This window comes from Bacteroidetes Order II. bacterium (assembly GCA_016788705.1).
GTDB lineage: Bacteria > Bacteroidota > Rhodothermia > Rhodothermales > UBA2364 > UBA2364.
This window is the reverse complement of record JAEUSQ010000018.1, coordinates 57,672-227,923: the sequence shown is the minus strand read 5'-3', so window position 1 is coordinate 227,923 and position 170,252 is coordinate 57,672. Positions and strand designations below refer to the sequence as shown.

At 45.1% G+C, this 170,252-nt stretch carries 128 protein-coding genes and 1 CRISPR repeat array (1 of these 129 only partly in view); of the genes, 61 read left to right on the top strand and 67 right to left on the bottom strand.

The features are described from left to right. Positions 1-27: 27 nt before the first annotated feature. From JNN12_04750 to JNN12_04725, 6 genes are all read right to left on the bottom strand, one after another. Entirely contained in the window at positions 28-546 is a 519-nt protein-coding gene (locus JNN12_04750; protein MBL7977629.1) for a hypothetical protein, read from the bottom strand. A gap of 57 nt (positions 547-603) precedes the next feature. Then, positions 604-864 (bottom strand): hypothetical protein, encoded by a 261-nt coding sequence (locus tag JNN12_04745; GenBank protein MBL7977628.1) that lies wholly within the window; start codon positions 862-864, stop codon positions 604-606. A 282-nt stretch (positions 865-1,146) separates the two neighbouring features. Continuing rightward, positions 1,147-1,965: a type III-B CRISPR module RAMP protein Cmr1 gene (cmr1, locus tag JNN12_04740; GenBank protein MBL7977627.1), complete on the bottom strand. Its 819-nt coding sequence runs from the start codon at positions 1,963-1,965 to the stop codon at positions 1,147-1,149. A gap of 240 nt (positions 1,966-2,205) precedes the next feature. Continuing rightward, entirely contained in the window at positions 2,206-2,505 is a 300-nt protein-coding gene (gene cas6 / locus JNN12_04735; protein MBL7977626.1) for a CRISPR system precrRNA processing endoribonuclease RAMP protein Cas6, read from the bottom strand. Positions 2,506-2,532: 27 nt separating this feature from the next. After that, a complete protein-coding gene (locus JNN12_04730) occupies positions 2,533-2,838 on the bottom strand; it encodes a hypothetical protein (protein ID MBL7977625.1) in 306 nt (101 codons plus the stop codon). A 333-nt stretch (positions 2,839-3,171) separates the two neighbouring features. Continuing rightward, the gene (locus tag JNN12_04725) at positions 3,172-4,518 is read right to left on the bottom strand and encodes a hypothetical protein (GenBank protein ID MBL7977624.1); all 1,347 of its coding nucleotides are present in this window, start codon (positions 4,516-4,518) and stop codon (positions 3,172-3,174) included. A 281-nt stretch (positions 4,519-4,799) separates the two neighbouring features. Between JNN12_04725 and JNN12_04720 the strand changes: the two genes are divergently transcribed. Further along, a complete protein-coding gene (locus tag JNN12_04720; GenBank protein MBL7977623.1) occupies positions 4,800-7,361 on the top strand; it encodes a zinc-dependent metalloprotease in 2,562 nt (853 codons plus the stop codon). Between the two features lie 96 nt (positions 7,362-7,457). Here JNN12_04720 and JNN12_04715 read toward each other — a convergent pair whose 3' ends face one another. The 6 genes from JNN12_04715 to JNN12_04690 form a co-directional block, all read right to left on the bottom strand. Beyond that, entirely contained in the window at positions 7,458-9,083 is a 1,626-nt protein-coding gene (locus JNN12_04715; protein ID MBL7977622.1) for an FAD-dependent oxidoreductase, read from the bottom strand. 60 nt (positions 9,084-9,143) lie between these two features. After that, positions 9,144-10,253 (bottom strand): acyltransferase, encoded by a 1,110-nt coding sequence (locus tag JNN12_04710; GenBank protein ID MBL7977621.1) that lies wholly within the window; start codon positions 10,251-10,253, stop codon positions 9,144-9,146. After that, on the bottom strand, positions 10,250-11,260 hold the full coding sequence (locus JNN12_04705; GenBank protein MBL7977620.1) for a transporter substrate-binding domain-containing protein: 1,011 nt from the start codon (positions 11,258-11,260) through the stop codon (positions 10,250-10,252). The genes JNN12_04710 and JNN12_04705 overlap by 4 nt, the downstream gene beginning before the upstream one ends. Positions 11,261-11,370: 110 nt before the next feature. Further along, positions 11,371-12,234 (bottom strand): tRNA (adenosine(37)-N6)-dimethylallyltransferase MiaA, encoded by an 864-nt coding sequence (gene miaA, locus JNN12_04700; protein MBL7977619.1) that lies wholly within the window; start codon positions 12,232-12,234, stop codon positions 11,371-11,373. 5 nt (positions 12,235-12,239) lie between these two features. Continuing rightward, positions 12,240-13,697: an aminopeptidase P family protein gene (locus JNN12_04695; GenBank protein MBL7977618.1), complete on the bottom strand. Its 1,458-nt coding sequence runs from the start codon at positions 13,695-13,697 to the stop codon at positions 12,240-12,242. A 57-nt stretch (positions 13,698-13,754) separates the two neighbouring features. Then, complete coding sequence (locus JNN12_04690; GenBank protein ID MBL7977617.1) at positions 13,755-14,825, bottom strand: phosphotransferase; 1,071 nt, start codon at positions 14,823-14,825, stop codon at positions 13,755-13,757. 299 nt (positions 14,826-15,124) lie between these two features. Here JNN12_04690 and JNN12_04685 point away from each other — a divergent pair, with 299 nt between their 5' ends. Further along, the gene (locus JNN12_04685) at positions 15,125-15,391 is read left to right on the top strand and encodes a hypothetical protein (protein ID MBL7977616.1); all 267 of its coding nucleotides are present in this window, start codon (positions 15,125-15,127) and stop codon (positions 15,389-15,391) included. A 33-nt stretch (positions 15,392-15,424) separates the two neighbouring features. Next, the gene (locus JNN12_04680; GenBank protein MBL7977615.1) at positions 15,425-15,631 is read left to right on the top strand and encodes a hypothetical protein; all 207 of its coding nucleotides are present in this window, start codon (positions 15,425-15,427) and stop codon (positions 15,629-15,631) included. Positions 15,632-15,689: 58 nt separating this feature from the next. Here JNN12_04680 and JNN12_04675 read toward each other — a convergent pair whose 3' ends face one another. From JNN12_04675 to JNN12_04665, 3 genes are all read right to left on the bottom strand, one after another. After that, entirely contained in the window at positions 15,690-16,496 is an 807-nt protein-coding gene (locus JNN12_04675; GenBank protein MBL7977614.1) for a 5'-methylthioadenosine phosphorylase, read from the bottom strand. A gap of 85 nt (positions 16,497-16,581) precedes the next feature. Continuing rightward, positions 16,582-17,064, bottom strand: a complete 483-nt coding sequence (locus tag JNN12_04670) for a sporulation protein (protein MBL7977613.1) — start codon at positions 17,062-17,064, stop codon at positions 16,582-16,584. A 589-nt stretch (positions 17,065-17,653) separates the two neighbouring features. Continuing rightward, positions 17,654-19,990 (bottom strand): hypothetical protein, encoded by a 2,337-nt coding sequence (locus tag JNN12_04665; protein MBL7977612.1) that lies wholly within the window; start codon positions 19,988-19,990, stop codon positions 17,654-17,656. Between the two features lie 125 nt (positions 19,991-20,115). On the opposite strand from JNN12_04665, the gene JNN12_04660 reads away from it, so the two are divergent. The 10 genes from JNN12_04660 to JNN12_04615 all read left to right on the top strand — a co-directional run bounded on the left by JNN12_04660 (position 20,116) and on the right by JNN12_04615 (position 33,633). Further along, positions 20,116-21,465, top strand: a complete 1,350-nt coding sequence (locus JNN12_04660; GenBank protein MBL7977611.1) for a hypothetical protein — start codon at positions 20,116-20,118, stop codon at positions 21,463-21,465. A 24-nt stretch (positions 21,466-21,489) separates the two neighbouring features. Further along, positions 21,490-24,423, top strand: coding sequence for an immune inhibitor A (locus JNN12_04655; protein ID MBL7977610.1), 2,934 nt, complete (start codon positions 21,490-21,492; stop codon positions 24,421-24,423). An 83-nt stretch (positions 24,424-24,506) separates the two neighbouring features. Further along, positions 24,507-26,510 carry a dehydrogenase E1 component subunit alpha/beta gene (locus JNN12_04650; protein MBL7977609.1) on the top strand — a complete coding sequence of 668 codons (2,004 nt, stop codon included), beginning with the start codon at positions 24,507-24,509 and terminating at the stop codon, positions 26,508-26,510. Positions 26,511-26,521: 11 nt separating this feature from the next. Next, positions 26,522-27,325 (top strand): C40 family peptidase, encoded by an 804-nt coding sequence (locus tag JNN12_04645; GenBank protein ID MBL7977608.1) that lies wholly within the window; start codon positions 26,522-26,524, stop codon positions 27,323-27,325. Positions 27,326-27,449: 124 nt separating this feature from the next. After that, a complete protein-coding gene (locus JNN12_04640) occupies positions 27,450-28,301 on the top strand; it encodes a proline dehydrogenase family protein (protein MBL7977607.1) in 852 nt (283 codons plus the stop codon). A gap of 85 nt (positions 28,302-28,386) precedes the next feature. After that, positions 28,387-29,109 (top strand): nitroreductase family protein, encoded by a 723-nt coding sequence (locus tag JNN12_04635; GenBank protein ID MBL7977606.1) that lies wholly within the window; start codon positions 28,387-28,389, stop codon positions 29,107-29,109. 371 nt (positions 29,110-29,480) lie between these two features. Beyond that, entirely contained in the window at positions 29,481-29,795 is a 315-nt protein-coding gene (locus JNN12_04630) for a DUF3467 domain-containing protein (protein MBL7977605.1), read from the top strand. Positions 29,796-30,024: 229 nt separating this feature from the next. Further along, the gene (fabF, locus tag JNN12_04625; protein ID MBL7977604.1) at positions 30,025-31,278 is read left to right on the top strand and encodes a beta-ketoacyl-ACP synthase II; all 1,254 of its coding nucleotides are present in this window, start codon (positions 30,025-30,027) and stop codon (positions 31,276-31,278) included. A 102-nt stretch (positions 31,279-31,380) separates the two neighbouring features. Further along, the gene (locus JNN12_04620; GenBank protein ID MBL7977603.1) at positions 31,381-32,406 is read left to right on the top strand and encodes an isoaspartyl peptidase/L-asparaginase; all 1,026 of its coding nucleotides are present in this window, start codon (positions 31,381-31,383) and stop codon (positions 32,404-32,406) included. Continuing rightward, entirely contained in the window at positions 32,407-33,633 is a 1,227-nt protein-coding gene (locus tag JNN12_04615) for an MFS transporter (GenBank protein ID MBL7977602.1), read from the top strand. Between the two features lie 36 nt (positions 33,634-33,669). Here the strand turns inward: JNN12_04615 and JNN12_04610 are convergent, their stop codons facing one another. The 6 genes from JNN12_04610 to JNN12_04585 all read right to left on the bottom strand — a co-directional run bounded on the left by JNN12_04610 (position 33,670) and on the right by JNN12_04585 (position 41,125). Continuing rightward, positions 33,670-34,605, bottom strand: a complete 936-nt coding sequence (locus tag JNN12_04610; GenBank protein ID MBL7977601.1) for a tyrosine-type recombinase/integrase — start codon at positions 34,603-34,605, stop codon at positions 33,670-33,672. A gap of 52 nt (positions 34,606-34,657) precedes the next feature. Continuing rightward, on the bottom strand, positions 34,658-36,325 hold the full coding sequence (gene sucB / locus JNN12_04605; protein MBL7977600.1) for a 2-oxoglutarate dehydrogenase, E2 component, dihydrolipoamide succinyltransferase: 1,668 nt from the start codon (positions 36,323-36,325) through the stop codon (positions 34,658-34,660). A gap of 369 nt (positions 36,326-36,694) precedes the next feature. Beyond that, a complete protein-coding gene (locus JNN12_04600; GenBank protein ID MBL7977599.1) occupies positions 36,695-37,666 on the bottom strand; it encodes a hypothetical protein in 972 nt (323 codons plus the stop codon). Then, the gene (locus JNN12_04595; protein MBL7977598.1) at positions 37,651-38,739 is read right to left on the bottom strand and encodes a Gfo/Idh/MocA family oxidoreductase; all 1,089 of its coding nucleotides are present in this window, start codon (positions 38,737-38,739) and stop codon (positions 37,651-37,653) included. The genes JNN12_04600 and JNN12_04595 overlap by 16 nt, the downstream gene beginning before the upstream one ends. Continuing rightward, positions 38,717-39,718, bottom strand: coding sequence for a sugar phosphate isomerase/epimerase (locus JNN12_04590; GenBank protein MBL7977597.1), 1,002 nt, complete (start codon positions 39,716-39,718; stop codon positions 38,717-38,719). Before JNN12_04590 ends, JNN12_04595 begins: the two co-directional genes overlap by 23 nt. 204 nt (positions 39,719-39,922) lie before the next feature. After that, positions 39,923-41,125, bottom strand: a complete 1,203-nt coding sequence (locus JNN12_04585) for an LptF/LptG family permease (protein ID MBL7977596.1) — start codon at positions 41,123-41,125, stop codon at positions 39,923-39,925. 61 nt (positions 41,126-41,186) lie between these two features. On the opposite strand from JNN12_04585, the gene sucC reads away from it, so the two are divergent. Beyond that, positions 41,187-42,359: an ADP-forming succinate--CoA ligase subunit beta gene (gene sucC / locus JNN12_04580; GenBank protein MBL7977595.1), complete on the top strand. Its 1,173-nt coding sequence runs from the start codon at positions 41,187-41,189 to the stop codon at positions 42,357-42,359. Positions 42,360-42,403: 44 nt separating this feature from the next. On the opposite strand, the gene JNN12_04575 is transcribed toward sucC, so the two are convergent. Next, positions 42,404-43,852, bottom strand: coding sequence for a hypothetical protein (locus JNN12_04575; protein MBL7977594.1), 1,449 nt, complete (start codon positions 43,850-43,852; stop codon positions 42,404-42,406). 145 nt (positions 43,853-43,997) lie between these two features. Between JNN12_04575 and alr the strand changes: the two genes are divergently transcribed. The 6 genes from alr (at position 43,998) to JNN12_04545 (ending at position 52,080) form a co-directional block, all read left to right on the top strand. Continuing rightward, positions 43,998-45,080 (top strand): alanine racemase, encoded by a 1,083-nt coding sequence (alr, locus tag JNN12_04570; protein ID MBL7977593.1) that lies wholly within the window; start codon positions 43,998-44,000, stop codon positions 45,078-45,080. A 56-nt stretch (positions 45,081-45,136) separates the two neighbouring features. After that, complete coding sequence (locus JNN12_04565; protein ID MBL7977592.1) at positions 45,137-46,777, top strand: phosphodiester glycosidase family protein; 1,641 nt, start codon at positions 45,137-45,139, stop codon at positions 46,775-46,777. Positions 46,778-46,902: 125 nt separating this feature from the next. Then, entirely contained in the window at positions 46,903-47,634 is a 732-nt protein-coding gene (locus JNN12_04560) for a response regulator transcription factor (protein MBL7977591.1), read from the top strand. Between the two features lie 235 nt (positions 47,635-47,869). Beyond that, complete coding sequence (locus JNN12_04555; protein MBL7977590.1) at positions 47,870-49,072, top strand: HAMP domain-containing protein; 1,203 nt, start codon at positions 47,870-47,872, stop codon at positions 49,070-49,072. 159 nt (positions 49,073-49,231) lie between these two features. Continuing rightward, the gene (locus JNN12_04550) at positions 49,232-51,340 is read left to right on the top strand and encodes a dehydrogenase E1 component subunit alpha/beta (protein ID MBL7977589.1); all 2,109 of its coding nucleotides are present in this window, start codon (positions 49,232-49,234) and stop codon (positions 51,338-51,340) included. 5 nt (positions 51,341-51,345) lie between these two features. Continuing rightward, positions 51,346-52,080: a DUF1573 domain-containing protein gene (locus tag JNN12_04545; GenBank protein MBL7977588.1), complete on the top strand. Its 735-nt coding sequence runs from the start codon at positions 51,346-51,348 to the stop codon at positions 52,078-52,080. 16 nt (positions 52,081-52,096) lie between these two features. On the opposite strand, the gene JNN12_04540 is transcribed toward JNN12_04545, so the two are convergent. The 3 genes from JNN12_04540 to JNN12_04530 form a co-directional block, all read right to left on the bottom strand. Further along, entirely contained in the window at positions 52,097-52,876 is a 780-nt protein-coding gene (locus JNN12_04540; protein ID MBL7977587.1) for a septal ring lytic transglycosylase RlpA family protein, read from the bottom strand. 97 nt (positions 52,877-52,973) lie between these two features. Then, entirely contained in the window at positions 52,974-54,128 is a 1,155-nt protein-coding gene (locus tag JNN12_04535) for a cystathionine gamma-synthase (protein ID MBL7977586.1), read from the bottom strand. Positions 54,129-54,211: 83 nt separating this feature from the next. Then, positions 54,212-55,375, bottom strand: coding sequence for a tetratricopeptide repeat protein (locus tag JNN12_04530; GenBank protein ID MBL7977585.1), 1,164 nt, complete (start codon positions 55,373-55,375; stop codon positions 54,212-54,214). Between the two features lie 186 nt (positions 55,376-55,561). Here JNN12_04530 and fahA point away from each other — a divergent pair, with 186 nt between their 5' ends. The 3 genes from fahA to JNN12_04515 all read left to right on the top strand — a co-directional run bounded on the left by fahA (position 55,562) and on the right by JNN12_04515 (position 62,653). Next, positions 55,562-56,806 carry a fumarylacetoacetase gene (gene fahA / locus JNN12_04525; protein ID MBL7977584.1) on the top strand — a complete coding sequence of 415 codons (1,245 nt, stop codon included), beginning with the start codon at positions 55,562-55,564 and terminating at the stop codon, positions 56,804-56,806. Between the two features lie 45 nt (positions 56,807-56,851). Beyond that, positions 56,852-59,032: a T9SS type A sorting domain-containing protein gene (locus JNN12_04520; protein ID MBL7977583.1), complete on the top strand. Its 2,181-nt coding sequence runs from the start codon at positions 56,852-56,854 to the stop codon at positions 59,030-59,032. Positions 59,033-59,122: 90 nt separating this feature from the next. Continuing rightward, on the top strand, positions 59,123-62,653 hold the full coding sequence (locus JNN12_04515) for a hypothetical protein (GenBank protein MBL7977582.1): 3,531 nt from the start codon (positions 59,123-59,125) through the stop codon (positions 62,651-62,653). 3 nt (positions 62,654-62,656) lie between these two features. On the opposite strand, the gene JNN12_04510 is transcribed toward JNN12_04515, so the two are convergent. The 3 genes from JNN12_04510 to JNN12_04500 all read right to left on the bottom strand — a co-directional run bounded on the left by JNN12_04510 (position 62,657) and on the right by JNN12_04500 (position 66,401). Continuing rightward, the gene (locus JNN12_04510) at positions 62,657-62,968 is read right to left on the bottom strand and encodes a GNAT family N-acetyltransferase (protein MBL7977581.1); all 312 of its coding nucleotides are present in this window, start codon (positions 62,966-62,968) and stop codon (positions 62,657-62,659) included. Between the two features lie 198 nt (positions 62,969-63,166). Next, positions 63,167-63,685, bottom strand: a complete 519-nt coding sequence (locus JNN12_04505; GenBank protein MBL7977580.1) for a DinB family protein — start codon at positions 63,683-63,685, stop codon at positions 63,167-63,169. Positions 63,686-63,788: 103 nt separating this feature from the next. After that, the gene (locus tag JNN12_04500; GenBank protein MBL7977579.1) at positions 63,789-66,401 is read right to left on the bottom strand and encodes a TonB-dependent receptor; all 2,613 of its coding nucleotides are present in this window, start codon (positions 66,399-66,401) and stop codon (positions 63,789-63,791) included. Positions 66,402-66,634: 233 nt separating this feature from the next. Between JNN12_04500 and JNN12_04495 the strand changes: the two genes are divergently transcribed. Continuing rightward, complete coding sequence (locus JNN12_04495) at positions 66,635-68,269, top strand: amidohydrolase (GenBank protein MBL7977578.1); 1,635 nt, start codon at positions 66,635-66,637, stop codon at positions 68,267-68,269. Between the two features lie 25 nt (positions 68,270-68,294). Beyond that, entirely contained in the window at positions 68,295-69,572 is a 1,278-nt protein-coding gene (locus JNN12_04490; protein MBL7977577.1) for a hypothetical protein, read from the top strand. Between the two features lie 7 nt (positions 69,573-69,579). Here the strand turns inward: JNN12_04490 and JNN12_04485 are convergent, their stop codons facing one another. Beyond that, positions 69,580-70,824 carry a caspase family protein gene (locus JNN12_04485; GenBank protein ID MBL7977576.1) on the bottom strand — a complete coding sequence of 415 codons (1,245 nt, stop codon included), beginning with the start codon at positions 70,822-70,824 and terminating at the stop codon, positions 69,580-69,582. Positions 70,825-70,908: 84 nt separating this feature from the next. Here JNN12_04485 and JNN12_04480 point away from each other — a divergent pair, with 84 nt between their 5' ends. The 5 genes from JNN12_04480 (at position 70,909) to JNN12_04460 (ending at position 78,422) form a co-directional block, all read left to right on the top strand. Then, positions 70,909-72,612, top strand: a complete 1,704-nt coding sequence (locus JNN12_04480) for a hypothetical protein (GenBank protein MBL7977575.1) — start codon at positions 70,909-70,911, stop codon at positions 72,610-72,612. A gap of 19 nt (positions 72,613-72,631) precedes the next feature. Continuing rightward, positions 72,632-74,770 carry a methylmalonyl-CoA mutase gene (scpA, locus tag JNN12_04475; protein MBL7977574.1) on the top strand — a complete coding sequence of 713 codons (2,139 nt, stop codon included), beginning with the start codon at positions 72,632-72,634 and terminating at the stop codon, positions 74,768-74,770. 518 nt (positions 74,771-75,288) lie between these two features. Beyond that, entirely contained in the window at positions 75,289-75,927 is a 639-nt protein-coding gene (locus JNN12_04470; protein MBL7977573.1) for a hypothetical protein, read from the top strand. Positions 75,928-75,981: 54 nt separating this feature from the next. Then, a complete protein-coding gene (locus JNN12_04465; protein ID MBL7977572.1) occupies positions 75,982-77,388 on the top strand; it encodes an alpha-L-fucosidase in 1,407 nt (468 codons plus the stop codon). A 146-nt stretch (positions 77,389-77,534) separates the two neighbouring features. Further along, entirely contained in the window at positions 77,535-78,422 is an 888-nt protein-coding gene (locus JNN12_04460) for a tyrosine-type recombinase/integrase (protein ID MBL7977571.1), read from the top strand. A 5-nt stretch (positions 78,423-78,427) separates the two neighbouring features. Here the strand turns inward: JNN12_04460 and JNN12_04455 are convergent, their stop codons facing one another. The 3 genes from JNN12_04455 to JNN12_04445 form a co-directional block, all read right to left on the bottom strand. Beyond that, entirely contained in the window at positions 78,428-79,120 is a 693-nt protein-coding gene (locus tag JNN12_04455; GenBank protein ID MBL7977570.1) for a hypothetical protein, read from the bottom strand. Between the two features lie 126 nt (positions 79,121-79,246). Then, entirely contained in the window at positions 79,247-80,113 is an 867-nt protein-coding gene (locus tag JNN12_04450; GenBank protein MBL7977569.1) for a CoA ester lyase, read from the bottom strand. Next, complete coding sequence (locus JNN12_04445; GenBank protein ID MBL7977568.1) at positions 80,110-80,574, bottom strand: MaoC family dehydratase; 465 nt, start codon at positions 80,572-80,574, stop codon at positions 80,110-80,112. The genes JNN12_04450 and JNN12_04445 overlap by 4 nt, the downstream gene beginning before the upstream one ends. An 83-nt stretch (positions 80,575-80,657) precedes the next feature. Between JNN12_04445 and JNN12_04440 the strand changes: the two genes are divergently transcribed. The 6 genes from JNN12_04440 to JNN12_04415 all read left to right on the top strand — a co-directional run bounded on the left by JNN12_04440 (position 80,658) and on the right by JNN12_04415 (position 87,531). Beyond that, on the top strand, positions 80,658-82,193 hold the full coding sequence (locus JNN12_04440; GenBank protein MBL7977567.1) for an NAD(P)/FAD-dependent oxidoreductase: 1,536 nt from the start codon (positions 80,658-80,660) through the stop codon (positions 82,191-82,193). Between the two features lie 19 nt (positions 82,194-82,212). Beyond that, entirely contained in the window at positions 82,213-82,950 is a 738-nt protein-coding gene (locus tag JNN12_04435) for a lycopene cyclase domain-containing protein (protein ID MBL7977566.1), read from the top strand. 3 nt (positions 82,951-82,953) lie between these two features. After that, on the top strand, positions 82,954-84,042 hold the full coding sequence (gene rlmN / locus JNN12_04430) for a 23S rRNA (adenine(2503)-C(2))-methyltransferase RlmN (GenBank protein ID MBL7977565.1): 1,089 nt from the start codon (positions 82,954-82,956) through the stop codon (positions 84,040-84,042). Next, positions 84,039-85,733: an ATP-binding protein gene (locus JNN12_04425; GenBank protein ID MBL7977564.1), complete on the top strand. Its 1,695-nt coding sequence runs from the start codon at positions 84,039-84,041 to the stop codon at positions 85,731-85,733. Before rlmN ends, JNN12_04425 begins: the two co-directional genes overlap by 4 nt. A 30-nt stretch (positions 85,734-85,763) precedes the next feature. Beyond that, positions 85,764-86,228 (top strand): hypothetical protein, encoded by a 465-nt coding sequence (locus JNN12_04420; protein MBL7977563.1) that lies wholly within the window; start codon positions 85,764-85,766, stop codon positions 86,226-86,228. Between the two features lie 121 nt (positions 86,229-86,349). After that, the gene (locus tag JNN12_04415) at positions 86,350-87,531 is read left to right on the top strand and encodes a DUF1624 domain-containing protein (protein MBL7977562.1); all 1,182 of its coding nucleotides are present in this window, start codon (positions 86,350-86,352) and stop codon (positions 87,529-87,531) included. On the opposite strand, the gene mazG is transcribed toward JNN12_04415, so the two are convergent. After that, complete coding sequence (gene mazG, locus JNN12_04410; protein MBL7977561.1) at positions 87,528-88,352, bottom strand: nucleoside triphosphate pyrophosphohydrolase; 825 nt, start codon at positions 88,350-88,352, stop codon at positions 87,528-87,530. The genes JNN12_04415 and mazG overlap by 4 nt on opposite strands. A gap of 182 nt (positions 88,353-88,534) precedes the next feature. Here mazG and ssb point away from each other — a divergent pair, with 182 nt between their 5' ends. From ssb to JNN12_04390, 4 genes are all read left to right on the top strand, one after another. Next, positions 88,535-89,023, top strand: coding sequence for a single-stranded DNA-binding protein (gene ssb, locus JNN12_04405; GenBank protein MBL7977560.1), 489 nt, complete (start codon positions 88,535-88,537; stop codon positions 89,021-89,023). Positions 89,024-89,215: 192 nt separating this feature from the next. Next, positions 89,216-89,734: a single-stranded DNA-binding protein gene (locus JNN12_04400; GenBank protein ID MBL7977559.1), complete on the top strand. Its 519-nt coding sequence runs from the start codon at positions 89,216-89,218 to the stop codon at positions 89,732-89,734. A gap of 74 nt (positions 89,735-89,808) precedes the next feature. Next, positions 89,809-90,537 (top strand): M50 family metallopeptidase, encoded by a 729-nt coding sequence (locus tag JNN12_04395; protein MBL7977558.1) that lies wholly within the window; start codon positions 89,809-89,811, stop codon positions 90,535-90,537. Next, positions 90,518-91,582 carry an FAD-binding oxidoreductase gene (locus JNN12_04390; GenBank protein ID MBL7977557.1) on the top strand — a complete coding sequence of 355 codons (1,065 nt, stop codon included), beginning with the start codon at positions 90,518-90,520 and terminating at the stop codon, positions 91,580-91,582. Before JNN12_04395 ends, JNN12_04390 begins: the two co-directional genes overlap by 20 nt. Here JNN12_04390 and JNN12_04385 read toward each other — a convergent pair. The 5 genes from JNN12_04385 to rsmA form a co-directional block, all read right to left on the bottom strand. Further along, entirely contained in the window at positions 91,567-93,072 is a 1,506-nt protein-coding gene (locus JNN12_04385; GenBank protein ID MBL7977556.1) for a TrkH family potassium uptake protein, read from the bottom strand. The genes JNN12_04390 and JNN12_04385 overlap by 16 nt on opposite strands. Before the next feature lie 125 nt (positions 93,073-93,197). Continuing rightward, complete coding sequence (locus JNN12_04380) at positions 93,198-94,775, bottom strand: acyl-CoA carboxylase subunit beta (protein MBL7977555.1); 1,578 nt, start codon at positions 94,773-94,775, stop codon at positions 93,198-93,200. A gap of 14 nt (positions 94,776-94,789) precedes the next feature. Next, entirely contained in the window at positions 94,790-95,641 is an 852-nt protein-coding gene (locus JNN12_04375) for an SDR family oxidoreductase (GenBank protein MBL7977554.1), read from the bottom strand. Positions 95,642-95,649: 8 nt separating this feature from the next. Beyond that, complete coding sequence (gene mgtE / locus JNN12_04370) at positions 95,650-97,053, bottom strand: magnesium transporter (GenBank protein MBL7977553.1); 1,404 nt, start codon at positions 97,051-97,053, stop codon at positions 95,650-95,652. Between the two features lie 13 nt (positions 97,054-97,066). Continuing rightward, entirely contained in the window at positions 97,067-97,834 is a 768-nt protein-coding gene (gene rsmA / locus JNN12_04365) for a ribosomal RNA small subunit methyltransferase A (protein ID MBL7977552.1), read from the bottom strand. 287 nt (positions 97,835-98,121) lie between these two features. On the opposite strand from rsmA, the gene JNN12_04360 reads away from it, so the two are divergent. Then, positions 98,122-99,093 (top strand): hypothetical protein, encoded by a 972-nt coding sequence (locus JNN12_04360; GenBank protein ID MBL7977551.1) that lies wholly within the window; start codon positions 98,122-98,124, stop codon positions 99,091-99,093. Between the two features lie 91 nt (positions 99,094-99,184). Here JNN12_04360 and JNN12_04355 read toward each other — a convergent pair whose 3' ends face one another. The 6 genes from JNN12_04355 to JNN12_04330 all read right to left on the bottom strand — a co-directional run bounded on the left by JNN12_04355 (position 99,185) and on the right by JNN12_04330 (position 105,550). Continuing rightward, entirely contained in the window at positions 99,185-100,327 is a 1,143-nt protein-coding gene (locus tag JNN12_04355; GenBank protein ID MBL7977550.1) for a hypothetical protein, read from the bottom strand. After that, positions 100,324-101,409, bottom strand: coding sequence for a hypothetical protein (locus JNN12_04350; GenBank protein MBL7977549.1), 1,086 nt, complete (start codon positions 101,407-101,409; stop codon positions 100,324-100,326). Before JNN12_04350 ends, JNN12_04355 begins: the two co-directional genes overlap by 4 nt. A 110-nt stretch (positions 101,410-101,519) precedes the next feature. After that, positions 101,520-101,942, bottom strand: coding sequence for a hypothetical protein (locus JNN12_04345; GenBank protein ID MBL7977548.1), 423 nt, complete (start codon positions 101,940-101,942; stop codon positions 101,520-101,522). Between the two features lie 75 nt (positions 101,943-102,017). Next, positions 102,018-104,048: a 30S ribosomal protein S1 gene (gene rpsA, locus JNN12_04340; protein ID MBL7977547.1), complete on the bottom strand. Its 2,031-nt coding sequence runs from the start codon at positions 104,046-104,048 to the stop codon at positions 102,018-102,020. 131 nt (positions 104,049-104,179) lie between these two features. Then, positions 104,180-104,854 (bottom strand): (d)CMP kinase, encoded by a 675-nt coding sequence (locus JNN12_04335; GenBank protein ID MBL7977546.1) that lies wholly within the window; start codon positions 104,852-104,854, stop codon positions 104,180-104,182. Between the two features lie 87 nt (positions 104,855-104,941). Beyond that, positions 104,942-105,550, bottom strand: coding sequence for an LEA type 2 family protein (locus JNN12_04330; GenBank protein ID MBL7977545.1), 609 nt, complete (start codon positions 105,548-105,550; stop codon positions 104,942-104,944). 74 nt (positions 105,551-105,624) lie between these two features. Between JNN12_04330 and JNN12_04325 the strand changes: the two genes are divergently transcribed. Beyond that, the gene (locus JNN12_04325; GenBank protein MBL7977544.1) at positions 105,625-106,158 is read left to right on the top strand and encodes an RNA methyltransferase; all 534 of its coding nucleotides are present in this window, start codon (positions 105,625-105,627) and stop codon (positions 106,156-106,158) included. Between the two features lie 2 nt (positions 106,159-106,160). Here the strand turns inward: JNN12_04325 and meaB are convergent, their stop codons facing one another. The 10 genes from meaB to JNN12_04275 form a co-directional block, all read right to left on the bottom strand. Beyond that, positions 106,161-107,153, bottom strand: a complete 993-nt coding sequence (gene meaB, locus JNN12_04320; protein MBL7977543.1) for a methylmalonyl Co-A mutase-associated GTPase MeaB — start codon at positions 107,151-107,153, stop codon at positions 106,161-106,163. A gap of 182 nt (positions 107,154-107,335) precedes the next feature. Continuing rightward, positions 107,336-109,147, bottom strand: a complete 1,812-nt coding sequence (locus JNN12_04315; protein ID MBL7977542.1) for an acyl-CoA dehydrogenase family protein — start codon at positions 109,145-109,147, stop codon at positions 107,336-107,338. Between the two features lie 179 nt (positions 109,148-109,326). Further along, entirely contained in the window at positions 109,327-109,989 is a 663-nt protein-coding gene (locus JNN12_04310; protein ID MBL7977541.1) for a DUF1287 domain-containing protein, read from the bottom strand. A 21-nt stretch (positions 109,990-110,010) separates the two neighbouring features. Then, the gene (locus JNN12_04305) at positions 110,011-111,435 is read right to left on the bottom strand and encodes a T9SS type A sorting domain-containing protein (protein MBL7977540.1); all 1,425 of its coding nucleotides are present in this window, start codon (positions 111,433-111,435) and stop codon (positions 110,011-110,013) included. A gap of 186 nt (positions 111,436-111,621) precedes the next feature. After that, entirely contained in the window at positions 111,622-112,611 is a 990-nt protein-coding gene (locus JNN12_04300) for a metallophosphoesterase (protein ID MBL7977539.1), read from the bottom strand. Positions 112,612-112,618: 7 nt separating this feature from the next. Next, the gene (locus tag JNN12_04295; GenBank protein MBL7977538.1) at positions 112,619-114,169 is read right to left on the bottom strand and encodes a serine hydrolase; all 1,551 of its coding nucleotides are present in this window, start codon (positions 114,167-114,169) and stop codon (positions 112,619-112,621) included. Between the two features lie 187 nt (positions 114,170-114,356). Next, entirely contained in the window at positions 114,357-114,998 is a 642-nt protein-coding gene (locus JNN12_04290; protein ID MBL7977537.1) for a histidine phosphatase family protein, read from the bottom strand. A gap of 14 nt (positions 114,999-115,012) precedes the next feature. Further along, positions 115,013-115,678: a hypothetical protein gene (locus tag JNN12_04285; protein MBL7977536.1), complete on the bottom strand. Its 666-nt coding sequence runs from the start codon at positions 115,676-115,678 to the stop codon at positions 115,013-115,015. 12 nt (positions 115,679-115,690) lie between these two features. Next, positions 115,691-116,350: a DUF4230 domain-containing protein gene (locus JNN12_04280; protein MBL7977535.1), complete on the bottom strand. Its 660-nt coding sequence runs from the start codon at positions 116,348-116,350 to the stop codon at positions 115,691-115,693. Between the two features lie 28 nt (positions 116,351-116,378). Further along, positions 116,379-117,392: a hypothetical protein gene (locus JNN12_04275; GenBank protein ID MBL7977534.1), complete on the bottom strand. Its 1,014-nt coding sequence runs from the start codon at positions 117,390-117,392 to the stop codon at positions 116,379-116,381. A 433-nt stretch (positions 117,393-117,825) separates the two neighbouring features. Between JNN12_04275 and JNN12_04270 the strand changes: the two genes are divergently transcribed. Together JNN12_04270 and JNN12_04265 are read left to right on the top strand one after the other, a co-directional pair. Continuing rightward, positions 117,826-118,449, top strand: coding sequence for a helix-turn-helix domain-containing protein (locus tag JNN12_04270; protein ID MBL7977533.1), 624 nt, complete (start codon positions 117,826-117,828; stop codon positions 118,447-118,449). 323 nt (positions 118,450-118,772) lie between these two features. Next, positions 118,773-119,987 carry a glycosyltransferase gene (locus JNN12_04265; GenBank protein ID MBL7977532.1) on the top strand — a complete coding sequence of 405 codons (1,215 nt, stop codon included), beginning with the start codon at positions 118,773-118,775 and terminating at the stop codon, positions 119,985-119,987. 61 nt (positions 119,988-120,048) lie between these two features. Here the strand turns inward: JNN12_04265 and JNN12_04260 are convergent, their stop codons facing one another. The 5 genes from JNN12_04260 to murA all read right to left on the bottom strand — a co-directional run bounded on the left by JNN12_04260 (position 120,049) and on the right by murA (position 126,465). Then, positions 120,049-121,701, bottom strand: a complete 1,653-nt coding sequence (locus tag JNN12_04260; protein MBL7977531.1) for a CoA-disulfide reductase — start codon at positions 121,699-121,701, stop codon at positions 120,049-120,051. Positions 121,702-121,840: 139 nt separating this feature from the next. Beyond that, on the bottom strand, positions 121,841-123,331 hold the full coding sequence (crtI, locus tag JNN12_04255) for a phytoene desaturase (protein ID MBL7977530.1): 1,491 nt from the start codon (positions 123,329-123,331) through the stop codon (positions 121,841-121,843). Between the two features lie 87 nt (positions 123,332-123,418). Next, entirely contained in the window at positions 123,419-124,414 is a 996-nt protein-coding gene (gene cmoB, locus JNN12_04250; GenBank protein ID MBL7977529.1) for a tRNA 5-methoxyuridine(34)/uridine 5-oxyacetic acid(34) synthase CmoB, read from the bottom strand. A gap of 8 nt (positions 124,415-124,422) precedes the next feature. Next, positions 124,423-125,148 carry a carboxy-S-adenosyl-L-methionine synthase CmoA gene (gene cmoA / locus JNN12_04245; protein MBL7977528.1) on the bottom strand — a complete coding sequence of 242 codons (726 nt, stop codon included), beginning with the start codon at positions 125,146-125,148 and terminating at the stop codon, positions 124,423-124,425. A 3-nt stretch (positions 125,149-125,151) separates the two neighbouring features. Further along, positions 125,152-126,465, bottom strand: coding sequence for a UDP-N-acetylglucosamine 1-carboxyvinyltransferase (gene murA / locus JNN12_04240; protein ID MBL7977527.1), 1,314 nt, complete (start codon positions 126,463-126,465; stop codon positions 125,152-125,154). A gap of 169 nt (positions 126,466-126,634) precedes the next feature. Here murA and JNN12_04235 point away from each other — a divergent pair, with 169 nt between their 5' ends. The 5 genes from JNN12_04235 (at position 126,635) to JNN12_04215 (ending at position 130,177) form a co-directional block, all read left to right on the top strand. Next, positions 126,635-127,192: an RNA polymerase sigma factor gene (locus JNN12_04235; GenBank protein MBL7977526.1), complete on the top strand. Its 558-nt coding sequence runs from the start codon at positions 126,635-126,637 to the stop codon at positions 127,190-127,192. A gap of 15 nt (positions 127,193-127,207) precedes the next feature. After that, positions 127,208-128,014: a HEAT repeat domain-containing protein gene (locus JNN12_04230; GenBank protein MBL7977525.1), complete on the top strand. Its 807-nt coding sequence runs from the start codon at positions 127,208-127,210 to the stop codon at positions 128,012-128,014. Between the two features lie 8 nt (positions 128,015-128,022). Continuing rightward, entirely contained in the window at positions 128,023-128,844 is an 822-nt protein-coding gene (locus JNN12_04225; GenBank protein MBL7977524.1) for a DUF4097 family beta strand repeat protein, read from the top strand. Positions 128,845-128,969: 125 nt separating this feature from the next. Continuing rightward, positions 128,970-129,320 carry a preprotein translocase subunit SecG gene (gene secG / locus JNN12_04220; GenBank protein MBL7977523.1) on the top strand — a complete coding sequence of 117 codons (351 nt, stop codon included), beginning with the start codon at positions 128,970-128,972 and terminating at the stop codon, positions 129,318-129,320. 65 nt (positions 129,321-129,385) lie between these two features. After that, positions 129,386-130,177 carry a nucleotidyltransferase domain-containing protein gene (locus JNN12_04215; protein ID MBL7977522.1) on the top strand — a complete coding sequence of 264 codons (792 nt, stop codon included), beginning with the start codon at positions 129,386-129,388 and terminating at the stop codon, positions 130,175-130,177. A gap of 54 nt (positions 130,178-130,231) precedes the next feature. On the opposite strand, the gene icd is transcribed toward JNN12_04215, so the two are convergent. Continuing rightward, complete coding sequence (gene icd / locus JNN12_04210; protein ID MBL7977521.1) at positions 130,232-131,467, bottom strand: NADP-dependent isocitrate dehydrogenase; 1,236 nt, start codon at positions 131,465-131,467, stop codon at positions 130,232-130,234. Positions 131,468-131,694: 227 nt separating this feature from the next. Here icd and JNN12_04205 point away from each other — a divergent pair, with 227 nt between their 5' ends. Further along, positions 131,695-132,624 carry a sugar kinase gene (locus JNN12_04205; GenBank protein ID MBL7977520.1) on the top strand — a complete coding sequence of 310 codons (930 nt, stop codon included), beginning with the start codon at positions 131,695-131,697 and terminating at the stop codon, positions 132,622-132,624. A gap of 93 nt (positions 132,625-132,717) precedes the next feature. On the opposite strand, the gene JNN12_04200 is transcribed toward JNN12_04205, so the two are convergent. Then, positions 132,718-133,350: a hypothetical protein gene (locus tag JNN12_04200; protein MBL7977519.1), complete on the bottom strand. Its 633-nt coding sequence runs from the start codon at positions 133,348-133,350 to the stop codon at positions 132,718-132,720. A 48-nt stretch (positions 133,351-133,398) separates the two neighbouring features. Here JNN12_04200 and JNN12_04195 point away from each other — a divergent pair, with 48 nt between their 5' ends. Next, complete coding sequence (locus tag JNN12_04195) at positions 133,399-135,474, top strand: tetratricopeptide repeat protein (GenBank protein MBL7977518.1); 2,076 nt, start codon at positions 133,399-133,401, stop codon at positions 135,472-135,474. A gap of 111 nt (positions 135,475-135,585) precedes the next feature. Here JNN12_04195 and JNN12_04190 read toward each other — a convergent pair whose 3' ends face one another. From JNN12_04190 to JNN12_04180, 3 genes are all read right to left on the bottom strand, one after another. Beyond that, on the bottom strand, positions 135,586-136,011 hold the full coding sequence (locus JNN12_04190) for a DUF2147 domain-containing protein (GenBank protein MBL7977517.1): 426 nt from the start codon (positions 136,009-136,011) through the stop codon (positions 135,586-135,588). A 58-nt stretch (positions 136,012-136,069) separates the two neighbouring features. Continuing rightward, positions 136,070-137,566, bottom strand: coding sequence for a glutamate--tRNA ligase (locus JNN12_04185; protein ID MBL7977516.1), 1,497 nt, complete (start codon positions 137,564-137,566; stop codon positions 136,070-136,072). A 132-nt stretch (positions 137,567-137,698) separates the two neighbouring features. After that, the gene (locus tag JNN12_04180; GenBank protein ID MBL7977515.1) at positions 137,699-138,391 is read right to left on the bottom strand and encodes an AIM24 family protein; all 693 of its coding nucleotides are present in this window, start codon (positions 138,389-138,391) and stop codon (positions 137,699-137,701) included. Positions 138,392-138,769: 378 nt separating this feature from the next. Here JNN12_04180 and JNN12_04175 point away from each other — a divergent pair, with 378 nt between their 5' ends. Beyond that, on the top strand, positions 138,770-140,347 hold the full coding sequence (locus JNN12_04175) for an L-serine ammonia-lyase, iron-sulfur-dependent, subunit alpha (GenBank protein ID MBL7977514.1): 1,578 nt from the start codon (positions 138,770-138,772) through the stop codon (positions 140,345-140,347). A 182-nt stretch (positions 140,348-140,529) separates the two neighbouring features. Here the strand turns inward: JNN12_04175 and JNN12_04170 are convergent, their stop codons facing one another. Both JNN12_04170 and JNN12_04165 read right to left on the bottom strand, forming a co-directional pair. Further along, positions 140,530-141,357, bottom strand: a complete 828-nt coding sequence (locus JNN12_04170; protein MBL7977513.1) for a hypothetical protein — start codon at positions 141,355-141,357, stop codon at positions 140,530-140,532. 32 nt (positions 141,358-141,389) lie between these two features. After that, the gene (locus JNN12_04165) at positions 141,390-143,291 is read right to left on the bottom strand and encodes a TonB-dependent receptor (GenBank protein MBL7977512.1); all 1,902 of its coding nucleotides are present in this window, start codon (positions 143,289-143,291) and stop codon (positions 141,390-141,392) included. A gap of 495 nt (positions 143,292-143,786) precedes the next feature. Between JNN12_04165 and JNN12_04160 the strand changes: the two genes are divergently transcribed. From JNN12_04160 to cas4, 7 genes are all read left to right on the top strand, one after another. Further along, positions 143,787-144,752, top strand: coding sequence for a WYL domain-containing protein (locus tag JNN12_04160; protein MBL7977511.1), 966 nt, complete (start codon positions 143,787-143,789; stop codon positions 144,750-144,752). Positions 144,753-144,847: 95 nt separating this feature from the next. Then, a complete protein-coding gene (cas6, locus tag JNN12_04155) occupies positions 144,848-145,516 on the top strand; it encodes a CRISPR-associated endoribonuclease Cas6 (protein ID MBL7977510.1) in 669 nt (222 codons plus the stop codon). A 33-nt stretch (positions 145,517-145,549) separates the two neighbouring features. Then, on the top strand, positions 145,550-146,131 hold the full coding sequence (locus JNN12_04150; protein MBL7977509.1) for a hypothetical protein: 582 nt from the start codon (positions 145,550-145,552) through the stop codon (positions 146,129-146,131). After that, positions 146,128-148,332 (top strand): CRISPR-associated helicase Cas3', encoded by a 2,205-nt coding sequence (gene cas3 / locus JNN12_04145; GenBank protein ID MBL7977508.1) that lies wholly within the window; start codon positions 146,128-146,130, stop codon positions 148,330-148,332. The genes JNN12_04150 and cas3 overlap by 4 nt, the downstream gene beginning before the upstream one ends. Before the next feature lie 3 nt (positions 148,333-148,335). Continuing rightward, positions 148,336-149,628, top strand: a complete 1,293-nt coding sequence (locus JNN12_04140; GenBank protein MBL7977507.1) for a hypothetical protein — start codon at positions 148,336-148,338, stop codon at positions 149,626-149,628. 60 nt (positions 149,629-149,688) lie between these two features. Next, on the top strand, positions 149,689-150,729 hold the full coding sequence (locus JNN12_04135) for a hypothetical protein (GenBank protein MBL7977506.1): 1,041 nt from the start codon (positions 149,689-149,691) through the stop codon (positions 150,727-150,729). A 142-nt stretch (positions 150,730-150,871) separates the two neighbouring features. Further along, positions 150,872-151,387, top strand: a complete 516-nt coding sequence (gene cas4, locus JNN12_04130; protein MBL7977505.1) for a CRISPR-associated protein Cas4 — start codon at positions 150,872-150,874, stop codon at positions 151,385-151,387. A gap of 330 nt (positions 151,388-151,717) precedes the next feature. On the opposite strand, the gene JNN12_04125 is transcribed toward cas4, so the two are convergent. Then, positions 151,718-152,194, bottom strand: coding sequence for a hypothetical protein (locus JNN12_04125; GenBank protein ID MBL7977504.1), 477 nt, complete (start codon positions 152,192-152,194; stop codon positions 151,718-151,720). A gap of 98 nt (positions 152,195-152,292) precedes the next feature. Between JNN12_04125 and cas1b the strand changes: the two genes are divergently transcribed. Beyond that, positions 152,293-153,378: a type I-B CRISPR-associated endonuclease Cas1 gene (cas1b, locus tag JNN12_04120; protein ID MBL7977503.1), complete on the top strand. Its 1,086-nt coding sequence runs from the start codon at positions 152,293-152,295 to the stop codon at positions 153,376-153,378. Between the two features lie 27 nt (positions 153,379-153,405). After that, positions 153,406-153,669 carry a CRISPR-associated endonuclease Cas2 gene (cas2, locus tag JNN12_04115; GenBank protein MBL7977502.1) on the top strand — a complete coding sequence of 88 codons (264 nt, stop codon included), beginning with the start codon at positions 153,406-153,408 and terminating at the stop codon, positions 153,667-153,669. Positions 153,670-153,875: 206 nt separating this feature from the next. Further along, a CRISPR array of direct repeats spans positions 153,876-170,252; the repeat unit is 29 nt; unit sequence CTTTTAATCGCACCTTCGGGTATTGAAAT (it continues 293 nt past the right edge of the window).

Here is a 170,252-nt window from a genome sequence, read left to right as displayed (position 1 = left end):
CGCACTGCTTCTTCTTTGAACGCCCTGTCATACTTGCGCCGCAACCGGTTCGCACTTGCAGGACTTAATGCTTGTTCTTGTTTCTTCATGACACAATATTAAGTTAGATTTGTGTCCGCCTAAATCAGACCACCTCAGGTGTACCAAGCCATCCTTTCTGTTGATGGTCTTGAATTTTTTATACCTCCCCCAAGCAGCAGCCACCGTCAAGGCAAAAGCGATGCAAGCGGCAAGAATGAGCAGACACCGCCTTTCAGCGGTCTTGAGGTTAACGGCTTCGATGTCGTACCCCTCACTCTTCAACTGCTTGAACATCCGTTCTATCTTCCACCTCATTAGGTATGTCTGGGCAATGGCTTTGCGACCTTTCAAGTTCGAGAGGAGAAAGAGGGTTTTGTCGGCTGCCTTGCGGTTCCTGTTGAGGCACATCACAAGTGTGTAGGGGATAGAAAGCAGTTCTATTGTCCTAGCCGAAACCTTTCCCGTGCGAAGGCATTTTGCCCAAGCCTTGTCGTATCGTCCGCCTTGTCCTGCATTGTAGACCACCTCATAATCTCCTTTTTTGAGGCGAATGATGAAGTTTAACTTATTGTCTATTACGGATTAAAACCAATCCTCGCCCACGTATTCCCGATCTGCAATCAGGGTCATTCCCTCTATGCAGAGTTTGCCCAAGACCCTTTTTATAAACGTAGTGCGCTCTTCTTGGTTGGAAGCGCCCGCTTTTTCAAGGTCTGCGAAATAGATGGGGATCGAGACACCGCGAACCAAGATGGAAAGCACGAGATAATGTATGTGACCACCGTTAAAATCCCACGTTGTCCCGTCAAGCAGCAACAGTCGGCAGCCCTTTGCTTTAAGCATTTGCACGAGCAATAGGCTGGCTTCCTCAAAAAAACGGGGTCGTTTCCGTAATCTTGAAAAAACCGGCAGAGGCGTTTGTAGTGGCTTGAAGGCGTAGTCGAATGGCCTGTCCTACGAAGGATATGCGACATCTTGAGTTTGAGCCGATTCAGGTTCACCGTCCGACAGATTTGTATCAAATGCACGATCAGGAATAGGTTCGAGTACGCCGCTCGGCCGTACTTCGAGATAAAGTCGTTATTCTTGCTGTGTAGCGAGGACATGAGGATCTTGGCTGTTTCACTACCTCAATAGTATGAAATTCCTACAACTCTTCCAAATGTCTAGTGGTATGGCGTGCCGCATTGAAACTTCGTAAGACTCTTTATGTTTAGCTTTTCCATGATGGGTGGCTTCACTCACCTTAAGAAGAAATGGGGCTACTTCTGTAGGGGTACCAATTTCGATTTCTTCAATTACTCCATAATCTTCAATACGTCCTTTAAAAATATTAACAATTAAGTTGTCCTCTCTTTTATAAAAAGGCGTCATAACAGAAATATATTTAAAGAGAGTGGGCATTGATATAGACTCTACACTTACGCTTCCCATACCACGTCTTACCCTTTTTCCAAGCTCGCCTAAAATACACGTTAGCCGAAATAAAGCATCCAACTTTTCCTGATCAAAGATTATTTCCTTTTCATTTTCTTTGGCACTGATCTTATATCCTTTCGGAAATCTAAAGATTACCTCAAAAGCAGAGCCAGTTGTAAACGCTTTTGCTTTCATAAAACGTTTATGTGGCACAAGTGCTTCTGACTGAATATCTACTTCTGTGGCCCGTATCTGAATGGAAAAAGAACTTCGTTGGGCATCTTGTCCTCCGCCTGCTCCTCCAAATATCTGGGTTTCACGGGTTTTTAGTCCGGTTCTGATGAATATCGTCTCATCCCTCCTTTTTTCAGTCCGATCTGTAAGGGGTAAATGCCCATTTAATGCACGCCACCAAAAACGCATAGCTCCTTTCAAACTGGAAGGTCGAAGTTCTGGTGTATCTCCATCAGCGCCAGTCAGGAACATAGGGCTAATGACTTCGCAGGTATAGGTTAAAGTTTCCATGTAGGCATTCTTGAAAAACGGATGAGGGAGAAGATGTTTTATGTATAAGTTTACAACAAAATTTGTGAAATTGCATACAAACAATATACCAAATCCCTCTCGCATTGTAAACCCCTAAATGCTATAAAAGTATATTCTTTGAAACTATTTTTACAACAAAAAAGCATAATAAAACACATAAAAATACCATTCAGCTGAGAGGGTCAACCGAAGTGGGTGGGGTGGTGGGGTACAATCGTTTTAGGCAGAAATCGGTGCTACATTTGAGACCGAGCACGTGTATCTTCCCAGTCCAAAGACGGCGGCATGGCCCATGTGGAGGAACTGTCCGGCGAGGAGTGCTGGCCAAAAAGGGGCGATATTGCCATAGAACGTAAGGTCTCCGGCAAAGCCCTCATTATCCAACTCGGTTTGGAGCCGAGCGGTATAGCGTCGTAGGTTTTTCCAGCGGGTGTTCCGGTGTATGGTAACCACGGCCTCGGCGTCGGCGAATGCGGCATTAAAGTCAAGTTCCCATATTTTGCCCTCATAGAAATACATCAGGTTCGAGATTCTCCGGTAGAGGGTTCAAATGATGTGGTGGAATTCGGGGATTCGGACTTGTTGGCGGTTGTGTTTCAGGTGTGTAGCGGTTAGAAAATGTAGCGTCAGCGTATCCGGTGCGGGTTCAAACAAAACACCACATGGACATTGTGAACGCAGCATACAGCCCTCGCAGGTCTCCATGCGGGTGAGGCAGACCAAGCGCCGGAATTGAGATCCAAATGCGCCACGCAAGACCGAAGCCACAAACGGACGCAGGTGCATCTCGGTGGTACAGCGGATTTCAAAGCGAAAAAATACCAAACGATAAATCGGGCATATGGGATGCACGCATGTATTTGGGGATTTGAAAGTATTTATACGGCTTCACTAAGGGCAACCACAATATAGTTCTGTTTTTAAGTAGGTGCAAGAACGTCGAATTCAATGTTTAAATTTTGTGTAGATGTAGTATATATAATGATTTAGGTTTTGAAAAATGTGTTAGTTGTTTCTGGCCTGACGAAGCAGAGAGGGCAATACTTTTTATGGCTGTATAGCGACTTGTTCTTCGGAAGATTGAGGGCGACACCCTTATTGGGGGTACATGAATTCCCCTTCGCCATGAAGCGTTCATCATTCAACGCATTAGAGGGCGTTTTGCAGGGGTTAGAAGCGATACCTTTAAGCGCCTGCCTTGGGGGAAAAGTCCTCGACCTCTCCTTTAAAACAGGATGCAGGGAGGCCTGCGCGGTTAACGAGGTTTGGCGTAGCGGTATTGTGCCATGCAAACCGGATTTGGACGGGCATGGCTAATGTGGTGGGTGAGGTGAGGATCACGGTATCTTGGAGAATTTCTGCATGAGTGGGGAAAAAGTCCCCCGATGGCCCGGCTAATTCAAAATGCGTGGGTGGTGCGCCGTCGCTGGTACAGAGGCCCAAGGCGTTTTCAAAATAGACCACAGTTTGTTCGCCTTTTCGCACGGCTTTGCGGAACATAGGGCCGGAGGTTAGGCCCATTTCTTGCTGGTAGTGGCTGTTCAGGGCCAGGTTGGCAAACCGAAGGCCCACGTCTTGCTTGTTCATGGGATGAATGTCTTGCACATTTCCGATGTCGCTCGTCACCACGAGGCCGCTGGCAGCCAATTTACTGGCCACGCGCCGTTGTGCTTCCCGAATCATCACCCCGGATTCGGGAATTTCGTAGTCATAGGGGGCAATTTGGGCAATAAAAAAGGGAAATACCTCGGCCCACTCTGTCCGCCAAGAGGTAATAAGCGTCTCTAACAATGCTTCATAAGCATAGGCATTTTCCACATTCGATTCGCCCTGATAATACAAGACGCCAGCGATTTTATAAGGCCACAGGGGTTGAATCATGGCGTTATAGGTTCTGCCCGGTTCATGAGGCCCCCAAAGGCGGGGTATCTGTTTTTTAGCGGCTTCGCGTAAAAATTCGTTGGCCATCAGTGCCTTTTCCGGTATCCAGACCTCGGCAGGTGTTCCGCCCCAAGCCGCTTGTATCAACCCAATGGGGACGTTCAGGACTTCTTGTAGCCGTCGTGCAAAAAAATAGGCAACGGCGCTGAAATTTTGCATACTGGCCGGAGTACAAACCTGCCACTTCCCCTTGAGGTGGTCTAACGGGATTTCAGAGGCATGGCGGGCCACGTTAAAAAAATGGATTTGCGGATATTGGGCGGCCTCCACTTCCAAACGGCCATTCAGAATGCCCATATTGGCACTCCACTCCATATTGGATTGCCCCGAACAAAGCCATACTTCGCCAATGAATACCTTTTGGAGGTGAAAGGTTTGGTGGCCATCTGTAATGCTCAGGGAAAACGGCCCGCCAGCACGCGGTGTGGCAAGGCGGAGGTTCCAAACCCCGTGTGCGGTGGTGGTGGTTTCTATGGTTTCGCTTTGCCAAGAAGCACTTACCCGAATCGTAAGGCCGGGTTCGGCTTTGCCCCAAATGGGCACCTTGGTTTGTTGTTGCAACACCATACCTTCCGAAAAATGTGCAGGCATCCAAAGAGTATTGGGTTTTTTTAACTTTAATAAAAACAAAGCTTTGTTGTATAAGGTTCGGAACATATAGGCACAAAAGCGAAGAATACGAAAAGGACGAAAGATGAAAAAACGTTTTGAAGATACTAATTGATTGGGTAAAACGCAGCAAAAATCCGATTGCTGAACAGGTCGAGATAAAGATCAGATTGATACGTGTAACCCAATCTTGGTAAATCCGTCCCCAAAATGAGGTATATTGTACTTCCTTACCTTTTTAATCTCACCCAAATACAAACCACATGAGTCGTACTATCAGCAAAATGATGTTTGGGCTGATGGTGTTGATCGCGGGTTGTTCGGGCGCCAAACCGACGCCTCCGACGCCACCTGCCACACAACCCGTTGCCTCTAATGCACCAAAGCCTGCCACCCCTGCAACGGCCACGCCAACTGCAGCCACGCCTCCGGCGGGGGCACGTCCGGGCACACCGGATACCGGTATCAAGCCGTATAAAGAAGTGATAACGGCGAAAGCCAAAACCGATAAAGGGCTGTTCTGGGTTCACGAAGTGGATGGAAAATGGTACTTTGAAGTGCCGGATTCGCTCCTGAACCGAGAAATGCTATTGGTGAGTCGTATTGCCAAAACCGCTGACAACTTAGGCTATGGCGGCGAGCAATCCCAAAATGAGCAAGTGATTCGCTGGCAACGCGCCGACAAAAAAATCTTGCTACGGACGATTAGTTATCGCAATACGGCTGCCGACAGCCTGCCCATTCGTAAGGCGGTAGAAGCGTCCAATTTTGAGCCGATCATCCGGGCCTTTGATATTCGTGCCTTCAACAGCGACACGTCTGCGGTGGTCATCGAAGCCACCCAATTGTTTACGCAAGACATCCCGATTTTGGGCCTGCCTTCGTTTCAGCGGACGCAGTTTCAGGTTAGGCGCTTGGATCCGGAGCGTACCATGATTGTCCGGATGAATAGTTATCCGATTAATGTTGAGGTGCGTCACATTTTGACGTATGATGCAGGTGCACCCCCCAGCCAATCTGCAACGGGCACGATTTCGGTAGAGATGAACCAATCCATGTTGCTACTCCCCAAAAAACCGATGCAACCGAGGCTTTTAGACAACCGTGTGAGCTATTTTTCTGTTTCCACCAGAGATTATGGGCTGGATGCCCAGCGTGCCGAAACCCGGACCTACATCAAGCGTTGGCGGTTAGAACCTAAGGATTGGAATGCTTGGAAACGCGGCGAGTTGGTAGAACCTGTTAAGCCAATTGTGTATTACATAGACCCCGCCACGCCCGAAAAATGGCGCCCATACCTGAAAAAAGGGGTGGACGATTGGCGGGTTGCGTTTGAAGCGGCTGGGTTCAAAAATGCCATCGTTGCCAAAGATCCGCCTACCGCAGAAGAAGACCCGGAGTTTAGCCCAGAAGATGCGCGGTATTCGGTAATCCGGTATTTTTCGTCGGATATTGAAAATGCGTATGGACCGAGTTTGGCGGATCCCCGTTCCGGCGAAATCATCGAGTCGGATATTGGATGGTATCATAACGTCATGAACTTGCTTCGGAACTGGTTCCTCATCCAAACCGCTGCTGTCAATCCAGAGGCCCGAAAAGTGAAGTTCTCGGATGAACTGATGGGCGAGCTGATCCGCTTTGTTTCGGCGCACGAAGTGGGACATACCTTGGGTCTGCCGCACAATATGGGAGCTTCTTCCGCTTATCCTGTGGACTCACTCCGCTCCGCCACGTTTACCAAAAAGCATTTTATTTCGCCCTCCATCATGGATTATGCCCGCTTTAATTATGTTGCGCAGCCAGAAGACAAAGGGGTGAATCTTTTTCCCGGCATTGGGGTCTACGACATTCACGCTATCCGTTGGGGATATCGTCCTATTCCAGAAGCAAAATCTGCCGATGACGAACGGTCGGTTCTTAATGCTTGGATTCGTGAAAAAGAAAACAACCGGATGTACCGATTTGGAAAACAGGGGGGGTATGATCCCTCTTCCCAGACCGAGGACTTAGGAGACGATGCGATGCGGGCCAGTGAATTGGGGATCCGGAACCTGAAGCGCATTCTCCCAAACCTACAAAATTGGACGAATGAAAGTGCGAAGGATTATAAAGACTTGGAAGAACTATATGGTCAGGTGGTGGGTCAATATCGCCGCTATATGGGCCATGTTTTGAACAACATTGGTGGGGTGCAGGAAGACTATAAAACCATGGATCAGGCAGGGGTGGTTTATTCGATGGTGCCTGCTGAAAAGCAAAAACGCGCCCTGCAATTTTTGATTGACCAATGTTTCAAAACTCCTATGTGGATGGTAGATCCTAATGTGTTGCGTCGTTTTGAAGGCACTGGGATGATGGAGCGGGTTCGGACAACCCAAGTGGGTGTTTTGAACCAAGTGTTGGATATTGCACGTATTGGGCGGATCATCGAAGCAAATGCGTTGGGCGAACCCGGTGGCCAATACACGGCGTTGCAGTTGTTGACAGATGTGCGTAATGGGGTTTGGACCGAAGCGGCTACGGGAGCTGCGGTGGATGCTTATCGCCGGAACCTACAACGTGGATATTTAGACCGGGCTGATGCCTTGATGAATACCAATACGGTGCCTGCGTTTACGCCTTCTGCCACGTTTAATCCCGCCAAAATTTTTGGTATTGGCGTCAATGCCAGCCAATCGGATGTACGGGCCTTGGTACGGGGTGAATTGCAAAAGCTCCAAAATCAGTTGCGGACAGCGCTCCCGAAGACCCGAGATGAACTTACCCGCTTGCACTACCAAGATGCCCTTGTTCGGATTGAAAAAATCTTTGATCCCAAAAATTGATCCCTTGTGTAACGGATTCCCAAAGGTAATCCCTTTATAAGAAAGCCCCGTATCTCGCGAGATATGGGGCTTTGGTTTGGTTTCTGGAGGCAAAAATCAGGAAGTGGCTGGTTTCCCAAGTTTTTCCAATATGCCTTCTGCGGCCCGGCGTCCCGTCTCGGCACCGCCGTTCATATAGCCTTGATAGTCAAGACTGGTGTGTTCTCCCGCAAAGTACAGGTTGCCCACGGGTTCAAATTCGGCGCCGGCAATGGTGGTGTATTGCCCCGGAAGATAGCAGGCATAAGACGTTTTCGCCCATTCATACGTGGGCCAGTGGAAACGGGCCGTCTGCCCATTGCGTGCCGCCGACGCGCCGGGGAAGGCTTTGTCCACACCAGCCATAAACGTATTGATATGGCTTTCGGGGGGGCCATTGCCAACTGTAACACCCGTTTTGCCGCCGGAAAACAAGGTAAGACCTCCAGAAGGGCCTGGTTGGAAGGCCGAGTTGTCCCAAGAAAGCTGGAATCCTTCGTCGGTGAAGGCTTCTCCGGAGTAATTTTTGCTATGCCATACGCGGTCTTTAAAACCGACATATAATTTGGCATTGGTTCCGTATCCCAATTCTTGGATGGCTTTCTTCTTAACCTCCGGTAGGGGAATCTGTAGGTCCACTTCACGTAATAAAGTAAATGGAATGGTAATCAGGGCCATTTCGGCTTCAACATCTTTGGTTGAGCCGCCAGTGGCAAAAGAAAGGATGTAGCCGCCATTTTTACCGGGTCTGATGGCCTCCAATTTATGGGAGATTTTAATTTGGGCCTGAAGTTTTTTGTACAAGGCGCGGGTAAGTTGTTCACTACCGCCGTCAATTTTAAACTGTTCGTCGCTTTCGCCAAAGATGCTAAAGCCCTCGGTGGTATCGGTACTGATGAGCCAGAGCAGGTTAAGTGCCGTTTGTTCTTGTGTTTCGCGTCCAAATTCAGTCACCCAGGCCACATCCAACAGTTTTCGGAACCACCCAGAAACACCAATACTGTCTAAATAAGCGGCAATGGAAAGTTTGTCCAATCGCTGGTCATCGGGCGAGAACTCTTTATAGGTGAAGTATTCACTGAGCTTATTGATGTCTTCGTCCATGCGGGCAGCAATTGGTTGGAAGGCTTTAATAACCTCCTGCTCGGTGTAATGGCGTCCATCAAAAAAGTAGGCATTTTTAAATCTCCCTTCTCCTTTAGGGTCTAAACGATCATTCAGTTTTAGTCCAAATTCGCTACACAGATTAATCATGTCTTCGTGGCCGGAATCAATAAATTCACCCCCCATTTCTGCATAAAGACCGGGGGCCGCCACATCCATTCCGGTAAAGATCCGCCCGCCTACCCGTCCACTGCCCTCATACACCACCGATTGGACACCTGCTTTTTGGAGGACATGTGCCGCATGAAGGCCCGCAATCCCCGCCCCTACAATGGCAATTTTAGCAATCTCGGTGGTTTTTTGTGTGTTTTCAGGTTTGTTTGTTGGTTCAGGCAAACAACCCACAATCCCAAGTGTGGCCGCACCCGCGCCCAGAGCCACAAATTCTCGGCGGGAAAGCAAGCGCTTGGCTTGTGCTTCATGGTAAAGGTCAAGCATTTCATCCGCTGGGGGAGTATGCTTTTTATTTGCGGCAATGGCCAAACGCATGGCGCGCCGCAACGAGGAAAAAAGGGGGGTATGGCCAGAAGATTTTTTCATATAAAGGGGATTTTGGGTGAAATGAAGATGGTTTGTAGAGAAAATAAGAAATTTGGTGTCTTAATCAACAGCCGATAAAGGGGTAATGCCCAATTTTGTCCGGATCCAGTTTCTGGATGGGCGCTCGATGCGGTGATAGGTGTGGTACGAAGCCCATAAAACAAATCCAATGAAAATCACAGAAATGCCCATTCGGTCTCCAATACCCATCCTCTCTGGATCACCCATACCGAGTATTTGTGGAACCAAGTATAAGACTGGTAAATGAATCATGTATAAGGCAAAGGAAATGTCTCCGAGAAACGTCAAGGCTTTGCGCAACATGCCCGTCTGTACAGACGATTGGTAGGCCAGCCAAGCCCAACAAGGCCATAAGGCAACCACAAGGGTATCGGTTGGAGCATATGTCATGACAATTAGTGTGATGACGGTAAATGATGGAAAAATCACCTTCACTAAAGACAACGGGAAGGTGAAAAAGGGATGTCGTGGAGAAAGAAGGGTGAATGCATACAAAGCCATGCCGATACCAAACCCAGACAGACCCCGCAATACCGCCCAGTCGAAGGTGATGTCTAAATTTTCTTTGGGATGCAGCCATTCCAAACACCCATACCCAAGAATGCCAACCGTAATTCCCACTATTGCCCCAACTTTTCCACATCTGTACAACACATGCCACAAAAAGGGGAACAATAAATAGGCTGCCCATTCGGTACTAATAGACCACGAGGGGATGTTCCAAGTGTTGCCAGAATGAAATCCCCAAGCCTGAACCATTAACAAGTGGGTGGCAATGGCTTCTTCTACATAAATGCGGCCATATTCCCTTGGTTTACCAAACCCCCAGACATTTAAGGCATACCAAGAAACCAAAAGGAAAAGCGTGAATAGGTGTAGCGGATAAATCCGTGCAAAGCGTGCTTTTAGATAGGAAAAAAAAGTTTGTAAGGATATAGCTTCTTTAAAATGTTTGCCATATAGATAGCCGATGAGAAAGCCGCTGAGTACGAAAAATAAGTCCACCAACAAATATCCACGTAACAAAGGCCGAAGCCAGAGCGGGTGTACTTCTGGGAATAAATAAATCTTTACGTGGAACAAAACAACCCACACAGAGGCAATCCCCCTAAGCTGATGAAAGCCGGGTATGAATGCCGGCTTCATCATGGCATCTGCAACGAAAACCCAGGCTTAATGAGGTTGGGGTTCGGAAGCCGTTTTTTATTCAATTCCCAGATTTCTTTCCATTTTTTTGCGTCTCCTAATTCCGTTTGTGCAATCTGAAGCAGGGTATCGCCGCCTTTTACCACATAAGCCTTGGAGCTTGTGGGGAGGTCTTCCACTTCGACGGCTTCACTTTCGAGATACGCTTTTACGACCCGTTCATACGAGGCCGATGTAAGGAAGGATGGTAATAATTTATTGAGCGTATTTTTTAAGTCTGCACTTCCTTTTGCCATCCCAATGGCATATTCGGTTGTGTTCAGGTTAAGTTCGACAATCCTAAGATCCGGAAATTCAAGTACTTCTTTGGCGGCAAACGGATAGTCGTAGATGACGGCATCTACACTGCCATCATTGAGGTTACGCAACCAACCCACTCCTTGGTATTTCGACAAAGAACTATAACCTGGAATGTTTTCTTTCACCCAATCGGCGGCGGCGGGATCGTCGTAGATGCCAATTTTTTTGCCCTTTAATTGCCGTATATTTTGGATGCCACTTCCTTTTTTGGTGATCAGACAGAATCCAAATTCCAAATATCCATCCGACCAATCTACCCCTTCGATGCTATCGTCGGGGATGTAGCCGCTCATGAAGACATCTACTTTACCACTTTTGGCCAATTCGGGAAGATAGTCATACAAGGCTTCAACCACTTCCACTTTGTCCACACCCATTCGTCCTGCAAGGCTTTCGATCACTTCCATATCAAAGCCTTGCTTGCGGCCCTCTTGTTCAAAATACATAGGCGGGGATTCTGGCTCCATTCCAACCCGTAGAACACCGCGTTGCCGAATTTGTTCTAAGGTGACTTCCGGAGCTGGAGTTCCATCGGTTTTTGCCGTTTCGGTGTTGTCATTTGGACCTTTAAAGTACCAAAATGCTGCAATGGACAATAAAATGAGCAGAAAGAACAAAGGCCATTTGCCTGAATATGAAAGGTTGTTCATGATGCAAAATGGTTTAATGAGCGAATGGTTTAATATAGCACCAACACGTTAGAAGTCAAAATTACCGTTTAGATACGATGATCGTTTAAGTCTATTGATTTGCAAAAGGTTTAGTGCAACTGAAGTTGTTGATCGAATCGCCTAAACCATGTTATTTGCCGCTTGGCATAGTTTCGGGTATGCTGCTTGAGCAAGGTTACCATTTGGTCATACGGCAGTGTCCCTAAAAGATAAGCGATGGGTTCTTGATACCCAATGGTCTTGAGTGCATTGATTTCAGGACTAAATCCAGCGTGTAATAGTTCTTGTACCTCCTTTATCAACCCATCTTGCAGCATTTGATCCACGCGCAGATTGATTCGTTCATACAAGGTTTTCCGCTCACGGGCGAGTACTGTAACGTCGAAAGTGAAGGGTGGACGGTGTTGCTGTTGATGGAAAAAGGACAAGGGTTTTCCAGTACCGCGTGCTACTTCTAAACCGCGAATCAATCGTTGGGTTTTGGTGGGGTCTAACGTCTGGGCAAAGACTGGATCCGTCAATACGAGTTCTTGATAGAGGGCGTGGTTTCCTCGTTCGGTCAATTCTGTCATCAGGTGATTGCGGATGGCAGGGTCCACTTCGGGAATTTCGGCTAGGCCATCAATCAAGGCTTTGAGGTATAACGTGGAGCCTCCACAAACGATTGGGTTTTTGCCGCGTGTAAAGATGTTGGTCAGTCGTGCATTGGCTTCGTTGGCAAAAATACCAGCAGAATAGGGTTCTGAAAGGTTTTTTTCACTGATAAAATGATGCGGAACCGCCTTTAGTTCCTCTTGGGAAGGTTTGGCGGTCCCGATGTGTAGTTCCTTAAAAACTTGTCGGCTATCTGCCGAAACAATTTCTCCGTTATTGCGAAGGGCGTATTCGATGGCATAGGCGGTTTTTCCCACAGCCGTAGGCCCAACAATCACCTGAATCGGGGGAAATTCCATTCTATTTATCGCTTGATGCTAGCCGTTGTTCGGGTATAGGTTTGTAAAATACCCGGCTCGGCCATCAAACGTTCAATTTCGTCTATTTCCATGGGTACAAAATCTGAAAGGATGTCTGCTCCCGTCTCTGTAATGACGATCATGTCTTCGAGTCGGATATAAATCAATTCCTCTGGTACGCGCAGGGCGGGTTCAATCGTAAATACCATACCAGGTTTTAAGGGGCCATTATAACTCCCCACGTCGTGTGTGGCCATTCCTACGCCGTGTCCGAGGGTCGTAAAGGCATTAAACGAGCCTGCTCGGTACGTAAACACAAAGTTTCGGGCGCCTTTTTCGTATTCGGGCTTAGAGAACGTGGTTTTTTCTAAGAGGGCCTCCATCTCGGCCACTGCTTTGGCCCTGATTTGGCTTGCGGTTTGATTGGGTTTTATGTGTCTTAAAATGGCTTTATAACAAGCCAAATAAAATCCATATAATTCACGTTGCCAAGGGCTAAACTTACCATTGACGGGAAACATTCGGGTAACATCACTCATATAGTAGCCATAATCGGGCGCATAATCCATGAGCAGGAAGTCGCCATCTTTCATCACACGTTGTCCGGCGTTGTAATGAGGAAAAAAGGCATTATGTCCACTTGCCACCAAAGAATAATAGGCATCTCCAATGGCCCCTTCGCGGTAGAAAATAAATTTAGCAACGGCATCCAACTCTAATTCCTTCATCCCTGGTTGGACCGATCTCATGCTTTCCATCAGCGCCAATCCACTAAGAAAGGTGGACTTTTTAATTAGCTCCAATTCTACAGGGCTTTTAATAAGGCGCATTTCATCCATTTTAGGATTCAGATCCCGGAGTTCAAACATGGGGAATCGTTCTTTGAGCAAAGCAATAAAACGGTTCTCGGCGCTGGGGCGTCCATCCCACGGGTCCGAGTACAAGTCTGCATGGACCCTTAAACCCATGTCTCGGCTTTCGGCAAATCCTTCTCCCGGTTGAAAAGGCGTCCAGAGGGTATAGGGTTTTCCGCGTCTCGCTACGCGGCCCAGCCATTCCGCAAAAAGATCGGTGCTATAGACGCCATCAAACTCCTGTGTATCGCGCAGCCAATCGGCATCTTCTGCCGAGAGCATTTTGCCCTCGCTGCGTTCCCGCGCCTCATTTCTATTGGGGAGGAACAGAAACGATTGTCTTGTATTGCCGTCCATTACGAGGATGGCATGAGGAACTTCTATCCCGCTAAGGTAATAAAATTCATTTGTTTGCCTAAAGCGGGTAAAGCCTCGCGGGCTGGGGGCACCTTTTAGGACTGCAATGCCCTCGCTACCGATCTGGCGGATAATTTCGTTGCGGCGGGCAGTAAATTCCGGGGCTTGAAAATCAGGCCGGATCAATGGAACGTCCACTTGGGACCATACCGATATCGGAATCAGGCAAAAAATGTACAGGAATTTTTTCATTGGAATTCGGGATTGATTGAAGTGGAGACAGGTCCAATATATAACTCCTTTGCTTGTTTAAAAATAGGGGATGTGAAAGGGCGAAAACATTTGTTGCAATGATAGATCGTTTTCAAGTAAACAGTTGGTTGCGAACTGAAGGGCTTCTTGTTGCACAGGATGATGAACCGAAAGGCCCTCATACGCTGAACCAGACCGAAAGGCCCCTATGGTTCGCGCCATAATTTCTGCCCCCAAGTGCTGAATGGCACGCAGCTGCTGATTAAGATCAAACACTGGATTTTGGTAAAAATACATTTCTATGAAACCCTGCCAAAATTGTTGAATGCGCATTCTAAAGTGAGGATTTTGATTGCGGTGATAAAGCATCCAAAGGTGGGCCGCAAGGTGTCCAACATCTTGTGCTGGTTGACCATAATGCGAAAGTTCCCAGTCTATCACTGCAAGCCCCTGTGCAAGGACTAAGAGGGAGGCGGGCCATAAATCGCCCATGATAAGACAAATCCCCTCCTGCAAAAAGACTTCTCCCAAGTGGTGTGCAGCCGCTTGTATTTCAGGTGCATGAGGTAACTTGTGGGTAAGGGCTTGCTGCCCAATGAAACGATACTGAATTTCAAATCGGGTCTCTTGAACGGTGCAGTTGTTATGATTAAGGAGTAAATATTTGTTTTTTAATGTCGAAAGGTGTAATTCTTTAATAAATAAGCCTAAATTTTTGCCTAAAACTGGATCGAATCCTGCTTGTACATTTGCTGAACCTAAAGCGGGAGATGGTCCAAAATCGCTCAAGACCAACACCGCCGAAGGGGCATCGTGTGCCAAAACCACTGGCAGATGAATTTGGGGATTATGGGGAAGGGAAGGGGGGGGCGTGTTTAAAAACGTCAGGGCTTGTCTTTCAAAGTGGTGCCGATCTTGATTAAACGGGTGTTTGGGTGCAGCAGCAATAAAAGGGGGGGTTTGTTTGACGATAACCGAGTTTGGAAAAATACCCCAGCGCCAAACGTAGTTGAGGTTGCCACCCGAAAGCGGCGTCCAGATTGGCGGTAATGCCTTATTGGAAAAAACCGACTGGGCTTTTTCTAAGTTAAAAAGATCAAAGGTCAAGGGAAGCGTATGGGTAGGCATGGTTTTTACCTTGTAGCTGAAAAGCACGAAATAGTTTAATTAAGGTAGGTGTTTTTGTTTTTCTCAAAATATTTTTTAAAAAATGACAGGTTACGTTGAAAATTATTGATACTTCATTTAAACTTTTCTTTTTGGCGCTGAATCTTAGACACGTCCTTAATCCAAAAATAGAATAAAATGAGCCTTCATCTGGAATGTTCCACATTTAGTGATGCAAGATGCACTTGATCCCTAAACCCTTTAAAGAAACTAACCGGGAAGATTTTTCCCATTCCCTACATACCCACACCCAAAAACATATGAAAACCCAAAAAATGACCTTGGCAGAATTTGCTGCGCAAAACGAAGTACAGGTTTTATCAAATGATGAATTGGCGGAAGCACAAGGTGGTGCTTGGATTGCAGCCGTCGGTTGGGCCATTGGTGCAATTAGCGCTGGTGTTGCAGGTTACTTCGCTTCTCAAAATACTGGCATCAGTGCAGCGCAGAGTGTTTGTAATAATGCTCTAATGAGTGGACAAGCCGCTTCAGCGTCTTCCAAAAATTTTTCTTGTCAGGTTAAATAAGAAATTACCCTATTACCTCTAAGGCACTCAATTATGAAAACGAACAACATCTTCAAAAACGAAACAGAGATCAAGGTTCTTTCTGAAAAAGAACAAAAGGAAGTTACTGGCGGTTTTATGCCTCCTACGCCTTCGCCATACAGACCAAGCCAAGCAGATCTACAATACATGCTGGATCGCCTCCGCGAAATGAATGAAAAAAACCGCTGGCTTCAGCAGCAGCGCAATATGATCCGATGAGTTGTTGATCAATAGAAGTAATAGTAAAGGTCGGAGCAATATACTTCGGCCTTTACTATTAGAAACGAAAAAGGTGATTTCTAAATGGAACGGGCGTCCCTTCCTCGATAAACCATTGCACCGCATTTTCTAATCTTTCGCGGGCGGTGTCCAATGTTTCCTGAATGCTTCCATCTGGCGGATTTTGCACGTCTGGAACCGAATATTTGTGTCCAACCACCAAACCCGCACATGGAATTTCTAATTCATTTGCCAAAACAACTTCTGGGGCCAACGTCATCGAGTTGACTTGTGCCCCCATTGCCGCCCAATAACGATTTTCAGCCGGCGTTTTGGTTCTCGGTCCACCTGCATAGGCAAAAGTTACATTCATGAAAATTTCTGACTGAAGCGGTGTAAAGTGCTGAATTAATTGAAGGGTTAATGCCTTCGAAAAAAGCCCTTCATTCAAGACCAAATGCCCTTGCTGGGGAGTAGGGTGTGGGAACATGGTACAAGTATTGCCATCTGGTAAACGATTTTCAGGATAGAGCAAGTCTTTCAGAAATAATATTTTATATAGGGGCAAGTCTGTTGTCATAACCCCAACAGAACTGGTTATTAGCAGTGCTTGGCAGTTGACCATTTTAAGGGCATATGCGTTCGCCCGGTAGTTAATTTGGTTGGGAAGGAAGCGGTGTGGTGAACCATGCCGGAATAGCACCCAGGCAACTTTGTTTTGTAATGGAACTCGGTGCAAAACAGTTGATCCAAAGGGGGTTTTAAACGGAGTTTCGACCAATTCCCATTTCTGGAAGGTCGCTGAATGGAATGAACTACCCAGAATGACGGCAATGGAAGGAGCATTGATTGGAGGAGGATACATCGGTTTTACAATAGGAAAAGCCCACAAGGGGCTTGGTGTATAAGAAAGGGGGGGATGCTTATCAGGGGTCAAGACATAGGAATCATTATACCCTCATGATTTTAACCGTTTGACTAGGATCCAAGGCTACATTCGCCAGATCAATTTTTACCGTAAGCAGAAATTCATCACGGGTAAAACTGTCTTCTGCATGTTTAAACATCCTTCCTACCATTCCGTCTTTTTCCTTCATCCGCTCGCTGAAGGTTTTTTCGTAAAAGAAGGGCACTTCAAATGGCAACTGAATTTCTTCGTCCTTACTAATAGAAGACGGTGCGTTTACCTGTATTTTCCCCATGGGTGTCTTCTTCGTTCGTGAGCTTTCATAGCCTTCACTATCACGATGGGTGTAATCCGACTCACGGTAAAACTCAAGGATAACAGATTTAATGACTTGATCCGAAACTCCCTTCATTTTAATGATTCCTGTAACAGTCCGGTCTGTCACCAAAAAAGTAGGTTGTGCTTCCAGCGACAACTCGATGGTGTTCATGCCAAGAAATTTCTTGGCTTTGTCAAAAAAACTCATTTGCGCTTTGGATTGTGGTTTTGGAATTAAGGTAAAGAAAGGGAGTGGTGTATGGTGGGCGGATACCCCCTCTCTTCTGTGGTTGTATTTGTATCTTAGAGACCTTTGGTATCCAAGGTACCTGGGTTGATTTTAGTGCCACAGTAAGTAGATGCACCTTCAAATAAATTAGTGCTTTAACCTCAATTTTACAAAAAAAATCTAAGTACATGACAAAAGTATTAAAAACGTTGTTATAGCCCAATTTGTTGAACAGGGCGGCTCTGATGGAATGGAAGGCAAGCGTAAACTGACTTATTACTTTACGTTGTTGGGTCTTCATGACGCAAAATTAAGTTAGATCTGTGTCTGGCTAAATCAGACCACCTCAGAACCGTTTTACCCAAGTATTGACACCAACATAAGACATGCCTAAGATAGCAGCAACATCTTCTGAATAACGTCCTTCAGCTTTGAGTAAAATTAGGTGGCAACGCTTGCGAAAGCAGTACGCTCTATATACAATAATTTACTTAACCCACTTAAGCCATTGTATATTTTAAATATGGCTGTTTTTTTCATGATCTATGATGCTGAAAAACTCAATTCCTCAGTTTGCTCTTTTTCCAAACCATTCCTTGACCACCTGTTCGGCAGGTTTGCCATTTGGGGTAAAATCAGGGTCATTTGGCCCACCATAGTCCAAAAAGGATGGCCATTTCCACCAAAAATACCCACCCAGCCAAGATTGGTTGTGCAGTGCGGTAAGTAGTGCCTGATAACTTCGGCGCTGGTGTTCCAGATTCACCTTCTTGCCGTCGGCATATTCCCAAGGACGAATCCAGGGGGTATCGGTGGCCGTAAAACCGACCTCTGTAAACACAATTTTCTTTCCGAACCGTTCGGATATACTTTGGAAAAACGAATTCTCTGCTCTTGCACCGGCCAATAGTTCGGCATCGCTGGCGTCAGCTTTTTGGGCTAAGGTTTTGTAATTATTAATCCCAATAAAATCTAATTCATCCCAGAAAGATTTATGATCAAAGCCGCCATCCCAATTTGCGGCCACCGTCATTTTCCCGGAATAAAGGCTTCTTAGCCGCCGAAAGAGGGCAATCCAGCGGTGTTCGTGGCCCTTGGTTGCCTTGCCAAATTCGGTGGCCACGCACAAAATTGGGATTTGGTACATCTCGGCCAGTAAGGCATAGTGACGAATCCAATGCTCATAGTGTTCAAAAAAAGCATTCCAATCAGCCTCCGACTGCATTTCAACCTCGCCTGGCCAGGATCGCGGAATCCAAACTTGTGGTTTCAATAAGACCGACATGCCTATTTCACGGGCATGGCTGGCTACGGTAATCACCGCCTCGTCGTTTTCCTCGTCTGCACTGCGTGAAAACCGGAAGGGAGTAGGCTTTTTAGGGTCCCTCATGAAGGAGTAGGGGATGACGGCAATGGAATTTGAACCAATCTGATGTAATGCGGAGATGGACTCGGTGGCTTGGCGCGAGATATAGCCATTATAGATGCCATACCCTTCGTGGCCAAAATTAAAACCTTGTAAAAAAGGGCGTGGTTGTTCGTACTGAGACTTGATGGTTTGGGTAATCTGTTCAAATTTTGGATTTTGTCGCTGGACAAAGGCCAAGAATTTGGGGGATAAGACCCGTTCTTCTGCCGGCGTGGGTAACCAATTTGCATACCGAGACAGAAAAGCCTCGCGCCCCCATTCTTCCACAAGGAAAGCCACCAATGCACCAGCTGCGGGCGGGTAAATTAAGTCCGAGTCGGTAAGCAATACTTCATTATTAACCAGTTCTGAAATCGTTGGCAGGTAGCCGGATTGTGCGAGGCGGGCAGACCAATAGGCATACCCATGTCGGTGCCAGTTTTTAGAGAAGTACATAGCCAACCCCAACTCCAGCGCCAACGTTTTGGGTTGGCCCAATTGATGCCGAATGAGTTGTCGACCATCTATTAATCCGTTATTACAAATCAAAAAATCATCCAATACTGAATAAACCTCAAAAGAAATGTCATCATCTTCTTTGTACGCCCGGCTCATCCGTTCGGGGCGTACAAAGCCATGCGTAGTACAATTTACCTCGCTGGTGGCCAGTCCCTTGTCTTCAAACGTTTTGTAGAGGTAATACCGGAATTTGGGATGGGGTTTTATAGCACCCGTAAACGCCTCGATGTGTTGATAAGCGGCTTCACGTTCTTGCGATAGGGTTATAAACGACTCCGGGCCTCGTTGGTCTTGTGCCCCAAAAAATTGATAATGTGCGGTTTCGAAGGTGGGTTTTTCTTCAAAATATAGATGCCGTATCAGTGCAGGGTCTAACGCCCAGCGGGTTGCGGGAGTTTGGGAGAACATACCGAAGAGGGAGGCTTTATCGTGATGAAAAACCTGAAAGTCTCCACGGACTTCGATCGTTTTTCCCTGAAGGATAGCCTCGTCGGTGTTCCCTGTAATGACATAAACTGGAATTTTCGGATTAGATGGGTTAGGGTATAAAAAATGCAAGCGGTCTTCGGCATGTGGGAACACATCGTCATGGATAAAAAATTGGCCCGTTTCAAATTTGAATGGGGTATGTGGTAAAACTTTTTGTAGCAATCTGTTGGCGTTTGGAGTACCGACAAGATACACCCTACGATTGGTTAAGGTGTCCCAATTTACTTCGGTGTCGGCCTTGATCTCAAAATCAAACCAAGGGGTTTCCGCATCAATTGCTTCCACCATTTGTTTATAACGGCTTGCAACGGCCTGATTCCCGGTGCCATATACCAAAACCGGCTTAGGGCCACCACGTTCGCGGCGGAGCAATTCACGTCGGCTGGGCCAATCTGGGTGTCCGCTATTGGGTGTAGATTTGAATACCCAAAACCAGATAATCACCATTAGGGGAATCAAAAGAAAAGCAAGGGTGTATAACCGATTCATTTGTTGCCTATTTTAAGAACTTAACTGATCTAAACACATTATCCGCGTTAAGATGTTACATCTTCTTTGATATACATTGATTGATGTCACACAACAAACGGTATAAGCGTAATGAAGATAACAATATGATGAAAAAAAATATTCACTTTTTTTGGCTGCTTACATTTGTAATGATTGGTTGTGACCAAAAAAGTGACAATGAATTTGATGATTCCTCCAGTTGGCGGTCTATCCAAACCCGTATTTTAACGCCTAAATGTGCCAATTGCCACGTTGCCGGGTCCAGTTTTGCAGAACAATCGGGCTTGGTCCTAACCGAAGACGTGGGGTATGCGGAAACGGTAAGTCAACAGGTGAAAAATGCTGCTGCCCAAAAAGATGGATTGGAAATGGTGGGTACACAGGGCTTACCAAGTGTGTATAAAAGTTTCTTTTGGGAAAAAATTAACTATCCTGACGAAGATCACTTTTATAACGACCACCCCAATTATGGCAGTTTGATGCCTCTCGGAGGAGATCCGCTGACCAATGGCGAACTGGAACTTATCCGGCAATGGATTGTGGCTGGCGCACCCAAAGAGGGTAAAGTGGTGGATTTAAAGGTTTTGGAAGACACCCGTAGGTACGAGCGGCCTGCTTTCCGGCCTTTAGAGAAGCCCGAACAAGGCTATCAGCTAAAGTTGGGGCCTTTTGAGGTTGCCCCTAATTTTAATCGCGAGTTTTTTGTGTATCAACAGGTAGGAAATCCGACCGATGTATATGTAAAAAGAATGGAAATCGAGATGCGTTCAGGGAGCCATCACTTCTTGATTTATAATTTCAGGGCGAATACGCCCTCTTCTGTGATGCCCAAAGAAGGATTGGTTCGGGATATTTGGGATGCAAATGGTGGGTTCTTAATGCAAAATGCCATCGCGATGCAATACCATACCTTTTTTTGGGGGACCCAATGGCCGAGACTCAATTATACTTTTCCAGAAGGGGTCGCTTTAAAAATGCCAGCAAACAGTGGTTTCGATCTTAATTCCCATTATGTAAACCGATCTAAGGAAAAAATTGTCGGTGAAGTCTATGCCAACTTGCATACGGTGGATAAATCACAAGTAAAATACGAAGCAGGGATTTTGGACTTAAACAATACCAATATTTTCTTGCCACCGAATCAAAAAACAACCTTACAGAAAAGTTTTACTTTTAATAAACAAACCCGTATTGCGATGCTGTTTAGTCATGCGCACCAACTGATGTCGGAGTTTAAGGTTTTTGTGGAAGGTGGGGTCAATAATGGAAAGATGATTTATTATGCCGACGATTGGGAGCATCCGCCCATCTTGACATTCAATGACCCTTTGGTCTTAGAAGCGGGCACCAAACTAAGGCTGGAAGCCACCTACAACAATAATACCAACCGAGCTGTTTCTTTTGGCCTGACCGCCGATGACGAGATGATGATCCTTTTTGGGTATTATTACTAAATAAAAAAACTGATATAGTTAAGAATGAGTAAAATTGCTTTCCTTAGTACAATCTTTTTATCCCTCGCAACAGTACTTTGGGCACAAGATGGCATAGACATTAGTGGAAGTGGACGGTATGACGTCAACACAGGTCTTCCACGCGCCATTTATCGTGAACACTTTAGGGCACAGTCGGCATTTCCAGAAACGCAGGCCCGCGAATACCTGAGGCATCATGCTTTGCGCTTGTTTGGGGTGACCACCTTGCCAGAAAATGTCCTTCGACTCGTTGGTAAAACGGATTTACCTTTTGGAAAGGTGGTGCGTTTTCAGCAAGTATTTCAAGGATTGCCCGTTGAAAGAAATGAAGTGGCTGTTACGATTGGTCAAAGCGGAGAGGTGATTTTTGTCACCTCATCCTTTCATCCAATACAGGGTATGGAAAATACCGGAACAAGGCCCACCAAAAAACTGTTTCGGGAAGAAGCATTGGTCCGAAAAGCGATCTTACGCGAGGAAACGGAGGAAATACCGGGCTTTCCAGATCGGTCCGAATCCGTTTGGACGCAAAATGAAGCCGGAGAATGGGTGGAAGCACGTCGGATAGAGGTGTATCACCCCGAACATCAACATTATTGGGCCGTTTGGTTAGATGCACATTCCGGAAGTGTAATTCGCAAAGAATCACTTGCCGTGAGATGTAAACATTCGCATGAACCAAGTTTAGAAACACATCTAAGTAAAACAAAATCACTTCCTCCCTTTGAACCGCTACATTCTCCCCTTCTTTTTATAGGCCAGACCTACACTACTGGTCAAGGTATTGGTAAGGTTTTTGATCCTGATCCATTAACCTCGGCGAAGAAGGAATATGGTGCTATGGGTTTGTTGGATAACAACGATGCCGATTCTCCGGAATTAACTGCACAACTGAAAGAAGTGGCCTTAAAAGACCTTTCTCATGAAAATGGACAGTTTTTTTTAAGGGGTAAATATGCATGGATTGCTGATACGGGCGCTCCTTTTAAGGGTTTGTTTGAACAAAATAGCCATGATTTTTCAACCTCCCGTTCAAATGATTTGTTCGAAGCCGTCAATGCGTATTATCACATAGACCTAAACCTGCGTTATGTGGCAGAAACCCTAGGTTTTTCCATTCCAAACAGACATGCCGGAAATACAACAACACAATGGTTCGATCCCAGCGCCCTCAATGGTGCCGATAATTCACAGTACGACCCCACAACCGGATACCTTGTTTTTGGTGAAGGCGGGGTTGATGATGCCGAGGATGCGGGTGTAATTTGGCATGAAGCCGCACACGCCTTGCACGATCGAATGACCTTGGGCAGCATCTCTAATGCCACAAACGATGGGCTTGCCGAAGGTTTTGCAGATTATTGGGCACAATCTTATCTCTGGACGGTTCAGCAGTGGGGACTTACCGATGCGCCCTATCATTACGTTTTCCGGTGGGATGGACACAATCCGTTCTGGGGAGGCCGCACCACCCAATACCCCAACAAATTTCCGGATGGAATTGTAACGTCGGGCGGATCGCTTCGCGAGCGCAACGGGCAAATTGTGGCATCCACTCTGATGGAGATATGGCCTGTATTGGGCAGAACAATGACCGATCAGGCGGCCCTTTCAGCGGTCGGTATGACCAATGCGGAGTCCAATCAAAATGACTATTTTAACGCATTTTACCAAACGCTTCGTCAGCTAAGGGTGCCCGCAGGGCAAATGGAACAGGTGTATCAGATCATTGCATCACGAGGCTATACCTTGCCTGCCAAAGGGTTGAGCATTGGCCTTGAATCCGATCTATCCCATCTAACCGTGGAGTCGGATGCCACACTCCGGGTGGAAATCAATAACAACAGTGCCCTCGACAAAACCAATGTATCCGTAACGGCACAATTGCCTGCTGGGATGGTCTATCAATCAAACAGCGCAACGTGTCCAGCAAATTTTAACAATGACAGTTTGGTCTTTTCTATTGGGGATCTACCTGCTTTTGGGTTTAAAACATGTACTTTTGTTGTTAAACTGTCTCGTCTAACAGGTAACAAATACTTTGGTGACGATTTTGAGCAGGGCTTAAGCCAGTGGGTAGCCCCAAAAGACGCCCAAAATTTCACCTGGACTTCCAGCATGATCCAGCCCCATCAGGGGAAAACGAGTGCGTTTGTACAAAACCAAGGACTGCCTTCAGACCTCACCTTAACGCTTGTAAAAGCCGTATCCTTACAAGCCGGAACGCCAGTACTGAGCTTTTGGCATTTCTATAACACGGAATTCTTTAGTGATGGGGGCGTGGTAGAAATCTCAACAGATGCTGGAAGTACTTGGCAGGATTTAGATACAAAATGGATCATGAATGCGTATAACGGAAGAATTTCCTCTACCTTTTCAACGCCATTGACTGCACGTAAAGCGTTTACAGGCTCTTCCCAAAAGTACATCAATAGTATTGCAGATCTAAGTGCATTTGTCAATCAATCGGTTTTGGTACGCTTCCGTTTTGCCAGTGATGCCGTAACCAATGGAACGGGCTGGTATGTGGATGATGTCTTGATTGCAGACCAATCGTCCCTCGATTCGGAAGTTTGCATGACTTCCGGCCAAGGAGATCAGCAGTGTACAAAAAAGCGATTTATGGTTCTGTTTAGTGCGCCTGTAGAATCTGAAAAGCCTGCTTTGCCCATCACCCACGAAGTAGAAGGGATTTGGCCCAATCCGTTTGCGGGCACGGCTACGTTGCGACTTCGGGTGGCGAAACCGCAAAATGTCAGGATAGCCCTTCACGACCTTCTTGGTCGTAGTGTAGGCGAGGTGTTTGAGGGCATACTGGCCGCTGGTGAATGGCGAACCCTTGCATTAGATGGGAGCCATATGCCAAATGGGGTGTATTTTTGCCGGATAGCAGGTGAGACGTTTTCTGAGGTTCAAAAAATAGTCCTTCTACGATAGCACATTTGCTCTTCATCTTCTCTGCAACACAACCGGAAGGGCTTTTGGTATCTTTCGGCTTATTTGTCTGTCCCCTATAATCTATGATAAGAGACCCTTATAAACACCTGCCGAAAGACATTCGCAAAACCTCGGCACTTATGCTGTATCGGCAGTTGGTGACCCCACGCCTCATCGAAGAAAAAATGCTCCGCCTAATCCGTCAGGGCCGTTTAGCCAAGTGGTTTAGTGGATACGGTCAGGAAGCCATTGCGGTCGGGTGTGCCATTGCCTTGGCGTCAGAGGATGTGATTCTCCCCATGCATCGAAACTTAGGCGTTTTCACGACACGAGGCATTCCACTCAAACCCTTGTTTTGTCAGTTGATGGGCAAGGAAGGTGGTTTTACGAAAGGACGCGACCGAACCTTTCATTTTGGTAAACTGGATGATCGGGTAGTGGGCATGATCTCGCACCTGGCCGCAATGTTGCCCGTTGCCTGTGGTTTTGGCTTGGCCGCCCAATTGGAGAAATCACGCAAGGTAGCTCTGGCCTTTATCGGGGAAGGGGCCACTCGTGAAGGCGATTTTCATGAAGCCCTAAGTTTGGCCGCTGCTTGGAAATTGCCGGTTATTTTTGTGATCGAAAACAATGGCTACGGCCTTTCTACCCCCACCAAAGACGTCATTCCAGTGGAAAATCTGGCTGATGCTGCCGTTGGCTATGGAATGCCGGGCTTTTCGGTGGATGGAAATGATCTCTTGGCCGTCATCAATGCCGTCCAGAAAGCAGCAAAAGAAGCACGCGAGGGCAATGGGCCAGCCCTCTTAGAAATGAAAACGTTTCGGATGCGGGGGCATGAAGAAGCTTCTGGGGTAAAATATGTACCGCCCCATCTCTTTGAAGAATGGACGGTTAAAGACCCCATTCAGCGCTTCAAAACATGGATTCTGGGCATTAAAGGGGTTTCAGAAAACGACCTCGAAGCAATTGAGGAAGAAGTGACTACCGAAATTGAGTCGGCTGTTCAATTTGCTTTTAGTCAACCAGAGGTCATAAGCACCTTAGAGAACGAGTTGGCAGATGTGTATGCTCCTGCACCCGTCCGATATGAACCCGTTTTGATGCCAGATGCACTTGAAAAACGTTTTATTGATGGGGTAACCGATGCGCTGCGCCTGGCCATGCAAAAGGATGAAAAAGTACTTTTGATGGGGCAAGACATCGCGGCGTATGGTGGTGTTTTTAAAGTGACTGATGGGTTTATGGAGACTTTTGGGGCGGAAAGGGTCCGTAATACGCCGATTATGGAGAGCGGTGTGGTGGGCGCGGCTTTGGGATTGGCTCTAGAAGGCTTTAAGCCAGTAGTAGAGATACAGTATGCGGATTTCATTACGTGCGGTTTTAATCAAATTGTAAATAACCTCGCAACCACCCATTATCGCTGGGGGGCACCTGTAAATGTGACCATCCGTGCCCCGTTTGGCGGATATATCGGTGCTGGTCCATTTCATAGCCAATCACCCGAAGCGTGGTTTTGTCATGTTCCTGGCCTAAAAGTGGTGGTGCCGTCAACCCCCGCAGATGCAAAAGGCTTGTTGATGGCAGCCATTGAAGAACCCAATCCGGTATTGGTTTTTGAGCATAAATTTTTGTATCGAAACCAAAAAGGAAGACTCCCAGAAGGCGATCATTATACACCAATTGGCAAAGCACGGGTGGTGCAATCAGGAGATGCCCTTACCCTTGTTACTTGGGGATTAGGGGTGCGATGGGCCATGGAGGAGTGGGATTATTGGCAAAACCGAGGAGTGAAATTAGAAATTATAGACCTCAGGACGCTTGTTCCTTGGGATCGTGAAACGGTTTTGCATTCCATTCAAAAAACCAATCGCTTGTTGGTTCTGCACGAGGCACAAGGGTCTGGTGGGTTTGGGGCAGAAGTGACGTCTGCCGTCGTCGAGGCTGCTTTTGCTCACTTAGATGCCCCGCCAAAACGGGTAACGGGTGCAGATTTTCCGATTGCATTCTCCACCCAAATTGAACAAGAAGTATATGCTGCCAAAGCACGTCTTCGCAAGGCCATCAACGAAGTGTTGCAGTATTAAAGGGAGGCAGTATGTTTTGTGTCAACCAAATTGTAGTTGCCAGAACCGCTTTTGTCCCGATTCGTCAGTTCGGAGGGGATCACGCGGAGATGGTCAACCAAATGCTGTTGGGTGAAACGGCCCGCGTCTTGGCCGCCCCCGACCCCATGTGGCTGGAAGTGGAAACCCATACCGATCGTTATAAAGGTTTTATAAGTGCGTTCATGGTCGTGCCAGCACCTGAAAAATGGCCTATCGTACCCAAGAACCGCATCCAAAACCGATTTGTAGATGGGGTCGCTGAGGGACGCGAGGTACGAATTCCGATGGCAGGCGTCTTGGTACAAGAGGGAAATGATTGGTTTTTGCCAGATGGCCGACGGTTTATGCCGTATCAAGAGATCAAACCGGCTCCCAACCCCACGAACTTTGTGGAAAGTGTGATGCAGCACGCCGAAAAACTTTTGGATGTGCCTTATTTATGGGGAGGAAGAAGTGTTTATGGGGTAGATTGCTCTGGACTAACCCATACGGCGGCCTTGCTCGGTGGCTTGCCTTTACCGCGAGATTCTTACATGCAAGCACGGTTTGGGGCAGCGATTCCGCCGGAAATCGGAATGATAGAACGGGGTGATTGGCTTTTCTTTAGCAATAATCCGCAAGGGCGTATTACCCATGTGGCCTTGTACCAAGGGGACGGGATGTTTATCCATGCTTCTGGATTTGTAAGAAAGAATAGCCTTATCTCAGGTACTGCCTTGTTTTCGGAACGACAAAAAGAACAATTTGTCTTTGCCAGAAGGATCCGCCCCCAACCATCAACCCCGTCTTTATGACGCTTTTTAACGACCAATGCACCGAAAAGACAAAAAATGGGGAACGATTCGTGGAATTTTGGGTGCTTGATGCCAAAATATCCTAACTTCACGCAAGCATACCCCGATAACAAATTTTAGACCTATGAAACTTCCTTTTTTCCTCGCTTCTCGGTTTGTGGCTGGCGAAACCTTGGATGCGGCACTTCCGCAGGTCCGTTCATTAAACCAAAAAGGCTTACACGTTACCCTGGACTTACTCGGTGAATACGTAAGTGACCGTAAGGTTGCTGCCCGTTTTACGGATGTCTATCTACAACTCTTGCAGCAAATTGGTCAAACGCCTGGGCTGCATTGTAATATCTCGATGAAATTATCCATGATTGGGCAAAAAATAGATCGAGAATTTTGCTTAGATAATTTGCATAAGATGCTAACTGTTGCAAAGGAACAAAATATTTTTGTGCGATTAGACATGGAAGGATCAGACATTACACAATCTACCTTAGACCTATTTGAGAAAGTATATCCCGAATACCCCGATCATGTGGGCGTGGTATTGCAGGCGTATTTGCACCGAACACAAGAAGATGTGGCCAGGATGTGTGACTTGAAAGCCCGTGTACGTTTATGCAAAGGAGCCTATCGAGAACCTGCTCAGATAGCTTACCAAGACATGCCCAATATCCGCGAACGATATTTGGCCTATATGGCGCAATTAATCAATGAAGCGCGGTATCCGGGTATTGCTACGCACGATGACTACCTGATTAATGAAACCAAAAAATATGTGGCTGAACATAATATTGGGAAGGATCGTTTTGAGTTTCAAATGTTGTATGGTATTCGACCAGAAACACAGGAACAAATTGGCAAAGTGTATAATATGCGGGTTTATGTACCCTATGGAACCGAGTGGTTGCCCTATTATTCTCGTCGCCTTCGAGAGCGTAAAGAAAATATTTGGTTTATCTTAAAAAACTTGTTCCGAGGATAAAAATTTTCCTTTATTCTTGATAATTGATCCATTGAATAAGGTCAATTTGTTCTTTTTTTAAAAAATTTATACGACTACGCATAAAATGACTTTTGCAGAAATTGTCCATTATCGTCGCTCAGTGAGGCTTTATCAGTCAGTTCCATTAGATCCTGAAAGGGTGAAAAAGTGTTTAGAGTTGGCTGTCTTGGCCCCTAATAGTTCGAATATGCAACTCTGGGAGTTTTTTCATATTACCGAAAAAGAAATTCTTAAAAAACTTTCTCATGCGTGTTTGGACCAAACTGCCGCAAGTACAGCTTCGCAAATGGTTGTTTTTGTTACTAGACAAGATTTATTTCAAAGCCGTAGGAAGAAGATGATTGGATTGGAAACGCAAAATGTGCTCAAGAATAGTCCAAAGGAAAAACAAGAGAAAAGGATTAAACATTGGAATCTATATTATGGAAAAATAATCCCTTTTCTATATACGAGGGGTTTTGGTGTTGTAGGATTGTTAAGAAAAATTGTGGTTCATTTAATTGGTATTTTTCGCCCTATTTTTTATCAGGTTTCTGAAAGTGATATGAGGGTGGTGGTACATAAAACATGTGGCCTTGCTGCACAAACATTTATGCTTGCTATGGCCAGTGAAGGTTTTGATACCTGCCCGATGGAAGGCTTTGATAGCAAGAAAGTCAAAAAAATACTAAAACTGCCATTCGGCGCTGAAGTGAATATGATCATCTCTTGTGGCATCCGAGCCGAAGGAGGCGTTTGGGGGGATCGTATGAGAATTCCATTTGAGGACGTCTATCACAGACGATAAAAAATGAGTATTTCTTTGTTCAAAGATCATCAGTTTCTACAAATGAACCACCCGAAGACCAACAAAAACAAACGCCAAACAACAGTGCGCCATTAAATTTTTTTTCCAAATAAGATAATTTATCTATTTGTTTTTAAGTGACTTGGGCAGGTATAAGTAGGAGAAGGGGTGTCCTTACTTGATTATTGCTCGTGGAGCCAGATTGGAACAACTTTCTGGAATTCTGGAAAAAGACGTCGAAGCAGTTCTGGTAGGTAGGGAAATTGCATACGGATTTGATATATTAACCAGAAGCGATCTCCTGTGGGTGTTTTCCAAACAAACCTACTTGGTGGGCTGAATTTTTTGAACACACTTTTTATACAAACCAAATGCAAGAACAACAAAACCATGACGAAGGCTTGAATATCGAATTGGATGAACAAACCGCTGAAGGCATTTATTCCAATCTTGTAATGATTGCCCACTCGCCCGAAGAGTTTATTCTCGATTTTATTCGGATGATGCCGGGTGTATCTAAGGCGAAAGTGAAAAGTCGGATCATAATGACGCCTCAACATGCCAAACGATTTTTAAGTGCGGTTGAGGAGAATATCGAAAAATATGAATCTGCATATGGTCCGATTTCTGAAGGTCACCAATTTGATGGTGAAATTCATTTCCAGTTTCCCGGAGGTGAGGCCTGAAAAGGACGTTCATTCAGCATTGGCGGATGTAACATGGGTTGTATCCGCTTTGCTTTTTTGGAATTACCGCATAAAACACTTGCATTTCCACATAAGAATTTGATTCTGTTTAGGCTAAACCGTAATTTGGCCTAAAGACCGTGAGTCGCAAAGGTGAAAACCAAAATCGGGGTTGTTCCCCAACGTGACCTTGGTGTAGATCTCCGTTTAACTCCAAACCGAATTATTTATGGCAACGCGAAGAGTTGTGGTGACAGGAATGGGCGCTTTAACCCCGATTGGGCTTTCTGTGGAACAATTTTGGGAAGGTATGATGCAGGGAAAAAGTGGGGCTGCTCCTATCACCTATTTTGATACGACCTCCTTTGAAACCAAGTTTGCGTGTGAGCTAAAAGGCTTTGATCCTACTCAATACCTGGACCGTAAAGACGCTCGCCGCTTGGATAAATATGCGCAATACGGCATTAGTGCAACGGTGATGGCCTTGGAAGATGCAAGGATTAATCCTGCACACTTAAGCGAAGAAGAAAAAGACCGCATTGGGGTTATTGTGGGCAGTGGTATCGGTGGTTTACAAACGTTTGAAGACCAAGTGATAACACTTGAAAAAGACGGCCCCCGTCGCATTTCGCCTTTTTTTATCCCGATGATGATCGCCGATATTTGTGCGGGTCTCATTTCAATTCGTTTTGGTTTTAGAGGTCCCAACTATGCGGCGGTTTCGGCTTGTTCAACGGCGAACCATAATATCATGGATGCGATGAATGCGATTCAGCGGGGAATGGCAGACATCATGGTGACAGGGGGTGCAGAAGCGGCGGTAACCCGTACAGGGGTTGGTGGTTTTAATGCGGCCAAAGCCCTGTCAACCAACAATGCAGAGGCGGCTACGGCGAGCCGTCCATTTGATAAACGTCGCGATGGATTTGTATTAGGAGAAGGGGCTGGCATTCTGATTTTGGAAGAATTGGAACATGCCATCGCACGGGAAGCCCCGATTTATGCCGAGATTTTAGGGATTGGCATGAGTGCAGATGCCTATCACATGACTGCACCTGACCCCAACGGGCGGGGGGCGGCATTGTCTATGAGGATGGCACTCAAGGACGCTGGCTTAAATTTGGATCAGGTAGATTACCTTAACATGCACGGCACTTCTACTCCTCTGGGAGATGTGGCCGAGACAAAAGCCATTAAGCAAGTTTTTGGCGATCATGCCTATAAGATGAATGTATCTTCCACTAAGTCTATGACGGGGCATCTTTTGGGGGCTGCGGGCGCTGTGGAAGCCATTGCAGCCATTATGTCCATTCAGAACGAAACAATTCCGCCAACCATTAATTTTGTGGAAGCCGATCCTGAATGTGATTTGAATTATACGTTTAATACACCACAAGAACGCCCTGTGAAGGTTGCGGGGAGCAATGTTTTTGGTTTTGGTGGACATAATACGACCGTATTATTCGGACGTTTTAACGGTTAATACAGACTGAATGCGCAAAGGGGTCTTTTACCCCTTTTTTTGTGGTAATCTGCTTTTTACTTTCTCTTGGAAACGCTTTTCTTGTGCTAAAATAAAATATCTATGTATAAATTTATTTTGCTATTGGTCTTTATGCTTCTTGTAGCAAGTTGTGCGGCTCCAAGTGTTACCGTTTCCGGAAAGTCTGGCACAAATATGAACTTTGCAATAGCCATTCATGGGGGAGCTGGTGTTATTTCTAGAGCAAAACTTTCTCCAGAGCGCGAAGCCGCGATTCGCGCAGATTTGGAACGTGCCCTTCTGGCTGGACAAGCCCTTTTGGCAAAGGGTGGAACCAGTATGGATGCCGTTGTCGCTGCGGTGAATGTTTTGGAAGATTCACCTTATTTTAATGCCGGTAAAGGAGCGGTACTGACCTCCGAGGGGCATGCTGAGTTAGACGCTGCCATTATGGATGGCAAAACCTTGGGTGCAGGAGCCGTCACCGGATTACGACAGGTAAAAAACCCCATTAATCTGGCGCGAGCGGTCATGGAAAAATCACCACACGTCATGCTTTCGGGGAATGGTGCGGAAGTTTTTGCGCGTAGTGTGGGGATCGAGATGGTTGCTCCGTCTTATTTTGTGACACCCGAACGCCAGCGTGCCCTCGAAGCAGCAAAAGGGAAGGAAAACGAGTCGGGTATGAATCAGGGAGAAGCGCGCAAACTGAATTACGGAACAGTTGGTGCGGTTGCATTAGACCAAAACGGCAACCTTTCTGCAGCCACTTCTACGGGTGGTATGACCAATAAAAAATGGGGACGGGTCGGAGATGCCCCCATTATCGGTGCTGGAACCTATGCGAATAATGCGTCGGCTGCCATATCGGCCACTGGATGGGGCGAGTTTTTTATCCGTTCCGTGGTGGCGCACGATATTGCTACTTTGATTGAATACAAAGGACTAAAAACAGAAGTTGCGGCACAAACGGTGATAGACAAAGTAGGGCAATTGGGAGGGGATGGTGGGGTCATTGTGATGGACCGTAAAGGACAGATTGCCATGCCATTTAACTCAGAAGGGATGTATCGAGGGTGGGCAAGCGGTAACCTTAAGCCAGAAACCCGCATTTTTAAAGGGGAATAAATGTCACAAGACGCGTTTGTTACCCTAAAAAACCCAGCTTTTAGACGTATTGCACTTACCTCTCTACTGGTAACCCTCGCGCTGTTGATGCAGGATGTGGTCTTGGGGTACGAATTGTATAACCGCACCCGTGATCCATTGGTATTGGGCTGGATGGGGCTTGCAGAAGCACTTCCGTTCATGGCATTGTCCTTAATCGGTGGACATTGGGCAGATCGTTATAACAAACGCACGTTGTGGCTGTTGGGGCATGGTCTGATGATTGCGTCGGCAGTGTGGTTGTGGTTGGTTTTTGAAGACATCCCCGTTACGTTTACCCTACAGGAAAAAATTGGGTGGGTATATGCAGTCAATTTTATGAATGGGTTAACGAGGGCAATAACAGTACCTGCCTTGCAAGCGTGGATTCCCCTCCTAATACCACCCGCGCAATATGGGAATTCGAGTGCTTGGACGAGTGCTTCATGGCAAACAGGTGCCATTTTAGGCCCGGTTATCGGTGGTTTTGTGTATGCTTTAGTAGGGCTTTCATGGGCATTGGGCATTGTCTGCGGGCTTTTGGTGGTGGGCGCCGTCTTGATTGGATTGAATACCGCTCCTTACATATCATTAACCGCCAGTGAAATATCTTCCATTTCCAAAAGCCTACAGGAAGGGATTCAGTTTGTCTGGCATAATCCGGCCATTCTATATTCAATTACGCTCGACATGGTGGCCGTTTTGTTTGGCGGTGTTGTGGCTATTTTACCCGTTTTCGCAACCGAGGTACTGGTGATTGGGGCCGATGGTTTGGGTCTTTTAAGAAGTGCGGCAGCGTTTGGAGCCATCCTTACGACCGTTTTGCTTACTTTTTTCTCTCCCATGGGCCACCCCTGGCGCAATCTTTTGTGGGCGGTTTTTGCATTTGGCATTGCTACGCTGGTTTTTGCACTCTCCGAGCATTTTTTCCTATCATGCCTGGCATTATTTCTTACGGGGGCCTTCGATAGTGTAAGCGTGGTAATTCGCGAAACGTTAATGCAAACGCTTACGCCACCCGAAATGCGGGGAAGGGTGGCTGCCGTCAATGGCATATTTATTAAAGCGTCAAACGAATTAGGTGCTTTTGAATCTGGTTTGGCAGCAAAATTAATAGGTGCTGTTCCTTCTGTGATAATGGGAGCGACTGCCGCATTGATAACCGTTGCAGTGATCGCCAAGAAATCCCGAACACTCTTAAAGGGTTGAGACCCGTTGTCCGCATAGCCTTTACATCTAGTGGGTTTATTCCCCAATATCTACAATTCCAGCTTCTTTCCTAAGATAGATCATGGTGGTATCGAAAGTACCATGCCGCATCCGGATTTTTAGCTCTTCCACGGTCATCCCTTGCCTTAGCCAGATCAATGCCGCAGTATGGGTAAGGCTATGTGGGGTTATCCCCGCTCTTTTTATTTCGGCCAATTCTAACCAATGATTGATTCTGCCTCGAACGGAGCGCGTGTTCAAACGTTCGCCATCCGATCGGTGCCCATGAGAAACAAATATGGGTTCTTCCGGACGAATGCGCCCACGGGTATCTAAATAGAGCCGTATCTTGTCCATCACGGGCGGATCAATAGGGACCAACTGGTCTTTATCGGATCTTCCTTTGCCTTGAACACGCAGGTACCAGCCGCCTGAATCGTGTTGGTTAAGGTCTGCAAGGTCTGCCCGAACAATTTCGATTTCTCCCAGTCCGGCAAAAAGCATCATATACATGATCGCCTGATCGCGTTTCCCCATTTGGGTAACCTGATCAAAAGAGGCCAATAACCGATCTACCTCTGCTTCACTGAGAACAGCACGGGTATGCTCGGAGGGGCGTCTGTTCCCTTTTACTTGTTTGGCAGGATTTTCAGGGAGTTGCCCGGTGGCCACCATAAAATCACATAAGCGACGCAAAGCGGTGAGGTAGGTAGAAACCGAAACTTGTGAAAGTTTGCGCTCGCTCATGAGGTAGGTTTTATACGCTTCAATGTCTTCCACTCGAAAGCGAAAATCGCTCCGAGGATGCGAAAACCAGCGGATAAACTCGTTTAAAGAGCGACGATACGTGCCAATGGTTTCGGCACCGCGATCATGGAGGTATTCATCTAAAAAGGCCGAAATGGTAGATTCGAGCCCATCTATTCCGAGGGTGATTCCCTGAAATATTTCGGAGGAAAGGTTGTCCGGCATACGGGTATATGACTGATAAAAATGGATTTGGAAAACGCCCAAACCCATTCACTCAAAGCGTTGCGTTAGGGTCAATGTTTTCAAGAACTTCGGTTACTTTGCGCAGGAAAGCCGTGCCCATTGCACCATCTACGATACGGTGATCGTATGTCAGCGACAAATAGACCATGTGGCGGATTGCGATCACATCACCCATATCAGGCGTTTCTATCACAACAGGCCGTTTTTTTATCACCCCTGTTGCAAGAATGCCCACCTGGGGCTGATTAATAATCGGTGTTCCCATGATAGATCCAAGGGAACCTACATTGGTCACGGTAAAAGTACCACCTTGTAATTCATCTGGAAGCAGTTGTTTGTTCCGTGCCCGATCTGCAAGTTGGGCAACCGAATGGGCCAAACCTACCAGGTTCATGGTTCCCGCATTACGGATACATGGAACGATTAGCCCAGCGTTTTCGAGTGCTACGGCAATTCCAATGTGGTAATCTTTTTTTAGGATCACTTGTTTCCCTTCTACCGAGGCATTGAGCCAAGGAAATGCTTTTAGGGCTTCGATGGCGGCATACACAAAGAACGGAGTATAGGTTAGTGCTACGCCTTCACGCGCCGCAAAAGTTTTTTTGTTTTTTTCACGGAGCTTAACCAAATGGGTTACATCCACTTCTGCAAAAGAGGTCACATGCGCTGAAGTGGCTTTGGAGCGAACCATATGATCGGCGATGATCTGTCGCATCCGATCCATTTCCACAATTTCGGTTCTATTGGTTGCTGTAACAGCGGGCGGTTTTGCAAAAATGGGTGCAGAAGTTGGAACAGTTTCTGGTATGGAGGCCGGAGGTGCTTGCGTTTTTTTACTCAGATACTGGGTGAGGTCTTTTTTGGTAACCCGACCTTCATGTCCGGATCCCGGTAGTGTGGCGAGTTCGGCCGCAGACAAACCCTCAACTTTTGCCATTTCACGAACCAGTGGAGAGTAGAAGCGACCATCTGACCCTATTCGGCTGATTTCATTTTGGCCAGAAACAACGGGTGGTGCAGGCGATGAAATAGGTGTGGTCGGTTTGGCAGTAGGAGTAGGCGTGGGGGCCGTTGTCGAAACGGTGGCGTCATTCCCTATCGCAATGATGGCCAAAAGGGTACCTACCTCTACTGTTTCGCCTTCTGGAACCACGATTTGCGCTAGAATACCAGCAACGGGGGAAGGGATTTCGGAATCCACTTTGTCGGTTCCTATTTCCAACAAGGTTTCATCGGCCTCGATGCGTTCGCCCACTTTTTTGTGCCAGGTCAATACCGTGCCTTCCATTACACTTTCACCCATTTTAGGCATCAAAACGGGCGAGGTATCTCCGCCAGAAACCGAGACCTTTTGTATAGGTGCGCTTGGTTCGGGCGGTGGTGTTGAAGCCGGAAGATGAACCGAAGGCGGCGACGGCACAGGTGCAGCAGGAGGTGGTGCAGTAATGGCGGCATGTACATCCGTCTCGATGAGCGCAATGGGTGTTCCAACTTCTACGGTTTCTCCTTCTGGAACCAAAATAGCAGCAAGTTTGCCACCAACAGGGGAAGGGATTTCGGAATCTACTTTATCCGTTCCAATTTCCAGCAGGATTTCATCGGCTTCAATATTTTCGCCAATTTGTTTGTGCCAGGTAAGCACGGTACCTTCCATTACACTTTCGCCCATTTTGGGCATCACAACTTCGACTTGTGCCATAGGGTTTGTTATCTGAATAATGAGTGACAGGCAGGGTTCAAAACTGTAAAGTACGAAATAATCTGGTAACTTTGATTTTAGGAAGCGCTTCCGAGACAAAAATCCGGTAAATTATTGTCTCAATCCTTCTTTTTTTGAAGTTGAATGCCTCTTTTAGGCCCAGCATTTCAAGGCGCTCAGGTGTATGTGTCATGGACTGGCATTGGAAAAGTATCTCTTATGCACTTAAAAGGTGAGAGGTCTCTATTGACATCTGAGACACCGAACCCCGTGTTGTAGATTTTCGTGAACATTAAGGGGGGCTGCTCGGTGGAAGCAAGCGTCGCTTCAGTCCCGCCTTGAATATAATTGTTTATCTGTTATTGCAATTCAAAAAGGAGGGCGCATCAAATGAATATAATGGCTATTGGGCACCGTTATCGCCCAAATCGTTGGTGTCAGTGCAGCCGCCTCGGCTTGTGGGAAAGACCGAATGCGAAGGCGTTTATTGCCAACCATTAAAATTCCCGGCTCAACAAGTTTATTGGTACCCGGCCACACACCCTCATGGCGTACCAATGCGTGCCCATAACAATCTGCATGAATCTCCCAAGTGCCGGTAGTATCTTTCGCAAGAAGTGTTTGTTGGTTAAGAAGGGCAATTTCCGGAGGATTCAGGAAGGCCCCACCAAAGCCTTGGAAGCCACCGATTTGGGTATTCTCGTCGTGTTGCCCTGTCTCGCTTCTGAACCAGAGTGATTTTTGGAGGTTTTCGAGAATGAAGGACAATGTGTGGGCTTCTGGCACTTCGAGTAAAATGCGTGCCAATGATTCGGGTAACTGTTCAGCGGCTTTAATTGCCGTGGTACGGTAGAGAACCAAACCCGAACGCCATGCCAAAATCAGTGCAGCGGCTTCCAATTTGTGAGGTTGGTCTAATTGTGGAGCGGTTCTTCGAAGTCCTATGAGAAAAAGTCCGGTTGAACGATTGGACTGACTGACGTTATACGCCGTATTCACCACAATCTGAAGGGTGCGGTGTAGGTGCGTTCGTAAAAGAGGAAGTTTGGGAAATACCTCTTGCCAGATATGTATCAGAACAGGGAACTTAGACCAAAGACCACGCCCCATTAAATTAAGTCCGGTGGTGTACAGCGTCTTGATACTTTGATGAGATTCGGGCGCATTGTTTTCTTCTAAGAGGGCCGTCGCAACCACATTTAAATTTTGTTGTATGTAGCTGAAAACCACTTTCTGTTCCAATGCCGGATATTGATTTTTCAACATCTCGTACTGCATATTCAGATAGTCTCGGTTAGCTGTCAGCCATGTTTGAAAAATCGGGCTTAGAGTTGTTCCCATGATTGTTTATAATCGGACATGTAGGCTGCATCTAATACTTTTTGTATTTCGGCTCCGCGCCAAAAGTCGGGCTCGCCGGGTTGGCCATTTAGGATGGCCGAAATGAATCGTTGGTAATTGTCGAGAACGGGTGGACATTTTTTTCCACGCCATTTTCCTTTCAGAAGATTATCACCCAAGCATACTTCTAAAACGTCCCAACGGTCTTTTTCGTCTAAGGTAAGACGCAAAGCCCCATGTTCGCCATGTATTTGCAGGCGTAAGGTGTTGATGTATCCGGTAGCCCACCGAGAGGCTTGGACCGTTCCTAATGCGCCATTTTCCATCTCGACCATGGCGGTGAAGGAGTCATTGGCATCCAATTTATAGGTCCCAATTTGGTCATTTTCGGCTTTGGGGAACGTTTTGAGCACACATTGAACCGTTTCATAGGCGCCTATCGGAAATCCGGCAAGGTCAAAGATGTGAACGCCAATATCACCTAAAACCCCTTTGCTACCATGATCGGTAGATAGCCTCCAAAGCCAAGCATCATGTTCTCGCCAATCCCCCCACGCAGGTTGTGCCAACCAGCTTTGCAAATAATCGGCCTCGAAGTGCATCACACGTCCAATTTTGCCCGCTTCAATCATCCGTTTGGCCTCATACAAGGCAGCCGATCGCCGATAGGACAGGTTGACCATGTGTACAACCCCTGCTTGTTCTGCTGCATCTGCCAACATTCGGGCGTCTTGAAACGTTTCTGCCAAGGGCTTCTCGGAGAGTAAATGGAGTTTTTTGTCCAAAACTTTCAGGCCAATGGACAAGTGGAAACGGTCTGGGGTTACATTGGTGATCGCGTGAAGTTCGATGGTGGAAAGCATTTCATCCACATCTGTAAACACAAAAGGAATACTATGTGTGGCGGCAAATTCTTCGGCACGCTCTCGCACGACATCACAACAAGCCACTAAGTTTACCTCTTTAATGGCCGCAAAAGCGTTTGCATGGGTATGGGCCATGCCGCCTGTGCCAATAATGGCCAGCTTAATCTGATCCATAAATAATTTTTTAGTCTTCGGAAAACGCAGCATCGAAGGCGCGGTTTGAGGTCGGAAAATCTTTGGATCGAATATATGCGCAAGCTTCTTTTGCGCCATGTTCCCGATCCATTCCACTGTCTTCCCATTCAATTGAAAGGGGGCCATGATAGCCAATCCGATTGAGGGCCCGAATGACTTCCTCAAAATTAATGGAGCCTCGTCCCGGAGAACGAAAATCCCAAAAACGACGTGCATCTCCAAAATTGACGTGCCCGCCAAAAACACCAATTGGCTTGGGGATGGAAGACCACCACACATCTTTCATGTGTGCATGATAAATCCGGTCGCCAAATTGTTCAATAAATGCGATATAGTCCACACCTTGATAACCAAAATGACTTGGGTCATAGTTAAATCCGAAGGTCTTACGACCATCCAACGCTTCCATGGCTCGTTGTGCAGAAGCGAGGTCAAAAGCAATCTCGGTAGGATGGACTTCTAAGCCAAAACGGATGCCTACTTCATCAAACACATCCAAAATTGGGTTCCACCGTCGGGCAAAATCTTCATATCCCGCATCAATCATGGCGTCGGTCACGGGTGGAAAAGAATACAATAGATGCCAAATGGAGCTACCCGTAAAGCCGTTTACAACAGGGACCCCAAGTTTAGCGGCAGCTCGTGCGGTATTTTTCATTTCTTCTGCCGCACGTTGACGGACGCCTTCCGGTACACCATCGCCCCAAATTTCTGGTGAGAGAATGCTTTTATGGCGCTCGTCTATGTGGTCGCAGACCGCTTGTCCGACCAAGTGATTCGAGATTGCATAGATGTTAAGGCCATAATGACTCAATAAGTCCTTTTTTTCTGTACAATAATCAGGCTCCGTAAGTGCACGGTGTACATCAAAATGATCGCCCCAACAGGCCAGTTCTAGGCCGTCAAAGCCCCAAGAAGCGGCTTTCTCGGCCAATTGAGCCAAGGGGAGGTCGGCCCATTGGCCCGTAAACAAGGTGACTGGTCTCGACATAGTGTTACGAAGATTAAACTAAATGGCTGTACAATACAATACGGTATTATAAATGGCAGATCAAGTGTCGGAAATTATTTTTGCGGAATTCCGGCATCGGGCGTGGAAATATTCTTCTGTTAATGCGATTGGCGAATGCGTCTTTTTTGGCTGTAAAACGTCCAGTTCTTCACCTTTATCGTAATGCTTCTAAGGGCATTATTTCTATTTTTTGGCAAGAAACATCATCAGCATTGCAATCACCAAGAAAAAGACATGCGGAAAAAGGGTGGCCACTATAGGGTCCAATTCTCCTGAGTATCCAAAAGGCTCGATCGTTTTAATCATGGCCAGATAGATAAATGCGACCATAATGCCAATAGAAAGTTGGGCCGCCTGCCCGCCTTTTCGCCGGGTACTGGCCAAAGAAAACCCAAGCAAAACAACAATAAGATTGGCAAAGGGGTAAGTAAACTTAGCATAGTATGCCACCATTGGCTTGCCCAATTCTGAGACACCACTTTTTTGGAGTTCTTGTAGATATTGCTTGGCCTCCGGAATATTGAGCAGGTCAACATCATTGGCAGACCTGCTAAGGTCTTCGGGTTTAATTTCTAAGCCGGCGGCCAAGTTGTGTTGGGTCTGGGACCTGAGAATGGTACTGTCAGTCCGAAAAGTATGCGTCACTGCATTTTGAAAAGTCCATTGTTGTTGTTGGTCATTCCATTGTATTTGGTCGGCATCGGTACGAGAAATCAAATGTTTTTGTGCGTCATAAGAGTGCAACGAAACCATAAACCCAGCCTTTTGCTCAGCGGAAAAGGAGCCAATTTGCAAAATCCGATTGCCTTCGAGTTGTCTGAATAGGTTGTTTGTGGACTCTAATTGCTCCCGACCTTTGTTTAGATACTTGGCTTCGATCCCGATTCGCGCTTGCTCTGTCTTGGGAAGAACCCAGCCGCTCATGTAAAACATGCCAATAGAAACCAAAAGGCCAAACAAAAGAAGGGGCCGTAAAATCCGATAAAAGGAGACCCCGGCGGTATAGATTGCTGTGAGCTGAAGTTCTTGCGCCAATTTCCCTGTAAGATGAATGCAGGCCAGAAAAAGGGCCGCAGGCGTTATTTGGTGGAAAATGAACGGTAGGGCATTGGGATAATACGACCAGAGGATCAGTCCTTCGGTTGCTCCACGGTCTATAAAGTCATCTATATATTCCAAGTAATGAAGAAGAATGAAGAAAGAAGTGAGCATTCCAATCAATACCAAGGTGGTGGCAAGGAGTCGTCTAAGAATATGGCGGTCAAAGGTTTGCATAATCAATAAGATGGTTAAAATCAGAACGGGCAAGCCAGAAAGTAGTTCCAGTATAAATATATCCGTTATTGCAAATAAAAAATTCAATTTTAAAACATAAAGACGTATCATTGTTACATGTAGCTTTAGTTCGGCAACGAAAAACCTTAAATACATTTTTACGGGAGAACCCATGAAAGTACACGAATATCAGGCGAAAGAAGTGCTTGCGCAATTTGGCGTCGCAACACAAGGCGGTTATGTGGCAACCACTGTGGAAGATGCCGTGGCAGGTGCCGAAAAACTACAAGCCAATGGGGCAGGCCTCTTTGTGGTCAAAGCGCAGATTCATGCGGGTGGTCGCGGAAAAGGAGGAGGCGTGAAATTAGCCCGCACGATCGAAGAAGTCCGCGAACGATCTGAAGCCATGCTGGGCATGATGCTCAAAACACACCAAACCGGGCCGGAAGGACAGAAGGTTAAGAAAATCTTGATAACTGATGGGGTGGACATTGTGAAGGAGTATTATCTCGGGATTACCCTCGACCGTAGTCGCAATATGAATGTGATCATGGCTTCTACAGAAGGTGGAGTTGAAATTGAAAAAGTGGCGGAAGAAACCCCGGAATTAATCCATAAAGTGTGGATTGACCCAACGATTGGTATTCAGGGTTATCAGGCCCGACAAATTGCTTTTGCACTTGGCTTTCAAGGGGACTTGTTCAAACAGTGTGTAGGATTTGTGCTGAAACTTTACAAAGCCTATGAAGAAACCGATTGTTCTTTAGCCGAGATTAATCCGCTGGTCACCACAAAAGACGGTAAATTGATGGCTTTGGATGGAAAAATTAATTTTGATGACAATGCGTTATTTCGGCATAAAGACCTCGCTGAAATGCGCGATACCGACGAGGAAGACCCTTTAGAAGTGGAAGCGAGCGAGTTCCATCTTAATTATATCAAATTGGATGGCAATGTAGGTTGCATGGTGAATGGCGCTGGTTTGGCCATGGGAACTATGGACATCATCAAGATTGCCGGGGGGGAGCCTGCAAACTTCTTGGATGTGGGCGGTTCTGCAAATCCACAAACGGTAGAAGCTGGATTCCGGATTATCCTCAAAGACCCAAATGTTAAGGCAATTCTCATCAACGTGTTTGGGGGGATTGTTCGTTGTGACAGAGTGGCACTTGGGGTGGTAGAAGCTGCTAAAAATGTGAATATCAATATCCCATTGATTGTTCGTTTGCAGGGCACCAATGCCGAAGAAGGGCAAGAGATTCTTAAAAATAGTGGCTTAAAGATCGAGACGGCTATCCTTCTGAAGGAAGCTGCGGAAAAAGTTACCCATGCGCTTGCTGCATAAATGCTGTTACCCATGAATTAAAAGCCCGTCTATTCGGGCTTTTTTTATTCACAAGGCACAACCTTAATCTCTGCTCTTCGACAATTGGGTGCAGATATTGCCTTACAAGATGCTTCTGGTTGCGCTGATGAAGTAATTTCTTGGATGCGGGTGGCCGGAATACCACGTGCAACCAAAAAACCAACGGTATGGTTGGCGCGTTGTTTGGCCCTCAAGGCCGTTGGCTCGGTGCCATCGCCAAACGCTTGAACCGAAAGGCAAACAGAAGGGCAAGCAGACAATTGGCCTAAACTTTGCTCAAGGGCTAATTGGGCGTTTGTGTCAAGTTCTATATTTCCGGGTGAAAAACGTACCGGGGGAATGGGGCGAATCACTTTACAAGCAGGGTTTTGCATGACGAAGACCCGTGTGGTTCGAAGGGCTTCTCCACATTCGTTCTGTACGAAGAGCTCAATTTCTTGAAAACCCGCTGGCAATCTGACCTCTGGCTCTGGCCTACCAGTTTGCAACGACAACGGAAACCGCCAGGCATAGCGTAGTGGATAGCTACCATTAGCATGAGGGATAATTCGGGTTGTCTCGCCTTCCATAAAACGTCCTGGAACCTGTATTTCCGAAATAATTGGCTGCACACATGCATCAATCGGCTCTATAATCTCAACGGTAAAATTTTCGATGGTTTTTCTACGGCCAAGTACGACTTCGAGGGTGCCCCTCAGGGTTCCTTTTTCGCTAAAAACCAGGTGTACTTCTTCTCCTTCAGCTTTTTGGCCGTCTGAAAAATGCCATTTTATTCGGGCAGCACTGTCTGCTGGTAAAAGTGTAATTGCAAAATAGGCTGGTTGATTGATCTGTAGGGCCGCTGGGATTTCTCGGCCTATGACGGCAATGTCATGAGGAAAATTATTATGGTTATTATAAGTTTTATTGCTGATTTTTTTTCCAAATTGATACTTTAAGCCGATTAAATAATCATATGTTATACGGCGGTTTACAATGTTGCTTTTGAGGAAATCGAAACGATATTGGGCCGATCCAATCAAGGAAAAATCAGGAGTAAGGGCCACAGAAAGGCCCCATCCCAAATAAGGCCCAGAAAATGTGACTGTTGTATGTTGAGATAGCGATTTGGCATAGCCTAAGAGAATATAAGGGTCTAATTTCTTTAGACGAAACGGAAAAAACCGGGCTTCGCCCCGCAATAATTCCAACCGTAATCTTTTGTCTTCGAATACGGCTTCGCCGGAAAGTCCCGCACTGAAAAGTGACTTCCATTGGTATCCCAAGCCGAATCTCCCACCATATAATGGTACTTGGTCTCGTTCAATAAAAAGTGTCCCAAACATAAAGGAATCAGTCTGATTGGTCACAGACCAAAGCGGGGTTGCTTCAATGTATAAACCATTTTGTCCTTTAAGCCATTTAAAGTTTGCAAATAATACACAGGTAAATATATAAACACTTAATTTAAGGTGTAAGCGTGAGTGTGCCATTTAGTAAATGGTTAGGATGAAATAGAAGTCACAATGGCGGGGCAGGTAGATAGGTAGGTGGGATATTCCAATTGCTCTTTGCAAAGCCTTTTAAGTTTATGATTTTCGTTTCCTGTATCTTATGGCAAAAAAAGCACCAGAAACCATGTATAATTTATCACCAACGAAAGCCATAATCAACTTAAATAATTTAAGACATAATTTGGCCGTAATACGCACGCATTTGGGTTCAATAGATGTGATGGCAGTGGTCAAGGCGGATGCTTATGGGCATGGGGCTATACGCATTGCGCAATGTTTGCAAAAGGAATCTATTCACATGTTTGCCGTTGCTACGGTTGCGGAGGCGGTTAAACTTAGGGAGCATGGTATTTTAGAGAGAATATTGGTACTCGGAGCGCCGTTTCCAGAGTTTTTACCGGCATATGTACAATACGATTTAGACCTTACCCTCCATGACCTGTCATTTTTGGAAGTGCTTAAAAAGGAAAACGATCCTATCCGTATCCATGTTAAAATAGATACGGGTATGACCCGACTTGGGATATGGCCGCAGCAGTGGGAGGACGCGAGGCACACTATTGAAACCATGCCTAATCTGACACTGGTGGGAAATTGGACACACTTTGCTGTTTCGGACAATCTTGCCGATGGATTCACAGAACAGCAAATTAATTCATTTTCCGTTATTGCAAATAAAAAAACCCACGTGCAAAACACCGCTGGCATACTAAACCAAACAGGATTTCCCACAAAATACGCACCCTCATGGGCACGAATTGGTGTTGGATTGTGGGGAATTGACCCTTGTGAACCCATGCAAGAACAGAAGTTGCTTCCCGTAATGAAGTTGGTGAGCAAAATCGCCCAAGTCAAGTATATTTCTCGCGGCACATCTGTTTCATATGGACGTACCTGGAAAGCCCCTTGCGATACCTGGGTGGCTACGGTCGCAGCTGGTTATGCGGATGGTTATATTCGCCACCTTAGCAATAGAGGATGGGTAGAAGTCAATGGAAAGCGATATCGGGTGATCGGAAAAATTTGTATGGATATGTTGATGATAGAAGTGGGGCCTACCAAAACGGTGGCATATGGAGACGAAGTGGTTTTATGGGGAAGTGAAACGTTGGGCGCCGCCGAAGTGGCATCTTGGGGTGAGACCATCCCTTACACCTTGGTGACAGGTGTTTCTCACCGTGTGCCAAGGGAATATCTTGATGAATAAAATTGGCAAGCGCCTTATCAAGTGTTATATTTGCGAATCCTTTAACCCAGTTAACAATGATGATGCGTCTAAGCGTTCTTTTTTTACTCATCTGGTGTTTTTCACCTTATACAAAAGCCCAGTTTTCGGCTAATTGGAGCCCCAGAGCGGATTTAAATGCAGGTCTTCCGGCTTCCATTCGTGTTTTTGAAGACAAGGCCATACCTGCGTATTATGTACAGATTGACCTCGCGGATACCAGCAGTTATGTAATAAAGAGTTTGATCTCCTCAGTAGGTACCGAGACGGTTTCTTCCTTTGCTGCTGCTAACAAGGGTTATGCCACCATCAACGGGGGCTTTTTTGGAGGGACCTCGTCCTTTAGTCTAGTTGCGCAAAACGGGAAAGTACTTGTTCCAAATATCAAACAACTTACCCGAAGTGGTACGCCATACTTCCCAACACGTGCCGCTTTTGGCATCATGACCGACAAAAAACCGGATATTGCTTGGACCTATGAGGTAAATGGGACTGTTTACGGCTATTCCGCCCCTTCGCCCAATAAGCAAGGTGTGCCTCAGGCACAACCAACCGAAATATTTCCGGAGGGGGGTAGTGTTTGGAAGGTATTTGAAGGCATTGGGGGAGGACCTGTCTTGGTGGAAAAAAGTGCCCAAAAAGTTACTTGGGAAGAAGAAGTTTTTTTTGGTTCGGGAGTAGAGTCCAATATCCAAGATCCGCGATCAGCAATTGGTTACACTACAGACAATAAACTTATCCTTATGGTAGTGGATGGACGCGGTTCTGGTAGGGGGGCTACGTTGCCAGAAATGGCCAAGTTGATGCTGGATTTGGGGGCGGTGGAGGCCATGAACCTTGATGGTGGCGGCTCTTCTACATTGGCGATTGGGACTACTGTAATCAATAAACCAAGCGACGGATCCGAGCGAAAAGTACCAACCGTGCTTTCCATTATGCCTAAACCCAAACCACCTGCACCTTCTGCCGACACGTTTATTGATACCGGGGATACGTGTTGCTACAAAGAAAGAGGTGCCAATGGTTGGTTCGAAAGTGCCAATACGCCTTTTCATGGAACCACAAAAGCAAGATTGAACGAAACAGGGACGGGAGGAGACAAAGCCACTTTTTATCTTAAAACCATCCCACAGGAAGGAGATTATGACTTGTTTGCATGGTGGATCCCCTCGTTTAATCGTGCCAAAGATACGCCCTTTACCATCTATCAAAAAGGAATAGCAACAACGGTAAAAGTAGATCAGTCCGTTCCTACCACTGCGGGCTTATGGAATAAATTGGGTACATTTAAACTTGCCTCAACTGATTCGGTCGTGGTGACCGATAATGCCAAAGGAGATGGTGCGCCGATCTATGTGGTGACGGATGCCCTCAAACTTACCCTGAAAAATACAGTCCCCATTAATCAAGAGCCTGTGCCAACCACAATCAGTACGCTATCCGTGTTTCCGAACCCGGCGCGTGGACGGTTCTGGGCCGAAGTCGTAACTTCCAAACCAGAATGGGTTACTTTTGAAATATTTGACGTCTTAGGTCGTAGATTGCTTTCTGAAAGAAAGAACATCAACGGTACTGAACGACAGGCTTTTGGTTTATCGGACAAAGCGAATGGCCTTTATTATCTACGTACAACCATTGGAGAAAGGGCGCTAACACGTTCCATTATATTGAATCAATAAGAATGAAATGTGTTGTTTTTGTGAAGACACATAAACGTCTTCACAATATTTGTATCTTGTCTTCATAATTCTATTTTGTTTCTTTAATTCATCAGGTCCCTTAAAGCCTGCTAAATAAAACGTTTATGGTTAAAACAACCAATACATCACATCTCACTATTCTGGTCGTGGATGACGAGGAAGATGTGAACGACGTCATAACCCTTTTTCTGTCTCAGGAAGGTTATAATGTAATCAATGCTTTTGATGGAGAAGAAGCCATAGCCAAAGCCACCAGTGAGGTTGATCTGATTGTTTTGGATATTATGTTGCCTAAAATTGATGGCTTCGAAGTGTGTCGTCGCCTCCGTTCGCGCGTAGAAACGGAAATGATTCCTATCATATTTCTGAGTGCAAAAGGCGAAGAAGAAGACCATGTACGTGGTCTTATGCTTGGTGCAGATGTTTATTTGACCAAGCCTGTATCTCCACAAGTATTGGTCGCCAATGTCAAAGCGGTTATTCGACGAGCTGGTGTTGAAGAGAGTCGTACCCTTACCGTGAAAGACCTCACCATCTTCGAGGAAGAATACCGCGCAGAATACCATGGCAAAGATTTAGGCCTCACGCTCACCGAATTTGAATTGCTGATGTATTTAGTACGTCACCCACGCAAAGCCTTTACGCGCATCCAATTACTTGATACCATTTGGAAAGATGCCATGATGGTCACGGAAAGAACCGTAGATGCCCATATCAAAAACCTACGTGAAAAACTGGGTACTTTCTCTAAATACATTCAAACCGTTCGTGGGGTTGGATATCGTTTTGTCGAAGAGGAAGTAGGTGAAGACGATGCTCCATTCGAAAGGAAATGATCCTTTAAAAGAGACCTCCTTCGATACACCTAATCGGTCTGTGTTACTGGCTTGGCTGACAAAATTTACTTTTTTGCGTCGAGCCAGTACACAATCATGGTTGGTCGCAACCAATCTTTTATTCCTCATTGCGATATCTTTTTCAATAGCGCTATTTATTCATTTCTATAGCACTCCTCGACTTAGGCAAATTGAAATCACCGAGACCGAAAGACAAGCAGCATACTTAAAAAATATGCTCACAACTGCTCGCACCGTAGCAGACGTTCAAACACAATTGGATATGGTTTCAAGTATTTCGGGTGTCCAAACTTTGATCGAATTATCGAATGGACTTGTAATTCGTTCGCACAATTTTCAGGTACTTCCAAAAGGAGCCTCCATAAACCATAAAATACTTTTCCCTCAATTAAGTGGGTATCCTAATGGAAATCTGAAGGTATATTATGGTCACTCACTCTTTTTTTATGAGGTTAATCGAAACGGGAATTATATCCTGCTTTTTGCTATTCTTATTTCTATTACGCTCGTTTGGATGGCTAGTTGGCTGGCGTCTCATAAAATAACGCAGCCCTTACAGAAAATTATCCTGACCGCACGTAAGATTAATGCAGGACATCTGGATGAAGAGATCAAAATTGATACACAGGCAGCCGAAATTCAGGATTTAGCCGAAAGTCTAAACTTGATGTCCCGACGCTTCCGTCTAGATATTCTCGAACTAAAGCGCTTAACACGCTTCCAAAATGAGTTCATTGGAAATGTGAGCCACGAGGTCCGCAACCCTATTTTTTCTATTGGTGGTTATTTAGAAGCACTCGCGTCTGACAACCTGACGCCCAAAATGCGCCAAATGTATGTGGGGAAAGGATTAAATAATGTTCAACGTTTAAATAGCTTATTCTCGGATTTGCTCGAAATTGCACGTTTGGAATATCGCGAAGAGACCATTAAGCCAAGTCAATTTGATTTGAAGTCTCTTTTAGACGAAGTGGCGGATGAGTTAGACTATTTGGCAAAGGAAAAAACTTTAGATTTGGTGGTGGATAATGAACACCAGCAAGTGTTTGCAGACAGAAGCCGGATTAGGCAGGTATTGACGAACCTCATCCACAATGCTTTGAAATATACCGATCATGCCAATGGTACTGTGCGGGTACGTTATCGGCGGAATGGTGATAAGGTACGGGTCGAGGTTATGGATACAGGTAGGGGAATTCCAGAAGAGCATCTCGATCGCATTTTTGAACGGTTTTATCGGGTAGATGCCGCTCGGTCTAGAGCAATGGGAGGTACCGGGCTTGGATTGAGCATTGTTAAACAAATATTAAATGCACATGGCGAAAACATCCATGTCGAAAGTACGGAGGGTAGGGGTTCTCGCTTTTGGTTTGAATTACCCATTTCTGCGTCTGCTTTGTCTTCAAATTCAAGTTGACCAATTTCCAAGAAGGGCGTTTTTTTGTATATTGTCTTTATAGCCCATACGTTCCCCTAAGCATTGAACTGACCCACCCAAAGGTCATATGGCCATTTGAGTGAAAAAGGAGCGTTTGGCACGCAGACAACCCTTATCATCGTTTCCCGATCTTTTGTCATGCTACAACCTCCTCAATTGGCTACGGATGTGTTGCCACCTTTGCAAGATTCAACCACTCTTTCAACAACAGGCCATTGTGTTGACCTGGTTGCGAATTGCTTTTCCATAACCGATTTTACGAAGGAGCAAGCCCTAAGGGCTTATGAGGTGATGTACACCTCTCGACGCCTCGATGAAAAAATGCTCATGCTACTGAAGCAGAATAAAGGCTTTTTTCATATCGGTGGTTCTGGGCACGAGGCCATACAAATGGCGCTCGGTATGCAAATGGAGATTGGTACAGATTGGGCACATGTCTATTATAGGGATTTGTGTCTCAGTCTTGCAATGGGCATTACCCCGCGAGAGGTTTTGTTACACCATTTGGCGAAAGCCGATGACCCATTCTCTGGTGGACGGCAAATGTCCGAGCATTTTTGTAGCAAAGCGTTAAATATAGTGGTTCCTTCGGCGGAAGTGGGTTCCCAGTTTCTACCTGCTGCTGGTCTTGCCCTTGCCTTAAAGCATCGTAAACAAAAAGGATTGGTGTATGTAGGTTGTGGTGATGGGGCCACTTCGCAGGGTGCTTTTTTCGAGGCTTTAAACTGGGCATCGAGGGATAAAGCCCCCGTGCTTTTTGTGGTTCAAGACAATGGGATTGCTATCTCGGTACCTGTAAAAGACCAAACTGCTGGTGGAAGTGCCTATAAACTTGCCGCAGGATTTGAAGGTCTTGCCCGAATTGAGGTGGACGGTACGGACTTGGCTAAGAGCTATGCTGCGGTATCTGCTGCCCGAAAACATATTTTGGACGGCAATGGTCCTGTAATGCTTGTGGCACAAACGGTCCGTTTGCTCCCTCATTCTTCCTCCGATAACCATGCAAAATATCGGCCTAAAACCATTCTGGAGGCCGAGAAAAAACGGGATCCGATGATCCAGCTTGAACTTCAGTTGATTGAAGCAGGTTTTGCTACCGAACAAGCGTTACATGATCTAAAAAAGCACATTCATAAAGAAATTGACCACGAAGCCCATTGGGCTGCAAAGCAGGCTGATCCTGACCCCAAAACCCTTCATCATCATGTGCTGTTTGATGGAGACTTGGGGCTAAAATATGAACAATCCAAGCCCTCCGGGCCTGATATTGTGGTGGTAGATGCCATTAACAATGCGTTGAAAGAGGAAATGACCCGTGATAAAAACGTCATTGTTTATGGGGAAGATGTGGCGGATGGAAAGGGCGGCGTCTTTACGGCTACCCGTGATTTATCAAAACTTTTCGGACATGACCGGTGCTTTAATTCGCCACTGGCCGAAAACTCAATCATTGGGACGGCGGTTGGGTTTAGTCTTTTAGGATACAAACCCGTTGTGGAAATTCAGTTTGCCGATTATGTATGGCCAGGTCTTCAGGCGATCCGCAATATGGTTTCTACCTTCCGCTGGCGGTCTAATAATATGTTTGAGTGTCCTATGGTTATCCGAATTCCAACCGGAGGCTATATTCACGGGGGGCTATGCCATTCTCAAAATATTGAAGCCTTCTTTGCACACATGCCAGGATTGGTAGTGGTGATGCCTTCCAATGCCGCTGACGCAAAAGGGCTATTAAAAACAGCCATTCGCTCCAAAGACCCTATTTTGTTCTTAGAACATAAATTCCTATACCGTCAACCAGTTGCCAAAACTCCTGAGCCTGATGAAAACTACTTAGTCCCCATTGGGAAAGCTAAATTGGTTCAGGAAGGGAGTGATCTAACAATTGTAACCTATGGCGCGTTGGTATATAAAGCGCTTGCTGTTTCGAGGGCGCTAGAGAAAAAAGGGGTCTCCACAGAGATTATTGATATCAGAACCATTATACCTTTTGATTCGGAAACAGTCATCCAGTCAGTTAAAAAAACCAACCGGGTCATGGTGCTGCACGAAGACCATGAGTTTATGGGTTTTGGGGCAGAAATAGCGGCACAGATTACGCAAAAAGCATTTCGTCATCTGGATGCGCCCGTAAAGCGGGTTGCAGGAACCTTTACTCCTTCGCCATTCTCCGATGTTCTAGAGCGTGCATCACTGCCACAAGATGCGGATATTTTGGCTGCAGCAAACGAACTATTATCTTTTTGACTACCATGACTATGAAAAAAGCCTTATGGCATTCGCTGTTTTTTGGCGCAACTTTTTTTCTGAATGTTGTGTCGCTATTTGGGCAAGCAGTATCGGTATTGGCTCCCACTCACTCTTTTGGTGAAATTCGTGAAGGAACCAAAGCACAACACATTTTTTCCTTTACCAATAAGGGACAAACCCCACTCACCATCCGAGATGTCCGTGCATCCTGTGGCTGTACCATACCCGAATGGACCAGAAAAGGCATTCCTGCGGATAGTTCTGGCCAGATTAAGGTGGTCTTTGATTCCACCGGAAGGCCAGGACCTTTTAGCAAATCGGTCGTAATGACCACTACTGACGGGGAAGAAGTGTTCTTTGGCATTTCGGGCCATGTACTTCCCGTTTCGTTACAAGACAAGCCTCGACAAGGTAGTTTTGCATTTGAACATGAGAAAATAGACCTTGGATTGATTAAGGAGTTAGAGGGGCTTGAAGTGTCGTTTTTGGTTCAAAATTTTGGTACTAAACCTATCAAAATTATAGGTGTCAGCTCAAACGGTATGCCAGTAAATGGAATATGGGAAGCCCAAGCCCTTTTTCCACAAGACCTGTCGCACATTCGGATCCGGCTTACACGTGCTATGGGGACGAGCCAAGGCCGATTGGAGATTCCCATTCTCGTGGAAACAAACGATCCCGATCAGCCCAAAAAATCCCTTCTCATTACTGCTGAACGAGAAGGGAATGGAAAATAGACGATGATAATAAGAATTATTTGATGCCAGCCAAATCTGGGTGTTCATCCACCAAATACTTTTCAAAGCTATTAGGAAAACCTTTTGCCGATAGTTCCGATTTGGCTGCAATAGCCTCTTCTTTGCGGCTATAACGCCCATACAAAACGCGGTACATGATAACGCCTTGGGCTGTCCGAATACTCCGTAAGGTGGCTTGTGGTCCCAATTTCGCTACCACTTTTTCAGAAGAAACTCGGTCTTTTGAAGCAGAAACCTGAATCGCCCATGCCTCGAAGTCTTTTGGAACACGTGATACATATTCGGGGACAGAAGAAAGCACATAGATACGGACGGGTACAACGCCTGGATTAATCATGTCAATTTCTACAGCTGCTCGATAGGAAAGGTCAATAACATTATTAGATCCTCGCATAAACGGCCCGCGGTCATTGATGCGGACGGTCACTTCTTTTTGGTTGTTCTGATTCACCACCCTGACCATGGTTCCCGTGGGTAAATAACGGTGTGCCGCTGTAAAAGCATTTGGATCGAATACCTCTCCTGCTGAAGTTAACCTTCCAGCATAGGCATGTGCATAATACGTAGCCCATCCGGCTGCAAAAGCATCCGCAACTGGAATAGGTGGGCGGCCACGTGTAAAAACGATTGCCTCAGACTCGGAGTTTTGTGGGGGTATTTGATATTCTTCAGTGTAACCACCTGAAAAGGAAGGGTTTGCACTCTTGGTTTGTGCAATGCCCTCTTCGTTAATGAAAACGAAGAGGGCCAAGGCATACAGAAATCGTTTGATCATGGTTGGATAATATTTGGGAAGTAATAGGTTAATCGAAGCCCCCGCAATTATTATTCCAAAACACCTCCAAACGATCTGGTAATAACGATAAATGTGTTCATACCCCTGATAAAGCGGATGCAAGGTCTGCAATCAGGTCTTCAACATGTTCTATTCCCACCGATAATCGAATCAACGAGTCGTGTAATCCAGCTGCATGTCTGATTTCTGCCGGTATGGAAGCATGGGTCATGGTTGCAGGATGGTTTACCAGACTTTCCACCCCCCCTAAACTTTCCGCAAGTGTAAAAAGTCGCGTTGCAGACATGAATTTTATGGCATTTTCTAAGGAATTATTTTTAAGCATAAAACTTAGCATACCACCATAATTTTTCATTTGTTTTTTTGCTAATTCATGTCCTTCATGCGAGGGGAGTCCTGGATAATAAACCATACCAACATTGGGGTGGTCGCGTAAAAATGTCGCGATTTGAAGGGCATTTTGGCCATGTCTTTCCATTCGTACATGCAGCGTCTTGATCCCCCGTAATGTCAGGAAGCAATCCATAGGCCCGGGGACAGCACCTGCAGCTTTAACTTGAAACCGCAGACGCTCTATCCAAGTGGCATCACTGGTACAAATCGCTCCTCCGATTACATCTGAATGTCCTCCCAAATATTTTGTAGTAGAATGGAGTACCATGGTTGCACCCATTGCCAAAGGCTGTTGAAGGTAAGGCGAGGCAAATGTATTATCCACAACAACCGCTATCTCATTTTGAGTCCCTATGGAGGCGATGGCTTTTATGTCCAAAATCCGGATAAGCGGGTTCGTTGGTGTTTCTACCCATATAATGCGGGTTTTTGGTGTAAGAGCGGCTTCGATTTGAGAGATATCGCGCATATCTACAAAACTGAAAGAAAGACCAAATCGTTCGAAGGTTTGCGTAAACAGCCGATAGGTTCCGCCATATAAATCGCTCGTGGCAATGATGTGGTCGCCTGGCCTCAAGGAGCGCATAATGGCGTCGGTTGCTGCAACGCCCGAAGAAAAGGCAATGCCTGTGGAGGCCCCTTCTAATGCTGCCAAATTTTCCTCTAGTGCGGTGCGGGTGGGATTGTGAACGCGGGCATATTCATAGCCTTTGTGAACTCCGGGAGCCGCCTGAGCAAAGGTAGATGTCTGGTAGATAGGCGTCATTACCGCTCCCGTTGAAGGGTCGGGGTGCTGCCCTGCATGAATCGCAAGGGTTTCTACGTGGTATTTTTGCATGTTAAGTGAGGGGTATTGGGAAAAAAAAAGCCGGATCCGGAAAAGACCCAGCCTCATGAACTATAAAAACTCGGTCAGCAGCCTTAGTTGCCTGCACAGGTATATGCTTCCGTAGTTTTGGGGTCTTTGGTTCCCAATATCTGCGCATATATACTAAAAAGAGACTGACAGATTTGTTTGTTGTCCCGCTTTGCGGCAGTATTTTGGGCACGTACTTTTTCTAATAGCGGCATGGCTTTTCTGAAAAATCCATCCCGATCTGCTTTTAGCGTATTAAATTTTTGGGTTTCATCTGGCTTAAGCTCAACCATTAGTTTATTAACGGCTGCTGCTTTGTTGAAATATGCGATTCCAATATTATACACTGCGTTCTCATCCTCGGACTTCAATGCCAAAGCACGTTCCAAAATAGGCATTGCTTCATCGAAGCGGTCTAGTTGAAGCAAAAGGTTGCCCCAGCGAAGCAAGTTGTCAAAATCATTGGGATTTTTGCCATCTTGTGCTTTGTAACTAGCCAAGGCACGGTCTGCCTGACCGGACTTCCGGTAAGCATCGGTCAGCATGGTTGATATTTGCTCATTGGCCGGGAATTTTGCAGATGCGGCTTCCAGTACGCGTAAAGCATCAGTTGCACGGTCTTTTAGAAGGTACAAATAGATATTGCCTAATAGTACATAGGTGTCTTCTTTTGCTTTTCCAGACTTGATTGCTTGTTCATAAGGTGCCGCTGCCTCCTCATATTTTTCCATCTTATAATAGCTCCGGCCCAATAATTCAAACGCATAGGTGGAGTCTGGAAGAATGGTGGTCGCATTTTTGAAGTGTCCGGATGCTTTTTCGGTCATTCCAGCTTGGGAGCTATTGAAGGCATTTACCCCGTCGTTAATTTCAGAGGCCCAAGAAGACAAAGACACCCGTTGCAATTCGACCATTTGTTTGGGGTCCAGTTCACGGGCTTTTCCGATAGCAGTCGCCATTTCCGCATATTTGGAAGCACGTACTTTGGGGTCGTTGGATGCTTTTGCGATTTCGGCAAGGGCCATTGCTTTGTATTTCCAAGCCTCAGCATTATTGGCGTTCGTTTCGATTGCTTTTTCAAACTTGGTCAAGGCTGTTGCATAATCTTTGTTGTTCATATTAAGCTTTCCGCCTTCGACATTGGGGTCACTTGAACAACCAGCCCCCATTGTAAACAAACCCGCTACGATTAATACGAGCAGCAAGTATGGGTTGAGTCTTTTGTACATCTTCAACATGATTTTAAGGATAGGGAAAGGGGAACGTAATGTGCGTTCCGTTGTGGAATGATACAGAAGGTAACGATAAAAAGGAGATAGAACAACGTTCACAATTTAACTTATATCGGATTACCTTTAATCTTAAAAAACAATACACCTTATTACGATAAAAAAATGTAGGGGAATCACCGTTTTATGCAATCCTTCATTCATGTACCCAAAAACCATCCGTTTCCTATTCAAAACCTTCCGTACGGCGTTTTTACCCGCCATAGTACTGCACAACGACATGTTGGTGTCGCCATTGGTGACTGGATATTAGACCTTACCCAGTGTGAAAATTTAGGTCTTTTGCCCCAATTTGGAAAAGAACACCTCTTCCAGGAAGGTTGGCTAAATCCACTTATGACACAACCCCCGTCTGTATGGTCTGATGTAAGAAAATCTATCATGAAATTATTATCAATTGATGGGTCTATTTTAAGGGATAATGCTGTTCTAAGGGGGAACGTTCTCGTGGCACAATCGGCGGTAAACCTGCATTTAGGGGTCAAAATTGGCGATTATACCGATTTTTATGCCTCCATCCACCATGCAAGCAATGTAGGGAAAATATTCCGTGACAAAGACCAGCCTCTTTTCTTAAACTGGAAACATATGCCTATTGGCTATCACGGAAGAACAAGCAGTATTAGGAAATCCGGCGAGCCTTTATATCGCCCCAAAGGACAATTGCAAAACCCAATAACAGGGACGGTTGAATTCGGCCCTTGTTCACAATTGGATTTTGAACTGGAATTGGGAGCTTATATCGGATTTGGGAATGAACTTGGAGAGCCGATCTCGGTCAACGAAGCGGCTCGCTACATTTTTGGATTCACTTTGCTAAACGATTGGAGTGCACGGGACATCCAACGCTTTGAATACCAACCACTCGGACCATTTTTGGGGAAAAACTTTGCTACCTTCGTTTCCCCGTGGGTAGTTCCGATGGAAGCTTTGGAACCGTTTGTCGCTTTTTTTCCTAAACAGGTGGGATTGGCCCGATATTTAGACCAAGATTTATTACCCAAATGGGATGTAGCACTCGAAGTGTATTTACAGCCCCAAGAGGCGACGGATCCTGTTCTCATCAGTCAAACAAATGCAAAAGAATTGTATTGGACGTTTGATCAAATGATTGCCCATCACACCAGTAACGGCTGTAACCTTAGGCCAGGAGATTTGCTCGCCAGTGGCACCATCAGTGGCGAATCTATCGGCTCTTATGGAAGTATGTTGGAGTTGTCCTGGGGAGGAAAATTTCCTATATCCGTTGGAGCCGAAACCCGAACGTGGTTACATGACGGCGATACACTGACGCTACGTGCCTTTGCCCAGAACGATGTTTTTTGCATTGGTTTCGGAGACGTCGTTGGTACCATACTCCCACCAAAGTAAGTTTATACCCCCACCAATTTCTCTCAAAAAAATTTGGAGTAAAACATGCTTCAGAAAAGCGTGATGGTGGGCGCATTGCTCATAAGTAATTTCCTTGTTGTTTCAGCCCAATGTGCATTCTTGCAAAGGGTTCCACTCGAGGAGCGGATTCGGAGTGCTGCCTTCATTGTGGAAGGCCAAGTGATTAATAAAACTTCGTTCTGGGATGACCGGAAAGAAATGATATATACGGCTTATGAGGTTGCTGTTAGACAAATCCTCAAAGGGCTTCCTTCAACGGAAAAAGTTCTCTTGGTGACACAAGGAGGACAAGTAGACAATATAGGGGTGGATGTACACCCCTCTCCTGGTTTGGAAGTAGGAACTCTGGGCATTTATATGGCCCTCGTAACACCTCGAAGAGTTTTATCAAAGACCACGCCAAGTGACCAACCAACAGGTTATATTGGTCCTTTGGAGGTGATTCGTTATGACCCGACAGACCTTGTTCCGGCAGATCCCTTTAACCGATATGAATCGGCGCAAGAACTCTATAAAGGCATTGGTGAGATTACTGGGGAACGTGCCCAATGGATGAAAGAATTGCCAGCGTTTCGATTGCCCGTACTCCATAAACATGTCGCGACTCCCATTATTTCGGGCCTTTCACCCTCGACCATTGCTGGCGGGGCAGATCAACAATTGACCCTTACCGGGTCTAATTTTGGAACGTACAATGCCAGTAACTCGAAGGTGTACTTTAAAAATGTTGATGATGGCGGGGCAACCTACGTTGAAACGCCTTCCAGCCTCATCGTTTCTTGGAGCAATACCCAAATAGTGGTCAAAGTTCCGGCAAAAGCGGGGTCTGGAACGGTTCGGGTTCGAAACAATGATCCCACAACAGGTACATCGTCGGCAGTGGTTTATATCCCTTATGCACATGCCAACCATACACATGGTTACACGGGGAAAATCACCCGACGACGTCTGATAGACAACAATTCGCAAGGAGGGTACACCTTTTCATATAGTACCGCAACGGAAGGCAATGGCGTGAATTTTTACACCCATACAGCAAAATCTGCTTTTGAACGTGCCGCAAACACATGGAGAAACAATACCGGATTTAATGTCTTAAGTGGAGGAAGCTCAGCGCTGAATGTTAAAGCATTTGATGATGTCAGCCTGGTCCGATTTGATAACGACACAAACTTAATTGGATCCGGTATTCTGGGAACAGCAAGTTCTTGGTATTCAGATTTCCCGCCGCTACCGGGGGATACCTATGATATTTCGGTGGTGCTGGAATTGGATATTGTTTTTAGAAGAAGTGGAACAGGGGGCATAACATGGAATTTTGGACCCGGGGCAACCCCGGGATCTCCTACGCAATATGATTTTGAATCGGTTGCTTTACATGAATTAGGTCATACGCACCAACTCAATCATGTCATTAATTTAGCCCAACCAAGTATGTCTCCCCAAGATATGGGTGGCAATCGTCTCCAAACCCCAAATATGGTGACCTCCGTCATGTATTATAGTATCTTAAACAATACAGACTTAAGGACACTGTATGCTGGAGATATAGGAGGAGGGGAAGCTATGATGGACATCTGCACACCTGATTTTGAAGCAGAGTCTGGAGAAACCTGTATGGCGCCCGCCAATTTGCCGATCTCGATGGTCAGTTTTGATGCCAGTATTCAGGAAAAACAGATACAATTAAGCTGGGTAACCATTAGCGAACTACAAAATTATGGTTTTGATGTTGAACACAAAGAAGGAAATAATCCGGATACGCCGTTTAAGGTTATTGGTTTTGTGGAAGGCAGTGGTACAACGGTAGAACAAAAGAACTATCAATTTAATACCACAGGTTTGTTACCCGGCCTACATACTTTCCGGCTTAAGCAACGAGACCTTGGGTTTGGGTTTTCTTACAGCCCACCCATCGAAATTATTCTACCAGGCCAAACGCCATTTGCGGTAACAGGTTTATATCCCAATCCTTTCACTACGCAAGCAACCTTCCGAATGTCTGTACAAAAAGAACAAAACGTCCATATCTCCGTTTTTGACCTATTGGGGCGGAAAATGGCGGACTTATACCGAGACAAGATGTTGGAAAACGAAATCCAGTCGTTTACGATAGATGCTGGCTCGCTGCCTTCTGGTGTTTACTTAATCCGGGTAGCTGGCGAAAGTTTTGGGCATACATTTAAAGCCGTATTGAAGAAATGATTGGTTTGGGATACAGTTGGTCATAAGAAGGTTTATGTCGGAAGGCTTCTTTCAGTTGGGAGAAGCCTTTTTCGGAAACTGTATCTAATAATGGGAAAAACAGATCGGCTTTTTTGGTTAGTGCTTTTGTTTGCACTTCAGCCCGTTTTCGGACAAGTTTCTGTTACCGATACGTTGTGGGTGGAGAAAGGCCTGCAATTCCGTCTAAAGCCTTTTATACAAAAAGAAACCTTTCAGCTATCGCTGGGGCAAGCGGTATTGGACTCAACGTGGTATGAACTCAATTTAAAGACTGGGTGGCTAAAACTGGTGAAAAAACCAACCTCAAACCAAGGCCAGCCATTAATTGCCCGATACCATGCCTTTCCATTAGACATTCCTATCCTCTATTTCCGTTATCTGCCCCCAGCATTCAAGCCCGATACAACCTTGCTCAGGGATGTAACAGCATATCGTTCCCCGGTTCCGCGAAGCAATAATCCATTTGAAGGCAGTCCATTGCAAAGGAATGGCTCTATCACGCGGGGTATTGTGGCTGGAAATCGCCGCGATGTCACGATTGAATCCGGATTTAAGATGCAATTGAACGGCGAGATTGCACCCGGTGTTCAGCTCAATGCTAGTCTGACGGATGAGAATACGCCGATTCAGCCAGAAGGGACTACACAACGCATTAGTGATGTGGACCGAATAGTGATTGCACTCAAGAGTCGGTATGGGCTTTTGAACCTTGGAGATTTTGATTTGTCTATGACAAGGGCCGATTTTGCGCGAATAAACAGAAAGTTACAAGGCTTATCCGCACAAGTAAATTATTCACCTTCCACCGGGATATTGGGCGAACAATATGTACAACTTGCTGCGGCTACGTCTCGAGGCATTTATCACAGTTTATCTTTTAGTGGTCAGGAGGGTGTTCAAGGGCCATATCGGCTCTATGGGAAGCAAGGAGAGTCGTTTATTATCGTCATTGCAGGGTCTGAACGGGTTTTTTTAGATGGTAAAATATTAGAGCGTGGATCAACCTTGGATTATATCATTGATTATGCGGCGGGGGAAATTATGTTCACTTCAAAGATTTTAATGACTTCTGTAAAAAGGGTGGTAGTAGAGTTTGAATATACCACCAATCGGTTTTCCCGAAGTTTGGTTGGTGCGGGTGCCGAGTCTGGCTTTTTGAAAGACCGTCATGCCCCTACAGGCCGTGTAAAGATTGGTATTCATGCTTTGCGGGAGGCCGATGCGGTTTCTTTTACCGAGGAACTTAATGTTTCGGAATTAGAATTGGAAGTCCTTAAAAATGCCGGCGACGACCCGGCAGCGGCGGCGGTTTCTGGCGCTTCATTGGTTCCCTACGACCCGCTTGCCGGCTATACTTTCTATGTTAAACGGGATACGGTGGTGGCGGGCGTTGTTTTACCATTTTTCAGCGTGCTCAAAACCTTAGAAGAGGCCGGTGAGGTCTATCGTGTTCGGTTTACGTCGGTGGAACAGGGAAAGGGGGATTATATTCGTGTGGGGGAAGCCACCAATGGCCTCACCTACCGGTTTGTTGGGCCGGGAAAAGGAAATTACGTCTCTATGCGGTTGTTGCCGAGGCCGCAGGAAAAAGCATTGGTGGCGGTTAGGGGCCAGATAATGGTGGTACCTGGATTGACCATGATGGCGGAGTGGGCACAGTCTAAACAAGATTTAAATCGTTTATCGCAAATAAATGATGAAGACAATAGCAGCCAGGCTGCACAGTTTGGTGTTCGCCTTAAACCATTAAAACTTGCAAAATGGGCCATTTCGGGTCAAGGTCATTATCGCTATACTGGAGCAACCTTTGAAGCCTTTGACCGCATACAGCGGGTGGAGTTTGCCAGGTATTGGAACCTCGGAGAATCTACGGGTGGCATTGGGTCGGGCTTTAAAGGTTTTGCGGAAAATAACCAAGAAGTGGAGGTGGGGATTGACTATGGAGCGCATCACCGTCTGGCACTTTCAGCAGGTTCTATCCATTTTTCGGATATATTCCGAGCAGGGCGGGTGTCTGGGCACATACATATGGCCCAACCCGGATTACCTGATGTCGTGTATATGATCGAACAGATCAACAGCCAAATGCTTCAAAATGGCCTTAGTGTAGATTCTGGATGGCTCCGTCAGAAAGGGCTTGTCAAAATGTCTCCTCGAAAATCGTCTTTGACTCCCTCCATTGCCTTCGAAGGCGAGCATAAAACTCTTATTACCGAAGCGTTCTTACAGAAAGGGTCTTTTTCATTTTATGACCTCCAGCCTGCGATTGGCTTTGGGAACAAGCGATTATCGGGCACGATCGGTATGGAAATCCGTCATGAAAAAAAAGTATTTGAGGCATCCATGTTGCCCGAACACAAGGCCCTCACAGGAAAAGCATCTGCCCAGTTTAATCCAGTGAATTGGCTTAGTGGCGAAACAATATTGGGGTTTCGTCAAAAAAAATATTCAGAATGGGCCAAAGCGGCGGAATCCTCTCAAAACGCTTCTTCGCTTCTTCTAAAAGGGAATATACGAGTTTCGCCATTTAAACGTGCATTCGAGGTGCAAGGATTCTACGAGGCAAATACAGAAAAATCTCCTATTTTACAAGAGATCTTCCGGGAGGTTCTCCCAGGCCAAGGCGCATATGTTTGGACAGATGTAAATAAAGATGGCTTGAGGCAGGTTGATGAATTCTTGCCAGCGGTCTCGGAAATTGAGGGAAATTATACCCGCTTATTAGTCCCTTCCGATGAATTAAAACCCGTAGCAAATGTAGAGGCACGTTTGCGCCTTGTCCTCGTCCCGCAACGCATTTTGGTTGCCCAGAACCATTGGCTTTATCGGCTGGTACGTGCAATCGAAACACAAAGCGTTGCAGATATGGTAGAAAAAACAGAAGAAACCGATTTGGGTAGGGTATATCGTTTGGCTCCAGCCGTTCTTCGCAATCCAGACAAAACCATTAATGGCCGATTACGGTTTTCGCAAGATGTACACTTTTGGAGGAATCATCCCACTTTTGGAGGAACCCTTCAATTCCTGAAGATGTCTGGCCTTTCGCGACTTGCCGCCGGGTTAGAAAACCGGATACAAGAACGATGGAATGCAGAAGCACGGTATAGCCCTCATAAAAACTGGAAATTCCGCATTACAGGAACCATAGAGCAGAACAGGCAAGAAAGTAAAACCTTTGTTAGCCGGAATTATGACATCAGGTCACGCATTTGGCATATGGAAACACAGTTTCAACCCTATCCGACTCAATTATTGACGATAGGCTTCACAAACGCAAGTAAAAGCGATCAGTTTTCTGATACTCCTAAAAATGCAGCAATTTTGCGTTTTCCGTTGGCTATTCGTTTGGCGAAAGCGGGCAAACTGCAGTGGAATGGCCAGATTGAATTTTCGAATATTCGCCTGAATGGGTCAGCCGAAGGGCTTGCGGGCTATGAATTGACAGATGGTCGTGGCGCCGGACGGAATTGGCTTTGGGGTTCCAGTTTACAATACAATGTGTCTCGTTTGCTTCGGGCATCGGTCTATTATGATGGCAGAACGGCCAGCGATGCGCCGACACTCCATAATGTACGGGCCCAGATAAATGCAACATTTTAATGCTTATCTATTACGTATCCATTGCCATATTTCGCTTTCTTCTGGATCGTGCAGTGGTTGTATAAATTCACCCCCACGCTTTTTTAAGACCCGAACCGAAGCATTTTCTTCCGCCAGTGTATGAGCCATGATCTTGTTCACTTCTTTGTAGGAGAAGGCATGTTGAATCAAGGCATCGGCAAACTCGGTTGCCATCCCCAAATTACGGTAAGCGGGAACCACTTCATCCCCAATTTCCTCGATGCATTCGTTACTGGGAGCGCCTTTAAATCCACCATTCACAACCAAAGACTTTTCGGTACGGTGGACAGCCATCCTAAGGCTTCTTGTGGATGTTTTACAAGTCTGTCATGGATAAAAAACAGGGGTTCTGCTCCAAATTCGGTCCAGTTTTAAGGGACATCGGCTGCAATCTTACGGGTAAGATGCGCATGACCTTGTTGTGCGGCTTCTATCACCCCAATGTCGCACGGAAAGATATTAAGTCGCGGGGTTAGGATGTGGCGCATAAGGTTAGGTGGAATGAAGTGCAGATAAAAATGTAATTTGGGCCAAATGGTGGTCATCGTGTTCGGCCACAAAATAAGCTAGATCAATAATGCGCATTGGCGTACCTAGTCTGGGGTGCCGTGCGGTTTTGTTGAGAGCTGGCGCTGTGCAATTCTGAAGCCAATCGGTCATTTTGTATCGTTCTTGGGCAAAGTCCTCACTTAATTCGAGGATGCTGATTCCAGAAAGATCGGCTTCATGGGTTGCCCGATTGGATAAATCCGCCGAGATCAGATATTCTTCTCCATGTGCAATTTGTTGTAGGCGTGTGAACCAGAGGGTTTCTAATAACATTAAATGCGCCACTTCTTGCTTGATACTCCATCCACCAACAAAGGGGTTTTTATCAACATCTTTCAAACGCTTTACTTTATCGTTCAATCGGATAGGGGTTCCATCCAAGCGTTCAATAACCCCCGGAAGCAGGCCATTGTCTTGAATAGGGCTGAATATACGATCGAACCAATTGGTTTTTTTAAGCATCTTTTTTATGATAAATACGATTTAAGATTTTGAAATGATAGGAATTAAAACAAAAGCCGCCTCGTGATAAAGGAAGCGGCTTTTGCTTAGTAATGAACAGGCATTAGAACCGAACGTTCAGGTTGGCTTGTAAGGTGGTGCCGTTAAATCCGAACTGGTTCACTTCCCACGGATACTTAAAGCGTCCGCCAAGATCGGTGACCACATCTCCTTTGTTGTCAATGGTATCTGGATACACATTTAACAAGTTGGCAATGGTAACACCCAATCCCACTTTTTTGGAGAAGCGATAATTGGCGACCAGGTCTGTAATCACTTTTGCACCAAAGGTTTGGTCTTTCTTAGGATCACTATCATGCTGCCAAGTGACTTCACCAAAACGGGTATTGTTTAAAGAAATGGTGGCTTTGTTGAGCGTATAGTCCAATGCCAAGGTAAATTTGTCCCGTGGGCGTGCCGAAGTAATACGGGCTTGTTCTTTACGGTTAAACAAAACCGCTCCAGATTGTTTGATGGCGGCTGGGGTTTCTGGTTCTCCCTCCAAAACCGTTTTGTTGACGTTTCCGGAAAGGGTGACATCCAAATATCCACTACCTACTCCCAAACCTGCATAACTAACAACAGCATCTACCCCTGATGTTTTGGTATTTAAGGCATTGATAAAGAACTTAATAGACGTAACATCATACGTTTTAAGCACTTTTCCTACAGGGGAGTTGGGATCACTTGAGTTAATTTCTCCAGAGAATAAGACACGGTCGTTTACGACAATGTTGTAATAGTCAAAAGTAGCCGTCAAGCCTGTTATAGGTTTTAGGGCCACCCCAGCGGTAATGTTAAAGGCTTCTTCTTGTTTGAGTTTTGGTACACCCAAAGCACGGAGAACCGGACTGGTATTGGCAAAGGTTCCTTGATTGGAAACAGTACCTCCAGAGACGAGGGTTTGAATGTTGCGGGTATGAATTTGGTGCAAGGAGGGCGCACGGAAACCCGTACTGGCCGAGGCACGAATGACCATTTTATCATCAAATAACTTATACCGTGTCTGGGCTTTCCAGTTAATTGTATTGCCAAAGTCTGTGTAATGCTCATAACGGAGCGCACCGCCAATTAAGAAGTCTTTTGTCACATCTGCGGTTGCATCGGCATAAAAACCAATATTATAACGACGGGCGTTTACTGCATCGGCAGGCTTAAGCCCAGGGAAAGATATGGTTCCCCCGCCGACGTAAGATTCCAATTGTCCTTCACGAGCGATGAAGTTTTCCAAACGGAATTCCGAACCAAACGAGAGGTTTATTTTGCCAATGCTACGGGATACATCCAAATTATTGACGATATGGCTAAAAGCATTGCCACCCGTATTAAAAGAAGTAGGACTACTCGCGCCAAGGTCGTCGTTTTTACTGTTATTGACGGTATAATCTGCTTTGTTACTGCCCATGCTGGAACTTAAATCATAGCTCCATTCTGCTTTTTTGCCCCGTACCCCCATCACCAAGGTGTTATCCAAAATGTCTGTTTCGAAGCTTGGTTGGAAGCCTTCATAAGTGGTTCCGGCAGTATGCAATAAATTAAACGGATCACTTTTCCAATAGGGCGGGCGATACAAGGCATAGCTGGTGCCTTTGCGGAGAATGGTTCCTCCCATTGCATAGACTTCTGCTTCCCCTACGGGTAGCGTCGCATTAAAAAATATGTTGCTGGAGGTCATATTGGGTTGGCCTACCCGCATCCCAAGATCAGGGTGTTTCGATAGCCACGATCCAAACGTTGGGTCATTGGCGGGTACACCAAAAAGGTCATCTTTTCCAGGGGTTCCGGCACGATTGGTTTCTTGTTGGTCCGAAAATCCGGTCGTAAAGTTTACAAACCCTTTGGTTCCGATCCGGAAACCTGTATTGGCGGAAAAACCAGCCGTAAGGCCATCTCCTTCGGTGGTCATACCCGAAAAGAAATTAAGATCCGTATATTCCACTTCGTCGTTTAGGATAATGTTAACCACCCCAGCGATGGCATCGGAACCATATTGCGCCGAAGCTCCGTCACGGAGGATTTCAACACGTTTGATGGCCGCAGATGGAATACTCTTCATGTCCACGCCCACTTCTCCTTTTCCAGGCGTATCATTTAGATAGAGCAAAGCAGAAGGATTTTTTCGCTTACCATTGACCAAGACCAAGGTACGGGAGGGGCCTAAGCCGCGAAGATCTGCCGGATCAAAATGTGCCGTTGCATCCGAAATGGTTTGTTGGGTGGAATTGTACGCTGGAACTTTGTACATTAATTGCTTGTCGAACTGCAACTGTCCGGAATTCATCAAGTCCTGTGCCCGAATATTGTCTATGGGCGCAGGGGAGTCGGTTTGGGTTCGTGGAAAAAAACGACTCCCGACAATGATAAGTTCGTCGGATTGATTTACCGTTTCCGAAAGCCTAACGTTCAGGGGCTGCTCGTCGTTGACCGTAACGTCTTTGGTCTCGTAGCCCACAAAACGGAATTGTAGGGTTACGGGCAATTTAGAAACCTTTAGCGAGAACTTGCCTGAAGTACTGGTTGTGGTTCCACCGGTTGTTCCAAGAACCAGAATATTGACGCCGGGTAGAGGGGTTCCGGAGTCCGCATCGGTTACTTGACCAGACAGATTTACCTGTGCAGAGGCGGTCGCAAAGCCTGCAAAAAGGCAAACCAGTATGAGTCCTATACGGTTTAGCATAAATGTTTGGAGTTTGGGAGGTTATGGTTAAATTGCAAGGTAGCGGATAGTACGACATTGCCCCGTCATAAATCAAGATGATGAATGTCTTGATTTGCCTGTTTTTTTATTTTCCATATATAAAACTGTCCGTATTTACAAGAAACCAAAGTCCAATTTGATTTTCTGTTAGAAATAGGAGGTCCAAAATGAAACATGCAAAAAAACAGATGTTACATTTCTTATGGGTATTGATGGTTCTATTTATCCACCCAAGCCTTTTTTCCCAACAAACCGGTTCGCTTCTGCTGCATAATGCACGCATTTATACCGTAAATACCAAACAACCCGAAACGGAAGCGATGTTGATTCGTGGCGGCAAAGTGGTTGTCGTTGGGAAATCGGCGGATCTTATCCATCGGTTCCCCAAAATAAAACGGGTGGATGCAAAAGGGAAAACCGTTATTCCTGGTCTTATTGATGCACATGCACATCTAATGGGGCTTGGCGAAAGCCTGATGTCAGCAAATTTGGTTGCTACTCAATCAAAATCAGAAATCATTCAACGGCTACAGGCATTTGCAGCACAACAAACGGAAGGGGAGTGGATTCTCGGCAGGGGATGGGACCAAAACGACTGGCCGGACAAGCAATTCCCAACGGCACAAGATTTGGATGAGGCTTTTCCCAATCGTCCTGTTTGGTTGGTACGAATTGATGGTCATGCAGGTTGGACGAATACCGCAGCGTTGCGCCGCTTGGCAGAGGATCCCGCCAAACTGCTTGAACCGGAGGGGGGTAAAATATACCGTGATCAAAAAGGAGGACCAACGGGCATATTTATTGATAATGCAATGGCGTTGGTGGAGAGGCGCATCCCACAACCCACCGAAGCCATGTTGAACCGCGCCCTGCAAATGGCCATTCAGAACTGTATTTCGCTGGGGCTAACGGGGATCCATGATGCCGGAACTTCTGTCGAGACACTCAATCGGTATAAAAAAGCCATTGACCGGAATCAATTTGATTTAAGGGTCTATGCAATGGCCGATGGCCCACTTGCGGCTTTTGAGTTCCTCCTCCGAAAGGGAGCGGTCATGAATTATGGGCATAAACTAACCATGCGTTCGGTGAAAATGTACATGGATGGCGCTTTGGGAAGCCGAGGTGCTGCCATGTTAACCGATTATAGTGATGATGCCGGAAATCGTGGGCTTTTGCTTACACAGGAAAACTACTTTAGGGAAGTCGTCGAGAAGGCGGTGCGGGCTGGTATTCAGGTAAATACCCATGCAATCGGAGACCGCGCCAACCGTATTGTTTTGGAGGTGTATGAGGCCATTCAAAAACAATACCCTAGGAAAGAATGGCGTAACCGTGTGGAACACGCGCAAATTGTTGCATTATCCGATATTCCGCGTTTTTCAAAAAATGGGATCATTGCTTCCATGCAGCCCACCCATGCTACCAGTGATATGCCCTGGGCACAAGATCGTGTGGGCCCAGAACGGATCCAAGGAGGGTACGTATGGCAAGCACTTTTAAAATCCAAAGCCAAACTTGCATTAGGTTCAGACTTTCCTGTTGAATTGGTGAATCCTATGCTTGGCTTTTATGCCGCCATAACCCGACAAGACGCCGAGGGCAACCCCTTACAAGGGTGGTTTCCGGATCAAAAACTCAGCCGAATGGAAGCCTTACGCGGGTTTACCTTGGATGCGGCTTATGCTGCTTTTCAGGAAAACGTGTTGGGGTCGTTGGAAGCGGGTAAATGGGCGGATTTTGTGATTCTGGATCGCGACATCATGACGGTCTCTCCCAAAGAAGTCTTGGAAACCAAAGTCTTGGAAACGTGGATTGCCGGCAGAAGGGTCTATGCAGCCAAATAAAAACATTTCCCAAAAGAGCATTAAGATGAAAATGACCTTCTTTTTGTGGGTTTTGATGTGTACAATACCTTGGGTAACATCGCAGCCGCTACAATTTCGCGGTGCTACCCAAACACAACGGATGGAACAAGAGCGTATTTTACGGGACGAAGCCATCCGAAAAACATTTATAGGCACATTAACCTCGGAAACCGCACCGGACTGGGAAACCGCATTTTGGGCCATGGAACTGATGCAAGTGAAAGATTCTTTTGCACTTGGGTCTGTGCGACGTGCTTTTGCTGTTTTCTGGGAACAATCCCCCTCTTTTCAACGGGCCTGGATGGAAGTGGTTTTTACGTTATTCCATTTTCAGTTTAAAAAGGAAATGGAAGAAGTGGCGAGAAAATCAGAACACCCTAAATTGTTTGCAATGGCCGTTCTTTATCTGGTACGAATAAATCCGGAGTTGGGGCAGCATTACCTTTCAATTACAAAAAACAGGTACAAAAACGCAGCGGAAAACCCCATATTAAACATGTTGTTGTATCAATTGGCGGGAAAGACTAAGCCCATTTCAACACCGGAGAAAGAGTGGGGGAAGCTGCTTTCTCACCCATTTTTGGCGGGTGAGACCATCATTTTTAGTTTTCAACGATACAACCGAGATTACCCCGGAAGAACCATCATCCGAAAAGCGGATGGATCATTTGTCAGAGATAGTGTAGGTTCGTTGTTTAGTATTCCACATCTTGCCAGAGCGGTCACAAATTTACCCGGCTACCTGACGAATGGAAATTCACCGCAGGGCATTTTACGTTGGGAGGGCATCTCGAATACAGAAAATTCCTTCATTGGCCCCTCTGAAGTGTTGCCTTTGTATTTGCCTTTTGAGATTGCCGAAAACCGATTCTTGCCCTTAAAACAGGATACTACCAAGAGCCTTGCTTTACACGACTATTTGTCTCTTTGGCCTGATTCATGGCGCAATCGCCCAGCCATCACCGAAGCTTATTGGGCAGGGAAAGCCGGACGATTTGAAATATGGGCACATGGAACCACCATCAATCCTGAATTTTACCCCAATACCCCTTTCTATCCCAATACCCCTTCTTTGGGCTGTTTAACCGCTTCTGAATTATGGTCTCCTGAAACTGGTAAATTGGCAAGGAGTGACCAGAGGCCATTTGTTCAACAACTTAAAAAATTAGGCACTAGCACAGGTTTTTTTGTTCTCGTTGAAGTGGATGACCAACAAAAACCCATGGATGAAAAGGAAATAAACAAATGGGTTCAACTGGCCGAGAAATACCTCAAGCCTTGAACGGCCATTATTTGAAAAACAAGACATCGTTGGGGCGGATACTGCCACGGTCAACAACTAAACGTTGCATCGAAATATAGTTAGGGTCAGACACCGAGGCCGATGCAGGAATTTGCGAGGAAACGTCTTGAAACCGATTTTGAACATATTGACTCAGTTCTAAAGCCGTAATAATATTGTCTCGGTTTAAATCCGCACGAGCTTCTTTTACCCCTTCGGCAAATAAATAGGAGAGGTAGCCTCCAGCCCGGAATTGAGAAGCTACATTGGATTCTAAGTCTTCTTCCGAAGAGAAAAGCCCCATTCTGTTAGGACGCGATATGATGTCTTTTGCGAATCCACCGCTAAAACAGGCATCAATAACGATAATTTGTGTTTTGGATGGAATCATACCCAATAAAACATCCAATTCATCGTCCAATACCGTTCCGTCATATAGCTCCAGTGTTTCATCAAAGCCATCGGGATCTTGGGATTGAAAGGAATGGCGCTTTACGCGAAAACCATGACCAGAAAAAAATAAGATAAATACATCATTAGCCGTCATTTCCTTTGAAAACTGATACATCGCTCGCTGGAAATTGGACTCTGTTGCCTGGCGATCGGTGAGAACTAAGCCATGAGAGGGTAACATACCAAGCCCGGTTAGCATCGCCTGACGTACCACGTGGGCATCTTGCGCTGTATAGGATAAATTGGGCGCACGGCCATTATAATCGCTAATTCCAATAAATAACCCAAAAACGCGCCCTGAGGAAGGGGGGGTGGATGCTACCCGGGTTTCTTGTTGCACAGAAGCAATACTCACTTCCGAACGAATCTGGTCACCCATTTTTTTTGTGAAAACAACAGAATAACCACCTGTTTTTCTTGGGAGATACGACGAAATCGTGACTTTGTATTCACCAGATTCCGGTAAGGAAAGGCGTAGTTGAGAATGGCTTTTCGAGCCTGCCGCATCGTCGTTGTCCACAAATCTTCCAGAGGGCGATGTTAGGGTGAGATAGGTATCAAACGCAGAAGAATAAAGGTCCAGCTGAATCTCTTCGCTGACTTCTCCGGTAAAGCGATAATAATCTGCAAAAGCACCATTTTGTAAGCGGCTATCAAGGTTGTTTAATACCCCTTGAAGGGCTTCTCCTGAACGAAGTTGATCCCATCCAGATTGTGCAAACACAACTTCTGTGGGACGTGTAATGGAAATCACTACAAGTAGTGCCAAAAACAACGAATGCAGACCGTTTTTATACATGGTATTTTCCTGTACTGATGAACAAAATCCGCTTATAATATGGCAGGCTGTCTTGCAGTCATGTTTCACTAATTCGACGATAGTATGCAAACCCTCGACGAAAACCTTTTTAGTTCCTTTGAACCTACCACAACCCAGGCGTGGGAAGCACAAATTTTGGCGGCACTGAAAGGGGCTGACTATGAAAAAAAACTTGTCACAACCACTTCAGACGGACTGAGGAGAAAACCTTTTTATAGGGCGGAAGATTTGCCCTCTTGGATGCACAATGGGGACGCTGGTTTAGTTAAAGGCAAAGGTCGTTCCAAAACGGCAAAAATTCGGCAAGATTTTTTCATTACAGACCCGATTAAGTCGAATACACAACTGCTGACTGCTTTAAAAGAAGACGTGGAAGAGATTGGTTTGTGGTTTCCAACTTCTCCTACGCCCGATGCCCTTGTGAAATTACTCGAAGGGGTATGGATTGATGCCTTGCCTTTGCATTTAGGGCTTTCAGAAACCATACCCTTAGAAACTGCCATAGAAACACTTGGATATGTACCAGAACAGTTGAAAGGCACGTGGCTGGGTAAGACCTTGGAAGACTTTCCATTCCCAAACCTGAAAACCGCAAAGTTGGACGGATTAACGGCCAGAGAACGAGGTGCTACCCCCGTTTTTGAACTGGCCATCCTAATTGGAGGCCTGAGCGACGCCTTGGCATCGCAGGTAGTACCAGAGAACCTATTTATTCATACAGGTATCGGATCGGATTATTTTTCCGAAATTGCCAAATTGCGGGCACTAATGCAGCTTGTTCCTATGCTGTTTGATGCGTATCAAGTTCCGGAGTTTGCGATTTCGGTAACAGCTTTCTCGCTAAAACGCAACAAAACCACCCGCGACCGCCATACAAACCTCTTGCGTATGACAACCGAGTGTATGTCGGCTATTTTTGGTGGTGTAGATGCGATTTCGCTTCCACGATTTGACTTCTTTGATCCAGAAGGAAGCGACTTGTCTTTACGCCTTTCCCGAAATATCCAACATATCCTGCGGCACGAATCGCACCTAAATCGGGTACAAGACCCCGCTGCCGGCTCCTATTATATCGAATGGCTCACTCATTCCTTGGCCGAAAAAGCGTGGGGCTTGTTTCAGGAAATGGAAGCAGGGGGCGGCTTGGCAAAATCAAGCGAAATGGTAGAAAACTGGATTCAAAAAGCAGACGAGTCGGAAAAATCTGCCACATCTTCCGGTAAACGGGTTCTTCTCGGAACCAATACTTTCCCGAATCTGATCGAAAAATGGCCTACTCAAGCGGCTGATTCCTATGCCTTGAGCGCAGATTTGGATGAACTCCGGAAAAAAGCCATCGAGGAAAACAAACGTCCAACGTGTACATTGATTCGGTTTGGGTCTTCTGCCATGGCAACGGCTCGGGGTGTTTTTGCTGGAAATATGGTAGGATGCGGCCCCTTTGAGGTGATCGAAAGCCCGTTGCTTGATGATAAAACAGCAGCCCTCGGATATGTGGCAAATGCACAAACCGATGTTGTAGTGCTTTGTAGTACAGATGAGCAATACGATGAATTGACGGTAGATGACCTGAACAACCTGAAATCAGCAACAAAACGGGTCATTATTGCAGGGAAAAGTGCCCAAGAAGCTCTATTCTTAGAACAAGGAATTGAGTTCCTCCGCATGGGACGAGGCGGAGTACCCGAGGGCCTTGTTCCGTCTGAGTCTGGTACAAAGTCTCTTAACTTGACGGCTGCCATTGCCCATTGGTATGCTTCCTGCTAACCCGAAAAAAAACAATAAAATGAGACCAGATTTCTCAAAAATAGCCTTAAAACCTTCTGCATTTACTTTTTCAGAGGCATATACGCCTATCGAAACGCCAGAACATATTTCCATCAAGCCAGCTTTTGGGCCTGAAGACCTCCAAAGCCTTCAACATTTAGAGTACGCTGCTGGGATACCACCGTTTTTGCGTGGGCCTTATGCCACCATGTACGTCAACCAACCATGGACGATTCGTCAGTATGCCGGATTTTCTACGGCAGAAGAATCGAATGCCTTTTACCGGAGGAACCTCGCCGCCGGACAAAAGGGGCTTTCCGTTGCATTTGACTTGGCCACACATCGAGGCTACGACTCAGACCACGAGCGTGTGGTGGGCGATGTGGGGAAGGCTGGCGTGGCCATAGATTCGGTGGAGGATATGAAAATCCTCTTCAATCAAATCCCTTTGGATAAAATCTCGGTGTCCATGACGATGAATGGTGCGGTTTTACCCGTGCTTGCTTTCTATATGGTGGCCGCTGAAGAACAAGGTGTTGCGAATGATCAACTCAGCGGAACCATCCAGAACGACATTCTAAAGGAGTTCATGGTACGGAATACTTTTATTTATCCGCCAGAAGCGTCTATTCATATTATTGGAGATATTTTCCGCTATACTTCGGCCAATATGCCTAAGTTTAATTCGATTTCTATTTCTGGTTACCATATGCAGGAAGCCGGAGCAACTGCCGATATCGAATTGGCTTATACCCTTGCCGACGGTTGGGAATACCTCCGGACGGGCATTAAGTCGGGCTTGAATATTGACGCTTTTGCCCCGCGCCTGTCTTTCTTCTGGGCGATTGGTATGGATCATTTCATGGAAATTGCTAAAATGCGGGCAGGGAGGATGCTCTGGGCAAAAATTGTCCAGACGTTTGGCCCTAAAAATCCAAAGTCGTTGGCCTTACGGACGCACTCGCAAACATCAGGCTGGAGCCTCACCGCCCAAGACCCATTTAATAATGTAGCGCGTACTTGCGTCGAAGCAATGGCCTCGGCAATGGGACATACTCAATCTCTTCACACCAATGCCTTAGACGAAGCCATTGCACTGCCCACTGATTTTTCTGCCCGAATTGCCAGAAACACACAGATTTTTTTACAATTAGAAACCGAAATTTGCAAAACAGTGGATCCTTGGGGTGGTTCTTATTATGTGGAATACCTGACCGATCAGTTAGCCAAAAAAGCGTGGTCTCTTATCCAAGAAGTAGAAGCATTGGGAGGCATGACAAAGGCCATTGAAGCTGGTATTCCGAAACTACGTATAGAGGAGGCTGCTGCAAGAAAACAAGCCCGGATTGATGCGGGGCTGGATGTGATTGTTGGGGTAAACCGATACCGCCAAGACAAGGAAGCGGGCGATTTGGAAGTGTTGGTGGTGGATAATACGTCGGTACGTGCTACGCAGGTTGAACGTCTGCACCAAATAAAGGCCAGCCGGAACGGAGAAAAAGTCAAGATTGCATTGGAAAAACTTACCGAATGTGCCAAAACGGGCGAAGGAAATCTTTTGGCGCTTGCCGTTGAGGCCGCTCGCCGACGCGCCACATTGGGCGAAATTTCGGATGCCCTCGAAGTGGTCTTCGGACGTTTTAAACCCCAAATCCGGTCGGTATCCGGAGTTTTTGCAAAAGAAATGGCAAATAACGAAACCTTCCAAAAAGCACAAACCCTTTCGGATGCCTTTGCCGAGGCCGAGGGCCGCCGTCCGCGTATTATGGTTGCCAAATTGGGCCAGGACGGCCACGACCGCGGGGCAAAGGTGATTGCTACCAGTTTCGCCGATCTGGGATTTGATGTGGACATTGGCCCACTCTTCCAAACCCCCGCCGAGGCGGCACGTCAGGCGGTGGAAAATGATGTGCATGTATTGGGTGTTTCCAGTTTGGCAGGGGCACACAATACCCTTGTTCCGCAGGTGGTGCAGGCCCTCAAGGAATTGGGACGGCCAGATATTTTGGTGACAGTGGGCGGGGTGATTCCGCCACAAGACGAGCCTACGCTGCTGGCTGCCGGCGCATCCTTTGTTTTTGGCCCGGGAACCGTCATTGCTCAAGCAGCCATTGCGATTTTGGAAGAACTCTCCAAACCGGTAGCGGTTGCGGAGTAACGTTGAACTTCTAGGTAAGCCATCTCGTTATTTGAGGTGGCTTGCAGATGTTATGAAACCAAGTCGCGTCATGCGCTAAGTATTGGTCGGAAGTCCAAATCAACACACCACAGAAGTCGTGGCTATAAAGGGCAAAGGAAGCGCGTTGCGCAACTGCTTGCCAAAGGCGGCACATGGACGATTGAATGATTCGATTTACGATTGATTTGATTAATGTCATGGTGAGCGAAGTCGAACCATGATTCGATTGATACTTTTAATCTGACAGATTTTACAGATGGTTAAAAGGCGCAAAAACTTATCAGATTTTCAACTTCTAAACCATTGTAAAACATGAAGGTCGCCGCAAACCGCAAGGCGCGTCCAAAACATTGCTTCGCATTGTGACACAGCATCCCGCAATCGTGTTGCAAAGCGTGGCGGCATGAAGAATCAGTTTCGTTTCCATTACCGCTTTTCGTGGCAATCTAATTGCTAATTTCGTATCTTGGCGTGCCCATACACGAATCCGCACCACCATGCCGAGCATCAATTTCAAGAAAGTCAAGTACGATATTGATCATGTTTTAGGGCATTTCCAACTTCAGCGCGATATAACGTGTGCACATCTCAATCGGTGGCTTGATGTTATTGTTCCAAACGATTTTGCCTTACCCGAATTATTGGAAGAGAAGCGCGAGCGTTTGGCTTGGGAAGTAGATGTTTGGAATGAAGAAGAGCTTAAAATGCACTTTCTGTCTATTGTATTTACCTTTGCAAAATTTGAAGTTGCCCACAAGATCAAGTTGTTTTATGAGCGCAGTTTATCCGCTACGGTAAATGATACGGCGCTTACGGTGATTTGCGATGCGTTATTGGCTTCCCCTTATGGCATCAACACGCCGCAGAAGCCTTATTTTTTTATGCAAGAATTTAAGAAAGGCAAGAAAATACAGGACGATGCCGAAGGGCAAATGCTGATTGCCATGCTGATTGCACAGGAATTAAACCAAGACGAAAAACCTATTTATGGTTGCTATATTTTGGGGAGGCATTGGTATTTCACCACCTTGCACGAGAAAAAATATTGCGTGAGCAAAGCATTTGATGCGACACAATACGATGAATTGGTGCTTATTTTACACATTTTAGGGCATATCAAGGATATTGTGATTTGATTGAACAACTCAAACTTCCCCACGGAAAAACAACTGACCTAAACCCCCAAAGTCATGCGTCTTCTGCTCTTAAGTACTTGTTTATTAATGGCTTGCAATAACATTAAGCCTCCCAAACCCTTTGGGCCGGTTCCCACCAAACAGCAATTGGCGTGGCAACAGTTGGAGTATTACGCCTTTGTCCATTTTAATATGAACACGTTTACGGGTGTGGAGTGGGGCGATGGCCGCGAGCATCCAGAAAAATTTAACCCAACGCAATTTGATGCCGAACAATGGGTGCGCATTTTCAAGGCCGCTGGAATGAAGGGCGTGATTATCACCGCAAAGCACCACGACGGATTTTGCCTCTGGCCTTCCGCATATACCGAACACTCGGTGAAGAAAAGTTCTTGGCGAGGGGGGAATGGTGATGTGTTACGCGAACTCTCGGAAGCCGCTAAAAAATATGGCCTTAAATTTGGAATTTATTTGTCTCCGTGGGATCGAAATGCACCGGAATACGGGGACTCTCAAAGATATAATGAACTTTACACAAACCAAATTCGGGAAGTGCTGACGCAGTACGGAGAAGTGTTTGAATTCTGGTTTGACGGTGCGAATGGGGAGGGGCCAAACGGAAAAAAACAAGTGTATGATTGGCCTGCTTTCCATGCCACAGTACGCAAATATGCACCCAATGCGGTGATGTTTAGTGATGGCGGACCCGATGTACGCTGGATTGGAAATGAAGCCGGATATGCAGGCGAAACCAATTGGTCTTTGTTGCGCGGAGCTGAAGTTTATGCGGGTTATCCCAAATATACAGAACTCATCGAAGGCCACGCCAACGGAACCCATTGGATTCCGGGGGAAGTGGATGTGTCCATACGACCCGGTTGGTATTACCGTTCCAGTGAAGACGAAAAAGTGAAATCTATTGAAAAATTACGGCAAATATATTATGAATCCGTTGGAAGAAATGCCAATCTATTACTCAACATACCCGTAGATACACGGGGGTTGGTTCATCCGAATGATTCTACGGCGTTGATGGGCTTGCGTGCCCAATTGGATCAGGACTTCCGCGAAAATCTGGCCACTTATGCAACCGTTATTGGGGATACTGCAAAAAAAGGACGTAGGTTTTCAGGAAATAACGTATTAGATACCAACTTTCATTCTTACTGGACAACAAAGAACGAGGCAAAAACAGGTTGGTTGGAATTAACGTTCAACGATCCAACCGAGGTTAATACGGTACTAATACAAGAATACATTGCCTTAGGACAACGTGTAGAGCGTTTTTCGGTGGCGGCTGAGGTTCAGGGCAAATGGAAAACCATCACCACCGGAACCACCATTGGTTATAAGCGCATTCTGAAATTCCCAACGATCAAAGCCACTAAGCTCAAAATAACCATCGAGCAGTCGCGGGCGTGCCCGTTGATTTCAACTGTTCAGCTTTTCAGGACGGATTGATAGGGTCGCATAACGGTTATCCAATGTTTGAATTTTGTCTGTTTCTTTAATGTAACATAAGTATTGTTATGTTGCATCAAGTCTTGGTATTTTGTATTTTATATCAACAGATAGGCTGATCACACCCCCAACCAAATAGTTAACCCATGCCAGTACCCAAACGCAGTTTTGTACTCATCAAGACCGAGCAGCCCGAAATCGCCTCTCAAGAAGCTATCAATGACGAGCACCTCGTTCGGCTTTGGCTACACGGTCGTCCTGCCAATACCATCGAAAATTATGCACGCGACATTCGGCAGTTTTTAGATTTCATAGATAAGCCTATTAAGTCATTGACTTTGGCAGACCTGCAAATTTTTTCAGATGCGTTGGTTCAATATGCCGATGGCTCCAAAAAACGAAAACTTTATGCTGTCAAAAGCCTTATTGCTTTTGCTCACCGACTTGGCTATCTCGTCTATGACACTGGTGCCCCCTTAAAGATTCCAGCACTCAAAGACACGCTTGCTGAACGAATTTTAAGTGAACATGAATTAGCTACTATGCTGGCCTTGGAAACCGATGAGCGCAATCATGCCATACTGAGGCTTTTATACAGCACAGGTATTCGGGTTTCCGAGATGACGGCACTTACATGGCGTGATTTTACCATCCGCAATAACGGTAGTCAAGTCGTGGTCTTCGGAAAAGGTGGCAAAACCCGCACTATCCGGTTATCCAAAGCCACCACGGAAGAATTGTTGCAACTACAAAAAGATAGAACACCCGATGATCCGATTTTTAGGAGTAAAAAAGGCGGCTCACTCGGGCGAGTACAAGTGTATAGAATTGTTAAAAAAGCTGCCGAAAAAGCTGGGTTATGGCAAAAGGTCAGTCCTCACTGGATGCGACACGCCCACGCAAGTCATGCCTTAGATGCGGGAGCGCCGATCCATCTGGTACAAGCAACATTAGGTCATGCGTCGGTTGCCACTACTGGGCGTTATACCCACGCACGACCCAATGAGAGTTCTTCAGATTATTTAGACGTTTAAGGGTATTAAAACTTAAGGATCAGTTCCATCAGTTTCATCTTCACGATATCTCGCTCTCCTTCGTCTAAAATGGGTACAAGGACTGGTTCGCTCCCCACCACAGTTTTGTTTTCATCCACTGTAATGGTGGCAAGAATATTGGAGAGTTCGGTTGCTTTATCCAGTAGCAGGCGCTGCTCTTCGAGTGCAATTTTGACTTTTTCCAGCTCGGGGACTGTCAACAAGTCTTTTTGCATTTCCAAACGTTTCCTGCGGATTTCGGTTTTTTTGTCCGTAATATCCAATACCATTTCTTTCTTCTTACGCTGGATATCCAATCGTTTTTCAGAAAGTTCAAGCCGTTCCCGCATGGTGGAAAACTTTTTCTCGTGCAGCCGTTCCTTGATCTGTTCGGACGCCCACATACAAAAACGCATTCCTTTTTCTGAATGGGTTTTGGTTGCGAGGTAAAGGATGACATCCAACGAGATAAACATCTGCTCCCCCCCCTCGGTGTTGGAAGACCTGCGGAAGTGAGCTGTATCAAACAGGGTTTGGATTTTTTTATGGCTTAGAAGAGACTGTACCTCTGATAAACTTTTGCCCAAGATTTCAGCAGTCATTTCCGCACTTGCCCATACAGAATCATCGTCTATACCAAGGGTGAGATCAGGAAACGCCGCGCCTACTTGGTACGTTACCGTATCAAATTCAGGCATCAATGTTATGGTTTATGTTAAGAAACAGAAGGAAGTAAGTGGCGGAACACAATTTTGGAGGTAGCACATATCTAAAAAGATAAAAACGTGCCATCTTTTTATTTTTTACTTCACAGCAGAATGATTTTACAATAAATTAGCACGAATTAAAATTTCCTTCGCCTGAATAATATTTGGTGCATCCATCATTCTACCATTCCACGAAAATACCCCTTTTCCATTTTCCTGATGATCTTTGTAGGCATGAATCAATTGCCTTGCTTCCTCAATTTCTTTTTGGGAGGGTCTCAATACCTGGTGGATCACGGGCACTTGGGTAGGATGGATGGCCAATTTTCCGGTAAATCCCAAATTTTTTGCCCAAGTTGTCTCCGCCTCAAGTCCCGTCATGTCTTTAAAATTGCCGTAAATGGTGTCAATGGCATCCAAGCCAAAAGCTTTGGCAAACATTACCAAACGACTTCTGGCAAACAGAATTTCAATTCCTTCTTTTGTTCGTGTTGCTCCAACGCTCCCCGCATAATCTTCGGCACCAAAAATCAATCCGGACAGTCTGGGGAACGTCTGCGAACACATCGCAATTTCTCGAATTGACACCAACCCTCTTGAAGATTCGATTACCGCAAAGAGTTTTGTTCGGCCCGCTTCTATGCTCAACTTTTGTTCCTGCTCCTCTACATATGCCGCCACCATTTCTACCTCAGATGCGGCTTCTGTTTTCGCAATCACAATTCCATCCGGCAGTTTTTCAGAAAAAGCAGCCAGATCATCTTGCCAAAATGGGCTTCTTAGGTCGTTTATGCGCACCATAACCAACCGATTTCCAAACTCAACCTCGTTCAAAATGGCAACAGCAATTTGTCTTGCTTCTTCCTTTCTGGATAAGGCAGTGCCATCTTCCAAATCCAAGACCACCACATCTACCTCCATTTTTGCAGCTTTCTCTGCTTTATGACGGTCGGTTGCGGGCATAAAAAGAAAACTTCGTCTCATACCGAGGGTTTTTTTTGCGGTTTCATCAACATCATGGCGCTTCGTTTTACCTCCAATACTATTTCTTCTCTTTGATTAAAGGCTTTATGCAGAAAAGTAACAATTCCCACACCTTCACGAGAGGCAGAAAGTCTTTTTTGGATTACTACTGTTTCCACATGGATGGTATCTCCATGAAAAACCGGATGGGTATGGCGCACCGAATCATAGCCGAGATTGGCCACAATGGTCCCGGAAGTAAGGTCGCCCACTGAAATGCCCACTGCCAGACTGAGCACAAAAAGCCCATCAACCAAAATGCGCCCAAAAGTAGATTTCCGGGCAAACTCGGCGTCTATGTGTAGAGGTTGTGTATTTAAGGTGATCGAGCAGAACAAAAAATGCTCACCCTCCGTTATGGTTTTGGTTACGTAATGACGGATGACCTCACCCGTTTCTAATTCGTCGTAGTAGCGTCCCATAGCGATAAACGGTTTGGTTTTTATAGATCACACAATATACATTCATTTGGGTCTCTTTCGCCTTTCAGTTAGCCAATTGTCATATGCCTGATTTTGATGTAATCCTAGTTGGTGCAGGCCATAATGGCCTTATTACTGCTGCATACCTCGCAAAAGCAGGGTATAAGGTTGGGGTTTTTGAGCGGCGTTCCATGGTAGGGGGGGCTGTTTCGACCGAGGAAGTTGTGCCCGGATACCGATTTGACTTAGGGGGGAGCGCGCACATACTAATTCGACTCACCCCCATTGTCGAGGAATTGGAACTGGAGAAATTTGGATTAAGTTATCTTGAACTTGATCCGGTTTTTTTTGCCCCCTTTAAAGATAACGATGCTGTTTTTTTCTATCGAAGTGCAGATAAAACCATAGACCATCTTGAATTGAAGTTCCCCGGCGAAGGAGAAGCCTATCGTCGCTTTTTGGCCGATTGGTCTCCGTTTGCAAAAACCGTCAAAGAAGTTTTTCTGTCCACGCCAAGTCCATTGGAATTGGGTAAAAAGTTCGTTTTAGGAAAAGCCATACAAGGTGATTGGAAAAAAGCCTTACCCATGATTCTAAAGCCTTATGGCGAGGTGGTGGATCACTATTTCAAGGAGGAAAAGATTAAATCTCCGATGGTATGGATGGCGGCACAATCTGGGCCACCGCCTACGGAACCTCTCAATGCGCCTTTCTTGTTATGGCACCCTTTGTACCATGAAGGAGGTGCTGCACGGCCAAAAGGAGGCTCAGGAATGTTAACACAAGCACTCCAACGTCAGATAGAACATTATGGAGGCACCGTCTTTGTTAATAGTCCTGTAAGCCGGTTTTTGGTATCAGAAAAAAAAGTGATAGGCATTCACTCTAATGGGATAGATTATACTGCACGAGCCGTTGTGTCTGGTACCCATGCCTTAGAGACATTTACCAAGTTGCTGCCGAGTGAACACCAACCCGAACAAGCAAAATCTTTGCGAGTAGGAAATGGTTTTGGTGCCATCTTACGTCTTGCACTGAACAAACCTATTTCATATAAAGCCTTTTCCGGGATTGAGTCACGGATTGCCCTGCAACTCCTGTGCGAAAACCGTCAAGAAGTGAGCCGGGCTTTTGGTCACTACTTAAAAGGAGAGCCTACCCCTCGCCCGCCGATTGTTGCCATGTCTTTTAGTGCGGTGGACGGCACGCTTGCTCCGCCGGGTGGCGAAGTCCTCTGGTTATGGGCGCAATATTTTCCATACGAACTGCAAAACGGGCATTGGGACGAGATCGCACCTGCCGTCGCAGAAGATATTTTGGATACCTTTGAGGAATATGCACCAGGAACCAAAGCCAGTGTTGTGGGCACATTGTTTCAACATCCGCTTTGGTTAGAACGCGAATTGGGGTTATATCGGGCCAATGTAATGCACCTCGAAATGACATTAGATCAGATGTTTATGCTCCGCCCCATGCTTGGTATGTCGGAATATAAGTCCCACTTGAAAGGGCTTTACCTAACAGGTGCCAGCACACATCCTGGTGGTGGAATTATGGGCGCCTCTGGACGAAGCGCCGCAAGGGTCATTTTGAAAGACTTAGAAAAAAAACGTATCTGATAATAAATCATAAGGTTAAATGACATATTTACAATTCCATTTTGTTTTTATTCTGCCAGTCATTGGCCTTTTGTGGTACATGCTTCCCTCAAAAGTAGCGGGTACACAGGGAAAACATTGGTTCTATTTACTCGCTGTAATGGGAATTGCCTTTGTTTATACCACGCCATGGGACAATTATTTGGTCTATCGGGGAATTTGGGGGTATGGCAACGAACGAGTTATTGGGGTGATTGGTTATGTTCCCATAGAAGAATACCTTTTCTTTTTGTTACAACCTATATTGACCGGATTATTCTTTTTCCAACTATATACCCGCCGAAAATCGGAGCGGCCAACGGGTCTCTTGTATCCTTATGTCCGGTATGTGGGCGTAACTTTTTGGTTGTTGGCTGCCTGTGCTGGTGTGTACATGCTAACATTTGACAAAACCACCTATATGGGATTAATATTGGCTTGGGCAGCCCCTGTATTTGCGGGTATGTGGTACCTCATCGGGTCGGCCCTTTGGGACATCCGCCGCACCTTCATCTGGAGTTTGAGTATCCCAACCGTGTATCTCTGGATTGCCGATCGGATCGCCATTGGCCTGGGGATATGGGAAATTTCAAGGAACTACACAATTGGATGGCATATATTAGGTCTCCCAATTGAAGAAGCCACATTTTTCCTAATAACCAACCTACTTTGTTTGGGTGGACTATCTATCTTTATGCGCTTTTGGGAAGGAGATCACCCAAAGATAGAAACAGAATAAAGAATGTCTAAAAAAAATATTAAGTCTTTATCATTAGAACAGTTAGAAGCACTTGCCCTTTCATTGGGCGAACCGCGTTTCAGAGGACGTCAACTTTTCCAATGGCTGTATGCAAAGGGCGCAACATCTTTCGAAGCGATGTCTAATCTCCCCACTGCATTTAGAAGCGCACTCGATACCCATTTTGATCTTCAGACCCTGAAATGTATCCAAATGCAGACCTCTGTAATAGATGGAACTGTAAAGAGTCTCTACCAACTACATTCGGGCAAGGCGATAGAAACCGTACTTATTCCTGGTTTTGATGAGGATGGAGATGCTTCTCGCCTTACGGTCTGTGTTTCGAGTCAGGTAGGTTGCGCAATGGGGTGTACTTTTTGTGCGACGGGGCAAATGGGATTTATGCAGAACCTTCATGCAGGTGAAATTTATGACCAAGTTTGGCAAATGAACCAATTGGCAAATGAACAATATGGGCGTAAAATTACAAATGTCGTCTTTATGGGCATGGGGGAACCCCTTCAAAATTATGAGCAGGTATTACAAGCCATTGGTCTTTTAACATCACCAGAAGGGTTGGGCCTTGCCTCTCGCCGGATTACGCTCTCCACGGTCGGACTTGCCGGACGAATCATGCGCCTAGCCGATGATGATGTTAAGGTTAACTTGGCGATTTCTCTACATGCCCCCACTCCCGAAAAAAGGTCGGAAATTATGCCAGTAAACCGAAGCCTCAAAACAGACCTAAAAGCGCTTAAAGAGGCCGTACAGTATTTTTATCAGCGAACCAAAAACCAAATCACCTACGAGTATTGTATCTTTGATCACTTCAATGACCATGAAGAGGATGCAAAAGCCTTGGCAAAAATTGTTCGATGGGCGCCAAGCAAGGTAAACCTAATTATGTTTAACCCCGTGAAAGGAGTGGCTTTTGAAGCGAGCCGCGAACAACGGCTAAATGCCTTTATCCGTGTACTTGTTGCAAATAAGGTAACCGTAACGGTTAGACGGAGCAGAGGACAAGATATAGAGGCAGCATGTGGTCAGTTAGCGATAAATGTAGGGGAAATCGAGAAAACAGCGGCGCAATGAGCAAAATCACAGCCCATACACCTTATGCTAGCCAGCGCCCTAAACTTGGGGTCATTACCCAAGGTTCTTTGGGTAAGGGAATCATCATGCGGTTGGATGCAAACCATTCCGTTGAACAATTAAAAGCGGGGAAGTTTATGGTGGTTGAGGGTGCTCAATACGACTTCTTCACCATGATCACCGATGTTTCGTTGGAAGCTGCAAATCCGAATATATTGTTAAATCCACCTGATACATCAGATTTATTGCTGCGTCAAGTGATGATGGGACATGCAACCTATGTGACGGTTGTGCTGAAACCCCTATTAATGACCCCTAATGGGAGCCATCCAGATTTAGGACGACTGGAAGCCTCGCGGGTAAAAACCATTCCTAGTCATTTCTCACTGGTGAGCGAAGCCCAAGCCGAAGACATTGCCCGCATTTTTGGACACGAGGCCAACTTAGACGAAAACCAAAAACAGCGTTTTTTTCATGTCGGTGCTCCCTTGGATATGGACGAAATTCCCGTTTGTATTGATCTGGATCGTCTCGTTGAAAGGAGCAATGCCGTTTTTGGAAAAACAGGAACTGGAAAAACCTTCCTAACGCGCCTGCTAATTTGCGGTACGCTAAAAAGTGACAAAGCGGTAAATCTAATTTTCGATATGCACTCGGAGTATGGCATATCAGCAAGACAGGAAGGAAAATCGGCGTCTTTTGTCAAAGGACTACGTGAACTATTTCCTGGAAAAGTGGCCATCTTTTCGCTGGATCCAGAAAGTACACGCAAGCGAAACAATGGCATAAATCCGGATTATGAAGTTTTTCTCTATGCAGACCAGGTTGAACCAGAAGACATTTTACCCTTACAAAATACGTTAAACCTTACCCAAACAGCGGCAGAAAGTACGTATCTTTTACGCAATAAACTGGGTAAATCTTGGCTCATTCGTCTGCTGAAATCTGACTCTGAAGAAGAATTAAATGAGTTAGCGAAAGACTGCGGGGCCAATTTTCAGTCTGTTGCTGCCCTAAAACGCAAGTTAGAACAAGTTTGTGGACTTGGTTTTTTTAAACGGGAGCCAGGAAGCGGAAAAACCGATGTCATAGAACAATTACTGGAGAATATCCTGAAAAACCGTTCCGTTGTGTTGGAATTTGGCCGTTATGACAGCCTAAAAGCCTACATGTTTGTGGCCAATATCATCACCCGTCGTTTGCGTGCTGCATATGAACAGAAAACGAATGCGTATCTCTCTTCCCGCAAAGAAGAAGATAAGCCACCACAATTGATGATTACGATCGAGGAAGCGCATAAATTTCTTCAACCTGGCATTGCTTCAGAGACTCCGTTTGGGGTCATTGCACGCGAGATGAGGAAATATTTTGTATCTCTCCTGATTGTGGACCAAAGACCGAGTGCCATTGATGACGAAGTCCTAAGCCAGATTGGAACCAAAATCGTTGCTCAGTTAAATGATGAAAAAGACCTAAACGCTGCTTTGGTTGGAACCAGCGATGCCTCTGGCCTACGGCAAGTACTTGCAAGCCTCGATTCAAAGCAACAAGCGTTGGTAATGGGGCATGCGGTTCCAATGCCAGTTGTGCTTAAAACCAGAAGCTACGATGAGCATTTCTATGCCGCCATGCGTGCAGAAGAAAATGAAAAAATCACCGATATTCGCAAACAAATGAAAGATTTATTCTAAGCCCTTTATCACCCCAAATTAATAAAAAACATGTATTTGTTTACAGAAATTCTTCGATATCTGCATTCGTATAACCGCTGGGCGATTTTGATATTGATGGCCTTGGTATTGGTAAAAAGTTTCCAAGGCTGGAAAGCAAATATGGAAATGTCGCCCTCTTTGCGAAAACAATCGGTCATACTGACAGGCTTGTTTCATCTGCAACTGCTCGTTGGTTTGATCCTGTATGCCATTATTTACATCCCTTTTTGGCAAGGCATGGGCATGGCTTTGATGAAAGTAAGTGCGATTCGTTTCTATGCCGTTGAACACTTATTGCTCATGATTCTTGCTGTCGTGATGGTTCAGATAGGTAGTATTGCGAGCAAAAAGGCGAATACAAGTATGTTAGCACATAAAAAGTTGTTTATGTATCAGCTATCTGCTTTGTTTCTTCTACTGCTCTCCCTCTTACCTGGTCTAATGACAGGGAAAATGGCATGGTTCAGGTTCTAAGGTCTTCTATGGTGCAATTAAGGGTCAGTTCATTCGTTGACTGACCCTTTTTTTAGGATGATTTGGAAGCAGTGCCTTTCCATGTTTACATTTGATTTTCAAACTGCATAAAATCGTTTTCATGAAAGCCGCCAATCGTTGGGTATTTGTAGATATTTTCCGTTTCACTGCCGTTGTGTTAATGCTACAAGGGCATACTTTTGATGCGTATCTTTCTCCAGAAATTAAAAAGATGGACTGGTTCCAAGGAGCGCATACATTCATTCATGGTTTTACAAGTCCTATCTTTCTGTTTTCTTCTGGCTTGGCTTTTGGTGTTGCCACATTTAGAAAATGGACACACTTCATCCAATGGTCGCCCGCACTTTGGAAAAGGATAAGGCGATATCTTTTGCTTCTTGCAATTGGTTATTGGCTGCATTTGGCTTATTTTTCTTTTTATAAACTCCTTACCCAAATGTCTGAGAAGAATATTTTATTCTTTTTCCAGATTGATGCCCTTCAGATTATTGGTATAACGCTAGCATTTTGCCAGTTTTTAGTTTACTTACTAAAAAAGAAGAAAGTCTTTATTACGTTTTTGTCTTTTTTGTTTCTCTTCATATTCTTAACAACGCCCTATCTTTGGGGAAGCGACTTGCAGGCTGTGCCACTTTGGATAAGGGGGTATCTGGATAAATCTATCGGTTCTTATTTCCCGATTTTTCCGTGGAGCATGTATTTATTGGCAGGTATTATTTCTGCATATTATTTCAAGAAATGGCAAGAAGTCATTTCTATAAAACAAATTATAATTCGGTTCACTTTAATCGGGATACTGTTTATTATGATTGGAAAACCAGGGATAGAATATTGGATCAATCCTTTTAAAGATCCAGATGGTGTTTATTCTTTTTTAGTATTGCATAATTTAGGATATATACTACTTATTATTTCTTTTCTATATTGGCTTGATCAGGCTTATATCCAGCCTAAGGTTTCAGAAAATCCGCATGGACTACCCCTTTTGCGCCATGTCACCCTAATGGGTCAAGAGACTTTGGCAATATATGTGATGCACCTTTTTATTGTGTATGGATCCCCTCTAAACCAAAGCATATTACCTTCCTTACGATATAATATGCAAGTCTTGCCCGCATTTATATATGCATTGATTCTTTTTATTTCTATGTTTTATTATGCCAGATTTTGGTCATGGTTTAAAAAAGAAAAACCTTCAGAGTTTAAAATTTTTCAAATAGTTGGGACTGGGTTACTCTTGTATTTATTCCTTATTAATGATTGGGTAATACATCTTATTTAGACCTCAAATGTCTTGGATTCATTCCAGTACTGATCCATTTCATCTAAACCAGTATCCGAAAAGCTCCTTCCTTGGTCTGCAAGTTTTTTTTCAACATAAGAAAAGCGATGAATAAATTTTTTATTGGTAAGGCGGATTGAATTTTCTGGAACTAGGCCGATAAGTCTAGCATGGTTTACAATCGAAAACAATAAATCACCTAATTCCATTTCTTTGTCTTCTTCTGGAATGGAAGGATCGGACATTATTTCCTCGTATTCTTGTAATTCTTCTTTCACCTTTAAAAAAGCCTCATGAGGATTAGGAAAATCAAATCCAACTCCTGCAGCCTTTTCCTGAATACGATGTGCTTGTAAAAGACCTGGTAGATGGGTAGGTATTCCAGACAAAACAGACTTATTACTGGGATTTTCTCGCTGCTTAATCTTTTCCCAATTCTCCAAGACGGATTGCGCATCCGTTACAGCAAGATCACCATAAACATGTGGGTGGCGACGAATTAGCTTTTCTGAAATCCCGTGCAAAATGCCTCCTATGGTGAATCGTGATTTTTCTTCCGCCATCACGCCGTGGAATACAATATGCAAAAAGAGATCTCCTAATTCTTTCCGAAGTTCTTCCCAATCTCCTTTTTCAATGGCTTCCACCGCTTCGTATGCTTCCTCTATAATCAAATGCCGGATACTTTCGGGGGTTTGTTCTCGGTCCCACGGACATTCTTTTCTGAGACGATGAACGATCTGGATAAAGTCCGCATAGGCTTGTGCACTGCTTTCTGCTGCCAACGAAGCAGGGGGGATATCATTTTTTTTTATTTCCATCTTTTTGCCTTATGACATACTGTTGTCACCGTAGGTTTTTAGTTTGGCATTAGCAACGAACAAATGGTTCTTGCAGTGTCAACCAAACTATCTCCTGGTTGGGTTCATGAAAGAAGATACGTCATACATCGAACAGACCAGGGTTCTTGTACAAACTTTAAATAATTTCAGGAGGTATTCCTATGGCACACAACACCATCAACCGCGTTACCCTCATTGGCTTCTTGGCCGCAGATCCTCAAGTCCGTGCAACCGGATCCGGAATAACCGTTACCAATTTTGTTGTTATGACCAATGAGTCGTACCGAGATGGTAATGGCCAAACAGTGGAGCGCTCAGAGCCTCATCGCCTCGTCGCTTTCGACAAATTGGCTGATATTTGTGCAAAGTATTTGACCAAGGGCCGTAAAGTGTATATTGAGGGGGCTTTACAAACTCGCTCCTACGAAGATAAAGATGGTAACAAACGCTATTTGACCGAAATTCGAGTCCACGAAATGATGATGCTGGATCGCTCTCCAGAAGCTACTTCTCAGCATACGAGCCAGCAAAATGGCAATGGTCAGCAAAATGCAACCAAACGTTATGCCAATGGACGTAGTGCAAATCGGGTTGTTGCTGAACCAGTTGGCGAGGAAGTTCTTGAAGCAACAGCCGATCTGCCTTTTTAAGTGCCGATGTCCCTATTAAAACGATCGGGTCGGATCCTTGGTGCCGGCCCACTTCTCTTTGTGCAAATTGATACTTTTTTTATGGGATCGTTTGAAGGTACATTTGAATGTTGTAATTTGAATGATGTACATTTGATAAAACATGCTATTGGCCAAAGTAGTTTTGACAATAATTAGAACGGAGGTAAGTTCATGGCACGAAATTCACTTAATCGTGTAATGCTAATTGGGAACCTGGCAGCAGATCCACAGACGCGTGCAACCGGAAATGGTGTAACGATTACTAATTTTACGGTGATGACCAACGAAGGCTACCGAGATGCAAACGGAAATCTTGTAGAGCGATCAGAAGCGCATCGGATTGTCGTGTTTGATAAATTGGCTGACATCTGCGCCAAGTATTTGACAAAAGGACGCAAGGTTTATATTGAAGGTTCTTTGCAAACACGCTCGTATGACGATAAAGATGGGATCAAACGATATACTACTGAAATCAAAGCAAATGAAATGCTAATGCTGGATCGTGGAAACAACGAAGCGGGTGCAGGAAATTTCCAATCCGGCCCCTCTTCGTACAATACCGCCCAGTCTTCATATGGTGGAGGCGGGTATCAAACAAGTGGAGGGTATCAGGCGCCTCAGCGAGTTGCCACCCCGCCGCCCCCACCCCAAGACGATGATTTTGGGCCTGATGACGATTTGCCATTCTGATGAAAATATAAAAGGGGTGGAATTTTCTACCCCTTTTATATTTCAGGGGTGTATCCAGACTATTGTTGCTTCGTATGCCTGTGGCATTCCTGTCAACTAATGCTAAAACAATGTTAAAAAAACTTTCTATTCTTGTGGCTGCCTGTCTGGCAATTTTGTTTTTATGGGATACTCCTGTCCTGTACCCATTACAAATGCTGGTAGTTTTCTTTCATGAAGCCTCTCATGCCATTGCTACTATTTTGACAGGAGGGCAAGTTAAAGAAATGGTATTGGTGAGAGAGCAAGGAGGGCATGTTGTCTCGTTGGGGGGATGGCCTTTCATTACCCTAAGCGCCGGATATCTTGGTTCATTGGGATTTGGCGTACTTTTTTACATCTTATCCGAATCAAAACGTTATCAAAAATGGATGGTGATGGGAATAGGGCTTTTTATACTACTCATCACTTTGGTTTTTGTGCGTAATTGGTTTGGCTTCGGTTTTAGCTTAATCGCTGGGGTACTTTTTTTTATAGCTGGACGTTATCTTGCCGACGATTGGAATGCACTCATTCTCAAGGCCGTGGGGCTTACGAGTATGATGTATGTCCCACACGATATTTATAGCGACACCATTGCTCGTTCCTATTTAGTTTCCGATGCACGAATGCTGGCAGAGGCTTACGGGGGAACAACGATTATGTGGGGCATGTTTTGGTTATTCATTTCTTTTTACCTAATCTTTCACGTTTTTAGATGGTCGCTTTTAAAATCTGATTCAGAAAAAGAGATTGGTGGTATTCATGGCGCAAACAGAATATGACTTGATAATCCTTGGTGCTGGACTGGCTGGCGCGTTTGCTGCATGGGAACTTCAAAAACATTTTCAAGTGCTGGTGATAGATGGACCGTCTGTTCTTGGGAGAGGATCAGGCGTGTCTGGTGGGTTGATTAACCCAATGATGGCACAAAAGGGGCGAGGGGTTTGGGAAGCAGAAACTGCATTAAATGCTTTTAGACGTATTGCTGACGAAGCCCATGTTCCCAGCCATATCGTTAGAATGGACGGCTTATTCCGACCCGCGCAAAAGCCTGAACAAGCAAATTGGTTTATGTCATCTGTCGAGACATCACCTCATCTGGGTCTCTGGTATGATAAGATGGTCTTAAAAGCGCAATTCCGTATGCTTAATGCACCTCATGGAGGGATTTGGGTACATAGCGGGGGTACGGTAAAAATCAACCATTTAGCCAAGTGGTTGGTCTCTGAAGCAAAGGTTGACCAACAATGTGTACACATAACTGCCATTGACGAAGAACCTACTGGCGTCCGGATAGAGACCCAAGATGGGAATGCCTTCTTTGCGAAGAAATGTTTAACGTGTCTTGGAAATGGCCTTCTAAATTTCACCCCTTTTAAGTACTTGGATTTACATCCAGTGAAGGGCCAAGTTGAGAAGACAGAACCATCGCATTTGCCATCAGATATACCCAGTCTAAGCGGCGGAATGTACGTGGCAGCATTTGAAGATCAATGGGTGGCTGGAAGTAGTTTTAGACATCATTATGAAGACTTAAATCCTTCACATTCGGATAGGTCCCAAATCTTAAGTGGTGTTAGGTCTATGGTTCCAGCATTCCCGACAGAGATTCAAAGTGTCTCTGAAGTGGGAATACGCATAACTATACCAAGAACCAGACTTCCGATGGTGGGACCTGTCACGGAGAAAGGAAATCTATGGGTGTTGACGGGATTAGGATCTAAAGGTCTTTTGATGGCACCTTATTTAGCTGAAAATCTGGCATATTGGCTACAAAATCCACATCTTATTCCCGCCCAGCTAACCGTACGTCATCGGCGCCAATAGGAAGGCATTAGTACCAGTAACACGGTAAATATCTCTAAACGACCCAATACCATAACCAAGCTTAAAAACCATTTAGCAATATCTGGTAATACAGCATAACTTTCAGAAGTTCCAAAAGCACCTATAGGAGGCCCAACCCCAGATAAGCAAGAAATGACAATACCAGCCGCATCTACCAATTCCACTCCTGTAAAAGTCATTATTCCGGTTGCGCAGATGAAGGTTGCAAAATAAATGAAGACAAAACTGGTTACATTGCGGCTGATGTCTGGGGCCACTACCTCATGATCTAAACGTATGGCGATGATGGCTCTTGGATGTATCATAAGTTGTATTTCGCGCAGGATTTGTTTGACTACAAGTACTAATCGTAAGATTTTAATCCCACCAGCAGAAGACCCTGCCATTCCACCAATCATTGCCAGTGTAATTAGGAGAAAGGTTGTGAATGGCATCCATTTATGAATATCAGTATTGGTAAAACCCGTTGTCGTAAAAACTGAAATCACCTGAAAAGAGGAAAATCTAAGGGCATCTCCAAATGAAGGATACATCATGTATTCAGGTGCAGTGAGTTGTAGTGGGGGGAAATACTCTGCAATGGGTCTCCAAAGCGCAAGTGTGAGGAGGACGATTGCAATACCCATGATCGCCAAAAAAACCTTAAAAACGGTTCTGCTGAAGACTTTGAGGTTCCTTAATACCAAAGCTTGATACAAAAAATTAAAATTTATCGCCCCAATTATCATGAAGAGCATTACAATCATTTCTACATAAACCGAATCAAAAGCAGCCAAAGAATCGGTACGGGTGGAAAAACCTCCAGTAGAAATTGTTGCTAACGCTGTGGTAACCGCGTCGAAAAAGCTCATAACGGGGAGCAGAAGCAGGGCAAGAATGATGGTAAAGAGGATATACAATCCCCATACACGTTTAGAAATTTCACTCACGCGATAGGAAAGACGCTTGATTGCCGGACCACTCACCTCAGATTTAAACAATTGCATGCCACCCACACCAAGCAAGGGCAATAAAGAGGTCGCTAAAACGATCATGCTTATACCACCCAACCACTGACTAAAAGCACGCCAGAATTGAAAAGCATAAGGTAATTCTTCAATCGTTACATTGCCGGCACCACCCATGATTGTTGCGCCCGTCCCAGTAAAGCCGCTCATCATTTCAAAATAGGCATCGGTAAAAGAAGGAATAACATTTGACCAGACAAACGGCAATGCTGCAATCAATGGAACCAAAACCCAAGCCAAGGTTAAGATGGCGAAAGCTTCTCGAATACGAAGCTCCTCATCTGGTCGGTAGATGTTCCAGGTTGCAACCCCAAAAGAAATACAAATAGCGGCAGTTCCTCCAAATGACCACCAGTCGGCATCACCATAACCCAATCCCACCATCATCGGGATTAGCATCAGAAACCCCACTACCAAAAGGATGGCGCCCTGAATACCCACAATAATTCTATAATTTAGCATATTTCATTTATCAGATGAGTATCAAACATGCCGGACTGATCTTAAAAAAACAATTGGTGGGAAAAGTTGATAGCAGGCTTGTTGGCCTTAAAATAATACGATCTACGTCCATACACAATCGGAATTTATGTTTGGATAATTCCAGGGTTAAATGTAGGGAGATGAGGGTTGTGGTTTGCCATGTCAATGCCCAAAGCAAGCCATGCCCTGGTTTCTTCTGGCGAAATAATTTCATCCACCCAAAGACGGGAAGCGGCATATGTAATATGTGCTTTGGCTTCGTATTTTGCCGTTATTTCGTCCAGTAAGGCTTGTTTTTCGGCCTCTCCAAGTACAATACACTTTTTTTCTGACTTTGCTACTTGAATTTGAAGTAAGGTTTTTGCTGCTTGGGCGCCGCCCATCACGGCAATTTTTGCGGTAGGCCAGGCAAGCATCAACCTTGGATCATATGCCCGTCCGCACATGGCATAATTTCCGGCACCATATGAATTCCCAATAACAACAGTAAATTTGGGGACAATGGAATTTGCCACAGCATTAACCATTTTTGCACCGTCCTTGATGATGCCACCTTGCTCGGCGCGAGAGCCGACCATAAATCCAGTAACATCCTGCAAAAAAACCAATGGAATTCTTTTTTGGTTGCAATTCATAATAAATCGAGCTGCCTTGTCTGCGGAATCGGAATAGATAACCCCACCCACTTGCATTTCTCCTTTGCCCGATCGTGTGATTTTGCGTTGGTTGGCCACAATCCCCACACTCCACCCTTCGATTTTCGCATATCCACAAAGTAAACTCTTGCCGTAATCTGCCTTATAAGGCGTCCAAGAATTTTCATCTATCAATCCCTCTAAAATAGCCTGCATATCATATGGCTGCATCGGATTTTGAGGAAGGATACTTGATAAAGTAGCCGGAGAAACTTTGGGGTCTTTAGGTTCCGTTCTTACAAATCCGGCGGTAGGCTTGCTCCCAAAATGAGAGACGAGGTTTCTAATGGTACTTAGGCACGTCGTTTCATCGGGCATCTTATAATCGGTCACACCCGAAATTTGTGAATGGGTGGTAGCCCCGCCTAAGGCTTCGTTGTCTGTCTCCTCTCCAATGGCTGCCTTAACCAGAAAAGGTCCTGCAAGGAAGACAGATCCTGTTCCATCTACGATCAATGCCTCGTCACTCATAATTGGCAAGTAGGCACCGCCGGCTACGCAACTTCCCATAATCGCGGCAATTTGTGGAATGCCCAGCGATGACATTTTCGCATTATTTCTAAAAATGCGCCCAAAGTGCTCTTTATCTGGAAAAATATCCTCTTGCATTGGTAAAAATACACCTGCTGAATCCACAAGGTAAATGATCGGTAAATGGTTTTCCATTGCCATTTCTTGGGCACGGAGGTTTTTTTTGGCCGTTATGGGAAACCAAGCACCGGCTTTGACGGTCGCATCATTCGCAACGATCACGCATAGCCGTCCAGCAATACGAGCGATACCCGTAATAACCCCACCAGCCGGACATCCCCCCTCTGCTTCATATTGTTCATATCCGGCGAAGATTCCCCATTCCGCAAATGTACCTTCATCTACAAGTAAATGAATTCGTTCTCGTGCAGAAAATTTCCCACGTGAATGTTCCTTGGATAAAGCCTTTGCGCCCCCTCCTTCTATGATTTTTGCCTTTATGGTGTTTATTTTCATTTCAATAACAGATATTAACTACGCATAGATTTTAGCATCTCCAGCAAGAATGGCCGTGGTAGCCGGGTTAGCTCATTAAATTGTCCTCCAGCATTCAAAACTTCGCCGCCATCGAGGGTTAGTACGGTACCCGTCATGTAAGAACTTGCATCCGACAACAAGAAAACCACAAGCGCTGTTAGTTCATCATGCTCGCCGAAACGGCCTAATGCAACTCGTGACCGCATTTGTTCAGCTACCTGCTCATTCGGAACCAAACGCTTCCATGCGCCCTCCGTTGGAAAAGGGCCTGGCTGTATGGCATTAAGCCGGATATTATAGAACCCCCATTCTACGGCAAGAGACTTGGTCATTGCCTCAATGCCAGCCTTAGAAACGGCACTTGGGATAACAAATGCACTGCCCGTCTGTGCATATGAGGTGGTAATAGAAACCACCGAAGCAGGTTGACTGCGTTCAATCCATTTTTTTGCCAAGGCTTGGGTGGTAAAAAATGCCCCATATAGGTTGGTTTTCACGACCGAGTCGAAGGCATTGGGCGAAATTTCGTGCGTAGGAGCAAGAAAATTTCCCGCAGCATTATTCACAAGACCATGAATAGGCCCTAATTGTGCCTCTGCCGCCGCCGCCATCTCGACGACACTTTCCGCTTCACGGATGTTACAACTAATCCCATTGGCGTTTGCGCCCAAGGCCTGCATATCTGCCACTGTTTCGGCTAGGGGCTCTGGCCTGCGCCCACAAATGGTAACAGCTGCGCCCAATTTGGCACAACGGAGGGCCATAGAACGCCCCAAGCCCGTTCCCCCTCCCGTAATCAGAATATGTTTACCCGAAAGGGCGTCAGGAGAAAAAAGTTCTTTTATCATAATGTTTACCTGAAATACATAAATTGTGCAATTGAAAAGTAGATCATCACGCCAATGATGTCGTTACTGGTGGTCACAAAAGGCCCTGTTGCTTTTGCCGGATCAATTCCATACCGATGTAACAATAGGGGTGCTCCCGAACCAATACTCGCTGCCATAAGAATACATGTCAAAAGGGAAATCCCTACGGTTTCAAAGAGCCTGAGTAAATCAGCACCAGCCATTTCTCCCCAACCAGATAACTTCAATATTAGCATTACACATCCAATCACTAGCGCGAGGGCTATTGCATTTATAAACGCGACAGAAATTTCTTTCAATAGCCGCTTTAGGATGTCGCTCGCCCAAATGTCTCCAGAGGCAATCCCTTGAACTGCAATAGCGGCACATTGAACCCCTACATTGCCAGCTGTTGAACCAATAACCGGAATGAACATCGCCAAGACAACTACTTTTTCGAGAATAGCGGTGAAATTGCCGATAACAAATGCGGAAATGAGGGAGCCTGTAAGACCAAACAGTAGCCAAGGCAAGCGGCCCCGACTTACAGCAAGAACCGAATCTCCAATTTCTTCATCTCCAAAGGAAATCCCGCTCAAACGCTGCAAGTCTTCTTCGGCTTCTTCACGAATCACATCTACCACATCGTCAATGGTGATTCGCCCAATTAATTTCCCATTGACATCAACAACCGGCAATACGGTAAGGTCATATTTCTCCATGATTCTGGCCACCTCCTCTTGATCCATTTCGGGTTGAACCGAAACAATCTCTGTTTCCATGATGGCTCTTAGTGTGGTTTGTGCAGGATTTAGTAACAATTGTTTGAGGGTCACCAATCCTTGTAATACCCCTTCATCATCCAATACATAGACCAAATAAATGGGCTCCACTTCTTCTGCCAATCGCCGTACTTCTTCGGTGGCCTCTGCAACTGTCCAGTACTGTGGCGCCGAAACCAACTCGGTGGCCATCAAGCGGCCTGCGCTGTCTTCTCCAAATTGCAGAAGGCCACGCACCTCTTCGGCATCTTCGAGCGATGTCAACACTTCTTCGGTCAATTCATCAGACAATTCCGATAGTACATCTGCGGCGTCATCCGTATCCATCTCATCCATCATCTCCACAATTTCGGATGCATCCATTTCATCCAGCAGAACAGCACGCAGCGGATAATCCAGTTCTGGTAAGACATCTGCCCGCTGGTTTGCAGGTAACCAATCAAAAAGTTGCCGTGCCTCCTCTTTTTCGAGGCGCTCAATAAGCATGGCCAGGTCAGCATAATGCAGATCTAAAACAATATTCAAGACCATACCCATCTCTTTTTTTGAGATAAGGTCTTCAATATCCTCGATCAATTGATGATCAACTTCAGGAAGCCCGAAGCGGTCTTCATTCGTCTGTGCCATACAGATAACAAACTTATGTATTCAAAGAAAGCGCAACGGCTAAGTTGACAAAATCGTTTGGCATAAGATCTTCTGCCCGCAATCCAGCCCATTTTTCTGGAACCTGCCCCAATGAATGCAGGCTGTTCCGTAAGGTTTTTCGCCTTTGGTTAAAGGCCGTCCGAATCACTTGCCGAAGATACGCTGCTGGAATTGGAAGTTGGCGTTCAGAGGGTGAATAAAAGTTTAATGCAATAACGGCGCTATTTACTTCTGGTTTAGGATAGAACACGCTTGGTGGAACCTTAAACAAAACCTCAGGCCGGGCACATAATTGCGTCGCAACACTCAAAATGCCATATGCCTTGGAATTGGGCGGGGCTACTAAGCGTTGGGCCACTTCATATTGCATCATCAATACAGCCCGCTTTACCATTGGTGCATGATCTATCAGAGAAAATAAAATAGGAGTTGTAATGTAGTAAGGTAGGTTTCCAACCACAAAAAGTGGATATCCAGAAGCCAATGCCTCCCACCCTGTCTCTAACACATCCTCCTGGCGCACCTCCAAGGAAGGGTATTGCTCACTTAACCATGATACAGCTCGTGGATCAACTTCAATGGCCACCATGTCCGGATACAATTCTAATAATAAAGCGGTTAGCGCTCCGGTCCCCGGCCCAATTTCAACAACTTTTGCTCCAGACGGGGCCTGCACCGCAGAAACAATTTTCCGGATGATATTCGGATCCTGTAAGAAATTTTGACCGAATCGTTTTAAGGGAACAAATGGAACTGCCACAATGATGGTGTTTGAGGTGTTGATACTGTGGGAAGATAAGGCATGTCATTAGCGGAAAGAATAATTTGCAATAACGGAATAAAAATTTAGTTCTGTATCACGGAAAAACTTGTATGCACCCTAAAGCCAAAAAAATAACAGCCATTATAAAAATAACACCTGTTTATATCTATGCTGAGTAGATGAAAGAATCTATTCTATCGCTTGACGCTTACAGCTATAAATGTCTATATTGCTAAAAATAAAATTTAATAAATACCTTCACCTAAACATGACAAAAGCAAAACATGACAATAAAAGAAGCAATCATAAAAAGCCTTTATGATTTTGGTACATTAGCAAATTCCATAGAAATTTGTGATCATATTCTGGCAAAACGATACTACGAATTTTCAGGAAAAACTCCTCACGCAACCATTTCAGCACAATTGGGTGATTTTATTAGAAATGGTGACACAAGGGTAAAACGAATCAAACAAGGTAACGGAATTTATGCGTATTACCTAACGCAAAATGAACATACCATTGGAATAGAAATTCTGAGTGGTGATTCAAATGCTTTGGTGTTAAAGCCCCGTAGTGTTAATAAATCGAAGACTTATGCTGAAAAAGATTTACATAAATTATTGAGTAGCTATCTTAAATCTACTGACACTTATTCAAAGACGATTTTCCATGAAAAATCAACTATAAAAGACAATAACCAAATTTGGACTCATCCCGATATGGTTGGAATTAAGTTCCTAAATTTACAGTCAAAAGCAAGCCAAGCGTTTCTAAAGTCCATCAACCGTATAGACACTTTCAAAATAAGTTCTTATGAACTAAAACGCGAAATTAATAGTGATAGCGAACTCAAAAAAGCATTTTTCCAAGCGGTTTCTAATTCAAGTTGGGCAAACTACGGGTATTTAGTTGCTTTTGAATTTAGCGACAACCTAAACGAAGAAATGGCACGACTCAATCAGGCATTCGGCATTGGTATCATAGAACTTAACGCAAATCCGTATGGAAGTAAAATTTTATTCCCTTCCACCTTTCGTGATTTGGATTTTAAGACGATTGACAAGCTCTGTAAGATGAATAGAGAATTTGATAAGTTCATTGAAAAAACAGAAAAATTAATGACAGCAGACGAAAAATATTTCTCTGGCGCCGAAAAGGAATTTAATGAATTCTGCGACAATTTCTTTAAATCAGATACCGAAGTTGAAAACTATTGTAGAGAAAGATATATACCCATTAACGAAGAGGATTAACCGTCTTGATGACGTAGTCAATGTATTGCCTTTATACCACACAAAGAGGAATGCTTTATCAAAGAATAAACAGAATTTGAAAGGCATTATCTCACCGGATATTACGTTTTTTCCGACTGCGGGTATAGTCCTCAAATATAAAAGCTCCCAATTGATCAAGCCCTGAATAGTACGCCCTACCTGCATTTGCCTCCGTCATTTCTTGAATAAAATGTTGAAGATAACCATCATGTGCAATCATAAATGTGGTAATGGTAATACCTTCACGTCGGCAAATAACCGCTTCGTCCAGCACCTTATTCACAATTTTCCGATCCAAACCGTATGGATTTTTATACAGTCGTCCAAATTCATGATGACAACTGGGTTTTCCATCGGTGATCATAAAAATCTGTTTATTGCGGTTTTTTCGACGGCTAAGAATCATACGTGCCCGCTGTAAACCCGCGCGCGTATTCGTGTGAAAGGGGCCTACTTGGAGGTATGGCAAATCTTTGACAGAGACTTCCCAGGCATCGTTTCCAAAGGCGACAATATCTAAAGTATCCTTGGGATAGCGCGTCATAATTAGCTCCGCCAATGCCATCGCCGTTTTCCGTGCAGGTGTGATCCGGTCTTCGCCATACAAGATCATGGAATGAGAAAGGTCAATCATTAAAACTGTAGATGTTGAAGTATGGTGATCGGACTCAAAGACCTCAAAATCTTCTTCTTTCAGTTCCCAGCCATCCGCACCTGTCCGTCGGTAGGTATTGGATAACGTGCCCGTGATATCCAAACGGTTGAGGTCATCACCAAATTGCCAAGGTGTGGTTTCAGGCTGACGCTCATCACCTTTGCCTGCACTTTGTGTTTTATGTTGGCCTGCTTTTCCAGCCCTTACATTTTTAAAAACTTCTTCCAACGATTTTTGTCGTAGCCCCCGTTCCGCCTTTTGGGTGAGGCTCATTTTTCCGTTTTGTACATCTTCTTCCAAAAGTCCTTGTCGTTTTAGGTCTTCAATTAAATTTCCTATGCCATAACGGTCATCAGTAAGCCGATATCTTTGATCCAACTCTGTTAACCATTGCAGGGCTTCTTCCACATTTCCGGCTGCTATCATCAATAATTGCTGGAACAGGTCCATCAACTTGCTTGGCGCACTTGGGGCGTCTCCATGTACCGCCTCAATCCACTGTGTGTAACGAAATAAAAAGTCTGATTTGCCGAGTGGCAACGCCTCAGATGTGTTCATTTGATTCCTCTGTATGGGTTTTGAAGAAATTCCTTTGCACGGTCCCGAGACCTTTGCACATCGGGTAACCGCATAACCAATTGGTACATTTCTTTTGCTTTGGTGCGATCTCCCATTGCATCATAGGTCATGCCTAAACGCAGTCGGCCTAACACGTGAAAGTCCGATTTTTTCTTTGCCTTGGTATCCAATAATAATAATTTTGTCGTGACCGCTTTTGCATTTCCATAATCACCTTTAAAGAGATACAGCCCACTCAAGTAATAATACGCCTGTTCAGCGATGGCAGGTGTGTATCCAGATTGTTTTCGTTCATGTCGGGCAGCCACCTCGTGGAATAATTCTTTCGCCCGCTCACTATATCCAAAATAGTTTTCGGTTCTGGCCTGCAGAATATGGTAAAAAGCATTGTTCGGATAACGAGCGCGCAGCCAGCCGATGTAATAATTTGCTCCTTCATATCGTGGCTCATAAACATAATTAATTTGGAACAGATAGTAAGCGGCTTCTGCACGCATAAATGAGCCACGGTTAAATGTGCGTTTAATCTCTTCAAGCCCTCTCTCGCGGCTCCCTCTCGGTAAAAACCACATAGCATATTTCATTGCAGGATATTTCCGAGGCAAAACATCCGCAAAATAATCATACACCCCCCATCCAAAGTAATAATCGTTGTTTTCCGGTGCAATCTGAGCAGCTCTTGTCACATAATCAACCGCTTCTTTGCCATATTTGAACGATTTAATCCATTCAGACCGATTGGCGTACAGCCTACTTCTGAAGCCTACGGCCATTCCTTTAAAGAGTACGGCATCATAGCTATTGGGATTACGGGCCAACATTCGGTCGCTTCGTTGGCTCACCTGTGTCATTTCCTGGTGAAAGACATCGTCAATGGCTGTATCACCTACATTGGCGAGAATAAGCCACCAACGCGAGAGTGCTTTAAGAAAGGGCCCTGCAGGATGCTGCGGATATTGACGCTCTATATCTGAGAAAATGCGGTCCGCCTCTGTGAAGCGCATGTCATAAGCCGCATCTACCCCCCTCATTGCGCGTTGTACAAAGAGTGAATCTTTCATCAGGTCTTGGGCTTGTATGCTCCACCCAAAGAAAAAGAAAAAGAACCACAGTGAGCGGCGTATATGATGCCTCATATGTGTTAGAATAAAAAAGGATGAATGGTATATGCCTAAAGCCGCGTAACGGTTCCACTTAATGCGGCCAAAGGCCCATCTTCCTGCATCCACCAAATTTCGCCAGCAGTTTGGACTTCTTTGCGGAAGACCAGAATAAATCCCTTCCGGTAAGCATCATTTACATCCGGCTTTTTGACCGCTTCAAAAGCTGCTTTACTGGTATAAATTTGCAGGTTTGAGGGGCCGAGTTTTGTTACAACGGCTTTTACAAGACCAACATAGGCTTCTTTGGTGTGGATACCTGGCACCAAAAGGGCAACCGCCTTTCCCATAGGCGTTTCGGTTTCCGAAATCACTTCATAATCAGGCAAGGAAAGAGACCCCTTCTGACCGAATGAAACGGGTTTTTCTTTGCATCCAGTCACAAAAATGAGGAGCCAGAAAATTAATAAAGGGGTGTAAAGCGGGTTTCTCATCTTTTTTCCTCTAAGATACAAAAAAAGCAGCCCCGGAAAGAGGGCTGCTTCATTAGCTCATAGACTCAGCATACATCAATCATCAAACCTGAGGTTACCAAGTCCCGCAATTTCACCGAGGGTAGCAGGGCCGCTGGTGCCCGCATTTGCCTGATACTCCTCCAATGCTTTACGCTCTTGGCTCTTCTCTTTGTCTTTTTCTGCATCCTGTGCTTCTTTCTCCGCTTGTTTGGCCGCTTGGAGGATGGCCTTTTCGCTTAAAATAATGCGCTTATCCGCTTTATTGAATTCAATCACCCGCACCGTAAGCAGATCGCCCGGTTTGTAAGATTCTTCAGGATTCTTGGCAGGTTTTGCCAAATGCCCGGCGGGAATAAAGGCTTCCACATCGAGTGGCATTTCTACAATAACCCCGTTTTCATTAAAACGAACAACTTTCACTTCGACATCCGTTCCAACGGCATACGCATTTTCAAATTGGCTCCACGGATCGGTCGAGACCTGCTTATGTCCTAAAGAGAGGCGGCGGTTTTGTTGGTCAATGTCCAAGACCACCACATCAATCTCATCTCCTTTTTTAACCACTTCTCCAGGATGACGAATCTTCTTTGTCCAAGACAAGTCAGAAACGTGTACCAAGCCATCTACACCTGCTTCAATTTCAACAAATACCCCGAAGTTGGTCAGGTTGCGTACAACCCCTTTGGTAACGGTTCCAGCCGGGAAACGCGCTTCAATCTCGGTCCAAGGATCGGGTTCGAGTTGCTTCATTCCCAATGAAATCTTTCTATTTTCGGAATCTATACTTAGGATTTTAACCTTTACATCGTCACCTAAGGAGACCATTTGGGTGGGGTGCTTGATGTGTTGTCGCCAGCTCATTTCGCTGATATGCACCAATCCTTCAATCCCTTTATCTAATTCCACAAATGCGCCATAATCAGTGATCGAAACCACTTTTCCTTCCACATCTTGGCTTTCTTTGAAGTTCTCTGCAATCTGATCCCACGGATGGGCTTGCAATTGCTTCATCCCAAGGGAGATACGGTGACGGTCTTTGTCGTAATCCAACACAACCACCTGAATCTTTTGATCTAATTCAACGACCTCACTGGGGTGCGAGACCCGCCCCCATGAAAGGTCGGTAATATGCAGGAGGCCATCCACACCACCAAGATCAATAAACACACCAAAGTCGGTAATGTTTTTGACGGTTCCTTCCAGAACCTGGCCTGGTTCCATCTTATCTAGAATGCGCGAACGTTGGTTTTCAAGGTCTTTTTCAATAAGCGCCTTATGGGACACAACCACGTTGCCATTTTGCTCGTTCAACTTCACAATTTTGAATTCCATGCGTTTGTCAAGATACGCATCGAAGTCCCGAACGGGGCGAACATCAATTTGTGAACCGGGCAAAAAGGCTTCCTTTCCGAAGAGATCTACAATCATACCACCTTTAATCCGGCGGATAATCAGACCTTCGATCACTTCATCATTCTTGAAGGCTTCGTCAATCCGTTGCCAACGACGCAATTCAGTGGCACGGCGACGTGACAACATAGGCTGGCCTTGACGGTCTTCGAGTCTTTCGAGGAAAACATCCACATCGTCTCCAATGGCAATTGGGCCATCAAATTCGTTTTTGGAAACCACCCCGTCCGATTTAAAACCGATATCTACTACCACGTCTTTTTCGCCAATACTGACGACTTTACCGGTCAGGATATCCCCTTCCGTGAAGTCCACTTTGATCGGGTCATATTGAGCGAGCATTTCCAAAAAGGCCCTGTCTGCATCACTCTTCTCCTCATCCAAAGCATTCAGTTCGTCAAGGTTATAAACCCGTCCTTCTCGCTTGCCATAATACCCTTTCTTTACCGTCTTGGGTGCAACCGGACGCAAGACTTCGTCCATACTGGCGGCATCTGCCAATCCGGTATCTTCTGTAGCAGGTACGATTTCTGCTATGGGTGCATCTTCCACCACCATTTCGGCAACGGGTGCAGATTCCACCGCAGCGTCATCCGTTGTTGCAACTACTTCGTTTGTGGCGTCCTGCACGCTTTCGGCTTCGGCAGGTTGAACATTGTTTAGTTCATCACTCATAAAAACTTTCGGGCATCAAGGACTTTCCTTTACAGGCGAGACAGTCTTGGGCACCCTTCTCCTACATTGCTCCCGTTTGTGCGTATCCCGAACGACAACATACGGGGTTTAAAGGTTTATAAAACAGTGAATTAAGTTGTTTTCAATTTTGCTTCCGCAATCACCCGATTTACTTGCTCATCAATACCGAGTGCTGTGGTGTCTAACACAATGGCATCTTCTGCTTTTCGGAGCGGCGCCATTGCCCTCGTGCTATCCTGCGCATCTCGTGACTCGATTTCTAATCGTATCGCTTCAAAATCAGCCTCTATGCCTTTTGCATTCATCTCAGCAACGCGCCGCTTTGCACGAATTTTGGGGTCTGCGGTCAAAAAAATCTTCAGATCCGCCTCTGGAAATACCACGGTTCCAATATCTCGTCCATCCAAAACCACTCCTCCGTTCTGAATTAGCTGCTTCTGTGCGGTCTGGCGTTGCAGGACAACCAATTTATTTCGGACGATGGCCTGTGTAGCCACTTTACTTGCCATTCCGGTCACTTGCCGTGTTCGTATCTTAGACGTCACATTCTGACCAGAAACCCATACCTGCATTTCGTCAACTGCTGGCGTTACAGCCAACTCCAATTCCTCTACAAAAGTAGAAAAGGCCACGTCTTCTATGTCCAAATCAGCCGCTAAACAAGCATACGCAATTGCCCGATACATGGCACCCGTATCCAAATAAAGGAGTCCCAAGGCTTTTGCAACCAATTTTGCAGTCGTACTTTTTCCGGAACCTGCAGGTCCATCAATGGCGATAATCAAGATTTCATATTTTTTACAGCCTGAGAATATACAAAAAAGCCTGCTTCTTATCAGGAGCAGGCAAATAATTACCTAAATTCTTCACTTTTAAGGATTGGAACCATAGGTCTTGCTTACAACGTCTATGGCATTCGGAAAACGAAACGGCCCTAATGGGGTCTGAATGGTAGGTCGGGCACTGAGTCTAAGGTTTACGGGATTATCTCCAGACCCTATGAGGTTTTTTACAAGTTCAACAAGATTTTGGGCATTTCCTTCAACAAAGTCCACGGCATTAAGCTTAATTTGGACCGGAATGTCCACACGTTGGCCCGCAGGCAACGAAATGGGCTGATTTAGAAGCCCTGACACAGTTTCTTTGTTTTGTAGAAAAAGAGTCCACTCCATTGTAGAGAGCTTTGCCGTGACGGGTAAATTTTGAGGAGCCTCGGCAGCCACATGCAGGTTAAAAGAAAGTGGTACATCACGCCTTGCAATGGCTTGTGTGACACGCAAAAGGTCTAAAGCACCAAGATCGCGTGCGGACTTGAGGTTAAGTACATCAATACCAGCAAGTCGTACATCACTTACCCGGTCTAGGTCAAACTTCATCAGTTTAAGGCTGGACAACTGTTGTAGATTCTGGCAAGCTGGCAGCGAGATTAACCAGATGAACAGCATCAGGAGGCTACTTCTTCTAAGTATGTATTTTTTCATTTGCTTTAACTTTAATGATGAAAGAGAAAATAGGGCTTAAAGCTCAACCCCAACCCGTCAAAGAGACAAATTTATTGCGCAAATTAAACCATGCTGAAATTCCAAGGCCGTCTTTGTCCGAAATTTCTTCGTTACGGCGACATCCAGTCGTGGCTGTCTTAGACAATATACGATCGGTTCATAATGTTGGCGCTATTTTCCGAACCTCCGATGCCCTGCTCGTAGAGCATCTGTACCTTTGTGGAATAACGGCCACCCCAGATACGCATCCAGACATTCAGAAAACGGCCTTAGGGGCACAGGATACGGTTCCTTGGTCCTACCATTCTGAAACGTCTCTTGTTTTGCAAAATCTACGGGAACGCAGTTATACTATTGCCGCTTTAGAAATTGCCAATGTATCGCGTTTGGTTCAAGACATACAACAAGAAGAATTTCCCATGGCTTTGGTGGTAGGCCACGAAGTTTTTGGGGTCTCCGATGCGGCCATGTGCCAGTGCGATTTTGCCCTCGAACTCCCACAGTTTGGTGTAAAACAATCTCTAAATGTCTCAGTTGCTTATGGGATTGCTTTATACGGGCTGGCACACCAACTAAAACTATTGTAGGATCACGGATTTTCTCGGTAACAGCGCAAGAGCGCATTGGCGGCAACACTCGGAACCGTTCTACCTTCTTTTACGGCTTGTTCGTATGTTGGGAAAGTTTCGCGAATGGCGGGATGGTGATAAAAGTGGCCTTTCAACGCATTTTCGACGATCTGATGTAGCCAAAAGGCCGATTGTTCGGTTCGTTTTAAAGCCAGCCAACCGTTTTTTTGCATACATTCGTGGTGCGCAAGAATCATGTCCCAAACCTCATCAATTCCTGTTCCTTCCAAAGCCGAACATGTTTTCACTTTGGGGGACCAGCCAGAATCGTTTTCTCTGAACAAATGGAGTGCACGTTTGTAGGAGATACGTGCCGCCTCTGCAGCCGTTTTGTTACTTCCATCAGCTTTATTAATCACAACACCATCCGCCAGTTCCATAATCCCCCTTTTAATACCTTGCAACTCATCTCCTGCACCAGCCAGCATCAGCAGCAGGAAAAAATCTACCATAGATGCAACCTGTGTCTCGGATTGTCCGACCCCGACGGTTTCCACGAAAACCACATCGAAACCAGCCGCCTCGCACAATAACATCACTTCACGGGTTTTGGGCGCTACTCCACCCAATGCCCCACCAGAAGAAGTGGGCCTAATAAACGCATTGGGATGATTCGATAAGGCTTCCATGCGGGTCTTATCGCCCAAAATACTCCCCCGTGTTTTTTCACTACGTGGGTCTATGGCCAAAACAGCTACTCGATGACCGCGAGACGCCACATACAATCCAACAGCTTCGATAAAAGTACTTTTCCCAACACCCGGAACCCCGGAAATACCAACCCGAATACCCTTACCTGTATGTGGAACACACCGCTCCAATACTCGCTGCCCCAAGTCTTGATGAGCCGCCGAGGTACTTTCCATTAAGGTAATCGCACGACTTAAAATCATTCGGTTTCCCGAAAGAATGCCCTCACAAAAGGCATCAACATCTGGCAAAGGTAGTCTCATATTCGGAAAATAATGGCTTATTTTTGTCAGAAAATAGCGCCTTTCCGCCCAAACGCGACGTTAAGAATTAAAAAAACGACAAGAAAAGTAGTCTAAAGAAAAAGGGCAAGTCCGTTGAAAGCCTGACCGCCCTGTAGTTTTTCCATTTTCCCTTAACACCCATGTCAGCTATTACGCCCTCGTTATCGAATCCCAAAACACCAACCACCTTGTTTGCGTAATTGGTCTGCAACCTGACGACGTGCAGCCTTTACATTGATCACAGGCATTTGCGTATAACCTTCGATGCCAGCCAGAATGTCCTCAAGCAACCCTGCTTCAGCAAAAGCAGATAAGGCATCTGTTGCCAAGTTGCGGCATTTGCGGGATGCCTCCAATAAAACCAAATCCAGCATGGCTTCATAGACCGAGAAATTTTCCTCTGGCTTAATCTGATGCAATTTTTCAATCCTCAATAAAACCGATTCTGTGGTATATATTTCGGTAATGATGTCTGAGAGATTCATGAGGATTTCCTGCTCTTCTTTCAGATTCAACTTGCCTTCTGTCTGTGCTGTCAGTGCATGACCAATGGTAAGCAAAAATACCTTCTTCAGTTGGGCCACCTGGAATTGTGCTGCGGCATATCGTTCTTTAGGGCGGTTAGTACCCAAATGACCCGACAACACCTCGTCTTGTACCTCAAAAATAGGGGTTAACAAATCTATTTCGCCTTTCATAAAACGACGAAGCAACATATCCACCATCAATAAGCGGTTGATTTCATTCGTACCCTCAAATATGCGGTTAATCCGGCTATCGCGATATGCCCTTGCAGCAGGATATTCTTCACTGAAGCCAATCCCACCATGTATTTGCACATTTTCGTCCACGCAATAATCTAAGACTTCTGACCCCAAGATTTTAAGAATGGAGCACTCGATGGCGTATTCCTCTGCAGCGTCCAACATTGCTTCGGTATATGATTTTCCCGAAGCAACAGAGGCCTCTTTTTGTAAGTGCATTTGGTTGGAGACGCGGTAAATGGCGCTCTCGCTGGCAAAAATTCGTGTGGCCATTTCACCTAACTTATACTGAATCGCACCAAAATTACCAATGGGTTGCCCAAACTGAAAACGCTCACTGGCATAACGAGTGGCTTCAGTAAGGACACCTTTACTACCTCCCGTGCAAAGTACGCCCAATTTATACCGACCGATATTGAGCACATTAAAAGCGATTAGATGGCCTTTCCCAATTTCTCCCAGCACTTGATCTACAGCAACCGCCACATTCTCGAAAAATACCTGACGTGTAGAAGACCCCTTGATCCCCATTTTGTCTTCTTCCGCACCCAAAGTGAGCCCCGCAGATTCTTTTTCTACAATAAAACCGGTAAACTTCTCCCCATCTATTTTTGCAAATACAATAAATACATCTGCAAATCCGGAGTTGGTGATCCACATTTTCTGGCCATTGAGTATATAATGGGAACCATCATCACTTAAGACAGCATGGGTTTTGGCTGCCAAGGCATCCGAGCCACTTGCTGGTTCTGTAAGACAATAAGCGGCTTTTAGTTCACCAGAAATTAACCCAGGTAAATATTTTTCTTTCTGTACATCGGTGCCAAAATATAGAATGGGCAACATCCCGATCCCTGTATGGGCAGCTAAGGCAACACTGAAAGAGCCTGCAGGCCCCATTACATCTGCTATCAAGGTATTGGTATTGGTATCCAAGGCTGTTCCACCATACATTTCGGGCATGTGTGCCCCCAATAACCCAAGTTCTCCCATTTTCCTAAGCAATTCGGGTGTAACTCCTTCAGCCTGCTTTTCGATCTTTTCCCGCTGGGGGAACACTTCTTGCTCCAAAAAATCTTTGGTCATCTGCAAGATCATCTGTTGTTCTTCGTTGATTTCCTCCGGAATAAAAACCTCCTCTGGAGCGCCAGAAACGGTTAAAAACATTCCTCCTTTCAGAAGTTCAGCGGTTGGGGCTGTCTGCATCATGATCGTATTGGATAAGCGGTGGAAAATGAAAAAATCTATACAACTTTGTGCCCCTCGAACGGGTTGTTCGTGTATGAAAGGGCTTTTTGGACAATTTAACGCAATGCGGCACAACAAGTTAACAGTGTTAAGATGAATTTAACAAGAATACAAATTAAAAAAGAAAGGGAGTAAATATGCTAATCTTGGGTTATCCGAAAATGGCCCGTCTGCTTCCAAAGAAATAAGGCATCATTCTCGACCGTTCCAAATCCATAATTGTGTACCACCATGAGCCGATCCCCTTTCGCAATCCGGTTTGTAACAAGGCCAATGTGGGTGAGGCTTGGTGGGATGATCCAAGTGACAATATCACCAGGTTTATAATGACGTGCTTCTTGGGATACAGGTATTTCCCAGCCTTTTCGCTGAAAAAACCGCACTAAATTGGGTACACGGCGATGGTCTATGTTTGGATCGGGCCTGGACATGTTCCAAAGTTGGGGATATTTTCCAAAACTTTTTCGCATGTCTTCGTGTACTTCTTTTTGGAGGTCTATGTTAATAGACCGCAATGCGCGAATCAGCACATCCGAACAGACCCCGGTGTGAATCGGTACATCTCCATTAGGATAAGACAACGTCCGATAAGCGGGATCATATCCAGTTGTATGGCCAATTTGTTGAAGCGCTGCTGTAATGAGTCGTTCTACAACAGGATCTGTAATGGCTACACGCCGAATAGGAGCAGCGGCAGGAGCAGTATCAGCCTCGTCTTGTGGATCATCTTTTGATTCTGGAAAACATCCCGTACCGGATACTAACAAAAGCGCCATAATCGCCGCTGCTGCATTTCTTTTCATCTAATCACCCAAGCTAAACCGTCATTTCGTTTTCCTAACATGGGTAATAGACAGTGTTTTGGTAAATGTTTCTCCGTGGATTCGCAAGAAATACGTGCCTTGCGCCAGTCCATTGAGATTCATGCTTTTTCGGTAGCGAACCAGTGGAGAGACTTCTTGTGAGCCGGCGGAAAGCAGTTGGCGCCCCTGTAGGTCCAACACCTGAAAATCAATTCGTTGTTGCTTCGCCACCGTCACCTCAACTGTTAGGTGTTCACCGAAAGGATTGGGGTAAACCCCGCCAATCTGATAACCCTCTGGAAGATTAGAAACTTCGATGCGTTGGGTGGATGTATAGGAGGCCAAACCATTTTTATCCACTTTTTTTAGCCGAAAAAAATAGGTTCCAAGGGCCAACTCGCCTGGCTGATAATTGTAGGTGGCCCCGGTTTCTGGCGTCCCTTTGGCGGGCAAGAAGGCCATAGACCGAAACATTCCCATTTCGGGGCCTCCTCCTTGCTGTGTTAATTCTGCAATTTCAACCCAAAAACCATCGAAATTTGGTTCTGAAGTGGTTTCCCATTTTAATGCTACGCGCTGATTTTCGAAAACGCTGGTAAAGGAAGTGAGGGTAACCGGAAGGGGTACAGAACAAGTAGGTTGGGGATCAAAAATTAACATCACAATAACGGTCCCCATATTCATGCCAGAGAAGCCAAATGGGTTATACGCAGCATGATTCGCAACTGCAAAACCCAGAAATCCTTCCGAAGATGAAGTCCCGTAGTTGTTATCAAACCCTGTTGTATCTCCTGCACTGCCACCCAACTGGTAATCTTGGATCAAAACCAACCTGCGATGCCCCCAAGCAGAGCCTTTGTCTTCATAAATCCATCCAAAAATAGCACGTTCAATGGGCATAGGATTTGAAGAACCCGAACTCCAGAACGCCGCAAGATTCTCGGAGTAGGCGATAAACTCTCTACAGTTTGCTGGGATCGTATTCTCAACCCGCGTAAAGGGATCTAATCCTAATGGGTGTGCCGGAGTTGCATTATGCGCAAATTGGTTGACCGAGATTAAATAATCGGCATAAGACTGGGCTGTGTTTGTAAGTTCATCATTTATGCCTTCCAACGGCAGACCCTTCACGGCCATTCCACCATAGTTGACATTAGCACGAGCGGTTCTTTCTGCATTCACCAAAAAGAATCCTTTTTCGTTAAAACTCATTGCATCCCAAACGGACTGAGAGGGCATAGTGAGGTTGCCCAGTATGTTACTGGTAAGCCCCAACTGTGTTTCTTCCCCCCTTCGGCCAGCATTAAATGCATTAGAAATATCCGTAACCGTAGAAGTTCCAGCGCTCCAAGTAATATCGTCTATTAAATCTGGCGGCGACTGGGCAAAAACAAAGGCAAAAAAGGTACTTGCAAATATGAACAAGGAAGATATTATTTTCAGCATAGGATAACGTGTTTTTAGGTATTCAGCTATATTTATATCATTGGTATAAACCTGTATTATTAGGTTTAGTTACATTGTAAAATGCAGTATTACATAAAAAATTAGACCTTATGACACCTAATTTTTTACGTGCTTAGAAATATAAATAAATATAAAAACACATACAAGACTTTTATCAGTAATTGCTCATTCTTTCTTTTGAGGTGCAAATGCTAGCTTCAAATAACCGCCTCGAGCATTGGCATCGGTCACAACACTGGGCATTCCATTAATAAGGTCAAGCGTTGGTTCATGAATGTGTCCGCTTATCGTAGCCAATACATTTGGTGCTTGGGTCACCTCCGTATAGAACTGAATGGTTGTTGCAGAATGCCCTTCTTCAGGCCACCGTTCGCGCCGCTCCAACTGATAGCTGCGATCATTTTGAGCATTCCAATCAGGATGCCCACAACCATACCCCACTTTTCGCCCCATCGCATACAAAGGGATGTGCATCATCAAAACGGTTGGTTTTCCAGAATGAAGTGCGCTCCTTGTGAAAGCGAGTTGTTCCGGCAAGATTTCATAATAAGAATTATCAAGCAAAACAAACTGTACACCTGCAACCTCCCGAACTTGCATCAGTGGATTTTCCCCTTGGTATAACCGGAGCAAGCGATTATTCACCCATGAACGCCTCAACAATTCTAAAGAACCTTCCATGCCTTCATAGTGCCAGTCATGATTTCCAGCCACATAGACATAGGGGAGTTGGCTTTCTTTTAGTTGTGCTTCAGCCCATTCGATTGCAGCTTCGGACGGAAAACTAAAAATATCGCCCAGGAGCGCCACAAATGCAACCTGTTCCTGACGTGCAATGGCGAGTGTTTCGAGAAAACATGTTTCCGGATTCGTGACACTTCCCGTCTTCACATGTCGCGTTTGGTTGTACGCTTTAGCCATTCGGCCACTAAACGCTTTGAACGGCGTCCCTCTGTCATCATCACGAAACAAGTGGGTATCTGCCATCACCAATACCTTAAAAGGCTCTTTAATCTGGTCGTGATAGAACGTTAGTTGGTTCCCATCTTGCGAAAAAGCACCCCGATTGATCTTGCCCGCAATAGAACTTTTGGCTAAAAACCCCAAACCGGAAGCGGCAGCACCGATGGCCATCAGAACGTTACGTCTTTTCATCTTTTCCTTATTCCACCTTTTTTGTAAAAGCATACACCAACGGGTCTAAAAAGTCTGGACGAACTTGTATGGTAAAAGACTTTACCTCACCTTTTTCGGCTTTAAATGGGATAAAAGTCCGACCGAATTCTGGGTCATTAAACCTTACAAGGAATCTGTCGTTGTGCCAATGTTCAAGTATGCCTACGATACCCGGATGTGCCAATAAGTGAAGCTGGATTTTGTCGGCCAAAATTTCTATTTGAATTTGGCCATAGAGTTCATTTTCATACACTCCCGACATAGATGCCAATGCGAAACTTGGTTTCTTTTCCGGATTTTTACGGTTTTCTTCGTTCCGCCAAATCCGCTCATTTTGCGCATCTTGTTGCTTTTGCTGATCCAAGAAATATTTACTCCAATCCTTTCTCGGTCGGTTAAGGTAAGCATCTACAATATAATACATCAAAGCGGTTGGTAACGAATTACCCGTATCCAAGTTGCTTAGAATTACCCAACCGAGGTTTAATTCTGGCATAAAGCCAGTTTGGGATATCATCCCATCCACACCGCCACCATGTTCGAATAAAACTTTACCATGATAATCCCGGATAAACCACCCCAATGCATACCCACCGAGATGCGTTTCGGGAAAGTCCAGATTATCGTATGGCATGTATGCAATCAGATTGTTGGGATAATGTGTTCTCCGAATCACATCTCGTTTAAAAATTTCCTTCCCGTCCACTTTTCCCAAGGAATCGGCTTGCAGCATCAGCCAACGCGCCATATCCCCTACCGACGAAGTAATTGAACCTGCAGGCCCAATGTTGTTAATATTTCGATAAGGTATTGCTGTCAGTTGGCCTTCTATATTGATTGTATGTGGCATAGCAACATTTTCAAATTCCGGCAGGGCGTCATGCCTTGTGGCGCTTCGGGACATATCCAATGGCCTGAAAATTCGCTGAACCACCCACTCGTCCCAGCTACTTCCGGCAGCGGCACCTGCCAGTTCACCCGCTGCCATGAATGGCACGTTTTGGTAGCCAAATCCAGAACGAAATCCATAAATCGGTTTAATGTGCTGATAGCGCCGGAGAATTTCGGTGCGGTCGTACCGACTTCCCCAAGCCACCAAATCTCCATGCCAAGTTCCAAGACCAATTCGATGGCACAATAAATCACGAACGGTAACTAAGGCTGTTGCATGAGGGTTGTTTAATGTGAAGTAGGGGAGGTGTTTTTGGACTGGGTCTTCAAGACTTAGCTTTCCTTCATAAGCGAGTTGAGAGACCATCAATGCAGTAAATGCCTTGGTATTGGAACCAACTGCAAAAATGGTTTCTGGATCAACTTTTTCAGGCTTTCCAATTTCCCGAACGCCAAAACCTTTGGCATAGACCAACTTTCCCCGATGAACGATGGCCAATGATAGGCCAGGAATTTTCCATTCGGCCATTGCCGCGCCCACATAGGCTTCCAAGTCGGTTAAGCCTACTGGAAGTTGCTGGGCATTTAGCTGAGTCAGACACAAGGCCCAAAGAAGAAAGAACCTTTTACGTAGGGTTAACTTCATGACAAATAGGGTTCATTTTCGACATTGTCTATTTCTTGAAGTTAAATCCTTTTCTTAACAATCTCAATTTTTCTGAAGAAAAGATTTACACCCGATTATTTTTTATGGCAAGATGGTCGGTACACCTTTCATGCTATGCAAGTAAAAACCATGTCTTAATAAAGGGTATAAAGCGCTTTAAGCATAATCATGAATGAACCAGATGCGTAATATGTTTAAGATGAAGCGTATCATGCAAGAGCTCTGCCCGAAATCTTTTTCCATCAAACGTCAGAACGTTGAGCGATGTATTGGTATGCTTGATCTGTTCCATTCTGGAAAGTCCGTAATCAGAAAGAATACTCGCCAACAATACTCGTAAAAACCGACCATGTGTTACAATGAGTACCGATTCTCCGTGATGCTGAGAAACTATATTCATAAGTGCACGTTTGGCCCGCTTTTCAACTTCAAGAGCGGATTCCCCGCCAGATATTTTGGCTTCAAAATCACCTTTTTGCCATTGCAACCGCACTTCTTCAAACGCTTTACGAAGGGCTTCATCCGGTTGTTTTCCCTCACAAATTCCCCAAGAGATTTCTTCAAGGTCTGTCATTTTTCGTGGATTCAGGTAAGGATGTGACCGAACTACGGTTTCTGCTGTTTGTACCGCTCGAAGGAGCGGACTACAATACACCGCATCCAGCCAAACATTGGATAAGCGCTCCCGAAGTGCCTCCGCCTGAAGCAGCCCATTTTCATTCAAGGGGGCATTAACTCCCCTCCCCTGCACAATGCCAGCACGGTTTAAATCCGTCTCACCATGCCGAGTCAAATAAATTGTCGTCATATACCTCAAAATCCTCAGTTCTTATCTTCTACAAGCTTACGTGCTGCTTCAACATTGATATTATGGCTTAGGGCTTCTTTATAAAGCAGGGTTTTTAACAAAAAATCGGCGATAGGCATCCCGAGTTTTTTCTCCCAACTCCGGTGTAACCAATTTTCGACCATTTTATACAATAGCTGAAAGCGTAAAAGAACATAGCCAATCAGCCCCATCAAAACACCTTCTAAAGTCCCAATTTGATTCGTAAGGCGATACCAGTTGGCCAGTGCAAACCATACTGCAATGTTTACGGCCAAGGTCAGCCAAGGCTTGCCTAATAACTGAAGTATTCGCATTTTTCCTTCGCTGATCGTTGGTGGGGCATACAATTCCCAGAGCAACCAAGTTATCAATGACAATATTAGAGACAGGGGGTAGATGGGAAGAACCAACAGCAAGAGTGGCAAGACCCAAAGTGCTATGGTGCCGCCAGTTTTATGCCAATCAGAAACCAAGGGAATGAAAAAGGTTAGCGGCTTTAGGCGTAAGACTTCTCCTACACTCTTGTCTAACTCGGCCTCGGTGACCAAAAATTGAATGCCCGATGAAGGCACAAATATGCCGCGTGGGGTATCTACATATACCGCTGTTTCTAATTTTTCTAATGCAGCCTCGCCCGCTGAAAACTGAAATTGGCTCATTGTGGTTTTACTTTATCCTTTTGGAAAGATAGATTCACGTTTTAATCGAACCTGAATGGTTGGATTTTGCATCCCGGTTGCGGTCAGTACAGGTACTAATATACGACGAATTGCTTTCACCGTGTTTTCAGAAGCCTTCCCTTCTGCTTTTATCAAACGCTCTTCACCGATTTGGCGCATCTCGTCTGGTATGCTGCGAATAGCCTTATGCTCTAAGTGCTTTCCACTATACGCTTGAAACCTTGCCCATCCCACCTTGGTTTGAACATCCATCTTATTCATCTCTGGTTCCACTGAAAAAATACCCACAGGCGGAATGTAAACAACTATATTTTCACCAGTTACCTCTATGTCCTTCGATGTAATCTGGCCAATTGGGAACCCGTAGGTCACACGTCCTGGGACCCGTACCTGAACTTCTGTTGTGCCCATTGGGATGCCCCAAAGTGTTTTATCGTCGGATATCTTTTTCGTGACTTCCATGCCAAGATAACCCGTAACCAAATAGGTGGTATCGGCCTCCACTTGTAACGTTCGCATGACCACTTCTCGGACTTGTTGGCTGCTGAGGCCAAACGTGATCCCACGCATAGACCACCCGATCACCGATCCAGAAATTAGCAGGACAATGGCTGCCACCCCTAGCAGGATATAACGACCTTTTAAAAACATATGTGGTTGGTAAGGTTAGATGTTGGGTTTAATTGCCTTCATCACGGACAATAAAGTATGACAATTTTCGGTGTATTACCCGGCTCAAACGCACATTTAGCCCTTTTGGTGTTTCGATAGACGCCGTTACGGTGCCATCGGAATAATCCGCAGCAATTCGTTCATAGGAGACATAAGCCCGAAACCCTTCTGACTCCTCTGCCTGTTTGAATTGCGAAACAGGCACCCGATATACCACTTCAACCTGAGGCGGATTAAACTGAACCCGGCTCACATTTGCGGGAAGATCTGTCACTTCTACACGCAAGCTTCGAGAGGATTCTGTAAATTGTTCTACAGGAACGATCAACATTGCATCTGAAATATTCGACTCCACCAAGCCCGATAAGGTGTCTGATAGTTGCACCATTTCATTTATGGAGGCACGTACATTCTTAAAATTTTGTTCTTTTATTGGCCAAACGGAAAGATTCCGCAAAATTCGTTCTGGGCCTACAACCGTCACATAGGTGGGTTCAAAAACAGGCTTGCGCACCGCTTCGTAGGTTGTGCTATACGATATTTTTCCCCGAAATTGAACAGGAACCCGCTTTGTTGTTTTTTTGTCCAATTCCAAGAGAGTCTGCGCAGGTGTAATCTTCACAATACTCACCCCCATCGGAAACTGCCTTGGCTGAATCAGTTTCTGAAAGTCAATCCGTCGGGCACTTCCTGTATTTTTCACATTCACACCAATGGGCGGTGGCTGCTGGGACAATTGCAAGAGTTGCCAACCCACCCCCGATACTTCTACCTGTACTTCCTTTGGAAAAGCGTTTAGCGGCATATATCCATCCGGTAATTGCTGTAAAACAACGGGAAGAGACACCTCATAAGTATAAGATTTACGCATATTAAGGGTAAACCAAAGCAACAAAGAAATACATACCGCAACGACCATCATAAACCAGCGGCTGACTTGATCGGTGTCTGGCCGATTTTGATTATACTGCGAAATCAGACGATCCCGAAATTGTTCGATGGTGGTTTTTTTTCTTCTCATACTTTCTAAGTCTTTAAAAAACAAATTTTTATTACATCATTTAACACACAGTCTTAACCGATTGATTTATTTAAAGGTAAGACCTTGGCCGTGCGTTCCAATTACCCCACTCATGAATTGAATAGGTTTTTATTGAATGCTCCAGAAAAGAGGTTAGATGTTGCATGATCGGCAAGAAAAGGGCACACCTTCTTTCGGTTTTATGGACGTACTCCATTAAAAACTGTGAATCTGTTTAACCAAAATGGCTTTGTATCTCCCAAAACAAAGTTTTTTTTCCACACTTTCCCGTTTATACTTTACTTTGGTATATTATTGTTGTAATTTATCTTTCAGTAAGGAATTTTATTCCACTGGGGCTAACTTCATTTCTTACATAGCATCCCCAAATTACTACCTTAACCCACTTTAAGTCATTCTAAACAACATTACCATGGCAGGTAACAGACAAAAAAAATGGCTAAGCCTCCAAGAGGCAGCCGACCAACTTGGCGTGCATTTTACTACTGTTCGTCGTTGGGTTGACCAAGGAGCAATTCCAACCCTATTAACTCCGGGTGGTCACCGTCGCTTTTCTCCCGAAGACTTGGAAGAATTTGCCCGTAAACACCGTCGTCATTACATTCGCGAAGGAATCGAAGACAGTTGGCAACGTCACGCCCTCAATCACACACGTGACGCCATCCATATGACACGCTCCACATGGTCCAGCCGCTTTGGCTCGGAGACCTCTATCGAGCTACGCCGTCTTGGCAAGCAGTTGATGGACGTGATGATGCAGTTTATTAGCGCCGAAGACCTCCAAGCCCATCGCCTATTAGACCAAGCAGAAGAAATTGGCCGTCATTATGGAGAAATCATGGTACGTGGCAAAATGTCCTTGCCGGATATGCTCAACTCTATCTCGTTCTTTAAGAACAGCTTGGTTGAGGCCACCGTCTCCATGCCGGAATCTCAGGCGAAGCCACAATTGAACAGCCAAATTATCCGTCGCATAAACGAGGTAATGGGTGCTGTAGAATTGGCCCTCGCTGCTGTTTATGAGAAACACCATTGAGCACGTGATTTTATTGCTTCAAGCCGCTTCTTTTTACAAAGGAGCGGCTTTTTTGTTCATTCGGGCTTATGTGTACCTGCGTGTTAATTTATGAGTATAGTAAGAGGTTACGCTTTTCCCATGAAACGCCACCAACTCGTTGCACAAAATTAATGGTGGGTACCGCTTCCATGCGCTTATCTTTATTGGACTATAGCTTTAAGTGGCTCACAGTATAGGTCTTATAAATTCACCCTGTAATTACCCAGGCCTAATAAATACAAACACATAGATTAAACATTTAACTTTACATAAAAATTATTTTTTTACGTACATCCTTGTTCATGACCAAGTCCCTAATACCTTTTCATAGTACATCACCCTTATTGGTCCTTGCCCCGCATCTACTTTACCCGCTACGTAATGGAGGCGATATTGGGGTCGCAGAACATTGGGGGCCTTTAAGCCACTACGTACCCTATGTCCTCATTTTAGGAGCAAATACGATTACAAGGTATGAAAATGGTCGGATGGTACACCAAAGCACTTTTGAGAACACCTTCCGAGACACAAAAATTGCTGGTTTAAGGACCTTATTTAGGCGTTCACATTACCTTATCGAAAAGTTTTTAACGCCCATATATCGCCAACTTGCTACCCAGTATTTGGCTGACCCAGTCTTTAAGAATATTGTTTGCAGTCATTTATGGAGTACCTCTTTACTCAATTTTACTGGAAAAGACCGCTTTGTTGTCATTCAGTCTCACAATGATGACTTTCAATGGTTCCAGCATCTTGCAAACCATGCTACGAACCTTCCTGCACGTTTCACAGCATTGGCCTCTAAAAATTGGACCACGCAATTTATGCAGAAACATGCTTCGGATTATTGGTTCTTTCACTGTACAGAAAGAGACCAATTGGGGTATGCCGCCATCAGCCCAAATCACCGCTCGTTTGTGATGCCTGTTGGTGTAGATATACAAATAGCGCACGTCAATGCACTACCCCCAACCGATAAGCTGCACCTTATTTTTACGGGTTCTTTGAGCGTTACCATGAATTTGGACGCACTTTTCACGTTTCGCGACCAATTCCTCCCAGCTCTAAAAGCTGCTTTTAAGCACAATTTAGAAATATCCATCGTCGGAAGTAACCCAACAATGGCCGTGCAACACCTTTGTGACGACCAAAAATGGAACCTTTTTGCCAATGTCTCGGATGCAGAATTGTTGTACCTATATCAAAACGCAACGTTCTCTATTCTCCCCTTTCCTTATGCAACTGGCTCCAAACTCAAGCTATTGAAATCACTGTCTTTTGGCGTACCATTTCTCTCTACCACCCACTCATCCCCCGGCGAAATGCCCAACCTTCCCTTTTGTGTCTTCTCCGATGATCCTGAAGATTGGGTAACAAACGCAAAAGAAGCTGTCCTTAGGGGTATTTCCGTTGATCAGCGTAAGGTCTTGCTTACATATGCCCAACAATTCTCTTGGGAGGCGCTCGCAAAAAAAATGTTTGAACAGCTTAAAAGCTTGCCCGAAGAGGCAACATAAAAGAGGAGTTAACCTCCTCTTCTGAATGATTTTGAAACGTTACAGCCTATAAGTAAAACAGTTAGTGTATTTTCCCTTCATTTACCACCTGCCAAAGTCCGTAACCGCCATTTAAGCTGTATGAGGCAATGCCATGATGCTGTAAAATACGATGCGCCAAATAGCCTCGCAGTCCTACCTGACAGGTCAAAACATAGGTTTTGGAAGGATCGAAGAAGGAAATATTTTCTCGGAGGGTATCCAACTCCATGTTGATGGCATCTGGAATGTGTCCATTATCAAACTCTTTCGCAGTACGAACATCAACCAAGACCACCCCGTCCTGTTTAAGGAATGTAGGCAGATCCTCCACGTTGATGGTTCTCAGTGTGCCCTCTAAAAGGTTTTGGGCTGCATATCCCGCAATATTAACCGGATCCTTCGCCGAGTTATAAGGAGGTGCATAAGCCACTTCGATATCGGCAAGGTCGTGAACAGTCAGTTTCCCTTTAATGGCCGTGGAGATCACATCAATCCGTTTGTCCACTCCTTCTTTTCCAAACGCTTGTGCCCCTAAGAGTGCTCCCTTTTCGGAAAAAATCAGTTTTAGAACGATATTGGTTGATCCGGGATAATACCCCGCATGATTGCCTCGCGTCACTGTGATGGTCTTGTATGGGATATTCCACCGTTTTAAGGTTTTTTCATTCAGCCCGGTTGCTCCTACGGTGTACTCAAAAAATTTCAAGATCGAGGTGCCCAGCGCACCCTTAAATGTAAAGCGATGGCCTTGTATCATGTTGTCTGCCACGATTCTGCCTTGACGATTTGCAGGCCACGCCAACGGTATCAGGACTTTTTGGTCGCCCACAAGATGCGAGACTTCTATGGCATCCCCAACCGCGTAAATATCCGGCTGAGAGGTTTGAAGATAGGCATTTACTTTAATGCCGCCTGTTTGCCCAATTTCAAGGCCAGCCTGACGTGCCAAAGCATTTTCTGGGCGAACTCCGATAGCAAATACAACACCCTCCGTTTCGATGGTTTCTCCGGAATTCAGCGTAACAGAAATACCATTCGCCGACTCTTCGAATGCCGTGACACCTGCATTTAATTTTACCGATAGACCGTGAGACTTTGCGACACCTTCTACCATTCGCGCAAATTCAAAATCCACTGGCGCCATCACCTGATTACTTAATTCTACTAATGTCACAGCTTTTCCCGCTTCAATTAGGTTTTCGGCCACTTCCAGTCCAATAAATCCGCCTCCCACCACTACCACATGCTTGGCTTTTCGGGCAGATTCTATAATTTTATCCATGTCATGGATGTTTCGTAATGTGAAAATTTTAGAAGACTGAATGCCTGGGATTGGCGGAACAAATGGGGCAGCGCCGGGGGATAATAGCAGTTTATCGTAGGATTCGGTATAGATCTCGTCTGTGGTAAGATTTTTAACCTGTATATTTTTGTTTTCCGGATCAATGGCCAGCACTTCCTGACGAATCCGAACATCCAATCCATACCGTTCCTTTAGGCTTTGAGGAGTCTGAAGCAATAGTTTTTCACGGTCTTTTATGACTTCCCCAATGTGATAGGGAAGGCCACAATTCGCGAAGCTCACGTAGCCACCTCTTTCAAACAAGACGATTTCATGCTCTTCTCCGAGCCGACGCATCCGAGCAGCAGCAGTCGCGCCACCTGCAACGCCACCTACAATCAATATTTTCATAATGGGTTTGTTTTGTTTTTGTTTATAGAAACAAAATACCAACTTGTAGTAACAAGTAAAGACAAACCATTTTTTTTGATGCTGTTTTCACCTCATCCGCATCGGCTCTTCAACATTTAATCATCGTCTTGATGCCAACTTAGGCGACTTCAGAAAAATCTTCCAAAATCACTTTTTCCGTTGTTTCGGCGGTTAGAAGTACACCAGGAACACCAGCACCGGGATGGGTACTTGCCCCTACAAAGTATAATCCAGCGACATCTTCACTTCGGTTATGAGGCCGAAAAACGGCTGTTTGGGTGAGTTTAGGCTCCACTCCCCAAGCAGAACCGAAGGTACTATTCCTGAATTTCTGAAAATCGTTGGGCGTAAAAAGTTCTAAGACCTCTAAATTTTGTGCCAAGCCCTCCATACCAAAGTCATACTCCAAAAAATGAAGGATTTTATCGGCAAATTCTTGTTTTTTACTCTCCCAATCAATGCCGGAAAGGTTATTCGCCACAGGAATCAGCACATATAGGCTTTCACATCCAGGAGGGGCCATATCTGGGTCTGTTCGTGTGGGTGCATGGAGGTACATGGAAAAGTCATCGGGAAGGATTTTTTTATCAAAGATGTCTTGAATTAGGGGTTTATACCGTTCCGACAAAATCAAGGTATGATGCAAAAGTTTTGGAAACTGTTTTTTGGTTCCCATATATATCAGAAAGCATGCCATCGCCACGTCTGTCTTGTCTATTTTGGAATTATGCCATTTTTTTCTCCACTTTGCATCAATCAAGTCCCTATAAGTATGCAGAATGTCGGCATTAGAGACCACAAGGTCTGCTTCCAAAGTTTCATGTGTGGTTTGTACCCCTGTGACATGGCTATTTTCTATCAAAATTTTTCGCACTTCTGCATTTGTTTTTATTTCTCCTCCCAGTTTCCGGAAGACCTTTTCTAAAGCCTGAATAACACTATACATTCCTCCTTTTGTAAACCACACACCGCCTTCTTTTTCAAGATAAGGAATCATTTGATAAACAGCAGGTGCGCGGAACGGATTTCCCCCAATAAATAGTGGATGAAATGAAAACATAAACCGATGCCGAAAGTCCTTAAAATGCGTTTTTGCCATTCCGTATGATGTCCGGTACGCTCCCAATTTTATGGCTCTAGGTGTAAAATCCAACATGGATTTTGCAGTCATAAAAGGAGAAGAACCAAGCCCTTCCAAAATGACGGCTTCGTAAAGGGCTTTACTCTTTTTCATAAACCGATCATAGCCTTCCTCTGCATCTTTTTGGTTATATCGTGCCATTTGGGTTTTCATATTAGACGCACTTCCATTATAGTCTAAGTATGTCCCGTCATGGAAATAAACGCGGTAAAAGGGATCCAAAGGGATGAGGTCTAAGTAGTTTTCCATCCGTTCGCCAGCAGCAGTAAAGACCGAACGGATAATGTCGGGCGCAGTAATAAGCGAAGGCCCCATATCAAAAACATACCCACCTTTGGTGAGTTGATAGGCATGTCCGCCTACTTTGGTGTTTTTTTCTACTATAACGGTCTCAAATCCACGGGCCTGTAAACGTATTGCCACACCCAAGCCGCCGAAGCCTGAACCGATTACAATTGCTTTTGGCATATTTTTATTCAGAAAATGGTTGATGAATTTCAACCTGAAAGCACGGCGTTAGAGCGATTGTTCCCATCCGGTTGGGGCCAGAAAGACCTAACGATTGGCCAGAAGTACTGCACGAACGGGTCCAGGATGTCCCTCGATGGTCTTTTGTGCATCTTCCGGATCCAAAAAATCGGACAGAGATTCAAAGGTCATCCAGTCTGTCCTACGTTGTTCCTGAGCCGTAGTTCGTGTTACATCCACTGTTCTTACATTCTGAAAACCAGCCGCATACATCCACTCCTCCAAAAGCGAAATTGTTGGAATAGCCCAAACATTACGCATTTTAGCATAACGATTAGATGGATATAAACATTTTTTATCATCGCCTTCCAAAACTAACGTTTCCAGCACCACCTCGCCCCCATCCCGCAAAAATCCAACTAATTCTGTAAGATGTTGCCTTGTATCGCGGCGATGATACAAAACCCCCATAGAAAACACCGTATCAAAAGCCATGCAGTTTTTGGGAATTGCCTCTACGCCAAACGGCAAGACCACATTTCGGAAGCGATCGGTAAGCGGTATCATTTTTGCGATCAATGCCCACTGCAAAACGAATAAAAGAAAGGGATCCACCCCCAAAACTTGTCTTGCCCCTGCCTTAACCATGTGCCAGCCATAAAACCCATTTCCACTCCCTATATCCAAAACCATGCGGTCATTCAGGGGCGAGAGATGCGGATAAATACGATTCCATTTCATGTCTGAACGCCACTCGGTCTCGATCCTTACACCAAAAAGTTCATATGGGCCTTTGCGCCAAGGATGGAACTGCCGGAGTTGTTGAATAAACAATGCTTCTTCTTTTAGCAATAACGGATTTTCTCCAAACAGGACGATTGGGCCATGTGCTTCCCAATGAGTGGCCACCTGCCGAACATCCTCTAAAGCAAATGCCCAACGTGGAAAATCGCCATGACGAAAAGCCTTCAATAGGCCGGGTTCCTGTCCAAAATTCCAATTTTGCAATGGAGTTTCAGATAATAATTCCGCCAAATATTGGTAGGCCGATTGCAAAAAAGAGTGGGCATTACGAGGCAACATGGGTTGGTTTATTTGATTGCCAGAAAAGCCGAAAAGTTCAGGCTCTGAAACCAAACCTCGCATGTCTTAAATCCTATTGTCTTGAATCTTTTCAGATGTGTTTCAATGGTTTCAGGAATCATTACTTGTTCAATGGCAGCCCTTTTCTGGGCAATTTCCAATTCAGAATATCCATTTGACCGCTTAAAGTGATGATGTAATTCAGTAAAAAACCTTTGTTTACTTTCGTCATCGAAAGCTATTTTTTCTGACATAATAAAAACGCCACCCGATACCATTCCTGCATGAATTTTCCGAAGCAAAGGCTCCCGATCGGCAAGCGGTACAAATTGTAAGGTAAAGTTCATGGTGACTACCGAGGCATTGTAAATGGCGGCCTCACGTATGTCTTCACAAACAAAACGAACCGGAAGTTTACCTGTTGTTGTGGAAAATTGTTCTTTGCAGGCGTCCACCATTGCTTTGGCATTGTCTACCCCTGTTAACATACAGCCCTCCACGTTTACATGTGCCTGAATGGCCCGGCAAGTTGCCCCTAAAGAGGAACCCAAATCATATAGTTGAGAATGTGGTTGCGCAAAATATCCGGCCAAAACCCCACTCATGGCCAGTACGTGCGCATATCCCGGAACAGATCGCTGGATCATATCGGGGAAAACGGCCACAACCCGTTCATCAAATACAAAGTCGGCAACGGGATCCATCGGTTGGCTAAAAAGCACATCTTGCATCATAACTCATCCTTCATTTCCTTCATTTGGGCCAGCCCATTCATCATACGTTTCCCTTCTGATAACAGCACCCGCCCTTGTAAGTTTGCCTTCAATATCTTCATATCCGCGATCAAGGTGATAAATCCGATGTACATGTGTTTCACCTTCCGCAACCAACGCCCCCATGACCAACGAAACACTGGCCCGAAGATCGGTACTCATCACTTGTGTGCCTTGCAAAGCCGTACTGCCTTGAATAACCACTTCGCTCCCTACCACGATGGCATTGGCACCCATGCGCATCAATTCCGGAATGTGCTTAAACCGATCAGTATAAACTGTATCACGAAGCTTGGAATTGCCGTCTGCCTGTGTCATCATCACCGTCCACTGTGCCTGAAGATCTGTTGGGAAGCCTGGATAAATGCCCGTTTCTACGTTGACAGGCTGGATATTTTCTGGCGTGACCACTTCCACAAAGTCACTTCCCCAACTAAATGGAGTGCCTGTTTGGGTAAATGCCGTCAGGAACGCATCACCCAAGTGTTTGGGTTCTGCACCAGTCATCCGGATGGCCCCACCGGGCGTGCCAGCCATTGCAGCTGTTAACATAAATGTACCCAGTTCTATTCGGTCAGGGCAATTCACAAAATCAGCCGCCCGAAGCACCGGAACACCTTCCACTTCTAAGGTATGCGTGCCAATACCGCCAATGTGCGCCCCCATCGCAGTAAGCAACTCGCAAAAAACAACTACATCTGGTTCACATGCGGCGTTTTCGAGGCGCGAATACCCTTTGGCGGTTACGGCTGCCAGCAAAAGATTTACCGTCGCCCCAACACTAGACGGCTCGAACCGAAAAATACCGCCCCGTAGTCTTCCACCCGGCGCATGTGCCACCACATTTCCATGTTCAAACTTAATCTCAGCCCCCAAAGCCTCCAACCCTCTCAGGTGCAAGTCCACTGGCCGAGGACCCCAAGCACATCCCCCTGGCAAGGAGACACGTGCTGTACCGCCTTTGCCCAATAGCGCACCAAGCATATAAAACGAGGCTCGCATTTTTTTCACCAATTCATAAGGTGCTTCGAACCTTGTAAGAGAAGTAGGGTCCATTTCAAGCTGATGCGTTATCGGATCGTACCGTATTTCTGTTCCAGTAAAACCAATCACCTGCGAAAAGGTACTAATATCCCGCAAAGCCGGAATGTTTGAAAGTTTCAGCGGGCCATCAGCCAAAAGGGCTGCCGACATCAAGGTAAGTGCTGTATTTTTGGAGCCGGATACAGGAATTTGTCCATGAAGTCGAGCCCCACCTTCAATAATAAGTTTTTCCATTCATTCTTTTGTTGAAAGATCATATAACATGAAGATAGGGAAAATCATTTTCGGCACTCCATCTGTGCGGTGATTTTTCCACGATAATTACAAACGCCCCTCATATGCCTGTAACCATCTGCTTGGCAAGGGCGTCCAGATCACAAAGTTCACTTTCCACCCAAAAAACGTGAGCGAAATCAACGAGAACGAACTGATGTTGGCCATTCGGGAGGGCGAACTGCACTACCTCAGCATCTTGTTCGAACGGTATCAAATACCTTTGTTTAATTTTTTCCTTCGCCTGACGAATGATCGGGCGATGAGCGAGGATTTTGTTCAGGATGTCTTTATGAGGGTTCTAAAATACCGACACACTTATCGTGGAGAAGGAACTTTTAAGGGCTGGATTTTCAACCTCGCCCGAAATATATGTATGGATCATTTTAGGAAAACCAAGCGAGAGGTCAATGGCATTGAAGAACAAACACTGGCCCAAATCCCGGATGAAAACTGGGAAGGCACGTTGGAAAACAGTCAAGCAGCGCACTTTGTCCGCTTGGCCCTTGCTCGGCTTTCCCCCGATTACCGCGAAGTTTTGGTCTTGAGCCGTTATCACGACATGAAATACGAAGAAATTGCTACGATGCTCAATTGCTCGGTGGCCGCTGTTAAAGTAAGGGTACACCGTGCAATGAAAGCCCTTAGAACCCACTACATAGCCCTAACCCACGAAAAAGGGTCTTAAAGGAGCGCGAAACCTATGAATGCTTTGCAAGAACATGAATGGCCCGATCGTTGGCGCCATGAGCAGATGCCTCCCGATCAGTATTCCCCCGATGACGCAAAACGGCTAAGGGAGTATCACTTTTTGTGGTCAACCTTGCGTGAATGGCCCGATGAGCAGCCTTCTCCACAAGTTTCTCTACGATTTTACCGCCTTTTGCAGGAAGAAACCCAAGCGCAACGGCTTTGGGAGCACCCCCAAAGACCTCTGTGGTCTCGCATCAAGCAGCAAATAACGCATATTTTCAGTCCCAGAATGGCATGGCAATTGGGCTTTGGGGTTGTATGTATTTGTACGGGGCTGTTGATTGGGCGTGTAGCGTTCTCCCCTGCCAATACCAAAGGAGATTTTGAGCAACTTAGACGCGATGTGTATGCCCTACAAGATCAAATGGCCGCCTCTATGTTGCAACAAGCCTCTGCCTCAGACCGCTTGGCTGGTATAGATCGGATACGTACCATTAATATCCCCGAACCAACTGCAACTTCGGTACTGCTTCGTTTGTTAAACAATGACCCAAACGTTAACGTTCGCCTCTCTGCAGCCGATGCTTTAATGTATTATGTACAAGGAAACCCTGCTTTAATTAAGCAAGTAGAAGAAAGTTTTAGCAAACAGCCTTCACCCATTGTGCAGAGTGTACTTATCGAAATGTTGGCTCAATCAAAAGAAAAATCCTCGGTCCGTATGCTGGAAGAAGTGCAAGACCAAACCAGTGAACCCATCCTTCGGGAGCAAATTAGTCAACGCCTTCAAACGCTTAAAGCGCCACAACAACCGTAATCGCACCCATGAATCAGTTGATGTTTTTGAAACTTCTCTATCAACCACGCGGGCTAAGACGTTATGTTTTCGTCCACTTGGTGTTTGTCTGCGGGGTCATCATCCTTTTTCAACATGCAGCCATTGCCCAAACATTTCGGCGGGAAGTCACGTTTAGCAATGCGAATAAACCTGGAACGATCCGCATGGAATTGTGGTACGGCGATGTGACCATAACAGGAACCCAGGGAAGAAAGGTGATCGTGGTGTACAAAGTAGAAGAAAAACCATTGGCTTCCGCCGGAAATGGGGTTTCCCGAACGGCACGCAGTACCGACTTAGAGTTCTCGGAAGCGGCCAATGTGTTACGCATCATCCGGCCAGCCCACCGACGCGATTTCAGCGACCCCATGTCGGTAGATGTACAGATGCCCTCGAACACCAAGCTCATCCTTTCCTCTTTGGGAGGGCCAATCACCATACAGAAAATCCAGGGGGAAGTAGAAGTGACCAATAAAAACGGCAAAGTTTCATTGTTCGACATGGCCAATTCGGTGTTGGTAAATACCCAAAATGGGGACATTGTTGCTTCCTTTAACCGCGTACTTGCCAGCAAAAGTATCAGCCTTGTTTCCATGAATGGCGATGTGGATGTTAGGATGCCTCCTGGATTACAAGCCACGGTTAACCTTCAGACGTACAAGGGTGAAATCAATTCCGATTTTAAAATCATCCGGAACAACCAACCCACAGGCTGGGGCCAGCGGGTTATAAAAGGTACCATTGGTAGTGGAAGTACTCCGGTCAAACTTTCATCTATTAATGGCGATATCTGGCTACGTAGAAAATAACCCCCTTAATTTATGCAGACATTTTTTTGGACTGCTTGTAAATCGGTCATAAATTTCCTATTTTAGCGAGCTACATATACGAATTGATTTTTTCTTCGCGTTTTATACGCCCAAAATCTGAAAAAATGTACACCTTACTGATTGTTTTTATTGCACTTACGGCCCTATTTATTATTGCAGTGGTCTTGCTGCAAAGTGGGAAAGGGGATGGACTTGCTGGCGTAGCTGCAGCTGGATACACCACCCAATTACTCGGTTCGCGTCAAGCGCCGGATGTTTTGGAAAAAGCAACTTGGGTAGGTGCAGGAATTTTCATCTTATGCTGCATATTGGCTCCCTTGGCAGTCAATAAAACCGATACCCAGCGTGTCCTTCAGGCGCCGACAACCACCACAGCCCCAGCCTCGCGCCCAACGACCACGCCGCCTGCAACAACCCCTCCGGCCAGCACGCCAAAACCCGCTACGAGCAACTAAGTTTACGCATTTGCTTGAGCAGGCCGTTCCTTTGGGACGGCTTTTTTTATAACCTATCGTCCATCATGAACCACGAAATTTCAAACGCTCTGCGCCAACTAGAGGCAGAGCACCATATTCGTATTCTCTATGCCGTGGAATCCGGAAGCAGGGCTTGGGGATTTGCCTCACCTGATAGCGATTGGGATGTGCGGTTTTTATACATTCATCGCACCAAAAAATATTTATGCATAGACCCCTTCAAAGACAGTATCGAAAAAATGTTGTCCAATGGGTTAGACCTTGCTGGTTGGGAACTTAAAAAAACCTTACGACTGTTCCGCAAGTCAAATCCTCCTTTGTTGGAATGGTTATCAAGCCCACTGATTTATGAGGAAAATGGATCGTTAGCCTCCAAGCTACGTCTATTGTCAAAGCATTTTTTCAGTCCCAAATCTACACTACGGCACTATTTTCATATGGCAGAAGGCAATTTTCGTTCATATTTGCAAAAGCCATTTGTCGCACAAAAACGGTATTTTTATGTTTTGCGTCCCCTTTTGGCCTGTGACTGGATTGTTTCTAAGCAAGATATGCCTCCAATAGAATTCGAGGTATTGCTGAACGAACAAGTAAAAAACCCTCAACTTTTGGAGCGTGTAGCCCATCTTCTTCACCTAAAGCGTGCGGGTGCGGAGATGGCCTTACAGCCTGCGGATGAATACATGTTGGATTTTATTCGAGATAAAATTTCGTTTTATACCAAATATTTACAACAAGTTAAAGACACTTCAATGCCCGATACCCAAGCATTAGATCGTTTGTTCACAGACATTTTAACCGAGTCTTTTGGGAACACCATTGCAGATATGGCATAAAGCAAACGCCCGACTTCTAAGTGGAAGAAGGGCGTTTTTTGCGAATCGTGCATATCAGAGGTTGGCCACCATAGCCTTGCCAAATTCGGAGCACTTCAGCAGTTTGGCATCTTCCATCAAGCGGTGGAAGTCATACGTAACGGTTTTTTGCCCGATTGTTTTGGAAAGAGAAGCCAAAATCGCATCTGCGGCCTCGTTCCAACCCATATAACGGAACATCATTTCGCCCGAAAGGATCACAGATCCGGGGTTTACCTTATCCTGATCAGCATATTTTGGCGCTGTTCCGTGGGTTGCTTCAAAAATAGCATGTCCGGTGACATAGTTGATATTAGCACCCGGTGCAATCCCAATACCGCCTACCTGCGCTGCCAAGGCATCCGAGAGATAATCTCCATTCAGGTTCAGCGTTGCAATAACATCATATTCCGATGGACGGAGCAAGATTTGTTGTAAGAATGCATCCGCAATGGCATCTTTTATAATGAGGCCATTGGGGAGAACCTGCCAAGGCCCACCATCTAAGTCCACTGCGCCAAATTCTTCTTTTGCAATCTGATAACCCCAATCACGGAACCCACCTTCGGTATATTTCATGATATTGCCTTTATGTACCAACGTCACCGATTTACGGTTGTTGCTAATGGCATATTCGATGGCGGCACGAACCAAGCGATACGTCCCTTCTTGGGAGACAGGCTTAATCCCTATTCCACTGGTTTCAGGGAAACGGATTTTTTTTACGCCCATTTCATCTTGGAGAAAGGTGATCACTTTTTTTACTTCCGGTGTCCCAGCCTGATATTCAATACCAGCATAGATGTCTTCTGAATTTTCACGGAAAATAATCATGTCCACCAATTCCGGTTGTTTGACCGGAGAAGGAACGCCAGTGAAATATTGTACCGGACGCACACAGGCATAGAGGTCCAACTCTTGTCTTAGAGCCACATTCAACGAACGAATTCCCCCACCTACAGGAGTGGTCAGTGGTCCTTTGATAGCCACCAAGTATTCCCGAATGGCCGTTAGGGTGTCTTCAGGCATCCAACTATTAAACTGATTAAAGGCTTTTTCACCTGCATATACCTCGAACCAGTTAAGTTTACGCGAACCGCCATACACTTTTTCGACCGTTTTATCAAAAACATACTGAGATGCGCGCCAAATATCGCGTCCGGTTCCATCTCCTTCGATAAATGGGATAATAGGATCGTTCGGGACTTGGAGCACACCATTCGAGATGGAGATTTTGCTGCCATTGGCGGGCGGTGTAAGGTCTTTAAACATATTTTGAAGAAATAATAAGTTAATGAAAAAAGGCTTTTTAGCAAGGTAAGACAGAAAACCTTTGCTTCGTGCTAACTTTCTTTCAAAATTTTGTCCATACCGTTCCTCTTTACAATTCGGTGATTCGTCCTTTTTTACCTAAACTTATTTAATGCTATCCAATACCCGCCTTAGATTTAACAGGCACAACTCGGTGCCACCCTTTTTCAATTACCCTTCGCTTGATCATGAGCATTTTGGCCATTGGCACAGTTGCCTTCGACGCAATAGAAACCCCTTTCGGTAAAGTGGATCGTATTTTGGGTGGTAGTGCCACCTACATTACCTTGGCTGCCCGGTATTTCACGAATGAACTTCGGCTTTCGGCAGTAGTAGGAAGCGACTTCCCGCAATCGGATATAGACCTGTTTCATCAAAATGGGATCAACACCGATGGTCTGATCATAGACCCGACCGGGAAAACATTTTTTTGGTCAGGCAAATATCATATGGACTTGAACAATCGGGATACCCTTCAAACAGACTTGAACGTTCTGGCCACTTTTGACCCTAAACTGCCCGAATCCTATTTAAACAGTGAAATTGTATGTTTGGGTAACTTAGACCCAAGTATTCAATTGAATGTTTTGAACCAACTTCATCAACCAGAACTGGTGGTTTTAGACACCATGAACTATTGGATTGAGCGGACGCCAGACAAATTACGCGCCGTATTAGAACGGGCAGATGTATTAATTATCAATGATGCAGAAGCCCGACAATTGGCAAATGTACCAAATCTAATCAAGGCTGCACGCATCATCCGCGCCATGGGACCGAAGTACTTGGTTATCAAAAAAGGTGAACATGGCGCTTTGCTCTTTGGTGAAGAAGCCATTTTCTCGGCACCAGCCCTCCCCATCGAAGACGTGGTAGATCCAACAGGTGCCGGTGACTCGTTTGCAGGTGGTTTTGTAGGCTATTTGGCCTCTGTGCGAAGCTATGACTTCGAGTCCTTAAAACTGGCCGTTATTTATGGCTCTACGATGGCCTCTTTCAATGTAGAAGCATTTGGCCCAGACCGCCTTTTGCACCTAACCCGAAGCGAGATTCTTCATCGGGCAGACCGGTTCCGAATGTTAGGGGCGATTCCAGAAGAGGTGTACGAAGCCATCTAACACTTTTTGAACAAGTAAGCCCGGTATCTATTTTTGTTAGACACCGGGCTTCCCTTTTCCTAAACACTAAGCATTATTTCTATACACTAAGCATTATTTCCCAAAACGAAATCTATTGTGAGTCCGCTCGAAGTAGAGCGATTGCGCTTGTACGATCCAGTTTTCCTGAAAGATGCGGTCATCTAATTTCAGGACTGCTGCCACACGGCGTACATCCAGACTGGTCCATTCCGCAATTTGGCGGAAGGAAGTAATACCAATGCGGTTCAATTGCAAGGCCATTTCAGGCGTAATTCCCTGGATCAGGGTAAGGTTATCTCCATTCAACTGCAATAGTTCAGGTGATACGCTGAGGGTTGAAAGAGATAAAAAAGGTGGTGGAGGCATGGTTTCAGGAGGCATATCCGGCTCCATTTTTAAAGAATCTATTTGTGAAGGTAGCGATTTCATATATTCAGACCTCTCTTCTGTTGGATTCTCTGTTTCACAACACTCATTTTCAATATGTGTTTCAGATAACCCAGTAGATGGCTTTTTATTCGAGATCATCTGGTTAATTTGGTCTTGGTATGCGGCAAATTGCAGGGAGACGGCCGCTCTTGAAATATAGAACCGATCCCATCTCCGCTTTTTGATCCACCAAAAAACCAAGGTACTCATCAGAAGACCAAGCAAAAAAGCGAAGAGCGGCAAACTGTATGGCGGAATTTCGTTGTGATCAAACATGCAGAAGCCTATATTTCGACAAATTGCTTTATTTATTCCGTGTAATAGATGCAACAAACGACCAAAAGTAAAAACATCCCCCTTACAGGGTTCCTACTTCTGATATCTCTGGCCTTTTCTGCTTGTAAAAAGCCCGAAAACACTCCTGTCAACGGAGCCATCCTTCCAGCCAACTTTGTAGGAGACAAGGCTTGTGAAAGTTGTCACGAGGACTTATATGCCTCGTACAAACGAACGGGTATGGGGCAGTCGGTTTCTGTGTTTGTGCCCAGAACCGCTCCTGAGAAGTTTGGTGGCCCGCCCATTTATGACCCAAAGAACAACCTCTACTATGAAGCATTCGTCCGAAATGACTCGTTATATCAGCGGGAATACCAAAAAGATGCTGCTGGAAAAGTCATCCATGAACGTATTCACCGCGCCGACTATGTGGTGGGTTCAGGAAATGCCACCCGTTCCTATATGATGAATGTGAACGGATATGTGACCGAAATGCCTCTGACGTGGTATGTTAAAAGAGCAAAATGGGACATGAGTCCGGGTTATACCCAGCGAAATGAACGGTTTGAGCGGCCCATCAATTTGGAATGTATGACCTGTCATAACAACTTTTCCCCCGGAACCACGTTCACCCAGAACCACTTTTCGGAGGTGGCTTTGGGTATAGGGTGCGAGCGTTGTCATGGCCCTGGAAGTAAACACGTAGAAGACCGACTGGCAGGTTTTGAACCGCCCAAAGGCAAGCCCGATCCCACAATTATAAATGGCCCCGAACTGAGTAGAGCAGCACAACTTTCGGTGTGTCAGCAATGCCATGTGGATGGAACCATGGTTTTCAAGGGGCAACATACCCCCATGACGTTTCGGGCCGGAATGCCCCTCTCCACGCACCGCAGCATTTTTGTGGCCGAAGAACAGGTGAAAGACCCTGAAACATTTGGTATCGCCTCTCATGGCGCCCGCTTGGCACAAAGCGCATGTTACGCCAAAAGCACCATGACATGTACCACTTGCCACGATCCACACACCCCTGTACGTGAACTGGAAACCGACTACTTTAATCAGAAGTGTATCTCGTGCCACCAGCAAGATGTGGTGTGTGAACGGCCAGAAGGAAAAAACGACCCCAAAATGACCATGACGGGCAACTGTATTTCATGTCACATGCAGAAGTCCGGAACTTCGGATATTCCGCACGTTACCTTTACCGACCACTGGATACGTAAAACCCTCCCTAAAGACAAGAAAAACCTCTCCGTTGCCGAGATGGAACAAAGCAAACAACGCACGACCCCTTTTACCCTAATCAAAATTGAAAACAATGATCCCCAATCCCTAAAACTAACCAATGGGCAAGCCAAGCTGGAAGCAGCGATTGCATATTTTAAATACTACGACCTAAAGCACCGATTAAAAGATTATTTACCCATCGTCATTCGTTATGCTACCGAGGGGTTCGCGGAGGGTGCAAATATTCAGGAGGCCCGCCTTACATTGGGTCGTGCCTATCTCGAACAAGGCAACCTGAGTAATGCCATTATTACCTTAGAAAAAGGTATTCGGGAAGAACCAGAAAATGCGTTCATGGCCTATTGGCTTGGAGTTGCACGGGAAAAGAAAAACGATTCATCAGGCGCATTGGCCGCCTATAAATCTGCGGCAACCCTTCAGCCCTTATTCATCGAAGCCCAGCGCAAGTATGCCAACGCCCTTGCCCTTTCGGGAAATGTGGATAGAGCCATTGCTGTCATCGAGAAGGCCCTTCAAAAAAATCCAATCCATTTTGCCGACTTATGGAATAACCTCGGCTTCTTGCACATGCAAAAACAAAATTATCCGTCGGCTGTACAAGCACTAACCAAGGCCGTCCAGTTAGACCCTAATCATACAAAGGCATTGGTAAACCTCGGCGGGGCACTCATTCTGACCAAGCAGCCCGATACCGCTCTTGGGTATTTAGAACGAGCCTCCCGCGTGGACAGCCAAAACTCCAGTATTTACGGCAATATTGGCTATATCTATTTGCAAAAAGGCAATAAAGCGAAAGCCAAAGAAATGTTCCAAAAGGTTTTGCGCCTGAATCCTAATGATCAACAAGCACAGTTGTATCTAAGGCAACTTTAACTCCTTTAGGCTTTACTTGTATAGACAGTAAGGTTTTGCCCCATTAATAAAAATACTGGCAAAAATAACCCAAACCCCGACTCAACGAGCCGGGGTTTGGGTTAAGTTGGATTATTTTACCGGATACCATGTTTGCGTCCGGAAGAACGGCCCAATATAGCCGCGTACTTTCAGGTTTTGACCCTCTACCCAAACACGGGCTTTGTAGATTTTACCATTTTTGGGATCCAGAATATATCCATCTCCCCATTCCTTTCCGGTTTTTTTAAGTCCCCAAAGAATTTGCATTCCTTCAATCGGCTTGTTTTTTTTGTCGCCGGAGCAGGCATCACAAATTCGTTTGGCTTTAGGGTCGGTTAATTTTTCGACCACCCCATAAATCACACCATCTTTTTCGTAGAGCTTAACCACAGATTTTTCTTTGCCTTGCTCTTCATCGTCAATAGTACGCCATTTTCCAACAGGACTTTGGGCCAATACGCCTTGCGCCAAAAAAGTGAGCAATAACAGGGGAAGTAAATGCAATATTTTTTTCATGATGATTATTTGGTTTAAAATGAAGGCATTTATAAGGTACAAAGAAAAATGAACCCAATCAAATGCCAGACACAGGACCTGTGGATAATTGGCTGGGCATCTGTATAGAAGCCCTTGAAATTCGGTTGATGGTTTCGGTTTTACCCAAAAAGGCCATAATTTCAAACAGGCTGGGACCTCCTCCTGCTCCCGTTAAAGCCAAGCGCACGGGTAGCATCACCGCACCTAAACCTACTTGCCTTGATTCGGCAAACTGATGTAAGACCTCGTCGAGGTGTTCAGCGGTAAAATTGGTCTCTCGTTCCAAAACTTCGGAAAAAGTGGTTAATAATTCCGGGGTATGCATCTTCCATGCCTTTTTGAGGGGCTTGTCTTCATAACGCGAGGGCGGAGCAAACAAAAAAGGCGCTTGCTCGATGGCTTCGGAAGCGAAATGAATTCGTTCTTGCATCATTTTGGCAATGGCTTCCAATGCGGATAAATCCAAATTTCGACCTGCGGCGTAGGGCTGAAGCCGTTCCGCGAGTTCAGAAGGAGAGCGCATTCTGAGGTACTGTGCATTAAACCAGCGAAGTTTGTCCATACTAAATTGAACGCCCGATTGCCCTACGCGGTCTAAAGAAAAAATGGCAGAAAGTGCTGAAAGGGAGAAAACTTCCTGATCATTTCCAGGACTCCAACCCAAGAGCGCCAAAAAATTTAGTAAAGCATCTGGTTCATATCCCGCCTCGATGTATTCCTTCACCGACACCGGAATTCCGGCTTCCTCGGCTTTCCGCTTTGAAAGTTTTCCCCCACTGGGGCTAAGGATCAGCGGTAAATGGGCAAACGCTGGTGCTTCCCACCCAAAAAACTGATACAATAACACATGCTTGGGTGTCGAGGGCAACCATTCTTCTCCACGCACGACGTGGGTGATGCCCATCAAGTGGTCATCTACAACGTTGGCCAAGTGGTAAGTAGGCAGGCCATCAGATTTCATCAGCACCTGATCATCCAATTGATCGGTTCCAATTTCAACTTCACCCCGTATTTGGTCTTTAAACCGCACAACCGTTTGCGCAGGCAAAGCCATCCGGATGACATACGGTTCTCCCACCTGAAGGGCAGCCTCCACCGCTTCTTTGGACATGGAAAAACTATTCCGCATATGCCGACGCGTGACAACGTCATATTTTGGCAGTGGATTTTCAGCCGTTTTTAGCCGTTCACGCATATGCTCCAAATCAACCGACGAATCAAAGGCATAATACGCATGGCCTTTATCCAAAAGACGCTGCACATATTCACGATAGACCTCGCTACGCTGCGATTGATAATAAGGACCATGGCCTGCCTCCTTGCCCGGCCCTTCATCAAAATCCAATCCAGCCCATGCTAAAGAACGGAGAATATCAGCCTCTGCCTCAGGGACAAACCTCGCTTGGTCGGTGTCTTCGATGCGAAGAATAAATTGCCCATTGTGGCGTTTTGCCAATAGATAATTATAGAGGGCCGTCCGCAGACCGCCAATGTGCAAAAACCCCGTTGGACTGGGGGCAAATCGGACACGCATGTTATAAGTCTTTTTTAGTCAAGTCGCTAAATTCAGCAATATGTTTACAACCAAAAAGCATATTATTCACCATTTTTTATGTCATTGGGCATAGACCCTATTCTTCAAGTGGAAACCAGTCCGATAAAGTTTTCAGGATGTTTCTTGCAAGTACACTTCTTCATAGGGCTGTACCACCACAAAACCTTCTCCGGAGAACACCATCTGAACGCTCTCTCCGCTGCCCCGCCCCAGAAACGTGCCAACGGTAAAATCCGTCCGAACTTCCGGCTGGAGGTTTGCTGCCCAAGCCACCGTCGCATTTGGATCCGTAATAACAGGCATTCCTGGTGATACGCGCAAGGTCAAAGGTTCGTAATGCGTGGTAATTGCAATATAACCCGTTCCTTCAAGGCGGATATTAAATAAGCCGCCAGCCAGCATACCTGCTACTTTTTTGAGCATGGTGATGTTGTACCGAATATCCGGATCGAAGGCCAGAACATCGTTTCCATTCACACAAATTGCTTCATTTTCCAAATAAATCACCGAAATCTTCTTCCCCCTGTCTGCTAAAAACAATTCCCCTTGCCCTTCGGCTTTAGTCAATGAAGCTCCTTCCCCGGTTAATGCTTTTTTAACGAACATACCCAAACCCCGCTCCAACATGCCCTCACGCTTGAAACCAATCTTTCCCCGATAGGCCGTCATAGAACCTGCTTTGATCCAAGCCATCCCCTTAAGATCTACTTTAAGCATATAAGGACTTTCTAATTGAAAAGCTTCCGGTAAATCGGCATCCTGACTGCTATGGTCTAAGAAATTTTTTAAAGAATAGACACTCATGGTTACAATGATTGGTAGCGATGCTGTTTTTAAAGCATCAAAAATTATTTGGTGAATGATACAATTTTGGAACTTGCAAAAACAAAAATGTTTGATGAAACCCTTTTTATTAACTACGCATGATCATCTTTTTTTGACTGACTTCCAAAGAAAATAATCCTGAGGCAAGGAACTGCCAAAAGTACAAACGCTTTCCCCATTTCCCCTTGACGGGCATTCAGCTTATTTGGCCTTAGGCAACAAAGAACGGTATATTGTTTGTGGCTTCACCCATTTCAACAGCATACGACCGTGCCTTCAGATTTTAGTTAACCTCTACCGCAATGAAGCCGTGGGAAGAAGTTTGAGATGCACGATCTCTAAAAATAACAACCTCCTATGGCAACCTATCCCAGTATCTTTAACGACGTCATTGGCCCGGTAATGCGAGGTCCTTCAAGTTCTCATTGTGCCGCTTCTCTCCGTATTGCCCGCATCTGTCGAGACCTGATGGGCCATGATATGCAGCGCATCTTGATCGAATTTGACCCCAATGGTTCGCTGGCCACTACCCATAAAAGCCAAGGTTCGGACATGGGTTTATTTGGTGGATTTCTGGGGTGGGAAGCATTCGATGAACGATTACCGGAATCTGAAAAATACCTTGAGTGGGCAGGAATCGAAGTTACTTTTCAAGTCCATGACATTGGAGCCGACCATCCGAATACCTATAAAATTACGCTCCACAATACGAAAGAAGTCCATCAGTTAATAGCGATTTCCACTGGGGGCGGCATGATAGAAGTCCTTTCAATTGATGAGGTAGCCGTTTCGATGGCAGGAGATTATTTTGAAACTTTGGTTTTTTGCGAACGACCAAGCAAGGTATTGGCTTTCTTGCAATCTTGTATGACATATGACGAACTCACCTTTCACGAGGGCGAATCAACGTTTATTAAAATCAAAGCACAAGCATTTCCGGATGCCGTCATCTGTGAGTCCTTGCATGCAATGGAAGAAGTTACAGACCTCAAGTTTATCCATCCAGTACTTCCCGTTAAAGCCCGAAAAAACATGGAAGTACCGTTTATTACCTGTAACGAAATGTTGGCCTATAATGCGCCCAAAAACAAATCGCTTTGGGAGCTTGCAGTTGATTATGAAAGCGCGCGCGGCCAAATATCCCCCGCCGAGGTTTTTGAAAAAATGCGCGAAATTGTTCGCATTATGGGTGCAGCAATTGAATTGGGGCTCCAAGGAACGCATTATGAAGACCGCATTCTCGGCAGCCAGTCACCCTTGTTTAAACAAAAAATGGACACCCAACAATTGGTGGGTGGGGACCTAAACAACCGAATAATCCTCTATGTAACGGCGATGATGGAGGCTAAAAGTGCTATGGGGGTGATTGTTGCCGCCCCGACAGCAGGCTCTTGCGGAGCCTTGCCGGGCGCGGTATTCGGTGCGGCACATGGCCTACAGGTGGAGGAGGACGAGATCGTTAAAGCCATGTTGGCCGCCGGCCTTATTGGGGTCTTTATTGCAGCCCATGCCACTTTTGCGGCCGAAGTAGGTGGGTGTATGGCAGAGACCGGCTCCGGTGGCGGAATGGCTGCAGCGGCCATTGTTGGATTGCGTGGGGGCACACTGGAACAAGCACTTGCTGCGGCTTCTTTGGCCTTACAAAATTCTTTGGGGGTCATCTGCGACCCCATCGGCAACCGCGTGGAGGCACCCTGCTTAGGACGTAATGTGATGGCGGCCTCTAATGCGTTGGCCTGTGCCAATATGGCCCTGTCGGATTTTGAAGCGTTGATTCCTTTAGACGAAGTGATCGAAACCATGAAGGCTGTTGGAGATCAAATTCACTACACCCTTCGGTGTACCAATCTTGGCGGGCTTTCTGTGACCGCATCAGCGAAAGCAATCGAAACCATGTTGGAAACATTGCCCATTTTACCTGCACGAAATTGTTAATTCGGACTCATCCTTCAAGGAAGGTTATGGTTCACTCAACTTCAGTGGAGTAGTATTGTCTCCCCTTAGCAAAGGGGTAGATTTTACCCCCCTGAATTACCAAGAGAATACCTCTTTCACTTTTTATGCCTCTCGTATGATGCGGCCCCTATGGGATTTTCCAGGCATTAATGCCCTAAAACTCATTCGCCGTATGCCCGATCAAATGCGGCCAAACAAATTTCTTTTTTCAACCCACAGCCCAGTACTTTTTCCACCTCTTTATTTCGTAACTGCACTTTTTTTCCATCAGCATACTCAAATTCAATACGGGTTAATTTGGCATCTTTGGGGTTTTTACCCGCTGGAATACCCATAAATTTAAATTCGGAGGTGGCACACCCTGGATCAAACGGGCCTTTTACGGTCATCGTCTTGGTGGCGGCAGTAAGGGTTTTGTTTTTGTGGTCTATGGGCGTCACCCAGAGTTTAAGATTTTTAACGGGTTGTTTGGGATGACAATTCAAGGTCTTGAAATACAAATTCAAGGTATTTGCCTTATCTCCTGCATAAACATTCAATTCCTGAATCACGGGCATGCCCTCTGACAAATAAGTATTCCATACAAACGAAAGATAGGTATCTAAAAATGGGCGATCCCGATTGCTGCGTTGGGCCACTTCCGCTTCAATTTTCGGTTGCTCAACATCATAAACCGCCTGCGCGAGCCGTTGAAATGGCCGGCATTCCAGTTTGGTACCGCGCTCAGGTGAAATCGTTTTAACTGATACATACCCAAATTGTCCATCCCATTTGGTCCAAACCCACTGAGAATCGTCATTCGGACTCGTTTGAACACAAGTAATTACAGGTAGCTTTTGCTTTTTGGGGATACTGGAAACAAGCACGCGAGTCGTAAGGTCACGTACCAGTTCCGTAGCGTCAGTCGTACGAACTTGACCCATTTGTGTGTCGGCAGATTGGGCCAAAACGAAGGCTGGAAATAAAATAAAGAAGGAAACTAAGCGCATGAAAAACAAGGAATTAGGGTTTATGTGTATCATTAATAGCGAATGCCAAACATCCACCAGCGTTGCGGCATGGGTGCATCAAATATTTCCGTGTATTTTTCGTTGGTCAGGTTACGGACTTCCCCATAAAACCGAATACCAAACAACCTGAATGGCTTCAGTTCCGCCCGTAGGTTGGTTACTGCATACCGTTTGCCAACAAGGGGGGCTTTCCATAACTGTTGCAACGAGTAGGTCATTCGGTTGCGGGTATATCGGGCTTGGGCCTGTAATATTTGGCGGGCATTGCTCAAAACATATTTATAGGAAACACCCGGTTCTTGCTCAAAACTGGCATCCAAAAACGTATAACTCCCACTTAACTGCACATCACTGCGACGGCCCAGTTTTTTTTGGTACTGTGCATCCATCTCAAACCCTTTTGTCTGAACCGAAACGATGTTCCGTGCAACCCAGTTCAGGTCTCCGGCGCCGGTTTTGGTGTAATCAATCAAATCTTCCGTATCCCGCACAAAAACGGTGGCCTGAAGGGTGAGCACCGGGGTGGCATAATAATCAACCCCGACTTCGTGCGACCAAGCAGACTCTGGCTTTAAATCCGGATTGCCGATATTTCGACCGATTGGATTGCTCAGGGTACTGTTTAAAAACCGTTCGGTATATCCCGGCGCACGTATTGCCCGGCCAATATGGGCCCGCAGGGTGGTTTTGTTCAAAGCATATGCCAAACTGGCAGCAGGAGAAGTTTGAAGGCCATAATTCGGATCATAATCTGCACGCCCGCCAAGAGTGATGTGCATATGCTTCAAAGGTTTCGCCAATAAAGCCGCAAAAACCCCTCCCAAGTGGTCTGTATGGTTGCCCAAGCTGTTGCTGGTAATACTGCGCTGCTCGCCTGTAATGCCACCCGAAACCGTGAGTTTGTCGCCTATTGGCTGCAAGACTGTCCAGTTTATCACCCACTGACGACTGGTACTTTCATTGGCTGGACTCATTGGGTTAAAACGGTACTCATCCCAGTGCTTGCGATAGGCACCGGAAAGTGTCCAAGAGCCTTCACCCAGATCGCGGGATAGGCTCAGTTGGTTCCACCAAGTTTTGGTCGCTTCGCGGGCACTATCTGCAGGAGAGGCAGAATAAAAATGCCATGCACTAAAATCCCGTTTGTCAAACGCCGTCCGAAAGTTAAGAACGCTGTTCTCGAAACGATGGCGAACGGCGAATGTCGAGGCCCGTTGGTCAAAATCGGTGCGCAGTGGAACGCCCTTTCGCAAAACCGGTGATCCGTCTGCCAGTACAATCGCTTGGCCGTCACTTCGCTGGCTTTGGTGCGCCCCTCCAAAACGAGTATTAAACAGTTTATAGCTATAAAATCCACCATAACTTCGGTAATCGTTGTTGCCATATGTGGCGTGTGCCTGAGCCTTGGGCTTCGGATTGGCCGTAGTTTTAGTAATGATATGTACCACTCCGCCCAGTGCATCCGGGCCATAAAGGGCAGATGCAGGGCCACGTAAAACTTCAATCCGCTCAATTTCAGACAGAGGAACGGGTAAATCGGAAGCAAAATGGCCCGTCTGAGGGTCGTTAAACCGAACCCCATCAATCAGGATCAAGACACCATTAAAGCCCGATCCGCGTACCGTAAAATCACTTTGTATGCCAAAACCACCCCGTGACTGTACCTCCACCCCCCCCACACTGCGTAGCACTTCATCTACCGTCGCTGCGGGAAGGCTTCTGAGTTGCTCGGCACTCACGACCTCTACCCGCCTTCCAGTAAGCCGCTTCTCCACCGGATACCGCGTGGCCGTAATGACCACCGTATCCGGCCAAACAGGGCTTTGTGAAATGGAATGAGGAACTACGGCAAACACCAAGATCATGACTACCAATAATGGCAGAACTCTTCGCAAAAATAAAACAGGCTTCATCTTTTACAAACAATGGTTTAAGAGAAATAGTTTTCTGGCATTCAAGCTTACACTTCAAAATAAGCCGCCACTCCTTGCGGCTTCATTAAGTTCTTGTGGGCATGGCTTTTTCGGATGTTTTTTCAAAGTCAAATTTTTCAGTCTTATAAACGTCACCTTAACAAATCCTACCAAACAATCTCCAGCGAGGATCTCTCTTTAAGGTAAAACCTTGTACACATTGGATTTAGACAGTCCTTCATTAGACTACCTTGCAACAAAGGCATTGGAAAAAAGATTCTCCTCAAAGACCTATAGGAAAAATGGTCTCAAAGTGCTAGAATATTTTTATTCCTACTTTATTTTTACATCTGTACAGCTTAATTTGTAATAGCCCCAAAAAATACCAACCAAATACAACAATAGACAAACATCGAATGCAGCAGTCTAATGTTCTGTTCCCATCCATACTATATTCAGCCATGACGGGGCCAGATAGTAAAACATAGAGAACCCATGAGCGATTTCGAGCAAACCAAAAGGTTCATTATCCAAGAAGAAAATCTTTCACGCCAAGATTTAATTGGTTTAGTAGGCTGTTCTCCTCGTCAATTGGATCGCTACCTCAACGACCTATTGAAGCAAGGTATGATAAATAAAGTAAAAAAGGGCAAACAGGTTTTTTATGTACTCAATGCGGATAAGCGTGAACCATCTTTATCCCTCATTCGGGCTACCAAAAATGAACAATTGGTTTTATTGATGGCCCTAAATGCTGCACGGCAACAACTGATGCGCACGCCTCTGGCAAAGGACATCAATCGGTTACTGGCAGCATTGAACCAACAAATGGAATTGGACGCAGATACAAAAACCGAAATACACGAAGACTTAGCCCACTTTCGGTTTGGAGATCCACCCCTCGAAAACATGCGCCCAGAAGTGTTCTTTGCTGTCCATAAGGCCAAAAAAGAATATAAAACCCTAACCATCGCCTATCAAACCGGAAGAAGTGGACAGGTAAGCCAAGACCGAAAGGTGGATCCGGTGATGATAGACCTTCCTTCATGGACGTTTGTAGCATGGTGTCATCAGCGCAAGAAGTACCTCGATTTTAAATTCTCGCGGGTCTTACACGTGGAGCCAGAAATGGAAGATGCCCAAATACGTGCGTTCGATCCCGACCTGCACTATAAAGACCGATTTAGCCAATTGGCCGGAAATACCCGCTACACGCTGACAATTCAGGCTTTGAAAGAAGTTGCAACCTACTTTAAAACCAAAAAATACCATGCCTCGCAAGAAGTACTTGCCGAAAACGAAGACGGGAGCCTGATCGTTAGGTTCTTGGTTACCAATGACGACGAGGTAGCTGCTTTCCTCCGCTCTTGGGGAGCAAAGATAAAGGTGATCCAACCCAAGAAAATGCAAATAAGGCTTTTGGAAGAGGCAAAATCTGTAATGGAAAGTTATGAAAGGTAAAAAACAGTTGTCATAAAGTGTATGATCACCTACACGCGCTCGTTATTGCTCTTAAATCACTCCTAAACCCATTAATTAAACCTTAGGGTATCACTATGAGAATCCTACTTAAAGCAAGCCCCCCAAGAAATGGATTGGACTTTGACTATACGTATAAATTAAAAGGCGTGCTCCACAAATGGATGGGCTATGATGAACAACTGCACAACGACCAGTCCTTTTATAGCTTCGGACAATTAAATGGTGGCCGAAAAGTTGGCAACCAGTTAAGGTTCGATCATGGCGTTTCTTGGCAGATCAGCTTTTGGGATATTGAAGTAGCAAAACGAGCCATTATGGGTATTATTCGCGATCCAGATATGCTACAAGGGATTCGCGTTATTGAAGTACAGGAATGCCCTGCGCCCAATTTTGGCTCTACGTACCGTTTTAATACCGATAGCCCCATTTTGATACGAGACAAACGACCCGATAACACGAAAGAATACCTGCTCTTTGACAATCCACGAGCTGATGAATTGCTCACCCTGTCCCTCCGCCGCAAATTAGAGAAAGCAGGCTTTACCGGAGACCACTTAAATGTGCAGGTGGCTTTTGACCGCGCCTACCCAAAAGCCAAGCCTCGCCTTATTCAATACAAGAACCTAAAGCATAAAGGCAGTAATTGCCCAATATGGGTACATGGCACACCAGAAACCCTGAAGTTTGTCTGGCTAACCGGCTTAGGAGACCTCACCGGCAGTGGCTTTGGCGCGCTACGGTAATTCAATGATATACAAACTTATAACCTACTGACCATGAAATACTACGTCGTTAAATACCAAGGCCCGTTTGGATTCATCAAGCCATGGACAGCCGTACGGGATGAGGAAACATTAAGCCAGCAATTCCTCACACCAAGCATTGTCGAAGGCATGAAGATCAAGCTAGAGGTTTCAGACATCCTTCGCCATTGTATTTCTTATATCAACATTGCTATTCAGCAAGAACAGACCCAACCGAAGGGGAGCATTGAGAAAAGTTCTGGCAAGGGCAAGGACAAAATCATGACGGTTAGTCGTCCTCGTTCTATTCTCAAAAGAGGTGTTATGGTTGAACCTATACTGTATCTGGCTTTCCCGACAATTGAGGATGCAGAAAAGGCACGATCGCAGCATATTTGCCTTTGTCGAAACGAAGACGTGATGTTGCCAGAAGAAGACATCTTTGTCCTAACACCTGATGAATTCGATGCGCTAAGCGGCTTTGAACTCTTATTCGGGCAATCAGATACGTCTTTCCTTGTTGGTTTTAGCCGCTTTGAAGAAGCAAAACCCATGTATGGGAGCCTGAGAATTTCAGGAAACCCATTAGACAAAAACACACGGACCCTGTCATGAAGCCTTTATTAGCAAAAAGCATTGACCAGGGTAATTTAACCTTGTTCGATCACACCTTGCATGTGACGCAAGCCATTGAACACATGAGTTTTCATTTAAGTCCTATACATGGCTTCGACGTTTCATTGGCTAAAAAAGGAGCGATCTTACATGATCTAGGCAAGTCCCATCCTTTTTTTCAAAAGGTGGTTTCAGATCAGTTAACGGAAGCGGATTTAGCCGAGAATACAGCATGTCCTCATCGTCATGAAATTTCCTCCATCTTATTTCTTCCTCTTTTTCCAAAAGAAGAATGGGATGTACTGATTGAGATGGTTATTGGACACCATAAATCCGTTCAACATGACAGAAGAGAGAGAGGGCTATTGGACTTAGTTGAAAAAATCATAGGAGGTGAAGAAACCGTATTTAACCGCCATGCTCAAGAATGGGAAACATGGATGCCCAATGCCTTACTTGTTGCAAAAGCATTTGATCTTAAAACAAACCCTATTTCTATTGAAGAAGCGAGGGAGGCGTTTAACTACACCCTTAACTATTGCGAAAACCTACAGACAGGTTGGTCACGGTGGCGAGGTTTATTGATGGGAGCGGATCACTTTGCATCAGATCGTATGCACCAAACAATGAATGCTGTAAGCCGCTTCTATGAACAACCAGACCTATCATATTATGAAAATCGAAAGCACAACCTCTACCCTCTTTCGCTACTCTCTGCTTCAAGTCATAAACCACACACGCTTGTCATTGCCCCGACTGGTGCAGGTAAAACGGACTATCTTTTAAGACGGTGCCAAGGACGGCTTTTTTATACCCTTCCTTTTCAAGCTTCTATCAATGCAATGTTTGATAGAATACGTCACGATTTACCTGAAACAGATATCCGGCGGGTTCATGCAGCTTCAAGAATTACGGTGAATAAGGATAACACTTTAGAAGAAACACATCTTCAAAGGCATCCGGGTGCAAGCATAAAGGTTATGACTCCGCACCAATTAGCCTGTTTGATTTTTGGCATGAATGGGTACGAAGCAGTTGCATTAGATGTGGCAGAAAAAGATGTCATCTTAGACGAAGTGCATGTATATCGGGAAGAATCTCAAGCAATGGTACTTGAAATCATCAAGACCTTAAAGGCTTTGGGATGTAGAATTCATGTAGGTACAGCCACAATCCCAACACTGCTCAAAAATCATATAATTGATTTATTGGGCGGGCATGAACATGTACTTGAAGTCACCTTACCGGATCATGTGCTGGCACAATTCAATAGACATCAGGTCTATAAAATAGCAACGCAAGAACAAGTCTATGATATCGTGGAAGAGGCTGTCGCAAATAAGGAGCGACTCTTAATTGTCCAAAACAAGGTACTTGATGCCCAATTTTGGTTTACGGAGCTAAAAAGTAAGTATCCAGATATCCCCTCAATGCTTATCCATAGTCGGTTCAGGCGTAAAGACCGTGCAAAGTTAGAGGATGATATCCAAGAGTTCAACAAAACCCATGGACCCTGCATTGTGTGTGCCACACAAGTTGTAGAAGTCAGTCTGGACATTAGCTTTGATCGAATGATAACGGCTTGTGCACCATTAGATGCGCTCATCCAGCGCTTCGGTCGCGTGAACAGAAAACGTACGGAACAAAGCATTGGGCATTACAAACCAGTGCATGTGATTGCGCCTCCAGAAGACCCAAAGAGTGCCCTCCCTTACCAGAAAGACGTTCTGGATCGCAGTTTTGAAGCCTTACCTGACCAAGGCGAATTACTGAAAGAAACCGAATTACAATCCTTAATTGATCGTGTTTATCCAAATGAAACCTTCAATCTGGTAAGCATAGATGGTCACTTGATTTTCCAGCAAGATCAATGGGTTATTTACAACTTATGCCACCACCCAAGGACGGTGCTCATGGACGTATTGGAAGTAGAGTCGGCTTGTGTGATTCGACATAAGGATGTTGGTTCATACCGTAAGCCAGGCAATGAGTTTAGGCAAAACTTTGAAATACCAGTCACGTGGAATTCAATAAGACACCTATATGGAAAAATGCCTGCGCTAGAAGGTGTACCAGAGAACCCTTTGAAGAAAATTGGGCACTCGCCTTTGGTCATACCTAATGACTGGTATAGTAAACAGGTTGGACTTCAACTGCCCAAAACAGATCCTACAGAACCCTTTAATATGCGGAGCATCTGATTTATGTACACAGCATACATTGGGCGAAAATTAGTAACCCTCTATAATCAAAGAAAAAACACAAATCTAAGTGTTGAAGCATTCTTTGACACCGTCTTTTATCCTCTCTTCTTTGATAACGCGCGTTATCTACTTCATGTGCATAATGCGCTTCCTTTTCAACATTCAAAGTTTGCCAGTGACCCGATTAAGCGAAAAAACACCAAAATGGAGCTGCACAAACTCATTCAAACGGCCGCTCCTAATGGGAGTACCTTTGTGGGAGCAGCAGCATCTGGTGTTGACGGTACAACATCCGGTCAGGTAACGTCATTAAACCTTGGTCTGAGTACAGAGGACTCTTATGCTTCTTGGATTGGTGCGGGATTAGGTATTGGTCTTGAAGGCGGCTATTCAATACTCATTGACAGTAATGAGGTGATTTGGGCAACTTATGAAGGCTGGCAACAATACCGAAACAGATTAATTGACACCCCAAACCAGAAAGGCAATCAAATTAACACATGGAATGGTGTTTGGCTTTCTCATTGTTCTAACAGAAGGTTCAATTCAGACTCACCCATGTTAGGCTTTGACTATTCCATGTTCCAAGCCAAAGGAGATCAAGCAGGAGTAAAAACACAATCATGGATCAAAGTCATCTTTGCACTGGCCAACCAACATCCCAATCAAAATCTTATTGCCTATGTGTATAGCCTTGGGCAAATGAACAAGACCATAGGATTTATCCAAATCAACTTACCTCAGGTTAAGCGCTTAAATGAGATTTATTCACATCTTGTTAAGTTATCTGAGTTTGAGATTGCACAGCAACAACTGGAAGATGTCTATGACACAGAATTCAGTTTTAAACGAGCCTGTATGCTTGGCAGCATTGGATTACAAGCTTTAGAGCCTTCCAAGTTGCGTGAAATCATGACAGGCAAGAAGAGCTTCAAGCCACCTAAGGATGAAGCAACAGCCATTACATTTACCATTTATCAAACCTGGATTACAGCTATGTTAGACAACAAGCAACTTCTAGAAAAGTCCCAGGAAATAGCCAAGCACTTACGTGCTTTTGTACTGGAAGACCGACAAGGCAAAACTACACGAAAGAATTTGGTGGATAAGATTCTTGATGCAAGTAGCAGAAAAGCATTCATTGAGAACCTGAAAGAAGCAATTCAATCTGGTAGCCTTGATGATCAGTTTTTTGATGACATTGTAACGGAAATCATGTTCATGCCAGCAGATCATTTTCCGCTTTTTATGACCTTGATTCGTTTCAAGTATGCCATTGAAAGCAACAAGTAGTTGCTCACCAAAATTCCAATGCTAAATCAAATACTTATTTAACAAACAGGAGTTATAACCATGAAATACCTCTTCATTCGCGGTTTGCGCCATGTTGACCATACCGTCTTTGTTGTCGAAAACGGACAAAAGAACTATTACGATCCCATTTTTGGGCGATCCGTGCCATATTCGAGTGGGCAACAAGTCAAGCGTTCATTGCTCAACACCCTATTAGATATATTGGATGAACCGCAAGCCCCCATCACCTTCAATTACCAAGTCAATAAAGAAAAATCCATTGAAAACAAAGAACCATGGTCTCCTTGCGATCCTCAATTTACGGATCAACTATTGGGGGGCTGGATGCAAGCACGCCCAGGCGTTGTAACTGTAAAGCGCAGAAGCCCGCTTTCTATTTCGGCAATGCGCCCTTTACATCCGCTGCTCTCGTCATTGCCGAAGGAAAATCTGACCTTTGATCGAAGTGAACGCCCTGATGAACATCCGGTACGTGTACTGAATGAGAAAGGTGAGGAAATGAGTTCCGAAGAGATTCTTACATTTCTTCAGTCCAATGCTCGCACCCTCCCGCGTCGCCTTTGGATTCCAGACAATACACGGGCTTCAGGACTTTTCGTATTCGATATTGCTATTGATCTCAGTACTCTTTTTAGTGTTTCGATCAATCAACATGACCCTGAAATCGCTCAAGGCAAGATTGATGGTTTGTTAGAAAAAGGCTGGAACGTCTCAAATGACAAGCTTCGCATTGTATGTCCTAAAGAACGCAGAGATAAAATTATTCCTGCATTAGCACATGCTCTGGTGAATTGGCGTGTTTCCACCAATCAATCCAGAACCTATAGCCCACAAGAGACGCTCGCCTTTGCAATCAGCACAAATGCAAACCGTCTTGCAAGTGCAATTCGGGCTGATTTAAAAGAGGAGAGTGCCCGCCAGGCTGCTATTCCGATTGTTCGAGAGGTCAAAGATGTTAACCTATTTACCATGCCAGCCTGTGGTGGTTATGTAGAAGGTGTTCGTGGGTCTGACGATGCATTAGAAGATGCAGAAACTAAACTCATTGAATTACTCTCATATTACCAATACGACGTATAATTCAAAGCACGTCCTTTAAAAGTCATGTTCTCCGTTTTAGTTGCTGGTTGCAACGTGCTTTGACGCCAATGGGGCATCTCCTTGGAAAAGAGGATGTCCCATTTTAAAGAGACCCCTACTTAATACGCCCATCTTACCCACCATGAATATTTCAGGTTATAGTATTGGATATTATGCACTATGCCCTCGAAAAGCATGGCTTAAGCAACAAGGCATTGATATGGAGCAGGAAAGCGAGACGGTGGCTTTGGGGCGGCTTTTGCATGAACAGGCTTATGAACGCACGAATAAAGACCTAATGTTAGAAGCCGTTTATGCGGGCATTCCATTGGTGGGTAAGTTAGACGGAGCCAACCTAAAAGATGGGGTTTTGTACGAAGTAAAGAAAAGCAAGGCCGCCGAAGAAAGCCATATCTGGCAAACCAGATTCTATCTGTGGCTGCTCAAGTTATCGGGCTGCTCAAATTATACAGGCTTAATCCAATACCCCCTGCTCAAAAAGACCCAGCCCGTTACGCTAAGTCCGGAAGATGAAGTCCGCCTTGGTGAAATGGTGCATGCCATTGCCGCACTGTTTCAGGCGCCCCTCCCCCCAGACCGCAACCCCAACCGGAAGCTCTGCGCTAAGTGCTCCTTTGAGGAATGCTGCTATGGATAGAGGCCACAATATACACCATTAGCTTATCATAAGCTCAAATTCCCTTATTATAGCTCCTTCTAATTCCTCGACCATGTAATACCTTCTTATGATAAAATAATGCCTTCTTATAGTAAGCTCAGCTTAATTACTTGACCATGTAACACCTCCTTATGGTAAACCCAAGTATCTTTATCATAAGTTCAACCTGATTACTCGACTATGTAGAACCTCCTTATCATAAGTACCATGCCTATGTGGAATAACCGTATGCCCTTTAAAACGACCTCTCAAAAAAACGGGTACCCCGCCTATTGCAAGGCACCCGATCTTGATACCGAAACCTGAATTTTATGGTTTGGGGGTTTCGTTATTGGTTCTGTTCCCAACCGGAAAACGACTGCGTAGGTCATCATATATAGGTTGCGCGCCTGCCACACCGTCTTTGGCAGCTACATGAACCATTTTGTAATACTTACGTGCTTCGGCATCGGCTTCGGAACCCATTAGCGCAATGGTATCAGACAGTTGAATCTCAAGTTGCTCAACCCTGCTTCTGATTGTATTGAGCTTAAGAACAAGGTCATAATAATGACTCAATTTATCCATATCCATATGCATTGGGCGGAACTCCGGATGCTGTGTTGCATGATCAATTAACTTGGTCATAAAACCATAGTGTTTGTCACTGATTTGCTTGATACTTTTCCGTTCTTCATTGGTTAGTGTCACCATAAAGTTTAATGCGGTGTAGATCTCATCTACCTTTTGTATTAAAGCGATTCGGTCTGCTTCCGTAAAAGCCACCGTAGAAGGAAGGTTTGGCATAATATTTTGGTTTTATGATTAATGAATAGACGGAAATCATCCGCTTACTCTTATAAACACATGAGATTGCAAAACATAACTTAATTTGTCGAAAAAAAGTGAAAAGACCTTATTATATTTTTTCGAGTGGGCGTTTAAAACGCAAAGACAACACCCTTTACCTTTATAAAATGGATGGAAACAGAGAGCCGGATGACCATCCACTATCCGATGGCGCACCTTCCGGGCTTTGTCTGACCGACAAATCTGCGATTCCGATTGAGCAGGTAGAAGCCTTGTATTGTTTTGGTGAGATGGATTTAAACACCAAGCTGATCACCTTTCTATGCCAGCATCATGTGCCCATCTTTTTCTTTGACTACTACGGTAATTTCACGGGTACGCTTTATCCGAGAGACAGCCTGCTTTCGGGCAGACTTAGGGTAAACCAAGCCCAGCATTACCTTAAACCAGCTTGGCGGATCAAACTGGCACGGGTCTTTGTGGAAGCAGCGGCATATAACATCCTTCGGGTGCTCAAGTATTACCAGACCCGCCAGTCAGGAGAAGACCAGATGCGTTTACAGGCAGGTATTGAACGCATCGAAATGCTGCGCGGGCAATTGGACGTGATGACGGAGGTTCCGGCGCTCATGGGCATCGAGGGCAATATGCGGGACACCTATTACACCCTCTGGCCTGCTATTCTGGGGCAAGGCATCACCGAAAAGTTTCCGTTTGACAAGCGGGAACGAAATCCTCCATCCAATGAACTGAATGCCTTAATCAGTTTTGGTAATGCCCTTTGTTATGGATCGGTACTCCGGCAAATCTACCGCACCGCATTAGACCCCACCATTAGCTATTTGCACGAGCCGGGAGACCGACGGTTTTCCTTAGCCTTAGACCTCAGCGAGGTTTTTAAGCCGCTTTTGGTGGATCGTGCCATCTTTAAACTCCTTAAAACCAACGTCATACAACCCAAGCATTTTGAAGCACGCCTGGGTGGGGTGTATCTAAAAGAAAGCGGCAGGCAACTATTTGTTCAGCATTGGGATGAGCGGCTAAGAACCATTATCCAACATCGAGCCTTGAACCGAAAGGTTAGTTACGAGCGTCTTATCCGATTAGATTGCTACTCCCTTATTCGCCATTTAATAGACCCTAACAAAGAGCCTTATACAGGTTTTAAGATGTGGTGGTAATATTCTTTAATAAATAAAAAACATGAGATGTTTGTTATAGCAGTTTATGACGTTGAGGCCAAGCGTTGTGCCAAGATGCTGAAACTTTTCCGACAATACATGGTTTGGGTGCAAAATTCTGTATTTGAAGGTGAGTTAACCGAGTCTCAATACAAAACCTTACAACAACGTGCAAGCAAGGTGATGGACCCGCTTACAGACAGTGTGGTTTTTTACCAATTGGGCCACGAAAAGTATGTTCGGCGCGAGGCATTAGGCCTTGAAAAAGAAGAACATAGCCGCTTTATTTAATCGTCGGGCCAAGAGTAGGCGTTGTGTTTTTAGACTTTTTGAGGAAAATAAGATCGCTTATTATAGATAAGTGCTTGTTTTTTAAAAGTCGTCGAGTGTATGGTCATTTGGCATAATTGGACCCCGACGACTTTTATACTTGCATCCAATGGCCTAAAACCCTTATTTTGAACCAGAATCAAGGATTTGCCGCTTTTTTTCAGCGGCTTTTAATCGCACCTTCGGGTATTGAAATATATTTTGCACTCATAAAACGCTTTGATCCGGTACACTTTTAATCGCACCTTCGGGTATTGAAATAGAAAAAAGATACGGATTAGGAAAAACCCTGAGAATCTTTTAATCGCACCTTCGGGTATTGAAATATGAACACATAAAGCAATAATGAAAGCCCGTCCGACTTTTAATCGCACCTTCGGGTATTGAAATAGTTCTGCTTTTGCTAATCGGCAAATTAAAAATGGAACTTTTAATCGCACCTTCGGGTATTGAAATTAGTTCTGAAGCCTCAGATATTAAATCTTCGGCCTTCTTTTAATCGCACCTTCGGGTATTGAAATTATTTAGGGCGGTAAAGGTTTTACCACTGCCATTTACTTTTAATCGCACCTTCGGGTATTGAAATCATAATCCAAAAATTCCTCCCTATCCCCCATCAAGCCTTTTAATCGCACCTTCGGGTATTGAAATAGTTCATCCAATTTTAAATCTATCGTTATATCCTGCTTTTAATCGCACCTTCGGGTATTGAAATTCATCTAATCATCAGATCAGCCGCATTTTTGACCCCCCTTTTAATCGCACCTTCGGGTATTGAAATATCATCTAATCATCAAATCATCTTGGTTTTTTACCCCTTTTAATCGCACCTTCGGGTATTGAAATCGAATCTGCTGACCAGCACCACGAGCAAGAACATGCTTTTAATCGCACCTTCGGGTATTGAAATACATCTGTTTTACGTTTACTTTCCACCCGTTGAGGCCTTTTAATCGCACCTTCGGGTATTGAAATTCAAACCTATGCAAGCATGACTATTTTGGCATGATACTTTTAATCGCACCTTCGGGTATTGAAATTAAATCCCGTCACGCTGCACCGGCTCCATGCCAACGCTTTTAATCGCACCTTCGGGTATTGAAATTATTTATTTGTTCGGTTTTCACGGAAGCTTTTTTGGCTTTTAATCGCACCTTCGGGTATTGAAATTACTTTCCAATTAGAAGATGCAACTTGTCTAATAAACTTTTAATCGCACCTTCGGGTATTGAAATGCAACTTCGTACTTTATTGCATTAATTAAATCAGGGCTTTTAATCGCACCTTCGGGTATTGAAATTTGAGGACAAGACGCCAGAAGGGTTCATCAATGCGACTTTTAATCGCACCTTCGGGTATTGAAATGATCCGAAAGTTTGGCTGTCGCCGGCGCGTCTTTTACTTTTAATCGCACCTTCGGGTATTGAAATAATATAATCGTTGTTTCGGGGAACGCAAGCGGATTGCTTTTAATCGCACCTTCGGGTATTGAAATAACAATGTTTGCAATGGGCTACGACATCAGCCCAGCTTTTAATCGCACCTTCGGGTATTGAAATCAAGCACCCATTGTTTGGGAGAGTTATACATGCTTTCTTTTAATCGCACCTTCGGGTATTGAAATTTGAGGACAAGACGCCAGAAGGGTTCATCAATGCGCTTTTAATCGCACCTTCGGGTATTGAAATATAACTGAATATAAGTTACAAGCGTGGCAACATAGACTTTTAATCGCACCTTCGGGTATTGAAATTAGTCAACCCCAGCCCACCATTCACCATTTGAAACCCTTTTAATCGCACCTTCGGGTATTGAAATTTTTGATTCACGCCCGACCAACGCCGAAACTTCAGGCTTTTAATCGCACCTTCGGGTATTGAAATTTGAGGACAAGACGCCAGAAGGGTTCATCAATGCGACTTTTAATCGCACCTTCGGGTATTGAAATGAAGAATACGGAGCCCGTATTGCGGCCTTTTCGGACTTTTAATCGCACCTTCGGGTATTGAAATAAGGATTTTAAGATTTTGAACTACATTCCTGAAAACTTTTAATCGCACCTTCGGGTATTGAAATATATCTTCCAGACGGATCGGTGTTGGCGGCAAAACTCTTTTAATCGCACCTTCGGGTATTGAAATAGTGAAACAGAATTACGATTAGGCGGAAGTTACCCTCTTTTAATCGCACCTTCGGGTATTGAAATCAACCGATCTGGCAAATGACGAAGCCCGAATATCCACTTTTAATCGCACCTTCGGGTATTGAAATAAAGGAAAGATCAAAAACTTTTAGTGGGGTGGCAAACTTTTAATCGCACCTTCGGGTATTGAAATGATGCTCTGTAAAAGGGGCTAAGATTTTTGCCACACTTTTAATCGCACCTTCGGGTATTGAAATTTTTTTTTTGGTTTAGGTTTATGAGTAAATAGTTCACCTTTTAATCGCACCTTCGGGTATTGAAATTAGAGGGGCTTTTTTTTGTTTCTGATGGCTGTTTATGCTTTTAATCGCACCTTCGGGTATTGAAATTTTTATCCCCACCGTAACCGAAACGCCGCCGCCTACTTTTAATCGCACCTTCGGGTATTGAAATTTCGCCGTGATACCGTTCCATTACCATTTTTATGGACTTTTAATCGCACCTTCGGGTATTGAAATTTACAAAGCATATACAAAAGCGGGGCAGGCAGCACCTCTTTTAATCGCACCTTCGGGTATTGAAATTAATTTGCCCGCCTGCATCGGCCCCGTTACTGGTCCTTTTAATCGCACCTTCGGGTATTGAAATCACTTGGGTTACGATGATGGTAGGACAGTTGGGCGGCTTTTAATCGCACCTTCGGGTATTGAAATTTTGTAAGCCAAACAGTTTGCAATGCTTTTGGAAGACTTTTAATCGCACCTTCGGGTATTGAAATTTTTATCCCCACCGTAACCGAAACGCCGCCGCCTACTTTTAATCGCACCTTCGGGTATTGAAATTTTTGCAGTTCCAATACGTTTACCTTCCACGTCCGGCTTTTAATCGCACCTTCGGGTATTGAAATCGTCCGGCAAATCCACCTCAAAATCGTTGTGGTCTGCTTTTAATCGCACCTTCGGGTATTGAAATGACTCAAATCAATATTCAGTTAGCCGGAAACACGCGGCGCTTTTAATCGCACCTTCGGGTATTGAAATCTTTTTGCCACTTTGCCACTTACTGGTTTTCCGTATGCTTTTAATCGCACCTTCGGGTATTGAAATTTAACAACCTCTCTATCTCGCCTAAATGGTGGCGTATTCTTTTAATCGCACCTTCGGGTATTGAAATTTTTAGACAAAAAAGCCTTCTTTGTGGTATTGGATACTTTTAATCGCACCTTCGGGTATTGAAATTTTTTTCGCCTGCTATGTTTTTGCAACCTGCATTAACTTTTAATCGCACCTTCGGGTATTGAAATATGGTAGCGAAATCGTCAGAAGGCATTAAGAAAATACTTTTAATCGCACCTTCGGGTATTGAAATATCCATCTTCCTCGTCAATTGACGGCACAAACACTACTTTTAATCGCACCTTCGGGTATTGAAATGCTACTAATTCGGCGACATCGCAGATAGTAGTAGCCTTTTAATCGCACCTTCGGGTATTGAAATACTCACGGTAGGATAAGCGGGTATCCTGCGCGGTTTCTTTTAATCGCACCTTCGGGTATTGAAATACCAACTCCCTGTACGTATCCGTATTGAATACGTAGCTTTTAATCGCACCTTCGGGTATTGAAATATCTCGTGGTAGTAGGTGTATGAAAGAACATGTTCGCTTTTAATCGCACCTTCGGGTATTGAAATGAAGAAGGCCATAAAAGCAAAAGCAAAAGCAACAAACTTTTAATCGCACCTTCGGGTATTGAAATCCGGAATCGGTGGTAACACATATACCGGATTCGGTAAGACTTTTAATCGCACCTTCGGGTATTGAAATGGCGGCAGAAAGTTGGAAGAAAGTTCTTCCCCCACCTTTTAATCGCACCTTCGGGTATTGAAATGGCGGCAGAAAGTTGGAAGAAAGTTCTTCCCCCACGGCTTTTAATCGCACCTTCGGGTATTGAAATCGTATTCGGAAAGGGCAGTAAAACCCGTGTAAAAGCTTTTAATCGCACCTTCGGGTATTGAAATCATGTTTTTACACTCGTCCGTCGCCGGAACTTGGGGCTTTTAATCGCACCTTCGGGTATTGAAATGAAGGAGGCACGTGTATTGATATGTGATGTTCTGGGTCTTTTAATCGCACCTTCGGGTATTGAAATCAATTACGGTTTTCCCGATACGCGCACCCATCGCGTCCTTTTAATCGCACCTTCGGGTATTGAAATATGCCCACAGAACCGGGGGAATGGGCAATGTGATGACCTTTTAATCGCACCTTCGGGTATTGAAATTGTTTTTCAACAGGGAGGCATGGTCGAAGAGGAAGAACTTTTAATCGCACCTTCGGGTATTGAAATAGGGGCGCATAATGCGATTCAAAACTTCCGGCAAACTTTTAATCGCACCTTCGGGTATTGAAATTTTTCTTATTGGTTTTGGTTTCTGTGTGTTATTTAGGCTTTTAATCGCACCTTCGGGTATTGAAATATAGGCTTGGGAAGAAGTTTGGAACAGCGTGTTTCCCTTTTAATCGCACCTTCGGGTATTGAAATTTGATAACCCGCCTTCACGGCGGCTTTTTGCCGGTCCTTTTAATCGCACCTTCGGGTATTGAAATCCAAGTGTTATGGTTAAAAATGTGCGCGGGAGACTCCTTTTAATCGCACCTTCGGGTATTGAAATTAGACGGGCAAAACGATTTTGACCCAGAACTACCAACCTTTTAATCGCACCTTCGGGTATTGAAATACGCTACAAGGCGGTACAACCGCTGGTGATTATACAGCTTTTAATCGCACCTTCGGGTATTGAAATATGATGGCGAAAAAATACTTAAATGCTATTACGAGCTTTTAATCGCACCTTCGGGTATTGAAATACATTCAGACAGGCGTTTGACGCGATGGGTGCGCGTACTTTTAATCGCACCTTCGGGTATTGAAATCAAGCTGGAGACCCCAACAAGATGAAAACAATCCACCTTTTAATCGCACCTTCGGGTATTGAAATGACATTCCGTTTGACATTCCAAATAAACAACTGAACTTTTAATCGCACCTTCGGGTATTGAAATACAACACACTCTTAAAGACCAAAATACGGGGCCGGGCTTTTAATCGCACCTTCGGGTATTGAAATCCGATACTTTTAAACGGTGGAAGGAATTTGCCGGACTTTTAATCGCACCTTCGGGTATTGAAATTATTCCCTTAATGACGAGAACAATACCAATAATTGCACTTTTAATCGCACCTTCGGGTATTGAAATGACAAAGGCGCATTTCCCCCAACTGCCCCAAAATCACTTTTAATCGCACCTTCGGGTATTGAAATAGTCAATATCCAATCGGACACCCGTTTCCGTTTCCGACTTTTAATCGCACCTTCGGGTATTGAAATGACACAATACATCGAAACTGCATCCCAGTATCGCCTACTTTTAATCGCACCTTCGGGTATTGAAATATGATGCAGCAGCGAAAGAGGACGCGGCGTTCTTGCCTTTTAATCGCACCTTCGGGTATTGAAATGTCAGGGTCAGACGGGTTTTCATTTGTTGTCCCTGCACTTTTAATCGCACCTTCGGGTATTGAAATAAAACAATAATCGGCCTCAAGCAGCTATTAGATGGACTTTTAATCGCACCTTCGGGTATTGAAATATGGAGGGGAAGAGTACAGACGCTTTTTACACCCTGCTTTTAATCGCACCTTCGGGTATTGAAATTTTTTTCACGCCCATACAGGCAATAACATGCCCGCCTTTTAATCGCACCTTCGGGTATTGAAATACCGTAACAGTCTCAATAAACAGCCCAATCAGTGTGCTTTTAATCGCACCTTCGGGTATTGAAATCTCGGACATATCAACAGACGCGCCGCCCTGTTCTAACTTTTAATCGCACCTTCGGGTATTGAAATAATAGAAAAAACAGGGGAAGAGGTTGTTGGGTTGAACTTTTAATCGCACCTTCGGGTATTGAAATAGAAGTTCTTGCATAGGGCGTAGCACATTTCGCTCACTTTTAATCGCACCTTCGGGTATTGAAATTGTTCCGGCTTCATTAAGTGCCTCCGCGATCAAACTTTTAATCGCACCTTCGGGTATTGAAATATAGGAAACCTTGAAGAGGCCGTAGATTCAGCCGTCTTTTAATCGCACCTTCGGGTATTGAAATCTTCATAATTACAAAGAAAATAACGGCTAACCGTAACTTTTAATCGCACCTTCGGGTATTGAAATGCGATCGCAAGCAAGGACATACTATTGATTACCCTTCCTTTTAATCGCACCTTCGGGTATTGAAATTTTTGTACATGCACGATTTATTGCCGATCTCTATCCGCCTTTTAATCGCACCTTCGGGTATTGAAATGTTCCTATGACTGTTGCCCCAACCGGAAGACCTGCCTTTTAATCGCACCTTCGGGTATTGAAATGGGGGCACGGATGAGAGCCGTGGGGGAGTCTTTATACTTTTAATCGCACCTTCGGGTATTGAAATATGAAAATGCTATACCATTGGAGAAATACTTACCTGACTTTTAATCGCACCTTCGGGTATTGAAATGTATCATGACGATACCCCTCTCGATAAGGAGATACTCCTTTTAATCGCACCTTCGGGTATTGAAATGCTATTTAGCGGAATGGGTAGCACGATGAACAATACTTTTAATCGCACCTTCGGGTATTGAAATAGAAAACCTCACCGCCCAATGCGACACCGCTTGAGGCTTTTAATCGCACCTTCGGGTATTGAAATGTCGTGATGGCATTATTTCAGATGCGGCGGGCAATGCTTTTAATCGCACCTTCGGGTATTGAAATAGCGTCACCCCCCTGATTTTCTGTTCTGCACGCGCACTTTTAATCGCACCTTCGGGTATTGAAATGACAGCAGTTCCACCGTTCCGCCAAAACTTGCATAAACTTTTAATCGCACCTTCGGGTATTGAAATGCGGCACGTCTGAACTCTGCAAGTTCCCGTTTTGCTCTTTTAATCGCACCTTCGGGTATTGAAATACATTCAACGCTTGCAAACTGTTCGTTGCCGTCAAACTTTTAATCGCACCTTCGGGTATTGAAATGAGATACCAACAACCCTCCACAAGTCAAACTCACCCTTTTAATCGCACCTTCGGGTATTGAAATTAATAATAAATGACTTATCAGGGGCTTGGGTTGGAGACTTTTAATCGCACCTTCGGGTATTGAAATAAAATCAGAAACGAACTAATTGCGATTGATGAAACTCTTTTAATCGCACCTTCGGGTATTGAAATGTAAAACAGGCTCCCCTACATGATGCAAAAACGTTACTTTTAATCGCACCTTCGGGTATTGAAATAGCTCAGGCCGCTCTTGAGCTGGCTGCGGGACTTGGCTTTTAATCGCACCTTCGGGTATTGAAATGTGTGTGATCCATACGTTGCTGACCCGTCCCCACGCTTTTAATCGCACCTTCGGGTATTGAAATACAGGAGGAGATTGTACATATAACTCATATTGCCCCCTTTTAATCGCACCTTCGGGTATTGAAATCGCATTATTGAAAAACGCGCTGCACGTCCAGCCCTGACTTTTAATCGCACCTTCGGGTATTGAAATTTATGCTATGTTATTTATTGAGTTAGAAAAATACACTTTTAATCGCACCTTCGGGTATTGAAATGTCACCAGCACTGCTACCGTCATCCCCAACATCACCCTTTTAATCGCACCTTCGGGTATTGAAATAAGGTTGTGAGATCATCAACTGCCAGCCCTAAAATGCTTTTAATCGCACCTTCGGGTATTGAAATTTATTCAACTTTTGTGCTTTCATTTTACTTTTATTTCTTTTAATCGCACCTTCGGGTATTGAAATAAAACATTTGATTTGCGCTGCTACCGCCATGTTTGACTTTTAATCGCACCTTCGGGTATTGAAATCGAACTATTTCAGTCTATTTTCAGAGCTTGCGCGGCCTTTTAATCGCACCTTCGGGTATTGAAATTTGAAGAGGGCCTGAGAGACTATGAAAAAAGTCCTCTTTTAATCGCACCTTCGGGTATTGAAATCTGCAACTATCGCAAAGGCTGCAAGGGGAGAAGAACTTTTAATCGCACCTTCGGGTATTGAAATCTAACGGTTTGCGTGTATGCGTAGGGCGATTTATTACTTTTAATCGCACCTTCGGGTATTGAAATAAATATGATGGCGAGCGGCTTGTACATCACCACGTGCTTTTAATCGCACCTTCGGGTATTGAAATATTGTACAGACCCTGATCTTATTTCTGCAATAAAAACTTTTAATCGCACCTTCGGGTATTGAAATTTCTACAACAACATCAAAATTTTGCGAGGCAGGGTGACTTTTAATCGCACCTTCGGGTATTGAAATAGTTCTTCAGCAAGTTGCAGAACAGCCTCTTTAGGCTTTTAATCGCACCTTCGGGTATTGAAATTCATCAAACATGCGCTTAATTACGCAACGGGGGCGACTTTTAATCGCACCTTCGGGTATTGAAATATTTTAGAATAGAACAAAAACGGCGTGGCATGTAGTCTTTTAATCGCACCTTCGGGTATTGAAATGATCCAGACGTAGATTTTTAACTGGCCCGACCTTTACTTTTAATCGCACCTTCGGGTATTGAAATGTCCACGAAATCAACTTCTATCGTCATGCTTGGTGCTTTTAATCGCACCTTCGGGTATTGAAATATACGATGATGAGAAACTATTTCAGCGTCTCACGCTTTTAATCGCACCTTCGGGTATTGAAATGCACCTGTTTCTGCTGTTGGGTCGCCGAGGAACAAACTTTTAATCGCACCTTCGGGTATTGAAATCGCGCCTGTAGGCGGGTTTGGAAACCCACACACGACTTTTAATCGCACCTTCGGGTATTGAAATTAAATGGTTTAGCCAAATCTTTACGCAAAGCAATAACTTTTAATCGCACCTTCGGGTATTGAAATATTTGTTTTTACGTATAGATACCCATAGGCTTACGCCTTTTAATCGCACCTTCGGGTATTGAAATGCGACCCACGGTAGACTTTAAGTGCGTGCGAGTCTGCTTTTAATCGCACCTTCGGGTATTGAAATGAAATGCCAAAAAACGCGCCTGCACGCGGGGCGTTCTTTTAATCGCACCTTCGGGTATTGAAATCTCATTAGAGTTTACAGGTGTTTGGCGAAAACGTTTCTTTTAATCGCACCTTCGGGTATTGAAATCCGAAATGCGCGATGGTTTATGAATCCAGACGTTGCCTTTTAATCGCACCTTCGGGTATTGAAATACAGGTATCAGGGCAAAAAAACGGGAGGGTATTTTGCTTTTAATCGCACCTTCGGGTATTGAAATTTTACAAACATTTTAGAACAGGGCGGCGCGTCTGTCCTTTTAATCGCACCTTCGGGTATTGAAATTTAGTGGCAAGCTCTCCAAAATCTCGGTAGTTCATTGCTTTTAATCGCACCTTCGGGTATTGAAATCTAACAGCACAGGCATTGGCGCCGCTCATTGAAGCTCTTTTAATCGCACCTTCGGGTATTGAAATGTTGTCAGGTCGTGTGTGGGTTTCCAAACCCGCCTACTTTTAATCGCACCTTCGGGTATTGAAATGAGATGTTCACATATAATATACCACATAAACAGTTGCTTTTAATCGCACCTTCGGGTATTGAAATTCGGGAAATTCTCGCCCTGATCCCTCCTGCCTTGCTCTTTTAATCGCACCTTCGGGTATTGAAATGGCTGATGGCGTAGCTGCTCCTTACAGAGTTACTTCTTTTAATCGCACCTTCGGGTATTGAAATCGCATCTGGGTAGCGAGACACGGCCACCTCGTCAACTTTTAATCGCACCTTCGGGTATTGAAATTTGTGACTAATACTCAAGTTTCATTTAATCCTTCAGCTTTTAATCGCACCTTCGGGTATTGAAATATGAAACGTAGAGAAACTGTGTTATCGTCATCACAACTTTTAATCGCACCTTCGGGTATTGAAATGACGAATTGTTGAACACTACTTCTCTTCTTGCTCAATACTTTTAATCGCACCTTCGGGTATTGAAATGACAGACGGACAGACGGAACCGTGCCAGTCTCGGGCTTTTAATCGCACCTTCGGGTATTGAAATGTACTGGCTCCTCCTTAGCCTTTGCTGCGGCCTGTTTCTTTTAATCGCACCTTCGGGTATTGAAATTCAGAATCAGAGCATAGAGGCGAATAACGCTGCTGTCTTTTAATCGCACCTTCGGGTATTGAAATTTTATGTTGCCCATGTCAAGAGGGATAAGCAGGGAATCTTTTAATCGCACCTCCGGGTATTGAAATAGGGAATGGGGATTTAGAGATGCAGGGTGGTGTTTTCTTTTAATCGCACCTTCGGGTATTGAAATCCGAGACATGGAACAGCGCTCACGTCAGGTTTCGCGCTTTTAATCGCACCTTCGGGTATTGAAATGAGTCATCCCCAAAATTGCTTAAAACAATATCGTACTTTTAATCGCACCTTCGGGTATTGAAATCAGGGACGGTGGTCCAGCCTGGGGGTTCGTTTGTGACTTTTAATCGCACCTTCGGGTATTGAAATCGGCGGGGTTGAGGTCTGAGAGTGTGAGTTATTCCGTCCTTTTAATCGCACCTTCGGGTATTGAAATATAGAATCCCCATTAAAAGCATTGAATATCTCAACGACTTTTAATCGCACCTTCGGGTATTGAAATAAAAGGTAGGTACATACTATTTTGTAGTACCTTCTAACTTTTAATCGCACCTTCGGGTATTGAAATAACCTGACGGATAATCACAAGAAAGGTCTATCATACTTTTAATCGCACCTTCGGGTATTGAAATAAGAGCGTATGCGCATCCATGGTGCCGCCAAGGCGCCTTTTAATCGCACCTTCGGGTATTGAAATAGGCTTATTCTGTGAAGACTTTTCGGCTAAAATTTCTTTTAATCGCACCTTCGGGTATTGAAATACCTTTTCGGAGCCTAAAAAGTGACTAAAAACACCCTTTTAATCGCACCTTCGGGTATTGAAATAATCGCGCCACCTTGCAGCGCCAGAGCGCCCGTGGGCTTTTAATCGCACCTTCGGGTATTGAAATTCATCCACTATTGCGCGAGATTCAACATCCCGCCTCTTTTAATCGCACCTTCGGGTATTGAAATTTGCTCGCGCCAAATACATGGCAGGTCATTCAGAACTTTTAATCGCACCTTCGGGTATTGAAATAAATCACCGCTTTCGTAGGTGTTTTGGTCAGCGCTTCTTTTAATCGCACCTTCGGGTATTGAAATTAAAAACCTCGGCACTAGCAGTGTTTGCGGGTGTTACTTTTAATCGCACCTTCGGGTATTGAAATTTTCGCTTTTTGGTCTTCGCTAATTTCTGTTAATGTCTTTTAATCGCACCTTCGGGTATTGAAATCGCTCTTTCTCGTCAGCTGGATAAAATTACTAATCCTTTTAATCGCACCTTCGGGTATTGAAATGAAGGGCATTACGTGAAAATTGAGCATCACGTACATCTTTTAATCGCACCTTCGGGTATTGAAATGAAGCCTGACCCGAACCCAGTCACCAAGCCCGCCACTTTTAATCGCACCTTCGGGTATTGAAATCGATGCAGTCTCTCGGCAGGTGGTAGAGAAACTGACCTTTTAATCGCACCTTCGGGTATTGAAATGAAAATTTGGCGGAGATGGTTGCGGCATTCACGCAAGCTTTTAATCGCACCTTCGGGTATTGAAATGAGGCTGGAACTGTACTCCTATGAAGAATCCCCCTTCTTTTAATCGCACCTTCGGGTATTGAAATCCCGTCGCCTCGAAGAGCGTCGTAAGCGCATCAACGCTTTTAATCGCACCTTCGGGTATTGAAATGCAATCGCGAGCAAGGACATACTATTGGTTACCTTTCTTTTAATCGCACCTTCGGGTATTGAAATAGAAGTTTCACGGTATCTGTGATTTTGGCGTGAAACTTTTAATCGCACCTTCGGGTATTGAAATACCTGTTCATAATACTTATCGTAAAAGCTAAAAATTCTTTTAATCGCACCTTCGGGTATTGAAATCAGGGTTATCGGAAAGACGATTATAAACAAAATGGGCTTTTAATCGCACCTTCGGGTATTGAAATCCAAAGCCGCCCCACGTGGAGCGTATAAACTGGTACTTTTAATCGCACCTTCGGGTATTGAAATCGACGGGGTTGAGGTCTGAGAGTGTGAGTTATTCCGCTTTTAATCGCACCTTCGGGTATTGAAATTAAAGACGGGTTTTGCGGCGGCGGTAAAACCTTGCTTCTTTTAATCGCACCTTCGGGTATTGAAATGTTGGAATAAAAATAGAATACGCACTTTCACCCAGCTTTTAATCGCACCTTCGGGTATTGAAATATAGGTGTAGCACTAATTATTTAATTTGCGGTCAGGCTTTTAATCGCACCTTCGGGTATTGAAATGAACGGTCGCCCCAAAATGGGTTAGAGTTTTACATGCTTTTAATCGCACCTTCGGGTATTGAAATGAAGGTTGGGCAATAGATAAAACGGCTGGTTCTCCGCTTTTAATCGCACCTTCGGGTATTGAAATAAGATTTTGGAGGAGGAACAAGATGGGGTGATACAGCTTTTAATCGCACCTTCGGGTATTGAAATTGAGTTGTCCGGCATGAAGCAGATAGACTCCTTCAGCTTTTAATCGCACCTTCGGGTATTGAAATGGGCGATTCTTCCCAAGCCAAATCAGCATCGCCACACTTTTAATCGCACCTTCGGGTATTGAAATCCCAACAACGATGTTCACTATTATCCAGAAAATGACTTTTAATCGCACCTTCGGGTATTGAAATAGTGCTTGAGACCTTCGCGGCTACGGTTGGGGTTGAGCTTTTAATCGCACCTTCGGGTATTGAAATCCGGGATTGCTGTTGGGACTGGGTTAAAAGTTGCGGCTTTTAATCGCACCTTCGGGTATTGAAATTTCATCTACAGCGCCAATATATAGGCTACCCGAATACTTTTAATCGCACCTTCGGGTATTGAAATTAATGCTTTGGATGGTTTATTTGTTCGCTCATAGTCTTTTAATCGCACCTTCGGGTATTGAAATCATTTACTAATTGTTAAAAACACTTTTAGAGGGCGCTTTTAATCGCACCTTCGGGTATTGAAATCGACTGATCATACGCTGGAGCCTGTGACGGACGCACTTTTAATCGCACCTTCGGGTATTGAAATCAGGGCGGCTATAGACTGGGTGCAGGCGACCTTCTTCTTTTAATCGCACCTTCGGGTATTGAAATTATTTCCCGGAAATCCTGGCAGCGATGTCGAGCCGTCTTTTAATCGCACCTTCGGGTATTGAAATTTTGTTGCTAATTTTCTGCCGCTTCCGTTTGCGGCCTTTTAATCGCACCTTCGGGTATTGAAATCAGGCCTCAAGGCTCGCTCGCACCTGCATGATTTGTCTTTTAATCGCACCTTCGGGTATTGAAATATGAAGAATCACAAAAAATACAGCGCTACATCCATCCTTTTAATCGCACCTTCGGGTATTGAAATAAAAAAAACACTACGAAAGCGCCTTGTTTAGAGCCTACTTTTAATCGCACCTTCGGGTATTGAAATCGCCAAGGCGAGATGCTGTACAAAGTCGCCTTGGCGCTTTTAATCGCACCTTCGGGTATTGAAATCTGCCTGTGTGGCGGCGTGTTGTGATGCTACGCCTGCTTTTAATCGCACCTTCGGGTATTGAAATGATTGTACCGTGAGGCGAATTGTGGGGGCTTACAAACTTTTAATCGCACCTTCGGGTATTGAAATAGCCAAATAACGCCATGCCAATATTTACTGCCGCCAACTTTTAATCGCACCTTCGGGTATTGAAATGAGTGTTGCGCAGGTTGTTACCCTTTCGGGTGCTGACTTTTAATCGCACCTTCGGGTATTGAAATGACACTTGGAATTAGATGGGGTGGCCGCTTGGTCTGCTTTTAATCGCACCTTCGGGTATTGAAATCCGTATAAAAGTGGGTGCTTCTGTTCTATATTCCAACTTTTAATCGCACCTTCGGGTATTGAAATGAACACTACACATCTCAAGCACCACGGGCCAGTACACTTTTAATCGCACCTTCGGGTATTGAAATGTACAATTGCACCCCAATTAAACAAGATAGCCACCCTCTTTTAATCGCACCTTCGGGTATTGAAATGAATCATTCCACAGTGATACACAACATTCAGGGCGTACTTTTAATCGCACCTTCGGGTATTGAAATAAGAGCTGGCAACCCAAAACAAAATCCTGTCCGAAACTTTTAATCGCACCTTCGGGTATTGAAATTAGTGACCGTCACGCGGCGCTCCTTGCGCCCCGCACTTTTAATCGCACCTTCGGGTATTGAAATGGGCAATGATCCCAGCGTGCCCCTGCGCACTATTGCCTTTTAATCGCACCTTCGGGTATTGAAATTTGCTCGCAACCAGCGTGCAGGGGATGCTATATTATCTTTTAATCGCACCTTCGGGTATTGAAATGATTGAGTCCGCCCACCTGACCCAGGATGGGCACTCTTTTAATCGCACCTTCGGGTATTGAAATTTTAGCATCTACTAAGACACATGTGTAAGAATAGATCTTTTAATCGCACCTTCGGGTATTGAAATCGCATTTTCATAGAGCTTTCTGGCGCGGAGCATGCACTTTTAATCGCACCTTCGGGTATTGAAATAATGGGACCTGTTACCAGCGTGCCAATCACCCGTCCCTTTTAATCGCACCTTCGGGTATTGAAATCTGAGGAACATGCCCGACGATATGTGGCACTTGTACTTTTAATCGCACCTTCGGGTATTGAAATAGTTGCCACCTCCTTTGGACTCACAATGGACGCCCTCTTTTAATCGCACCTTCGGGTATTGAAATTCGTGTGGCTAATCCTACGACGTTTTTGCGCAGGGTCTTTTAATCGCACCTTCGGGTATTGAAATATGCAATGCTGCAATCAGTAAGGCGCTTACAGGACAACTTTTAATCGCACCTTCGGGTATTGAAATCAAATGCGTCGTCCAATTTATTTACCGCATCCGTTGCTTTTAATCGCACCTTCGGGTATTGAAATCTGGTGCCTGTGCTTGAGGATGGGGGTGGTGAGGGAGCTTTTAATCGCACCTTCGGGTATTGAAATCGACCATAGCCTGATCCGTGCGTTGACGAACCATACTTTTAATCGCACCTTCGGGTATTGAAATCGCAGGTCTGGCAGAATGCGCGGGAGGTGCCCGTCAGCTTTTAATCGCACCTTCGGGTATTGAAATCTACGACAATAATAGAAAGACCCTTACGATCGAGCTACTTTTAATCGCACCTTCGGGTATTGAAATACAGACATTGTTCGTCAAAAACTACACGAACAGGGTCTTTTAATCGCACCTTCGGGTATTGAAATCTGTGAAGGTTTCCCCAGTGGAGATTTCGACCTTACTTTTAATCGCACCTTCGGGTATTGAAATTTGTCTGGAAGCCACTGAGGCACTTGCTGTCTATACTTTTAATCGCACCTTCGGGTATTGAAATGTTAGGTTTAACACTGGCTTGTTCGCTCCTGAATACTTTTAATCGCACCTTCGGGTATTGAAATATCGCATCGAGCGCATTTTTGAAGTACTCGGTCCTTGCTTTTAATCGCACCTTCGGGTATTGAAATTATTGATCCACAATGTGTGGGGGGTTACAAAAATTGGCTTTTAATCGCACCTTCGGGTATTGAAATCGGCTATTAGGTCGTCAGTGATTTTGCGCTTGCGCCCACTTTTAATCGCACCTTCGGGTATTGAATTTTTTTTTTTGGGGTGAATAAGATGGTATTGCCTGCCTTTTAATCGCACCTTCGGGTATTGAAATCGCAGAGTCATGGTAAATTGTTTGTGACATACCCCATCTTTTAATCGCACCTTCGGGTATTGAAATCCGACGCAGAGAACAATGCATCTAATCGCTTATCCACTTTTAATCGCACCTTCGGGTATTGAAATATACGGTCTCCCATGTTAGTCGTCTGGGTGATACGTCTTTTAATCGCACCTTCGGGTATTGAAATATTATGCGACCTGTCGCGCCATTCTTTTTAGCGCCTCCTTTTAATCGCACCTTCGGGTATTGAAATGCATGATTTGTCTTTGTGTCAGCATCTGTGATTTTTCTTTTAATCGCACCTTCGGGTATTGAAATCAGGGACAGTGGTCCAGCCTGTTTTCCCTGTGAACTCTTTTAATCGCACCTTCGGGTATTGAAATCGACTTCGAGGCCATAGACTTCGTAACAGCTATGCGCTTTTAATCGCACCTTCGGGTATTGAAATGTGTTTGTTGGGATGCGCCCTATACAGTCGGAT

What these genes read in the sequence shown, in the direction of transcription:
- JNN12_04745 (MBL7977628.1), bottom strand. Translation starts at nt 864, where the DNA reads ATGCTTAAAGCAAAGGGCTGCCGACTGTTGCTGCTTGACGGGACAACG.
- cmr1 (MBL7977627.1), bottom strand. Translation starts at nt 1,965, where the DNA reads ATGGAAACTTTAACCTATACCTGCGAAGTCATTAGCCCTATGTTCCTG.
- cas6 (MBL7977626.1), bottom strand. Translation starts at nt 2,505, where the DNA reads ATGTATTTCTATGAGGGCAAAATATGGGAACTTGACTTTAATGCCGCA.
- JNN12_04725 (MBL7977624.1), bottom strand. Translation starts at nt 4,518, where the DNA reads ATGCCTGCACATTTTTCGGAAGGTATGGTGTTGCAACAACAAACCAAG.
- JNN12_04720 (MBL7977623.1), top strand. Translation starts at nt 4,800, where the DNA reads ATGAGTCGTACTATCAGCAAAATGATGTTTGGGCTGATGGTGTTGATC.
- JNN12_04715 (MBL7977622.1), bottom strand. Translation starts at nt 9,083, where the DNA reads ATGAAAAAATCTTCTGGCCATACCCCCCTTTTTTCCTCGTTGCGGCGC.
- JNN12_04710 (MBL7977621.1), bottom strand. Translation starts at nt 10,253, where the DNA reads ATGATGAAGCCGGCATTCATACCCGGCTTTCATCAGCTTAGGGGGATT.
- JNN12_04705 (MBL7977620.1), bottom strand. Translation starts at nt 11,260, where the DNA reads ATGAACAACCTTTCATATTCAGGCAAATGGCCTTTGTTCTTTCTGCTC.
- miaA (MBL7977619.1), bottom strand. Translation starts at nt 12,234, where the DNA reads ATGGAATTTCCCCCGATTCAGGTGATTGTTGGGCCTACGGCTGTGGGA.
- JNN12_04695 (MBL7977618.1), bottom strand. Translation starts at nt 13,697, where the DNA reads ATGAAAAAATTCCTGTACATTTTTTGCCTGATTCCGATATCGGTATGG.
- JNN12_04690 (MBL7977617.1), bottom strand. Translation starts at nt 14,825, where the DNA reads ATGCCTACCCATACGCTTCCCTTGACCTTTGATCTTTTTAACTTAGAA.
- JNN12_04685 (MBL7977616.1), top strand. Translation starts at nt 15,125, where the DNA reads ATGAAAACCCAAAAAATGACCTTGGCAGAATTTGCTGCGCAAAACGAA.
- JNN12_04680 (MBL7977615.1), top strand. Translation starts at nt 15,425, where the DNA reads ATGAAAACGAACAACATCTTCAAAAACGAAACAGAGATCAAGGTTCTT.
- JNN12_04675 (MBL7977614.1), bottom strand. Translation starts at nt 16,496, where the DNA reads ATGTATCCTCCTCCAATCAATGCTCCTTCCATTGCCGTCATTCTGGGT.
- JNN12_04670 (MBL7977613.1), bottom strand. Translation starts at nt 17,064, where the DNA reads ATGAGTTTTTTTGACAAAGCCAAGAAATTTCTTGGCATGAACACCATC.
- JNN12_04665 (MBL7977612.1), bottom strand. Translation starts at nt 19,990, where the DNA reads ATGAATCGGTTATACACCCTTGCTTTTCTTTTGATTCCCCTAATGGTG.
- JNN12_04660 (MBL7977611.1), top strand. Translation starts at nt 20,116, where the DNA reads ATGATGAAAAAAAATATTCACTTTTTTTGGCTGCTTACATTTGTAATG.
- JNN12_04655 (MBL7977610.1), top strand. Translation starts at nt 21,490, where the DNA reads ATGAGTAAAATTGCTTTCCTTAGTACAATCTTTTTATCCCTCGCAACA.
- JNN12_04650 (MBL7977609.1), top strand. Translation starts at nt 24,507, where the DNA reads ATGATAAGAGACCCTTATAAACACCTGCCGAAAGACATTCGCAAAACC.
- JNN12_04645 (MBL7977608.1), top strand. Translation starts at nt 26,522, where the DNA reads ATGTTTTGTGTCAACCAAATTGTAGTTGCCAGAACCGCTTTTGTCCCG.
- JNN12_04640 (MBL7977607.1), top strand. Translation starts at nt 27,450, where the DNA reads ATGAAACTTCCTTTTTTCCTCGCTTCTCGGTTTGTGGCTGGCGAAACC.
- JNN12_04635 (MBL7977606.1), top strand. Translation starts at nt 28,387, where the DNA reads ATGACTTTTGCAGAAATTGTCCATTATCGTCGCTCAGTGAGGCTTTAT.
- JNN12_04630 (MBL7977605.1), top strand. Translation starts at nt 29,481, where the DNA reads ATGCAAGAACAACAAAACCATGACGAAGGCTTGAATATCGAATTGGAT.
- fabF (MBL7977604.1), top strand. Translation starts at nt 30,025, where the DNA reads ATGGCAACGCGAAGAGTTGTGGTGACAGGAATGGGCGCTTTAACCCCG.
- JNN12_04620 (MBL7977603.1), top strand. Translation starts at nt 31,381, where the DNA reads ATGTATAAATTTATTTTGCTATTGGTCTTTATGCTTCTTGTAGCAAGT.
- JNN12_04615 (MBL7977602.1), top strand. Translation starts at nt 32,407, where the DNA reads ATGTCACAAGACGCGTTTGTTACCCTAAAAAACCCAGCTTTTAGACGT.
- JNN12_04610 (MBL7977601.1), bottom strand. Translation starts at nt 34,605, where the DNA reads ATGCCGGACAACCTTTCCTCCGAAATATTTCAGGGAATCACCCTCGGA.
- sucB (MBL7977600.1), bottom strand. Translation starts at nt 36,325, where the DNA reads ATGGCACAAGTCGAAGTTGTGATGCCCAAAATGGGCGAAAGTGTAATG.
- JNN12_04600 (MBL7977599.1), bottom strand. Translation starts at nt 37,666, where the DNA reads ATGGGAACAACTCTAAGCCCGATTTTTCAAACATGGCTGACAGCTAAC.
- JNN12_04595 (MBL7977598.1), bottom strand. Translation starts at nt 38,739, where the DNA reads ATGCTGCGTTTTCCGAAGACTAAAAAATTATTTATGGATCAGATTAAG.
- JNN12_04590 (MBL7977597.1), bottom strand. Translation starts at nt 39,718, where the DNA reads ATGTCGAGACCAGTCACCTTGTTTACGGGCCAATGGGCCGACCTCCCC.
- JNN12_04585 (MBL7977596.1), bottom strand. Translation starts at nt 41,125, where the DNA reads ATGATACGTCTTTATGTTTTAAAATTGAATTTTTTATTTGCAATAACG.
- sucC (MBL7977595.1), top strand. Translation starts at nt 41,187, where the DNA reads ATGAAAGTACACGAATATCAGGCGAAAGAAGTGCTTGCGCAATTTGGC.
- JNN12_04575 (MBL7977594.1), bottom strand. Translation starts at nt 43,852, where the DNA reads ATGGCACACTCACGCTTACACCTTAAATTAAGTGTTTATATATTTACC.
- alr (MBL7977593.1), top strand. Translation starts at nt 43,998, where the DNA reads ATGTATAATTTATCACCAACGAAAGCCATAATCAACTTAAATAATTTA.
- JNN12_04565 (MBL7977592.1), top strand. Translation starts at nt 45,137, where the DNA reads ATGATGATGCGTCTAAGCGTTCTTTTTTTACTCATCTGGTGTTTTTCA.
- JNN12_04560 (MBL7977591.1), top strand. Translation starts at nt 46,903, where the DNA reads ATGGTTAAAACAACCAATACATCACATCTCACTATTCTGGTCGTGGAT.
- JNN12_04555 (MBL7977590.1), top strand. Translation starts at nt 47,870, where the DNA reads ATGCTCACAACTGCTCGCACCGTAGCAGACGTTCAAACACAATTGGAT.
- JNN12_04550 (MBL7977589.1), top strand. Translation starts at nt 49,232, where the DNA reads ATGCTACAACCTCCTCAATTGGCTACGGATGTGTTGCCACCTTTGCAA.
- JNN12_04545 (MBL7977588.1), top strand. Translation starts at nt 51,346, where the DNA reads ATGACTATGAAAAAAGCCTTATGGCATTCGCTGTTTTTTGGCGCAACT.
- JNN12_04540 (MBL7977587.1), bottom strand. Translation starts at nt 52,876, where the DNA reads ATGATCAAACGATTTCTGTATGCCTTGGCCCTCTTCGTTTTCATTAAC.
- JNN12_04535 (MBL7977586.1), bottom strand. Translation starts at nt 54,128, where the DNA reads ATGCAAAAATACCACGTAGAAACCCTTGCGATTCATGCAGGGCAGCAC.
- JNN12_04530 (MBL7977585.1), bottom strand. Translation starts at nt 55,375, where the DNA reads ATGTACAAAAGACTCAACCCATACTTGCTGCTCGTATTAATCGTAGCG.
- fahA (MBL7977584.1), top strand. Translation starts at nt 55,562, where the DNA reads ATGCAATCCTTCATTCATGTACCCAAAAACCATCCGTTTCCTATTCAA.
- JNN12_04520 (MBL7977583.1), top strand. Translation starts at nt 56,852, where the DNA reads ATGCTTCAGAAAAGCGTGATGGTGGGCGCATTGCTCATAAGTAATTTC.
- JNN12_04515 (MBL7977582.1), top strand. Translation starts at nt 59,123, where the DNA reads ATGGGAAAAACAGATCGGCTTTTTTGGTTAGTGCTTTTGTTTGCACTT.
- JNN12_04510 (MBL7977581.1), bottom strand. Translation starts at nt 62,968, where the DNA reads ATGGCTGTCCACCGTACCGAAAAGTCTTTGGTTGTGAATGGTGGATTT.
- JNN12_04505 (MBL7977580.1), bottom strand. Translation starts at nt 63,685, where the DNA reads ATGCTTAAAAAAACCAATTGGTTCGATCGTATATTCAGCCCTATTCAA.
- JNN12_04500 (MBL7977579.1), bottom strand. Translation starts at nt 66,401, where the DNA reads ATGCTAAACCGTATAGGACTCATACTGGTTTGCCTTTTTGCAGGCTTT.
- JNN12_04495 (MBL7977578.1), top strand. Translation starts at nt 66,635, where the DNA reads ATGGTTCTATTTATCCACCCAAGCCTTTTTTCCCAACAAACCGGTTCG.
- JNN12_04490 (MBL7977577.1), top strand. Translation starts at nt 68,295, where the DNA reads ATGAAAATGACCTTCTTTTTGTGGGTTTTGATGTGTACAATACCTTGG.
- JNN12_04485 (MBL7977576.1), bottom strand. Translation starts at nt 70,824, where the DNA reads ATGTATAAAAACGGTCTGCATTCGTTGTTTTTGGCACTACTTGTAGTG.
- JNN12_04480 (MBL7977575.1), top strand. Translation starts at nt 70,909, where the DNA reads ATGCAAACCCTCGACGAAAACCTTTTTAGTTCCTTTGAACCTACCACA.
- scpA (MBL7977574.1), top strand. Translation starts at nt 72,632, where the DNA reads ATGAGACCAGATTTCTCAAAAATAGCCTTAAAACCTTCTGCATTTACT.
- JNN12_04470 (MBL7977573.1), top strand. Translation starts at nt 75,289, where the DNA reads ATGCCGAGCATCAATTTCAAGAAAGTCAAGTACGATATTGATCATGTT.
- JNN12_04465 (MBL7977572.1), top strand. Translation starts at nt 75,982, where the DNA reads ATGCGTCTTCTGCTCTTAAGTACTTGTTTATTAATGGCTTGCAATAAC.
- JNN12_04460 (MBL7977571.1), top strand. Translation starts at nt 77,535, where the DNA reads ATGCCAGTACCCAAACGCAGTTTTGTACTCATCAAGACCGAGCAGCCC.
- JNN12_04455 (MBL7977570.1), bottom strand. Translation starts at nt 79,120, where the DNA reads ATGCCTGAATTTGATACGGTAACGTACCAAGTAGGCGCGGCGTTTCCT.
- JNN12_04450 (MBL7977569.1), bottom strand. Translation starts at nt 80,113, where the DNA reads ATGAGACGAAGTTTTCTTTTTATGCCCGCAACCGACCGTCATAAAGCA.
- JNN12_04445 (MBL7977568.1), bottom strand. Translation starts at nt 80,574, where the DNA reads ATGGGACGCTACTACGACGAATTAGAAACGGGTGAGGTCATCCGTCAT.
- JNN12_04440 (MBL7977567.1), top strand. Translation starts at nt 80,658, where the DNA reads ATGCCTGATTTTGATGTAATCCTAGTTGGTGCAGGCCATAATGGCCTT.
- JNN12_04435 (MBL7977566.1), top strand. Translation starts at nt 82,213, where the DNA reads ATGACATATTTACAATTCCATTTTGTTTTTATTCTGCCAGTCATTGGC.
- rlmN (MBL7977565.1), top strand. Translation starts at nt 82,954, where the DNA reads ATGTCTAAAAAAAATATTAAGTCTTTATCATTAGAACAGTTAGAAGCA.
- JNN12_04425 (MBL7977564.1), top strand. Translation starts at nt 84,039, where the DNA reads ATGAGCAAAATCACAGCCCATACACCTTATGCTAGCCAGCGCCCTAAA.
- JNN12_04420 (MBL7977563.1), top strand. Translation starts at nt 85,764, where the DNA reads ATGTATTTGTTTACAGAAATTCTTCGATATCTGCATTCGTATAACCGC.
- JNN12_04415 (MBL7977562.1), top strand. Translation starts at nt 86,350, where the DNA reads ATGAAAGCCGCCAATCGTTGGGTATTTGTAGATATTTTCCGTTTCACT.
- mazG (MBL7977561.1), bottom strand. Translation starts at nt 88,352, where the DNA reads ATGGAAATAAAAAAAAATGATATCCCCCCTGCTTCGTTGGCAGCAGAA.
- ssb (MBL7977560.1), top strand. Translation starts at nt 88,535, where the DNA reads ATGGCACACAACACCATCAACCGCGTTACCCTCATTGGCTTCTTGGCC.
- JNN12_04400 (MBL7977559.1), top strand. Translation starts at nt 89,216, where the DNA reads ATGGCACGAAATTCACTTAATCGTGTAATGCTAATTGGGAACCTGGCA.
- JNN12_04395 (MBL7977558.1), top strand. Translation starts at nt 89,809, where the DNA reads ATGCCTGTGGCATTCCTGTCAACTAATGCTAAAACAATGTTAAAAAAA.
- JNN12_04390 (MBL7977557.1), top strand. Translation starts at nt 90,518, where the DNA reads ATGGCGCAAACAGAATATGACTTGATAATCCTTGGTGCTGGACTGGCT.
- JNN12_04385 (MBL7977556.1), bottom strand. Translation starts at nt 93,072, where the DNA reads ATGCTAAATTATAGAATTATTGTGGGTATTCAGGGCGCCATCCTTTTG.
- JNN12_04380 (MBL7977555.1), bottom strand. Translation starts at nt 94,775, where the DNA reads ATGAAAATAAACACCATAAAGGCAAAAATCATAGAAGGAGGGGGCGCA.
- mgtE (MBL7977553.1), bottom strand. Translation starts at nt 97,053, where the DNA reads ATGGCACAGACGAATGAAGACCGCTTCGGGCTTCCTGAAGTTGATCAT.
- JNN12_04360 (MBL7977551.1), top strand. Translation starts at nt 98,122, where the DNA reads ATGACAATAAAAGAAGCAATCATAAAAAGCCTTTATGATTTTGGTACA.
- JNN12_04355 (MBL7977550.1), bottom strand. Translation starts at nt 100,327, where the DNA reads ATGAACACATCTGAGGCGTTGCCACTCGGCAAATCAGACTTTTTATTT.
- JNN12_04350 (MBL7977549.1), bottom strand. Translation starts at nt 101,409, where the DNA reads ATGAAAGATTCACTCTTTGTACAACGCGCAATGAGGGGGGTAGATGCG.
- JNN12_04345 (MBL7977548.1), bottom strand. Translation starts at nt 101,942, where the DNA reads ATGAGAAACCCGCTTTACACCCCTTTATTAATTTTCTGGCTCCTCATT.
- rpsA (MBL7977547.1), bottom strand. Translation starts at nt 104,048, where the DNA reads ATGAGTGATGAACTAAACAATGTTCAACCTGCCGAAGCCGAAAGCGTG.
- JNN12_04330 (MBL7977545.1), bottom strand. Translation starts at nt 105,550, where the DNA reads ATGAAAAAATACATACTTAGAAGAAGTAGCCTCCTGATGCTGTTCATC.
- meaB (MBL7977543.1), bottom strand. Translation starts at nt 107,153, where the DNA reads ATGAGACTACCTTTGCCAGATGTTGATGCCTTTTGTGAGGGCATTCTT.
- JNN12_04315 (MBL7977542.1), bottom strand. Translation starts at nt 109,147, where the DNA reads ATGATGCAGACAGCCCCAACCGCTGAACTTCTGAAAGGAGGAATGTTT.
- JNN12_04310 (MBL7977541.1), bottom strand. Translation starts at nt 109,989, where the DNA reads ATGAAAAGAAATGCAGCAGCGGCGATTATGGCGCTTTTGTTAGTATCC.
- JNN12_04305 (MBL7977540.1), bottom strand. Translation starts at nt 111,435, where the DNA reads ATGCTGAAAATAATATCTTCCTTGTTCATATTTGCAAGTACCTTTTTT.
- JNN12_04300 (MBL7977539.1), bottom strand. Translation starts at nt 112,611, where the DNA reads ATGAAAAGACGTAACGTTCTGATGGCCATCGGTGCTGCCGCTTCCGGT.
- JNN12_04295 (MBL7977538.1), bottom strand. Translation starts at nt 114,169, where the DNA reads ATGAAGTTAACCCTACGTAAAAGGTTCTTTCTTCTTTGGGCCTTGTGT.
- JNN12_04290 (MBL7977537.1), bottom strand. Translation starts at nt 114,998, where the DNA reads ATGACGACAATTTATTTGACTCGGCATGGTGAGACGGATTTAAACCGT.
- JNN12_04285 (MBL7977536.1), bottom strand. Translation starts at nt 115,678, where the DNA reads ATGAGCCAATTTCAGTTTTCAGCGGGCGAGGCTGCATTAGAAAAATTA.
- JNN12_04280 (MBL7977535.1), bottom strand. Translation starts at nt 116,350, where the DNA reads ATGTTTTTAAAAGGTCGTTATATCCTGCTAGGGGTGGCAGCCATTGTC.
- JNN12_04275 (MBL7977534.1), bottom strand. Translation starts at nt 117,392, where the DNA reads ATGAGAAGAAAAAAAACCACCATCGAACAATTTCGGGATCGTCTGATT.
- JNN12_04270 (MBL7977533.1), top strand. Translation starts at nt 117,826, where the DNA reads ATGGCAGGTAACAGACAAAAAAAATGGCTAAGCCTCCAAGAGGCAGCC.
- JNN12_04265 (MBL7977532.1), top strand. Translation starts at nt 118,773, where the DNA reads ATGACCAAGTCCCTAATACCTTTTCATAGTACATCACCCTTATTGGTC.
- JNN12_04260 (MBL7977531.1), bottom strand. Translation starts at nt 121,701, where the DNA reads ATGAAAATATTGATTGTAGGTGGCGTTGCAGGTGGCGCGACTGCTGCT.
- crtI (MBL7977530.1), bottom strand. Translation starts at nt 123,331, where the DNA reads ATGCCAAAAGCAATTGTAATCGGTTCAGGCTTCGGCGGCTTGGGTGTG.
- cmoB (MBL7977529.1), bottom strand. Translation starts at nt 124,414, where the DNA reads ATGTTGCCTCGTAATGCCCACTCTTTTTTGCAATCGGCCTACCAATAT.
- cmoA (MBL7977528.1), bottom strand. Translation starts at nt 125,148, where the DNA reads ATGATGCAAGATGTGCTTTTTAGCCAACCGATGGATCCCGTTGCCGAC.
- murA (MBL7977527.1), bottom strand. Translation starts at nt 126,465, where the DNA reads ATGGAAAAACTTATTATTGAAGGTGGGGCTCGACTTCATGGACAAATT.
- JNN12_04230 (MBL7977525.1), top strand. Translation starts at nt 127,208, where the DNA reads ATGAATGCTTTGCAAGAACATGAATGGCCCGATCGTTGGCGCCATGAG.
- JNN12_04225 (MBL7977524.1), top strand. Translation starts at nt 128,023, where the DNA reads ATGAATCAGTTGATGTTTTTGAAACTTCTCTATCAACCACGCGGGCTA.
- secG (MBL7977523.1), top strand. Translation starts at nt 128,970, where the DNA reads ATGTACACCTTACTGATTGTTTTTATTGCACTTACGGCCCTATTTATT.
- JNN12_04215 (MBL7977522.1), top strand. Translation starts at nt 129,386, where the DNA reads ATGAACCACGAAATTTCAAACGCTCTGCGCCAACTAGAGGCAGAGCAC.
- icd (MBL7977521.1), bottom strand. Translation starts at nt 131,467, where the DNA reads ATGTTTAAAGACCTTACACCGCCCGCCAATGGCAGCAAAATCTCCATC.
- JNN12_04205 (MBL7977520.1), top strand. Translation starts at nt 131,695, where the DNA reads ATGAGCATTTTGGCCATTGGCACAGTTGCCTTCGACGCAATAGAAACC.
- JNN12_04200 (MBL7977519.1), bottom strand. Translation starts at nt 133,350, where the DNA reads ATGTTTGATCACAACGAAATTCCGCCATACAGTTTGCCGCTCTTCGCT.
- JNN12_04195 (MBL7977518.1), top strand. Translation starts at nt 133,399, where the DNA reads ATGCAACAAACGACCAAAAGTAAAAACATCCCCCTTACAGGGTTCCTA.
- JNN12_04190 (MBL7977517.1), bottom strand. Translation starts at nt 136,011, where the DNA reads ATGAAAAAAATATTGCATTTACTTCCCCTGTTATTGCTCACTTTTTTG.
- JNN12_04185 (MBL7977516.1), bottom strand. Translation starts at nt 137,566, where the DNA reads ATGCGTGTCCGATTTGCCCCCAGTCCAACGGGGTTTTTGCACATTGGC.
- JNN12_04180 (MBL7977515.1), bottom strand. Translation starts at nt 138,391, where the DNA reads ATGAGTGTCTATTCTTTAAAAAATTTCTTAGACCATAGCAGTCAGGAT.
- JNN12_04175 (MBL7977514.1), top strand. Translation starts at nt 138,770, where the DNA reads ATGGCAACCTATCCCAGTATCTTTAACGACGTCATTGGCCCGGTAATG.
- JNN12_04170 (MBL7977513.1), bottom strand. Translation starts at nt 141,357, where the DNA reads ATGCGCTTAGTTTCCTTCTTTATTTTATTTCCAGCCTTCGTTTTGGCC.
- JNN12_04165 (MBL7977512.1), bottom strand. Translation starts at nt 143,291, where the DNA reads ATGAAGCCTGTTTTATTTTTGCGAAGAGTTCTGCCATTATTGGTAGTC.
- JNN12_04160 (MBL7977511.1), top strand. Translation starts at nt 143,787, where the DNA reads ATGAGCGATTTCGAGCAAACCAAAAGGTTCATTATCCAAGAAGAAAAT.
- cas6 (MBL7977510.1), top strand. Translation starts at nt 144,848, where the DNA reads ATGAGAATCCTACTTAAAGCAAGCCCCCCAAGAAATGGATTGGACTTT.
- JNN12_04150 (MBL7977509.1), top strand. Translation starts at nt 145,550, where the DNA reads ATGAAATACTACGTCGTTAAATACCAAGGCCCGTTTGGATTCATCAAG.
- cas3 (MBL7977508.1), top strand. Translation starts at nt 146,128, where the DNA reads ATGAAGCCTTTATTAGCAAAAAGCATTGACCAGGGTAATTTAACCTTG.
- JNN12_04140 (MBL7977507.1), top strand. Translation starts at nt 148,336, where the DNA reads ATGTACACAGCATACATTGGGCGAAAATTAGTAACCCTCTATAATCAA.
- JNN12_04135 (MBL7977506.1), top strand. Translation starts at nt 149,689, where the DNA reads ATGAAATACCTCTTCATTCGCGGTTTGCGCCATGTTGACCATACCGTC.
- cas4 (MBL7977505.1), top strand. Translation starts at nt 150,872, where the DNA reads ATGAATATTTCAGGTTATAGTATTGGATATTATGCACTATGCCCTCGA.
- JNN12_04125 (MBL7977504.1), bottom strand. Translation starts at nt 152,194, where the DNA reads ATGCCAAACCTTCCTTCTACGGTGGCTTTTACGGAAGCAGACCGAATC.
- cas2 (MBL7977502.1), top strand. Translation starts at nt 153,406, where the DNA reads ATGTTTGTTATAGCAGTTTATGACGTTGAGGCCAAGCGTTGTGCCAAG.